Here is a 163,213-nt window from a genome sequence, read left to right as displayed (position 1 = left end):
ATCGGTGGAGCTGCATGACAAAGTCATCGGGCATTATCTGAACATAAAACACTATCAATAAGTTGGAGTCATTACCCAAGATTGCGTATCTATTAGCAACCAACGAGAATGTTTTGTCTGTTGATGCTAATATCCACGAATTAATTGAAGGGAGTTCTGCCGTTATCGCATGTAATTCTGGCACAAGCATTGAAGCCTTAATTTTAGGCAAGCCAGTTTATTGCTTTGGTCGGAGCGAATGGTACGAAGCCACACATAAAATTGAAGTCTTAGACGATTTCGATGCTATATTTTTGAATGATAAACACAGTGCCATGTCTGCTTTTCAGGAAAAGTTGATAGCATACTTATTATCTGAATATTGGATTCAATTTGATGATATTGAGTCTATTAAGGCAAGAATAAAAGACTGCATAAGCCTCTATGAGAGTAACTACGGTGATGACTTCATCGACAATCATAATGATGGTGAATGTTACGTCAGGAGTTTTTTGAATGCCCAACGAGAGATCGCGATCCTGAAGAGAAAGCAAAAGAAGTATAAGAAAGATTATGAATTATTATCTTTTGTAATGCGATTTGTCCTATTTTTACCCTTTAAAGCTACACTTACTATGCTGGGAAGGAACAAGAATCATTGATTCTGAGGGCGTGATGGAAATTGCTGGCTCAGAATCATACTATTTCATCGCATACAGGATACTGAAACATGGCTGACTGGAACCCTTCGCTCTATCTGCAATATGAAACCGAACGTTCAAGACCTGCAGCTGAATTACTCAGCAGAGTCGCGCTGGAAAATGTCCGCTCAGTCGTCGACCTCGGCTGCGGCCCGGGTAACAGCACCGCATTGCTACACCAACGTTGGCCATCAGCACAAATAACAGGCGTGGATTCTTCTCCGGCAATGCTGATCGAAGCGCGTAACGCGTTGCCTGGCTGTCATTTTATCGAAGCGGATATTAGCGCATTTCAGACAGAAGAGCCTGTCGATCTGCTGTATGCAAACGCATCTTTGCAATGGGTTCCCGATCACTATCAGCTGTTCCCACACCTGGTCTCTCTGCTGGGAAGAGATGGCGTACTGGCCGTACAAATGCCGGATAACTGGCTGGAGCCAACGCATGTTCTGATGCGTGAAGTCGCCTATGAACTGGGCTACCCCGATCGCGGCCGCTCGCCTCTTCCCGGAGTGCATGCGTATTATGATATTTTGACTGACATGGGCTGCGATGTTGATATCTGGCGTACAACCTACTATCACGTGATGGATTCACACCAGGCAATTATCGACTGGGTGAGTTCGACGGGGTTGCGTCCATGGTTGCAGGACCTGAGTGAAAGCGAACAACATCGCTTTCTGGCGCGCTATCATGCATTGCTGCAGGAGCAATATCCGCTGCAAGAGAATGGAAAAATACTGCTGGCGTTTCCACGGTTGTTTATCGTTGCTAAACACAATTCATAAGCACTGACCGCCAATTATCAGTCTCTTTATACCAGGGGCTGATAATTATTATGAATTCCTCATGCGCGCCCTCGTCTTTTTACGATGAGGATCTAGTGATGAAGCCAGTCATCTGCTAGTGTCTGAGAACGTTTACTGACGGGGGTTGTCATGTCTAAAGTCTACATTGGCGGTTGTCTGTGTGGCTCTATTCGCTTTACCGCGACGAGCCCTACTAATTCGCATACCTGCTCGTGCGATATTTGCCGCAAGCATACCGGTGCACCGACCGTCGTCTGGATTGAATTTAATGCTGAAAATGTAGAATGGACGGGAGAAGCGGGTAAACCGACGACCTGGCGTTCTTCAGAAACATCCAGTCGCGCTTTTTGCCCTCGATGTGGAAGTTCAGTTGGTGCCATTGATGACGCTCCGGTAATAGCGCTATTAGCGGGCGTTTTTGATGATCCCAATGATGAAGATCTGGCCCCCGAGTTTCATTCATTTACCGATATGCAGCCTGCATGGTGGCAAAGAGAATTCGGCTAAAACCACACTACCCGGCGCATCAAGTCTTACCTATTCTTTCCGTGAAAAATAAGAGCTGGTCGTGCTACCAGCTTTACCGGACGTTATGTCAGCTGGTAATGTTTATCTGGCATATGTTTCACCGGCACAACGGTTTCATCATTCATCTGCAGTAAATCGATTTCTATCGCATTACAAATAGCATCTAATGGTAGATCATTATTCTCGGTGCCAAACGGATCTTCGAGCTCTTCGGCTAGCGCATCGAGCGCGATAAAGGTATACGAAATAAGCACCGAGATGAACGGTGTCATATAGTGTAAATCCACCACTAACGCGAACGGCAACATAATACAAAACAGATATACCGTGCGATGCAGGATTAAGGTATAAGCAAACGGAACGGGCGTGTTCGCGATACGCTCACAACCTGCCAGCACTGCCGACATATCATTTAACCTGTTGTTTAAACTGTGAAATAATATATCAGATAGCTGCCCATTTCGTCTGCGAACGGCCAGCCACTCCCCCATCAGCAGCAGAATGCGGTTGGCCGGTGATTGAGACGCAAAAACGGTCTGTAAATCGCTTTCGCTGAGGTATTTTGCCAGGGGTTCCGCCTGCGGTTGTCGACGTAAAGTCATACGCAGGCAATGCGCAAATGCGATTTGCAAACGAACGAACTGCCCCAGTTCTGCATCATCTGGTAAGGTCGTTTTCACCTCGCGCAGAAGTGAACGGGAAGCAATCATCAGCTGCCCCCACAAATGTCGGGCTTCAACATAGCGCGAATAGCAGGCGTTGTTACGAAAGCCTAAGAAGATTGCAATTGCGACACCGAGAATGCTGAACGGCGCCAGGGTAAATTTGATACCCAGCATCGTATACCACGGCAGCATGATGATAACAGCAATGGAGAGCAGGAAATTCAGCAGCAAGCGTGAAAAGATTTTGGATAATACCGAGCCATGCCAGACGAATATCAGGCGTAGCCAGTGTTGTTGGGGGCGAACGATCATGGTTATCTTCGGAAAATGTGAAAGCCGGGACATTAAACGTGATCGCGATCAATGTTGCAAGCTTACAGTAACACTATCTAAACATCTTTTCTTGCTGACCATTGAGTGCACTGAAGGTACAGATGTACGCTATTGAAGATAAGCATAATGTATGTTGTAACTAAACAAGATCAATAGAAAACCCGACCTGAGCCGGGTTAACGTATTAGCACAGTGGCTTAACAGCTTCGCGCATGCCTTTTGCCAGGATAGACTCCAGATCGGCGGAAACCTGCTCGACCAGGCCGGAAACCTGTGTCAGATCCTGTTCCCAGTGCTCTTTTACGGCCAGGACCGCGATGACCAGCGCTTCGGTCGTAATCTGGCGGTCACGATGCTGAGCCCACAACACCTGGAAACGTTCCATCCAGTGCGCATCGTCCTGAACCGGATAAGATTCACCGTTACGCTCACCGCGGTAGAAAGCAATCAAGGCTGCCAGGGCGAATGTCAGACGCGGCGGCAGTTGGCCGCTGGCCTTCTGCCCTGCCAACAGCTGCGGCAGAATACGGGTGCGGAATTTGGTCATGCCATTAAGCGCAATCGACAATAGCTGATGCTTAATGTACGGGTTGCAGAATCGGCCGGTCACCGCACTGGCAAATGAAGCCAATTCATCACGCGGCAGATCCAGCACCGGAATAATCTCTTCATAGATAGCTTTTTCAACGAAGGCGCGAATTTCAGCATCATTCATTGCTTCACCCACGGTATCAAGCCCTGCCTGCCAGGCGACCGGTACCAGTGCAGTGTGCGCACCGTTGAGAATAGCGACTTTACGCTCTTTATACGGCTTGATGTCATCAACAATCAGAACATTCAGCGAGTATTTATCGAGGCGAAGTTCGGTGGCTAATGATTTTGGCCCCTGAATAACAAACAGATAGAAGTGTTCTGCGGTATCAAGAAACGCATCATGATAACCCAGTTCAGCTTCAAGCTTCGCGACTTCATCACGCGGGTAGCCGGTAACAATACGGTCCACCAGCGTAGAACAAAATGCGTTTGCCTGGTCCAGCCACTGTACGAATGCTTCCGGCAACGCCCATTCCTGAGCATAACGCAGCACCAGTTCATGTAGCGCTTCACCATTGTAATCAATCAGCTCGCAAGGAATGATAATCCAGCCTTTATCAAGCGCACCGTTGAAATGGCTATAGCGTTCGAACAGCAGTCGGGTCAGTTTGGCCGGATAGCTCACTGCCGGCGCATCATCAAACTTATCACCCGCGTGGTAGCTGATACCCGCTTCCGTGGTGTTAGAGAAAACAAAACGCATTTCAGGATTATGCGCCAGCTTCAGGAACTCATCGTATTCGCTATAGACGCTGATTTCGCGGTTAACCGAACGAATTAAACGGGCATCGCTGACGGCCTCGCCCTTTTCATTCAAACCACGAATGATGGTGGTATAGAGACCATCCTGGGTACTCAGTGACGGCGGAAAAGTACTTTCGATAGGACGAACAATGACCACACCAGCGTTCAGATCGGTATGTTCATTCAGCAGATCAACTTGCCAGTCAACAAAGGCGCGCAGGAAGTTTCCTTCACCAAACTGAATAATGCGTTCAGGATAGTGAGCACCGGGAAAATCGCGACGATTTAGTGTTTGCACAATGGGTTCCCTTTTTGATTAGTCATACAACCTGATTGAATTGGTCCAATAGGTTAGCAAACTTTAATACAATGAAACCCTGTTTTGATCAATCCCCGGTGACAAATTAGAGCGTTTTATAAAAAAGTGTGGTCCCGGCCAGTGTTCCATCAGGCATTTTTGCATAGCCAGGGATTACCCCTGCTTTTTGCCATCCACAATTGTGGTAGAACAACTCGGCGGCGCTGCCTGTAGACGTATCAAGAACCAGGAGGGTTTTCCCTTCATGGTGTGCGCAACTTTCCAGTGTATTCATCAATTCCCGGGCGATCCCACACCGCCGTGCAGAGGTATGAACCAGGAGTTTGGCAACGTCTGCACGATGAGGTTGATTTTCGGGTTGCTCGATAATGAGTTGAACGGTCCCAACAAGCGTCCCTTGCGCATTTTCAGCCCCCAGAACAATGCGTTCTCCACAAGAGACACTGTGTGCAACACGCGTCCAGAAAGGCCGTGACTTATCGCGGTTAAAAGGAAGCATAAAACTGACAGATGCGCCATCGTTCACGCACTGTTCAAGGACATCACTAAGCTCGTCGATTCTCGACAGGATCTGTTCCGCGCTCAGTATAAAGCAGGGGGTGTGGGTAGCCATTTGATCTCCTTAGATTGACCCCTTCATACTGCAATTAACAATTACATAACACAAGGAGTCGGATCATAGGATTATGTTATCTATGGCTTATTCATTTGCAGCACTAACCAGTGGTAGATAACAGTGACAACGTAACGTTGCTGTTGCTCGCTCAGCGGTTGCCCCTGAGGAATATCATGCCATTTGGCCAGACATCCCCTGCAGCACGTCGCCGTGGCATGCTGAGCGATAAACACCGGATGTCCACGCATCGGCGTTTGCTTTCCGTCATTGGCCGGGAACGCGGGAGCCAATCGCTTAGCAATAAAATCGGCCGCATGTTGTTCAATAACCGGCGCACCTTTTTCCAGACAATATTGTCTTTCTTTCTGTCCGAGACGAAACCGTGATCGAAAGGTCGATTTCGCCAGTCGGGCAAAAAGCGGGTCGAGCGTGTTCATCAGTAAACCGAGCGCCCTAACTGTTGAGTTAATTGTTCCAGTACCGCAATACCCGCCAGCGAGTTCCCTGCGGGATCCAGCTCCGGACTCCAGACCGCAATCGCCATCTCATGCGGCACGATCGCCACAATGCCACCACCGACACCCGATTTCGCCGGCAGACCTACCCGCCAGGCAAACTCCCCGGCATTTTGATACATACCGCTAGTCGCCATTAGCGCGTTAATCTGTCGCGCCTGCATCGGCGTGACCACCGGCTCGGCGAGGTGGAAAGCGTTCCCTTGATTAGCCAGAAACACGAAGGTCCGCGCCAGTTCCACACAACTCATTTTCAGCGCGCAGTAGTGAAAGTAATTTTGCAGAACGGTCGTCACATCGTGATGAAAATTGCCAAAGGACTTCATCAGCCAGGCAATTGCCGCGTTGCGGGCGGAATGCTCAAACTCAGACCGAGCAACCGTCGCATCATAAGCAATATCAGAAACGCCGCTTAATGCACGTACCACTTCCAGCATTCGTTGCCGTGGCGCGCTCAGGCGACCTTGCAGCATATCGCAAACCACCAATGCCCCGGCATTGATAAAGGGATTACGCGGTATACCCTGCTCCATTTCCAGCTGCACCAGCGAGTTAAATGGATGACCGGAAGGATCTTTGCCAACACGTTGCCAGATTTCGTCTTCCTGGTAATGACGCATTGCGACAACCAGGCTAAGCACCTTTGAAATCGACTGAATAGAAAAACGTTCTTGCGCATCCCCCGCCTGATAGTGCTGACCATCAACGGTGCAAATGGCAATACCCAGTTTTGACCCATCGACGGAGGCTAATGCAGGAATATAATCGGCGACTTTTCCCTGACCAATCAGCGGACGAACCTGCTGCACAATGGTCTCTAAAATTGAATTGTCCATGGCCCTGGCCACAACATGCTCCTTGCTCGCAGGTATGAAAGGCCTGCGAGTATAACAGAGCTGAATACACAGCGTCAGACCGGAAGACGGAATCTGGCAACGGCCTGCATAAGCTGATGAGATTCATGATGTAACTGAAGGGAGGAATCAGACGCGGCGTTCACCAGATCGCTGGTCTGTCGGGCTTCGTTATTCAGAGCCTGAAGCTGACTGGTCAACGCGTGAATACGCGTTCCTTGATTCATCGTCGCAGCAGAAATGTCATTCAATAAGGCGCCAAGATTTTCCACCAGCGATATCACCTGCTGTAAGTTATCATCCAGTCCGTTCACCGCATGAAAGCCCTCATCAATACCCGCTAAGGAATGATGAATCAGCGCCTGAATATTCTGCGTGGACTGACTGCTTTTTCTCGCTAATAATCCAACTTCTTTTGCAACAACCGCAAATCCACGCCCTTGTTCACCAGCATGCGCAGCTTCAATCGCCGCATTTAACGCCAGAATATTGGTCTGAAACGCGATGTTGTCAATCAGTGAGATGATCCCGCGCATCTCTGATGAACGGGCAACAATCGCCTGCATCGACGCATTTACCGTTGCCATCATCCGGTCGCCCCCCGCAGCAATATCCCGCGCCTGAACGGCGCGTTGATTCGCCAGTTGAGCAAACCCGCTGTTATCCTCAACATGTGTTTCCAGAAACGAAATATGTGATGTCACCGTATTTAGCTCATCGCTCTGTTTCGCGGATTGCTGATACAACTGTTTATTGCTTTGCGTAAGCTGAGTAATATTTCCCACCATTGAGGTAGTCGCGTCATTCACCTGCTGCACCAGCATACATAGCCCCTGCTGCATCGCGTCGATACGGGAGCTCAGTTGTGTCACTTCACGATTAAACTGGCTAACCTTGGGGGTTGAACGGGAAAGATCGCCGGCCGCTAGTACATCAATATGATCGATCAGTCGTCTCAGCGGCGCGATGACCCAGCGGGACATACTGCGCCAGACCAGTACCGCAATTACCACCAGCACAAGAGGAATAAATAAAAAGAGCTGCTGTAAACGTTCAAGACTGATCAACAGCTGCTCTCGCCCTTTTTCCGCCTGCTGGCCACTGTCTTGCTGAAAACGTGCATAATTTTCATTAAAGTCTGTCTGAAACGCCTGCACAGGTACGGCAAATAACGCATCAATGCTGTTGGATTGCATTAATCCATCGGCCTGCTCCTGAATACCACTATAAAAACGCTGATAGCTCTCCATCAAGTCGGGAGGCTGATGCGGACCCATTGCAAGCCAGGCATCCCATGCCGTTTTTGACTGCGCTAACGCATGCTGAGCCTCTTCCATTAACGGACGCCAGCTCCCTTCCGAGCCGGTAGCCGCATCCTGCATAAAGTACACGCCGGCACGATTAAGTAAGTCGCTGGCCGTTAACAACGCCACCCTTGCTTGATCGATCTTCGCCTGTTGCATAAGCACCTGCTGATTATGCTGTTCATTAATCTGCGCGTCTCTGACAGAGGTTGAGAGCATGAGCGAGGATGCAATCTGCAAAACAGAGAACAGCGCAATAATACAAATGACACCGGTTAACAGACCAAACTGACGGGGGATCAGGCGACGAAAAATTTGCGTTATGTTCATATTACTCTTCTGTATCAAAGCGTTAGATGCGAGTGTACGCAGAGTAAATGACAAATTTATTGCAGAAATAAGACGGGTGCCCCTGCAGAGGCACCCGGGCAATCAGAGACGGTTTTTCCAGACAGTTTGCACATTGCAAAACTCATGCAGACCAAAGTGAGAAAGCTCACGACCAAAACCGCTTTTCTTCACGCCGCCAAAAGCAACGCGAGCATCACTGGCACTGTAACCATTAATAAACACGCCACCACACTCCAGACAGGCCGCCATATTTTGCGCCAGTGCCTCATCCGCGGTAAACAACGTGGCCGACAAGCCGAACTCGCTGTCATTAGCCAGTGCTAATGCGTGCTCAGCATCCTTCGCGACGGTAATCGCCGCAACCGGGCCAAACAACTCCTGACGAAATGCCGTCATTTCCGGCGTAACATCACCCAGCACCGTCACGGCATAGTAATTCCCCTGACCGGCGATCTTTTCCCCGCCGAGGAGTAATCGCGCCCCTTGCGCCAGTGAGGCTTCAACCTGCTGATGCAGTTCATCCCGCAGATCAAAACGAGCCATTGGGCCGAGATCGTTTTCTTCATTTAGCGGATCGCCCATTTTCAGTGCGCTGGCTGCCGCCACAAAACGTTGAGTGAATTCTGCGGCAATGCCCTGTTCAATAATAAAGCGTTTCGCTGCGGCACAAACCTGCCCGGTATTCTGATAACGCCCTGCCACTGCTGCTTTAACGGCTAAATCAAGGTCTGCATCATTAAGTACGATAAACGGATCGGAACCCCCTAACTCAAGCACGCATTTCTTCAGCGCAGCACCGGCCTGAGCGCCAATCGCAGCCCCTGCCCGCACGCTGCCCGTCACGGTTATCGCTGCGATACGCGGGTCATTAATCATCTGGCTAACCCCGGCGTTATCGGCATTAACCCAGCCATATACCCCAGCCGGTATTTCCGCATCGCTAAACACCTGGGCGATAATCGCGGCACAACCGGTCACATTCGGTGCATGCTTTAACAGATAGCCATTTCCAGCCAGCAAAATCGGTACCGCGCCGCGCATAACCTGCCAGAGCGGAAAGTTCCACGGCATGACCGCCAGAATAGTTCCCAGGGGACGGTACTCAATCACGGCCTGGTTATTCTCAACCTGCGTTGCCTCGGTACTGAGCATCGCTGGCCCATGTTCGGCGTACCAGTCACATAATGCCGCAGACTTTGCCACTTCCGCACGAGCCTGCCTGACGGGCTTACCCATTTCACGCGAGATACACTGCGCCATCTCTTCGGCGCGTACACGCAGCGCCTGTCCGACCCGGCGCAACATCTGTGCGCGATGGGCGACGGTCGTGTGTTTCCATGCGTTGAATCCCGTCGCAGCCAGATTCAGCGCATGGGTAATCTCATCGGCGCTGGCCCACGGCATTGCCGTCAGCATTTCGCCGCAGGTCGGGTCAGCGGAAATAGCATGTGTTGCTGCTGTGATGGTCATAAGTGCCTCTTTTTCTCGCAAGGTATGGTTATATCATGCGCAGGTTTACTCTTTCTGAAAAATGAATAATATTAACCATACCATTCACGAATAGAGAAAATTATGGATCTGACGCAACTGGAAATGTTCAATGCCGTCGCAGAGACCGGCAGCATCACGCAGGCAGCGGCGAAGGTGCATCGCGTGCCGTCCAACCTCACCACGCGTATTCGCCAACTTGAAGCGGACCTTGGCGTCGATCTGTTTATTCGTGAAAATCAACGTCTGCGACTTTCGCCCTCCGGGCACAACTTTTTGCGTTACAGCCAGCGGATCCTGGCGCTGGTAGAAGAAGCGAGGATGGTGGTCGCAGGAGATGAACCACAGGGATTGTTCTCTCTGGGGTCACTGGAAAGTACAGCCGCCGTGCGTATTCCGGCCACACTTGCCGAATATAATCAGCGCTACCCTAAAATCCAGTTTGCACTGGCAACAGGGCCATCAGGCACCATGCTGGACGGTGTGCTGGACGGTACGCTGAACGCCGCTTTTGCCGATGGCCCTATAACCCATCCAGGTCTTGAAGGAATGCCGGTATACCGTGAAGAGATGATGATTGTCACCCCACACGGGCACCCGCCTATAAAACGGGCCAGCGATGTGAATGGTTACAATATCTATGCCTTTCGCGCCAACTGTTCATATCGCCGCCATTTTGAAAGCTGGTTTCACGCCGATCGTGCGATGCCGGGCACAATCCATGAGATGGAGTCCTACCACGGCATGCTGGCCTGTGTGATTGCGGGGGCGGGGATCGCGCTGATTCCGCGTTCTATGCTGGAAAGCATGCCAGGCCACCATCAGGTCAATGCCTGGCCGCTAAGTGAAAACTGGCGTTGGTTAAATACGTGGCTGGTCTGGCGTCGCGGGGCGATGACGCGACAGCTGGAAGCATTTATTGAGGTACTGGAACCTCAGCTGTCGCAGAATGCGGATTAACTGGCGAACGTCAGATGGCAAGGCAGTTGCTCAAGCTGCTGCCGTACCTCTTCATTGAGTCGGGCATCGGTCACGATATCCGTCAATGCATCCAGATGTGTGACGTTGAAAAGTGACCATGCACCATATTTTGAACTGTCTGCCAACAGGACACGACGTTTGGCGTTTGCAACCAGGTCACGCTTCAGACCAGCCTTTTCTTCCGTCGGTGCGGTGATCCCGCGGGCCAGGTCCCAGCCGTTACAACTTAGAAACGCGATATCCGGCCACACGCTTTGCAGCAGTTTACGCCCGTGCTCGCCGATACAGGACTGGCTGGAGTCATCAATGCGCCCGCCAATGATCGTCACTTCAATTTGCTTGAACTCAGAAAGAAATAGCGCAATGTGCAAATCGCTGGTGATGACGCGCAACGGCAAATGGGTAAGCTGGCGCGCCAGTTCAATCATCGTCGTTCCCGCATCCAGGACAATGGCGTCTCCGGCTTTCACCAGGCTTGCCGCCGCGCTGGCAATAGCCTGTTTTTCCATCAGGCTACGCTGCATTTTCTCATGCGTGGTCGGTTGCGAAGGGATAAACCGGTTAAGCGTCACGCCGCCGTGAGTTCGGCTGATAACACCTTCCTGATCGAGTTTAATCAGGTCGCGACGAATGGTCGCCGGCGAGGCCTGAGTCACAGCAACAAGCTGTTCAACCGTTGCCAGATTATGCCCTTTCAGATAATCCATAATCTGTTCTAACCGATTATATCCCTTCATTTTAATCCCGCGTAATTTGCATTGCTAACTGGATGGACACGGCCATGCTCTCAGACTTGGCTTTACCTGTCCAGGCAATATCAAACGCCGTGCCGTGGTCTGCAGAAGTGCGAATAAATGGCAATCCGGCGGTGATATTCACCCCATCATAGAATCCCAGCAATTTTAGCGGAATATGGCCCTGATCGTGATACATCGCCACCACCATGTCATACATACCTTCGTGGCACTGCATAAAGACAGTATCCGGTGGGCAAGGTCCGGTGACATTCAGCCCCTGCTCCCGCATAGCCTGTACCGCTGGGCCAACTATGGTCATCTCTTCATCACCAAACAGACCGTTTTCCCCGGCATGGGGATTAACACCTGCTACCGCAATACGTGGATTATCAAACCCGACACGACGCAGGAAATCATCTGCGACCTGAATGACTGTTTTCACACGCTGTTCACTGAGCGTATCAAGGAATTTACGCAGTGCAATATGCGTGGTGACATGGATCACCTTAAGCTGTTCGGTATACAGCACCATCGCGTAGTCTTTGCTGTTCGTCAGTTGCGCCAGTAATTCGGTATGGCCGGGATAATGATGTCCCGCCATGTGCAGTGCTTCTTTATTCAGCGGCGCCGTGGCAATGGCTTTCACTCCCCCGCTGAGCGCCAGCGCGGTGGCGCGCTTAATACAGCGGTATGCCAGATCGCCAGCCTGTGCCTGGACCACGCCCGGTTCAAGCGCAGCAGGATCGGCAAGGGGTTCATCAATTACATTGATAACCCCGGGGGCGAATTGTGCCTGGGTGACGTTATCAATCACCCGGAGTTCCGCAGGCGGCGTGACGTTTAATGCCTGGATGCGCCTCAGCGTTTGTGCACACCCCACAACCACGACCGGCGCGCCAGACAACTCTCCCTCCACCAACGATTTAATAATGATCTCCGGTCCAATACCTGCCGGGTCGCCCATGGTTACCGCTATCGTGTTATTCACTCATTTTCTCCTCGATATAATTCAAAACCTGACGTAGAGTGGTTTCGTCACCGAATCCCCCTGCTTTTGTCATAACCGGGCGTTGCCAGTAGCTACCGGCAAGATGACCGTACGGTACACACTGGGCCACACGGTCGGTAATACGGAATCCTGTTGCCTCCAGCGCATCGGCGATCGCCATCGCGACATCACCGCCGGAAAGATACAGCGCGCCAGGTGAGACTTCGTGCAGCACCTGGCGGGTAAGCTGTCCAAGAAACTGGCAAATTGTTTCACCGAGCTGTGCGCGACTCATCTGCAGGTGCGCACACAGCATTGGAATATGATGGCGTGCTTCGCTGTCGGGACAGGTGTGAACGATGCAGTGTTTACCTGAGATGAGAACCCTGGCGATACGCTGCACATACTCTGTCAGGCTGCCACTGAAGATATTTTCGATATCAATGAATACAGTCTCCACCCGCGGGTCCTGACACACTGCAGCAATCTGCTGTTGAGCGATTTCACTCATTGAGCCCACTACCGCCAGTAAACACTGTGAGGACGGTGCCCGGACATGGCGGGCCAGCGCGTCACAGATCCCAGCAGACCCTACCAGCAGCGGCGGTTCCTCCTGCATCAGCGCTTCCGTAGCAATGACATCAAGATCGGTCTGCGTGCGGGCATCTACCACCCAGATTTGTGGCGTTTTCGCAACAGGCTCTCTGAGGCGCTGCAGATAGTCGCTCAGAGACATAGCCCGACACGCAATGGCGGTTTGCGCCTGTAACACCTCACAGATATCGGCGCTAATAACCGGCGTTTTCGGATCGCTGGCAAATTCAGTCTGCGTTACGGGAATACCGTTAACGAGGCACTGCCCCTGCTCGGTGATACGCCCGGCTGAGGGGCAAGCCAGTGCCACGATGGCCCGCTTTTTACCTGTAATCCGCATTAACGCGTCCAGTTCGGCCCCTGGGTTTCCGCGCAATGTTGAATCCATTTTCTTGAGCCACCGCGTCTGGGGACCTGCCTGACTGGCAAGAGCCAACTCACTTACTCTGGCGGCGGCCTGCCCTGCCTCCAGCGCACGACTGTCCGTGTTGATGACCAGCACATCTGCATCATCGGCACAGGGCAATGTGAAAGCGACATTCACCGTCATACCCGTCAGCGCCAGACTTACCCCCGCATCATTACCACCAGTAAAGTCGTCGGCAATCACCAGTACCTGTGGCCTTGCTACCTGTCTACTCATCCATGCTCCGGGTTGTTGTATGCTGATAATGATTATATTCAATCACATTTGATTAAATGTGAGCAAGCTCAAGTTATTCGGTTCCGAGATAAATTATAAATTTAGCCCATGATGCAATCGTTCCTGAATCTCAGTGAGCGAATTCAATCACTCGAACAACAGGAGAATGTTGTGGCAACAATCAATAGCACCGTGATTAGCGGTTCGAATGCCATCCTCGCACTGGAGCCGTTACTGGCGGGGAAACGCCAGCTGTTACTGGTGACGGATAGCAATATTGTCGGGCTGGACGCGGTAACACAGATCCGCAACTTGCTGGCCAACGATGGACGTCATGTGGCTCTGATTGACAATGTGCCTGCAGAACCCGGGCATCACGATGTCAGCGCACTATTAAAAAACGTACAAGATCTCAACGTAGAAATGGTTATCGGTATCGGCGGAGGCAGCGTACTGGATGTGGCGAAACTGCTCTCCGTCTTATGCCATCCTGAATCTCCGACGCTCGACGCCATGCTGGCGGGAGAAAAACCGCTGCAACGCGTTGCTTCTGTGCTGATCCCCGCCACGGCAGGTACGGGGTCTGAAGCAACCCCGAATGCCATTCTGGCTATCCCGGAGCAAAACACTAAGGTCGGTATCATCTCTCCCGTGCTGTTACCGGATTTCGTGGCCCTGTTGCCAGAACTCACCACCAGCATGCCGGCGCATATTGCCTCGTCCACTGGAATTGACGCGTTATGTCATCTGATTGAATGCTTTACCGCTACCGTCGCCAATCCGGTAAGCGATAACGCGGCGCTCATTGGCCTGCGTAAGCTACTCAACCATATCGAAACCTCCGTCAATGAGCCGGAAAACCTGCTGGCCAAACTGGAGATGCTGTGGGCATCGTATTACGGCGGTGTGGCGATTAATCATGCCGGTACTCACCTGGTTCACGCGCTCTCTTACCCGCTTGGCGGTCGATACCATCTCCCTCATGGCGTCGCTAACGCCATTCTGTTAGCACCCTGCATGAAAGTGATTCGCCCTTTTGTGGTCGACAAGTTTGCCCTGGTATGGGATCTGCTGCCTGACGCTGACCTCACACTCAGTGCCGAAGAAAAATCCTGCGCCCTGGTGGAGTACTTCTCCACACTGGTGAAACGCCTGAACCTGCCCGATAACCTGGCAACGCTTGGTGTACCGTCTACTGATATTCCCGCACTGGCCGATGCCGCGCTGAACGTAAAACGCCTGATGAATAATGCTCCCTGCGAGGTGAGTCATGAGGATATTCAGGCCATTTATCAAACTCTGTTTCCAGAACTGATGACAAAGGAGTGAATAATGAGTAGCAAAATCCGAGGAGTACTGACGGCAATCGTTACCCCGTTCGACCACGACGGCGGGCTTAACCTTAAAGAACTGAGAAACCAGGTAAACCGCCAGTTAAACGCCGGAAACGGTATTTTCTGCGGCGGGACCAACGGCGAATTCTTTGTACTTAACGAAGATGAAAAAATCGCCGTCACGCGGACCTGTGTAGAGGAAGTGGCGGGTCGGGCACATGTAGTGGCACACATTGGCGAAATATCTACCCGTGAAACCATCCGCTTGGGCAAACAGATAGAAAAGCTGGGTGTCGATGCGGTGTCGGTCATTACCCCGTACTTTGTTCCTCTAAAACAGCCTGAGCTCATTGCCCATTACACCGCGATTGCCGATGCGCTCTCCGTCCCGGTATTTCTCTATAACATTCCGGCGCGGACGGGAAACACCATTGAGCCTCAAACAGCCAGAGTGCTGGCGGCACACCCGAACATTATCGGGATCAAAGACAGTGCCGGCAGTTATGAAAGTCTTAGCGGCTTCCTGGACGCAGTTAAAGATATCGAGGGATTTGATGTGCTGAATGGTCCAGATTCACTCATTCACCAGGGGTTTGTTGATGGCTGTTCTGCTTGTATTTCGGGGCTGGCTAACGTCGCACCACAAGAAATCAACGCGATCTGGTCTCGCTTTAACGCCGGTGACGTTGCCGGGTCGCATCAGGCTCAGGAGAGCGTCACGGGTCTGCGCACCGATCTCTATAAAGTGGCCTTCTCTCCGGCTGTGGTAAAAAAAGCATTACAAATCATGGGCCATGACGTGGGCGCAAGTCGTTACGCTGTCACGTTTGATGCGCATCAGGAACGCCAGATTCAGCAAATTATCAATAACTATTTGCGATAGACATTTTTACAGCGGCGGCAACGCCGCTTAACTAACAGGATTGTGTTATGAACGTCATCTGTACATCACCTTCATTTGCCAAATACGATCAGCAGCCGATCAAACGGCTTAACGACGCAGGACTTGAATTAATCATGCTACCTGCAGATGCCGGTTTAGAAGCACTTGCGCCTCATCTGAAACAGACAGTGGCAATGATCGTCGCGTTTACCGATGTTAATGCCGGACTAATCGCGGCGGCACCGAATCTGAAAATAGTCTGCAAACACGGCGTGGGCGTCGATAATATCGACCTCGACGCCACGCGTGAAAAAGGTACTTTTGTTACCAATGTGCCGGATGCCAATAAGCATGCCGTCGCAGACTTTGCGTTTTCCCTGATCCTTAACTGTGCACGTCAGCTCCCCTACGCGATTGAACAAACCCGCACAGGAAACTGGCCACGGATCTTCGCCTCCGATGTATATGGAAAAACGATTGGCATTATTGGGTTAGGTAACATCGGTAAACAGGTTGCACTGCGAGCCCGCGGCTTTAATATGCGCGTACTGGCTCACGACGCATGGCAGGATGCACTGTTCGCTGCAGATAATCACATTGAATACGTGTCGCTCGATGAACTAACAGAACAAAGTGATTTCATCACGTTACACACTCCGCTGACGCCAGAAACCACAGATCTCTTTGATTTAGCACAGATAAAAAAAATGAAGAGCAGTAGTTACCTCATTAACGTTTCACGCGGTGGTGTCGTTAATGAAGAGGATCTCTTTCTGGCTCTGACACAGGGCGTCATTAAGGGCGCTGCCGCCGATGTCTTTCTACAAGAGCCGTGCAATTCACATCCCTTATTTGCGCTCGATAATTTTATTCCTACGGCACATATTGCAGGATATACCGAGGGCGCGATCAGCAATATCGGCGAGCAATGTGTTTATAACATCATTGAACATGTCATTCATCAGCGTAAGCCTCAAAATATCATGAACGGATTATAACATTGTGGAGATAACCCTACTCTTCCCACAATAATAAAAATGAACATCTACCATGGGCCAGATATATGAATAATTTTGCAGAAAAATCCCGAATTCGCTGGTGGATTGCGGGATTAATGTGGCTTGCTATTGCAATTAACTATATTGACCGGACGGTATTATCTGCTGCAGCACCTCACCTCATTGATGAGCTAAAACTCGATCCTGAAATGATGGGGTTTATTATGGCGGCATTCTTCTGGTCATATTCCTTACTGCAAATACCGGCAGGTTGGTTTGCAGACCGCTTTGGTCAGAAAAAAGGTCTGGGCTTTGCCGTCGCGTGGTGGTCAATCGCCACCTCAATGATGGGTTTAGCCACTGGATTTAAATCTCTACTCGCATTGAGACTGGCTCTGGGCGTCGGTGAAGCAGCCGCCTATCCAAGCAATGCAGGGATCGCTGCGCGTTGGTTCCCGGATCGGGAGAGAGCCACCGTCTCAGGATTGTTTGACAGTGCCTCTAAATTTGGTGGTGCCGTCGCGATGCCGCTTATTGTCTGGATGATCTACCAGTTTGACTGGCGGATGACATTTCTGATTATTGGTGGCGTAGGCGTTTTTTGGGTCATTGCCTGGTATTTTATTTATACAGAAAACCCGGAAGACCACAAAAGGATCAGTACAAGCGAAATTAAACATATTCGCGAAGGGCAAAAGCAAAAACACGGCGACAAATCCGTATTACCGATGCGTTGGTATAAACTGTTGCGCTACCGGAATATTTGGGCAATGTGTATCGGTTTCTTTACCATCAACTATACATCCTATTTCTTTATTACCTGGCTGCCCACTTATCTGGTAAAAGACAAAGGAATGGATTTTATCAAAATGGGGATGGTTGCCGCCCTGCCATTATTATGTGGGATGGTGATAGAAGTCTTTGCCGGCTGGGCCTCTGACCGTATGGTACATAAGCGGGTCCTGTCGCTGACCGCCACAAGAAAATTATTCCTGACAATCGGTCTGTTAATGGCTTTATGTATTGGTTTTGCCCCTTTCACTGATTCCGTATTTATGACCGTGTTTTTACTGTGTGTGGCGAAATCAGGCACCACGGTTGCCGCCTCGCAGGTCTGGGCACTACCGGGTGACGTTGCGCCTAAAAACAGCGTATCGATTGTTGCAGGGTTACAGAATACTGTCTCCAACATGGGGGGCGCGGTAGGACCCATTATTACCGGTGCCATTGTGGCAGCCACTGGCTCCTTTACCTGGGCGCTGGTGTTCTCTGCCGCACTGGTGGTTCTGGGAATTTTGAACTATCTATTTTTGATGGGCAAAGTTGAGCCAATCATCGATAGAGAGCATGAAGCGTTGTGCATGAAAGAAGCGCAGCAGCACTAAACTCGCTCTGGCGACGGTATTCTCCGGTCAGTCAGTCGTGCTGACCGGCTTTATTTTTCCTCGTAACACACCCCGTTATCATCCGCAAAGCAGCGTGATCTAAATCACGAAATGATTGTATTTTCACCAGTAAACGTTTTAAGATCGCCACCTCTCCTTTTTGCAGCTAACCCGATTTATACATATGACAACAAACACTGTTTCCCGCAAGATCGCGTGGCTACGGGTAGTTACGCTTGCTATTGCCGGTTTTATTTTCAATACCACTGAGTTTGTCCCGGTCGGTTTGCTGTCCGACATCGCGCAAAGCTTTAATATGCAAACCGCGCAGGTTGGGATCATGTTGACGATCTACGCCTGGGTGGTGGCCCTGATGTCGCTGCCATTTATGCTGCTCACCAGCCAGATGGAACGACGTAAGCTTCTGATCTGCCTGTTTGTGGTGTTCATAGCCAGCCATGTTCTCTCTTTCCTGGCATGGAACTTCACTGTACTGGTCATGAGTCGCATAGGGATTGCCTTTGCCCATGCTATCTTCTGGTCAATTACCGCGTCACTGGCTATTCGCATGGCTCCTGCCGGGAAACGCGCACAGGCGTTGAGCCTGATTGCCACCGGTACCGCGCTGGCGATGGTATTAGGCCTGCCTATCGGGCGTATTGTTGGGCAATATTTTGGCTGGCGTACCACCTTCTTTGTCATCGGTATGGGGGCGTTAATCACGCTTCTTTGCCTGATTAAGCTATTGCCTAAGCTGCCAAGCGAGCATTCAGGCTCATTAAAAAGCCTGCCACTGCTGTTCCGTCGCCCTGCGCTGATGAGTTTGTATTTGTTAACGGTGATAGTGGTGACCGCACACTACACGGCTTACAGCTATATCGAACCGTTTGTCCAGACGGTCGCTGGGCTGAGCGCTAACTTTGCTACCATGCTGCTTCTGGTTCTCGGTGGCGCGGGTATTATTGGCAGCGTTATTTTTGGCAAGCTGGGTAATCAGTATGCCTCGGTGTTGATAAGCGCGGCTATCGCCCTGTTGACCCTGTGCCTGGTACTGCTACTGCCTGCTGCTGATAGCGAAATGCACCTTGCGATCCTGAGTATTTTCTGGGGCATTGCCATTATGGTGATCGGGCTGGGTATGCAGGTGAAAGTACTGGCGCTGGCTCCGGATGCCACTGACGTCGCGATGGCGCTGTTCTCCGGTATCTTTAATATTGGTATTGGCGCGGGGGCGCTGGTGGGAAATCAGGTAAGCCTGCACTGGTCGATGTCGACGATTGGTTACGTCGGTGCACTCCCCGCCGTTGCCGCGCTGATCTGGTCAGTGATTATCTTCCGCAAATGGCCGGTAACGCTGGAAGAACAACCACAGCAGCAATAAGATAAGAGCCCGGTAGACATACCGGGCCCGTTGTTTAATGGTAGGTTTGGATGATTTCCAACACGCCGTTAATAATAAACTGCACACCCATACACACCAGCAGGAAGCCCATCAGACGGGAAATAGCTTCGATCCCGCCTTTCCCCACCAGCCGCATAATTCCGCCAGAACTGCGCAGACATCCCCACAAGATAATCCCGACGACGGCAAAAATAATGGGTGGCGCAACCATGATCACCCAGTCCGGGAATTCGGAGCCGTGACGTACGGTAGAGGCCGAACTGATAATCATTGCAATCGTCCCCGGGCCGGCAGTACTCGGCATTGCCAGCGGAACAAAGGCAATATTAGCCGTCGGTTCGTCTTCCAGTTCTTCGGATTTGCTTCTCGCTTCCGGAGACTCATGCGCTTTCTGCTGAGGGAACAACATACGAAAGCCGATAAACGCAACGATTAACCCGCCCGCAATACGCAATCCGGGAATCGAAATCCCGAAAGTATTCATCACCAGTTGCCCGGCGTAGTACGCAACCATCATGATGGCAAACACGTAAACAGACGCCATTAATGACTGACGGTTACGCTCTGCGCTGTTCATGTTGCCGGCTAACCCAAGAAACAACGCCACGGTGGTTAACGGGTTGGCTAACGGTAACAGGACTACCAGCCCCAGTCCTATCGCTTTAAACAAGTCCATCATAATGTCATCTTTCCTGTGCGTTAATCGTCAACGGCAAGTATAAGGTGAAATCGCTGAGATAAGCCATTTTAGCGATGTAAGGATTCATTTTTCATCCTGGCGGATAAACCAGAATTATCAAAACGTTAAAAATAGATGAACCATTCGCCGGGCCTGATGATTTAGCAAAACGTGGCATGCGGAGACTCATTCATTTGACTTATATTTGCCTAAGCAATAATATCAGCCGTGACTAACTACTTGCCAGGGCAACCATTGTGAAAAGCACCAGTGATCTGTTCAATGAAATCATCCCACTGGGTCGTTTGATCTACATGGTTAATCAGAAAAAAGATCGTTTATTAAACGACTATTTGTCACCGCTGGATATCACGGCATCGCAGTTTAAGGTGCTCTGCTCCATCCGTTGCGCGGTGTGCATTACCCCTGTCGAATTGAAAAAAGTGCTGTCTGTCGATCTTGGCGCCCTGACACGGATGCTGGACAGACTGGCCTGTAAAGGCTGGATAGAAAGGCTTCCGAATCCACATGACAAGCGCGGCGTGCTGGTGAAACTCACCGAAGACGGCGCAGCAATTTGCGAGCAGTGTCATCAATTAGTAGGGCAAGACCTGCACCAGGAACTAACAAAAAACTTAACGGCGGAAGAAGTAGCAACACTTGAGCATTTGCTTAAGAGAATCCTGCCGTAAACAGAAAGAGGTATGACGATGTCCAGACGCAATACTGACACAATCACTATTCATAGCATTTTGGACTGGATCGAAAATAACCTTGAATCGCCACTCTCGCTGGAAAAAGTGTCTGAGCGTTCAGGTTACTCCAAATGGCACCTGCAGCGGATGTTCAAAAAAGAAACCGGCCATTCATTAGGTCAATACATCCGTAGCCGTAAAATGACTGAAATAGCGCAAAAATTGAAAGAGAGTAACGAACCGATCCTCTATCTTGCAGAGCGTTACGGTTTTGAGTCTCAGCAAACGCTGACCCGGACATTCAAGAACTATTTTGATGTACCGCCGCATAAATATCGGATGACGAATATGCACGGCGAATCCCGGTATTTGCTACCACTCAATCAATGCAATTGCTAATCGCCAGTTAACGACGTAACCGAGGAAATCATGAAACTTCTGTCTTATGCGATGCTGGCCCTGCTGCTTGTTGTATCGGGCCAGAGCATGGCGGAACAGACCCCGCAACCGACAACGCAAAATAATCGCGACGCGATGATTATGCCCCCTGCGCACGATCAGTCTCCGTTCGATTTTAATCATATGGGTGCCGGCAGCGATAAATCCGATGAATTAGGTGTGCCTTATTACAATATGCACAGCCTGTAATTTTTTGCCCCGTCACTGCGGGGCTTTTTTTAGCCCCTCGCCTGTGCAATCTTGCGCAGTCGAAAACCGAACACATTGATATACAACCCCGCCATGATCAACAACGCACCAATCAGTTGCAGCCCGGTTAACGTTTCATCCAGCAGCACGGCGGCACTGGCCAGCCCCACCACGGGTACCAGCAACGACAGTGGCGCAACACGCCAGGTTTCATAGCGTCCCAGCAGAGAACCCCAAATGCCATAGCCCACAATAGTCGCCACAAAGGCCAGATACACCAGTGACAGGATGGTAGTCATATCGATTGCCACAAGGCTCTGCACGATTTGCGTTGGGCCATCAAGCAATGCCGATGCCAGAAAAAACGGAACGACAGGAATTAATGCGCTCCACACCACCAGCGACATGACCGCTGGACGCGAAGTATGCTGCATAATTTTCTTATTAAAGATATTGCCGCACGCCCAACTCAGTGCCGCCGCCAGCGTCAGCATAAAGCCAAGCATACCGACATGTTGTCCATTGAGACTCGCCTCAATCAATACCAGTACACCAAACACCGCCAGCGCGATACCGACCAGTTGCTTCCCCTGCAAACGCTCGCCAAAGGCGAACGCCCCGAGCACGATGGTGAAAAACGCTTGCGCTTGTAAAACCAGCGATGCCAGACCGGCAGGCATCCCAAATTTGATGGCGCTGAACAGAAAAGCGAACTGACCGAAGCTGATGGTCAGGCCATAGCCAAGTAACAGCGAAAGCGGGATCTTCGGGCGGGCAACAAAAAAGATCGCAGGAAACGCCACCAGTAAAAAGCGCAAGCCTGCCAGCATCAACGGCGGCATATTGTGCAAGCCCACTTTGATGACGACAAAGTTAAGCCCCCATACCACGACAACCAGTAACGCCAACAACCCATCTTTACGCGACATACCACCGCCCCTGCAAATATTAAATTTTTGTAAACAAGTTAAGGTAACGGAAATCGTTGTACCGTAACAGATCATTAATTCAGGTAGGCCACACAGGGCATTTTCAGACAACTTATTGAGTGTACATCACACTTTTAGCATGCTATTTGTTTCTGATATCTAAAAAAAACATAACAACATGCACTGTCGGGCAAAAAAATGAATATCTCGCTGAGAAGGTCGACCCTTGCATTACTCGCGTCATCATTACTATTAACCATTGGACGCGGAGCCACGCTACCATTCATGACGATTTACCTCAGTCGTCAGTATGGCCTGGGTGTCGATCTGATCGGTTATGCAATGACAGTAGCACTGACTATTGGCGTCGTTTTCAGTCTTGGATTCGGCATCCTGGCCGATAAATTTGAAAAAAAACGCTTTATGCTGCTGGCGATCGCGGGCTTTGCTTCCGGCTTTATCGCGATTCCTCTGGTGCATAACGTGGTGGTGGTAGTTCTGCTCTTCGCGCTGATCAACTGTGCCTACTCCGTGTTTGCCACCGTGCTGAAAGCCTGGTTTGCCGATAACCTCTCAGCCACCAATAAAACAAAGATTTTCTCACTGAACTACACCGTGCTGAACATCGGCTGGACCGTTGGCCCGCCGTTGGGCACGCTACTGGTTATGCAAAGCATTAACCTGCCGTTCTGGTTGGCGGCCATATGTTCAGCCTTCCCGCTGGTGTTTATCCAGACATGGGTAAAGCGCTCCGCTATCCCTTCTGAAGGTTTGAACGCGACAGTATGGTCACCCTCGGTTTTGCTGCGCGATAAAGCATTATGCTGGTTTACGTTGTCTGCTTTTCTGGCCTCGTTTGTCGGTGGTGCATTTGCATCCTGTATTTCTCAGTACGTGATGGTGGTTGCCGATGGTGATTTTGCTGAGAAGGTGGTGGCAGTCGTTCTGCCCGTCAACGCGGCAATTGTGGTATCGCTGCAATATGCTGTCGGACGCAGACTGACGTCTGCAAACATCCGCCCACTGATGGCTGCAGGTACACTGTTTTTTGTTATCGGTCTGGTCGGTTTTACCTTCTCTGGCAACAGCCTGCTGTTCTGGGGGATTTCAGCCGCCTTTTTCACCATTGGCGAAGTCATCTATGCACCGGGTGAATACATGCTGATCGACAACATCGCGCCGGCAGGCATGAAAGCCAGTTATTTTTCCGCCCAGTCACTGGGCTGGCTTGGCGCGGCGGTCAACCCATTAGTCAGTGGAGTCATCCTGACCACGCTGCCCCCCTGGTCGCTGTTTGTCGCACTAATGGTGGCGATTGTCCTTGCCTGGGCGTTAATGATAAAAGGCATGCGCGCCAAACCCTGGAGCCAGCCGGCAGTCTGCTGAACATTACGGCGACAGTGACAAAACGCCGCTGTCGCCTGATTCAGATAGCAACCAACCCACGCACACCTTCTGCTGCCATGTTTTCACCAGATCCGCGTTGAATAATGTTTCCTCGCGACATTAACAGGTATTTGTCCGCAAGCTGTTCGGCAAAGTCATAAAACTGCTCCACCAGCAATATGGCCATATCACCACGATGGGCCAGTTGGCTGATAACCAGGCCAATCTCCTTAATCACCGAAGGCTGGATCCCCTCTGTTGGTTCATCGAGGATCAACAACTGCGGGCGACTGGCCAGCGCCCGGCCAATAGCTAACTGCTGCTGTTGCCCACCCGACAAATCACCGCCCCGTCGGTATTTCATCTCCTGTAATACCGGAAACAACGCATAAATTTCATCCGGTACACGTTTTGCCTGTTGTGCTGAAAATCGGGAGAGTCCCAGCAACAGATTCTCTTCCACCGTCAGGCGAGGAAAAATGTCGCGCCCCTGCGGCACATACGCTACCCCCGCCTGCACCCGTTGATGTGGCTTACGGTGAGTCATGTTTTTACCCTGCCAGATAACGCTGCCGCTGCGGGTTGGAATCAGCCCCATCAAGCACTTCAGCAGTGTCGTTTTGCCAACCCCATTACGCCCCAGCAGACATGTTACTTCACCGATACGCGCCTCAAAACTCACGCCGCGCAGGATATGGCTGCCGCCATAGTATTGATTTAGTTCATTTACCTGTAGCATCAGCACTCCTTAGCGTCCGAGATACACTTCAATCACCTGCTCGTTGGACTGAACATCGCGCAGGCTCCCCTCGGCCAGTACCCGCCCCTGGTGCAATACCGTGACGTGATCAGCAATGCTTTCAACAAACCCCATATCGTGCTCAACCACCATCAGAGAATGTTTTCCGGCAAGCTGGCGAAACAGTTCAGCGCTGTATTCCGTCTCGGCATCCGTCATCCCGGCCGCCGGTTCATCCAGGAGCAGCAAATGCGGCTCCTGCACCAGCAACATACCAATCTCCAGAAATTGTTTCTGTCCATGGGAAAGGCGTCCGGCACGACGGGCGCGTTCGTTACTCAGTCGCAACAGCGTCAACATGTCATCGATGCGATCCCGCTGTTCTCCCGATAAACACGCGCGTAAGGAACCCCAAACGGATTTATCATTTTTCATCGCCAACTCGAGGTTTTCTTCCACCGTCAGCGCTTCAAATACGGTCGGTTTCTGAAATTTGCGACCAATGCCCTGGCGAGCAATGGCGATAGCGTCGAGTGATGTTAAATCAATGGATTGATCGTAAATCGCCTGCCCACTTTGCGGCTTCGTTTTACCGGTGATGACATCCATCAGGGTGGTTTTTCCTGCGCCATTGGGTCCAATAACGCAGCGTAACTCTCCCACCCCAATATTGAGCGTCAAATCCGTTAGCGCCTGGAAACCATCAAAGTTAACGTTTATTTTTTCCAGTTGGAGCACCGGATCGGTTTGATTGCGAAAACGATCGCCCGGCATCTGGCGGGTAAAAAGCCCTTCATCTGGCTGCATTATTTGTCTCCCTTGCGAAACAGACCAGTCACGCCGCGAGGCAAAAACAGCGTAACGCCAATAAAAATCAGGCCGAGAAACAGTTGCCAGTATTCCGGCATGATGACGGTAAACCAGCTTTTAGCGCCGTTCACCAGCACTGCGCCAAACACCGGGCCAATCAACGTACCGCGCCCCCCCAGTGCGACCCAAATCGCGGCTTCAATTGAGTTGGTGGGTGACATTTCACTGGGGTTAATGATGCCCACCTGCGGAACATACAGCGCCCCCGCCAGCCCGCACAGGACGGCGGAGAGCGTCCACACCAGGAGTTTGAAGCCCTTTGGGTCATACCCGCAGAACATCAACCGATTTTCAGCGTCACGAACGGCGGTCAAAATACGGCCAAATTTACTGCGAGCCAGCGCCCACCCGATCCACAGCGCCAGAATCAGCAGCACAACGGTCGCCAGGAACAACGCGATACGCGTCGTGGTCGCCGTCACCGAAAATCCCAGAATAGTGGTAAAACCGGTAAATCCGTTATTACCGCCAAACCCGGTTTCGTTACGGAAGAACAGCAGCATGCCGGCAAAGGTCAGCGCCTGCGTCATGATGGAAAAGTAGACACCTTTGATTTTTGAGCGGAAGGCAAACCAGCCAAACACCAACGCCAGTAAACCAGGCACCATAACAATCAGCACCATCGCCCAAAGAAAATGCTGCGTTCCCCACCAGAACCACGGAAGTTCAGTCCACGACAGGAACGACATAAACGCGGGCACCCCTTCACCAGATGCCTGGCGCATCAGGTACATCCCCATCGCATAACCGCCCAGTGCAAAGAAAATACCGTGGCCCAGCGACAGCATTCCGGCATATCCCCACACCAGATCCAGGGCAACAGCCACAATGGCATAACAGAGAATTTTCCCGACCAGTGTCAGTGTCCAGACAGATATCGCCAGCGGATGATCCGCAGGCAGCAGCGCGAGAAATGGCAGAATAATCAGTGCCAGCAGTAAAGCCAGCCCCAGCACACAGGTAATACGCGGCGCTTTGCGCGCCAGCGTTAATGTCATTGGCATCGTCATCAGTCAATGACCCTCCCTTTTAGCGCAAACAGCCCCTGCGGACGTTTTTGAATAAACAGAATAATCAGCACCAGAATCATAATTTTGCCGAGGACGGCCCCAACCTGCGGTTCGAGAATCTTGTTGAAAATCCCCAAACCAAACGCCGCCGCAACGCTCCCGGCCAGCTGCCCCACGCCACCCAGCACCACCACCAAAAATGAATCAATGATGTAGCTTTGCCCCAGTTCTGGTCCCACGTTGCCCAACTGCGATAGCGCCACCCCTCCCAGTCCGGCAATGCCCGACCCCAGACCAAACGCCAACATATCCACCCGCCCCGTGGGAACACCGCAGCAGTCAGCCATGCTGCGGTTTTGCGTCACCGCACGCACGCGCATACCCAGACGGGTTTTATTCAGCAACAACCAGGTGAAAAACAGCACCAGAATGGCAAATCCCAGCACCACAATCCGGTTCCAGGGTAAAATAAGATTGGCATAGACCTGAATACCTCCCGACAGCCATGCCGGGTTGGCAACCTCAAGGTTTTGCGCACCAAAGGTCATACGCACCAACTGGATCAGCATCAGGCTAATCCCCCAGGTTGCCAGTAGCGTCTCAAGTGGGCGTCCGTATAAATGGCGGATCACTCCGCGTTCCAGCAGCATTCCAATAGTGGCGGTCAGCAAGAAGGCAACCGGTAGCGCAATCAGCGGATAAAAGGCTAACCACTGCGGGAAAAACTGGCTCATCAGCTGTTGCACTATCCAGGTACAGTAAGCGCCAAGCATCAGCATTTCACCGTGCGCCATATTAATGACACCGAGCAGCCCGTAGGTAATGGCCAGCCCTAGCGCCGCCAGCAATAAAATAGACCCCAGAGATAATCCCATAAACGCCTGGCCAAGCAGCTCTCCAACCTTCATTCGATGCCCGATGGTATTCAGGCTTTCACTGGCGGCAGCGCGTACGCGTGCATCGGGTTCATGTTCCAGCTGGGTGAAGGGCTGTAATCGCGCCTGTGTTTCAGGATCATTGGATGCACCCAGCAATTCGATGGCCTGGCGCCTGACATCGGGCGAAGTACTGCTCAGTTGCAGATTTGCCAGAGCAGCCGCCAGGGCGGATTTCACGCCAGCATCCGTCTCCTGCATTAGCCTGTGCTGCAAAAATGGCAACATGTCTGGCAGTGCTTCACGCTGTAATGTCCGGGCGGCAGCCACTCTCAAAGTGACACTGTCACTTAAAAGTTGATGAATAGCCAATGTGCCAGCCACCAGATTACGCAGGCGGTTAGTCAGGCGGATTTTTTTTAATTCGCCACTGGGCGTGCTGGCCGCCCCCAGTGATTGCACATGCGAACCGTTCATCGTGAATGCATTTTTAACGCCATCGGTCAGCAGGTTTTCGCCACTCAGGGCATTCAGCAAAGGTAAACGCTGCACATCGGGGTTAATCGCCCATTGTTCCAGTAATGTCGCCTGCTGTGTCCGACTGGCCGCGGCGAAGGTATCGGCATCTGTTGCCTGCGCTATCCACGGCAAAAGCCACGTCAGCAACAACACGCCACGAATAAAGCGCATGGCTTTCATGATAGCGTTCTCCAAAATTGGGCCCTCCCACAGGAGGGCGTAAGATCAGTTGCTGGCGGTTTTGACGGGTTGTTCAGATTTTTTATCATTCCCGGCGATATACGGACTCCACGGTTGGGCACGGACCGGGGCATCCGTTTGCCATACCACGTTAAACTGACCGTTACTTTCGATTTCGCCAATCATGACGGGTTTATGCAGGTGGTGGTTCGTTGCATCCATTGTCAGCGTAAAGCCAGAAGGTGCAGCGAATGATTGCCCCGCCATGGCTGCGCGAACTTTATCGACATCCGTCGTTCCGGCTTTTTCAACAGCCTGCGCCCACATGTGCAGGCCAACATACGTGGCTTCCATCGGATCGTTCGTGACCACAGAATCCGCATTCGGCAGTTTGTGCGCTTTCGCATAGGCGCGGTAATCAGCAATAAATTGCTTATTGGTGGCATTATCAACGGATTCAAAATAGTTCCAGGCCGCAAGATTGCCTACCAGAGGTTTGGTATCAATACCGCGCAACTCCTCTTCTCCAACAGAGAACGCAACGACCGGAACATCGGTCGCTTTCAGGCCCTGGTTTGCCAGCTCTTTATAGAACGGAACGTTAGAGTCGCCATTAATGGTAGATACCACCGCCGTTTTGCCCCCGGCGGAGAATTTTTTGATGCTGGCGACGATGGTCTGGTAATCACTGTGGCCAAACGGGGTATAAACCTCTTCAATGTCTTTATCGGCGACGCCTTTTGAATGCAGCCAGGCACGGAGAATTTTATTGGTTGTTCGCGGATAGACGTAGTCGGTGCCCAGCAGGAAGAAACGTTTTGCACTGCCACCGTCTTCACTCATCAGATACTCAACCGCCGGAATGGCCTGCTGATTGGGCGCGGCGCCGGTATAGAAAACGTTAGGTGACATCTCTTCACCTTCGTACTGCACGGGATAGAACAACAGGCCGTTTAACTCTTCAAATACCGGCAGTACAGATTTGCGCGAAACCGATGTCCAGCAACCCAAAACCACCGCCACTTTGTCCTGGCTTAGCAACTGACGGGCTTTTTCGGCAAACAGCGGCCAGTTTGATGCCGGATCGACCACTACCGGCTCCAGTTTTTTTCCCAGTACACCGCCTTTGGCGTTGATCTCATCAATGGTCATCAACGCCACATCCTTCAGCGGTGTTTCAGAAATAGCCATTGTCCCGGACAACGAATGCATGATGCCAACTTTAATGGTGTCGGCAGCCTGAACGCTAAAACTCATCCCCATAGCCACAACAGAGGCCGAAAGAGCAAAGGCTTTTAATAATGTACGACGCTGCATAGTTTCACTCCTGAAAGTAGACTTGCTGAAAGCTCCGGTGCAGCCGGACAGACAAAACGGTGCAAATTAAGTGTGTTCAGAAGGGATAAGGCAAAAACAGTGCCAGATATAAAAACAGCATACAATTCAATAGATTACAAATATTTCAATGAGGCGAAAATAAAAAGAATGCGTCGGCATGACACTAAGAGAGAAGAATTGAACCACCATGACGCGGTGTTGCATTATAAACGTGCAACATCTTGTGTCCGGACAACCCGGCAGCTACAGAGGATTACAGGATGAAATTATGATTATTTGCAGATGGGGGTGCCATTTCCGTCACTATTATTTATTTTCTTCGACGAGAAAAAGCCATAACTTTACATTTCAGACGAAATAATTACACAGTTCACTCTTTGTTTAAGTTTGAATTGCTACTATAGTCATTAACGAGGTGAAATTAAGGTAAGAGAGGAAACTCATAGATAAAGGAGCATTTACTATGCTGGGTAATATGAATATTTTTATGGCTGTTCTGGGAATTATTTTATTTTCCGGTTTCCTGGCCGCGTATTTTAGTCACAGATGGGATGATTGATGAACGGAGATAATCCTGCGCCGAACCGGCCCCTTGTCGCGTAACTGCACAAGGGGCCATTTTTTTACCTGCTTCCCTTCCCTGAATCATTTCTCTGAATTACAGGTAAAAAAAACCGCCGGAAAACCAGCGGTAAATGCTTGCATGGATAGATTTGTGTTTTGCTTTATACGTTATCTGGCAATTCCCTGCGAAGATAACGAATAGTCGGCTAATATATCATCGACAACCACAATGGAAGTTAAACGAAACGTAACTACAACCGATCTGTGCTGATAAAATTCACGCTCTGACGAGCGGTGTCGGTTGATCATTGGTGCCAACTAACGTGATTTTCTCTTTTTCATCCATAAACATGCAGCGATTCCTGCCGGTCTGTTTCCCTTCATACATAGCTCTGTCAGCACGTCCAAGACCGTTGTCCAGCGTTTCACCCTGTTGAACTCTGGTAATGCCAGCCGTTACCGTTATACCGATTTCGCCTTCTGGATAAGGGATTTTTTTCTGGCCAATCAGATGACAAAGACGCAACCCTGCCTGGCAGGCCTGCTCGTCCGTTTTGGTGCGGATGATGACAATAAATTCCTCACCACCATAGCGATAAGCAACCTCATCATATCGCGTCCATGATAATAAATTTGACGCCAGACTGCGCAATACTATGTCACCAACCAGATGCCCGTAGGTATCATTAACATGTTTAAAACGGTCGATATCCAGCAACAATATGTACAGGTTAAGCGGCTCAGCATCGAGTAACTGCTGGTCAAACGACTCATCAAGCATTCTTCTGCCAGGTAAGCCTGTTAACACATCAATATTACTGCGGATAGTCAGTAAATATATTTTGTAGTCCATGACCGCAGACGTAAATGCCAGTAACGCATCCTGGAAACTGTCGAAATGCCATGAATGGCTACGCTCTTCCACGATTGCCAAGAGCAATTCCTTGCCTAACAAATGCATTTTCTCGTGAGTCGCGTTAATCTTGCTGACATAACTACATTCATCATCATCGTGCTGTGGATGGTCTTTGAGCCACTGGCCAAATTGACAAACAACGTGAGAGTCATCGCCCGAAATATCAGGCTGAGTAACGTCTGATGACACCACACAGCGGAACATTTTCACTAGCCACTTATAATGAGCATCAATTGATTTGTTAAGTTCGATTAAAATTGCATCTATTTCCTGTGTTCTTCTGATCATCACGGTTTCCTTCCCTGTATGAACATTTAGACATGGGTATTTTAGCGCCCAAAAGGAAAATTTATGTAAATTTTTTAATAGTAATTAATATTAAGGAAAGTAAATAAAGATTACTTCGCATGATAATAAATTAAATTGAAATAAAAATAACCATTATAATCAATGCAATAGAATGAATGTGATTATTCTTATTTTATATTTAATGAAACAAAACACGTCTAAGTCAAATCGCAAAAAAGACGATAATATTAACCGCATGAAATGTGATTAAGAATCAACCATTACGTTGACGGTGGTAGAGAGAAACTACTGCTATGGTTTCCAATTAATCAGCATCGGTTCCAGGAATGTTCCCAAAATAGTTGCTTCATTCGCTACATTGTGTTCTCGTCTGCTGACGGTTCAGTTTATTTGGTGCTATGTTGGCGTGACCTGCAATCAGGAGATGATATGTTTTCTTTTCTCAAAACCCTTCACCGTCTCATCACCACACAACAAAAGACAGAAGAGTCGAACGATCAATACTCGAACGAGCAACTCATTCAATGGGCTACAGGCTGCATGCTGGAAGGGCTTCCCGATGATTTTTATCAGGCCCGGTTATTGTGCATATAATCCCCTGACCCTGAAAATCCTGAGGGTTCGATAGTCAACGTCAATCATGACGTCATGCTCACATCTGAATCCGAATATGAACAATTTCAACCTGCTGATTTTCTTTACCCCACACAATGTCTGGAAATGATCCTTGATGGTAAGGAATGGCATCAGGCCACCATCATTTTCAACAAAGATAACGCATCGTTTAAATGGGAGTAGCTTCGCGGTAAAGAATCTGCCCGCCCATACCTGAAATCAGCTTACCTACCCGAATATAATCCTTATAGAATAAAGCGGGCGCATCATCCCAGTGGCAGAGCGCGATTTCGCGCTTCAGATATGTGTCATAGTAGATAATCAGTTATCAATCCGTTTTTTTTAAAGAAATTTCTCATTCTGCCGATTTAACATTAGGGTCTGTATATATGGCAGGGTCGTGTATGCCGCCACCCAACGGATTAAAACGGATTAACTTCAAAGGATTCTGCATGTCTGCCGCTATTGAGACCTCCGGACAGGTCTACAAGAAAATCTCACAAGAAGTTGGACGCATTCTCGATAATCTTACTAAGCCTGTAACCGACACTGCGCTAAAGAAAGCCAACGACCAAGCCCGTCTTCAACTTGAAAGTTTCCAGACACGGTTAAATGAAGCCATCGAAAGCTTGAGCGCGAATGCTGAGTGGGAGACATTTACTATCGCCTTCTACGGCGAAACAAACGCCGGAAAATCAACCGTTATTGAAGCACTGCGCATCCTGCTTAAGGAAGAATCTAAACTCGCCAGACAAGATGCTTTTCGCAAGTTTCAGCAACAACATAATCTCTCGCCTGAGATTCTTGAGAACAACGAACGGCTGTTGAAAGACAATGAGACCCGGATCGAGACCCTTAGCCGGGCTATAGCAGAATTACGAGGAAGCTATGCTGCGCGGGAAGCTGAACTTGAGAAAGAATTGTCGCTACTGAGCACGCTTATTGAAGATCAGAAAAAGCATTGGTCCGCAATACGTCGGCTGATAGCCCTATACATTCTATCCCCAGAGCAAAAACAACAACAACAGCTGAGGAAGCGACAACTGGCATTGGACGCTGAAATTAGTCAGGCAACACAGTCCTTAACAAGCCAGCAAGCGGAATGCGACAGAGAGCGGCAGACGATTATAGAGCTACGGGCAAGATTGGAGAACCAACTTGGCGAACTAAACGCGCTAGCGGATGGTGAAATCATCGGCACTGGTCTGTCAGACTTCACTCTGGAAGCCACTCTTTATCCTTTCGAAGCACATGGCCAGCGTTTTGCTCTACTGGATATTCCTGGTATTGAAGGTAAAGAGAGCAAGGTGCTCGAACAAATTAAGCGAGCGGTCGAGAAAGCGCATGCGGTGTTTTATGTAACCAGCAAAGCAACTGCACCGCAGAAAGGTGATGAAGAAAATCCCGGAACACTGGAGAAAATTAAATCACACCTTAATGCGCAGACCGAGGTCTGGACATTGTTTAATAAGCGTGTGACAAATGCGATGAGTCTTAACAAACCCTTGGTGGATCAAGATGAAGCGCAGAGTATCAAGGATCTTAATGAAAAAATGCGCGAACAACTGGGTGACAACTATCGAGATACGCTGGTTGTCAGCGCCATGCCAGGGTTTCTCAGTGTGGCTGAACATTTGGTGCCTGGCGGGTCGCGCATTAAAAGCCGCGATAGATTTCTAAAATCCTTTACCAGAGAACAGTTACTTGAGAAAACGGGCGTTGCGGAACTTGCGCGCGTATTAACACAGCAGCTCGTGACCGACAGCAAAGAAAAAATTACCCGCTCAAATACCCAAAAAACTCGCGTTGTGCTGGATGATATTGCAGCACAAGTGACTACGCTGCAACAGGACACCTATGCCGGGCTTGCCAGTCAGTTCAGTGATAAAAAAGACAGTGCGCATAAGCAGCTTGACCTTGCTCTGAAGTCACTGTACCAGCGACTGATTGACCGAGCTGATGAGGGAATTAGCCAGTTCCGTAATCAGGCACGGGAACAAGTTTATCAGGCCATTGACGGTGACATTAGCACCGACCGTTTTAAAAGTGAGCTGGAGTCTGCTATCAGCAGGGAGCACGGCAAGCTTGAAAAATTCCTCCCAGAAGCACTGAAAAAAGAGCTCGAGCGTTTTCAGCTTGAGATTAGCGACATCATTGAGCAATTCCAGCAGCACGCTCACGAGATACTCGACACCTTCGCAAGCCTGCAAAAACATCAGTTCAGTAGCGAGTTTCCACTCACCATTGATATTGATAATGGCATCAAGGTCTCAGGGCTATTGGCATCGCTTGCAGGAGGTGCGCTGTTATTTTGGAACCCCGCGGGGTGGCTAATCCTTGCCCCTGCACTCGCAAGCCTTGCCTTTGCGGCTTACAAGGCGGTGCGCAGCTTTTTCAGCTCCAACTACAAAATGTCGCAACAGAAGCAGTCAGCTGACAAAAATCTCAGCAATGTGGCCGCTCATATGAATGGCGCAATCTTAGAAGGTATCGAAAAGGCCTTCCCTGAACTGAAGAAGAAAATAGCCGAACTCAAAGTAATGTTGGAAGCACCGGTACAGCAGGTATCAAGCATAAATGAGATTTTGACTCAGGCGGCCGCAGCGTTACGCCTGTTATCTAATGAAATTGATTTTTCTGGAGCTAAGTAATGGAAAAAACGCTTGAGGCTTTTAAAGCGCAACAGTTACGCAATATTAACATTTTGGATGAACTGACTGCATTTCTCGAGCAGGGGGAAAAGGTCGGTGTCCCGGTCGATGTACAACTTATTCATAAAATTGAGGCGGCCAAAGAGAATGCTGCGAATGGGAAATTAAAAATCGCTCTGATCGGTGGTTTTTCAGAAGGTAAAACCTCCATTGCAGCGGCATGGATGGGGCGTCTGGATAAAGCTAGCATGAACATCAGCCATCAGGAGTCATCCAACGAAGTCAAAGTGTACGACGTGGGTTCTGATTTTGTTCTGATCGATACGCCTGGGCTGTTTGGTTTTAAAGAGCAGTTCAATGAGGACACCCGAGCCGTCGAAAAATACAAGGACATGACAAAAAAGTATATCAGCGAGGCACATCTGATCCTCTACGTCATGAACTCCACCAACCCGATTAAAGAAAGCCACAAGGCCGACCTTGAATGGTTGTTCCGCACACTGAACCTGCTCGACCGAACGGTGTTTGTGCTCAGCCGTTTCGATGAGGTAGCGGACGTAGAGGACGAAGAGGATTACACGTCCAATATGCTGGTGAAACGCCAAAATGTGAGTTCTCGCCTTAGTGACCTGATTGCGCTGACCCAGCAGGAACGTGATGCGCTCAGTATTGTTGCTGTTGCGGCCAACCCGTTTGATATGGGAACGGAATATTGGCTGGAGAATCCTGACAAATTCCAGGCCCTTTCCCACATCGTCGAATTGCAGGATGCGACAAGTTACAAAATCGAGCGCAGCGGCGGTGCACTGGCACTGAGTGAAGAGACGAAAAAGAGCGTAATAAAGGATATTTTGTTCCGAAAACTTCCTGAGGCGATCGCTAACGATGATCGAATTAAGAAGGAGGTTGAAGGTCTTTCATCGATGCATACCCGGCTCTCTAAAGAGCTGCTCATGATGCAACGCGACATCACTGACGCCCGCATCAGTTTGAAAACCTTCGTTACTGATTACTTTAAAGATTTGATTTTGAGGGCCAAAGGCCTAAGTCTCGAAACCTATGTGGAATTTTTCGAGAACGAAATAGGCGAAAAAGGCATCGTGATTAATACCCGTCTCGAAAACGAGTTCGATCGTCGTGTCCAGTCCGTTAACAATGCTATCCGGAAAATGCATCTGGGCTACAGTGCGGAGATTAATCATTACAACGGCAATATTGCAGCCATGGGTAAGCAAGGGCTCAATTACATCGTTAAGAGCAATTTCATCAACAGTACAACCGTGATTGCGGCGCGTGATGGCGTGGTAACGGTTGGCAAAATGGCCGGATTAGAACTGGGCAAATTTCTGAAATTTAAGCCCTGGGGTGCCATAAAATTTGCAAAAGGCATGAACGGCGCGCTGGTATTTGTCGGCGTTGCGCTTGAACTCTGGGATACCTATAACCAAGCGAAGCGTGAAGAAGAGTTCAAGAAAATGATTGAATCCATGGTGGGAAATTTTAATCAACAGCGCGAGGGGTTGATTAATACGCTGGAAGAGAGTGATTTTGACCGTAAGCATTTTACCGGCTTCGCAGAGATGCAGGACGAAATGACCAACCTTGAGACAACGATGCAGGCGATCCGCGAGCAACAATCCCTTTTTTCCCGCTGGCGCGCGGATGCGGAAGCGATTGACGCTGAATACACGCGTGCGAACGACTGAGTCTGGAAGAAACCTGGATGGGCACGGAGGGTTGTAATGTGCCTGGCCCAGAGACGTTTTCAAATGATGCTTTGAAGATGGCGCAGGACTTATTTCTTCAATTTTTAAATTTCTAAATTGATCTTGGCAGTCGCTAACAACGTTCACTTCTGGCACAGAGCGGAGGAAGGCCCCCTGCAAATTTTGCAGAATTTAAGGATTCATTTTAGGGAGGAATTTTGGGGAAGAAAAAATCCAGCTAAAAACCGGGCATCGCGCCCGGTTCAATTTTTTGGCTGACAATGTCTTAAGCGCTCAAACCACGGTGTTTGAGCATTGGCTCCATTTTGGGGTCGCGGCCACTCCACTGGCGATAAAGCTCTGCTAAATCAGTGCTGTTACCACGGGACAAAATCGCTTCGCGGAATTTCTGTCCGTTTTCACGAGTCAACCCGCCCTGCTCTACAAACCACTGATAGCCGTCATCGGCCAACATTTGCGTCCACAAATAGGCGTAATACCCTGCGGCATAACCACCGCCGAAGATATGGGCAAAATAGCTACTGCGATAACGCGGCGGTACCGCCTGCAGATCCAGCCCTTCCGCAGCCAGGGCCTGTTGCTCAAATTCATCGACTGACAGTGATGACACACTCTGCTCCAGGCTGTGCCAGCGCATATCCAGCAATGCAGCGCTGAGAAGCTCCGTCATATCATAACCTTTGTTAAACAAGCTGGCCCGTTGCATCTTCTCCAGCAATGGCTGGGGCATTTTTTCACCCGTTTCAACATGGCGAGCATAACGCGCGAAAACCTGCGGATCACTCGCCCAGTGTTCGTTAATCTGCGACGGGAACTCGACGAAATCACGCGGGGTATTCGTGCCTGACAGCGTTGCATACCGTTGGCTGGCAAACAGACCATGTAACGTGTGTCCGAACTCATGGAACAACGTGATGACATCATCCCACAGCAGCAAGGCGGGTTGGCCCTGAGCAGGTTTCTGATAGTTGCAGACGTTGTAAATGACCGGTCTGGTTTCATTTTGCAGCGATTGCTCAACAAAATTCCCCATCCAGGCACCACCACTTTTTGAGTCACGGGCAAAGAAATCACCATAAAACAGCGCCAGTCCTACGCCATCATGATCGAAAATTTCCCAAACCCGTACATCCGGATGATAAACAGGGATGTCAAAGCGCTCGATGAATTTAATGCCAAACAGTTGGTTTGCTGCCCAGAAAACACCTTCATTCAGCACCGTATCAAGGGCAAAGTAAGGTTTAAGTAGCGCTTCATCAAGAGCATATTTTTCACGGCGTACCTGCTCGGCATAAAATGCCCAGTCCCAGGCCTCAACCTCGAATTCGCCCTGTTGCTGGTTAATCGCTTTCTGAATTTCAGCCTGCTCATTCAGCGCGCGTTGACGTGCAGCAGGCACGATCGCCCGCATAAAAGAGAGTGCCGCTGCTGGCGTTTTCGCCATCTGATCGGCAATTTTCCAGGCTGCAAAATTCGCAAAACCCAGTAATGTTGCCTGCTCTCTGCGGATCTCCACCAGCCGTTTAATGATAGCGCGGGTATCGTTGGAATCATTTTTTTCCGCCCGCGTCCATGCCTGGGTAAACAGGTTTTCTCGTGTCTGTCGATCGCGTAACGCAGCAAGTGCCGGTTGTTGGGTGGTGTTCAATAGTGGGATAACCCAGCGTACCTCAAGTCCTTTGTCGCTGGCGGCTTGCGCCGCAACGGCAATTTCCTCTGCACTAAGTCCGTCAAGTTGCCGGGCATCATCCATGACCAGTGCACCCGCCTTGTTCGCTGCCAGCAGACGCTGATTGAACTGACTGGTTAACGTCGCCGCCTCCGTATTTAGTTCTTTCAGGCGCGCTTTGTCGGCGTCATTAAGACGCGCTCCTGCCAACACAAAGCGTTGGTGAACCACCTCCAACAGACGCAATGACTCACCTTCCAGCTCCAGCGAAGAGCGTTGCTGCCAGACGGCATCTATACGCGCAAAAAGTGCGTCATTGAGGTAGATATCATTGGCCAGCGCAGCCAGTTCGGCGGAGAAGGCCTCGTCAAGCCGCTGCAGCTCATCGTTGGTATGCGCCGCCGTCATCGCAAAAAAAACGCTGGTGACGCGCGTCAACAACGCCCCACTTTGCTCAAGCGCCAGCAACGTATTTGTGAAATCAGGAGCCTGTTGGTTTTGCACAATCGCCGCTATTTCAGCGCGTTTTTGTTTCACACCTTCATCAAACGCGGGCCGATAATGGCAATCTTCAATCTGATCGAATTGCGGTGCCTGGTAAGGTAATGTGCTGTGGTGCAAAAAAGGATTTGTTAACGACATCTTTTCCTCCTGAAAACGATTTGTTTACTAGAGTAGGCCTCCCAGGATTCGACCGCAATCTCGTTAAGCAGGAATAGCTCTGAACAGAAATGACGTGCTATGGTAGTACTACATAAAAAGCGTTGAGGAACAGTGAGATGATCGTTTTAGTAACCGGAGCAACAGCAGGTTTTGGTGAGTGCATTACGCGTCGTTTTATTGAGAATGGGCATAAAGTTATTGCCACCGGACGCCGCCAGGAACGTCTGCAGGAACTGAAAGATGAACTGGGTAATAATCTGTATACCGCCCAGCTTGACGTACGCAATCGCGCATCCATTGAAGAGATGCTGGACGCCCTGCCCGCCGAATGGCGCAATATCGATATTCTGGTCAACAATGCCGGTCTGGCGCTGGGTCTTGAGCCAGCCCACAAAGCGAATGTTGATGACTGGGAAACCATGATCGATACCAACAACAAAGGCCTGATTTATATGACTCGTGCCGTTTTGCCGGGCATGGTCGAGCGTAACCGCGGCCACATTATTAATATCGGCTCTACCGCCGGTAGTTGGCCGTACGCTGGCGGGAACGTGTATGGTGCAACCAAAGCGTTTGTTCGTCAGTTTAGTCTGAACCTGCGTACAGACTTACACGGCACAGCGATCCGCGTTACCGACATTGAACCCGGGCTGGTTGGCGGTACCGAGTTCTCTAATGTGCGTTTCAAAGGCGACGATGATAAAGCAGGTAAAACCTACGAAAATACCACTGCACTGACTCCGCAAGATGTCACTGAAGCCGTATGGTGGGTTGCTTCGTTACCGGCTCATGTCAACATCAATACCCTTGAGATGATGCCAGTCACCCAGTCTTTTGCCGGGCTCAGCGTGCATCGAAGCTAAATGAGATACCCGGCCTTGTGCCGGGTATAGAAAGCGCGCGATAAGTGATAAAATAGCCGGGTTAACTCTCTAATAAGTAAGAATGAATGACCGTAGAAACGCAGCTCAACCCTACACAGCCGGTAAATCAACAGATTTACCGTATTCTTCGCAGCGATATCGTGCATTGCCTGATTGCACCCGGTACGCCATTGTCGGAGAAAGAGGTTTCCGTACGCTTTAACGTGTCTCGCCAGCCGGTACGAGAAGCATTCATCAAACTGGCAGAGAACGGTTTGATTCAGATCCGTCCACAACGTGGCAGTTACGTGAATAAGATCTCGCTGTCGCAGGTGCAAAATGGCTGTTTTGTACGTCAGGCCATTGAGTGTGCCGTAGCCCGCCGCGCCGCCTCGATGATCACCGACAACCAGTGCTATCAACTGGAACAAAACCTGCATCAGCAACGCATTGCCATTGACCGTAAGCAGCTCAACGATTTTTTCCAGCTTGATGATGAGTTTCATCAGAAACTGGCATTAATCGCTGATTGCCAGCTTGCCTGGGACACCGTCGAGAATATTAAAGCCACGATTGACCGAGTGCGCTATATGAGTCTGGATCACGTCTCTCCGCCTGAAATGCTACTTCGTCAGCATCATGATATCTTTGCGGCGCTGGTAAAACATGATGGCGATGCCGTCGAGCATGCAATGAAGCTGCACCTACAGGAAATTAGCGAATCTGTTCAGCTTATTCGTCAGGAAAATAGCGACTGGTTTAGCGAAGACTAATACGTAGCTCACCTCTCACTGAGGTGAGTTTCCCCGAACAATCCCCTCTCCCGCATATCCCCATAAAAAAAGCTGTGATTTTGATCGAAAACAAAAAAAATCATTAACGAGAAGCGTATTTATATTGCGCCCGTTACGTGGGACTAAAAGCCCACGGGCTTTGACGGTAAGTTGGAAAGGAGAAAACACCATGAAAACATACGATCGTAACCGCAACGCAATCACCACTGGCAGCCGCGTCATGATTAGTGACACCGGACTCACCGGCCGTATTACAGCCATTGACACCGATGGCCTGACCGCTGAGCAAATCCGCCGCGGTAAAACAGTGGAAATCGAAGGATGTGAAGGCAAATATGCCCCCCTCGAACTGATTCGTTTAGGCATGAACTAATTGGTGTGAATGCCAAAAACAATGCGCCATCTGGCTGTCGTTAAAGCCGGATGGCGACATAAAGCGTTATCTTACTGACTGTAATTTCGCCGCATATTTCGCAACCGTTGCCTTCGCACCTTCCGCCAACAAAGTCAGGTACGCTTCTGTAACCTGCTTTTTAAACAGTTCAATTTGTGGCAGTTCGTCACCAAAAATAGCGTCAATAGCCAATAGCGCCAGCACACGATCTTCACCTTCGTGACTGTTCTGTACCGCTTTCTGGATAACTGGCAGCAGCGGATCGCTAATTTCAATGGCTTGTCCCTGCTCATCCACACCACCGACATAACGCATCCAACCCGCCACACCGAGCGCAAGCAGATCAAAACCACTACCGTGCACGATATGCCAACGCACAGAGTCAAGCATACGTTGCGGCAGTTTCTGGCTACCGTCCATGGCAATCTGCCAGGTACGGTGGCGCAACGCCGGGTTGCTATAGCGATCAATCAGCAAGTCAGCATAATGCTGGAGATCCACCCCTTTCACTTTTAATGTTGGCGCTTGCTCCTGCAGCATCAAGGCGCGGGCGGCGAGACGATAGTTCTCATCCCCCATGCAGTCGTTGATGTGTTGATATCCTGCCAGGTAGCCGAGGTAAGCCAGGAAAGAGTGGCTGCCGTTAAGCATGCGCAACTTCATCTCTTCGAACGGGATAACATCTGCCACCAGCTCAGCCCCGGCTTTTTCCCACTCTGGACGCCCAGCGACAAAGTTATCTTCAATGACCCACTGACGGAACGGTTCGCATGCCACACCCGCCGGATCGCGTACCCCGGTAAGTTGTTCAATTTTGTCCAGCGTATCTGCGGTTACCGCCGGGACAATACGGTCAACCATTGTTGACGGGAACGTCACATATTGTTCGATCCATGCAGCCAGCTCAGCATCCACCGCGCGTGCATATGCGGTGACAACATTGCGCATCACATGACCGTTTTCAGGCATGTTGTCACAAGACATCACGGTAAACGCACCTAAACCTGCGGCTTTACGGCGTGCAAGTGCTTCAACCACCACACCCGGCGCGGTCTTCGGCTGTTTTGGGTTTTGCAGGTCGGCGGCAATCATCGGGTTATCCAACATCAATTGCCCGGTCGCCGGAGAGTGGCAATACCCCTTCTCAGTAATGGTCAGGGAAACGATCGCCACCTGCGGTTCGCACAGCGCGGCCAGTACAGCTTCCAGCCCATCAACCTGCGCATGCAACGCCTTTTTCACCACGCCAACAACTCTTGCTGTCCAGGCATCTGCAGACATTTCCGCAACGGTGTACAGGTTATCTTGCTGTTTCAAATCAGCAATCTGCTGCTCTCCGCCAATCAGGTTTACTTCGCAATATCCCCAGTCACTATTGTGATCTGCTGCCAGGATGTCAGCGTATACCCCCTGGTGTGCGCGGTGGAAAGCACCGAACCCCAAGTGAACAATACGCGGAACCAATTTTGTACGATCGTAGCCAGGAAGTGCAGCCTTTGCCGCTAAGAGCTTGTTTTGCATTGTATGACCTACTTATCAATGAAATCAGGACTGTCTCAGAGTAACGCCAGTATGGTTGTATGTTTTGATTTGCATTAAACTTTCTATAATTGGTATGACATCATTTGTTGAGTTATGTACCGATGTCGGTGAATTTGGCGGCATACTGCCGCCAAAGGATATTAATGTTTCTGCCACTGCTGGTATTCACGCTTAAGTCTTTGCGGAGCGGTTTCCGGCATCATCAACAAACCAATAATTGAGATAACGCCAAGTACAATCACATAGGTTGCAAGTCCATAGTAATGTCCACCTGTTACTTGCAGAATTTTTACTGCTACTAAGCCAAGAATCCCACTGCCTATTAGCGACCCCAGTTGCCAAATTAATGCTATTCCGCTACAGCGAATATGAGTTGGGAAAAGCTCTGGAAAATATGAAGCCTAAGGTGCATAACACATACTATGTCCAATACTCAGCACCATGATCATTACTATTTGTGTAAGCCAAAAACTATCCTGATTAATCGCAAGGAAGAAAGGAATAATCATAACGATCTGCAGCAACGCACCGATAATATAGACAGGTTTACGTCCAATTTTATCGCATAGTGACCCCATCAACGGTATTGCAATGATTTCTATTATGACCGCAACGATCATTGTCTCCATCAAAATATTAGCATCAAGATTATTTGCCTTACCGTAAGCCAAAACAATCACTGTGAACATTGCAAATGTGCAAGCTTCAATCAGTTTCGCACAGACTCCCTTGACAACAATGCCAGGAAAATCACGGATAACTTCAACGAGTGGACGTGATTCTTCTGCTTTTGTCTCCCTAATCTGAGCAAAGACAGGTGACTCATCAATTTTTAAGCGGATAAACAGCCCAACAATAACCAGTAACAGACTCAACAGGAACGGTATACGCCACCCGTAATCCATCATTGCCTCTGGAGAAAGTGTGGCATTTAACAACGCAAAGAGTGCTAACGGCAGAAGGAAACCAACCGGGGCACCAATTTGAACCCAACTGGAAAAAAATCCACGATGTTTGGGTTCAGAATATTCAGCAGTCATCAGTACTGCACCGGCTTGCTCTCCTCCGACCCCAAATCCCTGTAATACACGAATAAAAATAAGTAAAGCTGGAGCCCAGACGCCTATTTTCTCATATGTAGGTAATAACCCGATACAGAACGTCCCCAAACCAACAATTAATATGGTAATAACCAGTGCTTTTTTACGCCCAACCTTATCGCCAATATGGCCAAAGACAATTCCTCCTAATGGTCTAGCGAGAAAACCAACAGCATAGGTTGCAAAAGCAGCGAGAGTACTTATTAACGGATCGTCACTTGGGAAAAATAAATGACCGAAAAAGAGTACAGCTGCTGTCCCGTATGCAAAAAAGTCATAATACTCAGCAGCAGTACCAATTGCGGATGCTGAAGCCACTCGACGAATAATGGGCTTATTGTCTACGTTATTTTTAATATCGACTGAACTAACCATAAGTTTAACCTTCTGTAGGGTATTGGGTTAATCAACATCTTTCGTACGTAAAAATTACATTTACCAGTTCCACAGCGTGCCATCTTCAAGACGGGCTACCGGCAGATATGCGGGATCGTACGGATATTTCGCTGCAAGTTTTTCGTCAAACTCAATACCGAGCCCAGGTTTGTCTCCTGGATGCATATAGCCGTTATCAAAGGTCCAGTTATGCGGGAACACTTCCAGCATCTGTTCTGAGTACCCCATATATTCCTGCACCCCGAAGTTTGGTACCCACAGATCGAAATGCAGCGCAGCGGCCATGCAGACTGGCGACAAATCGGAAGGTCCATGAGAACCCGTGCGTACTTGATAAAGTGAGGCAAAATCGGCAATACGACGCATACCGGTGATACCGCCTGCGTGGGTAATGGTGGTACGGATATAGTCGATCAATTGTTCTTCAATGAGCTGCTTGCAGTCCCAGATACTGTTGAACACTTCCCCTACGGCAATCGGAGTCACCGTATGCTGGCGGATCAGGCGGAAACACGCCTGATTTTCAGCCGGAGTAGGATCTTCCATCCAAAATAAACGGTATTGTTCAATGCTCTTGCCAAAACGGGCCGCTTCAATTGGCGTCAGGCGGTGGTGCATGTCATGCAGAAGATGTTCATCAAAACCAAATTTGTTGCGGACGGCTTCAAACAATTTCGGTGTGAAATCGAGATATTTCTCCGTCGACCACAGCTGCTCTTCCGGCCATTGGCCTTTGGTAGCAGGTTCGTAGGCCAGGCCTTTACCTTTAGACATACCGTAGGTGGTCTTCATCCCCGGTACACCACACTGCACACGGATTGCTTTAAACCCCATCTCTTTATGACGCGCGTAATCCTCCAGCACATCATCAATGGAATGACCCGTGGTGTGGCAGTACACCATGACGCCTTCGCGTGATGCGCCACCCAGCAACTGGTACAACGGCATATTCGCCGCTTTCGCTTTAATATCCCACAGGGCCATATCTACCGCAGAAATCGCCGACATCGTTACCGGGCCGCGACGCCAGTAAGCCCCCTTGTAGAAAAACTGCCAGATATCCTCAATTCGATGCGCATCACGCCCAATTAGCTGTGGACACACATGATCTTTCAGGTAGGACGCCACGGATAATTCACGCCCGTTCAGCGTGGCATCCCCTAATCCGGTGATCCCATCGTCTGTCGTGATTTTCAGCGTGACAAAATTACGTCCTGGACAGGTAACAAAAACTTCAGCCCCGACAATCTTCATTTTTTAATCCTTACATCTGTTCTTGTGATGCAGGAAATTTACCCAACTGAACTACTACCATACAAGTATAAAGATCGAAAAAGCGCTCACTGATCACAAAAAAGGCGCTATGCGCGCCCCCATCCAGCCACGATGATCAACATCCCACACAGTGCCACTAACGCACCGGACCAGTCGTACAGGCTCAATTTTACGCCATCGACAATGCGTAACCAGAGCAATGCAGTCACCACATATACGCCACCATACGCGGCATATACCCGCCCGCTCGCCGCCGGATGTAGCGTCAGCAACCAGACGAACAGCGCTAATGACACCCCAGCGGGAACCAGCAGCCAGGCCGTCGCCCCACGCTTAAGCCAGAGCCAGGGTAAAAAGCAGCCAATGATTTCGCATAACGCGGTGACGAAGAAAAGTAATGTTGTCTTAAGCATTGAAGTTATTCAGTTACCTTCGGTTTAACCATGATACGACAGAATATGTCCAACGTATCCATATGCGCCCAGTGGGTATGCCCTGGCGCAGGAATGGTGTAGAATTTAACCCTGTTTTATCGTTTTTTTCCCTTTCTCATTAAAGGAATTCGCCATGAAAATTACACTGACCAAACGCCTGTGCCTGACGGCGATGCTGACGCTGGCGGCGGCTGTGTACACCTCTTCCGCATTTGCTGAAACCAGTAAACTGGTCATAGAGTCCGGGGACAGTGCGCAAAGTCGTCAACAGGCCGCAATGGAAAAGGAACAATGGAACGATACGCGTCAGTTGCGTCAGAAAGTCAACAAGCGTACAGAGAAAGAGTGGGACAAAGCCGACGCTGCTTTTGATAGCCGTGATAAATGTGAACAAAGCGCGAACCTGAATGCGTACTGGGAGCCTAACACCCTGCGTTGTCTCGATCGTCGCACTGGCCGCACCGTTGCCCCATAATCATTGTGCTCACTAGAAGATATTGAAAGGATACGATATGGCAAGCGCCCTCAGTGTAAAGCTGCGCCCGCTGGAGCGTGAAGATTTACGTTTCGTCCATCAGCTTGATAACAACGCCAGCGTCATGCGCTACTGGTTTGAAGAACCTTACGAAGCGTTTGTGGAGCTGTCAGACCTGTATGACAAACACATTCACGACCAAAGTGAACGCCGTTTTGTGGTCGAGTGTGACGGTGAGAAAGCCGGGCTGGTGGAGCTGGTTGAAATAAACCATGTGCACCGCCGGGCTGAATTTCAGATCATCATTTCCCCGGATTACCAGGGCAAAGGTCTGGCAACGCGCGCGGCAAAGCTGGCGATGGATTACGGTTTTACCGTGCTTAATTTATATAAGCTGTATCTGATTGTTGATAAAGAGAACGAAAAAGCAATTCACATCTACCGCAAACTTGGCTTTATGGTGGAAGGTGAACTGATTCATGAGTTCTTTATTAACGGCCAATACCGTAACACCATTCGCATGTGTATCTTCCAACAGCAATATCTGGCAGATCACAAAACACCGGGTCCCAACCTGTTACAACCTACCGCTCAGTAAAAACGGTTAGTAGTAATCAATGGTGTTTTCAATCGAGTAGTGATGTTCAACTGCCGGCTTCACGCTTTCGTCAACGATAACCAGCTGGCAGTTGACCGGATTAGCATACGAATCATACTCACAGGTTTGTTTGACGTTACCTAAAGGGTGATCGTTCAGCATGCTGACTGCCGTGTAATCCAGTTTTTTCGATGGATCGGCTGACGGTTTAGCGTCAACCTGCAGCGTATTGTCCTTACTGATGGTGGTTTTGCCGAGCGGGTAGCCTTCCGCGTCATACCGGTACTGCACCTTCATCTCTTTTCCCGTGGCGGACACAACAAAACCGTTATCGTCGGTATCCCACACTACGCCCGCAGAAGGCAGTTCCGCCAGTTGGCATTTCCCCTGTAAACGGATCCGTTTTTCCAGCGTTTCGGCGTCCCGATAGAAGTTCGCATCCAGCACTAATGCCATTCCCGTATTATTTTCGACATCATGCAATTCCAGCGTATCAAAACAGCCTTCCTGCGAGAGCGTACCTGTGACGCGCTTAGTCACTTCGCCTTTGTCGTTGAGCAGTGTCTGACTAAAATCTTTCACCGGGCCGCGTAACGGATCAAAATCAAATTCATTGGAGAAGCTGGCCATTTCCGGCGTAAAGGACACCAGCCCTTTGGCGTTATCACACCCAACCAACACGATACACAGGAAACCTAACAGGGTCTGTTTCTTCACATTTTTCACCGGGATAAGAAGATAATTCTCAATCATATTAGCAAATACAGTTATTTACACCAGAAATGCTAATCTTAGTTTATGTCGATCACGAAAGGAGTTGATGATGAAATACATAGCAGGAATTGCCGCGAGCTTATTACTGGTCGCTTCCCCGCAGATCCTGGCGGCGCCCGCGTCCTGTGAGCGCGTGAAGAGTGATATCGAACAGCGCATTATGAATAATGGTGTCGCGGAATCCAGTTTCACGCTGAATATTGTTCCTAATGACCAGGCCGATCAGCCTGATTCACTGGTGGTCGGTCATTGTGCTAATGATACGCACAAGATCCTCTATACCCGAACCCACAGCGGTAACGCGCCCGCAAACAGTAGCCCTTCTCAAGACGGCCACGTGGCTGAACCGCAGTAATTTTTTACCCTCCGTTCGCGGAGGGTCACTCCTGTTTGATATGCATTAATAAGATTTACCTATAAATAGGTAGACTCAACTTCATTGTTAGCAAGCTAGTTATTTCGTTATAAAACAATATATATAACGACAATTACAATGGAGTGGGTTATGTCTGAAGATGAGCAATATGGAGGTATTAGCCGCAGGACGTTAGTGAAATCCTCGGCTATAGGTTCACTGGCACTTGCTGCCGGAGGCCTGTCACTACCCTTTGGTATTCGTGCCGCTGCTGCTGCCGTACAACAATCAGTGCAACCTGTTGAAGATAAAGCTGTCTGGAGTTCCTGTACGGTTAACTGCGGCAGCCGTTGCCTTTTACGTCTGCATGTGAAAGATGATGCGGTTTACTGGGTTGAGTCTGACACGACCGGCGATGATACCTACGGTAACCACCAGGTTCGCGCCTGCTTGCGCGGTCGTTCAATTCGCCGTCGTATGAACCACCCTGACCGACTCAAATACCCGATGAAACGCGTTGGTAAACGCGGTGAAGGTAAATTTGAGCGTATCAGTTGGGATGAAGCGCTGGATACCGTTGCCGGAAACCTGAAGCGTATTTTGCATGATTACGGTAATGAAGCCGTTCACGTTCTTTACGGTACCGGTGTGGATGGCGGTAATATCACGAACTCCAACGTCCCCTACCGTTTGATGAATTCCTGTGGCGGCTATTTAAGCCGTTACGGGAGTTACAGCACCGCACAAATCAGCGCCGCCATGGGATATATGTTCGGTGCTAACGACGGTAACAGCCCCGACGATATCGCCAACACAAAGCTGGTTGTGATGTTTGGTAATAACCCAGCCGAAACGCGTATGAGCGGCGGTGGTGTAACCTGGTATGTCGAGCAGGCACGTGAGCGGTCAAATGCCAGAATGATCGTTATCGATCCACGCTACAATGACACCGCCGCAGGTCGTGAAGATGAATGGCTGCCTATTCGCCCAGGGACGGATGCTGCACTGGCCGCCGCAATCGGCTGGGTGCTGATCACAGAAGATCTGATTGATAAACCTTTCCTTGATAAATACTGCGTCGGCTACGATGAAACCACTCTCCCCGCCAGCGCACCGCGTAATGCGCACTACAAGGCTTATATATTAGGTGACGGCCCGGACGGAATTGCCAAAACCCCGCAATGGGCATCTCAGATTACCAGCATCCCCGCAGACAAAATCATCCAGTTAGCGCGTGAAATCGGTTCGGCAAAACCGGCTTACATCTGTCAGGGCTGGGGGCCGCAACGCCATTCCAACGGTGAACAGACAGCCCGAGCAATCACCATGCTCTCTGTTTTAACAGGAAACGTGGGAATTAACGGCGGTAACTCCGGTATGCGTGAAGGAACCTGGGATCTGGGCGTTGAATGGTTCTCCATGTTAGAGAACCCGGTAAAAACACAGATATCGGTGTTCACCTGGACGGATGCTATCGATCATGGCGCAGAAATGACAGCCACCCGCGACGGTGTACGCGGCAAAGATAAACTGGATGTGCCTATCAAGTTTATCTGGTGCTATGCCAGCAATACGCTCATCAACCAGCATGGCAATATTGCTCATACTCATGACGTTTTACAGGATGACAGTAAGTGCGAAATGATTGTCGGCATTGAGCACTTTATGACCGCATCGGCGAAGTACTGCGACATCCTGCTGCCGGATCTGATGCCTACTGAACAAGAAGACCTCATTTCACATGAATCCGCCGGGAATATGGGCTATGTAATCCTCGGACAGCCCGCTACCTCACCTAAATTTGAACGAAAACCCATTTACTGGATGTTAAGTGAAGTCGCGAAACGCCTGGGCCCGGACGTCTATCAAAAATTCACGGAAGGCCGTACCCAGCACGAGTGGGTGAAATATCTGCATGCCAAAACCAAAGAACGTAACCCAGAAATGCCGGATTACGAAGAGATGAAAACAACCGGTATTTTCAAGAAAAAATGCCCGGAAGAACACTATGTCGCCTTCCGTTCATTCCGCGAAGATCCTGCGGCAAACCCGTTGAAAACGCCCTCAGGGAAAATTGAGATTTACTCTGAAAGGCTGGCCACCATTGCCGAGACATGGGAACTCAAGCAAGACGAGATTGTGCATCCGCTACCGGCTTATGCGCCAGGCTTTGACGGCTGGGACGACCCCAAACGCAAAACGTATCCGCTACAGCTCACCGGATTCCATTATAAGGCGCGAACTCACTCCAGCTACGGCAACATTGATGTTTTACAACAGGCATGCCCACAGGAAATCTGGATTAACCCCGTCGATGCCCGTTCACGTGGCATTCATCACGGCGATACGGTGCGGGTGTTTAACAGCAATGGTCAGATGCTGATCGCTGCGAAAGTCACACCGCGTATTTTGCCCGGCGTGACAGCCATCGGCCAAGGCGCATGGCTCAATGCTGATATGTTTGGTGACCAGATCGATCACGGTGGCTCTATCAACATTCTCACGTCACATCGCCCTTCTCCGTTAGCGAAGGGGAATCCATCCCACAGTAATCTCGTTCAGGTTGAAAAGGCGTAAGGTGTAACCCATGACGACTCAATACGGATTTTTTATCGACTCCGCCCGTTGCACCGGTTGTAAAACTTGCGAACTGGCCTGCAAAGACTTCAAAAATTTAACGCCGGACGTCAGTTTCCGCCGTATTTACGAATACGCCGGCGGTGACTGGCAGGAAGATAACGGTGTCTGGCACCAGAGCGTTTTCGCCTACTACCTCTCCATTGCGTGTAACCACTGTGAAGACCCGGCCTGTACCAAGGTGTGTCCAAGCGGCGCGATGCACAAACGTGAAGATGGTTTTGTGGTCGTGGATGAAGACGTGTGCATTGGCTGTCGCTATTGCCACATGGCCTGCCCGTATGGCGCACCGCAATACAATGCTGCCAAAGGGCACATGACCAAGTGCGATGGTTGTCATGAACGCGTTGCTGAGGGTAAGAAGCCCATCTGTGTCGAATCCTGTCCGCTGCGGGCGCTGGACTTCGGCCCGATAGAGGAACTGCGTAAAAAACACGGCACCCTGGCCGCGGTTGCGCCGCTCCCTGGCGCGCACTTTACCAAACCAAGCATCGTCATCAAACCAAATGCCAATAGCCGCCCGACCGGGGATACCACGGGTTATCTGGCTAATCCGAAGGAGGTCTAAAATGGGAAGTGGATGGCATGAATGGCCGCTGGTACTGTTCACAGTTCTGGGTCAATGCGTAGCAGGCGCGCTAATCGTCAGTGGGCTGGGTTGGTTTACCGCTAAAGACGATGTTGTAAGACAGCGCATTGTTCGCAGTATGTTTTTTCTTTGGCTGGTAATGGGCATCGCATTCCTGGCCTCGGTTATGCATTTAGGGTCTCCGTTACGCGCATTTAACTCGCTGAACAGAATCGGTGAGTCAGCGCTAAGTAATGAAATTGCCAGCGGCTCGCTGTTTTTTGCCGTCGGTGGTTTATGGTGGCTGGTCGCTTTTCTCGGTAAAATGCCTGCTGCATTAGGTAAAATATGGCTGCTGGTAAGCATGCTGCTGGGCGTGGTGTTTGTCTGGGCGATGACCAACGTTTACCAGATAGATACCGTACCGACCTGGTATAATGGTTACACTACGGTGGCCTTTTTCATGACCCTGCTTCTGAGCGGGCCACTCTTTGCCGCCCTGCTACTGCGTGCTGCTGGTGTTTCTTTTAATGCCAACGTGTTCGCGGGGATCAGTGTGCTGGCGTTGCTGGTTAGCGCGGGTGTGATTGTCCTGCAGGGGCTTTCCCTCGGCACAATCCACAGCTCAGTGCAATTCGCCAATGCGCTGGTACCTGACTATGGCCGCTTACAGGTGTGGCGCATCGTCTTGCTGGCCGCAGGTCTTGGGTGCTGGATATGCCCGCTTATCCGCCGTAAAGACCCGCATGCCGCTGGGCTGGCGTTAGGTTTACTTTTAGTCCTGGCCGGTGAAATCATTGGTCGTGGTTTGTTTTATGGTTTGCATATGACAGTCGGAATGGCTGTTGCAGGTTAACTCTCGGGTGCGGGGCAACCCGCACTGTTCAGGATTGTTTGCATGACCCATTTTTCACAATGTGACAACTTTTCAACCGCTGCGCGCGTTCTGGGCGCGTTGTTCTACTATGCACCAGATAGCGCTGAAGCATCTGCGATGGTCAGTGCGTTAAAAGCAGATGGCTGGCAAGCACAGTGGCCGCTGCCGGAAGCTACGTTGTCGCCGCTGGCTGCTCAGATGCAGACAGATAGCGATGAAACGCTCCCGCAAGCCTGGCAACGTTTGTTCATCGGCCCCTACGCATTGCCATCCCCGCCCTGGGGTTCGGTCTGGCTGGATCGCGAAAACGTGTTGTTTGGTGAATCCACGCTGGCGTTACGTCAATGGATGCGCGACAACGGCATTCAGTTTGCGCTGCAACAGAATGAGCCAGAAGATCACTTTGGTTCACTGTTACTGCTAACCGCCTGGATTGCCGAAAATGGCCGCCACACCGAATGTGAGCAATTGCTGGCCTGGCATCTACTGCCGTGGTCGGCTCGCTTCCTCGATGTTTTTATCGAGAAGGCGGACCATCCGTTCTATCAGGCGTTGGGTAAACTGGCACGCCTGACGCTGGCACACTGGCAGTCGCAGTTATTAGTGCCGGTGGCAGATAAACCCTTGTTCCGTTAATGTCACCGACGGGCAGGATATTCCCTGCCCATTTACCGCAGGGTTTCGCACGCTGAGCTTTTGCTTCTGCGGCTAATTACCCGCAAAATAGGCCGTCTGAATTTTCCTGTCTGGCAACCCATGCATCGTTTACATGCTTATCCTGACCTGCGCACTCTGTTTCGGCGTCTACTGATCGCCGCGCTGATTGGTATCCTTGCAGCCCTGGCCGTTGCAGGATTTCGTCATGCGATGCAATTGCTTGAGTGGCTGTTCCTGAGTAACGATACGGGAAGCCTGGTCAACGCCGCGACAAATCTGCCGCCGTTCAGACGCATGCTGACACCTGCGCTCGGGGGTCTGGCGGCTGGACTTTTACTCTGGGGCTGGCAAAAATTTAATCGTTTACGCCCACAGGCTCCTACAGATTATATGGAAGCCCTACAGACTGACGGACAGTTCGACGTCAGCGCAAGTCTGGTGAAATCACTGGCCTCTTTGGTCGTCGTGGCAAGCGGCAGCGCCATTGGTCGTGAAGGGGCAATGATTTTATTGGCCGCACTGGCGGCCTCGTGCTTCGCGCAACGCTTCACACCGCGTTCGGAATGGAAATTATGGATTGCCTGTGGGGCGGCTGCAGGCATGGCAGGTGCGTATCACGCGCCGTTGGCGGGTAGCTTATTTATTGCCGAAGTGCTGTTTGGCACGTTGATCCTCGCCTCATTAGGGCCGGTGGTTGTCTCCGCAGTCGTCGCATTGTTAACCACCAATGCGCTTAGCGACAGCAACGCGCTGCTGTATACCGTTCATCTGACTCGGGAACTGCATGTGCTGGAATATGTGATGATTATCAGCACTGGTCTGTTAGCCGGTCTCTGCGGACCTCTTTTTATGTGGCTTATGACCACCAGCCACAACGGCTTTTTGCGCTTAAAACTCGCACCGCCAGGCCAGTTAGCCCTGGGCGGGCTGATCGTTGGCCTGTTGTCGCTACTCACTCCTGCGGTCTGGGGCAATGGCTACAGCGTAGTGCAATCGTATTTACTCTCTCCCCCTTTGCTCGCCGTCATCAGCGGAATTTTCATTTGCAAACTGCTGGCCGTACTCGCCAGTAGCGGGTCAGGGGCACCCGGCGGCGTGTTTACACCCACGCTGTTTGTCGGTTTATCAATCGGTATGTTGCTGGGTCGGGTATGGGGATTTTGGCTTCCGGGGACGGATGACATTGCGGTACTGTTGGGCTTAACAGGAATGGCTACACTGCTGGCGGCGACGACCCATGCCCCCATTATGTCGACATTGATGGTCTGTGAAATGACCGGGGAGTATCGACTGCTCCCCGGCCTGTTGATGGCTTGCGTCGTGGCGTCAGTGCTGTCGCGAACGTTACGCCGTGACTCTATCTACAGACAACACGCTGCCGAGCATTGACAGACGAATGTACTGAGAAAGCTCGCGCTGCTCTGCTCGTGGCAAATAAGGCAATTCACCAATCAACGGTGCCGGTAATTTTTTACTTAGCACGTCGATGATTTCGGCATAATGCGCCAATCCAGGGTTAATACGGTTTGCCACCCAGCCTATCAACGGCAGTCCGTCACTGGCAATCGCCTGTGCAGTAAGAATGGCATGGTTAATACAACCTTCCTGAATGCCCACCACCATCAGAACCGGGAGTTGTTCCTGTACCACCCACTCCGATAACGGACGCAGATCGTTCATCAGACTACGCCAGCCGCCTGTGCCTTCAACAACAACGTGATCAACCTTCTCGCTCAGGCTTGCCAGTCCATTGGATAACAGGGTGTAGTTAACCGGACCGCTATGCGCCACGCTGCTTTCGTCTTCGCTCAGCGCGATAGGGTTAACTGCCTCGTACGGCAGTTCGATGGATGACACGCTTTGCAGCACCAGCGCATCTTTATTGCGCATACCTTCCGGTGTCTCTTTGCTGCCTTTGGCGACGGGTTTGTAACCCGCCACACGTTTACCCCCTGACGCTAACGCTTGTAGTAATGCGCGGGAAACCACGGTCTTCCCAACAGAAGTGTCTGTACCTGTAATAAAGAAACGCTTCAGCATCACTAACTCCACCGTATGCTATGAAAATATAAGTCAGGAAAATAAAACAGTGGAGAAAGTCTAAGGTATGACGGCCAGAACCAGCTTGAGATAGCGCAATTTTTCGTACAACAGTTAAAAAATGTTAACCCTGTAATAGACGAATCAACAAAGAACCGTTATACATCGCGTCCTTAACGAGGGCAGCCCCCGCCATCGTCCCCTGATTAGAAAATTGCGTACTTTCGACAACAATGTGCTGGCTGTAGGCCGGAAGCGCCTGTTGACGAATGCTGTCAGCAATGGTCGGGAACAAAATATCAGCGGCTTTACTGAGTGGAGATCCTATCAATATCTTTTGTGGGTTGAACAAATTCACCATGATGGCCAGGATACGACCGACATGGGTTCCAACGCCACTAATAATATCTTTCGCCAATAAATCGCCCTGCATGGCCGCCTGACACAGTGCGTCTACCGTCAACGGTTGTCCGTGCAGAGAGGAGCTCATTGACTGCTTCAGTCGCACCTGCGCCAGTTCCAGCACACTGTCGACGCTGGCGATCGTTTCCAGGCACCCGTGGTTACCGCAGTAGCAACGTTTGCCGTAAGGGTCCACCTGCGTATGACCTATCTCAACCAGGCTACTGCTGCCTGCATGCAGTAAATGACCATCAGTGATCACCCCTGCACCCACGTTGTGATCGATGACCACCTGAATAACATCACGCGCCCCGCGCGATGCACCAAACAGTGCTTCTGCCATGGTCCAGGCGCTGATATCGTGCTGAATGTACACCGGCACGCCGGTATGTCGCTCCAGCGTTTCGCCGAGCGGCATCTCTTTGACGTCATCATAGAACGGCATGCGATGTACGATACCGTTTTCTGTATCAATAATGCCGGGTAAGGTAATCGCGATAGAGGTCAGGCGCTCGAGTTTTTGCTGGTGACGGATAAAAAACTGATCGACTTGCGCAACAACCCGTTCCAGTAACGGTGTCTCGCTGACCAGCGCCATTTCAAGACAATCCTCGACCACCAGTTTGCTGCTCAGATCGCGCAGCGCCAGGAAAATCTCGCCACGACTAATACGAATAGAAAGGTAATGCCAGGCTTCTGTTTCGACAACCAGCCCTACAGCCGGACGTCCACGGTTACCGGCTTCTTTTATTTCCAGCTCCTGCACCAAATGCGCTTCCAGCATTTCTCGGACAATTTTGGTAATACTGGCAGGTGCCAATTGTGCCAGGCGAGAGAGATCAATACGCGATACCGGTCCCAGCTGATCAATCAGACGATAAACCGCGCCCGCATTGGTCTGCTTAATTTGATCGATATGCCCAGGCTGACTATCAGCAACCACCACTTACTCCCTTTATTTTCGCGCTCCGAAATAATCTGTAGACTATGGTGAAGCACTTCAATGGTTTCCGTCAACTTTTTACTTAGCCTTGTGATTTACCGCACATTTTCGACCATTTTTAAACTAAATTAATCGCGCTGCACCGCGGCTAAAAGCTGTTGACGAAAACGTTGTGCAGCATGGCTTTGTTCATGATGCTTCGGCCACACCAACCACATTTCGGAGACCGCATCGTCTTCGGCAAGAGGGGTCCAACACATTTCATACAATTGCACCCGTTTAAAAGAGGCTGGCAAAATGGAAACCCCCAACCCTGCGGCCACCAGTCCAATGATAGTCATCGCCTCACCGACCTCCTGGGTGATGGTTGGCTTCAGATCATAACGGCGCATCAGGCCGAGAATATCGTCATACAACCCCGTTCCAACATGCGGATCAAAAAAGACAAATGGCTCATTGGCCAGCTCCGCCAGCGTCACCACTGGTTTTTGCGCCAGAGGATGTGCGCGTGGGATCATCGCCATCAGCGGCTCATGCAAAATGACCTCCCGCGCCAATGTGTCCGGAAGTTGCGTATTGCGCAAGAGCCCCAAATCCAGTGCACCCTCGTTGAGCGGGGCAATTTGCTCGCGCGTATTCATTTCACGGGTTTGCATATGCACTGCTGGATAGCATTGGCGAAAAAGAGACAGCGTATCGGACACTGCCTTAATAAACGGGGCTGATGACGTAAAACCGATGCGCAGTTCCCCCGACTCTCCCAGGTGTAATCGTTCGGCACGGGCGGCAGCCTCATTTACCAGCCCCAGGATCTGCCGACTGTCCGCCAGAAACTGTTTCCCGGCAGCGGTAAGCGCCACGCTGCGGTTAGTCCGCGCCAGTAGCCGAGCACCCACCTGCTGTTCGAGGATCTGGATCTGCTGGCTCAACGGCGGTTGCGAAATATTCAGTCGTGCCGCTGCACGACCAAAATGCAGCTCTTCCGCCACTGCCACAAAGTAACGTAGGTGACGCAGTTCAATATTCATATTCTTAAGATATTATTTGAGATTATTAATATATTAGACAGAATATTGTGATTTTCATACTCTTAAGGCTGGTCCTGTAGACCCTATGGATTTCACGTCGCATTGCGTGGCTTGAAAAACGCAGGGTATAGATGTAAATGATTGAGCAAGGATTTTAAGTGAGCCGTACAACTACTGTCGATACCGCCCCGGCGGGCGATGTTGATGAACAGATAGTCAATCCGCCGGATGGTTTTATTAAACGCGGTACATCCCCTTTTATGCGCGTCACGCTGGCGCTTTTTTCTGCCGGGCTGGCGACATTTGCCCTTCTCTATTGCGTTCAGCCCATACTGCCCGTGCTGTCGCATGAGTTTGGCGTCTCTCCTGCCAGCAGTAGTATTTCGCTTTCTATCTCAACGGCCATGCTGGCAATCGGCTTACTGTTTACCGGCCCACTTTCCGACGCCATAGGACGTAAACCGGTAATGGTGACCGCGCTGCTGCTCGCCTCTTGTTGTACGCTGCTTTCAACGATGATGACCAGCTGGCACGGTATTTTAATCATGCGTGCTCTTATAGGACTTTCACTGAGCGGCGTCGCGGCCGTGGGAATGACCTATTTGAGTGAAGAAATTCACCCGAGCTTTGTCGCATTCTCAATGGGCTTATACATCAGCGGGAACTCGATTGGTGGTATGAGTGGTCGTTTGATTAGCGGCGTATTTACTGACTTTTTTAACTGGCGAATTGCGCTGGCGGCTATTGGCTGCTTTGCCCTCGCCTCCGCGCTCATGTTCTGGAAGATCTTACCGGAATCACGGCACTTCAGACCGACATCGTTACGGCCTAAAACGTTATTTATCAACTTCCGTTTGCACTGGCGTGACAGAGGACTTCCGCTGTTGTTCGCAGAAGGGTTCTTGCTGATGGGGTCGTTTGTCACACTGTTTAACTACATCAGCTACCGTCTGATGCTGTCTCCGTGGGAACTCAGCCAGGCTGTCGTCGGTTTGTTGTCCGTGGCTTATCTTACCGGTACCTGGAGCTCGCCAAAAGCCGGTTCCATGACCACCCGTTATGGGCGCGGCCCGGTAATGTTGTTCTCGACAGGCGTGATGTTGTTCGGGCTAATAATGACCCTGTTTACCTCGTTATGGCTGATTTTTGCCGGTATGTTGCTTTTTTCAGCCGGGTTCTTTGCGGCGCATTCCGTGGCCAGTAGTTGGATCGGGCCGCGAGCCAAACGTGCTAAAGGCCAGGCCTCTTCACTGTACCTGTTCAGCTATTATCTGGGCTCAAGCATTGCCGGGATACTGGGGGGTATTTTCTGGCACAGCTATGGCTGGAACGGCGTGGGCGGGTTTATCGCACTGATGCTGGTGCTGGCGCTATTGGTTGGCGCCCGTTTGCATCACCGTCTGCACGTATAATCCACGATGCCCGGGTTCCGGGCATCGCCTTCATCACCCTGGCTGTAACGTCTGAGCCGCCATCTGCAGAGCAACAACCGTCCCGTTCATCACTATATGCAGCAAAATTGGCATCAACAGACCGTTGCTTTTCAGTCTGGCCAGGATCAACACCTGCGACACAAGAAACAACATCAGCAACGTGCGTAGATCCACATACTGCGTATGCATGATGGCAAAAATGACCGATACCACCACTGACGACAGCCAGGTTTTATTATTGAACCAGTACTGGAACGCGTTGAATAAACAGCCTCTGAAAACAATTTCTTCATAAACTGGCGCGATAAATATCAGGGTCAACGTAGATAACCACAACGCATAACTACTTAAGGATATTTGGCTGGTCACCCACGCTTCAGTTTGTCTGAGACCCAAAATCAATGGCAGGATAAGCTGAATAAACAGCAGCGCCGCGAACAAAATGGCAAACCACCTGGCGTTGAAAATGCCTTTGCCCAGTCCCTCTCTTTTTCTAAAGAAGAAATAATACAGCGGAACCAGCACAACAAATTCCAGCGCAAACAGCAGCGGAAAAAGTAACCCTTTGGCAAGCAGGTCCTGACTCGCGGGGAAAAACAATGGGGAAAATGTGAGGCCGAACATCAACAAAAACATAGAAAAACAGCCAGCCACCGCTTTTGTCCTGGCGATATACAGGTTGTCGGCATCCTGTGACATACGATCTCCTTGGGCTTATCGAAGATAAGTTGATGAATTACCAGAATATGATAAAGGTTCTCATTATCACAAGCAACCTACCAACTTTTACGCAATGCCCCGGGTTGCAATGCCAGAAGCGTTATAATCCCTTTATGCCGGAACCTCATCAGCGACGCAGTGACGAATCCGCCAGCGGCAAGGAAAAACGGAAGCAGGCCCCTGCCGTTGAATTAACAAGGCTAATATCTCCCCCATGCAGTTCGAGCATTCTACGCACAATCAGTAAGCCCAGGCCGCCCCGCTCTGCCCGCTGCTCACGGGGAATTAACGCAGTCGGGCGCTGAAATAATACTTCTCGTATTGCCTCATCTACCCCTGGCCCGCTGTCCTGCACTTCGGCTAACAAACGAGCTTCATCACACCAGACTTTTAGCCGTACTTCGCCTCCGTCAGGCGTATGACGGATTGCGTTATCCAGCAAATTCGTCACGACCCTTTCCATCATCGATAAATCTGCATTCACCAGCGGTAACGGCCCCGTTACCTCAAGGTGCAACTGCAAATGACGTGTGGCAACGGGGAGATCAAATTTCTGTGCCACATCCTGGATCAGCTCGCCAATAGCAAATCGTTCACGCTGCAGTTTTATACCACCATGCTCAAGCCTCGCCAGCTCAAACAGCTGTTGTGACAGATGGCGAACCTTATGCCCCTGGCGCAGCGCGATGCTAAGATAATGTCGATTTTCCTCCGGCGTCATGGTATCAGCTTTCAACGACAGCATTTCCAGATACCCCAGCAGTGAAGTCAGCGGTGTACGCAAATCGTGCGAAATATTGGCAATAAACTCTCTGCGCTGACGATCGCTGTCCGCTAATAGATCCCACTGCTGGGCAATTTTCTGCGCTAACTCGATAAACGCATTGTCCAGCAGCGCAATTTCATTCGCCGGCGCAGGTTTGGGATTTTTTTGCGCCAGCTGTTTGATGACGCTAATGCTGTCCAGCTCCAGTTTAGCCACCTGTCCAGTCAGCCTTTTCACCGGGTTCGTCACCCATCGCCATACCAGGAATCCCGCGATGGCAGCGGCTAATAAAACCAGGATTAACGTCCAGGCCACGGTATTCCAGAGCGTTTTTTGCCAGGCGGTATTCGCCAGCATATTCAGATCTTCGCCCTGCAGAATAATGTACAAATAGCCATGTAATTTACCGTTATATAAAACCGGCGCGGCGCTGAAGACTTTTTGCTGGCTGCTGCGCGGATCGTTGCCGTAGACGGGCAGTTCGTCCGAGTTAAGGAAAACCTGAATCGGCTGCACGCTAATTTTCTGGCGCTGAATATGCCCAGGCGGAGCAGCATCGGCGAGGATTTCACCTGACGGTGAAACCAGATACAGCTCCACGCTTGGGTTGAGCGTCATCAGGTGATCAAACAACCCCTTTAACGCCTGGCGATTAACCTGCCCACTGGCATCAATAAGTGACTCACTTTTGACAATCTTGCTGGCCAGTTCCAGCGAGAGCCTTTGCACCATGGCGTCGCCATACTGTTTACTGCTGCGGATCTGGACAATGCTGACGGCAACCGCGCAAATCAACATAATGGCGGTAAAGACCAGGGTCAGACGCTGGCTCAGCGACAGGCGATAAATCATGGCTGATGCTCCGCGTTAACCGCAGCAAGCTTATAGCCTCGTCCCCAAACGGTGAGAATAATTTCCGGCTCCGCCGCATCTTTTTCAATTTTGGTCCGCAGGCGATTGATATGGCTGTTCACCGTATGCTCATACCCTTCGTGCTGGTAGCCCCACACCTGATCTAACAGCGCCTGACGCGAAAAGACCTCCCCTGGATGACGGGCGAAAAAGTAGAGCAGATCGAACTCACGCGGCGTTAAATCAAGGGATTTACCATGCTGGCGGACTTCCCTGGCTAATGGATCAATCTCCACGCCATGGACGGTAATAATCCCCGCCTCCATACGCAGGTTTTGACTCATCGCCGCCTGACGGCGAAACAATGCTTTCACCCGGGCCATCAACTCCAGCACCGAGAAAGGTTTGGCTAAATAATCATCTGCCCCCATTTCCAGCCCCAATACGCGGTGAGTTTCACTGGTGCGGGCGCTGATAATGATGACAGGGAGGTAGAAACTCATTTGACGAATGCGACGACAAATCTCCAGACCGTCTACGCCCGGTAGCATCAGATCGAGGATAACCGCATCCCAGACATGCTTCTCAAGTCGCTCAAGCGCTCGTGCCCCATCAGCCTCATGAATAATTTCGTACCCCTCATCTTTCAGGCTAAGTTGCAAAAGCGCGGCAATATCGCTGTCATCTTCCACCAAAAATATCTTTTTTGCGCCTGCCATCAGTGTCACCTCCCTCTCGTCGTGCTGAAAGCTTACCTCAGGCAAGGGGCGGAAGTTATCACAAAATTTTTAACTTTTCGTGAGGATCCTGGGATACGCATACGCCCAGTATGTCGCTATACGCTCGTCAGGCATCAACAGGGAAACGTCGCTTTGTTGCCCCTAACATGAAAATAAAAAGGAAACGTTATGCAGAAAAAACGTCCACTTCGGGAAGCTGATGTTACAGCCGAGTCCGTATTTTTTATGCAACGACGACAAATCCTTAAAGCACTTGGGATCGGCGCGGCGGCGGCATCGTTGTCTTCCCCGACACAGGCCAGTTTATTGAATTGGTTTAAAGGCAACGATCGTCCACCTGCGCTGGCGGGCATACCACTCGGGTTTACAAAGCCCGAGCATTGGCAAAACAATCTGCCCCTGACGCCGGAAGACAAGGTGACGGGCTACAACAATTTCTATGAATTTGGTCTGGATAAAGCCGATCCAGCCGCCAATGCCGGTAGCCTGAAAACCGATCCCTGGACGCTTACCATCAGCGGTGAGGTGAACAAACCTTTAACGCTGGATCATGATGCGCTGACCACGCGTTTTCCATTAGAAGAGCGCATCTACCGGATGCGTTGCGTTGAGGCCTGGTCGATGGTTGTGCCATGGGTAGGTTTTCCTTTGCATAAATTACTGGCGCTGGTTGAGCCATCCAGCCACGCTAAATACGTCGCCTTTGAAACGCGCTACGCCCCTGATGAAATGCCGGGCCAGAAAGACCGCTTTATTGGCGGTGGGTTGAAATATCCCTATGTCGAAGGTCTTCGTTTGGATGAGGCTATGCACCCGCTCACACTTCTCACCGTAGGCGTATATGGCAAAACGTTACCGCCGCAAAACGGGGCACCGATACGCCTGACCGTCCCCTGGAAGTACGGCTTTAAAGGCATTAAATCGATAGTCAGTATTAAGCTCACTCGCGAGCAGCCGCCGACGACCTGGAATATGTCAGCGCCAAACGAATACGGTTTTTACGCCAATGTAAATCCGCAGGTCGATCACCCGCGTTGGTCTCAGGCCACAGAGCGTTTTATCGGTTCGGGTGGCATCCTCGATGTACAGCGACAGCCCACGTTGCCTTTCAATGGTTATGCCGATGAAGTGGCCTCTTTATATCAGGGCATGGACCTAAGGGAGTATTTTTAAGTGAGGCTAACCGCAAAACAGATAACCGCGCTGAAAATACTGCTGCATCTAGCCGGTTTTTTACCTCTGCTATGGCTCTTCTGGGCCGCACAACATGGCGGGTTGGGTGCCGACCCGGGAAAAGATATCCAGCACTTTACGGGCATTACTGCGCTGAAGTTTTTACTGGCTACCCTGCTGGTATCGCCGCTTGCGCGCTATGCAAAGCAGCCTTTGTTGTTTCGCACCCGGCGGTTGTTAGGTTTATGGTGTTTTGCATGGGCCACGCTGCATTTGACCAGCTATGCGCTGCTGGAGCTGGGTATGCAAAATCTGGGATTGTTAGGACGTGAACTGGTTTCACGCCCTTGGCTAACGCTGGGCATGACGGGTTGGGTTATCTTACTCCTGCTGACGCTGACCTCAACGCAAGCCGCGCAGCGTAAAATGGGCAAACGCTGGCAAACGCTGCACAACTACGTTTACCTGGCCGCCATTTTGCTTCCGCTGCATTACCTGTGGTCGGTAAAAGTGCTATCCCCGCTCCCCATTATCTACGCCATTTGTTTTGTCGTGCTGCTGGCTTTTCGCTATAAAAAGCTGTTACGGAAAACCGGGCATAAAGGTGTGTTTATGAAAAGTGAATGAATCACGGTAAACTTCTCACTACACCTAAGCAGAACGAGAACAAAAAATGAGTAACAATGATAATTACCATCAGCTCAGCCGCACGTTCCAGCGCCTCTCTCGCTTCTCCCACCTCTCGGCAATCGCCAGTTGGGACATGTTTACCATGATGCCATCAGGCGGCAGCAAAGCTCGCGGCGAAGCGCTGGCCGAGCTGAGCGTGCTTGAGCACCAACTGTTAACCGACCCGAAGGTGGCAACGTGGTTAGCCGCCGCACAGCAGGAAGACCTGAACGATGTTGAGCAGGCCAATCTGCGCGAAATGTCACGGCTTCATCATCAAGCGTCCTTGCTACCCGAATCGCTGGTCGAAGCGAAATCACTGGCGGGCAGTCGTTGCGAACACGCCTGGCGCAGCCAACGCCCGGCCAATGACTGGGAAGGGTTTGCTGAAAACCTGAAAGAGGTGGTGAAGTACAGCCGCGAAGAGGCCCGACTGCGTGCTGAAGCGAAAGGCTGTTCGCCCTACGACGCATTGCTGGATGTCTTTGAACCAGAAATGACCAGCGCCCGGCTGGATATTCTTTTTGCCGACATCAAAAGCTGGCTACCCGAATTGCTCAATAAAGTGGTGGCCAAACAATCACAACAATCGCTTATCGCCCCGGTTGGCCCTTTCCCGACCGCAGTTCAGCGTGAGTTGGGCCTTGAAACCATGGCGCAGTTAGGTTTTGATTTTACCGCAGGACGCCTGGACATCAGTGCACACCCCTTCTGTGGCGGTGTACCGGAAGATGTCCGTATTACCACCCGCTATGATGAAAATGAATTGCTCAGCGCGCTGTTTGGCGTTATCCATGAAACCGGTCACGCCCGCTATGAGCAAAATCTGCCACGTAACTGGTTAGGGCAACCTATCGCGCTGGCACGCTCAACCGCCATCCATGAATCTCAGAGCCTGTTCTTTGAAATGCAATTAGGCCGCAGCCCGGCGTTTCTGAAACGGTTAATTCCCGCAGTAACCCGGCATTTTGGCGATCAATCCGCCTTTGAGGAACGCAATTTCATCGCCTGGAACCAGCAGGTCAAACCGGGGTTTATCCGTGTTGATGCCGACGAGGTGAGCTATCCCGCTCACGTGATCCTGCGTTATGAAATTGAACGCGCACTCATTAATGGCGACATTGAGGTCGATGATATTCCTACCTTGTGGAATGAAAAAATGCAGGCCTGGTTAGGGCTGTCTACAATCGGGAATTACCGTAACGGCTGTATGCAGGATATCCACTGGACCGATGGCGGTTTTGGTTACTTCCCTTCGTACACATTGGGGGCGATGTATGCAGCCCAGCTTTTCAGTGCGGCTAACCGTGCATTGCCAGACTTAAACCACGCCATTGCGCAAGGAAACTTTAGCGCCTTGTTTGACTGGTTGCGCCAGAATATCTGGCAACATGGCAGTCGTTTCACGACCGAACAGCTCATTACCCAGGCAACCGGAGAACCGCTGAGCAGCCGCTATTTCCGCGCCCATCTGGAAGCCCGCTATCTGTAATCGTATACCGTGAGTCATTGTACAAACGGTTACACGTCGAAACCAATGACTCACGGAAGCCCAGAGATTACAGCGATATAGTTATTTCAACGGCCCCGCAGTGGGGTTGAATGAAAAACCAAATCGAGGGTATGAGAATGAAAAAAGTATTAGCTCTGGTTGTTGCCGCTGCTATGGGTCTGTCTTCCGCTGCATTTGCTGCTGAAACAACTGCGACTACCGCTCCGACTGCTGCTGCGACCACGAAAGCTGCACCGGCAAAAACCACTCATCATAAAAAACAGCACAAAGCAGCGCCGCAGAAAGCACAGGCTGCCAAAAAGCACGCTAAAAAATCCACGACTAAACCGGCTGTAGAACAAAAAGCGCCAGAGCAGAAAGCTCAGGCTGCCAAAAAACACACCAAAAAAGCCGCAACTAAACCAGCTGCAACCAAACCAGCCGCAGAGCAGAAAGCTCAGGCCGCTAAAAAACACACCAAAAAAGCAGTAAAACACGAAACCGCTAAACCTGCTGCTCAACCGGCTGCATAAAACATCTGTAGTAACCATGGCGTCCCCCATGCCATAGCATGCGGCGCTAAATCAGTCTGATTTAGCGCCGCCTTTCGGAGGGTAAAATGGTGTCACATTACCGCTTTGAGTTCATTCTTATTACCCTGATAATTTGCGCTCTTATCGCCATGCATTTTTATCTTTCCTGAGTGTAGTTATCTGATTTTACTCCCACTTTCCCGCCGTCCCGTCTATAGTATTAACTGAGGGTTTGCTGTTAATAATCATAATTCCCCACCAGAGTGTGATATGCATAAAACCATTGCGGTATTACTGGGTTCAATTTGTCTATTTCCTGTCGTTGCACATGCGGAGCAGCCTGCAACGACCGCTGCTGAAGCCGATAACATAAAAACGCTGTTTTTTGGTCATGATGATCGTGTGAGGGTGACTGACCCGACACAATCACCGTGGGACGCTATCGGGCAACTGGAAACCGCCAGCGGTAACCTGTGTACGGCTACGCTCATTTCACCTCACCTGGCCCTGACTGCCGGGCACTGCTTACTCACCCCACCGAAAGGCAAGCCGGATAAAGCCGTCGCGCTACGTTTTGTGTCGAAAAAGGGTATCTGGCGCTATGAAATCCACGGCATTGAAGGACAGGTTGATCGCTCTCTCGGCAAGCGCTTAAAAGCAGATGGTGACGGCTGGATTGTCCCACCTTCTGCGGCTCCGTGGGATTTCGGTCTGGTGGTGTTACGTTATCCCCCCTCCGGGATCACGCCGCTACCGTTATTTGACGGTGATAAAGCCGCGTTAACCGCAGCGCTAAAAGCCGCTGACCGTAAAGTGACTCAGTCGGGGTACCCGGAAGATCACCTGGATGAGCTGTACACGCATCAGGATTGCGTGGTAACTGGCTGGGCGCAAAATACAGTCCTGTCACATCAGTGCGATACGCTCCCTGGCGACAGCGGCTCCCCATTGATGTTAAAGACAGATTCAGGCTGGCAACTGATTGGTGTGCAAAGCTCCGCTCCTGCAGCGAAAGATCGCTGGCGGGCAGATAATCGCGCCATTTCTGTGACGGGTTTTCGCGATAAACTGGAAGCACTGGCGAAGGGATAACACATGCTGCCCATATTTGCGGGCAGCACGTAGATTAGGCAAGTTTGATCATGATCATTCCGGCCAGCAGCAAGGCGACGCCAATCCAGCCTTTGTTATTCAGGCGCTGACCAAAAAGCACCCATCCTGCGGCTAACGTTGCGGCGATCCCGAATCCTCCCCACAGTGCGTAGGCGACAGAAAGATCGATCCCTTTTACCGCCTGGGATAGCGCACTAAAGGCCGCTAATACCGCCACCAGCGACAACACGCCATAAGCCTTACGGCGGAAACCATCGGAAAATTTTAAGAAGACGTTAGCAACGATTTCAAGAACGATGGCCATTCCAAGCCAGGCGCCGTGAACCCACTCAAACTGCTGCATGGGTCACCTCCCTCCTCGCTTTTGCCGGCTTGCGTGTACCCGATTTGATCAACACAATGCCTAACACCAGCGAGACCAGTCCAGCAACTTTCATCGTGGTCAAGGTTTCGTCGAATAACAGCACGCTAAACAGCGTAATAAATAAAATTCCGATACCTTCCCATAAGGCATAGGCCACACCAAGGGCGATTTTTTTAACGGCAAAACTGAGAAAAATATACGATAAGGCGATCATTACCAGCATTAAAATAAAGCCCGCATTACCATGGCCTACGCTGGCCCATTTCATTGACAGCGTACCGGTAATTTCAGCCGCAATGGCCAGACCTAATAATATCCAGTAAAACATGATGCTTCTCCTGCTTGAGAATATAGTCCTTTGGGCCTACTGCATGCAGTAAACCAAAAAATAGAATCAGATAGCTCAGCGCATAACGCCAGCTCAGGCAGAAGAAGGGACTAAAGCGCGTTGCGCCAGTGTTGCTCACCCGCGAGCAAGAAAGTGGAAGAGGTACGAAGAAGTGTAGGTAAACGCAAAAACATCCTGAACGTATTGTCCATAATATTACAATTATCCGCAGTGTTGCTTCTCATCATCGCGGATGATAATTGTCCTCGGTAGTTAAACACAGATGATTTGTATCATAGGTTCAATGCGAACTCAAAATCTTTTCACTTCTTTACCCGGCTCGTTTGATTTTTGTTATAACGGCTCGAGGCAGATCACATTATTATATAGATAAAAAACTCAGGGATTCACATGGCAAAACCGATCATCACGCTTAACGGCCTAAAAATAGTTATTATGCTTGGCATGTTGGTTATCATTTTAACCGGTATCCGATTTGCCGCCGAAATCATCGTACCGTTTATTCTGGCGTTATTTATCGCCGTCGTGCTCAATCCCGTAGTACAACGCATGGTTAAGCTCCGTATACCGCGTGTATTCGCCGTGTCATTGCTGATTGTTATTATTGTCATGCTAATGGTGCTGCTTCTGGCTTATTTAGGTACCTCCTTAAATGAGCTGGCACGGACACTGCCGCAATATCGTTCGTCCCTGGTTATCCCACTGAAAAATATCGAACCGTGGCTACAACGTGCGGGGATCGGGGTTTCCGTCGACGAGTTGGTGAAATATGTTGACCCGAACGCTGCAATGACGCTGGTCACCAATTTATTAACGCAACTCTCCAATGCGATGTCCTCGATATTTCTACTATTGCTGACCGTGGTTTTTATGCTGCTGGAAGTACCGCAACTCCCCGGCAAACTCAAACAAATGATGAGCCGCCCTCTTGAAGGAATGGCCGCGATCCAACGCGCTATCGACAGTGTCTCGCACTACCTGGTGCTAAAAACCGCCATCAGTATCGTCACCGGACTGGTCGCCTGGGGCATGCTTGCCGCACTGGATGTCCGCTTCGCGTTTGTCTGGGGACTGCTGGCCTTTGCCCTGAATTATATTCCTAACATCGGTTCGGTGCTGGCAGCGATTCCCCCTATTGCTCAGGTCCTGGTATTCAGTGGTTTTTACGACGCGTTGCTCGTGCTGGCAGGTTATCTTGTGATTAACTTGGTATTCGGCAATATCCTCGAACCGCGCATCATGGGGCGCGGGTTGGGGCTTTCTACGCTGGTGGTGTTCCTGTCGCTGATTTTTTGGGGCTGGCTGCTCGGCCCCGTTGGAATGCTGCTTTCAGTACCGCTGACCATCATCGTAAAGATTGCCCTTGAGCAAACAAATGGTGGTCAAAGCATTGCCGTCCTGCTGAGCGATCTTAACAAGGAATGAGTGTATGCCCCGCTTTCGCGGGGCTGTTCAACTACTGTTTGACACGGAATACCAATGCAGCGCTCATCAGTGTGAATAGCGCAATAATCCAGGCCATGGTCCAGGGGGTGCCGTCACTCAATCTCGCCAGCAGTAAAGACGAGATGATGCCACTGCCATACTGTAATGAACCAATCAGCGCCGAAGCTGAACCGGCGATATTGGGGGCCGCATCCAGCGCGGCGGCCGTCGACGTTGCGGCAATGATTCCATTCATCGAAAACAGCAGAAACACAGTGATGATAATGGCGATAATCCCCCCTATTTCCAGCTTAACCAGCAGTGCCAATGCAACAGCAGCCAATGCCGCCAACATCGTCGCGTACTTCAGCAACTGTTCTAACGCATGCCGTTGCACCAGCCGGCGGTTGACCGCACTCATCGCCATAACGCCGACAATATTTAACGCAAATAACCAGCCGTAATGCTGCGGATCGACATGGTAATAGCGAATGTAGACAAATGGCGAACCGGTAATAAACGCATACGCCCCCACATAATAAAAGGTCAAACTTAGGGTGTAGCGCATAAATTGACCATTGGTTAATAGCGTGCGGTAATGACGAAATGCGCCTGCCAGTGAGGCTTTTACGCGTCTTTCTTCAGGGAGTGTTTCCGGCAACCACAGCAAAGAGATAAACATCAGCACACCAATGACTACCAGTAACCAAAAAATAGAGTGCCAGGTGCTCAGTCGAATAATTTGCCCGCCAATCAATGGTCCAGCAATGGGGGCAATCGCCATAACCAGTACCAGGGTTGACAACATTTGTGCCGCACGAGTACGAGCAAAGAGATCACGAATCATGGCACGCGCCAGCATCGGTCCTGTACAGGCCCCCAGCGCCTGAAAAACCCGCCAGAAAACAATTTGCGTGATATCCGTAGACAGCGCACACCCCGCTGAACCGATGATAAACAGCACCATGCCGATGAACAGCGGTTTACGTCGACCCAGATGATCGCTGATCGGTCCCCAGATCAGCTGCGCAATAGCAAACCCCACCAAAAAACCGGTAACAGTAAGCTCCACATTGCCGTTTAAATCCCCTGCCATGGTCGGCATCGCCGGGAGATAGATATCGGTTGAAAGTGAAGTAAAGGCCATCAAGCCGCTGAGGATAAGAATAAAAGAGAGACCGGTGTGGCTTGCAGTCGCAACCGGCGAGCGCTGTTCACGTGTACGCATAGCGTCCTGTTATCTTAGGTAAAGTCAGGTGGCAGTATATACGGGGTGCATGGCAGTGATTAGATAGCGAAAGAAGCATAAGTTTATGAGTGTCAATCATGAATAACACCCCTTCCGCGCCAAATGTATGTGACAAACTTCGCATATTATCCTGCCAAAAATGAATTTAGCTCATAGGTCTATGCCGATTTAACCGACTAATGGTGTGAACAGATTTTTGCTAATCTGCTGCCAATGCAAAAATGATGTTCAGGAGCGTTCCATGAATACAACCGTCTTAAATAACGGTGTTGAGATGCCTCTGCTCGGTTTTGGCGTATACCAAATGACCGACGCTAACGAGTGTGAGCAAGCCGTGCGGGATGCCATCGAAATAGGATATCGTCTGATCGATACCGCCGCCTCCTATCTGAATGAAACTCAGGTCGGCAATGCGCTGCAACAAAGCGGCGTACCACGCGATGAACTTTTCATCACCACCAAGCTGTGGTTACAGGATACCAGCTACGCCGGCGCGAAAGCTCAGTTTGCGCGTTCGTTGCAGCGCCTACAGCTAGACTACCTTGACCTGTATTTAATCCACCAGCCCTATGGCGACGTGCACGGCGCCTGGCGTGCTATGGAGGAACTCTACGAGGAAGGGAAAATTCGCGCGATTGGCGTCAGCAATTTTCACCCGGACCGTCTGGCAGATTTGATGGCCTTCAACCGCATTATCCCGGCAGTGAACCAGATAGAGGTGAATCCCTTCCACCAGCAACCGCATGCCGTAGCCTGGATGCAGAGCCGCAATATTCAACCACAAGCCTGGGCGCCGTTCGCCGAGGGGCGCAATGACCTGTTTCAAAATCCGACACTGGCCGCGATTGGCGAGAAGTACGGGAAAAGCATCGGTCAGGTGGTGCTGCGTTGGATTTATCAACGCGGAATTATTTCTCTGGCAAAAACCGTGCGTAAAGCGCGTATGACAGAGAATATTCAGATACTGGATTTTGCCTTAACAGCTGAAGAAATGACGCAAATCGCCGCCATGGACACCGGGATCAGCGCATTTTTCTCGCATCGCGATCCGGCTCGTGTGGAATGGATAACCCAGCGTAAACTGGATGTTTAACAAACAAACGGCCTCCGCAGAGGCCGTTTTACTTTTAAGCACGCATTACAGCGCTTTCAGAATCGCATCCACACTGGCTTTGGCATCACCAAACAGCATATGGGTGTTTTCTTTAAAGAACAGCGGGTTCTGCACACCAGCATAGCCGGTGTTCATTGAGCGTTTGAACACGATAACATTCTGCGCTTTCCACACTTCCAGCACTGGCATTCCGGCAATTGGGCTGCGCGGATCGTCTTGCGCTGCCGGGTTTACCGTATCGTTCGCGCCAATAACCAGCACGGTATCGGTCTCGGCAAAATCATCGTTGATCTCATCCATTTCCAACACGATGTCATACGGCACTTTGGCTTCCGCCAGCAGCACGTTCATATGACCAGGCAAACGCCCTGCTACCGGGTGAATACCAAAACGGACTTTGATACCACGGGCGCGCAGTTTCTCAGTAATTTCCGCCACCGGATACTGCGCCTGCGCCACCGCCATACCGTAGCCCGGGGTGATAATCACGGAATGCGAGTTTTTCAGCATTTCAGCGGTATCTTCGGCATTGATCTCGTGATGTTCACCGGCTTCTTCGGCATCACCGGTTGAGGAGCCGTCAGTGCCAAACCCACCCGCAATAACGCTGATGAAAGAGCGGTTCATTGCCTTACACATAATGTAAGACAGGATCGCACCCGAAGAACCGACCAGCGCACCGGTAACGATCAGCAGATCGTTGCTCAGCATAAAGCCTGCCGCTGCTGCCGCCCATCCTGAATAGGAGTTCAGCATAGAGACGACGACTGGCATATCGGCCCCACCGATGGATGCGACCAGGTGCCAGCCAAACGCCAGGGCGATAATGGTCATCACCAACAGCGCCAGGACCTGCAGGCCCACGCTCTCGGTACGAACAAACACGACCAGCAGCAGGAAAGAAACCACCAGCGCCGCCAGGTTCAGCTTATGGCGGTTCGGCAGCATCAGCGGCTTAGATGAGATCTTGCCGCGCAGTTTACCAAACGCCACGATAGAACCAGTGAAGGTGACTGCACCGATAAAGATGCCGAGGAACACTTCAGTCAGGTGAATGTTCACCAGGATCGGTTCCAGACCGGTATCGTGATACAGATAGCTGTTGAAACCAACCAGTACGGCGGCCAGACCGACGAAGCTGTGCAGAATCGCCACCAGCTCCGGCATCTCGGTCATCTCGACTCTTTTCGCCAGACGAATACCAATTGCGCCACCGATGATCATTGCGACCAGAATCCAGGCGACGTTGCCGGTATCCGGGCCAAAAATCGTGGCAATCAGCGCAATCGCCATCCCGGCGATGCCGTAGTTGTTACCCTGTTGCGACGTTTCGTGTTTGGAAAGCCCCGCCAGACTAAAAATAAACAGGATTGCGGCAACAATGTATGCAGCTGTAACTAATCCTCCAGACATATGTTACCCCTTAGTTTTTCCGGAACATTTTCAGCATGCGCTGAGTCACGGTGAAGCCACCGAAAATATTAATGCTGGCAATAAGCACCGCGATAAAGCTCAGGAAACTCACCCAGCCGCCCTGGCCAATTTGTAATAATGCCCCCACGACGATGATCCCGGAGATAGCGTTAGTCACGGACATCAGCGGGGTATGCAACGCATGCGAGACATTCCACACCACGTAGTAACCTACCACGCAGGAAAGTGCGAACACCGTAAAGTGTCCGAGGAACTCTTTTGGCGCGACATCGGCTAGCCAGCCAAACAGAATCACCACCAGCGCCATCAGCGCATATTTGCGCCATGGGGATGCAGGTTTTTTCTCTACCTGTGGTGCCGGAGCAGCTTTAGGCGCCGCCTGTGGCTGAGCAGAAACCTGGATAGGGGGTGCAGGCCACGTAATTTCACCATCGCGAACCACTGTCACGCCACGCACCACCACATCGTCAAAATCAACGGTGATGTTGCCGTCTTTCTCTTTGCACAACAGTTTCAGCAGGTTGACAAGGTTGGTGCCATACAATTGCGAAGACTGAGTCGGTAAACGACCCGGCAAATCGGTATAGCCAATGACCTTGACGCCGTTCTCGGTGGTGGTCACCTGATTGGCAACGGTATACTCGCAGTTACCCCCGTTTTGCGCGGCGAGATCGACAATCACGCTGCCGGACTTCATCGAATCAACCATCTCTCGCGTGATCAGTTTCGGCGCAGGTTTCCCTGGGATCAGCGCGGTGGTAACGATGATGTCGACGTCTTTTGCCTGAGCGGCGAACAGCTCCATCTCCGCTTTAATAAACGCTTCGGACATCACTTTGGCGTAGCCATCGCCGCTGCCCGCTTCTTCTTTAAAGTCCAGCTCAAGGAACTCAGCGCCCATACTCTGAACTTGTTCTTTTACTTCCGGGCGTGTGTCAAAGGCGCGAACAATCGCCCCGAGGCTGTTTGCCGCACCGATAGCGGCCAATCCCGCCACACCAGCACCGATCACCATCACCTTGGCAGGTGGAACTTTACCCGCCGCGGTAATTTGCCCGGTAAAGAACCTACCGAACTCATGTGCCGCTTCAACAATTGCACGGTACCCGGCAATATTGGCCATCGAGCTTAAGGCATCCAGAGACTGCGCACGCGAAATACGCGGCACAGAATCCATCGCCATGACCGTCACATTTCGCTCAGCGAGTTTTTGCAGTAACTCTGGGTTCTGCGCAGGCCAGAGAAAACTCACCAGCGTGGTACCCGGATTAAGCAACGGAATCTCAAACGCTTCTGGCGCGTTGACCTTCAGGATAATCTCTGACTGCCAGACAGCATTCCCGTCAACAATTTCTGCGCCTGCTTGCACAAACGCCTTATCGTCAAAACTAGCCAGTTGACCTGCGCCGCTTTCAACCGCGACGCTAAAACCCAGCTTCAGCAGCTGCTCAACCGTTTTCGGTGTGGCTGCAACACGGGTTTCATTGGTTAACCGTTCTTTTGGTATGCCAATTCGCATAATGTTCCCTTCCATCTGTATTTTTGATGATGGTTTATCAATGTTCGCAAGAGGCATGCGCACACTCCCGAGAGAGCTCAGTGTTACCTCAATAAAATAAAACAGTAACAAACTCTGTATAACCTACTGAAAATGACGCCTGTGATCTAGCGCCAAAAAACAGTATTTATTATGAAATTTGCAAAACAGGAATGAATTCACTCGCAAGCAGGGATAATGCCCTTTAAATAGCCCGCAAAGGCTGATAATTCGCTCAAGCGAAGCGGCAAAACATGATTAAGCGCCACTATAGAACAATTGATTAACATTAAATTAACTTATGAAATTCAACTGCTTTATCAGTTTTAGCCGCCAAACGCCGAATTTTTAGACATATCACTAAATGTTATCGATGTTGTTAGCATGGGTGGCACGATGAGTGAAAAATCACGCAGACACTGACACAATTTAAATGCAATAATCAGCCACGTTTCTAGTCAATAACAATACCAGTACCTGGTTTGCGCAAGGCGAAGGATTATTTTTATGAAGCTTAAGAACACTCTCCTGGCGTCCGCTCTTCTTTCTGCGACTGCTTTTTCTGTAAATGCAGCGACAGAATTGACGCCGGAGCAAGCAGCTGCCCTGAAACCCTATGACCGCATTGTGGTTACCGGTCGTTTTAATGCTATCGGTGATGCGGTAGACGCCGTATCCCGTCGTGCAGATAAAGACGGTGCAGCCTCCTTTTATGTTGTTGATACCTCAGATTTTGGCAGTGGCGGTAACTGGCGCGTCGTCGCCGATATCTATAAAGCCGACGCTGAAAAAGCAGAAGTCACCAAAAATCGCGTCATCAACGGCGTTATGGAATTACCGAAAGACCAGGCCGTTCTGATTGAACCTTTCGATACCGTTACGGTTCAGGGTTTCTTCCGCAGCCAGCCTGAAGTAAATGATGCCATCACCAAAGTGGCGAAAGAAAAAGGGGCTTACTCTTTCTATATCGTACGCCAGGTTGATGCCAACCAGGGTGGTAACCAGCGTATTACCGCATTCATCTACAAAGAAGATGCGAAAAAACGTGTTGTTCAAAGCCCTGATGCGATCCCTGCTGATTCTGATGCCGGACGTGCCGCGTTAGCAGCCGGTGGCGAAGCCGCGAAGAAAGTTGAAATTCCTGGCGTGGCCACAACCGCGTCGCCGAGTGCCGAAGTGGGTCGTTTCTTCGAAACTCAGTCGACTAAAGGCGGACGTTACACTGTCACCCTGCCTGACGGTACCAAAGTTGAAGAACTGAACAAAGCTACCGCCGCGATGATGGTGCCGTTCGACAGCATCAAGTTCACCGGTAACTATGGCAACATGACCGAAGTCTCTTACCAGGTTGCTAAACGTGCAGCGAAAAAAGGTGCTAAGTATTACCACATCACCCGCCAGTGGTCGGAACGTGGTAACAACATGACCATCAGCGCCGATCTGTATAAGTAACAGACAATAGTATTAATAAAAGGCGGCTTAATGCCGCCTTTAGCATTTTTAGTCACAAATCTGCCTATCCCCATTGCATGCGCTGTCTTCTCTCCGTAAAATCCCGCGCCTTGAGTCGCTTTCACCATTTTTATGCGATTTGCCAAAATAATTATTCTCTCACTCTCGTTTTTGTAACTGGATACAAATGGAAAAGAAATTGGGTCTGAGCGCACTGACAGCGCTGGTTCTAAGCTCAATGCTTGGCGCTGGTGTTTTCAGCCTGCCACAAAATATGGCTGCGGTAGCCAGCCCGGCAGCATTATTGATTGGTTGGGCGATTACGGGTGCGGGGATCCTGCTGCTCGCGTTTGCCATGCTTATCCTGACGCGTATCCGCCCGGAACTGGATGGCGGCATTTTTACCTACGCGCGTGAAGGCTTCGGCGAACTGATCGGTTTCTGTTCCGCGTGGGGGTATTGGCTGTGCGCCGTTATCGCTAACGTTTCCTATCTGGTTATCGTCTTTTCCGCACTTAGCTTCTTTACCGATACACCTGCGTTGCGTTTGTTTGGCGACGGGAATACCTGGCAGTCTATTGTCGGCGCATCGGTACTGCTGTGGATCGTGCACTTTCTGGTGTTACGTGGCGTACAGACAGCCGCCAGCATTAATCTGGTGGCGACGCTGGCGAAGCTACTGCCGCTTGGCCTGTTTATCGTTCTGGCATTTATGTTATTTAAGCTCGACACCTTCAGCCTCGACTTTACCGGTGTGAAACTGGGTGTTCCTGTCTGGGAGCAAGTTAAAAACACCATGCTTATCACCCTGTGGGTGTTTATCGGTGTCGAAGGCGCTGTCGTGGTGTCCGCACGGGCGAGGAACAAACGCGATGTCGGACGCGCGACGCTGCTGGCAGTACTTGCCGCGCTTGGCGTCTACCTGTTGGTAACCCTGCTTTCTCTTGGCGTAGTCGCACGCCCGGAACTGGCTGAAATCCGCAACCCATCAATGGCTGGTCTGATGGTTAAAATGATGGGGCCATGGGGCGAAATCATTATCGCCGCAGGTTTGATTGTCTCTGTCTGCGGCGCCTATTTGAGCTGGACGATTATGGCGGCGGAAGTCCCGTTTCTGGCATCCACGCACAAAGCATTCCCGCGTATTTTTGCCCGTCAGAATGCGCAAGGCGCGCCATCGGCATCACTGTGGTTGACTAACATCTGCGTACAGGTCTGTCTGGTGCTGATCTGGCTCACAGGTTCTGACTACAATACGCTGCTGACTATTGCCTCAGAGATGATTCTGGTGCCCTATTTCCTCGTCGGCGCATTTTTGCTGAAAATAGCAACCCGTCCAATTCATCAGGCTGTTGGTGTCGGTGCATGCATTTATGGCTTATGGTTACTGTACGCGTCAGGTCCGATGCACCTGCTGTTGTCCGTGGTGCTGTATGCTCCGGGTTTGCTGGTTTTCCTTTATGCCCGCAAAACTCACGCGCATGACAACGTATTAAAACGCCAGGAAATGGCTTTGATCGGCCTGCTTCTTGTAGCAGCTGTTCCAGCGACCTGGATGCTGATGGGTTAAATAGTTGACCCATCGTTTGCGACTCATGGAGAACTCGATGGGTAAAAAGCCCGCTTTGCCAATACTTATCACCGGAGGGGGCCGTCGCATCGGTCTCGCCATCGCGTGGCATTTTCTGAATCAAAAGCAGCCGGTGATCGTCAGCTACCGGACACACTACCCGGCGATTGATGGCCTGCAAGAGGCGGGTGCACAGTGTATTCAGGCTGACTTCGCGACCGACGAAGGTGTCCTCGCTTTTGCCAATGAAGTGAAAGCCCGTACCGAAGGTTTACGCGCTATTGTGCATAATGCCAGCGCCTGGGTTGCCGAAAAACCGGGGCTGCCGCTTTCTGAGGTGCTGACCAGCATGATGCAGATCCACGTGAATACCCCTTACCTGCTTAATCACGCGCTGGAAGGCCTGCTGCGCGGACATGGGCATGCGGCCAGCGATATTATCCATTTTACTGATTACGTCGTCGAACGCGGCAGCGACAAGCATATTGCGTATGCTGCCAGTAAAGCGGCTCTGGATAATATGACCCGCTCATTCGCCCGCAAACTGGCCCCGGAAGTGAAAGTTAACGCAATCGCCCCCTCGCTAATCCTGTTTAACGAGGGTGACGATGCAGAATATCGTCAGCAGGCACTGAATAAATCGTTGATGAAAACAGCGCCCGGTGAAAAAGAAGTCATTGATTTAATAGACTACCTGTTTACCAGCTGCTTTGTTACCGGCCGCAGTTTTGCCGTTGATGGTGGTCGTCACCTGCGCTAGTGCAGTTTTATCCAACAAAAGATCTGCAACCACGCGCTCAGGCTCCAGCAAACTACCGAGCCAATGAGCGCGACGGGTAAACGCATAAAACCGGTGAAATACCACAGTGAAATGAGGTAGACAAAATAGGGAATAATCGACCACATGCTGAATACGATGGTTGTACGTAATGCCTCTATTCCCCGCTCACTGGCCACAATATAGTGAGCTATCAGCGCAAAGGTTGGGAACAGTGGAATTAACCCCGCAATATAGTAATTCTTTGTTTTAGCCAGTAAACCAATCAGCACCACTACCAGCGCACCCAGCGCCGCTTTTACTACGAGCCCCATCGTTTTGCCTTAACACATCAATAACATCAGCCTCTAGCATAGCGGAAGCGTTCTCGTTTAGAAAAGATTAATGGAAGGAAAAACGATGGCGGTGTATGTTGGCGTTTTATATTCAAAATGAATGATATGAACACCATCGTATTTGTTGAAGATGATCCCGAAGTAGGTTCGCTGATTGCGGCCTATCTGGCCCGGCATGATATTGAGGTTATCGTTGAACCTCGTGGTGATATGGCCGAAGAGAAAATCCTGCAAGTGCAACCCGATCTGGTTTTGTTAGATATTATGCTTCCAGGTAAAGACGGTATGACTATTTGCCGTGATTTACGTGGGCGCTGGCAAGGTCCAATTGTCCTGCTGACTTCGCTGGACAGTGACATGAACCATATTCTGGCCCTCGAAATGGGTGCCTGCGACTATATCCTGAAAACCACACCACCGGCGGTGCTGCTGGCTCGCCTGCGCCTGCATTTACGCCAAAACGAACATTCAGCCCAGGCTAAAGGGATTCAGGCTGCCACCATCACCCCGCACACCACACTGCGTTTTGGCGCACTGACCATTGACCCAACCAATCGGTCTGTGCTGCTCGGCGGTGAACAGGTCGCCCTCTCTACGGCGGATTTTGAGTTACTTTGGGAACTGGCAACCCATGCCGGGCAGATTATGGATCGCGATGCCTTGCTGAAAAACCTGCGCGGCGTAAGTTACGACGGTATGGACCGCAGTGTCGATGTCGCAATCTCCCGACTACGCAAAAAACTGCTCGATAACGCGACTGAACCCTATCGAATCAAAACGGTACGCAACAAAGGTTATCTGTTCGCTCCGCATGCCTGGGACGACGAGTCTCAGAAATAGCCCACCGAATGAACCACATAACCAATCGTGTGGACGCCATCAACGTGACAGTGTCACGTTGAGTTGCATATCGATTTTTCTACCTCAACTGAACGTCAGACCGTCATATTTTTTCCAGCGGTAGTTCAATGCGGAAATAATCCAACAGGCAATAAAGACACCAATAATGGCAAACCCGACGTTGCCCATGTGGTCACTTAAGTTACTGACCGTGTCCCACAGCCCGCCCTGTAGCGAAAACGCATCAGACAGCAGGCTCAATCCCTCCAGTCCGCCGATAAACAGCGCCACAATCACTGAGGTTCCGGTAATGGTCATATTGTAATACAGCTTACGTTGTGGCTTATTGAATGCCCAACCGTAAGCCTCAACCATCAGAATACTGTCGAGACAATCAATCAGCGCCATACCGCAGGTAAACAGCGCCGGGAAGACTAAAATGGACCAGACAGACATCCCGTTGGAGGCGCTTGAAGCCGATATGCCCAACAACGAGATTTCAGTCGCGGTGTCAAAGCCCAGGCCAAATAAGAAACCAACAAAATACATGTGCCAGTCTTTCCCAACCAACCTGAAGGCTGAGCGGAATAGCCAACTCAGCGGACCTGAAACCGTGACATCTTCGGTGGAGAGATCATAAATACCGGTGCGTTTCAGATGACGGAACGCTTTCCAGACCTGGCAGAAAATGATGAGGTTGATGGTAGCCAAAATCAGCAGAAATGCGGCAGAAACGGTGGTGCCGATAATGCCGCCAATATTCTGAAACCATACCATATGCTGCTTAAACACGCTGGTGGTCAGAGCAATACCCATACTTGCCAGCACGACGATGGTGGAGTGTCCCAGAGAAAACCATGCGCCCGTCGTCAATGCGCGTTTGTTTTGCTGCATGAGCTTTCGCGTCGCACTATCTATGGCCGCAATATGATCGGCATCGACTGCATGACGCAAACCATAACACCACGCGATCAGGCTCAGTGCCAGAAGTGACGTATTATGCCTAAACGCGGTGAATGCCCAGAGCCAGGCGACTATGTTTGCTCCGATGAGAAAAACCACCAGCAATATGAGGTTTGGCCGTTTTTTTATTAATGAAAACAACGAAGTCATTATTTCCGGCCCACTCGTTTTGTAATAAACAACACAACATCACCGCCGTTCACTGATAGATTAATAAAACGTTTATCAGCCTAATGATAACGTTTAAGAATTACCAGCCCAGTGTCTTAGATCAAAGTTGCCTGCTCTCTTCGTCCAGTTCAGCAATCGCTAGCTCCGCGACACGCAAGGTTATCGCCGCATTTTCCCCATCCTCCAGAAACCATGCAGAAGATAAACCACACCATGCGGCTATCCACATCAGCAGTCGCTGTCGTTCAATCCCGGTTATCTCAGCGACAAGTTGCACGCGTTGCTTAAAAATATTTGGGTCTGTCGCGATAGCAACGCCGGGATCGGCAAGGTCAGGATTCGTGAATATATTGGCGTAATCAAACCCTCGCTCACCCAATAGCCCCTTGGGATCAATTGCCAGCCAGCCTGCCGGGCCAAAATCGAGGACATTGCCGTGGTGTAAGTCACCATGCAATACGACCTCATCCTGAGGTGAAGAGAACAACTCGTTTGCAATCTCTGCACAGCGCGTCATGACTCCACCATAGATTTTCGCCGCAGGAGCAAGATGGCGAAACCAGTGCCGCAGCGGCGTTAATACCGGTGTCGACGCATTGGCTGGTCGATGGAGTTGTCGGGCGGTATTGCAAAGAATACGGCATGCCCGCGCATCCTCCCCCGTTCGGGACATCGCGGATAACGAATCCGCTCCTGTTGCGCGGACTAGCAGGGTCGCGCCATGATCATGAGCTATCACTTGCGCGGCACCGCTGCCATTCCACCACACCATAAGCTCGCCGCCAGTACGCTCATTTTCATCATCGGTGAGCTTAAGCATGGCTTTCCGCCCCTCCTTGATTGTGGTAACGGGTAATAGCGCTGATGTTCGCGTCATAACCGGATTGCCGTCAGGAATGAGCGCCCATTGGCGAAGCCAGGTTTGAAACATGCATTTTTCCACTGTGTTCCCTCATGTTAGCCAGGCGTCTACGCTCTTTTGCTGAATCGATTCTTGTATTAATATAGCGCACACAGGGGATGGCATTCCCCCTTGAACCGCCATGTGGCTAATGATGCCTGCTTTATATTCCCGGACCGGGAAGAGGCAGGTGTACGTATTTTTAGCCATGCTGCGCTGTGTGTCCGGGATGAAAATTCATCTGAGGATGCGTCAATGCGCTCAAATCACTTTCTGCTCAATAATTCAATAACTGCTCTCGGGCAATGGCTTGCCCTGGCTTTGCTCATCGCCATACTAACCGGCACAGCTTCTGCATTATTCCTGTTTTCTCTTGATTGGGCCACCACGACCCGAGTCAACCACCATTGGCTTATCTGGCTACTTCCTGTCGCCGGTTTCATTGTAGGATGGATTTATCTGTTGTACGGAAGCGCCGTTGAGGGTGGCAATAACCTCGTTCTTGATGAAATCCACCATCCTCACAGCATCATCCGCCTTCGCATGGCGCCGCTGGTCTTTATCAGCACCGTGATTTCTCATCTGTTTGGTGCCTCAGTCGGGCGTGAAGGAACGGCAGTACAAATGGGAGCATCCATCGCCGATCAGTTTACGCGTCTGTTTAGACTGACACCTGACTCCCGGCGTCTTGTTCTGATGGCGGGCATCAGTGCGGGGTTTTCATCCGTATTTGGCACCCCGCTGGCCGGTGCAATCTTTGGTCTTGAGGTTCTGGCGGTTGGCCGCATGAATTACAATGCGCTTATTCCCTGTATTTTTGCGGCTATCGTCGCCGATCAGACTGGTTTGTTGTGGGGTGTGAAGCATACACATTACGTCATCTCCCAGGTCCCTGATTTCTCCGCATGGACACTGATTGCCGTTATTATCGCCGGTTGCTGCTTTGGTTTTACCGCGCGGGTCTTCGCTAACCTCACGCATACCATGGGTAGCATAATGAAGCGAACCTTTCGCTACGCACCGCTTAGGCCATTCATTGGGGGACTTGTCGTGGCCGTCGCGGTGTACTTTTTAGCGGCAGATCGCTATATCGGCCTCGGCATTCCAGCGATCGTGGATGCTTTCCAGCAACCGCTGGCCCCCTGGGATTTTCTGGGCAAACTGATATTTACCGCGGTCTCACTGGGCACAGGTTTTAAAGGAGGGGAAGTCACCCCGCTTTTCTATATTGGGGCCACACTGGGTAATGCTCTTGCGCCACTACTGCATTTACCCGTCAGTTTCCTTGCGGGTATGGGGTTTGTCGCTGTCTTTGCCGGGGCCGCAAATACGCCTGTCGCTTCTACACTGATGGCCATTGAGTTATTTGGGTCAGAAACGGGAATTTATGCCGCACTGGCCTGCGCGGTTGCCTGGCTGATATCTGGTTATACCGGTATTTATCGTTCTCAGCGTGTTGCCTGCCCGAAACACGGTTTTGTCCCGGAGAACATTAAACTGGCGGATATACCGCATTTCCTCGCGGCAAATACCCGCAAACAGGATTAAATCATTTGGCTATAAAAATGGGGGTTGCCCAATAAGGCGCAGGCTTTGTCGTTATCTCTCAGTCGACAAAGCCGCGCCCACAAATAATGCCAACGTCACCCCACCTGCCGTGAACCGTTGGCATTATAATTAATCATCGTTTTCATAACCCAATTGCTTTCCTAACTTCCCTACCTTTTCTTTTTATGTTTATTGTTTCCCATGCCTTCTCTGAAAGCATCAGCCTGGGTTTCCGCTGCACGCTCGGTCGCGTAGTTAGCATTCACCGAACGCCAGTATTCTTTTTCCTCATGGTAGCAAGTATCACGACTTACGCCTGTTGCTACGCATCTGTCTACTCGTTGTTGTTCAGTCACGCAGCCGGATAACAAGGATATAGCGGAGGTGAATAAAACCGTCATCATTAACTTTTTCAAAATAGATACCTTAGAATTTCCAGCCCGCGCCCAGAACCACACTATTAGCTTGTGAACCAAAGATCTTAGAACCTTCATAGCCCGCATCGATAGTGAAACCTGCAATGGGGGTTAACTGAATACCCGCTCCATATGCAAAGCCAGTAGATGTATCTGTATCACCATCAGCCTTTATTGCTCCCCTTGCGATACCCGCCAATACGTAAGGTTTGAGGACATCGTTTATGCGATAACTTGCCCCCACCAGAGCAGAACCATATCCACGGTCAATATCGTTTTCATTGTCAGCGGAAATAGTGAGCGAGGAGATGACACCCAAATCACTTTCATCGGGCGTGTATCCATACTTCGCATTAAAACCACTAAGGCTTTTTCCTGCTGTTTTGGTATGAACATAACCGCCGGTAATCACATTTTCACCTGCCAGAACAGATGCAGACAATGCCAATACCACAATGAACAAACCACTGTTGAAATTTAACAATCCCATTACCATTCCTATCATCAATAAGTAACAAATCAGAATAATCAACTGAATTTATAATCACATCGCAAAAGTATATTAGGGCAATTTTCCAGCATTCAGAATTATCAAGAAGTAGTATTTCAAATGAAATTTTACATTAAATAAAAATCATAGCGGGTAGCGAAATAGAAAATAATTCAGGTAGATAAAGAATTCTAAATACCGGATTAACATGGTGTGCTAGAGTGCGATTTCCGCCAGAACTGATGAGAGGTTTACGCTATGCAGCAAATTGATTTTTTTATGATAGATGCTTTTACCACTACCACGTTTGGCGGAAACGCTGCCGCAGTATGCCCGCTCACAGAATGGTTACCTGATGAAACACTATTAAAAATGTCAAAGCAGCATAACCAGTCGGAAACTGCTTTTTTCGTCCCGACACAGAAAGGTTTTGAATTGCGCTGGTTTACGACTCAGGGCGAAATCAACCTTTGTGGCCATGCCACACTTGCTGCGGCACATGTCATCTTTGAACACCTTAATTACTCGAACACCATCATTCATTTTGAAACCCGATTTGTCGGCGCACTGACGGTGAGCCGTAACGGCACATGGCTGACACTTGATTTTCCTGCATGGGAAACTGAATCTATTATCCCGCCGGCATTACTACTGCAAACGTTAGGTATCACGGAATACAAAGAAGTACGCATGGCGCGTGATTATATGGTCGTGTTGGAGAATCAGCAGCAAGTTGAAGCGGTTAAACCGGACATTAATGCCATGATCCCTCTTGGGAAAATGGTTTGCATAACCGCGCCAGGTGAAGGCGAATACGATTTTGTCAGCCGTTTCTTCTGCCCTGGAGAGGCGGTGGCTGAAGACCCGGTCACCGGCTCAGCGCACACGATGCTCATCCCTTACTGGGCCAGGCAGCTAAACAAAATGCAGATGCTGGCACACCAGGGATTCGCACGCGGCGGAGAATTACGCTGCCAGCTCGTGGGCGACCGTGTGTATATAGGCGGACAGGCAACGACCTATCTGCAAGGCAAAGTGTTTTTGCGTTAACACATGATTAAGTTGTGTGAGAATAATGCTCGCTTAAGTGCTATGTCGTAACTCAATGCACCATTTACCATTTGTTATCGTCAAGGGATGAATCTCCACCGGTAATCTGCGTTGAGTATTGTCCTTTATGATTACAATTTGGTTCATTTTTAGAGCGGCAATGACAAGCTGATGTATGCAGAAAACCACCTATCGCGAGGAATACATCTAAATATTGGGGGGTGATTGTTTATCATTATCTGGATAAAATCACCAACACCCTAAGAACCTGTTTCAAAACCATCATAGATCATGCTAAAAAAAATACAAAAAACATATATCAAGCGTATGTCTACTTATTCCACTTTTTATATTGTCAAAATTTACCTTAAGGGCCACGGGTGATTCACATCCAGAATTGTTCAACGTAATAATATTATTACTGCTAACAAGTTTTACGTTGGGATCAAAAAAATCATATTATATAATTGTATTTCCAGTATCGATTATAGTTGCGCTATACGCTCCTATTGGCTTTACATATGGTTTCCCATCATATCAATACGTGGCTTCATTATTTGCAACTGATACTCAGGAAAGCCTTGAGTTTCTAACTCTAATACCATACAAGTCCTATACTTATGCAGTTTTGATTCCTTTTCTTTTTTATGGCCTATACCTTCTGTCATGTAAATTAAGAATAAGGCCCATTAAAAACAGAACTTATGTCATGCTTGTAGCGATATTTCTAACCATCTCATCTGGCGCCCTTGTTTTTATCAAGGAAACGGGAGGTTCCATTAATGACTTTAAATCTGATCAGGCGGAATTATCAAAATATGTAAACAATAATGACTGACGGGAACTCCATCAGACAGGTAAAACAAAATATGATGATTATATCCTTGTTATCGGAGAAAGTGCCCGGAGGGACTATTTTCACATATATGGTTATCCTATAGATAATACACCATTTCTGGATAGTGTGAATGGCGTCATCGTAAATGGCCTGACATCCGGAGGAACCTACACCATAGGTTCCTTACGTATGATGCTAACACAAGGTGACCCTGACACCTGGCAACCACACTACAACATGAATATCATGGGAATGGTTAACAAGGCTGGCATTGAGTCTTACTGGCTATCAAATCAGGGGCAGTTCGGAGAGTGGGACTCTCCCGTATCCTCCATTGCAAAGAATGCCGGGTACTCCTACTTTACTAAATTCCAGGGATACAATGAGTCTAACCTTCAGGACTCAGTGCTGTTAAGAAAATTAAAGGACATTTTATCAAAGGATACAAATAGGAAAAGATTCATAGTTTTACATACTATGGGTTCACATCCAGACGTTTGTGACAGAATAAAAGACATGGATATTCAGTACAAATCCCGCTCAAAAATAAATAATTATATAGCTTGTTATATTTCTAGCATCAGGCAAACAGATGATTTTCTAAAAAATGTTTATAATATATTGAAAACTAACAATGGGAAGCGTTCTTTCAGCATAATTTATTTTTCTGATCACGGTTTAGTTCATCGTGAAATAAATGGCGAAATTAAACTTAACAATAATTATGCCAGCAGATATCATCATGACATCCCACTGATAAAAATATCATCTGATGATATCAAGCGGACAACAGTGACATCCCAAAAATCTGGCCTGATGTTCGTTAATGGCCTAGCTGACTGGATGGGCATTGAAGGCAATTCAATTAGCTCATATAACTTGTTTGATGGTGTACCCAATACACAGGACTACGGGCTAAGCAAACAGGCGTACAAAGTTGACGATCCTGCAATAGATATCACTGCCGATCTAACAAGCAGACCTGGAGAGATACGGTAGATGCCTATACCGACAATACCGTGTAATCTGCCAGGATAAGTGCGTTGATGGTGGTCGGATTGATATTCCCCCGTGCGTCAGTGGATGCAGTGATACCGTCCACCTGCTTCGGAGGCAACTGCACATTAGCTAACCTATTGAGTGTTCGGTGATTTCATGAAAAAGCTGTTTGTGCAGTTTTATCTCTTGTTGTTTGTCTGTTTTCTGGTGATGACCCTGCTGGTTGGCCTGGTGTACAAATTCACCGCTGAACGTGCGGGCAGACAGTCGCTCGACGATTTGATGAAAAGCTCGCTGTATCTGATGCGCAGCGAATTACGCGAAATCCCACCGCGTGACTGGGGGAAAACCCTGAAAGAGATGGATTTAAATCTGTCTTTTGATCTTCGCGTAGAACCGTTGAATAAATACCATCTGGATGCTCCCACTATGCAACGCTTACGGGAAGGCGATATCGTTGCACTCGACGATCAGTACACCTTTATTCAACGAATCCCGCGCAGCCACTATGTTCTTGCCGTCGGCCCGGTACCTTATCTCTATTTCCTGCACCAGATGCGCTTGCTGGACGTCGCGCTGATGGCCTTCATTGCTATTTCATTGGCCTTCCCTGTGCTGATCTGGATGCGCCCACACTGGCAAGAGATGCTCAGACTGGAGGCCGCTGCGCAGCGTTTTGGTGAAGGGCATCTTAATGAGCGGTTGCACTTTGACAGCGGCTCAAGCTTTGAGCGTCTGGGCGTGGCGTTTAACCAAATGGCAGACAATATCAATGCCCTGATTGCTAGTAAAAAACAGCTGATTGACGGCATTGCCCATGAGCTTCGCACGCCGCTGGTGCGATTGCGTTACCGCCTGGAGATGAGCGATAACCTTACCGAGCAGGAATCGCAGGCGCTAAACCGCGATATTGGTCAACTGGAAGCGTTAATTGAAGAATTGCTCACCTATGCGCGTCTGGATCGGCCGCAAAATGAGCTAAAACTCAGTGTTCCGGACCTGCCCGTGTGGCTAACAACCCATCTGGAAGATGTACAAAGCGTCAATCCTGATCGTGCGGTACGCCTGCGCCATCTTCAGATCGGAGACTACGGCGCACTGGATATGCGTTTGATGGAGCGTGTGCTGGATAATTTGTTAAACAACGCTCTGCGTTACTGCCAGTCCACGGTTCAAGCCAGCCTGCAACTCAATGGCAGTCAGGCAACGCTGATCGTCGAAGATGATGGACCTGGCATCGCACCAGCTGCGCGCGAGCAAATTTTTGAACCGTTTGTACGTCTGGACCCCAGCCGTGACCGGGCGACAGGTGGCTGCGGACTCGGCCTCGCCATCGTCCACTCCATCGCCCTGGCTATGGGCGGTACGGTGGTCTGTGATGAAAGTGAACTGGGTGGCGCCCGCTTCTCCTTCAGTTGGCCTGTCTGGCATAACATACCTGAATTTTCAGCTGCCTGACCTACCGTGCTCGGTAGTCAGGCTGAGCGTCTTGTGTTATAAAAAAGTATGTTGTAACTAAAATGGTAAACCTATGGCTCGCTACGATCTCGTTGAACGCTTAAACGGAACCTTTCGCCAGATGGAACAAGAACTGGCACACCTCACCGGACAATTGCAACAGCAGACGCTGCTGATTGCTCGCGTGTTCTCTTTGCCGGAAGTGGTGAAAGAGGCAGAACACGCGCCACTGGAAACCATCGACGTTAAACAGCACCTGGGTAAAGAGGCGGAAAGCCTGGCACTACGCCACTATCGCCACCTGTTTATTCAACAGCAGTCCGAGAATCGCAGTAGCAAAGCGGCTGTCCGCCTGCCGGGGGTACTCTGCTATCAGGTGGATACCGCCACTCAAGTCGTGCTGGAAGAGCAAATACAACGTATTAATCAGCTTAAAACCACCTTTGAGCGCATTGTCACCGTCGAGTCTGGTCTGCCATCAGCCGCGCGTTTTGAATGGGTGCACCGCCACCTACCGGGGCTGATTACGTTGAACGCGTATCGGACGCTAACGGTTGTCAGAGAACCGGCTACCCTGCGATTTGGCTGGGCCAACAAGCACATTATTAAGAACCTGACGCGTGATGAGGTGCTGCAACAACTGGAAAAGAGCCTGACATCACCGCGCAGCGTGCATCCGTGGACACGCGAAGAGTGGCAGGCCAGGCTTGAGCGCGAATACCAGGACATCGCTGCCCTGCCACAACAGGCAAAATTAAAAATCAAACGCCCGGTCAAAGTACAGCCCATCGCCCGTGTCTGGTACAAAGGGCAGCAAAAACAGGTGCAATATGCCTGCCCGACGCCATTAATTGCGCTAATAAATAACGAAAATGGCATGACGGTGCCGGATATCGGAGGATTACTGAACTACGATGCTGACAATGTTCAGCATCGTTTTAAACCTCAAGCGCAACCGTTAAGACTGATTATCCCACGGTTGCACCTGTATGTAGCGGATTAACGACCCGGTCGCATGCTACCGACCATCAGTTCCGGGCGGACCCAACTGTCGAATTCGGCCTCGGTTAAATATCCCAGCGCCAGGGCTGACGCTTTTAAGGTCAGTCCTTCTTTATGCGCCTTTTTAGCAATCTCAGCCGCTTTATCGTAGCCAATATGGGTGTTTAGCGCGGTTACCAGCATCAGTGACTCGTTGAGCAACTGATCAATGCGTTCACGATTTGGCTCGATCCCTGTCGCACAGTGCTCGTTGAAGCTTTCCATACCATCAGCTAACAGGCGAACCGATTGCAGGAAGTTATGGATAACCATCGGGCGGTAGACGTTCAGTTCAAAATTCCCTGACGCCCCGCCGATATTAACGGCAACATCGTTACCCATGACCTGACAGCACAGCATAGTCAGGGCTTCACATTGTGTCGGGTTGACCTTGCCCGGCATGATGGAACTGCCCGGTTCATTTTCAGGAATAGAAATTTCGCCAATGCCGCAGCGCGGACCGGATGCCAGCCAGCGTACATCATTGGCGATTTTCATCAACGATGCGGCCAGGCCTTTGAGCGCACCGTGGGCATGTACCAGTGCATCACAGGTGGCTAGCGCTTCGAATTTATTCGGCGCGGTGACAAAAGGTGCAGAGGTCAACGCCGCCAGTTCATCCGCAACCCGCTCGGCATATTCCGGGTGGGTGTTCAGCCCGGTCCCTACTGCCGTACCGCCCAACGCCAGTTCAGCAACGTGCGGCAGACTATGTTCGATATGCTTCAGGTTATGTTCCAGCATTGCCACCCAGCCGGAGATTTCCTGGCCCAGCGTCAGTGGCGTCGCATCCTGTAAATGGGTTCTGCCGATTTTGACAATGTCGGCGAAGGCATGCGATTTTTCACGTAATGTGGTGGTCAGCACCTTCAGCTGTGGGATCAGATGTTCACGCAGAGCCAACAGCGCGGCGACATGCATTGCCGTGGGAAAAACATCATTTGAACTTTGGCTTTTATTGACGTCATCGTTCGGATGTATTTTTCGCTCCATCCCCCGCACGCCGCCCAACAATTCGCTGGCCCGGTTTGCCAGCACCTCATTCATATTCATATTGCTTTGCGTGCCGGAGCCGGTCTGCCAGATAGCCAGCGGAAACTCATCACGATGTTTGTCTGCCAGCACCTCGTCTGCAGCCTGCATGATGGCGGAGGCTTTCTCCGCAGCCAGCAACCCCAAATCCTGGTTAACCTTCGCAGCGGCCCGCTTAGTCAGCGCCAGCGCGTGGATCAGCGAGACCGGCATTTTCTCTGTTGAAATGCGAAAATGCTCCAGCGATCGTTGAGTTTGCGCGCCCCAGAGTTTATCGGCCGGAACATCGATCGCACCCATTGAATCATTCTCGCGGCGTACCGTTACCATTACCTGCTCCTTATATTAACAATTGATTAGGTTATGTTTCGACATTGCCCACTTGCATTGGTCTTATGAGTATTAACGAGGAAAAAACTGTCGTTTGGTGGTTCGTGCGGTAAAAAAAAACCGCCCCGTAGGGCGGCTGACGTTACTTAACGCAGCGTGCGCACTGCGACGTCTGAATTTGCTGGAAGAAATCGTTGCCTTTGTCATCCACCAGGATAAACGCCGGGAACTCTTCCACTTCAATTTTCCAGATGGCTTCCATCCCCAGTTCGGGATATTCCACGCACTCCAGGCTCTTGATGCTGCCCTGGGCCAGCACAGCCGCTGGCCCACCAATGCTGCCTAAGTAGAAACCACCATGCTTATGACAAGCGTCAGTAACCTGCTGGCTGCGGTTTCCTTTTGCCAGCATAATCATACTCCCGCCCGCGGCCTGAAGCTGATCAACATAGGAATCCATGCGACTGGCGGTGGTTGGGCCAAGCGAGCCAGATGCATAACCTTCCGGCGTTTTTGCCGGTCCGGCGTAATAGATTGGGTGATCTTTAACATACTGCGGCAAACTTTCGCCGTTATCCAGCCGTTCTTTCAGTTTCGCATGCGCTATGTCACGTCCAACGATGATCGTACCATTCAGCGACAAGCGGGTAGAAACCGGATATTGCGACAACTGCGCCAGAATATCTTTCATCGGGCGGTTCAGGTCGACACGCACCGCTTCGCCTTCGCCTGCCTGACGCAGTTCTTCCGGGATATATTTGCCAGGATTGTGTTCGAGCTTCTCAATCCAGATCCCTTCACGGTTGATCTTAGCTTTGATGTTTCTATCCGCTGAGCAAGAAACGCCCATGCCAACCGGGCACGACGCGCCGTGACGCGGTAAGCGGATCACACGGATATCGTGTGCGAAATATTTCCCGCCAAACTGGGCGCCTAAACCAAGGTTCTGCGCTTCAATCAGCAGCTCTTTTTCCAGTTGAACATCACGGAATGCCTGGCCGTGCTCGTTACCTTCGGTCGGCAGCTCATCGTAGTATTTCGCCGAAGCGAGTTTCACCGTTTTCAGCGTGGCTTCTGCGGACGTTCCGCCAATCACAAACGCGATGTGGTACGGCGGGCATGCGGCTGTTCCCAGTGTACGCATCTTCTCCACCAGGTAATTTTTTAATTTGCCTGGTGTGAGCAGCGCTTTGGTTTCCTGGTACAGATAGGTTTTGTTCGCCGAACCGCCGCCTTTGGCAATACACAGGAATTTGTATTCATCGCCGTCGACGGTATACAAATCAATCTGGGCTGGCAGATTGGTACCGGTGTTCACCTCTTTGTACATATCCAGCGCGGCGTTTTGTGAATAGCGCAGGTTATCTTCGATGTAGGTGTTATAAACCCCACGTGCCAGCGCCGCTTCGTCACCGCCGCCGGTCCAGACATGCTGTCCTTTTTTACCCACGATAATCGCCGTGCCGGTGTCCTGACATGTTGGCAGAATGCCTTTTGCCGCGATATCAGAGTTACGCAGGAATTGCAGGGCGACATATTTATCGTTTTCGCTGGCATCCGGATCACGCAGGATGTCTGCAACCTGCTGCTGATGTGCAGGACGCAGCATAAATGATGCGTCATGGAACGCCTGGCGCGCCAGTAAAGTTAAGGCCTCTGGCGCAACTTTGACAATCTCCTGCCCTTCAAATTCGGCAACGGAAACATGGTCGCTGGTCAGCAGATAGTATTCGGTATCATCCTTTTTGAGGGGAAAAGGATGCTGATAATGAAAGGGTTTGTTTGACATTGTGCTCTCACTTACTGCTCGGTCTGGTTATTCTCTGGGCAGATGTTCCATTGCCCTGCTTCCCTGCCGCAGATCGGGTTGTAGAAGGTATGGCTTTCTGCAACCTGAATTACTCAGGGTATTAAAAGCGAGTCACCATATCCTACACAATTTTTTAACAAAAACTGAGACTAGTACGACTTTTTGCACGTGCAGGTTACTTCGTCCGGGGTTTCTTGGTTTAATAGCCAGAGATTTTTCAACATTGAAACAGGGCATTGATAATGCAAAAACTGATCAACTCAGTGCAACACTACGCCTGGGGAAGCAAAACTGCGTTAACGGAACTTTATGGCATTGCCAACCCAACCCAGCAGCCAATGGCCGAGCTGTGGATGGGTGCTCATCCGAAAAGCAGCTCTCAGGTTCAAGGGGCCGATGGCCAACCCGTTGCTCTGCGCGATGTTATCGAGCACGATAAATCCGCACTGTTAGGCGATGCCGTAGCAAAACGCTTTGGCGAACTGCCTTTCCTGTTTAAAGTGCTCTGCGCCGCTCAACCGCTTTCTATTCAGGTCCATCCGAACAAGCACAACTCTGAGATAGGATTCGCCAAAGAAAACGCAGCCGGGATCCCAATGGATGCCGCGGAGCGTAACTACAAAGATCCGAACCACAAGCCAGAACTGGTTTTTGCCCTGACGCCATTCCTGGCGATGAATGCGTTTCGCGAGTTCTCTGACATCGTTGCGTTATTACAACCGGTTGCTGGCGCGCATCCTGCCATTGCTCACTTTTTGCAGGAACCCAGTGCCGAACGCCTGAGCTACCTTTTCGCCAGCCTGTTAAATATGCAGGACCAGGAAAAATCGCATGCACTGGCAATACTGAAATCAGCCCTTAACAGCCAACAAGGCGAACCGTGGCAGACTATTCGCCTTATCGCTGATGTCTACCCGAACGACAGTGGTCTTTTCTCCCCACTGCTGCTGAATGTGGTGAAGCTAAATCCTGGCGAAGCGATGTTCCTGTTCGCCGAAACACCGCACGCCTATCTGCAAGGTGTGGCACTTGAGGTCATGGCAAACTCAGATAACGTGCTGCGTGCTGGACTGACGCCGAAATATATTGATATTCCGGAGCTGGTGGCCAACGTTAAATTTGTCGCAAAACCCGCGAACCAACTGTTGACCACTCCGGTCAAAACCGGTGGTGAACTCGACTTCCCGATCCCGGTTGATGATTTCGCCTTCTCCCTGCATGAACTGTCTGCCGGGGAAGCCGTAATTAGCCAGCACAGCGCGGCGATTTTGTTCTGCATAGAAGGTGAAGCGCTACTGAGCAAAGGCGATCAGCGTCTGGTACTAAAACCGGGTGAATCCGCATTTATTAGTGCGAATGAATCGCCAATAAGTGTCAGCGGCGTCGGCCGTCTAGCGCGTGTTTACAACAAGCTCTAGCAAGATACTGATATTTTTAACAACTCTTGCTAAGCTAGTAGAGAGTTAAAAACATGTCACTCCTCCAAGCGTCTTTAAACGCCTGGTTTTATTTTATGGATATCGAAATGAAAAAATCGCTGGTAGCTGCGGGTGTGGTGGTTGCGCTGGGTATCGTCTGGACGGGCGGCGCCTGGTACACCGGAAAGAAACTGGAAACGCATCTCGCCGAGATGGTGACGCAGGCAAACGATCAGTTAAAACGCTACTCCCCTGAGGCGGGCATTGAACTGAGTTATCAAAACTACCAGCGCGGCGTGTTCAATAGCCAACTGCAGTTGGTGGTAAAACCTATCGCCGGACAGGCTGATTCCTGGCTGAAACCGGGACAAAGCATCGTCCTCAATGAAACCGTGGATCACGGTCCCTTCCCGCTGGCTCAGTTGAAATCACTGAATCTGGTTCCGGCTATGGCCTCCGTGAAAACGACGCTGGTCAATAACGACGTTACCAAACCGTTGTTTGATATTGCCAAAGGTGAGACGCCATTCATCATTAACTCCCGTATTAGCTACAGTGGCGATACCCGTTCCGATCTCTCCCTCAAACCACTGAACTATGAGAAAGGCGATGAAAAAGTGGCCTTTAGCGGTGGGGAATTCCAGTTCACCGCAGATAAAGACGGCAATGTGGTTTCCCTGACGGGCGATGCGCAAAGCGGTCAGGTTAATGCAGTCAACGAATACGATCAGAAGGTACAAATTACCTTTAATAACCTGACAACCGAAGGGTCCAGCAGCGTCGCCAGTTTTGGTGAACGCATCGGCGACCAGAAGCTGTCTCTCGATAAACTGTCGATATCGGTCGAAGGCAAAGAGCTGGCCGTGCTGGAAGGCATGGGAATTGATGGTAAATCCGATCTGATTAACGATGGAAAAACCGTGAACAGTCAGCTGGATTACACCCTGAACAGCCTTAAATTACAGGGGCAGGATTTGGGTAGCGGCAAGCTGACGCTGAAAGTGGGTCAGATTGACGGTGAAGCCCTGCATCAGTTCAGCCAGCAGTACAGTGCCCAAACCAAGGCCCTGATGTCGCAGATTGATGTCGTCCAAAACCCAGAGCTGTATCAGCAGAAAGTGACGGAAGCGTTCTTCAATGCGCTGCCCATTCTGATGAAGGGTGAACCCGTAATCACCATTGCGCCGTTAAGCTGGAAAAATGCGAAAGGTGAAACGGCGTTTAACCTGTCGCTGCTGCTCAAAGATCCAACCGCGACCAAAGAAGAGCCACAAACGCTGGCTCAGGAAGTGGATCGTTCCGTCAAATCACTGGACGCGAAGCTGACTATTCCTGTGGATATGGCGACTGAGTTCATGACACAGATAGCCAAAATTGAAGGCTATCAGCAGGAGCAAGCCGCGGGGCTGGCGAAACAGCAGGTTAATGGTCTGGCTGCGATGGGTCAGATGTTCCGCATTACCACGATGCAGGACAACACCATCGGCTCCAGCCTGCAGTACACCAATGGTCAGGTAACGCTCAACGGGCAGAAGATGCCGCTGGATGAGTTTGTTGGTATGTTCGGTATGCCGACCCTTGGCGAACCGGATGCTCCGGCTGTTCCCCAGCAGTAATTGTTCTCTGAACCCAGCCCGATAATACCGCTTATCGGGCTTTGACCTTCGACAAGCTATTTCTGCGTGACCAGTCGGGCGGAAAGCGTCAGATTGCGGGAATGGCTGTCATCATGACCAATGCGCTGCAGTATACGTTCAGCCAGGGTGTAACCCATTTCGCGTGCCGGGGTACTGGCCCAGATAATGGGAATGTCATCCAGCGCGTTTTCCGCCACATCCGCAAATCCCGCCAGCGAAACTTGCTGTTCAAAATAGCGATCGACGCCAATTTCGCCGCTCTGACGCCCCGCTCTCATCAGTCCAAACCAGGCGCCAACAGCGATGGTCTCGTTGTAACACACAACGGCGCTGATCGTCGGGTTGCGGCGTAACAGTGCAGTAACGGCTTCGGCAGCCTGCTTCTGACTGGATGAACACTCCAGAACCCAATCACTATGAAACGGTAAACCATATTTTAGCAGCGTCGCACAATAGCCGCCGACACGCTCCGCGCGGGTTAAAGAAGAACTCTGTCCTCCCAGCCACGCGATTCGCTGGTGACCGTGCCGAATGAGATGCTCAACCAACAATTGCGCTGCCTGCATGTTGTCGGGTCGGACCGTGTCGACGTCATCCAGGTAACTGGCTCGTGAGGCAAATACGACCGGAATCCCTTTTTCTTCAGCCAACTGCCGCAGTGCATCACTGCTGTCAGCGGCACCCGCAATGACTACACCATCCACGCCCTGATTGAGGAGCATCGCGAAACGCTGCGCCAATTGCTCACCGTCTTTACCGCCGTGTAAAAGAAAGACCATCCGACCCTGTGCTTCTAATGCTTCCGTCAGGCCTGCCGTCAGTTCAGCATAAAATGGCGTAGACAGATCGCGGACAATCAGCCCAACCACACCACTCTGACCGCCACGCAGCACCGATGCCTGACGATTACGTACGAACCCCAACTGCTCAATGGCAGCGTTTACCCGCTCCCCGGTTGCGGATGAGATACGCCCTTTTCCACTAAGCACCAATGAGACTGTACTGACCGAAACTCCCGCAGCCAGCGCAACATCATGGATGGTTATTTTTTTGGCTATAGCCATAAAAACAGAAAACTCCCTGATAACGTGACGGATAAAACGTTTTATCAATCGGTTATAGTTATACGCTCTATTATCATTCGATAATGTGATTTATACCGCACTAAAATTAGGTAAAACGTTTTATCTTCTCGCCATCATTTGTCACCAAGCTTTCACGAGGAGTCGTTAGATGACGACGAGAACCACACCCAAAATAACGTTATGGGAATTTTTCCAGCAGTTGGGCAAAACCTTCATGTTGCCCGTGGCTCTGCTCTCCTTCTGCGGGATCATGTTGGGGATCGGCAGTTCGTTAAGCAGCCATGATGTCTTAACGCTGATCCCCGCATTGGGTAACCCGGTGCTTCAGGCTCTTTTTACCTGGATGAGTAAAGTCGGCTCTTTCGCCTTTAGTTTCTTACCCGTGATGTTCTGTATTGCTATTCCTCTCGGTCTGGCGCGCGAGAACAAAGGTGTGGCGGCATTTGCTGGGTTTGTTGGCTACGCGGTCATGAACCTTGCCGTTAACTTCTGGTTGACGGCGAAAGGGATTTTACCCACCACAGATGCGGCAATCCTGAAGGCCAATAATATCCAAAACATCCTGGGTATCCAGTCGATCGACACCGGTATCCTCGGGGCCGTCATAGCCGGGATCATTGTCTGGATGTTGCATGAGCGCTTCCACAATATCCGTCTGCCGGACGCATTGGCTTTCTTCGGCGGCACCCGTTTTGTTCCCATCATCTCTTCACTGGTCATGGGGCTGGTTGGGTTAGTTATCCCTCTGATCTGGCCTGTATTTGCGATGGGTATTACCGGGCTTGGCAATATCATCAACAGCGCAGGTGAATTTGGTCCGATGCTGTTTGGTACCGGCGAACGTCTTCTGCTGCCTTTTGGCCTGCACCATATTCTGGTGGCCCTCATTCGCTTTACTGAAGCGGGCGGGACCCAGGAAGTGTGTGGTCATAGCGTCAGTGGCGCACTCACTATTTTCCAGGCGCAGCTGAGTTGCCCAACCACGCAAGGCTTCTCTGAAAGCGCAACCCGCTTCCTGTCTCAGGGCAAAATGCCGGCATTCCTCGGCGGTTTGCCGGGTGCAGCATTAGCGATGTATCACTGTGCTCGTGCTGAGAATCGACATAAAATTAAAGGGTTATTAATTTCTGGTCTGATTGCCTGCGTCATTGGCGGTACCACTGAACCACTGGAATTCTTGTTCTTGTTTGTCGCCCCGGTTCTGTACGTGATCCACGCCTTATTGACCGGCCTCGGCTTTACCGTGATGGCGGTGCTCGGTGTGACTATCGGCAACACAGACGGTAATCTGATTGACTTCGTGGTGTTCGGTATCCTGCACGGGTTGTCCACCAAGTGGTATCTGGTCCCTGTTGTCGCGGCCATCTGGTTTGCGGTGTACTACGTTATCTTCCGCTTCGCGATCACCCGCTTTAATCTGAAGACACCGGGCCGTGATGTCGACGTTTCCAGCAATATCGAGAAAGTGATGGCAGGCACCCCCGGTAAATCTGGCTACAATGTCCCGGCAATTCTGGCGGCACTGGGTGGCGTGGAGAATATCGTTAGTCTGGATAACTGCATTACCCGTTTGCGTTTGTCGGTCAAAGATATGTCACGCGTCAATGTCCAGGCACTGAAAGACAACCGGGCCATTGGCGTGGTACAGCTCAATCAGCATAACCTTCAGGTCGTTATTGGCCCGCAGGTCCAGTCAGTGAAAGACGAAATCGCGGTTCTGATGAATACAGTACAGGCGTGAGGACAACGACATGTTTGATTTTTCAAAGGTTGTGAACAGGCAAGGAACATGGTGCACCCAGTGGGATTATGTCGCTGACCGTTTTGGCACTGCCGATCTGCTGCCGTTCACCATCTCTGATATGGATTTTGCTACGGCCCCTTGCATTCTGGAGGCGCTGACCCAGCGCCTGTCACACGGTGTGTTAGGATACAGCCGCTGGAAAAATGACGAATTTCTGGCGGCCATTAGCTACTGGTTTCAAACTCGTCACAATACCCAGATCGACACTCAATCGCTGGTATATGGCCCCTCAGTTATCTATATGGTCTCTGAACTCATCCGTCAGTGGTCGTCTGTTGGCGACGCGGTCGTTGTCCATACGCCAGCTTACGATGCATTCTACAAGGCTATCGAAGGCAACCAGCGCACAGTGCTCCCCGTCGCTCTGGAAAAGCGGAGCGACGGTTGGTATTGCGACATGGCAACGCTGGAGGCAGCTCTTTCACGACCCGAGAGTAAAATTCTTCTGCTGTGCAGCCCACAAAATCCAACGGGCAAAGTGTGGTCGCGCGAGGAACTGGAAACCATGGCTGACTTATGCCAGCGACATGGTGTTAACGTCATTTCCGATGAAATCCATATGGATATGGTGTGGGGAGACCAACCGCATATCCCATGGATCAATGTCGCACGCGGCAACTGGGCGCTACTCACCTCCGGCTCCAAGAGTTTCAATATCCCGGCATTAACCGGCGCATATGGGATCATCGAAGACGCCAATAGCCGCAACGATTATCTCAACGCGCTAAAGGGACGCGACGGACTGTCTTCTCCTGCGGTGCTGGCACTCACCGCACATATTGCCGCCTATCAGCAAGGTGAACGCTGGTTGGATGCCTTACGGGATTATCTTGCCGGTAACCTGCATTACGTTGCTGATGAACTTAATACCGCGTTCCCTGAACTTAACTGGCAGATCCCACAATCCACCTATCTGGCCTGGATAGACTTACGTCCGCTCAAGGTTGATGACCAGGCGTTACAGAATGCGCTTATCCACCAGCAAAAAGTGGCGATCATGCCGGGATCGACTTACGGAGAGGAAGGGTGCGGTTTTGTACGCCTGAATACCGGATGCCCCCGTTCAAAACTTGAGAAAGGCGTTCAGGGATTAATTAGCGCCCTGCGCTCTCTGCGCTAACAAAAGTTGCGCAATGAAATTAATCATTGCGCAACATAGATTTTTATCCCGATTTATTCTTATAATACTGCGCACTTTACCTAAAAACATGAGTGCGACCATGATTGATACTTCCCTTCCTTTAACCGACGTCCATCGCCACCTTGATGGGAACATCCGAGCCCAAACGATCCTGGATCTTGGTCGTCAGTTTAATTTAACGCTCCCGGCTCAAACACTTGAAACGCTGATCCCTCACGTACAGGTAACGTCAACTGAGCCTGATTTGGTCAGTTTTTTGTCAAAGCTTGACTGGGGTGTGAAAGTGCTGGCATCGCTGGATGCCTGTCGTCGCGTCGCATTTGAAAATATTGAGGATGCCGCCCGTAATGGTCTGCATTACGTTGAACTACGCTTTTCTCCAGGCTACATGGCTATGGCGCATCAACTCCCCGTTGCAGGTGTGGTTGAAGCCGTTATTGCCGGCGTGCGCGAGGGCTGTAAGGCTTTCGGCGTTGAAGCCCGTTTAATAGGTATCATGAGCCGTACCTTCGGCGAAGCAGCCTGTCTGCAGGAACTGGATGCACTGTTAACGCACCGTGATCACATCACGGCACTGGATTTGGCCGGCGATGAACTCGGTTTCCCGGGTAGTTTGTTCCTGTCCCATTTCAACCGTGCGCGCGACGCAGGTTGGCATATCACGGTTCATGCAGGTGAAGCGGCAGGCCCGGAAAGCATCTGGCAAGCTATCAGAGAACTGGGAGCAGAGCGTATTGGCCACGGCGTAAAAGCCGTCGAAGATCGCGCCCTGATGGATTTTCTCGCCGAGCAGCGTATCGGCATTGAATCCTGCCTGACATCGAATATTCAAACCAGTACCGTCGCCTCACTGACGACGCATCCGCTGAAAACATTCCTTGAGCACGGAGTGCTGGCGAGTCTGAATACGGACGATCCGGCGGTTCAGGGTGTGGATATTATTCACGAATACACCGTAGCCGCTCCGGCTGCAGGATTGACGCGTGAACAGATTCGCCAGGCGCAAATCAATGGTCTGGAAATGGCGTTTCTGAGCAATGTAGAGAAACAAGCACTGCGTGACAAAGTCGCCGCAGCGTAATGGTTTTATTGCCGGATGGCGCTAACGCTTATCCGGCCTACGTTACAATGTAGGTCGGATAAGATGCCTCGACATTATCAGGCAAGGCACAGCGTCGATCGGTGTTTCGCCGATTCAATGCCCAGCTCAATCAGTTCCATGATTTGAATGGCTTGTCTGGCTGGAACCGGGTTCTCGCCGTTACCATTCAGCGCATCACGGATACCCGCATAGTACGCAGGATAATTGCCTGGCACGGTTAACCAGGTTTCTTCTACCTGCTCATCACCTTCCATGCGTGTCAGTACACCATCACGCATGTCATAACCCCAGTCTTCCTGCGGCAGGCGCTCACCATTTTTAAGCCGTTCCTCTTGTGGGTCCAGACCATACTTCACATAGCTGCCACGCGATCCGTGAACGATATATCGAGCAGACTCAGCGGCTGCCAGCATCGTTCCGTGCAGAATCACCCGACGCTGCGGATACGTCAGGATGGCATGGAAGTAATCTGTCGACTGCGCCCCCGGGCGGAGCTGTGCCAGATCGACCGTCAGACTCACGGGCAAGCCAAACAGGTTAATTGCCTGATCTAAAAGATGCGGCGCTAAGTCATACCAGATACCACTCCCCGGGCCACCCTGTTCACGCCAGCGGTCACGGACCTGCGGACGGAAGCGATCGAAATGAGATTCAAAATAAGCCACCTCACCCAACGCGCCATCCGCCAGCAAGGCTTTCAGCGTCAGAAAATCGCTGTCCCAACGACGGTTATGGAAGACAGAAAGCAGGCGACCTACGCTTCTGGCGAGCGCATCCAGCTCGCGTGCTTGTGACAGTGTCACAGTGAAAGGCTTATCAACAACCACGTGCTTACCTGCTTCCAGCGCCGCTTTCGCCAGCGGGAAGTGTGTATCATTGGGTGTAGGGATCACAATCAGGTCGATACTCGGATCGTTAAACAGGTGTTTGGGCTCAGTAACAACTGCCACTGAAGGCCAGTCCGCCTTCACTTTTGTTTCATCACTACTGGACACCGCAACCAGTTCCAGACCCGGAGTGCCCACGATCAGGGGGGCATGGAAAGTTTTACTGGCATAACCGTAACCGATTAGCCCAACGCGGATGTTGTCACTCATGTTTTTGCCTCTCAATTCAGATCTGGCCTATTTCACACCATAGACAGTAGCGCCACAATAGTTTAATAACCTTTGCGCTACAAAGGTTGTTACTTAACTTAAGTCAAACATATGCCACTTAGAGTTAACTTGCCGCGAAAAAGTCATCGAAATCGTTCCCAATGCTCTTGCTGTATTATTTATTGATAAGTAACATTTGCTCCCTGTGTTTATGGATAAATCAAAGCAAATGTCGTCAGTAATGAATCGTCTTATTGAGTTAACAGGTTGGATTGTTCTCGTGGTCTCCGTGATCCTGTTGGGTGTTGCCAATCATATTGACAACTACCAACCACCGGAACCCGTCGCTGCAGTACAGAAAAAATAAATATACGCAGCCCGTTATAGCCAGGCAGTTAACTCCGCGATGGTTGCTGGGTGGGGCTGTAAAAGATCAGTTTTTGTCAAAAAAAAGCGAATTATGCCGCATCCCGCTCCAGTGCGTATTGCCTGCGATCGTGAAGCGCGTTACCCTTTCCACAGGCGCGAATAGCGCCTGGTTCCCACAGGGTTGAAAACTCTTCTTACATTTGCGCGCAAATTCGCGTTTACCTGTACAACGTTGGTTGTTTTTTAATATTTACTACTCCGTTAGTATTATTTTATTAATATGGATTGCCTTTTATGACTGTTCAGGATTACTTATTAAAATTCCGCAAAATCAGTTCGCTAGAAAGTCTGGAAAAATTGTTCGATCATCTTAACTACACACTGACTGACGATAGCGACATTATCAATATGTATCGCGCTGCAGACCATCGCCGTGCGGAGCTTATCTCCGGAGGCCGCCTGTTCGATGTCGGTCAGGTGCCCAAATCCGTCTGGCATTACGTGCAATAAACAAGAAAGTAGCGCCTGGCGTTAAAAGCTTTATAATAATTGCCCCAAAATGAACGGCATGTCTGTTCGCGCGCGTAAACCTGGAGATGAAATGACTACAACACCGGCACAACGTATCGGAGGCTGGCTACTTGGGCCATTGGCCTGGCTGTTAGTCGCGTTGTTAAGTGCTTCGCTGGCGTTACTGCTGTATGTCACTGCGTTGGCTACACCGCAGACATTCCACACGCTGAGCGAGCAAAGTACGACGAATTTGCTGCTATGGGGCGTCTCCTTTATTACCGCTATCGCCATGTGGTACTACACGCTGTGGCTGACCATCGCGTTTTTCAAACGCAGAGCCTGCGTGCCAAAGCATTATATTATATGGCTGCTGATCTCAGTGTTGCTGGCGATTAAAGCGTTTGCATTTTCTCCTGTTCCGGATGCGTTTGCCGTACGTCAGTTGCTGTTCCCATTGTTGGCGGCTGCGCTGCTGGTACCCTATTTCAAACGCTCGCAACGCGTTAAGACGACGTTTGTGAACCCGTAATAACCCTACAGTTAACCTGTTGTCGCCTGTTGTAGATTGTCAGATAATAGGCGGCTTTTTTATTTCAGGCCGAAAAATGACTGATTACCTGCTGCTGTTTGTCGGAACTGTACTGGTCAATAACTTTGTACTGGTCAAGTTTCTGGGCTTATGCCCCTTTATGGGCGTTTCCAAAAAACTGGAAACCGCAATGGGTATGGGCCTCGCCACGACCTTTGTAATGACGCTGGCATCCATTTGCGCATGGCTGATTGACACCTGGATCCTCATCCCGCTCGATCTCATCTACCTGCGCACGCTGGCCTTTATTCTGGTCATCGCCGTGGTGGTGCAATTTACCGAGATGGTTGTACGCAAAACCAGCCCAGCGCTGTATCGCCTGCTGGGGATCTTCTTACCGCTGATCACCACTAACTGCGCGGTATTAGGTGTAGCGTTGCTGAACATCAACCTCGGGCATAATTTTTTACAGTCGGCGCTGTACGGTTTTTCCGCTGCCGTCGGCTTCTCACTGGTGATGGTTCTGTTCGCCGCAATTCGCGAACGCCTCGCCGTGGCAGACGTTCCTGCCCCGTTCCGCGGTAATGCGATTGCGCTGATTACCGCAGGTTTAATGTCTTTGGCCTTTATGGGCTTTAGTGGTTTGGTGAAGTTGTAATGAATGCTATCTGGATTGCCGTTGCCGCAGTGAGTCTGCTGGGTCTGGCGTTCGGCGCTATTTTGGGTTATGCCTCTCGTCGATTTGCCGTCGAGGATGACCCGGTCGTGGAGAAAATTGATGAAATTCTCCCGCAAAGCCAGTGTGGACAGTGCGGTTACCCGGGCTGCCGTCCTTATGCTGAAGCGATTGGCTGTCAGGGCGAAAAAATCAACCGTTGCGCCCCTGGTGGCGAAGCGGTGATGCTAAAAATTGCGACCCTGTTGAACGTCGATCCGCAACCTATTGATGGTGATGAGCAGGATGCTACCCCCGTTCGTATGCTGGCGGTCATTGATGAAAATAACTGTATCGGCTGCACGAAATGTATTCAGGCCTGCCCGGTCGATGCCATCGTGGGCGCGACGCGTGCCATGCACACGGTGATGAGCGATCTGTGCACCGGATGCAATTTGTGCGTTGATCCGTGTCCGACCCAATGTATCGAATTACGCCCGGTCGCCGAGACACCTGACAGCTGGAAGTGGGATTTAAACACTATTCCTGTGCGCATCATTCCTGTGGAACAACATGCTTAAGTTATTCTCCGCATTCAGAAAAAATAAAATCTGGGACTTTGATGGCGGCATTCACCCACCAGAAATGAAGACCCAGTCTAACGGGACACCGCTGCGGCAGGTTCCGCTGGCTCCGCGCTTTATTATTCCGTTGAAGCAGCATATTGGCGCTGAAGGTGAACTGTGTGTCAATGTGGGCGATACCGTGCTGCGTGGTCAGGCGCTAACCCGTGGGCGCGGCAGAATGCTGCCCGTGCACGCCCCAACCTCCGGCACCGTTGTTGCCATTGCCCCGCACTCCACCGCGCATCCTTCGGCTTTAGCTGAACTTAGCGTCATCATTGATGCGGACGGTGAAGATCGCTGGATTGAGCGTGACGGTTGGGCAAATTATCGTGCCCACAGCCGCGAGGAGCTCATAGCCCGTATTCACCAATTCGGTGTTGCCGGACTCGGCGGCGCCGGTTTTCCAACTGGCGTCAAACTGCAAGGTGGCGGTGATAAAATTGAAACACTGATCATCAACGCCGCTGAATGTGAACCCTACATCACCGCCGATGACCGCTTAATGCAAGATTGCGCGGCTCAGGTGGTTGAAGGTATCCGCATACTCGCTCATATTCTTCAACCACGTGAAGTCCTGCTGGGCATTGAAGATAACAAACCACAAGCCATCTCCATGCTGCGCGCTGTGTTGGCTGATTCTCACGATATCAGCTTACGTGTCATCCCCACCAAATACCCGTCAGGCGGCGCCAAGCAACTGACGCAAATCCTGACCGGGAAGCAGGTGCCTCACGGTGGACGTTCCTCCGATATCGGGGTGCTGATGCAAAACGTGGGGACTGCCTATGCTGTCAAGCGGGCCGTTATTGACGGCGAGCCAATCACCGAGCGAGTGGTCACGCTAACGGGTGAAGCAGTCAGTCGCCCAGGCAACGTTTGGGCGCGATTGGGTACACCTGTTCGTCATCTGCTTAACGATGCAGGTTTCTGTCCTTCTGCTGACCAGATGGTGATCATGGGCGGTCCGCTGATGGGCTTTACCCTGCCCTGGCTGGATGTTCCCATCGTGAAGATCAGCAACTGCCTGCTTGCACCCTCTGCCAGTGAAATGGGTGAACCGCAGGAAGAAAAAGGCTGTATTCGCTGTAGCGCCTGTGCCGATGCCTGCCCTGCCGATCTTCTGCCGCAGCAACTTTACTGGTTCAGTAAAGGCCAGCAGCATGATAAAGCGACAACCCACAACATTGCTGACTGCATTGAATGCGGGGCATGTGCATGGGTATGCCCAAGCAATATCCCGCTGGTGCAGTACTTCCGCCAGGAAAAGGCGGAGATTTACGCCATCAGTCAGGAAGAAAAACGCGCTGCAGAAGCAAAAGCGCGCTTTGAGGCCCGACAAGCCCGACTTGAGCGAGAAAAAGCGGCACGTCTTGAACGGCATAAAAGCGCTGCTGTACAACCTGCTGCGAAAGATCATGATGCCATCGCTGCCGCACTGGCTCGCGTAAAAGAGAAACAGGCTCAGGCTATGCAGCCGGTTGTCATCCAGGCGGGTGAAAAACCGGATAACAGCGCAGTGATTGCCGCACGTGAAGCGCGCAAAGCGCAGGCCCGCGCCGCGCGAAGTGAAAATCCGTCAAAAGATGAGAACAGCAGCGCGGGTACGGATCCACGCAAAGCCGCCGTCGAAGCCGCAATTGCCCGTGCTAAAGCTCGCAAGCTAGAGCAACAGGCCGCCACGGAACCCGCCGAGCCGGTTGACCCGCGCAAAGCCGCCGTCGAAGCTGCCATCGCCCGCGCCAAAGCCCGCAAGCTTGAGCAACAAGCCGCCACGGAACCCGCCGAGCCGGTTGACACGCGCAAAGCCGCCGTCGAAGCTGCCATCGCCCGTGCTAAAGCCCGCAAGCTTGAGCAACAAGCCACCACAGAACCCGCCGAGCCGGTTGACCCGCGCAAAGCTGCCGTCGAAGCCGCAATTGCCCGCGCCAAAGCCCGCAAGCTTGAGCAACAAGTCGCCACGGAATCTGTCGAACCGGTTGACCCGCGCAAAGCTGCCGTTGCGGCCGCTATTGCACGCGCTCAGGCCAAGAAAGCCGCACAGCAGCAGGTTGTAAACGAGGAATAAATGGTATTCAGAATAGCTAGCTCCCCTTATACCCATAACCAGCGTCAGACATCGCGTATCATGATGCTGGTTCTGATTGCTGCATTACCAGGAATTGCCGCTCAATGGTGGTTCTTCGGCTGGGGTACATTGTTCCAGATAGTGCTGGCATCGGTCAGTGCCATCGCCGCCGAAGCGGGCGTGCTTAAACTACGTAAACAGCCCGTTGCCGCGATCCTGAAAGACAACTCCGCCCTGCTGACAGGGTTGCTGCTTGCCGTCAGTATTCCCCCCCTGGCTCCGTGGTGGATGGTGATCCTGGGTACCGTCTTCGCCGTTATCATTGCCAAGCAACTGTATGGCGGTCTTGGGCAGAATCCCTTTAATCCGGCAATGATTGGTTATGTCGTGCTGTTGATCTCATTCCCGGTGCAGATGACAAGCTGGCTGCCACCACATGAAATTGCCGCTACGGTGCCCGGCTTTTTTGATGCTTTAAACGTTATCTTTACCGGGCATACCGCTGGCGGCGGCGATATGAACACACTACGCATGGGCATTGATGGTATTAGTCAGGCAACGCCTCTGGATACCTTTAAGACCTCCCTGCACGCGGGACGTACTGTTGAGCAGGTGATGCAATCCCCTATCTACAGCGGCATGCTTGCAGGCGCTGGCTGGCAGTGGGTAAACCTTGCCTGGCTGGCGGGTGGTATCATACTGTTATGGCAGAAAGCGATTCGCTGGCATATCCCGGTGAGCTTCCTGCTATCGCTTGCTGTTTGCGCCACTTTAGGCTGGATTTTCTCGCCAGATTCTCTGGCATCACCGCAGTTGCACCTGCTTTCCGGCGCCACCATGCTGGGTGCATTCTTTATTCTTACCGATCCCGTTACGGCATCAACTACCAACCGTGGTCGCCTGATTTTTGGCGCGCTTGCGGGTCTGTTGGTCTGGCTGATTCGTAGTTTTGGTGGATATCCTGATGGCGTAGCCTTTGCCGTGTTACTGGCAAATATCACCGTTCCACTGATTGATTATTACACCCGTCCTCGTGTGTACGGACATCGCTAAGGACAACGTATGCTGAAAACGATTCGTAAACACGGTATCACTCTGGCACTGTTTGCTGCGGGCTCTACAGGGTTAACAGCGGCGATTAATCAGCTAACCAAGTCTACCATTGATGAACAAGCGGCCCTGCAGCAAAAGGCGTTGTTTGATCAGGTACTGCCTGGCGATCGCTACAATAACAATCTGCCAGAAAGTTGCTATCTGGTTAATGCCCAGGCACTAGGTAAAGGTACACATCGTATCTATATTGCCCGCCAGGACGACCGTCCGGTTGCGGCAATTCTGGAGGCCACGGCCCCTGATGGTTATTCCGGTGCAATTCAACTGCTGGTTGGTGTAGATTTCAACGGTACTGTGCTGGGTACGCGGGTGACGGAACATCATGAAACGCCAGGCCTCGGTGATAAAATTGAGTTACGTCTTTCAGACTGGATAACCCACTTTAGCGGCAAAACGATTAGCGCGGAGAACGACCCTCACTGGGCGGTGAAAAAAGATGGCGGCGATTTTGATCAGTTCACCGGTGCGACCATTACGCCCCGGGCAGTGGTTAATGCTGTGAAACGTGCTGGCCTGTTTGCGCAGACGCTGCCTGCGCAACTTCCTCAACTTAGCGCCTGTGGAGAATAACCATGAGCGAAATTAAAGACGTCATTGTTCAGGGTCTTTGGAAAAATAACTCCGCCCTTGTCCAGTTACTCGGCATGTGTCCGTTGCTGGCCGTTACCTCTACCGCAACCAATGCGTTAGGTCTGGGGCTTGCGACTACGCTGGTGTTGACCCTGACAAACCTGACTATTTCAGCGCTACGCCGCTGGACACCGCCCGAAATCCGTATTCCCATTTATGTCATGATCATCGCCTCCGTGGTGAGTGCGGTACAAATGCTTATCAATGCCTACGCCTTTGGCCTGTATCAATCACTGGGTATCTTTATCCCCTTGATTGTAACCAACTGCATTGTTGTGGGCCGTGCTGAAGCCTTTGCCGCGAAAAAGGGCCCTGCTTTATCCGCGCTCGATGGTTTTTCTATTGGTATGGGGGCGACCGGTGCCATGTTTGTACTCGGATCGCTGCGTGAAATAATAGGTAACGGTACATTGTTCGACGGCGCAGACGGCCTGCTGGGCAATTGGGCCAAAGTCCTGCGCGTGGAGATCTTCCATACTGACACACCATTTCTGCTGGCCATGCTACCGCCGGGTGCATTCATTGGCCTGGGGCTAATGCTGGCGGTTAAGTATCTGATTGATGAAAAGATGAAGAAGCGCCGTGCCGAGGCCGCAATGGCAACAGACCCGGCGGGTGAAACAGGGAATGTGTAATGAACAAAACGAAACGGCTGGAAATACTGACGCGCCTGCGTGATAACAATCCGCATCCGACAACCGAACTTAATTTTACATCACCGTTTGAGCTGCTGATTTCGGTCTTGCTCTCCGCGCAGGCCACCGATGTCAGCGTCAATAAAGCGACGGCTAAGCTATACCCCGTCGCCAATACCCCTGCAGCCATGCTCGAGCTCGGTGTTGAGGGGGTTAAGTCGTATATCAAGACGATTGGTCTGTTCAACAGTAAAGCAGAGAACGTGATTAAGACCTGTCGTATCCTGCTGGAACAGCATAATGGCGAAGTACCCGAAGACAGGGCGGCACTGGAAGCACTGCCCGGTGTTGGTCGTAAAACGGCCAATGTGGTGCTGAATACCGCCTTCGGCTGGCCAACGATTGCCGTAGATACCCATATTTTTCGGGTCTGTAATCGTACACAATTCGCCCCAGGTAAAAACGTCGAACAGGTCGAAGAGAAGCTGCTGAAAGTCGTCCCCAGTGAATTTAAAGTCGATTGTCACCACTGGTTAATTCTTCATGGTCGCTACACCTGCATAGCCAGAAAACCACGCTGCGGTTCCTGCATTATCGAAGATCTGTGCGAATTCAAAGAAAAAGTCGATATCTGACAGTATGGGCCATAACATTGGCCCCTCTTCCATAACGATTAGTTATGCACTTCTCAATCGTTCATTTCCCGACAATGATGCCGTACCTTCCGGCATATCTAATGTAATATTCTTGTGAACTAACACCTGAGCAGGTTAATCGTTTTTTTAATAGTAGAAATTTCTATCCATCCGTGATCAAGATCACCCTGATAACATTATGTAAAATATTTATTATTTTGTCGTTAAAATGACAATCATATGACCTGACAGCTTCGTTTCGATACAAAACATTACACTGGCTATTTTTCAGATAATGGACCATATCACTACCTTCAAGGCAAAATAGCAGAACATATCGCCACATTCCCATTTTAACCCCATCCTCACAGTGTAAAAATCTGCCATTCTTCAAATGAAGAAATTTAACGCTGGATAACATTTCTCAGTCCCGACGATTTCACCATCTGAGTTATATGTAACAGATTATTACAAACCCCTTGTCTGAATGGTCAAGATAGTGAACATTACTTGCCGTTTCCCCTCCCACTATAACAATCGGACGGATGAACTTGACTCATCACGTACCAGAACACCCCCGTTGATATGGGATGTAAAAAAAGAGGTAAAAGTGTCTACTGCAAACAATAAACCAACAGAAAGCGTCAGTTTAAACGCCTTCAAACAACCAAAAGCGTTCTATCTCATTTTCTCAATTGAGCTGTGGGAACGTTTTGGTTATTACGGCCTGCAAGGGATTATGGCCGTCTACCTGGTGAAGCAACTGGGTATGTCAGAAGCGGATTCCATCACTCTTTTCTCCTCCTTTAGCGCCCTGGTGTATGGCCTTGTTGCCATTGGTGGCTGGTTAGGTGATAAAGTTCTGGGCACAAAGCGTGTGATTATGTTGGGTGCCGTTGTCTTGGCCATCGGTTATGCACTGGTTGCATGGTCTGGTCACGATGCGGGTATCGTTTATATGGGTATGGCGGCCATCGCGGTCGGTAACGGCCTGTTTAAAGCAAACCCATCTTCCCTGCTTTCTACCTGCTATGCCAAAGATGACCCGCGTCTTGATGGTGCATTCACCATGTACTACATGTCCGTCAACATCGGTTCATTCTTCTCTATGCTGGCAACGCCGTGGCTGGCAGCGCGTTACGGTTGGAGCACCGCATTCGCCCTGAGCGTCGTGGGTATGCTGATCACCGTTGTTAACTTCGCCTTCTGCCAGCGCTGGGTTAAACAGTACGGTTCCAAGCCTGACTTTGAACCCATCAACTTCCGCAACCTACTGCTGACCATTGTTGGTGTTGTGGTGCTTATCGCTATCGCAACATGGCTGCTGCACAACCAGGGCATCGCACGTATGGTTCTGGGTGTTATCGCCATGGGTATCGTGGTTATCTTTGCGAAAGAAGCGTTCTCTATGCAGGGTGCTGCACGTCGTAAGATGATCGTCGCCTTTATTCTGATGCTGGAAGCCATTATCTTCTTCGTGCTGTACAGCCAGATGCCGACATCCCTGAACTTCTTTGCGATTCGTAACGTTGAACACTCTATTCTGGGTATTGCTTTCGAACCAGAGCAGTATCAGGCACTGAACCCGTTCTGGATCATCATCGGTAGCCCAATTCTTGCCGCTATCTATAACAAGATGGGTGACACTCTGCCGATGCCGACCAAGTTTGCAATTGGTATGGTGCTGTGCTCCGGTGCATTCCTGATCCTGCCGCTGGGCGCGAAATTCGCGACCGATGCGGGTATCGTTTCGGTTAACTGGCTGATCATCTGCTACGGTCTGCAAAGTATCGGTGAGCTGATGATTTCTGGTCTGGGTCTGGCGATGGTGGCGCAGTTGGTTCCACAGCGTCTGATGGGCTTCATCATGGGTAGCTGGTTCCTGACCACTGCCGGTGCAAACATCATCGGTGGTTACGTGGCAAACATGATGGCGGTTCCGGAGAATGTGACCGATCCGTTGATGTCCCTTGAAGTCTACGGTCGCGTGTTCCTGCAGATTGGTGTTGCTACTGCAGTTATCGCCGTACTGATGCTGCTGACGGCGCCGAAACTGAACCGCATGACCCAAGATGACGACATCAGTGAGAAAGCCGCTAAGGCCGCAACAGCGTAATTCTCAGGGAAACTTAATTTCAGGCCGCTAACTGTTGTTAGCGGCTTTTTTTTTGCTCCAGGTAGCACTACCATACGGTATACCTCAGCCAAAAGGAGTTACCGATGAAACTGTTCTACAAACCGGGCGCTTGTTCTCTTGCTTCCCACATCACACTTCGTGAGAGCGGTAAAGATTTCACGCTGGATGGTGTTGATCTGATGAAGAAACGTCTGGAAAACGGCGACGATTTTTTCGCGGTAAACCCGAAAGGACAAGTTCCCGCACTGTTGCTGGATGACGGTACACTACTGACCGAAGGCGTCGCCATCATGCAATATCTGGCAGATACCGTTCCAGACCGTCATCTCCTGGCTCCTACCAGCAGTCTCTCCCGCTACAAAACTATCGAATGGCTTAACTATATCGCTACAGAGCTACATAAAGGTTTTACCCCACTGTTCCGCCCGGATACGCCAGAGGAGTACAAACCAACCGTTCGCGCATTGCTTGAGAAAAAAATGCAGTATGTGAACGAATCGCTGAAAGACAATCCGTGGATTTGCGGCGCACGCTTCAGCATTGCTGATGCCTATCTGTTTACCGTGCTGCGTTGGGCGTATGCGGTTAAGTTGAATATGGCAGGATTAAGCCATATCGAGGCATATATGACGCGCATGACTGAGCGTCCGGCAGTTGCCGCAGCGCTTAAAGCGGAAGGGTTAAAGTAATTGCTGTTACCGGGTAGCGCTTGCGCTTACCCGGCCTACCGACAAACGTAGGCCCGATAAGCGTGAGCGCCATTGCACATTGATTACAGCTGAGTGGCGCTAAAGTAGTGTTCTGGTTTCGCGATACGATCCTGTGCGGCAACCACCTGCAGTTCATACTCCTGCATCTCTTTGGTGGCGATCATAATTTCGTACACCGCCGCAGTCACATGCTCCAGCGCCTGCTGCAATGAAGCCCCCTGCAACAGTTTAACCAACAGCAAGCCGCTGGTGACGTCACCAACGCCAACCGGTTGACGTGCGCCAAAATCAACAAGCGGACGGCTGATATGCCACGCCTGATCGGCGGTGACCAACAACATCTCAAAGCGATCTGCGCTGATACCTGCACGGGCAAGATGCTTAACCAGCACAATTTCCGGCCCCTGAGCAATCAGTTCACGGGCAGCCATCACCGCCTCATCAACATTGTTAACCGCATGCTCGCACAGAATTTCGAGCTCAATCAGATTTGGCGCGATAATGTCGCTGGCCGGAAGTGCGTGACGAACATGAAATTCCGCAACGCCGGGCGCCACGATGCACCCTTTTTCAGGATGCCCCATCACTGGATCGCAAAAGAATTTCGCCTGAGGATTTGCCGCTTTCACTTTGCGCACAATACCCAGAATATGCTCACCCTGCTCTGCGGAACCCAGATAACCACTCAGCACCGCATCACAGGTCTGAAGTTTATCGATATCAGCAATGCCCTGAACAATTTCAGTCAGGTGGCTGGGCGGCATAACACAGCCGGTCCATTTACCGTACTGAGTGTGATTAGAAAACTGAACGGTGTTGAGCGGCCAGACGTTCGCGCCAAGACGACGCATCGGAAATTCGGCAGCACTGTTGCCGGCATGGCCAAAAACAACGTGGGACTGGATGGCGAGGATATTCTTCATTTTACTTACCACAACCCTAAAAAAATAAAGGGGCGTAGTTTCCCACGCCCCTGCTGACTTTTACTTATTTCCAGCAAATCAGACAGTAGTTCTTTTTGCCACGGCGCAGTAAGGTGTAGCGGCCGAACAAAATATCACTGTCCTGGAAGAAATATTCTGGGTCAGATTGTTTCTCACCATTAATGGTGACCGCATTAGACGCAATGGTCTTACGCGCCTGACCGCGAGAAGGCTGCAGCTCAGAATCCACCAGCGCCTGCATCAGGTCGGCACCCTTGTCCATTTCGATCATCGGTACGCCATCCTGCGCCAGCTGTTCGAAGTCCGCTTCGCTCAGGTCGCTCAGGTTACCATTGAACAAGCTTTCGGTAATGCGTTTCGCCGCCACTAAACCTTCTTCGCCGTGAACCAGACGCGTTACCTGCTCAGCCAGAACATACTGGGCACGCGGCGCTTTACCGCTGTTCTTATCTTCTTCTTCCAGCGCATTGATCTCTTCAATGTCCATGAAGGTGAAGAATTTCAGGAAGCGATAAACGTCCGCATCAGCCGTGTTGATCCAGAACTGGTAGAACTTGTATGGACTGGTTTTCTTCGGATCCAGCCAAACTGCGCCACCTTCCGTTTTACCGAATTTGGTACCGTCAGCTTTAGTGATCAACGGAACAGTCAGACCAAATACCTGATTCTGATGCAGGCGGCGGGTCAGATCGATACCAGAAGTAATGTTACCCCACTGGTCAGAACCACCAATTTGCAATGCCACGCCATGCAGTTTATTCAGGCAGGCAAAATCATAACCTTGCAGCAGGTTGTAAGAAAACTCGGTAAAGGAGATCCCCTGATCGTCACGGTTCAGACGCTGCTTAACCGCTTCTTTGTTGATCATCTGGTTTACGGAGAAGTGTTTGCCGATATCACGCAGGAAAGTCAGTACGTTCATACCGCCAAACCAGTCGTAGTTGTTCGCAGCAATCGCCGAGTTGTCGCCACAGTCGAAATCGAGGAACGGTGCAACCTGTTTGCGGATTTTATCCACCCACTCTTGCACGGTATCTTCAGTATTCAGTTTACGCTCGGCGGCTTTAAAGCTCGGATCGCCAATCAGACCCGTTGCACCACCCACCAACGCAACAGGCTTATGGCCTGCCTGCTGGAAGCGTTTCAGGCATAACAATGGAACCAGATGCCCCAAATGCAAGCTGTCAGCGGTAGGATCGAAGCCGCAATAGAGCGCGATCGGGCCTTGCGCCAGTCGCTCTGCTAACGCTTCCTCGTCCGTCACCTGGGCCACCAGCCCCCGCTCTTGCAATTGTTTAATCAAGTTACTGCTTGCCATCAAAATCTCCATGTATAAAACGACTGCACCTTTGCCGGTACACGACTTTTCGCCTGATGCGAAAGAGACATAGAATAAAGCGCCGGATTCATCAGCACCAGCGCTTAAAACAAGAATTTTGCATCTTTAGGGGGCCAGACGGTCAATTTTCCACGCGTCATCTTCACGTTGGTATAAAAAACGGTCGTGCAGACGGTTTTCGCCACCCTGCCAGAACTCCATTTGTTCAATGCTCACGCGAAAGCCGCCCCAGAAACTTGGCAACGGCACTTCCCCTTGCTGAAACTTCTGCTTCAGCTCAAGAAATTTACTTTCCAGAATTCCACGTGCGGAGATCCGACTGGACTGCTTAGAAACCCAGGCGCCAATCTGGCTATCGCGCGGGCGACTGTGGAAATATTTTACCACCTCAAGCGTGGACAAGCGTTCGGCCTTGCCGATGACCATCACCTGCCGTTCCAGCGTATGCCAGGGGAATAACAGACTGATGCGCGGGTTGTTCTCAATCTGGTGCGCCTTACGGCTGCCCATGTTGGTATAAAACACCAGCCCTTTGTCATCATAATGTTTGAGCAACACGATTCGCTGGTACGGCTGACCGTGTTCATCGACTGTTGCGACGACCATCGCGGTAGGGTCTGCCAGTTTGGCATCACAGGCTTGCCCCAGCCAGCGCTCAAACAGCGCGAGGGGTTCGGCGGGAAGATCGCGGCGGCGAAGACCGCCTTTCGTGTATTCACGGCGCAGATGCGCGATTTGCTGCAATTCGTCGTTATCAGACATGATGTTGGGCTACGGATTGTCAGTGGGTGACGCTATTGTGCGCCGCCCAGGTGAAAATCTCAACGCTTCGGGTTCTGTAACTGACAGTTATTCAGCACAATTCTGTCTCGTTTATAGACCGTCGCATTGTCTCCTTTAGACCAGAAGACGTAGATACCATCTGTGTAGCGTGCACCCGATGCCGACACGCCCTGTTTGAGATTCAATAGTTGATTATCATAAACAAAGCTCGCCACCTGTCGGGTATTATTCAATTTTACGGTAAGCGGTTTTTCATCACAGCGATATTCGAGCGTATCCGTTTGCATACGCTCGACAAATTGGTTGTACACACTACAACCGGTAAGCAATACGGGCAGACACACTAATAACAGTTTTTTCATAGCCATATCCTGAAGACTTTCCTGGTCCCGGAGGGCAAAAACACCCTCCCTAACATCCCTAGTTTATCGGTATAACGCGTGGAATAATTTCAGTTAACTCTGAGTTCGTGGATTCGCGGGGAAAATAGCCCCTAAAACGCTGGGCTCAGATGCGCCGGTCACCGAAGGCAGGTTCCCCGGCAGTCCCGCAAGTGTACGCCACGCCAGCCAGGCAAAGGCTAACGCTTCCATATCATCACCACTGATCCCGGCTTCATCGGTGGAGGTCACTTCCGTACCCGGCAACAGCGCCGCCAGACGCATCATAAGAAGTGGATTACGGCTTCCGCCGCCACATACCATCAACCGTTCACACCCTCCGCTCAACAGGACCTGCTCGGAAATCGTCACGGCCGTCAGTTCAGCCAACGTCGCCTGTACGTCTCGTGGGCTAATTCCCGGAAACTGGGTCAGATGGCGTTCAATCCAGCCATAATTGAAATATTCGCGCCCCGTACTCTTTGGCGCTGGTGCGGAAAAATACGGGTCGTTAAGCATCGTTTGTAACAGCGGCAGAATCACTGTACCCGAACAGGCCCACTGCGCATCTTTATCATAAGGTTGGCCACATTGCCGCCAAACCCACGCATCCATCAGCATATTGCCCGGACCGGTGTCATATCCCCGAACCGGTTGTTTTGGAATGAGCAGTGACAGATTGGCAATACCACCAATATTTAACACCATCCGGCGTTCCGTTGGATGCGCCAGCAACGCCTGGTGAAAAGCAGGAACCAGCGGTGCCCCCTGTCCGCCTAACGCCATATCGCGCCGACGAAAATCACCGACCACCGTTACCCCGGTACGCGCAACAATCTGGTTGTTATCACCAATCTGTAGCGTATGTGGCGCAATTCCTGTCGGTTCATGCCACACGGTTTGCCCATGACAGCCGATCGCGACAATATCCTGTGGTTTCAATTTTTCCTGCTGCAGCAACGCATTTACCGCATCGGCGAACAAACGCCCCAACTGCGTGTCCAGTTGACCGTATTGGGAAAGCGTCAGTTGCTGCCCCTGACAGATATCCAGAATGGCCTGTTTTACATGAACGGGGATGGGCCATGTCAGACTGGCCTGCTGCGCAACCATCGTTTCATCTATCGCCGCCAGCACAACATCCACACCATCAAGGCTGGTTCCAGACATCACTCCGATAAAACGGCCCGATTTCATACGTCATCCTTTTAAGCAAATTAGCCTTGACACTCCACCATAAAGTGTCGACTAATTCCATGCTTCCTTGATGATTTTTGCGGGTTAATCTTCCCAGTAACCCCTAAATTCCATTAACGTGATGAATGATTCGTTTATACTCGGTTAACCCGATTTCGGTTAAGATTTTCATATTGTTCCAGTAGAACATGTGACCTTAGACTCACAAATGCCATATAATTTAGCCATGAGGAGTGCTTTATTAGCGTTTCGTGGTGACAAAGGAGATTTGTAAATGATTAAACGTGTGCTGATTGTTTCATTAATGGGCGTATCTTTAGCGGGCTGCGTTAACAATGATAGCCTTTCAGGTGACGTGTATACCGCATCCGAAGCGAAACAAGTTCAGAACGTGACCTACGGTACGATTGTTCATGTTCGTCCGGTGCAAATCCAGGGTGGTGACGACGCAAACGTGATTGGCGCTATTGGTGGTGCTGTGCTGGGTGGGTTCCTCGGTAACACCGTAGGCGGCGGTACCGGTCGTTCATTAGCGACAGCTGCGGGTGCGGTTGCCGGCGGCGTAGCAGGCCAGGGCGTACAAGGCGCGATGAATAAAACCCAGGGCGTAGAACTGGAAATTCGTAAGGATGACGGTAATACCATCATGGTGGTTCAGAAGCAGGGTGCGACCAAATTTTCTGCAGGTCAGCGCGTTGTTATGGCTAACAATGGTAGCCAGGTTACCGTGTCTCCACGTTAATCGAATTCACGTGTGGTCAGCCTCTGGCCACACGTCGTTTTGATCGCTTTAGCCCTGCGACTGCAGTTCAATGATATTGTGTTCCAGTCTGGCGACCAGTTTTATCAGCAGATCAATTTCCTCAGCTGAAATCCCTTCCAAAATTTCGCCACGCGTTTTGTTGATAACGGCTTCCATATCAGCAATCAGCGGTTCGGCCTTCTCCGTTAATTTGATTCTCTTTGCCCGACGATCGCTGGCGCAAGTCTGTCGTGAAATGAGTCCCTTTTCTTCTAACTGGTCGAGCGTACGCACCAATGAAGGCTGCTCAATACCAATCGCTTTAGCCAGCTGAATCTGTGATTGATCCGGTGGCAACTGATGAATGTTGTGCAGCGTAACCCAATGCGTCTGCGTCAACTCCAGAGGTTTCAGGCGATGGTCAATCAGAGCACGCCAAATGCGCACCAACCGTGCCAGATCAGAACCTAATGGCGATTCCAATTTCATCTCCTTATAATTAGCTTGCTAAGTTATTGTGCTGATTTTAGAATAGTGTGCAGCATTTGTATTCCCAAAACAAATGTATTGCCAAATTTGCTTACCGGATGACATTTTTTCAGACATTATGCGTTACAAAGACACATTGTCCCTTTTTTTGCTAAACCTATAGCAACGCTCTTTTCGCCAAGGATTTTGCCCGTGAAGTTTATGTTTAATGCAACAGGATTGCCCCTACAAGATTTAATGATCGGAGCATCTGTCTACTTCCCCCCTATTTTCAAGGCGTTTGTTGCAGGATTTATCCTCTGGCTAGTTGTTCATCGCCTGCTACGCGACGGGATCTATTCTGGCGAAATCTGGCATCCCCTGTTAATGGATCTGTCCCTCTTTACGCTTTGCGTGTGTCTGGCCTTTGTCATGTTGATTGCGTGGTGATTATGTCGCTTAAAACCATTAAATACTTCTCCACTATTATAGTCGCTGTTATTGCCGTCCTCGCCGGGTGGTGGATGTGGAATTACTATATGCAATCGCCATGGACTCGTGACGGAAAAGTCCGCGCTGAACAGGTCAGCATCACGCCGCAAATCTCTGGCAGCATTAGTGAACTCAACATTAAAGATAATCAACTGGTTAACAAAGGCGATGTTCTTTTTGTTATCGACAAGACCCCTTTCCAAATTGCTGAGCTGAACGCACAGGCTCAGTTGGCCAAAGCGCAGTCCGATCTGACCAAAGCCAATAACGAAGCCAAACGTCGCCGCAATTTGTCGCAAAATTTCATCTCGGCCGAAGATTTGGACAGCGCACTGCTCAATGTTAAAGCCATGCAGGCGACCGTTGCCGCAGCCCAGGCCAGTTTGCGCCATGCTCAGTGGCAACTGGCGCAAACGGTAGTCAAAGCCCCGGTCACAGGCTGGGTCACCAATCTATCAACCCGTACCGGGGACTACGCCTCAACGGGTAAACCTCTGTTTGCCCTGGTCGACAGCCACTCTTTTTATGTCATGGGCTATTTCGAAGAAACCAAGCTACGCCATATTCAAGACGGGGCACCTGCTCTTATCACGCTCTACAGCGGCAACATTAAGTTACAGGGTCACGTTTCCGGCATTGGTCGCGCCATTTATGATCAGAGTGTGGAAAGCAATTCCGGTCTGGTTCCTGACATCAAACCAAACGTTCCGTGGGTTCGTCTGGCGCAGCGGGTTCCCGTTCGTATCGAATTTGATACCCTTCCGCACGATGTTACGCTGGTTTCGGGGACAACCTGTAGCGTGTCCATCGGTCAGCAAAAATGAAACTGCCCCGCCTGACACCCGCCAGTCTGCCATGGTTTAAAGCCACGAGCGGACAGTGGCGTTACGCGCTGCGTAATACTATTGCGATGTGTCTGGCGCTAACCTTCGCCTATTACCTCAATCTGGATGAACCCTACTGGGCGATGACATCAGCAGCGGTAGTCAGTTTTCCAACCGTCGGTGGCGTGATCAGCAAAAGTCTGGGGCGTATCGCGGGCAGTTTACTCGGTGCAACGGCCGCATTGATTATAGCCGGCCATACCCTCAATGAACCCTGGCTGTTTCTGTTGAGCATGTCAGTCTGGATCGGTTTTTGTACCTGGGCGTGTGCACATTTCACCAACAACGTGGCCTACGCTTTTCAACTGGCAGGCTATACCGCGGCGATTATTGCCTTTCCAATGGTGCATATTACAGAGGTTACGCAGCTGTGGGATATCGCCCAGGCACGCGTGTGCGAAGTCATCGTCGGGATCCTCTGTGGCGGCCTGATGATGATGATCCTGCCCAGTACATCCGATGGCACCACGCTGCTGACCGCATTGAAAAATATGCATGCACGTTTGCTGGAGCATGCCAGTTTACTCTGGCAGCCAGAAACCACAGATGCCATCCGCACCGCCCATGAAGGGGTGATCGGTCAAATCCTGACAATGAATCTGCTGCGAATTCAGGCGTTCTGGAGCCACTACCGTTTTCGCCGTCAAAATACCTTACTCAATGCGTTGTTACACCAACAGTTGCGGTTGACCAGCGTTATTTCCAGTCTGCGGCGGATGCTACTGAACTGGCCTAATCCTCCGGCTAATACCCGGGATATCATCGAGCAGTTGCTGACCGCGTTAGTCAAACCTGATACCGACAGCTACGCCGTCGCGCGGATTATCGCCCCGCTGTGCCCCGTCGATCAGCATGACTATCGGCACGTCGCCTTCTGGCAGCGTCTGCGCTATTTTTGCCGTATCTATCTGCAAAGCAGCCATTATCTGCGCTTACTGGAAAAGGGTGTCACGGTCGATCGTATCAATATTGAGCGCACGCCGGGTCTTGCCCGTCATACCGATAACGCGGAGGCTCTCTGGAGCGGATTGCGCACCTTTATTACGCTGATGGCAATCGGCGCGTGGAGCATTGGCGCACAATGGGAGTCAGGCTCCGGGGCTCTGACGCTTGCCGCTATCAGTTGCGTGTTGTACTCCGCCGTAGCGGCCCCCTTCAAATCACTCTCTTTGCTGATGCGCACGCTGGTCCTGCTGTCGCTGTTCAGTTTTGCGGTGAAATTCGGTCTGATGGTCCAAATTACCGATCTCTGGCAGTTCATTCTGTTTCTCTTCCCGCTGCTTGCCACCATGCAGTTGTTAAAACTACAGATGCCGAAACTGGCGGGACTTTGGGGACAGCTGATCGTCTTTATGGGATCGTTTATCGCGGTGACCAATCCTCCCGTCTATGATTTTGCAGGTTTTTTGAATGACAATACGGCGAAAATCACTGGCGTCGCGCTGTCGTGGCTGGCTTTTGCCATTCTGCGGCCAGGTTCTGATGCGAGAAAAAGCCGCCGCCATATTCGCGCGTTACGGCGTAACTTCGTCGATCAACTTAGCCGCCACCCTTCACTCAGTGAAAACGAGTTTGAGTCACTGACCTATCATCATGTCAGCCAGCTCAGCAACAGCCAGGATGCACTGGCGCGACGTTGGTTGCTACGCTGGGGAGTGGTGCTACTGAACTGCTCACACGTAGTGTGGCAACTTCGCGTCTGGGAGGCACGCTCAGATCCGCTGGCGCGCGTCAGGGATGTGTGTATCTCACTGCTACGCGATGTAATGAGTGAGCGTGGCGTGCAGCAACGTCCGCTGAATGCCACGCTTAATGAACTCCAGCGCATCTGTGATGCACTGGCCCATCATCATCAGCCCGCTGCGCAGGAGTTATCGGCCCTTATCTGGCGACTACACTGCTCACTTTCACAACTTGAGCAAGCGCCGCCACCGGGCACGCTGAGTCGCTGATTACTTGATAACACCGCAGGCGTAGCGCGCCCCGCCGCCGCCAAGTGGTTTCGGCTGATCGGACATATTATCGCCGCCAACATGGATCATCAGCGCTTTACCTTTAATTTCATCAAGTGATTTCAACCGGGGGGCTGTCACTGCCGTCGTGGCATTCCCTTCATTATTTACCACCAGCAAAGGCAGGTCGCCCATGTGGCCTGCGCCTTCCGGACCTTCATGCTTGCCGGTTTTATGCGGGTCGTAATGACCGCCAGCCGATTCTGCTGCCGAGGCTTTCCCCTCTTTAATCGCGGGCTGGCAACTGCCGTTAGCATGCACATGAAAACCATGTTCACCCGGCGGCAGTGCTTTAAGATCAGGCGTAAACTCCAGCCCTTTTGCGGATTCGGCAATAGTGACAGTACCAATTTCCTGGCCAACGCCCTGCGACGTCACCAGATTCATCACCACTTTCTCACTGGCAGCCTGTGCACCAGCACAGGCCAGTAACGTGATGATGGCTAAACTCAAACGCTTCATACAACCTCCGTCATCCAGGTGTCTGACTGATAAGTGTAATCCAGTGACACAAATTTGAACGACGGAACGCTGAATACGTGATTAAGGCACGTCGTAACCGAGCGCTGCTTTACGAATACGGAACCACTGCTGGCGAGACATGTTCAATGACTCTGATTCAATTGCAGCACGCACACGTTCGATTTTACCCGAGCCAATAATCGGCAGCGGCTGCGACGGCAGACGCAGGATCCACGCATACACCACCTGTTCTATGGACTGCGCATTCAGTTCTTCTGCTATCACGGCCAGTTCATTGCGCAGCGGCTGGAAGGCGTCATCATTGAACAGACGCCCACCTCCCAGGCAAGACCAGGCCATTGGGCGGATACGCAGCTGTTGCAGCTGATCTAACGTCCCATCCAACAGGAGAGGTTGATGCACCGGTGAAATTTCGACCTGATTGGTTGCCAGGGTAAAGGGTAATCGTGATTGCAGCAGTGAAAACTGTGCTGGCGTGAAGTTAGAGACACCAAAATGGCGCACCTTACCGCTATGATGTAATGTCTTGAAAGCTTCCGCCACATCGTCTGCATCCATTAACGGATCGGGGCGGTGGATCAACAGCAGATCAAGACGATCGGTTGCCAGCAGCTTCAGCGACTGTTCGGCACTGGCAATAATATGGGCGCTGTCAGTGATGTAATGACCCAGCGCGTTTTCCTCTTTCGCCGTCGTGGCAATACCGCATTTGGTAACAATCTGCATTTTTTCACGCAGGTGCGGCGCCAGCTTCATCGCCTCGCCAAACGCCGCCTCACACTGGTACCCGCCATAAATATCCGCGTAATCGACAGTCGTGACACCCAGATCGAGATGTTCCTCAATAAAGCTGACTAGCTGACGCGCGGACATATTCCAGTCCATCAGGCGCCAGTACCCCATCACAAAGCGCGAAAATTCCGGGCCTTGCGGCGCAATAGTAATACGCTGAACCATAGCAGCTTCCTTATAAGTGAATGTGCATCGAGTATACGCAATTACGCTTTTAAAAGAGTGAAGGTTGTTGCGGTTCTTCCGGTGGGTTGGATTTGTTTGCGCGTAATTTACGCATCAGACGCTGGCGACAGAGCCGCAGTACCTCCTGCTTTTGGGCATCGCTCATTTTCTGCCAGTTAAAACGCTCATCCCGACTGCGAAAACATCCACGACAAAAACCGCGATCGTCAGACTGACATATACCGCGGCATGGGCTCTGGACGGGGAAAAACTCCAGCTGTTCGGCCACATCCCCTCCTTTTGTAAGATTGATATACCTATTGAAGACGGTAACTGAAAATCTGGCAAGCGCTATTGCATTAGACCGACTGGTCTATTACACTCTTCGGCATGAACAAAGTAACTGAACACGATACACGCGAACATCTTTTGGCGACCGGCGAACGACTGTGTATGCAGCGCGGTTTCACCGGTATGGGTTTAAGCGAGCTACTGAAAACCGCTGAGGTTCCCAAGGGTTCGTTTTATCACTATTTTCGCTCAAAAGAAGCATTCGGTGTGGCGATGCTGGAGCGTCATTACGCGGCCTATCATCAGCGACTGGCTACGCATTTTGAGACGGGCGCAGGGAACTACCGTGACCGTATTCTGGCCTACTATCAGGAAACTCTGAACCAGTTTAGCCAGCACGGCATCATCAGTGGCTGTTTAACCGTGAAATTGTCCGCCGAAGTGTGCGATCTTTCCGAAGATATGCGTACAGCAATGGACAAAGGCGCCCGACACATTATTACGCTGCTGGCGCAGGCGCTGGAAAAAGGTCAGGCGAACCATTGTCTGTCATTTGTTGGCGAACCTTTGCAGCAGGCGCAGGTGTTGTATGCGCTGTGGCTGGGAGCCAACCTGCAGGCCAAAATGTCGCGTAGTGCCACACCGCTGGAAAACGCGCTGGCTCACGTCAAAACCATCATTGCAGCGCCTGTTGTTTAACAGGCGTTTTTATTTAATTCATCACTAGACGACCGGTCTATTCAGGAGTGTAACATGTCATCTGAAAAACTCTTTTCCCCGCTGAAGGTGGGTGCGATCACCGCGGCAAACCGCGTGTTTATGGCCCCACTTACCCGTTTGCGCAGCATCGAACCTGGCGACATCCCTACTCCGCTGATGGCCGAGTACTATCGTCAACGCGCCAGTGCGGGTCTGATCATTAGCGAAGCGACACAGATTTCTGCGCAGGCGAAAGGTTATGCCGGAGCGCCAGGTTTGCACAGTGATGCACAAATTGCTGCGTGGAAAAAGATTACGGCGGCTGTACACGCTGAGCAGGGCCATATCGCCGTTCAGCTGTGGCATACCGGACGTATCTCCCACTCCAGCCTGCAGCCAAACGGTCAGGCTCCGGTTGCACCGTCCGCCATCAGTGCCGGAACCCGAACGTCTCTGCGCGATGAAAATGGACTGGCCACACGTGCCGATACCTCAATGCCGCGTGCGCTGGAAACCGAAGAAATCCCGGGCATCGTGAATGATTTCCGCCAGGCGATTGCCAATGCGCGTGAAGCCGGTTTTGACCTGGTAGAGCTGCACTCTGCTCACGGTTACTTACTGCACCAGTTCTTATCGCCAACCTCGAACCAGCGTACCGATCAATACGGCGGTAGCGTTGAAAACCGCGCCCGTCTGGTACTGGAAGTCGTCGATGCAGGTATTAAAGAATGGGGTGCCGATCGCATTGGTATCCGTGTTTCCCCTATCGGCTCGTTCCAGAACGTCGACAATGGTCCAAATGAAGAGGCTGATGCTCTGTACCTGATCGAACAACTGGGCAAGCGCGGCATTGCTTATCTGCATATGTCCGAGCCAGACTGGGCTGGTGGCGAACCGTATTCAGACGCGTTTCGCGAGAAAGTTCGCGCGCGCTTCCACGGTCCTATCATTGGTGCTGGCGCCTACACCCCTGAAAAAGCAGAAGCGCTGATCGAGAAAGGTCTGATCGACGCCGTTGCTTTTGGTCGCGCCTATATTGCTAACCCGGATCTGGTGGCGCGTCTGCAACGTAAAGCGGAACTGAATCCACAACGTGCCGAGAGCTTCTACGGCGGCGGCGCGGAAGGTTACACCGACTATCCTACCCTCTAACGTCACAATCTCCGTTCTGCCATTGATAGCGGCGTAACAACGCCGCTATACTAAAACAACATTTTGAATGTATTAGCCATTTTTGAAGGGGAAGAAAGATGCGTTTACTTCATACCATGCTGCGCGTGGGTGACCTGCAGCGTTCCATCGAGTTTTATACCAACGTGTTGGGCATGAAGCTGCTACGTACCAGCGAAAACCCTGAATATAAGTACTCTCTGGCATTCGTCGGATACGGCCCTGAAACCAGCGAAGCCGTGATCGAACTGACCTATAACTGGGGCGTTGATAAGTATGAACTGGGTACCGCATATGGCCACATTGCCCTGAGCGTAGATAACGCGGCAGAGGCCTGTGAACGTATTCGTCAAAACGGCGGGAACGTGACGCGTGAAGCGGGTCCGGTAAAAGGCGGTACGACGGTCATCGCGTTTGTTGAAGATCCAGATGGCTATAAAATTGAACTGATCGAAGAAAAAGACGCCGGCCGCGGTCTGGGCGACTAATCTCTCCTCGGGCGCAGATCGTCTGTGCCCGTAGTTTTATACTCATCATTTTGCCATAATACGCGCTGCAATTTTCCCGTATTAAGAGACCCAGATGTCCGATAACGCTCAACTTTCCGGTCTGTGTGACCGTTTTCGTGGTTTTTATCCTGTCGTCATTGATGTCGAAACAGCAGGATTTAACGCCAAAACCGATGCGCTGCTTGAAATTGCCGCCATCACACTGAAAATGGATGAACAGGGCTGGCTGATGCCGGACATGACGTTACATTTCCACGTTGAACCGTTTGAAGGGGCGAATTTACAACCCGAAGCGCTGGCATTTAACGGCATCGACCCGAGCAACCCGTTGCGTGGCGCCGTCAGCGAGTATGACGCGCTGCATGCCATCTTTAAAATGGTACGTAAAGGTATCAAAGATAGCGGCTGTAATCGGGCGATCATGGTGGCGCACAATGCGACATTTGATCACAGTTTTATGATGGCTGCGGCAGAACGCGCCTCACTGAAACGTAATCCGTTTCACCCCTTCGTCACCTTTGATACGGCAGCATTAAGCGGCCTGTCATTGGGGCAAACCGTACTGTCAAAAGCCTGTCTGGCTGCAGGTATGGAGTTTGATGGGACTCAGGCGCACTCGGCGCTGTATGACACAGAACGAACAGCCGTTCTGTTCTGCGAGATTGTTAACCGCTGGAAACGTCTCGGCGGCTGGCCTCTGCCAGTGCCCGAAGAGGCGTAACGGCGGCATAAAAAAAGCGACCTGCAGAGGTCGCTTTTTTATTTTTGCTGGTTACTCAGCGTCCGGCTCTTCGGTTTTGTATTTCGCTGCAGTTTCTTTAATCAACTGCTGCAACTCACCGCGCTGGTACATTTCAATTAAAATGTCACAGCCGCCTACCAGTTCACCATCAACCCACAGCTGTGGGAAAGTCGGCCAGTTGGCATATTTCGGCAGCTCGGCGCGAATATCCGGGTTCTGCAGAATATCAACATAAGCAAAACGTTCGCCACAGGCGGACAACGCCTGCACAGCCTGAGCAGAGAAACCGCAGCTTGGCAGTTTTGGGGAACCTTTCATGTACAGGAGAATCGGGTTTTCAGCGATCTGGCGCTGGATTTTTTCGATAGTGGTGCTCATTATCTTGCTTCCTTAAACTTCTTTTACGGCAGTAGTCTGACATTGTAGCGGGTCAGGCAGGTAACGGAAAATAACATTTTCATTACGCGATATTATTTTATCGCCTGTCGTTAAAAGTTGCATTCACAATCTCACTTATCCGCGTAAAGCCTGGGGATTTGATTATCTGTTCACCAATTACGCCTTGAATTGCTGTTTTTTTTTGCGGTCGGTTACGAAACGTAGTTTTAAACGAAAAAAGCTATTAACTTTCCCTCTTTCTATAGATTAGAATCGTCAAGTTTTGAAAATCACACGCAGGCGCGATAGACCTGCCTTACCAGAGGACTGCTCAGTGGCGCGGATAAACCGAATCTCGATCACGCTCTGTGCTTTACTTTTTACCACACTGCCTTTTACGCCTATGGCTCATGCTTCCAAGCAGGCCAGGACGACACCTACCGCTTCCCACACTGTCAAGACGGTAGATAAAAAGAAAAGCGCAACAACCAGCCAGAAAGCAACAAAAACCATCAAGAAAACGGCGACAAAAAACACCAGTAAAACCAGCACGAAAACGGCCTCCTCCTCCAAAAAACGCACAGCGACTCCGGCAAAATCGACGAAAACAGCAAACCGTCGCAGTAAAACAGCGGCAATACAAACCCCCGCCGTCACCTGGACTGAAAAATGTACCCCGCGCAAAGGTCATAAGCCACGTTGTGTAAAAGTGAAGACGACTGCGCCAACAGCCGTTGCTGATGTGCATAAAGTGAAAGTACAGAAAGCGACCAAAACCGCCATGTCTACCCTGATGAACCAAATCGGTAAACCTTACCGTTGGGGGGGCACCTCACCCAGAACCGGTTTTGATTGCAGCGGGCTGGTTTATTACGCATATAAAGATCTGGTGAAGTTCCGCATTCCGCGTACCGCCAATGAAATGTATCACCTGCGCGACGCTGCGCCGATTGAACGTGGTGAACTGAAAAACGGTGATCTGGTCTTCTTCCGCACGCAAGGTCGCGGTACTGCTGATCACGTTGGCGTCTATGTCGGCAATGGTAAATTTATCCAGTCCCCACGTAGCGGTCAGGAAATTCAAATAACCTCTCTGAGCGAAGATTACTGGCAACGCCACTACGTGGGCGCTCGCCGTGTGATGACGCCGAAAACAATTCGCTAAAAACTTACCCTACAGAATATGCTGTAGGGTAAGTTCTTCTTTTGCATAACCTTTCAATTTGCTACCCTATCCTTACTCACAATGAGGCTATTGTGTGTACTCACTATAAATAATAAGGAGAGAAGCAATGTCGTTCGAATTACCTGCATTACCGTATGCCAAAGATGCTCTGGCACCGCACATTTCTGCCGAAACGCTGGAATACCACTATGGCAAACACCATCAAACCTACGTGACCAATCTGAATAACCTGATTAAAGGCACCGCGTTTGAAGGTAAATCACTGGAAGAGATCGTACGTAGCTCTGAAGGTGGTGTATTCAATAACGCAGCACAGGTATGGAACCACACGTTCTACTGGAACTGCCTGGCACCAAACGCTGGTGGCGAGCCGACCGGTAAACTGGCCGAAGCGATTGCCGCCTCCTTTGGCAGCTTTGCAGACTTCAAAGCACAATTCACCGATGCCGCTATCAAGAATTTCGGTTCTGGCTGGACCTGGCTGGTAAAAGGAACGGATGGCAAACTGGCTATCGTGTCCACCTCCAACGCAGGTACGCCGCTGACAACTGACGCGACGCCGCTGATGACCGTTGACGTGTGGGAACATGCTTACTACATCGATTATCGTAATGCCCGTCCTGGCTACCTGGAACACTTCTGGGCACTGGTGAACTGGGAATTTGTTGCGAAAAACTTCGCAGCATAAAATGACAACGCAGAAGGGGTTCCCTTCTGCGTTTTTGTTTTTAATTCGTTGCGTTGCAGACTTCTTCCGCTTGTTTCCTTGCCGAGACAAAGACCAGCAGTAGCGCAAGTCCTGCCACAATCGCCCCCATTACCGGGACGAAACTGTAGCCCAACCCTCCGGAGATTACCGCCCCACCAGCCGCCGCGCCGAGGGCATTCCCCAGATTAAACGCGCCAATATTCACTGACGATGACAATCCAGGTGCTTCGCTGGCAACGCGCATCACACGCATCTGCAGCGGCGGAACCACCGCAAACGTTGCTGCGCCCCATACCACCATACTCACGGCCGCACCCAGCTCATTACGAGCAAGGAAAGGTATCGCCAGCATAATAACCATCAGCAGCAATAAAAAGCCTTTCAGCGTACCGTTAACCGAACGGTCAGCCAGTTTACCGCCCAGATAGTTACCGATAGAGAACCCAACGCCAATCAGCACCAGCATACCGGTGACAAACGCCGGTGTAGCATGAGTAATACTGTGCAGCACAGGTGAGATGTAGGTATAAAGCGTAAACATCGCCCCGGCCCCCAGAACGGTTGTCAGTAAAGCTGACACCACTTGTGGACGCATTAACACTGCCAGTTCTTTGCGCACATCAGGGCGCTCACCTGCCCCGCCTTTCGGTAACGAGAAGAACAGACTGACCATCGCGATAACGCCCAGTCCCGCCGTCGCCATAAAGGACATACGCCAGCCGATGGTTTCCCCAAGCCAGGTTGCCGCGGGAACACCGCCAATATTCGCGATAGTTAACCCCATAAACATAGTCGCAACGGCGCTGGCCTGTTTATGTTTGGGGACAACGCTTGCCGCCACAACCGAACCGAGGCCAAAAAATGCCCCATGGTTAAGACTGGTCAAAATACGCGACAGCATTAGCGTCGTGTAATCCGGAGATATCGCCGAAAGTACATTACCCAACGTAAAAATGGCCATCAGGAAGATAAGCGCATTGCGACGCGCACGATGGGACAGCAGTAAGGTCATCAGCGGTGCGCCAACCATTACGCCTACCGCATACGCGCTGATTAACATCCCTGCGGCCGGAATGGAAACATCCACGCCTTTGGCAATGACGGGTAGCAATCCCATGGGAGAAAATTCGGTCGTTCCAATGCCAAACGCACCTATCGCCAGCGCCAGTAAAGGATAATTTATTTTCATCTATCGACTCCGTAACGTCGAGCCTTGGCACGACACATCATAAGAGTCAAAAGCATGACATTGATCGCAAAATTAATAAAGTTAACAAAACTGCAAAAGACTTTTGCTTATTTGCAAAAAATAGGAGGGGAAAGACAATCAGGAAGGATGAGGGAGAGCGAACTCCCTCGGGGGAAATCAGTGCAGTGCTGCAGTCAGGCCACCCGCAACAATCAGGCCCAGAACAATTATGGTCGTCACTAACGAAAATTTCAGATCGGTGCTCATCAAGTTTTCTCCTTTTTATTCCCACACAAAAAGTGATATTGCGCATTTTTACACACTTGAAAGCAAAAATCTCTCACGATTTATATTGATAACTGCTTTTAACTCTTCCCCTTTTCGTTAAGATCAGACAAAATTCCACGCTTACTTGATTAGCGTACCGGCCATTGACCCCTTCCTGACGTTCCGTGTCGTTTTCCCGGCGTGCCGCAACCCTGACGTTGCGTTGAGGGTGTGTGAAGGCAAACGTTTACCTGGAGTATTCTCAGGAGCTTAGGATATGGTCTGGAGTGAGATGTAATGGCAACTATTAAAGATGTAGCGAAGCGAGCAAACGTTTCCACTACAACCGTATCACACGTAATTAACAAAACGCGCTTTGTCGCAGAAGAAACGCGCAACGCTGTCTGGGCAGCGATTAAAGAACTGCACTACTCCCCTAGCGCAGTTGCACGTAGCCTGAAGGTGAATCACACCAAATCGATCGGTTTGTTGGCAACCAGCAGTGAAGCTGCCTATTTCGCCGAAATTATCGAGGCTGTTGAGAAGAATTGTTTCCAGAAAGGCTATACGCTGATTCTGGGCAACGCCTGGAACAGTCTTGAAAAACAGCAGGCCTACCTGTCTATGATGGCGCAAAAGCGCGTAGATGGCCTGTTGGTAATGTGTTCAGAGTACCCGGAATCACTGCTTTCCATGCTCGAAGAGTATCGCCATATTCCAATGGTGGTCATGGACTGGGGCGAGGCAAAAGCCGACTTTACCGATACCGTCATTGATAACGCTTTTGAAGGTGGTTACATGGCAGGCCGGTATCTGATTGAACGCGGTCATCGTGAGATCGGCGTGATCCCGGGTCCTATGGAGCGTAATACCGGCGCAGGCCGCCTGGCTGGCTTTATGAAAGCAATGGAAGAAGCGCTGATTAAAGTTCCCGAAAACTGGATTGTCCAGGGTGATTTCGAACCTGAATCCGGCTATCGCGCTATGCAGCAAATCCTCTCCCAGTCGCATCGCCCAACCGCCGTATTCTGTGGTGGCGATATTATGGCGATGGGTGCGCTGTGTGCCGCAGACGAGATGGGACTGCGCGTGCCGCAGGATATCTCAGTTATCGGTTACGACAACGTGCGCAACGCCCGTTACTTCACCCCTGCGCTGACAACCATCCATCAGCCAAAAGATTCACTGGGTGAAACGGCCTTCAACATGCTGTTAGACCGAATCGTGAATAAACGTGAAGAATCGCAGTCTATCGAGGTGCACCCACGCCTGGTAGAACGTCGTTCCGTTGCCGACGGTCCATTCCGCGATTATCGTCGTTAAGCCTGTTGTGCGGGGGCCTCATCCGGCTCCCGCAGCCACTCTTTATTCAGCGTCTCACTATCCCCTAAGTAGTCCAGTAACCAGCTCAGTGCAGGCGACGTATCATTCTGCTGCCAGGTCAGGCAACAAGCGGCATCCGGGAACGGATTTTCCAGCTGTAATGCCACCCATTTTCCGCTATCGATCCACGGTTTGGCAAAATGCGTCGGTACCATCCCGACACAAAGCCCGGCTGACAAGCAGGTGGCCGAGGATTCCCAGTCAGGAACCACAACGCGTTTTTGGTTGTCCAGTAACCATGTAATACGCTTCGGCAGTGTGCGGGAGGTGTCTTCGCGTACCAGCGATGGCCAGTTGCGCAACGTATCGTCACTGAGCGGTCCCGGCATCGCCGCCAACGGATGATGACTGGCTACCACGCAACTCCAGCTCAGCATTCCCATGTCGCGGAACGTATAGCGTCCCCCTACCGGAATGGCCTGCGTTGCGCCGATAGCTAGCTCCACGCGGCCATCCGACAGCGCGTCCCAGACGCCATTAAACACCTCCTGAAAGACCAGAAGTTCCACATCATCGAAATGGCGGTAGAAATCCACAATCATCTGTCGGGTCCGTTCTGGACGCACAATATTATCTACCGCTATCGCCAGTTGTCCTCGCCAGCCATTGGCAATTTGTTGACATTGCTGACGGGTGATCTGCATTTTTTTGATAACAGACCGGCCTTCCTTTAAAAACCACGCGCCAGCAGGCGTTAATTCCACGTCCCGATGACGACGTTCAAAAAGAGGCACAGCCAGCCACTCTTCCAGTTGGCGCACAGTGTAGCTTACCGCCGAAGGTACGCGGTGCAACTCCTGAGCAGCGGAGCTAAAGCTACCGTTACGCGCCACCGCATCAACCACCTCAAGTGAATATTCCGACCACATATTCTGCCTGCAAAAAATTTGAAATCAGTAAGCAAATATTAGCGTTTCACAGCGAGAATTACACTCACTACACTCAGCGGCAATGTTCTATTGCTAAAAAGAGAAACGATAATGCAACCAGGAAAAGGGTTTTTAGTCTGGCTGGCAGGTCTTAGCGTGCTGGGTTTTCTGGCAACCGATATGTATTTGCCCGCCTTTGCGGCTATTCAGGCCGATTTACAGACACCCGCCTCCGCCGTGAGTGCCAGCCTTAGTTTGTTCTTAGCGGGCTTTGCCGTTGCACAACTTTTGTGGGGGCCACTCTCCGACCACTATGGTCGTAAACCGATTTTGATGCTGGGCTTATCCATCTTCGCGCTGGGCAGCCTGGGCATGTTGTGGGTAGAAAACGCCACCGGCTTACTGGTGCTGCGCTTTATTCAGGCCGTTGGTGTCTGTGCGGCTTCGGTTATCTGGCAGGCGCTGGTTACCGATTATTATCCTTCACAAAAAGTAAACCGCATCTTTGCCACCATTATGCCGCTGGTCGGATTGTCTCCTGCACTTGCACCGTTATTAGGCAGTTGGATCCTGGTACATTTTTCCTGGCAGGCCATTTTTGCCACCCTTTTTGCAATTACCCTGGTCCTGATGCTGCCGGCCCTGCGCTTAAAACCAACGGCAAAAGCGCGCGATGACAGCCAGGATAAATTGACGTTCGCTACGCTGCTGCGCTCCAAAGCATACCGTGGAAATGTACTGATTTACGCAGCATGTTCTGCGAGCTTCTTCGCATGGCTGACGGGTTCACCGTTTATCCTTAGCGAAATGGGCTATAGCCCGGCGGTGATTGGTCTGAGCTATGTCCCGCAAACTATTGCATTTTTGATCGGTGGTTACGGCTGCCGTGCGGCACTGCAAAAATGGCAGGGTCGCCAGCTTCTGCCGTGGTTACTTATCCTGTATGCCATTAGCGTTATCGCCACCTGGGCTACTGGCTTTATTCACCACGTTGCGTTGGCTGAAATCCTGATCCCATTCTGTGTGATGGCCATTGCGAACGGGGCAATCTACCCTATCGTTGTCGCCCAGGCGCTGCGTCCATTCCCGCAGGCAACAGGGCGTGCCGCTGCGCTGCAGAACACGCTGCAACTGGGGTTATGCTTCCTGGCAAGCCTGGTCGTCTCGTGGTTAATCAGCACGCCGCTGCTCACCACCACCAGCGTTATGCTGACGACAGTGCTGCTGGCCGCGCTAGGTTACAAAATGCAGTCACAGACTGACAACACATCCTTGCCGGATGAGAGCGCGCAAATTGCCCACGGTGAGTCACATTAATCATTGTTGCGGGCATTTAGTTAGCCCGCTAACAATTATCGGTTGAATAGCCAAAAATTCAGGCCTATACTGATTTTCGGTTGTTAATAAAACGATAAGATTTATAGAGTAACGGGAACAAGCAGGTTCCCGTTTTTCCATGGATGGCCTTTTCGGCAAGGGTTCCTCCCTTCCTCTGTTCTACGTCGGATTATAGATTCGCGGATTAATTCCGTGAGATTTCTCACAAAGCCCAAAAAAGCGTCTACGCTGTTTTAAGGTTCTGATCACCGACCAGTGATGGAGAAGCTATGAGTTCATCATGTATAGAAGACGTCAGCGTACCGGATGATGACTGGTACCGAATCACCAATGAGTTATTGAGCCGTGCAGGCATTACCATTAATGGCCCGGCACCGGCAGATATTCGCGTTAAAAACCCCGACTTTTTCAAACGCGTGTTGCAGGAAGGATCGTTGGGTTTAGGTGAAAGTTATATGGACGGCTGGTGGGAATGCGATCGGCTGGATATGTTTTTTAACAAAGTCCTGCGTGCAGGTCTTGAAAGCCAACTCCCCCGCCACTTCAGAGATACGCTACGTATCGCAACAGCCCGTCTGTTTAATTTACAAACCAAAAAACGTGCATGGGTCGTCGGCAAAGAACACTACGATCTTGGCAACGATCTCTTTACCCGCATGCTTGATCCCTACATGCAATATTCCTGCGCCTACTGGAAAGATGCCGATACCCTGGAATCTGCCCAGCAGGCGAAGCTAAAAATGATTGCCGAGAAATTGCAATTGAAACCAGGTATGCGCGTACTCGATATTGGCTGCGGCTGGGGAGGCTTGTCCCAGTTCATGGCGTCACAGTACGGGGTGAGCGTGACTGGCGTGACGATTTCAGCAGAACAGCAAAAAATGGCGCAGACGCGCTGTGAAGGGCTGGATGTCACGATTTTGCTGCAGGACTACCGCGACCTGAATGACCGGTTTGACCGTATCGTTTCCGTCGGTATGTTTGAGCATGTGGGACCGAAAAACTACAACACCTATTTTGACGTAGTTGACCGCAATTTAAAGCAAGATGGTCTTTTTTTGCTGCATACCATCGGCTCTAAAAAAACCGACAATAATGTTGATCCGTGGATCAATAAGTACATCTTCCCGAACGGCTGTTTACCGTCAGTTCGCCAGATTGCCAACGCCAGCGAGCCACATTTCGTGATGGAAGACTGGCATAACTTTGGGGCGGATTACGATACCACTCTGATGGCCTGGCATGCGCGTTTCATGACCGCCTGGCCAGAAATTGCCGGCAACTATAGTGAACGCTTTAAACGGATGTTCAGTTATTACCTGAATGCGTGTGCTGGCGCATTTCGCGCGCGCGACATTCAGCTTTGGCAGGTTGTGTTCTCTCGTGGCGTCGAACACGGGCTCCGCGTTCCCCGTTAGACAGTATCGCCCCCGAACTAGCGGGGGCTTTTTATTCCGACTTAAACGCCCGCTTCGCCAGTAACGTTACTTATAGCGCTTTCACGCGCGGCCAGTACACGTTCAACCGTATCAACAACGGCCTGCGTTTGCGGGTCGATTTCGATATTGACTCGCGCTCCCAGTTTTTTCTTGCCCAGCGTCGTACGTTCCAGCGTTTCCGGAATCAAATGCACGCAAAAGCGTGTCGGTGTTACTTCGCCTACCGTCAGGCTAATACCGTCAATACCGATAAATCCTTTGTACAGGATATATTTCATCAGCGACGGATCCTGAACTTTAAACCATACCTGACGATTATTTTCAGAGGTCAGAATCTTGGATACTTCAGCGGTAGTCATAATATGGCCTGACATCAGATGTCCGCCGATCTCATCGCTGAATTTTGCCGCACGTTCAACGTTGACCAGATCCCCGACTTTCAGGTCACCCAGATTTGTGATTCGCAGCGTCTCTTTCATCAGATCGAAGCTTATCTGGTTACCGTTAATTTCAGTCACTGTCAGACAACAGCCGTTGTGTGCCACCGATGCGCCGGTCTCCAGCCCATCCAACATGTATTCAGGTAACTCCACTACATGTGTGCGAAAATTCGGTTTTTCATCAATCGACACCAGTTTCGCGGTGCCCTGCACAATACCCGTAAACATACCTGTAACTCCTGAACTCAATTAAGACATCTCTGCTGTGCACAATAGCAGGTGGAAAATCAGGTTGCCAGCAATGCGCCACTCCCACCTATTTTTTCACTGGAGAAATACGGATTCCTCGCTACAATAGACTGAAATTTCCCCTGCATTTTCTTCTTGCTGCCATATAAGGCGGCTTTTTTAGTCTCTCAAATAACAACAATATAGTGGTGTACACGTGCAAAAGTATGTAAGTGAAGCGCGTCAGTTATTAGCTCTGGCAATTCCGGTGATTCTTGCGCAAATCGCTCAAACCGCACTGGGATTCGTCGATACCGTGATGGCCGGCGGATACAGCGCGACGGACATGGCAGCCGTTGCTATCGGTACGTCCATCTGGCTACCCGCAATTCTGTTTGGTCACGGGCTGTTGCTGGCGCTGACGCCAGTGATTGCGCAACTTAACGGTTCCGGACGCCGCGATCGTATTGCTCATCAAATACGTCAGGGTTTCTGGCTGGCGGGGATGGTATCTGTTCTGATTATGATTGTGCTTTGGAATGCGGGGCACATTATCCGCTCTATGCATAACATTGATCCTGCACTGGCCGACAAAGCCGTTGGCTATCTGCGTGCGCTGCTATGGGGTGCGCCCGGATATTTGTTCTTCCAGGTTGCCCGTAACCAGTGCGAAGGTCTGGCCAAGACCAAACCGGCAATGGTAATGGGTTTTCTCGGCCTGCTGGTGAACATTCCGGTTAACTATGTTTTCATCTATGGCCATTTGGGTATGCCAGAACTGGGCGGCGTCGGCTGCGGTGTGGCTACGGCTGCGGTATATTGGGTGATGTTTGCCGCCATGCTTTCTTACGTAAAACGCGCCCGATCAATGCGTGATATCCGTAATGTGCGTGGCTTCCAGAAACCTGACACCGCGGTGATGAAACGCCTGGTACAGCTGGGTTTGCCCATTGCGCTGGCATTATTTTTTGAAGTCACGCTGTTTGCCGTGGTGGCGCTGTTGGTCTCCCCACTGGGGATTGTCGACGTCGCCGGACACCAAATCGCGCTGAACTTCAGCTCACTCATGTTTGTCTTGCCGATGTCTTTGGCTGCTGCCGTCACCATTCGTGTGGGATACCGCCTGGGTCAGGGATCAACGCTGGATGCACAGACCGCTGCCAGAACCGGCTTAGGTGTCGGCGTGTGTATGGCGGTGATGACCGCCATTTTCACCGTCACCTTGCGCGAGCACATCGCCCTGCTCTACAACAATAATCCTGAAGTTGTCACACTGGCTGCACAGCTGATGTTACTGGCTGCCGTGTACCAGATATCGGACTCCATTCAGGTTATTGGCAGCGGGATCCTGCGTGGTTATAAAGATACCCGTTCCATTTTCTTTATCACCTTCACCGCGTACTGGGTGCTGGGTTTGCCAAGTGGATATATTCTTGCACTCACCGATCTGGTCGTCGACCGCATGGGGCCAGCGGGCTTCTGGATGGGCTTTATTATTGGCCTGACCTCTGCCGCGGTGTTGATGATGCTGCGGATGCGTTTTCTGCAACGCCAACCGTCAGCCGTCATTCTGCAACGTGCAGCACGATAACACCGTCATAGCCGCCGGGTTAAAATGGGCTGGCATGGCAGACGTTGATGTGTTCTTTGCTGATGGGATGTACCAGACGCAGTTCGCTGGCGTGTAACATCAGCCGAGACGTCTGCTCCGTGCCAGGCCACTCACGGCCACCATAAAGATCGCAGCCGCAGATCGGATGACCCAAATGCTGACAGTGAAGACGTAGCTGATGGGTTCGTCCGGTCTCCGGCATCAGTTGTACCCGCGTCAGGGGCAGTGATCTTCCATCCTTCAGTCGCTGATTGAAGCGCTCAATCACCCGAAAACGGGAACGCGCAGGTTTACCGCTAATGGCACTAATCGACATCAACGGAAACAGTGCGGGATCTTTGACAATGGGAGCATCAATCACACCGTCATCCTGTTTCAGGTGTCCACATAACAATGCGCTGTACACCTTAGTCACCGAGCGCTGGCTAAACTGCTGACAGAGCGCAGCATTGATTGCTTTATTGCGCGCAACGACCATCAGACCCGATGTACCAAAATCAAGCCGGTGCACCAGCGTACAGCCCGGGAATATCTGTACCAGGCGATAGTGCACCGAATCAAGATTTTGCGGATTTTTCCCCGACAGACTCAGCAACCCGCTGGGTTTATTGATAAGCAGCAGATGTTCATCCTGGTAAAGGATCTCTATTTCGTCATGGCACGGCGGAGCAACAAAGGTATCGAGAATCGTAGACATCAGACAACCAGACTAGAAAGTGGGGGTGGATCATAACGAATTTTCAACTGGCTGGCGAATCAACTCGCTTCAGGAAAGGACGATAATCAACCCAATGCGGTGGTATTGGAAATTATCTACTTTCGATGAGGATAATGTTGAGCATATGATAAATACCATGCTGTTCTTTTACAGAACCGTTATTAAATATACGGTATGAATCGTGAGACTCAAGTCAATGTGTACATTAATACACATATTTTCCATTTGCATATCTGGAACAAATAATTATCATTAACCATCCATTGTTCTTCGGCCATAGTCATGTCTACAATAAAACAGCTAGTATTGGGGCTTATATGCCTTTTCGGCATTATTTCACCCGGTGCACTCTACACCGAAGGTTATAATGGCACGACTGTGTTATCTGTCATTATCATTAGTATCGGCATGCTGTATTTTAAATATAAATGGGCAACTAATTACTTCAAAGACATGGCATTCTGGCAAGCATTCCTATGGTGTTATGCTGCAGCCGTTTTTGTACTATACCTACTGGCATTGGATCTTTCCATAAACAAAGCGATATCTGTAAGCGATACGTTTGCCTACTTCTTACATAACAACACAAGTCTTTCCACATCCGTGTTTGTCACCCCTGTACTACCGATAATAATCAGCCTGTATATTTTTCGTTGGGTGTTCAACCAGAGCAAACCATTCCCGCCAAAGTCTCAAGAAACGCATGAACTCTCAGCCATTGAACCACCGGCTTATAAAAAAGAAAACCCAATTAATTTCGTTAGTTATGATGAAAACAAGTCAATTCTCCTAAAAACCAACAAGGTAATTGATTATGCTTTTAACCTGCATGCTGCTCACCCAGATCTTTCCATCAGGTCAATACTCACTATGCACCGGGATGACTTTGAGGAAATACAATCTATTATGTCCGATGACATGGCTTTGGAGTTTGAATTATCCGTGACCAGCACATTGAGAAAACTGAGAGAGATATAATCAATAGCCAGAATAAGAAATTAACACAGCTTAATCATCTATCACAGCATGGCGTTAATGTAGACATTAATTCAGTGTAACATATCTGTGTGCACATTTTATCTAAATGCCTAACCGTGGTTAAATCCCCCTAATACCAACTTATTTACATTAGCTCAGTAGTTTATTTTCTAATGATTCAAATCAAATATTTAATAAATATAACTCGCGAACCAAATGTAGCAGCGGTTTATTATGTTAAAGATAACAACGCCGTTATCAACTCACCTTTGTAAGGATTAAAAATGAAGGTTTTGCCGAAAGTAGCAAAAGGTTCCGTTAACGAACTTTCAAATAAAAACATTACACCTATTGTCGCAGGTATAGTTGCCGGGGTTATGGCAGGTGTGAGTGCACCAGCAATGGCATCCAGCAGTAGCGGAGCCCCGGTTTCGACAACGCAAATGCAAACCGTAGTTAACCATACGGCACAACAAACCAATACCGCCATCATCCTGGCGAAGCCATCTCTTGATGGGCAAGCCTTCGCTGCGCATTACAGCCACTCCAGTCATGCCAGCCATTCCAGCCACTATTCCTGCACACCTGGCTCAACGTGCTAATACTCACGGCCAGCAGCAACGCTGGCCAACCTAAAGGTAATGATGATGGAAAATGTTGTGCAAGGTACCAATGCGTTAGGTGACTTCTTTCTGCTATCACTGGATAAAGAAATTTACAGTCGTGAAGCGATAATGAAGACTTGTTATGCTTTTACAGATAATTATTATATCCATGTTGTGAAAGTCGCTAATAACACAACTGGGATCTGTTTTTACAGCAAAAATGAGGATCACAACAATCAGCATATAGATGCTGGAATCAGGCAATTTTTACAATCCCTTACCGAAAACCAGATGCGCCAGATAATTTATCAAGAAACATCTGTTTTACATGAAGAAATTGTAAAAAAAGCTTTCGCTCCGGCAACAGCACTTATTAACAACAAGTCCCACAATGACACTCTAAATATCATTACGTCGGCAGTATGATTCCATGAAGATTACATTAGACCCTGAGTTTTATTCCCTGGAAGCTGTTGCTGATATGACGCAGCAGTTTTCTGACTTTATGCGTGTTGAGTCTGTTGTCGGAGAGGAAATGTTGCTCATAATGAATGTGAAACAGGAGTATGACGAAGAACGCTCGCAGATTATAAACGCCTTCCTCAATAACATCCTTGAGTTAAGCATACAGGATATCATGAATAATGAGCGTTAAATTCCAGCTTCCCGAGAAATTCTCCCACGAGTCATATCGTCTTCTGCCATTCCGCTTTAGTTTGCTGGACAATGGATGCTATTTCTTGTCGACAGATTATGGTGAGTGGATTTGTCTGCAGCCCGAGCAACTTATCGCGCTAACAAATAAAGAAAAAATCGAAGATGAGTCGCTTTGGTATGAACTGAAAGCCAGGCACATTGTCTGCGAGCATAATGACACGGGAAATATTGCATTATTAGCCTCACGCTATCGAACGAAAAAAGCGTTTATCGAGAACTTCTCTCAATTGCATATTTTTGTTTTGACAGTACGCTGTAATAACTCGTGTGTATACTGCCAGGCGTCACGTAAAAGTTGCCAGTCAGATCAGGCGCGCTATGACATGAGCCCTGCAGTGATGGAAAAAAGCATCGAACTATTTTTGTCGATGCCAGCAGATAAGTTAACGCTGGAATTTCAGGGTGGTGAGTCCACACTCAATATGCCACTTATCAGGCAGGCTGTCGCACTGGTTAAACAGAAAAATACACAGAAGGATATTCAGTTTGTCGTTTGTACTAACCTGTGCGAGCTGAACGATAGCGATCTTGAATTTCTCATTACGCATGATTTCTCAATCAGTACGTCACTGGATGGCCCACAAGAGTTGCATGATGCGAATCGTAGATATGCAAACACAGGCGCCTGGAATGCCCTGATCTCAACACTGGGTAAAATTAAACAGCAAAATGCTTTTGACAAGGTCAGCGCATTAATGACGACAACCCGGCAAAGCCTCGAAATGCCGCATGCGATTATTGATGAATATGTGAAGCATGGGTTTCGCAGTATCTTTATTCGGGAACTTAACCCATATGGTTTTGCCCATAAATATTTTCATAAAATTGGCTACAGCACCGCTCAATTTTTAGCATTTTATGAAACGTGCCTCGATTATATTATTCACCTCAATCGTCAGGGCATTCCCTTTCGTGAATCCTATGCCAGCCTGATAATGAAAAAGCTCATGACGCCGTGGGCAACCGGCTTCGTCGATCTTCAGTCTCCCTGTGGCTCTGGTTTTGGCGTCACGTTGTATAACTACGACGGGAATATCTACCCCAGTGATGAAAGCCGCATGATGGCTGAAATGGGTGACCAACACTTTAGAATGGGGAATATTTTCGAAAGTAGCCGTGAAGAACTCTTCTTTGGCCCTGTAATGCAAGAATTAGCTGCCTCTGGTGTGAATGATTGCTTACCTGTCTGTTCAGATTGCGCATTCGCACCTTATTGCGGCGCAGACCCAATTCGCAGATATCAGGTAACGGGTTCGGTATATGGACATCCTGGAAAAGATGATTTCTGTTTGAAAAACAAAGGAATTATCGCGATGGTTATCAAAAAATTCACCGAGGGCGATGACGAAACACGTCATCTGTTGATGCAGTGGGGCATGAAATGAATACACCGTACGCAAAAGATACACTCTTTCTTTCTGTGCAGGCAGAGAACACGCTGCACTTAAACGCCCCGCTTTTCGGTAAGGTTGTAACCGATTTTCAGGTAAACCAGGCCGATACTATTCTCTACCTACCACCAAACCAACAAGACTCTCTGCCGTCATTTGACCTTGTCAGCGCAGTAATATGTACAAACCACGACTCTCGTCTGAATATGATTAAATTGCAGAAAACAATTCCAGTCATTGTTGTTGCGGCCGATGTCGTATTTAGCCAGGGAGATATTATCTCCGTTAGCGAGCGAGGGAGGATTCATCGCTACTTCCGGGCATCTTCACAAAACAACGCGTTCTTAGTGACCGAAGTGTGCAACAATCTTTGTATAATGTGCCCGCAGCCACCTAAACCACAATCACGGGTTAATCATGGCGCTATTGAACAACGGATCCTGCAGACGCTCGCCCTGATTGATAATGAGCACGCACCCTCATCTCTCTGTATTACCGGTGGTGAACCAACAATGCTCGACGACGGGTTGCTGCGCATTGTAGATGGTATTTCAGTAAAAATGCCCCAAACCCTAATCCATCTCCTGACAAATGGACGATATCTATCTGATGAATACTACACCGCACGTCTGGCTCGAGCGGGGAGGCATCAGTTGCTCGTGGGGATACCTCTTTTTGGTCATGTATCTGAAATACATGACTACGTGGTTCAGTCCGACGGCGCTTTTAATCAAACGATTGAAGGACTTCTGAACTGTTACAAACAGGGGATCAATATCGAACTACGCGTCGTATTAAACAAGGCAACCGTACCCTATCTGAAAGCACTAGCCGAGTATATCTCGCGTAATCTTTTCTTTGTAAAACATGTCGCCCTGATGGGCATGGAAAATATGGGTTATGCAAAGCTGAATCGGGAAACAGTATTTATCGATCCATGGGATTATAAAGACAAGCTTTCAGCTGCAATTGAAATTTTCCAGCTATATGGGATTGACGTACGTGTTTTTAATCTCCCTCTTTGCCTCGTGAATCCTGATACCTATACGTATTGTAAGCAGAGTATCAGTGATTTTAAAAATAGCTGGAATATAGCCTGTACTGACTGTGTGAAACGAGACAATTGCTGTGGTTTTTTTGAATCGACAACGGAGAAATTTTGGCTTTCCAGACACATTGCCCCATTTCTCGACGCGTAGATAGATCATTCGCTCACCTCTGACGGAGACAGGAACACGGGGCAATTTTTTGCTCTGAGTTCACTGTTTGATCATCAAGTCGACGTTAAACCGGAATCAACATCCACAGTTGGTAATTCTGCTGAACAGTTCTATAGTCGAGACTGCTTCTCAGTTACAGGATTCACTAATGCGATTTAACGGACTGACTAAAGGTTTCTTCATTTTCATTCTTGCCCTCGTAACATGGGCGTTTTTCGATGTGTTGTCCCCCTACTTCTCTGCAATCTTGTGGGCCGCAATTCTGACAACTATCTTTAATCCGGTAAAAAACAAACTGCGCAGCGCGCTTGGCCAACGTAACGGTCTGGCATCGTTAATCACTATCGGGATTATCTGTTTGATTGTTTTTATTCCTCTGATGGTGATCCTGTCGTCGTTGGCAATCGAACTGAATGTGGTTTACACCAAGTTGCAGCAAAACGATACGCAGTTTCCGGAAGTGGTCAGTTCTATTCTTTCTTATCTTCCTGACTGGGCCAGAGGGTTCCTCGCAGAACACAATCTGGATGATGTCGCGCAGATCCAGAAAAAACTCTCCGACATTGCGCTGCAGGGCGGGCAGTACCTCGCAGGCAGTGCTTTCCTGATTGGTAAAGGGACCTTCGGCTTCGCCATCAGCTTTGGCATCATGCTGTACCTGCTGTTTTTCCTGTTGAAGGATGGACCGTATCTGGTGCGTCAGATTCTGGATTCCTTACCGCTGTCTGATTTTGCCAAACAGCACCTGTTTGCCAAATTCGTGGGTGTCACGCGGGCGACTGTCAAAGGCACCGCGGTTGTCGCTGTCGTCCAGGGCACGCTGGGCGGCATTGCTTTCGCCATTGTCGACATCGATGGCAGCATCTTGTGGGGCGCACTAATGGCATTCCTCTCGCTAGTGCCAGCGGTTGGCTCGGCGATAGTCTGGGTCCCTGCGGCTATTTTCCTCTTTGCCACCCACCAGCTGTGGCAAGGGCTGTTTATTGTCGGATTCTTCGTCATTATTGTCGGACTGGTGGACAATATCCTGCGCCCGCTACTGGTAGGAAAAGACACCAAAATGCCGGACTACCTGATATTGATTACCACCCTCGGCGGGATGGAGATTTACGGTATCAACGGCTTTGTGATTGGCCCGCTGATCGCCGCACTGTTTTTGGCCAGTTGGAATCTGTTCTCCGGACGTGACCATGAGGGCAACGTAGAAGGTATCGATGAAGCCTTCATGGAAGAAGGAAAAAACCCTCCAGATTTATGATGGCATGACGATAACAAGGGGCGGCCGCGGGTCGCCTTTTGTTTTCACGCAAAATCATACGTTTCCTATAATTTCAATCATGCTTATTCATTAATCGTCGCAGAAGGAACGAAAAAGTGCGAATAGCCACAATCACCAACTGGGCTTACAGTGCGACGGTATGCCTGACCATTGCCTCCGGCGTTGTTATGCTGATGGCATCCGGAGCAGACAATACTGAACGTCAGGTGGTAGAGCAGCGATATAAATTTGATCAGCTCACCGAAGAGGTGGAGCTCGATGCCTGGTCATTGTCCGATTTAGCTCGCGAGTACGTGATCGCTAAAGATCCCGAGGCGCTGAACGCCTACCACCAGAAGGCGTCGTCGCTACAAGAGGTCGAGCAGCGGTTAACAAAATTAAAAGACGTCGGCGCGACAGGTGAAGAGCTGGCGCTGCTGCATGAAGGATTACAAATTGTCGATGCGCTACAGGAAGAGCAAGCAATGGCGCTCGCCAGTATGACCCGCGGAGAAACGTCACAGGCAATCGCCCTGCTCTACGGCAAAGCCTATGAACAGGAGCTGGAACGGGCGCAGGTGCGGATAGATCATTTTCGGCAGTTGCTCGATAACCGTGTACGTAACAGCATTGATGATGCCACCAGGACATCCCGCATACTGCGTACGCTCTCTGAAGTTATGGTCGGATTAACCGCGCTGCTGTTTTTGTTTGTCCTCGGCTTTATTTTGAAACGCCGCGTACTGCGTCCGGTTGTGCGTCTGAGCGACGTGGTTCACCGTCTCGCATCGCAGGATTATGCCGTAGAAACGCCTAACTTTAATCAGATTGATGAGATTGGCGATATGGCGCAAGCCATTCGCATTTTTCGCGAGAACGGCCTGGCACGGCAGCGGCTGGAGAAAGAGCGGGATGCCGACTGGGCAATCCGCGAACTGTTGGCTCGTATGACCCAGCGTTTACAGGGCTGCGAAAACTTTGCCGATGTTATCAATGTCGCGCAGCTTTTTGCCCCGAACATTGCCCCTGGCGTTGCCGGACGGCTCTACATTCTTGATCGGGAAGCCTGGCACATGCGCTGTGCCGCCGAGTGGCTCTCACCGCAGGGCAAAGCAGACCCTTTCCATCCGGATGAATGCTGGGCTGTGCGCCGTGGGCAAAGTCATCCTCCCGTGCAAGGTGAGCCGGATATCGCCTGCTACCACCTGCCTGAGTCGTGTCAGGATCATTCTCTGTGCATACCGCTGATCGCCCAGGGGGAAGCCATCGGCCTGCTCTCATTCCAGAATCTCAGCGACAATTCTGCCCCTTCACGTGCTTATCTGGAACTGATGGCCGAGGCACTTGGACTGGCATTAGCCAACCAACGTCTGCGCGATGCGCTACTGGAAAAAGCGCTTTACGATCCTCTGACCGGTCTGCGCAATCGCCATCACCTTGAAGACACTCTGCGCACCCAGATGAGTCAGGCTATCCACAACCAGGAACCGATCAGTTGCCTGATGATTGATATCGATCACTTCAAAAGCATCAACGACCGTTTTGGTCATGAGGCAGGTGATGGGGTGATAAAAAGTATCGCAGCAATTATTCAGCGCGTTGTTCACGACCACGGAATGGCCTTCCGCTACGGTGGTGAAGAGTTTCTGGTTCTGCTTGCCGGTATGGATGAAGAAGCGGCCAATCGCTTTGCGACGGACATTTACAACGGCGTACGCGAGTTGACGCTCAGCTTTGGCGTCTCTGATATCGGTCACGTTGATGTGTCTATTGGTGTCGCCAGCTACCCGCAGCACGCCCAGAGCGATAACCTGTTACGTGCCGCGGATGTCGCGCTGTATCGTGCAAAAGAGCTGGGTCGTTCGCGCATAGTGAGCTTTGGGATGCTGGAAGCGAGCTAAAAGGCGGTGCGCAAGCCCAGACGGGTACTTCCTAAACTATCCCCTCGAGGAAGTCCCCCGTTAATTGGTATATTCATCGATAAGTGACTGGTGAGTTTTCTGGATTACATCCTGAATATAGACAACTGCCTGCTCACCAGGCACACCTGCAGAAGAGAATTTTATACAGGAGTCAAGACTGGCGTAACTGTCTTTTTTATACTGGCACCAAAGTTTCAAATTATTAGCACGTAAGCGTCTAAATTTAACTAACTGAATTCGGCCTGGCGGTGAAACTTTGTGTATGCTTCTTATTCTGCGCAGACCTGAAAGTGCCGTGTTTCTAATTAGTGCACGCTGGGCGCAATATATCATCTGACTGGCGCTAAATTGAAGCGTTGCACTCGCCTGATCCCAGGCAGCAATGTCGACAAGGGGAATATCTCCGGACCAATAGTGATGTTTATGCTCATATACATTTTGTAGTAAGCGGCAGCCATATTTAAACATTATCGCGTAACGCTGTAATTTCTCGACGTATTCATATTCATGCCACTGTTCTGCCAGCGCTATCTGCTCAGCAAACTGGCGATCCATAGCTTCGGCATTCTTAATGTGCGGTGTAATAATCCAGGTGTATGCTTCTTGTAGAGCGCGCTCTGCACCCTTCATACTTACGGTGATTTTATCGTATACGTCGCGATTGCTTATCATCGCACGCAAAAAAGGATCGTTACTCCGTTTTTGATAAGGCGTCCCGTAGCCATAGGTCCCGGGCAGCAGACTACCGGCATCGACAAACGCATCGGTAACCACGGTTAATCGGCATTCTGGCAATAAAAAATCATTTGGCGAAACGGTGTGCGGATCACGTCCATCGGTAAACAGTTCCAGACCGAGTCTGGAAAAAAATGTAGCGACAAGCTCAGAACAAAATGCGCCTCGCGTTCCGTTATCAAAACGACAGGACTCGATTGCTTGCGCAACATGTTTTGCCAGTAAATTTGGAAAATCTGGTAACGTTATGGCCTCAAGAAGTCTCGGTACAGCAGAGTAGGTTTTATAAAAATCATTTTCTTGTAGATCTTTCGAAGCCTGAATCATCCTGGAGAGATCAATATTTTCGCATTCAGGATGGCGCAATAAAATCCATTCTCTCGGATTTTCGGGGATGCAAATAACCCTTTCTGCAGTGGACTGTCCACCGGGATACAGACTCATTGGCAATAAAAAAGTAAATCCAACTCCCGATGTATCCGATTCGGCAAGATATAGACTTTCAATGCCTGAATCACCACCATGAATCCAGATAGCGGCATGAGAGTATGGTCCGCCGCTCGCTTTCACAATTAGTGAACTGAATGGACTGTTTCCACAAACTAACAAAACGTCACCTGGACGCAGCTTTTTCTCCCACAGCAATGGTCCACTACTTTGCAATGCCGCGAGATCGCGTTTCACCGGAACGTCTTTATGCATTGTACTTCCTTGTCGAAAATTATCGCCATGATTACAAGGGGATTTCCAAACATAACAATGGATGCCCTACCCGTAAAGCCAAAATGACGTTGCCCACCCCGACCGGGCAGAGCATTACTTTACCTCAGCTCCTTGCAGTGATATGTTGATCAGATGAATATAAAACACGATTGCAACGGTTTTAATCACAAGCGTTGGTGGCTGCCTTCTTGAAGGCGGTCAGAATGTGTTTATCCATTTTTAAATAACCGCCGAAAGGCGGTTATTTGCATTTTGAGACCCCTTTCGGTTTTATGCTTAAGGAGTCTTCTATGAACAACAAATCCATCATCCTTACCGGCGACCGCCCTACTGGGCCATTGCATCTTGGCCACTATGCAGGTTCCCTGCGCCAACGTGCGATACTGCAACACGATTATCAGCAATTTGTTCTGGTCGCAGACCTGCAAGGTCTGACCGATAACGGCAGCAACCCACAAAAGATCCAAGATAACATACCCGAAGTGCTGGCCGATTATCTCGCTGCAGGTATTGATCCCTCACTCACCACCTTTTGTTTACAATCGGCACTACCTGCCCTTGCCGAACTCACCGCACTGTATATGAATATCGTTACCGTGGCTCGCGTCGAGCGTAACCCAACGGTCAAAAATGAAATTGCGCAAAAAGGTTTCGCCCGTTCGCTTCCGGTCGGTTTCCTGGTTTACCCCATCAGCCAGGCAGCAGATATTACGGCGTTCAAAGCCAGCCTGGTCCCCGTCGGCGACGATCAGTTGCCGATGATTGAGCAAACTAATGAAATCGTGCACAAGATGAACAGCCTGTTACCGGCCCCCGTTCTGCATCACTGTAAAGCTATGTTAAGCGAAACCAGTCGTCTTCCGGGTATCGACGGCAACGCCAAAATGTCGAAATCACTTGGCAATACGCTGCTCCTGTCGGCAAGTGAAGAGACTATCCATCGCGCCGTCGGCGCAATGTACACTGATCCTAACCACCTAAAAGTGTCCGATCCGGGGCAAATTGAGGGCAATGTCGTGTTCACCTACCTGGATGCTTTTCACCCGGACAAGGCCAAAGTCGCAGCAATGAAAGCGCATTATCAGCAAGGAGGATTGGGTGATCGGGCATGCAAAAATGAGCTGGAGATGTGCCTGCAAGAACTCATCGCGCCTATGCGTGAGCGTCGGGCAACCTATATTCAGGATAAAGGTATGCTGATGGCGATGCTTAAAAAAGGCAGCGAACAGGCCTACGACATCACGCAGCAAACGCTAAGAGAAGTAAAACAAGGGTTGGGATTGTCGGTATTTTAATCTGAATTGATGTCCCTCCCGGCGGAGAATAACCACCGGGAGGGGTGACTCTGTTGTGCGCCGCATTTTGCCCACATTACGCGGAACATGAAGCTGTGATTAAATGCTATCCAGTTGATTGTCAATATCGGTTCCAGCCATTTACATGCCCGACACCTGGCACCATTCGCAGGACAGGTTGAAAGCAACGAACAGGATGAGCCTCCTTCATGCTTCCTCCCCGTCGGTATGCATTTTGCTTAAATCTGATCTGCGCCCCTTTTGAGAACGATATAACGCATGCAAACCGCTATTTATATCCCGCCGTAAATGGCACTAACGGGAAGATGTGACCCCGTATCGCCATGCTATATATCCAGCGATACAGACTCATCACGAAAGGGGAGCATCGCTATGTTGAAAGGTAAAAGAGCCGTTATCACCGGCGGCGGAGGAGAATTTGGTCAGGCGTTGTGCGTTTGGTTGGCTCGAGAAGGCGTCAACGTGGATTTTTCTGCTCGGCGGGTTGAGGATATTCACAAAACCTGCAGCATCATCGCCGCTGAAGGTGGTGTTGCAAAAGGGTATCTGTGTGATTTAACCCAGCCTGAGTCTATTTCTCAGTTTGCTTCACAACTACTCTTAGATGCAGACAGGTCCATCGACATTCTAATCCTCAATGCTGCTCAGTGGCTGTCAGGGACCCTCGACGAACAACCGGACTCAGAAATCTTCAATACCGTCAGTTCAGGCCTGACAGGTTCAATTCTACTAACACAGGCATTGCTTCCAGGGTTAAGGCGCTCAGACAGTGCTGACATCGTTTCGATTATATCTGTCTGCGGCATTCCGAATTTTACGGATTCAATTGCCCATCCCGCTTTTTTTGCCAGTAAACACGGGATGAGTGGTTTTACAACTAAACTGTCGAAACAGTTATCCAAAGAAAATATACGGGTTACCGGATTATACCCACCGGATTTTGAATTGACCGGGTTAGATCCTCTGGTCGACACTCAATCCAGAATGGGAGAGCATCTAATGAATGGGCGTTCTGTCTGGGAAACAATTCGTTTTGTGCTGACTCAACCGCGTAGTTGCCATATTAGTACCCTTTACTTTCAAGGACCCACTCGCGAAGATCTGGAGCATTAGGGACTGAATCTGACAGCACTTACCGAGCGGACTCACCTCCGCTTCTCACTTGCCCCAGCAGCACCGTGCTGGATGGCTATGCCAATATCTAACAGGTCCTGCTCTGAGGAGTTCGCTATGACCACATTTTATCAACTGACAGCCACCAGCCTGGACGGCCAGCGTATCCCTATGGCTGACTATGCTGGCAAGCTGGTTCTGGTGGTAAATACCGCCAGCCATTGTGGCTTCACGCCACAATACGCAGGTCTGGAAGCGCTTTACAAAAAGTACGCCGCTCGCGGACTGGTGGTGCTTGGCTTCCCCTGCAACCAGTTCGGTAAGCAGGAACCCGGCAACGCCGACGAAATCGCGCAGACCTGCCACGTCAACTACGGTGTAAGCTTCCCGATGTTTGAAAAAGTGGAGGTTAACGGCGCCGCTACACATCCGGTATTTCGTTATCTAAAAGATGAATTGCCCGGCATGCTGGGTGGACGGATAAAATGGAACTTCACAAAATTCCTTATTGGACGCGATGGCAAGCCGCTAAAGCGTTTTGCACCGTTCACTACCCCTGCGAAAATGGAAACCGTCATCCTGGCTGCACTTGAAATCTAGGTATTCTTGTCATTTGAACCGTCAGCCTGGTGCCAAAAGCGGACCTTACCGTAATGAAGTCAGTCAGGAAAACATTCGTTAGAACGGTTTAACAAAACCTGACCAGCGCTGAAACGCCAATCCCAAAAGCGATCGCAAGCAAAGGCCTTTTAAAAACCAGCATTACAATAGCGGTGGTCAATAATGCCATCTGAGCACCTTTGTCGCCGGTAAGAGCCACGGGGGCTAAAATCGCAACGAGAACGGAGCCTGACATGCCCTGAATAAAGGCTTTTATTCTGTTATTAAAAGGAACAAAAGACATAACCCAGACGCCCCCCCATCGGGTAGCAAGAGTGACCAGGGCCATAATAATGATAATAATCAGAGGCCCAAAACCTACCGTCTCAATACTCATTTTTTATCTCTCATGATGATTCCAGCGATGCCTCCGGCCAGGGCTCCGGCGATCACGTGGCTATTTTCTGGTAACCCTTTATACGCTATCAGCGAAGCCCCGGCCGCTACGGCCCAGATACAAAGCATCCTTAGATTTCTTTCTCCTTCGAACACCATGGAAAGGAGAAAACATCCCATGACCATGTCGAGTCCATAGCGTTTAGGCTCATGTATAGCATTGCCGAAATAAAGCCCTACCAGAGTCCCTGCTACCCAAAAAAGCCATAACGCAAGACCGCCGCCAAAGAGCAATCCAAGTCCTGCTTTTCCCCTGCCGAATGCCTGGATGGACATAGCCCAATTAGCATCGGATGCAACCATCATGATTCCGTAGCGTTTTGCAGGTTTTAAAAAACGTAACCACGGATATAAGGTGGCCCCCATCAACAGATGCCGGGCATTAATGGCAAAGACGGTGGCTATTAGCGTTAATACCGGAACATGAGACGTCCAAAGCTCTAACGTAGCGAATTGCGCATAACCGGCAAAAACCAGCAAACTCATCATTGTTGCGGTCATCTGGTCCAGTCCTTTCTGCGATGCAGCCAGGCCAAAGGCGGCACCAAAAACAGCGACAAAAAGTGACACCGGGATAAGTTGCCGAAAACCAGCCCATACAAGCGAATGATTTAGTTGAGATAAATCAGATTCGTGATACGTCATCTGGGGCCTCATGCTCTTCCTCTCAGTCATGTTAAACAGAGCGCCACTATGACAGCGTTGTGAAATCAATAAAAACGCATAATAATTGATATTAATATTTGATTATCGAATATAAGGATCAACGGTGCATTATCAAGACCTCCAGATGGACTGGCTCAAATGTTTTGTTGCGGTAGTAGACGCGGGGTCGCTTTCGGCAGCGGCACCTGAGGTTCATCGCTCGCAGTCTGCGGTCAGCATGCAACTCAAGAAGCTGGAATCCGCATTAGGATGTCAGCTTTTACTTCGCGGTCCTCGGCAGCATCAACTCACCTCTGAGGGACAAAAACTGTTGGGATATGCCCGTAGGATGCTCGACCTTCATGCTGAAACGCAGGCAGCATTCCACGGTAAGGAATTAACAGGGCGTATTCGTCTGGGGGTTCCTGATGATTATGCAGCAAAATACCTTACACCTGCGCTGAAGAGATTTGCGCCTAACTTTGGATCGGTCGAGATCGAACTGAGCTGTGAGCAATCAACATCACTCATTCCTCGCGTTGAGAGCGGCGATCTCGATTTGGCCCTGGTTTCCCGGGAACATCCCAGCCAGGGCTCGTTATTGTTTTATGAACCCATGGTGTGGGTAGGTTCTCCGCAGTTTGAGGTGTGGAGGCGTGATCCATTACCCATTGCGGTATATGAAAGCACGAGCCTTGCTAAGCGTAGCGCTATCAATGCATTAGCATTACAGGGGCGGCGATATAAGGTGGTGTATAACAGCTCCAGTCTGTCGGGACAGATTACAGCAGTAGAAAGTGGCCTGGCTGTTGCCGTTCTCACCCAGTGCAGCGTACCACCCCATTTGCAAGTTCTTGGCAGTGAACATCTTTTGGGGCCCCTTGAACCGATGGAAGTCGCCTTGTTCAGAAGTCGTGCTTCTCAGAGTTCTTCAGCTGTGGATAGCTTGTATGATTTGCTAATCAGGACATTAAGGGTAAGAAAAGTTGAAAACTGAGACGATTTATCAGGCGCCTCAACGTCCGCTTCTCGCTCACTGAGGATCTTCAGCTCAGCAACTTCCGCTTCGTGCCAGAAGCGGACTATGTTAAAGAAAAGAGCTTGAGGTGGCTGAAGTCAGTATAGGTGCAACAAATGTGGTAAATGAGGGTTGAACCAATGGGAAGCAAAAGCTATTTTCGTCTATGTAGGATATATCTCCAAATAGCTTAAAATCCCCAGATAGAAGAATGGTAGTATGGTTTTGATAATCAGAACAGCGAGTACATCAGGCACTCTATTCAAATGATTTATTAGGGAAAAATGACAATGCTTAAAACCTGGAATGATTTAGAAAGTTATACCCAATATGTCTACTCGACCTTGCTTAACCCACGAGATAATGGAGTGGAAGTTAGTCGTAACGTTATCCTTAAGGGATTAAAAGGTGAATATCAAATTGATGTATATTACCAATTTGAAAATGCAGGCTTTATACATCGTGTAGCGATAGAGTGTAAATATCACAATCGCCCGCTTGATCGCGATACTATTATGCCATTTTGCAACAAAATCACAGATATTGGGAATATTATCGGGGTAATAGTCAGTAAGTCTGGTTACCAAAGTGGCGCACAAGAATACGCAGAAAAACATGGCATTACTTTACTGACAACTGATGATTTACCAAAATTTAACATATTGGTTGCCGATTACTTGATAAATTCAACTTTACCTACAAAAGACTGGATCGGCGAGCCTTTTTGGATTTTGATGGAAAGAGAGGAAGATAATGTTTCAGGTTCATACTACAAGTTTGCACAAAAACATAACGGAAGAGATGTAATACCCTTATTCTTTTCAAAGCGTGAAGCAATTGACTTTCTAAATGAATCTGAGCAGTCACTGCATTTTGCAATAAGAGGTGTCCCACAACATTATTTGAAACGTTTGATAGCAATAACAGAGCGGTTAAAACCTTTATTCTTCTTAATGCTTCCTGCTTTGAATGAAGAACAAGCCAAAGGTTTATTAATTGAACCAACTGAATTAATGAAAAGATATCTACTATCAGAAATATCACCTGAAGAATATCAAGAGTTTTACGTTAAAAGGAAGTCGCGTTACAAGAATGAGCTTACTCTTTTTAAAATATTAAAAGCAATGAAAGGTAAAATTGGTGCAGAATTGGCTGAAAAAATTTTAAAAAATAAAAAAACGTAATTGCGGAGCCGTGATCACGGGAACCGTTCAACCTGATGTGCTGGCGTTAAAGGTGAAGTGAAGGGCCATTTTCTGAAAAAAAGATTAAGATTTCGATGCAAAGCAAACGGTCTGCTGTGTGCCAGAAGCGGATGTTGATAGTTTTAGCTTAACAAACGGGGCGCGGATTAAAGCCGGGCATTGGCGTATGGCAGGGTGGAAAAAGTTAGTAGTATCATTTCACTCAGTAGGGATCTCAACATTGCAGACACTGTCAGGCGGTCATAATCCAAAACTAGTTGCAGTTGTCAGGCAATGCCAATGTTTGAAGACAAGATATCAATCAGGGCACAGGTATTAGCCGTGAGCCCTCCCTTACGCCATATCAGTTCCGTTGTTATTTGGCTGTTTTCACTTTCAAAGGGATGGATTGTGATGAGTTCCTGTGTCGGAAACGTATCGAGGATTGGTGTTGGTATCACGCCCGCCCCCATTCCTGCACTGACACCACCCAGAATGGCATGGTAGGAAGACATTTCTGCCAGCCTGTAAGGTCTGATCCCTGCATCTCTGAACCAGGTTGTTAGCCGGTCGCGATAGGAGCAGCCGTCACTGAATACCAGCAACGTTGTGTGAGTTAAATCGGCAGCAGAACGTATTGGCGGGAAATTTGCTGCGGCGATAATAACCAGTTCTTCCTTGTAAACAGCCATACGTTCCAGTCTGTCATCAACCGGTGCGTCAGCAATGAAGGCTGCATCAAGTTCGTGACTAAGCACGGCATCGAGCAGTGTGCGGCTTATCCCGGTAACCAGCTCCACCTTTACTGATTGATGTTGCTGGTAGAGGCGCGCCAGCGGCTCAGGCAACCTTGTTGCGGCCATACTATCGAGCGCACCCAGTCGGAACCGACCGCCAGGCACCGGCTTTACCATCTGCTGTTCTGCTAAGGTAACCAGCTCGATAATCTTCAGTGCATTGTCATAAAGCACTTGGCCTTCATTTGTCGGAAGAAACCTACGGCCAGATTTTACAAACAGTGTGGTTCCGAGCTGGCTCTCCAGGTTCTGAACTCGAGTGGTTATTGCGGAGGGGACTCGGCAGAGCAAATTTGCTGCTGCAGTAATAGTACCTGTTTCTACCAGTGCTATGATGGTTCGGAAGTCAGCTATATCCATATTTTCACCATAATTGAAAATTGGATTCTATTTTATTCAATTGAAATGAATCTACATGTTTTTTAATTTATTTACTCTATTTAAACAGCTACCAGCCTCCCAGCTAGTCTCAAGCGCTTGTTGATCATCGCAAAATGGCCACGTTTGATTAATACGGGAGCTATTGAGGGTAAAATGAAAAAACTTGGATTAATCGGCGGCACCGGACCAGAATCAACATTGCTCTACTATCGCAAATTTGTTTATGAAGCTAACAAAAGAATTGGCGATACATTCTTCCCGTCTCTAACTATTGAAAGTATCAATGTATATGACGTCCTGACCATGTGTGGACGGAAAGATTATGAAGCGCTGACGAAGTACCTGGCCAAGGCTGTCGGGAATCTGGTGGCCGCCGGGGCTGAAGTCGTCGCCTTGACCGGTAACACACCACACATCGTCTTCAATGAACTCCAGTCGTGTACAAAAGTTCCTCTTGTCAGCATTATCGAGTCCACTTGTGCAGAAGTTCAGACTCTGGGCCTGAAAAAAGTAGGTCTCGTGGGAACACGATTTACAATGGAGGGTGACTTCTTCAAACGGCCTTTCACTGAAGTAGGCATCCAGGTGGTCATCCCGCATGCTGACGAGGTTGATTACATCGCAGAAAAAATCCACGATGAACTCGAAAGAGGCATTATTAAGTCACAGACGCGAGACACGTTTACCGCGATCATTGGGCGGATGTATCAGGATGAAGGCATTGAAGCCATCATTCTGGGATGCACAGAGCTTCCCCTTTTGTTTGCGGGTACAGAGTTACCTGTTAAAGCACTGGACACGGTTGATATTCATATTGAGACGTTGTTTAAAGCTCTTCAATAGTATTTTACATCAATTTGCGGAAAGAACCGGGGGCGAACTGCCCCCTTTGTTTAACATGCTACGATTTAAGTAATACCTTCATAAAACTTCGAACTTCCGCTGTTCGCTCACAGCGGACCCGACAACCGACTGATTGGCCCGCTTCACATCATGAGCAGGCGTTAGTAACGCCCGTCCTACACCAATTGGAAGAGCGCAGATCCATCTCTTCCCACCAGCAAAAGAGTGACCGTGATATTCCGTTTGAGGCCAGGCGTTCAAAGGCGTCGATTGCGAGGTAAAACACGTAATATCCCTTACCTCCTGTCGGCAATTCTTCGAAAATTTTTCTTATCGGTGAGCGGAAAGGCGGCGCTCAAGGTTGGCCTGAACCTGCGGCCACTCATCATCAATTATGCTGTACCGTATGGAAGTACGCTTTCGACCATCAGGCATAATTCGTTCATTTCTGATGATACCTTCCTGGACCGCACCAATACGGAGAATGGCAGCCTGAGAGCGCTCATTCAATACATCAGTTGTAAACTGAACGCGAACACACTTAAGTTGCTCAAAGGCGTAGCGCAGCAGTAACAGTTTACTCTCGGTATTTGCAGCTGTTTTTTGCCAGCTTTGTGAATACCAGGTGTGACCAATTTCGAGTTTTCGGTTTTCGCGATCAATCTTCCAGAAACGCGTTGAGCCAATGACACGTTGGTCGGATGAGAGCGTTACAGCAAACGGCATGACAGTGCCTTCGGCCTGCCCCTTCAGGGCTTTCTGAATGTACGAATCAGCGGTGTCAGCAGACGGAACTACCGTAAATGGCAGAGACCAAAGTTCCCCATCTTCAGCTGCATCAATCAGTAGCTGAGCATCTGTCTTAAGCAGAGGACGGAGCGTTACAAGAGACCCTTGCAAAGTAGGCGTCATATTTGTGGCCTCACAGTTCTTTTGTGTAGATGGATTAGGCTGCATAATCCTGTACCGAATGACTTACTATGCTCCGTTTGCATTTAATAATCGACTCATTAAGGGGCTATTGTCTGCTCACCGTTTATAATGCATGGCAATATAAGTAATTCCCCCATGCATGACTCACTTCCACTATTCACTCACTACGGACCTTACCGGGTAGGAATCAGCCGGTGTTCTATTGTTTCGTCAAATATTTCCGCATCAGCGCATTTTGTAGTGTCACGCCACGACACACAGGGAAACCTCGTTCCACGACATGAAAGCCGTGTCGTAGAAAGAACGCTTCTGCAGCCTTACTGACATTTGAAGTAAGTTCAGTCATTCCACGTTCTCTGGCTTCTTCATGAATGCGGTCCATCAGTAGCGTCCCTACGCCCTGTCTCGGGTAGGCTCCCGAGACATAGAAATGGTCAATGTAGCCATTTGGCTGAACATCCGCATATCCAGCTATTTCACCATCCACTTCAACAACAAAGGGACGTAGCGCCCTCATGCGATTGGTCCAGTGGTCCGGGTCGATATCTGATGGGGCCCAGGCAACTATTTGTTCATGTGTGTAGTAGTGGGATGCGAGGGTATATACAGAAGATAAAAAAACGCTGAATAACGAAATTTCATCTCCATTTCTGAACCTTCTGATTTTCATAAAACCTCGGATGAGCGTGACTGGTAGAACAATATCATTACTTTTCATAATGCTCTATTTTCCAGGCTGACCATGTGATTCCGACATTTTCTGCATCGAAATCTGGATAACCTTAGCTTCTGAGAATCTCATCTCCCTTTATCAGTGTCGGTTTTGGGTTAAGATAATCGCCTCTCCGTTCTGGCTGTGGTTAATGATATGAATCTCAATCGCTGTTGTTATTTGCTACTGGTCTGCGCTGCGGTCAGTAGCCTTTTTGCCCCACATCCGTTGCTGGTATGGGGCCTGCTCGCCAACATATTGACGCTGGCGATTTACGGCGTGGATAAAATGGCAGCGCGTAATGCCTGGCGCAGAGTGCCGGAATCCACATTGCTGGTATTTGGCGTTGTGGGCGGATGGGCTGGCGCTATTGTCGGGCAACAACTCTTTCGCCATAAAACACAAAAGCAGCCCTTCAAAACTTACTTCATCATCAGTGTGATATTAAGCACCTCCGCTATGGTAGCCGCGTATCAATTCTTTCCATTCTCACTTTTCTGAGCATCATTTAGGGGTAGCGTCAGCCCCCTGCGCTACCTTAGCGTGTTGGATTATCACCAAAAGCATCGTTAGCCTGTCTGTCCTGATGTACGCACTCTATACTCTGCAACAGATCATCAACATTAAGGATGGGTATGAAAAAGCTGTTGCTGGTTATCCTGGTGTTAACTGCATTTGCAGCCAATTCTATCCTCTGTCGTATCGCCTTAAAGAATGGGTATTCGGACCCTGAGACGTTCAGCGTGCTGAGATTATTCGGTGGTGCAGCAATGCTGTTTTTCTGGCATATAGCCCGGGGGAAACTGAAACACATACGCTGGAAAATCATCGATGCCCTGTTGCTGTGCGCCTATGTATTATTCTTCTCAATCGCGTATGTTCAGCTCAATACCGCAACAGGCGCATTACTGCTATTTGGCGCAGTGCAGATCTGCATGATTGGCTGGGGATTAATAAAAGGTGAAAAACTTAGCGGATACAAAGCCACCGGGATCGTCATTGCCATTGGCGGGATCATTATGCTGCTGCTCCCCGGCGCAACCGCTCCTCCTTTTATACCTGCCCTGACGATGGTTGCTTCAGGCCTGGCATGGGGAGCATACTCTGTGCGCGGGAAAAATATCCTCTCTCCTGCCGGGACGACTGCGGGAAATTTCATACTGAGCCTTCCGGTTATTCTCATCCTGAGTCTGGTACGACAGGAATCCGTGCATACTGACGCCAACGGCGTCATCCTTGCCCTGCTCTCCGGCGGACTGGCTTCTGGTGTGGCTTACGTACTTTGGTACCAACTTGTTGCCACCATGTCTTCCGCAACTGCCAGCACATTGCAGTTGAGCGTGCCCTGTATTGCTGCGCTAGGTGGGGTGCTATTTCTTGGCGAATTACCTGATTTGAGAATTCTGGTTTGCACACTCATCGTTCTGGCTGGCATAGCCATTGTTATTTCATCCGATCGAACACAGAGCAAGAAATCAGCACAGGGATAGCGTCGAGGAGTCGCAGCACTGTGCTTCGGTGCTTTGATTCACCGCCCAGATGCGCCCTGTCACGCCCTTTGCGCGATAATCAACTTGCTTAATTACTCTGCAATTACACAGGAAAATAATATTCAGCCGTAAACTCAAATACATACATATAAATCAGTAAGATAAAAAATTGCAGGGACAGTTAATAGCGGGTTATAGCAGCTATTAATGTGTCCCTTTTCATGTCCCTGCCCTTAGAAAGGCCCCCAAATTTGCCCCCAAAAACTCTCCCATCCATCTGTCAAGGTCATATCAACGGTGACCCTCAGCTCCACGCCTGGCGCGGAGTAAACACATCTGTGTAAGTGCACAATTTTCATATGCCACTAAAGCAGCGAGTTCCCATCGACATTCAGTCAGCTTTATACGCCAGCCACTCGCGCCAGACATTCTCAGGATCAATATCGCGGTAGCCGCGCTCTCTGATTATATCCTCAGCTACTTCGGCCGACAGGCGGATGGCTGTAGCGCCATCGCGGATGGACTCAACCTCATCGCGGATCAATTCCCGCCCCATGTCCTGTTCTTTATCAATCAGGACGACGATCAACGCAGGGATAAAAACAATATTCATACTGATAAGCCTCTGAAATATTCGCATACCACTGTATCACTGACAATTTTGATATAGTTCAGTAATCGTTAATTTATTACCAGGACGGGTATCATTCATGTCATTACAAATCCGTGAAGCCACACCAGCCGACGCGATGTTGCTTAATGCGCTGGGCTACCGCATCTACCGCGCACACTTCGAACATCTGTGGGTGTCTGAGTCTGAACTGGAAGCTTTTTTAGCAAGCGAATTTTCTCTGGATGAGCTGGAACAGAGCCTGAAAGAGCAAGCGGTTTGTTGGTATGTTGCAGAGACCGACAGGCCAATTGGTTTTGCGAAAGTGACCTATGAAAGCAGCATCCCTGATACGAATATATCAGGGATGCTGCTTAACAAACTCTATCTTGATCCTGCTGACAACCATAAAGGTTACGGTCAGGTCATGTTTGATACCGTCAAAGAGCTGGCCCGAGCCAGGGGGAAAGACTTTGTATGGCTGGAGGTTCTTGAACAGAACGAACGCGCCTGTAATTTCTACCGCAAACAGGGCATGACCTTAATTAAAAGCGACTATTTCAAAACTGCTTCACAGCAGAGCGTCATCAGGATCATGGGGATCACTGTCTAGCTTGTGACCGGCCGCTCCGTGCCATAAGCGAGGACGTTATATTTTGTCCTGATTGACGCGGGATGAAAGCTCCTGATGGCTCTCTTTTCGCTCGCTGTAACGATCCGCAAGATAAGCGGTTTGTCCCTTAAGCAGCAGCGTGATTTTAAACAGCTCCTCGGCTACATCGACGATACGGTCATACCATGACGAAGGTTTCATTCGTCCGTTTTCGTCGAACTCTTTCCATGCCTTGGCTACGGAGGACTGGTTGGGGATCGTAAACATCCGCATCCACCGGCCCAGAATACGCATCTGGTTCACTGCATTGAAGGACTGTGAACCGCCGCAGACCTGCATTACCGCAAGTGTTTTGCCCTGCGAAGGACGAATCGCGCCTTCACTTAAGGGTATCCAGTCAATCTGTGCCTTCATCACCGCGCTCATAGCCCCGTGCCGCTCAGGAGAACTCCACACCATTCCATCACACCATCTGACCAGCCCACGCAGCTCAATGACTTTAGGGTGCGTATCTGGAGCATCATCCGGCAAGGGTAAACCGGAGGGGTTAAAGAGTTTTACCTCCGCGCCCATCGCCGTCAGTAGGCGACCCGCTTCTTCCGCGGCAAAGCGGCTGTAAGAGCGCTCTCTTACCGATCCATAAAGAATCAGAATACGTGGCGGTTCCTGGATCTGTAGGCGTTCGGCAATCTGCTTATCGAAGCAATCAGCGTTTAGTGCAGGAAAGTGTTCCATATTTCTCCTCCGGAATACTCTGGTGATTTCAAAATAGATACATATGATTTACCATATGTGTATTCTAAAGGAAACGGAGTGAATAATGCTACAGCCTGTTCAGCTATTTAAAATTCTGTCGGATGAAACCCGCCTTGCCATTGTCATGCTTCTCCGGGAGTCCGGCGAACTATGCGTATGCGATATATGCGCGGCTACCACTGAGTCACAGCCCAAGATTTCTCGCCACATGGCCATTCTGCGTGAAGCAGAACTGGTGCTTGACCGTCGGGAAGGAAAATGGATTCACTACCGCCTATCTCCCCATATGCCAGCATGGGCAGCTGAGACAATTACAACGTCCTGGCAGTGTATGCGAGAGGATGTGCGTGAATGGCTGGATAAATCAGCCTGCACCTCCTGTTGAGAAAAGAAAACACATTTACATAACCATATATAATGGAGTCTGAGATGCTTTTGGCAGGGAGTATATTTTTACTGACGCTGATACTGGTGATCTGGCAACCCAGAGGCTTGAGCATTGGCTGGAGTGCGAGTATCGGGGCTGTGCTGGCGCTGGTAACCGGTGTCATCCATATCAATGATATTCCCGTTGTCTGGAATATCGTCTGGAACGCGACAGCGGCATTTATTGCGGTCATTATCATCAGCCTGCTGCTCGATGAGGCCGGTTTCTTTGAGTGGACCGCACTGCACGTCTCCCGCTGGGGTAACGGGCGTGGTCGCCTGCTGTTTACCTGGATTGTATTGCTCGGTGCCGCTGTCGCTGCTTTGTTCGCCAATGACGGCGCCGCGCTGATCCTGACACCAATTGTGATTGCGATGCTGCTTGCAATGGGATTCAGCAAGGGCACAACACTGGCCTTTGTGATGGCCGCAGGATTTATAGCAGATACGGCCAGCCTGCCGCTCATTGTTTCTAACCTGGTGAATATCGTCTCGGCGGACTTTTTCAGTCTTGGCTTTACGCAGTATGCCTCCGTTATGATCCCCGTAGATGTGGCAGCGATTGCGGCCACGCTAGTCATGCTGCATCTCTTCTTCCGTAGGGACATTCCGGCGACGTATGACGTTTCGCTGCTGAAGACGCCTGCCAGTGTGATAAAAGATCCGGCAACGTTCAGGGTGGGCTGGATTGTCCTGTTATTGCTGCTTGTCGGTTTCTTTGTTTTGGAGCCTATGGGGATCCCGGTCAGTGCGATAGCGGCTACTGGCGCAGCAGTACTGTTTATAGTGGCGAAAAGAGGTCATGCCATCAACACCGGAAAAGTCCTGCGCGGTGCGCCATGGCAGATCGTTATTTTTTCTCTGGGCATGTACCTGGTTGTCTATGGCCTGCGCAATGCAGGGCTCACGGAGTATCTGTCTGGCGTGCTAAACCTGCTGGCAGAAAAGGGATTATGGACAGCAACGTTTGGCACCGGCTTCCTGACCGCGTTCCTGTCGTCGGTGATGAACAATATGCCGACAGTGCTGATTGGCGCGCTGTCGATTGATGGGAGTATGGCGACTGGCGTCGTCAAAGAGGCAATGATTTATGCCAACGTGATCGGCTGCGATTTAGGCCCGAAAATCACCCCGATTGGCAGTCTGGCAACCCTGCTTTGGCTGCATGTGCTTGCCCAGAAAAATATAACGATTACTTGGGGATATTACTTCCGCACCGGCATTATCATGACTCTGCCGGTACTGTTTGTCACTTTGGCCGCGCTGGCGTTGCGGCTCTCCATCACTTTGTAATGAGATACAGATATGAGCAACATTACCATCTATCACAACCCTGCCTGCGGTACTTCTCGCAACACGCTGGAGATGATCCGTAACAGCGGCAACGAACCAACGATAATTTATTATCTCGATACGCCACCGACCCGTGATGAACTGATTAAACTTATTTCAGATATGGGAATTAAGGTGCGTGAATTACTGCGTAAGAATGTTGAGCCTTATGAACATCTGGGCCTTGATGAAGAGAAATTTAGTGATGGGCAGTTGATTGATTTTATGCTTCAACATCCGATCCTGATTAATCGGCCGGTAGTCGTTACGCCGCTTGGCACTCGTCTTTGCCGCCCTTCAGAAATAGTGTTGGATATTCTACCGGAAGGTCAGAAAGGAGCGTTTACCAAAGAGGATGGCGAGAAGGTCATTGACGAAACGGGGAAGCGGGTTAAGTAATCTGCTCACTTCAAAATATCGGACGCCTGTTCACGCTATGCGGGTGTCCGCTTTTCGCTCACAGCGGACCTTCAGATCCGTTAGTTAGTCCACTCCGTGCCAGGAACGGAAGTTGTATATTCACTGGAATGCGACAGATTCAGGTATGGTGATTCGTCATTACGCGTAGTTGATATTTTATCAACGTACTATCCTGGAAAGGATAAAATCCACACGATCCTCTACAGAAACACATGGCAATTCAATCAACTGATAATCATACGTACGGTATGTTTTCACCATTGCCTGATATGTCGCTATGGCGATATCGAAAGATTGTTTACGCTCTGTATCCTGTACATATATGTCACGCCAGGGTGGTGCAATAAATACAGTTCGGTTATAGCGAAATTTCTCGATGGCATTTTCCAAATGCCTCGGTATGGTA

The 163,213-nt window shown here is 50.3% G+C and carries 163 protein-coding genes, 2 pseudogenes and 1 riboswitch (1 of these 166 running past the window's edge); of the genes and pseudogenes, 97 read left to right on the top strand and 68 right to left on the bottom strand.

From position 1 onward, the window contains the following. The 4 genes from RYZ59_RS24730 to RYZ59_RS08880 form a co-directional block, all read left to right on the top strand. A partial coding sequence (locus RYZ59_RS24730; protein WP_071528444.1) for an IS1 family transposase occupies window positions 1-61 on the top strand: 61 nt, incomplete at its 5' end. Window positions 62-113: 52 nt separating this feature from the next. Further along, complete coding sequence (locus tag RYZ59_RS08890; RefSeq protein ID WP_318046182.1) at window positions 114-641, top strand: hypothetical protein; 528 nt, start codon at window positions 114-116, stop codon at window positions 639-641. A 68-nt stretch (window positions 642-709) separates the two neighbouring features. After that, window positions 710-1,468: a trans-aconitate 2-methyltransferase gene (tam, locus tag RYZ59_RS08885; RefSeq protein WP_318046181.1), complete on the top strand. Its 759-nt coding sequence runs from the start codon at window positions 710-712 to the stop codon at window positions 1,466-1,468. A 150-nt stretch (window positions 1,469-1,618) separates the two neighbouring features. Then, window positions 1,619-1,996, top strand: coding sequence for a GFA family protein (locus tag RYZ59_RS08880; protein ID WP_137383079.1), 378 nt, complete (start codon window positions 1,619-1,621; stop codon window positions 1,994-1,996). Between the two features lie 83 nt (window positions 1,997-2,079). Here the strand turns inward: RYZ59_RS08880 and RYZ59_RS08875 are convergent, their stop codons facing one another. The 7 genes from RYZ59_RS08875 to sad all read right to left on the bottom strand — a co-directional run bounded on the left by RYZ59_RS08875 (window position 2,080) and on the right by sad (window position 9,782). Continuing rightward, window positions 2,080-2,994, bottom strand: a complete 915-nt coding sequence (locus RYZ59_RS08875) for a bestrophin family protein (protein WP_318046180.1) — start codon at window positions 2,992-2,994, stop codon at window positions 2,080-2,082. 205 nt (window positions 2,995-3,199) lie between these two features. Next, window positions 3,200-4,651 carry a tagaturonate reductase gene (locus RYZ59_RS08870; RefSeq protein ID WP_318046179.1) on the bottom strand — a complete coding sequence of 484 codons (1,452 nt, stop codon included), beginning with the start codon at window positions 4,649-4,651 and terminating at the stop codon, window positions 3,200-3,202. A 106-nt stretch (window positions 4,652-4,757) separates the two neighbouring features. After that, entirely contained in the window at window positions 4,758-5,285 is a 528-nt protein-coding gene (locus tag RYZ59_RS08865) for a GNAT family N-acetyltransferase (RefSeq protein ID WP_318046178.1), read from the bottom strand. 80 nt (window positions 5,286-5,365) lie between these two features. Then, window positions 5,366-5,725, bottom strand: coding sequence for a DUF4186 domain-containing protein (locus RYZ59_RS08860; protein ID WP_005122713.1), 360 nt, complete (start codon window positions 5,723-5,725; stop codon window positions 5,366-5,368). Continuing rightward, window positions 5,725-6,651: a glutaminase B gene (gene glsB, locus RYZ59_RS08855; protein ID WP_318046177.1), complete on the bottom strand. Its 927-nt coding sequence runs from the start codon at window positions 6,649-6,651 to the stop codon at window positions 5,725-5,727. Before glsB ends, RYZ59_RS08860 begins: the two co-directional genes overlap by 1 nt. Window positions 6,652-6,713: 62 nt before the next feature. Continuing rightward, complete coding sequence (locus RYZ59_RS08850; RefSeq protein WP_318046176.1) at window positions 6,714-8,291, bottom strand: methyl-accepting chemotaxis protein; 1,578 nt, start codon at window positions 8,289-8,291, stop codon at window positions 6,714-6,716. Between the two features lie 102 nt (window positions 8,292-8,393). Beyond that, complete coding sequence (gene sad / locus RYZ59_RS08845) at window positions 8,394-9,782, bottom strand: succinate-semialdehyde dehydrogenase (protein WP_318046174.1); 1,389 nt, start codon at window positions 9,780-9,782, stop codon at window positions 8,394-8,396. A gap of 102 nt (window positions 9,783-9,884) precedes the next feature. Here sad and ptrR point away from each other — a divergent pair, with 102 nt between their 5' ends. Next, window positions 9,885-10,760: a putrescine utilization regulator PtrR gene (ptrR, locus tag RYZ59_RS08840; protein ID WP_061067887.1), complete on the top strand. Its 876-nt coding sequence runs from the start codon at window positions 9,885-9,887 to the stop codon at window positions 10,758-10,760. Here the strand turns inward: ptrR and RYZ59_RS08835 are convergent. From RYZ59_RS08835 to dtnK, 3 genes are read right to left on the bottom strand one after another with little or no spacing between them, the layout of a single operon-like run. Next, window positions 10,757-11,518, bottom strand: a complete 762-nt coding sequence (locus RYZ59_RS08835) for a DeoR/GlpR family DNA-binding transcription regulator (protein ID WP_202038664.1) — start codon at window positions 11,516-11,518, stop codon at window positions 10,757-10,759. The two genes, ptrR and RYZ59_RS08835, sit on opposite strands and share 4 nt — an antisense overlap. A 1-nt stretch (window position 11,519) precedes the next feature. Further along, complete coding sequence (locus tag RYZ59_RS08830; RefSeq protein WP_318046171.1) at window positions 11,520-12,506, bottom strand: D-threonate 4-phosphate dehydrogenase; 987 nt, start codon at window positions 12,504-12,506, stop codon at window positions 11,520-11,522. Continuing rightward, a complete protein-coding gene (gene dtnK, locus RYZ59_RS08825; protein WP_318046170.1) occupies window positions 12,499-13,743 on the bottom strand; it encodes a D-threonate kinase in 1,245 nt (414 codons plus the stop codon). Before dtnK ends, RYZ59_RS08830 begins: the two co-directional genes overlap by 8 nt. 171 nt (window positions 13,744-13,914) lie before the next feature. On the opposite strand from dtnK, the gene RYZ59_RS08820 reads away from it, so the two are divergent. The 5 genes from RYZ59_RS08820 to RYZ59_RS08800 all read left to right on the top strand — a co-directional run bounded on the left by RYZ59_RS08820 (window position 13,915) and on the right by RYZ59_RS08800 (window position 19,724). Continuing rightward, window positions 13,915-15,072, top strand: coding sequence for an iron-containing alcohol dehydrogenase (locus RYZ59_RS08820; RefSeq protein WP_318046169.1), 1,158 nt, complete (start codon window positions 13,915-13,917; stop codon window positions 15,070-15,072). Window positions 15,073-15,075: 3 nt separating this feature from the next. Further along, entirely contained in the window at window positions 15,076-15,960 is an 885-nt protein-coding gene (locus tag RYZ59_RS08815) for a dihydrodipicolinate synthase family protein (RefSeq protein ID WP_318046168.1), read from the top strand. A gap of 47 nt (window positions 15,961-16,007) precedes the next feature. Then, entirely contained in the window at window positions 16,008-16,958 is a 951-nt protein-coding gene (locus RYZ59_RS08810) for a phosphoglycerate dehydrogenase (RefSeq protein ID WP_318046167.1), read from the top strand. Between the two features lie 65 nt (window positions 16,959-17,023). After that, on the top strand, window positions 17,024-18,343 hold the full coding sequence (locus RYZ59_RS08805) for an MFS transporter (RefSeq protein ID WP_318046165.1): 1,320 nt from the start codon (window positions 17,024-17,026) through the stop codon (window positions 18,341-18,343). Between the two features lie 184 nt (window positions 18,344-18,527). Continuing rightward, a complete protein-coding gene (locus tag RYZ59_RS08800; RefSeq protein WP_318046164.1) occupies window positions 18,528-19,724 on the top strand; it encodes a sugar transporter in 1,197 nt (398 codons plus the stop codon). A 34-nt stretch (window positions 19,725-19,758) separates the two neighbouring features. Here the strand turns inward: RYZ59_RS08800 and RYZ59_RS08795 are convergent, their stop codons facing one another. Further along, the gene (locus RYZ59_RS08795; protein ID WP_137383095.1) at window positions 19,759-20,424 is read right to left on the bottom strand and encodes a MarC family NAAT transporter; all 666 of its coding nucleotides are present in this window, start codon (window positions 20,422-20,424) and stop codon (window positions 19,759-19,761) included. 257 nt (window positions 20,425-20,681) lie between these two features. Between RYZ59_RS08795 and marR the strand changes: the two genes are divergently transcribed. The 3 genes from marR to marB are packed head-to-tail and all read left to right on the top strand — an operon-like array spanning window position 20,682 to window position 21,767. Then, on the top strand, window positions 20,682-21,116 hold the full coding sequence (gene marR / locus RYZ59_RS08790; protein ID WP_137383096.1) for a multiple antibiotic resistance transcriptional regulator MarR: 435 nt from the start codon (window positions 20,682-20,684) through the stop codon (window positions 21,114-21,116). Between the two features lie 18 nt (window positions 21,117-21,134). Beyond that, a complete protein-coding gene (marA, locus tag RYZ59_RS08785; RefSeq protein ID WP_003032424.1) occupies window positions 21,135-21,518 on the top strand; it encodes an MDR efflux pump AcrAB transcriptional activator MarA in 384 nt (127 codons plus the stop codon). Between the two features lie 30 nt (window positions 21,519-21,548). Next, a complete protein-coding gene (marB, locus tag RYZ59_RS08780; protein ID WP_005122747.1) occupies window positions 21,549-21,767 on the top strand; it encodes a multiple antibiotic resistance protein MarB in 219 nt (72 codons plus the stop codon). Window positions 21,768-21,796: 29 nt separating this feature from the next. On the opposite strand, the gene eamA is transcribed toward marB, so the two are convergent. Then, a complete protein-coding gene (eamA, locus tag RYZ59_RS08775) occupies window positions 21,797-22,696 on the bottom strand; it encodes an O-acetylserine/cysteine exporter (RefSeq protein ID WP_202038673.1) in 900 nt (299 codons plus the stop codon). Window positions 22,697-22,894: 198 nt separating this feature from the next. Here eamA and ydeE point away from each other — a divergent pair, with 198 nt between their 5' ends. Then, the gene (gene ydeE / locus RYZ59_RS08770; protein ID WP_202038674.1) at window positions 22,895-24,082 is read left to right on the top strand and encodes an efflux MFS transporter YdeE; all 1,188 of its coding nucleotides are present in this window, start codon (window positions 22,895-22,897) and stop codon (window positions 24,080-24,082) included. 40 nt (window positions 24,083-24,122) lie between these two features. Here the strand turns inward: ydeE and urtE are convergent, their stop codons facing one another. From urtE to urtA, 5 genes are read right to left on the bottom strand one after another with little or no spacing between them, the layout of a single operon-like run. Next, window positions 24,123-24,821, bottom strand: a complete 699-nt coding sequence (gene urtE, locus RYZ59_RS08765) for an urea ABC transporter ATP-binding subunit UrtE (protein WP_202038675.1) — start codon at window positions 24,819-24,821, stop codon at window positions 24,123-24,125. Window positions 24,822-24,830: 9 nt separating this feature from the next. Then, window positions 24,831-25,628 carry an urea ABC transporter ATP-binding protein UrtD gene (urtD, locus tag RYZ59_RS08760; RefSeq protein WP_202038676.1) on the bottom strand — a complete coding sequence of 266 codons (798 nt, stop codon included), beginning with the start codon at window positions 25,626-25,628 and terminating at the stop codon, window positions 24,831-24,833. Beyond that, window positions 25,628-26,701: an urea ABC transporter permease subunit UrtC gene (urtC, locus tag RYZ59_RS08755; protein ID WP_318046160.1), complete on the bottom strand. Its 1,074-nt coding sequence runs from the start codon at window positions 26,699-26,701 to the stop codon at window positions 25,628-25,630. Before urtC ends, urtD begins: the two co-directional genes overlap by 1 nt. After that, entirely contained in the window at window positions 26,701-28,275 is a 1,575-nt protein-coding gene (gene urtB / locus RYZ59_RS08750; protein WP_318046191.1) for an urea ABC transporter permease subunit UrtB, read from the bottom strand. Before urtB ends, urtC begins: the two co-directional genes overlap by 1 nt. Window positions 28,276-28,320: 45 nt before the next feature. Next, entirely contained in the window at window positions 28,321-29,592 is a 1,272-nt protein-coding gene (urtA, locus tag RYZ59_RS08745; RefSeq protein WP_202038678.1) for an urea ABC transporter substrate-binding protein, read from the bottom strand. Window positions 29,593-30,076: 484 nt separating this feature from the next. Here urtA and mgtS point away from each other — a divergent pair, with 484 nt between their 5' ends. After that, the gene (gene mgtS / locus RYZ59_RS08740) at window positions 30,077-30,172 is read left to right on the top strand and encodes a protein MgtS (protein ID WP_003032406.1); all 96 of its coding nucleotides are present in this window, start codon (window positions 30,077-30,079) and stop codon (window positions 30,170-30,172) included. Between the two features lie 282 nt (window positions 30,173-30,454). Here the strand turns inward: mgtS and RYZ59_RS08735 are convergent, their stop codons facing one another. After that, window positions 30,455-31,381, bottom strand: coding sequence for a diguanylate cyclase (locus RYZ59_RS08735; RefSeq protein WP_318046157.1), 927 nt, complete (start codon window positions 31,379-31,381; stop codon window positions 30,455-30,457). A gap of 450 nt (window positions 31,382-31,831) precedes the next feature. Here RYZ59_RS08735 and RYZ59_RS08730 point away from each other — a divergent pair, with 450 nt between their 5' ends. The 3 genes from RYZ59_RS08730 (at window position 31,832) to RYZ59_RS08720 (ending at window position 36,374) form a co-directional block, all read left to right on the top strand. Continuing rightward, window positions 31,832-31,996, top strand: coding sequence for a hypothetical protein (locus tag RYZ59_RS08730; RefSeq protein WP_318046155.1), 165 nt, complete (start codon window positions 31,832-31,834; stop codon window positions 31,994-31,996). A 473-nt stretch (window positions 31,997-32,469) separates the two neighbouring features. Further along, entirely contained in the window at window positions 32,470-34,668 is a 2,199-nt protein-coding gene (locus RYZ59_RS08725; RefSeq protein WP_318046154.1) for a GTPase, read from the top strand. After that, the gene (locus tag RYZ59_RS08720) at window positions 34,668-36,374 is read left to right on the top strand and encodes a LeoA/HP0731 family dynamin-like GTPase (protein ID WP_318046152.1); all 1,707 of its coding nucleotides are present in this window, start codon (window positions 34,668-34,670) and stop codon (window positions 36,372-36,374) included. Before RYZ59_RS08725 ends, RYZ59_RS08720 begins: the two co-directional genes overlap by 1 nt. 286 nt (window positions 36,375-36,660) lie before the next feature. On the opposite strand, the gene dcp is transcribed toward RYZ59_RS08720, so the two are convergent. Further along, a complete protein-coding gene (gene dcp / locus RYZ59_RS08715) occupies window positions 36,661-38,706 on the bottom strand; it encodes a peptidyl-dipeptidase Dcp (protein WP_318046150.1) in 2,046 nt (681 codons plus the stop codon). A gap of 137 nt (window positions 38,707-38,843) precedes the next feature. Between dcp and ydfG the strand changes: the two genes are divergently transcribed. The 3 genes from ydfG to ydfZ all read left to right on the top strand — a co-directional run bounded on the left by ydfG (window position 38,844) and on the right by ydfZ (window position 40,757). Continuing rightward, window positions 38,844-39,590, top strand: a complete 747-nt coding sequence (gene ydfG / locus RYZ59_RS08710) for a bifunctional NADP-dependent 3-hydroxy acid dehydrogenase/3-hydroxypropionate dehydrogenase YdfG (protein ID WP_137383108.1) — start codon at window positions 38,844-38,846, stop codon at window positions 39,588-39,590. An 86-nt stretch (window positions 39,591-39,676) separates the two neighbouring features. Next, window positions 39,677-40,363: a GntR family transcriptional regulator gene (locus RYZ59_RS08705; protein WP_202038684.1), complete on the top strand. Its 687-nt coding sequence runs from the start codon at window positions 39,677-39,679 to the stop codon at window positions 40,361-40,363. A gap of 190 nt (window positions 40,364-40,553) precedes the next feature. Beyond that, complete coding sequence (gene ydfZ, locus RYZ59_RS08700) at window positions 40,554-40,757, top strand: putative selenium delivery protein YdfZ (protein WP_003032393.1); 204 nt, start codon at window positions 40,554-40,556, stop codon at window positions 40,755-40,757. A gap of 66 nt (window positions 40,758-40,823) precedes the next feature. Here ydfZ and RYZ59_RS08695 read toward each other — a convergent pair whose 3' ends face one another. The 4 genes and pseudogenes from RYZ59_RS08695 to RYZ59_RS08680 form a co-directional block, all read right to left on the bottom strand. Beyond that, on the bottom strand, window positions 40,824-42,299 hold the full coding sequence (locus RYZ59_RS08695) for a mannitol dehydrogenase family protein (protein WP_318046147.1): 1,476 nt from the start codon (window positions 42,297-42,299) through the stop codon (window positions 40,824-40,826). Window positions 42,300-42,460: 161 nt separating this feature from the next. Next, window positions 42,461-43,795: pseudogene (locus RYZ59_RS08690) on the bottom strand (MFS transporter). 60 nt (window positions 43,796-43,855) lie between these two features. Continuing rightward, on the bottom strand, window positions 43,856-45,070 hold the full coding sequence (gene rspA / locus RYZ59_RS08685; RefSeq protein WP_005121148.1) for a starvation-sensing protein RspA: 1,215 nt from the start codon (window positions 45,068-45,070) through the stop codon (window positions 43,856-43,858). A gap of 107 nt (window positions 45,071-45,177) precedes the next feature. After that, window positions 45,178-45,504: a YnfA family protein gene (locus tag RYZ59_RS08680; protein WP_005121149.1), complete on the bottom strand. Its 327-nt coding sequence runs from the start codon at window positions 45,502-45,504 to the stop codon at window positions 45,178-45,180. Window positions 45,505-45,658: 154 nt separating this feature from the next. On the opposite strand from RYZ59_RS08680, the gene RYZ59_RS08675 reads away from it, so the two are divergent. Beyond that, window positions 45,659-46,000, top strand: coding sequence for a DUF1283 family protein (locus RYZ59_RS08675; RefSeq protein WP_137383113.1), 342 nt, complete (start codon window positions 45,659-45,661; stop codon window positions 45,998-46,000). Between the two features lie 37 nt (window positions 46,001-46,037). Next, on the top strand, window positions 46,038-46,598 hold the full coding sequence (speG, locus tag RYZ59_RS08670; protein WP_271448884.1) for a spermidine N1-acetyltransferase: 561 nt from the start codon (window positions 46,038-46,040) through the stop codon (window positions 46,596-46,598). A gap of 6 nt (window positions 46,599-46,604) precedes the next feature. On the opposite strand, the gene RYZ59_RS08665 is transcribed toward speG, so the two are convergent. Next, on the bottom strand, window positions 46,605-47,315 hold the full coding sequence (locus RYZ59_RS08665; RefSeq protein WP_318046141.1) for a YnfC family lipoprotein: 711 nt from the start codon (window positions 47,313-47,315) through the stop codon (window positions 46,605-46,607). Window positions 47,316-47,421: 106 nt separating this feature from the next. Between RYZ59_RS08665 and RYZ59_RS08660 the strand changes: the two genes are divergently transcribed. The 6 genes from RYZ59_RS08660 (at window position 47,422) to clcB (ending at window position 53,855) form a co-directional block, all read left to right on the top strand. After that, window positions 47,422-47,727, top strand: a complete 306-nt coding sequence (locus RYZ59_RS08660; protein WP_137383118.1) for a DUF1161 domain-containing protein — start codon at window positions 47,422-47,424, stop codon at window positions 47,725-47,727. 150 nt (window positions 47,728-47,877) lie between these two features. Next, window positions 47,878-50,304, top strand: a complete 2,427-nt coding sequence (ynfF, locus tag RYZ59_RS08655; protein WP_252362802.1) for a selenate/tellurate reductase subunit YnfF — start codon at window positions 47,878-47,880, stop codon at window positions 50,302-50,304. Between the two features lie 10 nt (window positions 50,305-50,314). Beyond that, window positions 50,315-50,932, top strand: coding sequence for a DMSO/selenate family reductase complex B subunit (locus tag RYZ59_RS08650; protein WP_271456449.1), 618 nt, complete (start codon window positions 50,315-50,317; stop codon window positions 50,930-50,932). A 1-nt stretch (window position 50,933) separates the two neighbouring features. Continuing rightward, complete coding sequence (locus RYZ59_RS08645; protein ID WP_318046137.1) at window positions 50,934-51,788, top strand: dimethyl sulfoxide reductase anchor subunit family protein; 855 nt, start codon at window positions 50,934-50,936, stop codon at window positions 51,786-51,788. A gap of 42 nt (window positions 51,789-51,830) precedes the next feature. Next, a complete protein-coding gene (dmsD, locus tag RYZ59_RS08640; protein ID WP_318046135.1) occupies window positions 51,831-52,445 on the top strand; it encodes a Tat proofreading chaperone DmsD in 615 nt (204 codons plus the stop codon). Window positions 52,446-52,565: 120 nt separating this feature from the next. Further along, complete coding sequence (clcB, locus tag RYZ59_RS08635) at window positions 52,566-53,855, top strand: voltage-gated ClC-type chloride channel ClcB (protein ID WP_318046134.1); 1,290 nt, start codon at window positions 52,566-52,568, stop codon at window positions 53,853-53,855. On the opposite strand, the gene bioD is transcribed toward clcB, so the two are convergent. The 3 genes from bioD to RYZ59_RS08620 form a co-directional block, all read right to left on the bottom strand. Next, window positions 53,811-54,506, bottom strand: a complete 696-nt coding sequence (gene bioD / locus RYZ59_RS08630) for a dethiobiotin synthase (protein WP_137381230.1) — start codon at window positions 54,504-54,506, stop codon at window positions 53,811-53,813. The two genes, clcB and bioD, sit on opposite strands and share 45 nt — an antisense overlap. 124 nt (window positions 54,507-54,630) lie before the next feature. Next, window positions 54,631-55,851 (bottom strand): sugar metabolism global transcriptional regulator Mlc, encoded by a 1,221-nt coding sequence (gene mlc, locus RYZ59_RS08625; RefSeq protein WP_137381231.1) that lies wholly within the window; start codon window positions 55,849-55,851, stop codon window positions 54,631-54,633. Between the two features lie 128 nt (window positions 55,852-55,979). Beyond that, window positions 55,980-56,879, bottom strand: coding sequence for a LysR family transcriptional regulator (locus tag RYZ59_RS08620; protein WP_318046130.1), 900 nt, complete (start codon window positions 56,877-56,879; stop codon window positions 55,980-55,982). 158 nt (window positions 56,880-57,037) lie between these two features. On the opposite strand from RYZ59_RS08620, the gene RYZ59_RS08615 reads away from it, so the two are divergent. After that, window positions 57,038-58,291 carry an MFS transporter gene (locus RYZ59_RS08615; RefSeq protein WP_318046128.1) on the top strand — a complete coding sequence of 418 codons (1,254 nt, stop codon included), beginning with the start codon at window positions 57,038-57,040 and terminating at the stop codon, window positions 58,289-58,291. A 33-nt stretch (window positions 58,292-58,324) separates the two neighbouring features. Here the strand turns inward: RYZ59_RS08615 and RYZ59_RS08610 are convergent, their stop codons facing one another. From RYZ59_RS08610 to RYZ59_RS08600, 3 genes are all read right to left on the bottom strand, one after another. Further along, entirely contained in the window at window positions 58,325-59,011 is a 687-nt protein-coding gene (locus tag RYZ59_RS08610; RefSeq protein WP_318046126.1) for a type II CAAX endopeptidase family protein, read from the bottom strand. Between the two features lie 148 nt (window positions 59,012-59,159). After that, the gene (locus RYZ59_RS08605) at window positions 59,160-60,650 is read right to left on the bottom strand and encodes an ATP-binding protein (protein ID WP_318046125.1); all 1,491 of its coding nucleotides are present in this window, start codon (window positions 60,648-60,650) and stop codon (window positions 59,160-59,162) included. Then, entirely contained in the window at window positions 60,647-61,369 is a 723-nt protein-coding gene (locus RYZ59_RS08600; protein ID WP_318046124.1) for a response regulator transcription factor, read from the bottom strand. The genes RYZ59_RS08605 and RYZ59_RS08600 overlap by 4 nt, the downstream gene beginning before the upstream one ends. 189 nt (window positions 61,370-61,558) lie before the next feature. Here RYZ59_RS08600 and msrP point away from each other — a divergent pair, with 189 nt between their 5' ends. The 5 genes from msrP (at window position 61,559) to RYZ59_RS08575 (ending at window position 66,349) form a co-directional block, all read left to right on the top strand. Continuing rightward, window positions 61,559-62,563, top strand: a complete 1,005-nt coding sequence (gene msrP, locus RYZ59_RS08595) for a protein-methionine-sulfoxide reductase catalytic subunit MsrP (RefSeq protein WP_318046122.1) — start codon at window positions 61,559-61,561, stop codon at window positions 62,561-62,563. Then, the gene (gene msrQ, locus RYZ59_RS08590) at window positions 62,564-63,190 is read left to right on the top strand and encodes a protein-methionine-sulfoxide reductase heme-binding subunit MsrQ (protein ID WP_318046120.1); all 627 of its coding nucleotides are present in this window, start codon (window positions 62,564-62,566) and stop codon (window positions 63,188-63,190) included. 46 nt (window positions 63,191-63,236) lie between these two features. Beyond that, window positions 63,237-64,724 (top strand): carboxypeptidase M32, encoded by a 1,488-nt coding sequence (locus tag RYZ59_RS08585; protein WP_318046118.1) that lies wholly within the window; start codon window positions 63,237-63,239, stop codon window positions 64,722-64,724. 137 nt (window positions 64,725-64,861) lie between these two features. Next, window positions 64,862-65,257, top strand: a complete 396-nt coding sequence (asr, locus tag RYZ59_RS08580; protein ID WP_202038696.1) for an acid resistance repetitive basic protein Asr — start codon at window positions 64,862-64,864, stop codon at window positions 65,255-65,257. Between the two features lie 270 nt (window positions 65,258-65,527). Beyond that, on the top strand, window positions 65,528-66,349 hold the full coding sequence (locus tag RYZ59_RS08575; RefSeq protein WP_318046116.1) for a serine protease: 822 nt from the start codon (window positions 65,528-65,530) through the stop codon (window positions 66,347-66,349). Window positions 66,350-66,383: 34 nt separating this feature from the next. Here the strand turns inward: RYZ59_RS08575 and mdtI are convergent, their stop codons facing one another. Together mdtI and mdtJ are read right to left on the bottom strand one after the other, a co-directional pair. After that, window positions 66,384-66,713 carry a multidrug/spermidine efflux SMR transporter subunit MdtI gene (gene mdtI, locus RYZ59_RS08570; protein WP_040233868.1) on the bottom strand — a complete coding sequence of 110 codons (330 nt, stop codon included), beginning with the start codon at window positions 66,711-66,713 and terminating at the stop codon, window positions 66,384-66,386. After that, a complete protein-coding gene (gene mdtJ / locus RYZ59_RS08565; RefSeq protein WP_161958620.1) occupies window positions 66,700-67,065 on the bottom strand; it encodes a multidrug/spermidine efflux SMR transporter subunit MdtJ in 366 nt (121 codons plus the stop codon). The genes mdtI and mdtJ overlap by 14 nt, the downstream gene beginning before the upstream one ends. A gap of 408 nt (window positions 67,066-67,473) precedes the next feature. Between mdtJ and RYZ59_RS08560 the strand changes: the two genes are divergently transcribed. Continuing rightward, entirely contained in the window at window positions 67,474-68,508 is a 1,035-nt protein-coding gene (locus RYZ59_RS08560) for an AI-2E family transporter (protein ID WP_137381241.1), read from the top strand. Window positions 68,509-68,539: 31 nt separating this feature from the next. Here RYZ59_RS08560 and RYZ59_RS08555 read toward each other — a convergent pair whose 3' ends face one another. Continuing rightward, window positions 68,540-69,736 carry a multidrug effflux MFS transporter gene (locus RYZ59_RS08555; RefSeq protein ID WP_318046113.1) on the bottom strand — a complete coding sequence of 399 codons (1,197 nt, stop codon included), beginning with the start codon at window positions 69,734-69,736 and terminating at the stop codon, window positions 68,540-68,542. Between the two features lie 262 nt (window positions 69,737-69,998). On the opposite strand from RYZ59_RS08555, the gene RYZ59_RS08550 reads away from it, so the two are divergent. Then, complete coding sequence (locus tag RYZ59_RS08550) at window positions 69,999-70,850, top strand: aldo/keto reductase (RefSeq protein ID WP_318046111.1); 852 nt, start codon at window positions 69,999-70,001, stop codon at window positions 70,848-70,850. A gap of 45 nt (window positions 70,851-70,895) precedes the next feature. On the opposite strand, the gene pntB is transcribed toward RYZ59_RS08550, so the two are convergent. After that, entirely contained in the window at window positions 70,896-72,284 is a 1,389-nt protein-coding gene (pntB, locus tag RYZ59_RS08545) for a Re/Si-specific NAD(P)(+) transhydrogenase subunit beta (RefSeq protein ID WP_318046109.1), read from the bottom strand. A 10-nt stretch (window positions 72,285-72,294) separates the two neighbouring features. Then, the gene (pntA, locus tag RYZ59_RS08540) at window positions 72,295-73,824 is read right to left on the bottom strand and encodes a Re/Si-specific NAD(P)(+) transhydrogenase subunit alpha (protein WP_202038701.1); all 1,530 of its coding nucleotides are present in this window, start codon (window positions 73,822-73,824) and stop codon (window positions 72,295-72,297) included. Window positions 73,825-74,349: 525 nt separating this feature from the next. Here pntA and ydgH point away from each other — a divergent pair. The 3 genes from ydgH (at window position 74,350) to folM (ending at window position 77,624) form a co-directional block, all read left to right on the top strand. Next, a complete protein-coding gene (ydgH, locus tag RYZ59_RS08535; RefSeq protein WP_202038702.1) occupies window positions 74,350-75,294 on the top strand; it encodes a DUF1471 family protein YdgH in 945 nt (314 codons plus the stop codon). 187 nt (window positions 75,295-75,481) lie between these two features. Next, window positions 75,482-76,864, top strand: a complete 1,383-nt coding sequence (locus RYZ59_RS08530; RefSeq protein WP_155021031.1) for an amino acid permease — start codon at window positions 75,482-75,484, stop codon at window positions 76,862-76,864. Window positions 76,865-76,901: 37 nt separating this feature from the next. After that, window positions 76,902-77,624, top strand: a complete 723-nt coding sequence (folM, locus tag RYZ59_RS08525) for a dihydromonapterin reductase (protein ID WP_318046104.1) — start codon at window positions 76,902-76,904, stop codon at window positions 77,622-77,624. On the opposite strand, the gene RYZ59_RS08520 is transcribed toward folM, so the two are convergent. Further along, window positions 77,621-77,956 (bottom strand): GlpM family protein, encoded by a 336-nt coding sequence (locus RYZ59_RS08520; RefSeq protein WP_318046103.1) that lies wholly within the window; start codon window positions 77,954-77,956, stop codon window positions 77,621-77,623. The genes folM and RYZ59_RS08520 overlap by 4 nt on opposite strands. A gap of 126 nt (window positions 77,957-78,082) precedes the next feature. Between RYZ59_RS08520 and rstA the strand changes: the two genes are divergently transcribed. Continuing rightward, window positions 78,083-78,817, top strand: a complete 735-nt coding sequence (gene rstA / locus RYZ59_RS08515) for a two-component system response regulator RstA (RefSeq protein WP_318046101.1) — start codon at window positions 78,083-78,085, stop codon at window positions 78,815-78,817. Window positions 78,818-78,901: 84 nt separating this feature from the next. Here the strand turns inward: rstA and RYZ59_RS08510 are convergent, their stop codons facing one another. Then, window positions 78,902-79,930, bottom strand: a complete 1,029-nt coding sequence (locus tag RYZ59_RS08510) for a HoxN/HupN/NixA family nickel/cobalt transporter (protein ID WP_318046099.1) — start codon at window positions 79,928-79,930, stop codon at window positions 78,902-78,904. Between the two features lie 121 nt (window positions 79,931-80,051). Beyond that, window positions 80,052-80,882 carry an aminoglycoside phosphotransferase family protein gene (locus tag RYZ59_RS08505; RefSeq protein WP_411961645.1) on the bottom strand — a complete coding sequence of 277 codons (831 nt, stop codon included), beginning with the start codon at window positions 80,880-80,882 and terminating at the stop codon, window positions 80,052-80,054. Between the two features lie 76 nt (window positions 80,883-80,958). Further along, window positions 80,959-81,020: riboswitch (Fluoride riboswitch) on the top strand. 87 nt (window positions 81,021-81,107) lie between these two features. Between RYZ59_RS08505 and RYZ59_RS08500 the strand changes: the two genes are divergently transcribed. Beyond that, window positions 81,108-82,400, top strand: a complete 1,293-nt coding sequence (locus RYZ59_RS08500) for a voltage-gated chloride channel family protein (RefSeq protein WP_318046096.1) — start codon at window positions 81,108-81,110, stop codon at window positions 82,398-82,400. Window positions 82,401-82,570: 170 nt separating this feature from the next. On the opposite strand, the gene RYZ59_RS08495 is transcribed toward RYZ59_RS08500, so the two are convergent. Together RYZ59_RS08495 and RYZ59_RS08490 are read right to left on the bottom strand one after the other, a co-directional pair. After that, window positions 82,571-82,816, bottom strand: coding sequence for a hypothetical protein (locus tag RYZ59_RS08495; protein ID WP_271440554.1), 246 nt, complete (start codon window positions 82,814-82,816; stop codon window positions 82,571-82,573). Between the two features lie 10 nt (window positions 82,817-82,826). After that, window positions 82,827-83,306: an outer membrane beta-barrel protein gene (locus tag RYZ59_RS08490; protein WP_318046093.1), complete on the bottom strand. Its 480-nt coding sequence runs from the start codon at window positions 83,304-83,306 to the stop codon at window positions 82,827-82,829. Window positions 83,307-83,564: 258 nt separating this feature from the next. Between RYZ59_RS08490 and RYZ59_RS08485 the strand changes: the two genes are divergently transcribed. The 4 genes from RYZ59_RS08485 (at window position 83,565) to tus (ending at window position 88,654) form a co-directional block, all read left to right on the top strand. Then, window positions 83,565-84,356 (top strand): PhzF family phenazine biosynthesis protein, encoded by a 792-nt coding sequence (locus RYZ59_RS08485; RefSeq protein WP_318046091.1) that lies wholly within the window; start codon window positions 83,565-83,567, stop codon window positions 84,354-84,356. 880 nt (window positions 84,357-85,236) lie between these two features. Next, window positions 85,237-86,193: a phosphoethanolamine transferase gene (locus RYZ59_RS08480; protein WP_318046189.1), complete on the top strand. Its 957-nt coding sequence runs from the start codon at window positions 85,237-85,239 to the stop codon at window positions 86,191-86,193. A gap of 156 nt (window positions 86,194-86,349) precedes the next feature. Next, window positions 86,350-87,651, top strand: a complete 1,302-nt coding sequence (gene rstB / locus RYZ59_RS08475) for a two-component system sensor histidine kinase RstB (RefSeq protein ID WP_318046089.1) — start codon at window positions 86,350-86,352, stop codon at window positions 87,649-87,651. Window positions 87,652-87,724: 73 nt separating this feature from the next. Beyond that, window positions 87,725-88,654: a DNA replication terminus site-binding protein gene (gene tus / locus RYZ59_RS08470; protein WP_137381255.1), complete on the top strand. Its 930-nt coding sequence runs from the start codon at window positions 87,725-87,727 to the stop codon at window positions 88,652-88,654. Here tus and fumC read toward each other — a convergent pair. Together fumC and fumB are read right to left on the bottom strand one after the other, a co-directional pair. Then, entirely contained in the window at window positions 88,651-90,054 is a 1,404-nt protein-coding gene (gene fumC / locus RYZ59_RS08465) for a class II fumarate hydratase (protein WP_318046086.1), read from the bottom strand. The genes tus and fumC overlap by 4 nt on opposite strands. A 142-nt stretch (window positions 90,055-90,196) precedes the next feature. Further along, window positions 90,197-91,843 (bottom strand): class I fumarate hydratase, encoded by a 1,647-nt coding sequence (gene fumB, locus RYZ59_RS08460; protein WP_318046084.1) that lies wholly within the window; start codon window positions 91,841-91,843, stop codon window positions 90,197-90,199. 263 nt (window positions 91,844-92,106) lie between these two features. On the opposite strand from fumB, the gene manA reads away from it, so the two are divergent. Together manA and RYZ59_RS08450 are read left to right on the top strand one after the other, a co-directional pair. After that, window positions 92,107-93,282 (top strand): mannose-6-phosphate isomerase, encoded by a 1,176-nt coding sequence (gene manA / locus RYZ59_RS08455; protein ID WP_318046082.1) that lies wholly within the window; start codon window positions 92,107-92,109, stop codon window positions 93,280-93,282. Window positions 93,283-93,389: 107 nt separating this feature from the next. Then, window positions 93,390-94,898, top strand: a complete 1,509-nt coding sequence (locus RYZ59_RS08450; protein ID WP_318046081.1) for a YdgA family protein — start codon at window positions 93,390-93,392, stop codon at window positions 94,896-94,898. 56 nt (window positions 94,899-94,954) lie between these two features. On the opposite strand, the gene RYZ59_RS08445 is transcribed toward RYZ59_RS08450, so the two are convergent. Continuing rightward, window positions 94,955-95,983 carry a Mal regulon transcriptional regulator MalI gene (locus tag RYZ59_RS08445; RefSeq protein WP_318046079.1) on the bottom strand — a complete coding sequence of 343 codons (1,029 nt, stop codon included), beginning with the start codon at window positions 95,981-95,983 and terminating at the stop codon, window positions 94,955-94,957. Window positions 95,984-96,152: 169 nt separating this feature from the next. On the opposite strand from RYZ59_RS08445, the gene malX reads away from it, so the two are divergent. The 3 genes from malX to add all read left to right on the top strand — a co-directional run bounded on the left by malX (window position 96,153) and on the right by add (window position 100,030). Beyond that, on the top strand, window positions 96,153-97,745 hold the full coding sequence (malX, locus tag RYZ59_RS08440; protein ID WP_318046077.1) for a maltose/glucose-specific PTS transporter subunit IIBC: 1,593 nt from the start codon (window positions 96,153-96,155) through the stop codon (window positions 97,743-97,745). Window positions 97,746-97,755: 10 nt separating this feature from the next. Next, the gene (locus RYZ59_RS08435) at window positions 97,756-98,928 is read left to right on the top strand and encodes a MalY/PatB family protein (protein WP_318046075.1); all 1,173 of its coding nucleotides are present in this window, start codon (window positions 97,756-97,758) and stop codon (window positions 98,926-98,928) included. 100 nt (window positions 98,929-99,028) lie between these two features. Further along, window positions 99,029-100,030 (top strand): adenosine deaminase, encoded by a 1,002-nt coding sequence (add, locus tag RYZ59_RS08430; RefSeq protein WP_318046073.1) that lies wholly within the window; start codon window positions 99,029-99,031, stop codon window positions 100,028-100,030. Window positions 100,031-100,107: 77 nt separating this feature from the next. Here the strand turns inward: add and RYZ59_RS08425 are convergent, their stop codons facing one another. Then, window positions 100,108-101,148, bottom strand: a complete 1,041-nt coding sequence (locus RYZ59_RS08425; RefSeq protein WP_048211743.1) for an oxidoreductase — start codon at window positions 101,146-101,148, stop codon at window positions 100,108-100,110. Window positions 101,149-101,389: 241 nt separating this feature from the next. Between RYZ59_RS08425 and blr the strand changes: the two genes are divergently transcribed. The 12 genes from blr (at window position 101,390) to gstA (ending at window position 111,744) form a co-directional block, all read left to right on the top strand. Continuing rightward, window positions 101,390-101,515 carry a division septum protein Blr gene (gene blr / locus RYZ59_RS08420; RefSeq protein ID WP_040233850.1) on the top strand — a complete coding sequence of 42 codons (126 nt, stop codon included), beginning with the start codon at window positions 101,390-101,392 and terminating at the stop codon, window positions 101,513-101,515. Between the two features lie 296 nt (window positions 101,516-101,811). Next, window positions 101,812-102,027 (top strand): transcription modulator YdgT, encoded by a 216-nt coding sequence (ydgT, locus tag RYZ59_RS08415; protein ID WP_003832804.1) that lies wholly within the window; start codon window positions 101,812-101,814, stop codon window positions 102,025-102,027. A gap of 91 nt (window positions 102,028-102,118) precedes the next feature. After that, window positions 102,119-102,559, top strand: a complete 441-nt coding sequence (locus RYZ59_RS08410; RefSeq protein WP_040233903.1) for a DUF2569 domain-containing protein — start codon at window positions 102,119-102,121, stop codon at window positions 102,557-102,559. A 76-nt stretch (window positions 102,560-102,635) separates the two neighbouring features. Next, window positions 102,636-103,217, top strand: coding sequence for an electron transport complex subunit RsxA (gene rsxA, locus RYZ59_RS08405; protein ID WP_005121199.1), 582 nt, complete (start codon window positions 102,636-102,638; stop codon window positions 103,215-103,217). Continuing rightward, entirely contained in the window at window positions 103,217-103,795 is a 579-nt protein-coding gene (rsxB, locus tag RYZ59_RS08400; protein WP_005121200.1) for an electron transport complex subunit RsxB, read from the top strand. The genes rsxA and rsxB overlap by 1 nt, the downstream gene beginning before the upstream one ends. After that, window positions 103,788-105,905, top strand: coding sequence for an electron transport complex subunit RsxC (gene rsxC / locus RYZ59_RS08395; RefSeq protein WP_318046070.1), 2,118 nt, complete (start codon window positions 103,788-103,790; stop codon window positions 105,903-105,905). Before rsxB ends, rsxC begins: the two co-directional genes overlap by 8 nt. Continuing rightward, window positions 105,906-106,958, top strand: a complete 1,053-nt coding sequence (rsxD, locus tag RYZ59_RS08390) for an electron transport complex subunit RsxD (RefSeq protein ID WP_318046069.1) — start codon at window positions 105,906-105,908, stop codon at window positions 106,956-106,958. A 9-nt stretch (window positions 106,959-106,967) separates the two neighbouring features. Beyond that, window positions 106,968-107,588, top strand: a complete 621-nt coding sequence (gene rsxG, locus RYZ59_RS08385) for an electron transport complex subunit RsxG (RefSeq protein ID WP_318046067.1) — start codon at window positions 106,968-106,970, stop codon at window positions 107,586-107,588. Between the two features lie 2 nt (window positions 107,589-107,590). Beyond that, window positions 107,591-108,283, top strand: a complete 693-nt coding sequence (locus RYZ59_RS08380) for an electron transport complex subunit E (protein WP_137381265.1) — start codon at window positions 107,591-107,593, stop codon at window positions 108,281-108,283. Beyond that, the gene (nth, locus tag RYZ59_RS08375) at window positions 108,283-108,918 is read left to right on the top strand and encodes an endonuclease III (RefSeq protein WP_137381266.1); all 636 of its coding nucleotides are present in this window, start codon (window positions 108,283-108,285) and stop codon (window positions 108,916-108,918) included. The genes RYZ59_RS08380 and nth overlap by 1 nt, the downstream gene beginning before the upstream one ends. A gap of 610 nt (window positions 108,919-109,528) precedes the next feature. Continuing rightward, window positions 109,529-111,034 (top strand): dipeptide/tripeptide permease DtpA, encoded by a 1,506-nt coding sequence (dtpA, locus tag RYZ59_RS08370; protein WP_137381267.1) that lies wholly within the window; start codon window positions 109,529-109,531, stop codon window positions 111,032-111,034. A gap of 104 nt (window positions 111,035-111,138) precedes the next feature. Then, the gene (gene gstA / locus RYZ59_RS08365; protein ID WP_137381268.1) at window positions 111,139-111,744 is read left to right on the top strand and encodes a glutathione transferase GstA; all 606 of its coding nucleotides are present in this window, start codon (window positions 111,139-111,141) and stop codon (window positions 111,742-111,744) included. An 83-nt stretch (window positions 111,745-111,827) separates the two neighbouring features. Here the strand turns inward: gstA and pdxY are convergent, their stop codons facing one another. From pdxY to anmK, 5 genes are all read right to left on the bottom strand, one after another. Beyond that, window positions 111,828-112,688 carry a pyridoxal kinase PdxY gene (pdxY, locus tag RYZ59_RS08360; protein ID WP_137381269.1) on the bottom strand — a complete coding sequence of 287 codons (861 nt, stop codon included), beginning with the start codon at window positions 112,686-112,688 and terminating at the stop codon, window positions 111,828-111,830. A 64-nt stretch (window positions 112,689-112,752) separates the two neighbouring features. Then, the gene (tyrS, locus tag RYZ59_RS08355) at window positions 112,753-114,027 is read right to left on the bottom strand and encodes a tyrosine--tRNA ligase (RefSeq protein WP_020996426.1); all 1,275 of its coding nucleotides are present in this window, start codon (window positions 114,025-114,027) and stop codon (window positions 112,753-112,755) included. A 126-nt stretch (window positions 114,028-114,153) separates the two neighbouring features. Beyond that, window positions 114,154-114,810 carry a pyridoxamine 5'-phosphate oxidase gene (gene pdxH / locus RYZ59_RS08350; protein WP_048211753.1) on the bottom strand — a complete coding sequence of 219 codons (657 nt, stop codon included), beginning with the start codon at window positions 114,808-114,810 and terminating at the stop codon, window positions 114,154-114,156. 59 nt (window positions 114,811-114,869) lie between these two features. Then, window positions 114,870-115,199 (bottom strand): C-type lysozyme inhibitor, encoded by a 330-nt coding sequence (mliC, locus tag RYZ59_RS08345; protein ID WP_202038722.1) that lies wholly within the window; start codon window positions 115,197-115,199, stop codon window positions 114,870-114,872. An 87-nt stretch (window positions 115,200-115,286) separates the two neighbouring features. Further along, entirely contained in the window at window positions 115,287-116,408 is a 1,122-nt protein-coding gene (gene anmK, locus RYZ59_RS08340; protein ID WP_318046062.1) for an anhydro-N-acetylmuramic acid kinase, read from the bottom strand. Window positions 116,409-116,682: 274 nt separating this feature from the next. Here anmK and slyB point away from each other — a divergent pair, with 274 nt between their 5' ends. Continuing rightward, complete coding sequence (slyB, locus tag RYZ59_RS08335; protein WP_003029175.1) at window positions 116,683-117,150, top strand: outer membrane lipoprotein SlyB; 468 nt, start codon at window positions 116,683-116,685, stop codon at window positions 117,148-117,150. Window positions 117,151-117,198: 48 nt separating this feature from the next. On the opposite strand, the gene slyA is transcribed toward slyB, so the two are convergent. Further along, the gene (gene slyA, locus RYZ59_RS08330; protein WP_019076732.1) at window positions 117,199-117,639 is read right to left on the bottom strand and encodes a transcriptional regulator SlyA; all 441 of its coding nucleotides are present in this window, start codon (window positions 117,637-117,639) and stop codon (window positions 117,199-117,201) included. A 192-nt stretch (window positions 117,640-117,831) separates the two neighbouring features. Between slyA and RYZ59_RS08325 the strand changes: the two genes are divergently transcribed. The 3 genes and pseudogenes from RYZ59_RS08325 (at window position 117,832) to RYZ59_RS08315 (ending at window position 120,971) form a co-directional block, all read left to right on the top strand. Beyond that, window positions 117,832-118,068 carry a DUF1656 domain-containing protein gene (locus RYZ59_RS08325; RefSeq protein WP_202038724.1) on the top strand — a complete coding sequence of 79 codons (237 nt, stop codon included), beginning with the start codon at window positions 117,832-117,834 and terminating at the stop codon, window positions 118,066-118,068. 2 nt (window positions 118,069-118,070) lie between these two features. Continuing rightward, window positions 118,071-118,934 carry an HlyD family secretion protein gene (locus RYZ59_RS08320; protein ID WP_271440571.1) on the top strand — a complete coding sequence of 288 codons (864 nt, stop codon included), beginning with the start codon at window positions 118,071-118,073 and terminating at the stop codon, window positions 118,932-118,934. Beyond that, window positions 118,931-120,971 (top strand): annotated as a pseudogene (locus RYZ59_RS08315) (FUSC family protein). The gene RYZ59_RS08320 and the pseudogene RYZ59_RS08315 overlap by 4 nt, the downstream one beginning before the upstream one ends. On the opposite strand, the gene sodC reads toward RYZ59_RS08315, so the two are convergent. The 3 genes from sodC to RYZ59_RS08300 form a co-directional block, all read right to left on the bottom strand. Further along, the gene (sodC, locus tag RYZ59_RS08310; protein ID WP_137381276.1) at window positions 120,947-121,468 is read right to left on the bottom strand and encodes a superoxide dismutase [Cu-Zn] SodC; all 522 of its coding nucleotides are present in this window, start codon (window positions 121,466-121,468) and stop codon (window positions 120,947-120,949) included. The pseudogene RYZ59_RS08315 and the gene sodC sit on opposite strands and share 25 nt — an antisense overlap. Before the next feature lie 81 nt (window positions 121,469-121,549). Beyond that, complete coding sequence (locus tag RYZ59_RS08305; RefSeq protein ID WP_318046059.1) at window positions 121,550-122,446, bottom strand: aldo/keto reductase family oxidoreductase; 897 nt, start codon at window positions 122,444-122,446, stop codon at window positions 121,550-121,552. 49 nt (window positions 122,447-122,495) lie between these two features. Further along, window positions 122,496-122,735 carry a DUF1289 domain-containing protein gene (locus tag RYZ59_RS08300; protein WP_137381278.1) on the bottom strand — a complete coding sequence of 80 codons (240 nt, stop codon included), beginning with the start codon at window positions 122,733-122,735 and terminating at the stop codon, window positions 122,496-122,498. A 101-nt stretch (window positions 122,736-122,836) separates the two neighbouring features. Between RYZ59_RS08300 and RYZ59_RS08295 the strand changes: the two genes are divergently transcribed. The 4 genes from RYZ59_RS08295 (at window position 122,837) to rnt (ending at window position 125,836) form a co-directional block, all read left to right on the top strand. After that, on the top strand, window positions 122,837-123,436 hold the full coding sequence (locus RYZ59_RS08295) for a TetR/AcrR family transcriptional regulator (RefSeq protein WP_202038727.1): 600 nt from the start codon (window positions 122,837-122,839) through the stop codon (window positions 123,434-123,436). 54 nt (window positions 123,437-123,490) lie between these two features. After that, on the top strand, window positions 123,491-124,588 hold the full coding sequence (locus RYZ59_RS08290) for an alkene reductase (RefSeq protein WP_202038728.1): 1,098 nt from the start codon (window positions 123,491-123,493) through the stop codon (window positions 124,586-124,588). A gap of 98 nt (window positions 124,589-124,686) precedes the next feature. Beyond that, window positions 124,687-125,094: a lactoylglutathione lyase gene (gene gloA / locus RYZ59_RS08285; protein ID WP_003029198.1), complete on the top strand. Its 408-nt coding sequence runs from the start codon at window positions 124,687-124,689 to the stop codon at window positions 125,092-125,094. A gap of 94 nt (window positions 125,095-125,188) precedes the next feature. Then, window positions 125,189-125,836, top strand: coding sequence for a ribonuclease T (gene rnt / locus RYZ59_RS08280; RefSeq protein ID WP_137381280.1), 648 nt, complete (start codon window positions 125,189-125,191; stop codon window positions 125,834-125,836). Between the two features lie 51 nt (window positions 125,837-125,887). On the opposite strand, the gene grxD is transcribed toward rnt, so the two are convergent. Next, window positions 125,888-126,235 carry a monothiol glutaredoxin 4 gene (gene grxD / locus RYZ59_RS08275; protein WP_003832760.1) on the bottom strand — a complete coding sequence of 116 codons (348 nt, stop codon included), beginning with the start codon at window positions 126,233-126,235 and terminating at the stop codon, window positions 125,888-125,890. A gap of 334 nt (window positions 126,236-126,569) precedes the next feature. Here grxD and RYZ59_RS08270 point away from each other — a divergent pair, with 334 nt between their 5' ends. Together RYZ59_RS08270 and sodB are read left to right on the top strand one after the other, a co-directional pair. Continuing rightward, on the top strand, window positions 126,570-127,400 hold the full coding sequence (locus tag RYZ59_RS08270) for a C40 family peptidase (RefSeq protein WP_318046055.1): 831 nt from the start codon (window positions 126,570-126,572) through the stop codon (window positions 127,398-127,400). Between the two features lie 127 nt (window positions 127,401-127,527). Further along, window positions 127,528-128,109 (top strand): superoxide dismutase [Fe], encoded by a 582-nt coding sequence (gene sodB / locus RYZ59_RS08265; protein ID WP_048211764.1) that lies wholly within the window; start codon window positions 127,528-127,530, stop codon window positions 128,107-128,109. A gap of 40 nt (window positions 128,110-128,149) precedes the next feature. On the opposite strand, the gene RYZ59_RS08260 is transcribed toward sodB, so the two are convergent. Together RYZ59_RS08260 and cydH are read right to left on the bottom strand one after the other, a co-directional pair. Beyond that, the gene (locus tag RYZ59_RS08260) at window positions 128,150-129,319 is read right to left on the bottom strand and encodes an MFS transporter (protein WP_271440576.1); all 1,170 of its coding nucleotides are present in this window, start codon (window positions 129,317-129,319) and stop codon (window positions 128,150-128,152) included. Window positions 129,320-129,496: 177 nt separating this feature from the next. Then, window positions 129,497-129,586, bottom strand: coding sequence for a cytochrome bd-I accessory subunit CydH (gene cydH, locus RYZ59_RS08255; RefSeq protein ID WP_003029209.1), 90 nt, complete (start codon window positions 129,584-129,586; stop codon window positions 129,497-129,499). Window positions 129,587-129,883: 297 nt separating this feature from the next. Here cydH and purR point away from each other — a divergent pair, with 297 nt between their 5' ends. After that, window positions 129,884-130,909 carry an HTH-type transcriptional repressor PurR gene (gene purR, locus RYZ59_RS08250; protein ID WP_137381283.1) on the top strand — a complete coding sequence of 342 codons (1,026 nt, stop codon included), beginning with the start codon at window positions 129,884-129,886 and terminating at the stop codon, window positions 130,907-130,909. Here purR and punR read toward each other — a convergent pair. Next, window positions 130,906-131,838 (bottom strand): DNA-binding transcriptional activator PunR, encoded by a 933-nt coding sequence (punR, locus tag RYZ59_RS08245; protein WP_318046051.1) that lies wholly within the window; start codon window positions 131,836-131,838, stop codon window positions 130,906-130,908. The two genes, purR and punR, sit on opposite strands and share 4 nt — an antisense overlap. A 111-nt stretch (window positions 131,839-131,949) precedes the next feature. On the opposite strand from punR, the gene punC reads away from it, so the two are divergent. Then, window positions 131,950-133,155, top strand: a complete 1,206-nt coding sequence (gene punC, locus RYZ59_RS08240; protein ID WP_137381285.1) for a purine nucleoside transporter PunC — start codon at window positions 131,950-131,952, stop codon at window positions 133,153-133,155. Between the two features lie 290 nt (window positions 133,156-133,445). Then, window positions 133,446-134,594 (top strand): cyclopropane fatty acyl phospholipid synthase, encoded by a 1,149-nt coding sequence (gene cfa, locus RYZ59_RS08235; RefSeq protein ID WP_202038733.1) that lies wholly within the window; start codon window positions 133,446-133,448, stop codon window positions 134,592-134,594. A 41-nt stretch (window positions 134,595-134,635) separates the two neighbouring features. On the opposite strand, the gene RYZ59_RS08230 is transcribed toward cfa, so the two are convergent. After that, window positions 134,636-135,283 carry a riboflavin synthase subunit alpha gene (locus RYZ59_RS08230; protein WP_202038734.1) on the bottom strand — a complete coding sequence of 216 codons (648 nt, stop codon included), beginning with the start codon at window positions 135,281-135,283 and terminating at the stop codon, window positions 134,636-134,638. A 217-nt stretch (window positions 135,284-135,500) separates the two neighbouring features. On the opposite strand from RYZ59_RS08230, the gene mdtK reads away from it, so the two are divergent. Further along, a complete protein-coding gene (gene mdtK, locus RYZ59_RS08225; protein WP_318046047.1) occupies window positions 135,501-136,874 on the top strand; it encodes an MdtK family multidrug efflux MATE transporter in 1,374 nt (457 codons plus the stop codon). A gap of 19 nt (window positions 136,875-136,893) precedes the next feature. Here the strand turns inward: mdtK and RYZ59_RS08220 are convergent, their stop codons facing one another. Continuing rightward, the gene (locus tag RYZ59_RS08220; RefSeq protein WP_318046045.1) at window positions 136,894-137,592 is read right to left on the bottom strand and encodes an RluA family pseudouridine synthase; all 699 of its coding nucleotides are present in this window, start codon (window positions 137,590-137,592) and stop codon (window positions 136,894-136,896) included. Between the two features lie 303 nt (window positions 137,593-137,895). Between RYZ59_RS08220 and RYZ59_RS08215 the strand changes: the two genes are divergently transcribed. From RYZ59_RS08215 to RYZ59_RS08180, 8 genes are all read left to right on the top strand, one after another. After that, window positions 137,896-138,591, top strand: coding sequence for a hypothetical protein (locus RYZ59_RS08215; protein ID WP_318046043.1), 696 nt, complete (start codon window positions 137,896-137,898; stop codon window positions 138,589-138,591). Between the two features lie 284 nt (window positions 138,592-138,875). Beyond that, window positions 138,876-139,193, top strand: coding sequence for a hypothetical protein (locus RYZ59_RS08210; protein ID WP_271456415.1), 318 nt, complete (start codon window positions 138,876-138,878; stop codon window positions 139,191-139,193). A 45-nt stretch (window positions 139,194-139,238) separates the two neighbouring features. Continuing rightward, entirely contained in the window at window positions 139,239-139,622 is a 384-nt protein-coding gene (hxsD, locus tag RYZ59_RS08205; RefSeq protein ID WP_212734694.1) for a His-Xaa-Ser system protein HxsD, read from the top strand. Window positions 139,623-139,626: 4 nt separating this feature from the next. Next, a complete protein-coding gene (locus RYZ59_RS08200; protein ID WP_137381292.1) occupies window positions 139,627-139,851 on the top strand; it encodes a hypothetical protein in 225 nt (74 codons plus the stop codon). Then, on the top strand, window positions 139,841-141,298 hold the full coding sequence (gene hxsB / locus RYZ59_RS08195) for a His-Xaa-Ser system radical SAM maturase HxsB (RefSeq protein ID WP_318046037.1): 1,458 nt from the start codon (window positions 139,841-139,843) through the stop codon (window positions 141,296-141,298). Before RYZ59_RS08200 ends, hxsB begins: the two co-directional genes overlap by 11 nt. Then, a complete protein-coding gene (gene hxsC, locus RYZ59_RS08190) occupies window positions 141,295-142,503 on the top strand; it encodes a His-Xaa-Ser system radical SAM maturase HxsC (RefSeq protein WP_318046036.1) in 1,209 nt (402 codons plus the stop codon). The genes hxsB and hxsC overlap by 4 nt, the downstream gene beginning before the upstream one ends. A 169-nt stretch (window positions 142,504-142,672) precedes the next feature. After that, on the top strand, window positions 142,673-143,782 hold the full coding sequence (locus RYZ59_RS08185) for an AI-2E family transporter (protein WP_318046033.1): 1,110 nt from the start codon (window positions 142,673-142,675) through the stop codon (window positions 143,780-143,782). A gap of 116 nt (window positions 143,783-143,898) precedes the next feature. Beyond that, complete coding sequence (locus RYZ59_RS08180; protein WP_318046031.1) at window positions 143,899-145,683, top strand: sensor domain-containing diguanylate cyclase; 1,785 nt, start codon at window positions 143,899-143,901, stop codon at window positions 145,681-145,683. A gap of 60 nt (window positions 145,684-145,743) precedes the next feature. On the opposite strand, the gene RYZ59_RS08175 is transcribed toward RYZ59_RS08180, so the two are convergent. Further along, window positions 145,744-147,141 carry a hypothetical protein gene (locus RYZ59_RS08175; RefSeq protein ID WP_318046029.1) on the bottom strand — a complete coding sequence of 466 codons (1,398 nt, stop codon included), beginning with the start codon at window positions 147,139-147,141 and terminating at the stop codon, window positions 145,744-145,746. Window positions 147,142-147,452: 311 nt separating this feature from the next. On the opposite strand from RYZ59_RS08175, the gene trpS reads away from it, so the two are divergent. From trpS to RYZ59_RS08160, 3 genes are all read left to right on the top strand, one after another. Continuing rightward, entirely contained in the window at window positions 147,453-148,457 is a 1,005-nt protein-coding gene (trpS, locus tag RYZ59_RS08170) for a tryptophan--tRNA ligase (protein WP_318046027.1), read from the top strand. Window positions 148,458-148,850: 393 nt separating this feature from the next. Then, window positions 148,851-149,591, top strand: a complete 741-nt coding sequence (locus tag RYZ59_RS08165) for an SDR family oxidoreductase (RefSeq protein WP_318046026.1) — start codon at window positions 148,851-148,853, stop codon at window positions 149,589-149,591. A gap of 117 nt (window positions 149,592-149,708) precedes the next feature. After that, entirely contained in the window at window positions 149,709-150,191 is a 483-nt protein-coding gene (locus tag RYZ59_RS08160) for a glutathione peroxidase (protein ID WP_137381300.1), read from the top strand. An 88-nt stretch (window positions 150,192-150,279) separates the two neighbouring features. On the opposite strand, the gene RYZ59_RS08155 is transcribed toward RYZ59_RS08160, so the two are convergent. Together RYZ59_RS08155 and RYZ59_RS08150 are read right to left on the bottom strand one after the other, a co-directional pair. Next, window positions 150,280-150,588, bottom strand: a complete 309-nt coding sequence (locus RYZ59_RS08155; RefSeq protein ID WP_137381301.1) for an AzlD family protein — start codon at window positions 150,586-150,588, stop codon at window positions 150,280-150,282. Further along, window positions 150,585-151,292: an AzlC family ABC transporter permease gene (locus tag RYZ59_RS08150; protein WP_318046022.1), complete on the bottom strand. Its 708-nt coding sequence runs from the start codon at window positions 151,290-151,292 to the stop codon at window positions 150,585-150,587. Before RYZ59_RS08150 ends, RYZ59_RS08155 begins: the two co-directional genes overlap by 4 nt. Before the next feature lie 124 nt (window positions 151,293-151,416). On the opposite strand from RYZ59_RS08150, the gene RYZ59_RS08145 reads away from it, so the two are divergent. Next, entirely contained in the window at window positions 151,417-152,289 is an 873-nt protein-coding gene (locus tag RYZ59_RS08145; protein ID WP_271456404.1) for a LysR family transcriptional regulator, read from the top strand. A gap of 311 nt (window positions 152,290-152,600) precedes the next feature. Then, window positions 152,601-153,494, top strand: coding sequence for a restriction endonuclease (locus RYZ59_RS08140; RefSeq protein WP_158002250.1), 894 nt, complete (start codon window positions 152,601-152,603; stop codon window positions 153,492-153,494). Between the two features lie 287 nt (window positions 153,495-153,781). Here RYZ59_RS08140 and RYZ59_RS08135 read toward each other — a convergent pair whose 3' ends face one another. Beyond that, window positions 153,782-154,651, bottom strand: a complete 870-nt coding sequence (locus RYZ59_RS08135; RefSeq protein ID WP_137383267.1) for a LysR family transcriptional regulator — start codon at window positions 154,649-154,651, stop codon at window positions 153,782-153,784. Window positions 154,652-154,825: 174 nt separating this feature from the next. On the opposite strand from RYZ59_RS08135, the gene RYZ59_RS08130 reads away from it, so the two are divergent. Next, window positions 154,826-155,515, top strand: a complete 690-nt coding sequence (locus RYZ59_RS08130; RefSeq protein WP_137383268.1) for an aspartate/glutamate racemase family protein — start codon at window positions 154,826-154,828, stop codon at window positions 155,513-155,515. Between the two features lie 330 nt (window positions 155,516-155,845). Here the strand turns inward: RYZ59_RS08130 and RYZ59_RS08125 are convergent, their stop codons facing one another. Then, window positions 155,846-156,472 (bottom strand): GNAT family protein, encoded by a 627-nt coding sequence (locus tag RYZ59_RS08125; protein WP_318046015.1) that lies wholly within the window; start codon window positions 156,470-156,472, stop codon window positions 155,846-155,848. 175 nt (window positions 156,473-156,647) lie between these two features. Beyond that, window positions 156,648-157,118 carry a GNAT family N-acetyltransferase gene (locus RYZ59_RS08120; RefSeq protein ID WP_318046188.1) on the bottom strand — a complete coding sequence of 157 codons (471 nt, stop codon included), beginning with the start codon at window positions 157,116-157,118 and terminating at the stop codon, window positions 156,648-156,650. Window positions 157,119-157,316: 198 nt separating this feature from the next. On the opposite strand from RYZ59_RS08120, the gene RYZ59_RS08115 reads away from it, so the two are divergent. Together RYZ59_RS08115 and RYZ59_RS08110 are read left to right on the top strand one after the other, a co-directional pair. Continuing rightward, the gene (locus RYZ59_RS08115) at window positions 157,317-157,661 is read left to right on the top strand and encodes a DUF1294 domain-containing protein (RefSeq protein ID WP_318046014.1); all 345 of its coding nucleotides are present in this window, start codon (window positions 157,317-157,319) and stop codon (window positions 157,659-157,661) included. Between the two features lie 134 nt (window positions 157,662-157,795). Continuing rightward, entirely contained in the window at window positions 157,796-158,650 is an 855-nt protein-coding gene (locus RYZ59_RS08110; protein WP_318046012.1) for a DMT family transporter, read from the top strand. A gap of 391 nt (window positions 158,651-159,041) precedes the next feature. On the opposite strand, the gene RYZ59_RS08105 is transcribed toward RYZ59_RS08110, so the two are convergent. Further along, window positions 159,042-159,263, bottom strand: a complete 222-nt coding sequence (locus tag RYZ59_RS08105; RefSeq protein WP_202038752.1) for a hypothetical protein — start codon at window positions 159,261-159,263, stop codon at window positions 159,042-159,044. A 97-nt stretch (window positions 159,264-159,360) separates the two neighbouring features. On the opposite strand from RYZ59_RS08105, the gene RYZ59_RS08100 reads away from it, so the two are divergent. Next, window positions 159,361-159,873 (top strand): GNAT family N-acetyltransferase, encoded by a 513-nt coding sequence (locus tag RYZ59_RS08100; RefSeq protein ID WP_318046009.1) that lies wholly within the window; start codon window positions 159,361-159,363, stop codon window positions 159,871-159,873. Window positions 159,874-159,909: 36 nt separating this feature from the next. On the opposite strand, the gene arsH is transcribed toward RYZ59_RS08100, so the two are convergent. Next, window positions 159,910-160,608, bottom strand: a complete 699-nt coding sequence (gene arsH / locus RYZ59_RS08095; protein ID WP_318046006.1) for an arsenical resistance protein ArsH — start codon at window positions 160,606-160,608, stop codon at window positions 159,910-159,912. Window positions 160,609-160,693: 85 nt separating this feature from the next. Between arsH and RYZ59_RS08090 the strand changes: the two genes are divergently transcribed. Genes RYZ59_RS08090 through arsC form a run of 3 tightly spaced genes read left to right on the top strand, consistent with a single transcriptional unit; the run spans window position 160,694 to window position 162,786 of the window. Then, the gene (locus RYZ59_RS08090; protein ID WP_318046004.1) at window positions 160,694-161,014 is read left to right on the top strand and encodes a transcriptional regulator; all 321 of its coding nucleotides are present in this window, start codon (window positions 160,694-160,696) and stop codon (window positions 161,012-161,014) included. A 44-nt stretch (window positions 161,015-161,058) separates the two neighbouring features. After that, a complete protein-coding gene (locus tag RYZ59_RS08085; RefSeq protein WP_318046002.1) occupies window positions 161,059-162,348 on the top strand; it encodes an arsenic transporter in 1,290 nt (429 codons plus the stop codon). Window positions 162,349-162,360: 12 nt separating this feature from the next. Continuing rightward, on the top strand, window positions 162,361-162,786 hold the full coding sequence (arsC, locus tag RYZ59_RS08080; protein WP_318046001.1) for a glutaredoxin-dependent arsenate reductase: 426 nt from the start codon (window positions 162,361-162,363) through the stop codon (window positions 162,784-162,786). A gap of 180 nt (window positions 162,787-162,966) precedes the next feature. On the opposite strand, the gene RYZ59_RS08075 is transcribed toward arsC, so the two are convergent. After that, window positions 162,967-163,213 carry the final stretch of an AAA family ATPase gene (locus RYZ59_RS08075; protein ID WP_318045999.1) on the bottom strand. It continues 302 nt past the right edge of the window, so 247 of the gene's 549 nt are visible here — the last part of the coding sequence; its start codon lies beyond the right edge, outside the window; the stop codon is at window positions 162,967-162,969.

Origin of the sequence: Citrobacter sp. HN-141 (assembly GCF_033341895.1) — a bacterium.
Classification (GTDB): Bacteria; Pseudomonadota; Gammaproteobacteria; order Enterobacterales; family Enterobacteriaceae; genus Citrobacter.
Note: the sequence above shows the minus strand (reverse complement) of the source record. Positions and strands in the feature narration are given on the sequence as shown.

Bases quoted from the DNA above. Each gene is read 5' to 3' on its own strand.
- tam (WP_318046181.1), top strand. From the start codon at position 710: ATGGCTGACTGGAACCCTTCGCTCTATCTGCAATATGAAACCGAACGT.
- RYZ59_RS08880 (WP_137383079.1), top strand. From the start codon at position 1,619: ATGTCTAAAGTCTACATTGGCGGTTGTCTGTGTGGCTCTATTCGCTTT.
- RYZ59_RS08875 (WP_318046180.1), bottom strand. From the start codon at position 2,994: ATGATCGTTCGCCCCCAACAACACTGGCTACGCCTGATATTCGTCTGG.
- RYZ59_RS08865 (WP_318046178.1), bottom strand. From the start codon at position 5,285: ATGGCTACCCACACCCCCTGCTTTATACTGAGCGCGGAACAGATCCTG.
- RYZ59_RS08860 (WP_005122713.1), bottom strand. From the start codon at position 5,725: ATGAACACGCTCGACCCGCTTTTTGCCCGACTGGCGAAATCGACCTTT.
- RYZ59_RS08850 (WP_318046176.1), bottom strand. From the start codon at position 8,291: ATGAACATAACGCAAATTTTTCGTCGCCTGATCCCCCGTCAGTTTGGT.
- sad (WP_318046174.1), bottom strand. From the start codon at position 9,782: ATGACCATCACAGCAGCAACACATGCTATTTCCGCTGACCCGACCTGC.
- ptrR (WP_061067887.1), top strand. From the start codon at position 9,885: ATGGATCTGACGCAACTGGAAATGTTCAATGCCGTCGCAGAGACCGGC.
- RYZ59_RS08835 (WP_202038664.1), bottom strand. From the start codon at position 11,518: ATGAAGGGATATAATCGGTTAGAACAGATTATGGATTATCTGAAAGGG.
- dtnK (WP_318046170.1), bottom strand. From the start codon at position 13,743: ATGAGTAGACAGGTAGCAAGGCCACAGGTACTGGTGATTGCCGACGAC.
- RYZ59_RS08815 (WP_318046168.1), top strand. From the start codon at position 15,076: ATGAGTAGCAAAATCCGAGGAGTACTGACGGCAATCGTTACCCCGTTC.
- RYZ59_RS08810 (WP_318046167.1), top strand. From the start codon at position 16,008: ATGAACGTCATCTGTACATCACCTTCATTTGCCAAATACGATCAGCAG.
- RYZ59_RS08805 (WP_318046165.1), top strand. From the start codon at position 17,024: ATGAATAATTTTGCAGAAAAATCCCGAATTCGCTGGTGGATTGCGGGA.
- RYZ59_RS08800 (WP_318046164.1), top strand. From the start codon at position 18,528: ATGACAACAAACACTGTTTCCCGCAAGATCGCGTGGCTACGGGTAGTT.
- RYZ59_RS08795 (WP_137383095.1), bottom strand. From the start codon at position 20,424: ATGATGGACTTGTTTAAAGCGATAGGACTGGGGCTGGTAGTCCTGTTA.
- marA (WP_003032424.1), top strand. From the start codon at position 21,135: ATGTCCAGACGCAATACTGACACAATCACTATTCATAGCATTTTGGAC.
- marB (WP_005122747.1), top strand. From the start codon at position 21,549: ATGAAACTTCTGTCTTATGCGATGCTGGCCCTGCTGCTTGTTGTATCG.
- eamA (WP_202038673.1), bottom strand. From the start codon at position 22,696: ATGTCGCGTAAAGATGGGTTGTTGGCGTTACTGGTTGTCGTGGTATGG.
- ydeE (WP_202038674.1), top strand. From the start codon at position 22,895: ATGAATATCTCGCTGAGAAGGTCGACCCTTGCATTACTCGCGTCATCA.
- urtE (WP_202038675.1), bottom strand. From the start codon at position 24,821: ATGCTACAGGTAAATGAACTAAATCAATACTATGGCGGCAGCCATATC.
- urtD (WP_202038676.1), bottom strand. From the start codon at position 25,628: ATGCAGCCAGATGAAGGGCTTTTTACCCGCCAGATGCCGGGCGATCGT.
- urtC (WP_318046160.1), bottom strand. From the start codon at position 26,701: ATGACGATGCCAATGACATTAACGCTGGCGCGCAAAGCGCCGCGTATT.
- urtB (WP_318046191.1), bottom strand. From the start codon at position 28,275: ATGAAAGCCATGCGCTTTATTCGTGGCGTGTTGTTGCTGACGTGGCTT.
- urtA (WP_202038678.1), bottom strand. From the start codon at position 29,592: ATGCAGCGTCGTACATTATTAAAAGCCTTTGCTCTTTCGGCCTCTGTT.
- mgtS (WP_003032406.1), top strand. From the start codon at position 30,077: ATGCTGGGTAATATGAATATTTTTATGGCTGTTCTGGGAATTATTTTA.
- RYZ59_RS08735 (WP_318046157.1), bottom strand. From the start codon at position 31,381: ATGATCAGAAGAACACAGGAAATAGATGCAATTTTAATCGAACTTAAC.
- RYZ59_RS08730 (WP_318046155.1), top strand. From the start codon at position 31,832: ATGTTTTCTTTTCTCAAAACCCTTCACCGTCTCATCACCACACAACAA.
- RYZ59_RS08725 (WP_318046154.1), top strand. From the start codon at position 32,470: ATGTCTGCCGCTATTGAGACCTCCGGACAGGTCTACAAGAAAATCTCA.
- RYZ59_RS08720 (WP_318046152.1), top strand. From the start codon at position 34,668: ATGGAAAAAACGCTTGAGGCTTTTAAAGCGCAACAGTTACGCAATATT.
- dcp (WP_318046150.1), bottom strand. From the start codon at position 38,706: ATGTCGTTAACAAATCCTTTTTTGCACCACAGCACATTACCTTACCAG.
- ydfG (WP_137383108.1), top strand. From the start codon at position 38,844: ATGATCGTTTTAGTAACCGGAGCAACAGCAGGTTTTGGTGAGTGCATT.
- RYZ59_RS08705 (WP_202038684.1), top strand. From the start codon at position 39,677: ATGACCGTAGAAACGCAGCTCAACCCTACACAGCCGGTAAATCAACAG.
- ydfZ (WP_003032393.1), top strand. From the start codon at position 40,554: ATGAAAACATACGATCGTAACCGCAACGCAATCACCACTGGCAGCCGC.
- RYZ59_RS08695 (WP_318046147.1), bottom strand. From the start codon at position 42,299: ATGCAAAACAAGCTCTTAGCGGCAAAGGCTGCACTTCCTGGCTACGAT.
- rspA (WP_005121148.1), bottom strand. From the start codon at position 45,070: ATGAAGATTGTCGGGGCTGAAGTTTTTGTTACCTGTCCAGGACGTAAT.
- RYZ59_RS08680 (WP_005121149.1), bottom strand. From the start codon at position 45,504: ATGCTTAAGACAACATTACTTTTCTTCGTCACCGCGTTATGCGAAATC.
- RYZ59_RS08675 (WP_137383113.1), top strand. From the start codon at position 45,659: ATGAAAATTACACTGACCAAACGCCTGTGCCTGACGGCGATGCTGACG.
- speG (WP_271448884.1), top strand. From the start codon at position 46,038: ATGGCAAGCGCCCTCAGTGTAAAGCTGCGCCCGCTGGAGCGTGAAGAT.
- RYZ59_RS08660 (WP_137383118.1), top strand. From the start codon at position 47,422: ATGAAATACATAGCAGGAATTGCCGCGAGCTTATTACTGGTCGCTTCC.
- ynfF (WP_252362802.1), top strand. From the start codon at position 47,878: ATGTCTGAAGATGAGCAATATGGAGGTATTAGCCGCAGGACGTTAGTG.
- RYZ59_RS08650 (WP_271456449.1), top strand. From the start codon at position 50,315: ATGACGACTCAATACGGATTTTTTATCGACTCCGCCCGTTGCACCGGT.
- RYZ59_RS08645 (WP_318046137.1), top strand. From the start codon at position 50,934: ATGGGAAGTGGATGGCATGAATGGCCGCTGGTACTGTTCACAGTTCTG.
- dmsD (WP_318046135.1), top strand. From the start codon at position 51,831: ATGACCCATTTTTCACAATGTGACAACTTTTCAACCGCTGCGCGCGTT.
- clcB (WP_318046134.1), top strand. From the start codon at position 52,566: ATGCATCGTTTACATGCTTATCCTGACCTGCGCACTCTGTTTCGGCGT.
- bioD (WP_137381230.1), bottom strand. From the start codon at position 54,506: ATGCTGAAGCGTTTCTTTATTACAGGTACAGACACTTCTGTTGGGAAG.
- RYZ59_RS08620 (WP_318046130.1), bottom strand. From the start codon at position 56,879: ATGAATATTGAACTGCGTCACCTACGTTACTTTGTGGCAGTGGCGGAA.
- RYZ59_RS08610 (WP_318046126.1), bottom strand. From the start codon at position 59,011: ATGTCACAGGATGCCGACAACCTGTATATCGCCAGGACAAAAGCGGTG.
- RYZ59_RS08605 (WP_318046125.1), bottom strand. From the start codon at position 60,650: ATGATTTATCGCCTGTCGCTGAGCCAGCGTCTGACCCTGGTCTTTACC.
- RYZ59_RS08600 (WP_318046124.1), bottom strand. From the start codon at position 61,369: ATGGCAGGCGCAAAAAAGATATTTTTGGTGGAAGATGACAGCGATATT.
- msrP (WP_318046122.1), top strand. From the start codon at position 61,559: ATGCAGAAAAAACGTCCACTTCGGGAAGCTGATGTTACAGCCGAGTCC.
- RYZ59_RS08585 (WP_318046118.1), top strand. From the start codon at position 63,237: ATGAGTAACAATGATAATTACCATCAGCTCAGCCGCACGTTCCAGCGC.
- asr (WP_202038696.1), top strand. From the start codon at position 64,862: ATGAAAAAAGTATTAGCTCTGGTTGTTGCCGCTGCTATGGGTCTGTCT.
- RYZ59_RS08575 (WP_318046116.1), top strand. From the start codon at position 65,528: ATGCATAAAACCATTGCGGTATTACTGGGTTCAATTTGTCTATTTCCT.
- mdtI (WP_040233868.1), bottom strand. From the start codon at position 66,713: ATGCAGCAGTTTGAGTGGGTTCACGGCGCCTGGCTTGGAATGGCCATC.
- RYZ59_RS08560 (WP_137381241.1), top strand. From the start codon at position 67,474: ATGGCAAAACCGATCATCACGCTTAACGGCCTAAAAATAGTTATTATG.
- RYZ59_RS08555 (WP_318046113.1), bottom strand. From the start codon at position 69,736: ATGCGTACACGTGAACAGCGCTCGCCGGTTGCGACTGCAAGCCACACC.
- RYZ59_RS08550 (WP_318046111.1), top strand. From the start codon at position 69,999: ATGAATACAACCGTCTTAAATAACGGTGTTGAGATGCCTCTGCTCGGT.
- pntB (WP_318046109.1), bottom strand. From the start codon at position 72,284: ATGTCTGGAGGATTAGTTACAGCTGCATACATTGTTGCCGCAATCCTG.
- pntA (WP_202038701.1), bottom strand. From the start codon at position 73,824: ATGCGAATTGGCATACCAAAAGAACGGTTAACCAATGAAACCCGTGTT.
- ydgH (WP_202038702.1), top strand. From the start codon at position 74,350: ATGAAGCTTAAGAACACTCTCCTGGCGTCCGCTCTTCTTTCTGCGACT.
- RYZ59_RS08530 (WP_155021031.1), top strand. From the start codon at position 75,482: ATGGAAAAGAAATTGGGTCTGAGCGCACTGACAGCGCTGGTTCTAAGC.
- folM (WP_318046104.1), top strand. From the start codon at position 76,902: ATGGGTAAAAAGCCCGCTTTGCCAATACTTATCACCGGAGGGGGCCGT.
- RYZ59_RS08520 (WP_318046103.1), bottom strand. From the start codon at position 77,956: ATGGGGCTCGTAGTAAAAGCGGCGCTGGGTGCGCTGGTAGTGGTGCTG.
- rstA (WP_318046101.1), top strand. From the start codon at position 78,083: ATGAACACCATCGTATTTGTTGAAGATGATCCCGAAGTAGGTTCGCTG.
- RYZ59_RS08510 (WP_318046099.1), bottom strand. From the start codon at position 79,930: ATGACTTCGTTGTTTTCATTAATAAAAAAACGGCCAAACCTCATATTG.
- RYZ59_RS08505 (WP_411961645.1), bottom strand. From the start codon at position 80,882: ATGTTTCAAACCTGGCTTCGCCAATGGGCGCTCATTCCTGACGGCAAT.
- RYZ59_RS08500 (WP_318046096.1), top strand. From the start codon at position 81,108: ATGCGCTCAAATCACTTTCTGCTCAATAATTCAATAACTGCTCTCGGG.
- RYZ59_RS08490 (WP_318046093.1), bottom strand. From the start codon at position 83,306: ATGGGATTGTTAAATTTCAACAGTGGTTTGTTCATTGTGGTATTGGCA.
- RYZ59_RS08485 (WP_318046091.1), top strand. From the start codon at position 83,565: ATGCAGCAAATTGATTTTTTTATGATAGATGCTTTTACCACTACCACG.
- rstB (WP_318046089.1), top strand. From the start codon at position 86,350: ATGAAAAAGCTGTTTGTGCAGTTTTATCTCTTGTTGTTTGTCTGTTTT.
- tus (WP_137381255.1), top strand. From the start codon at position 87,725: ATGGCTCGCTACGATCTCGTTGAACGCTTAAACGGAACCTTTCGCCAG.
- fumC (WP_318046086.1), bottom strand. From the start codon at position 90,054: ATGGTAACGGTACGCCGCGAGAATGATTCAATGGGTGCGATCGATGTT.
- fumB (WP_318046084.1), bottom strand. From the start codon at position 91,843: ATGTCAAACAAACCCTTTCATTATCAGCATCCTTTTCCCCTCAAAAAG.
- manA (WP_318046082.1), top strand. From the start codon at position 92,107: ATGCAAAAACTGATCAACTCAGTGCAACACTACGCCTGGGGAAGCAAA.
- RYZ59_RS08450 (WP_318046081.1), top strand. From the start codon at position 93,390: ATGAAAAAATCGCTGGTAGCTGCGGGTGTGGTGGTTGCGCTGGGTATC.
- RYZ59_RS08445 (WP_318046079.1), bottom strand. From the start codon at position 95,983: ATGGCTATAGCCAAAAAAATAACCATCCATGATGTTGCGCTGGCTGCG.
- malX (WP_318046077.1), top strand. From the start codon at position 96,153: ATGACGACGAGAACCACACCCAAAATAACGTTATGGGAATTTTTCCAG.
- RYZ59_RS08435 (WP_318046075.1), top strand. From the start codon at position 97,756: ATGTTTGATTTTTCAAAGGTTGTGAACAGGCAAGGAACATGGTGCACC.
- add (WP_318046073.1), top strand. From the start codon at position 99,029: ATGATTGATACTTCCCTTCCTTTAACCGACGTCCATCGCCACCTTGAT.
- RYZ59_RS08425 (WP_048211743.1), bottom strand. From the start codon at position 101,148: ATGAGTGACAACATCCGCGTTGGGCTAATCGGTTACGGTTATGCCAGT.
- blr (WP_040233850.1), top strand. From the start codon at position 101,390: ATGAATCGTCTTATTGAGTTAACAGGTTGGATTGTTCTCGTGGTCTCC.
- ydgT (WP_003832804.1), top strand. From the start codon at position 101,812: ATGACTGTTCAGGATTACTTATTAAAATTCCGCAAAATCAGTTCGCTA.
- RYZ59_RS08410 (WP_040233903.1), top strand. From the start codon at position 102,119: ATGACTACAACACCGGCACAACGTATCGGAGGCTGGCTACTTGGGCCA.
- rsxA (WP_005121199.1), top strand. From the start codon at position 102,636: ATGACTGATTACCTGCTGCTGTTTGTCGGAACTGTACTGGTCAATAAC.
- rsxB (WP_005121200.1), top strand. From the start codon at position 103,217: ATGAATGCTATCTGGATTGCCGTTGCCGCAGTGAGTCTGCTGGGTCTG.
- rsxC (WP_318046070.1), top strand. From the start codon at position 103,788: ATGCTTAAGTTATTCTCCGCATTCAGAAAAAATAAAATCTGGGACTTT.
- rsxD (WP_318046069.1), top strand. From the start codon at position 105,906: ATGGTATTCAGAATAGCTAGCTCCCCTTATACCCATAACCAGCGTCAG.
- rsxG (WP_318046067.1), top strand. From the start codon at position 106,968: ATGCTGAAAACGATTCGTAAACACGGTATCACTCTGGCACTGTTTGCT.
- RYZ59_RS08380 (WP_137381265.1), top strand. From the start codon at position 107,591: ATGAGCGAAATTAAAGACGTCATTGTTCAGGGTCTTTGGAAAAATAAC.
- nth (WP_137381266.1), top strand. From the start codon at position 108,283: ATGAACAAAACGAAACGGCTGGAAATACTGACGCGCCTGCGTGATAAC.
- gstA (WP_137381268.1), top strand. From the start codon at position 111,139: ATGAAACTGTTCTACAAACCGGGCGCTTGTTCTCTTGCTTCCCACATC.
- pdxY (WP_137381269.1), bottom strand. From the start codon at position 112,688: ATGAAGAATATCCTCGCCATCCAGTCCCACGTTGTTTTTGGCCATGCC.
- tyrS (WP_020996426.1), bottom strand. From the start codon at position 114,027: ATGGCAAGCAGTAACTTGATTAAACAATTGCAAGAGCGGGGGCTGGTG.
- pdxH (WP_048211753.1), bottom strand. From the start codon at position 114,810: ATGTCTGATAACGACGAATTGCAGCAAATCGCGCATCTGCGCCGTGAA.
- mliC (WP_202038722.1), bottom strand. From the start codon at position 115,199: ATGGCTATGAAAAAACTGTTATTAGTGTGTCTGCCCGTATTGCTTACC.
- anmK (WP_318046062.1), bottom strand. From the start codon at position 116,408: ATGAAATCGGGCCGTTTTATCGGAGTGATGTCTGGAACCAGCCTTGAT.
- slyB (WP_003029175.1), top strand. From the start codon at position 116,683: ATGATTAAACGTGTGCTGATTGTTTCATTAATGGGCGTATCTTTAGCG.
- slyA (WP_019076732.1), bottom strand. From the start codon at position 117,639: ATGAAATTGGAATCGCCATTAGGTTCTGATCTGGCACGGTTGGTGCGC.
- RYZ59_RS08320 (WP_271440571.1), top strand. From the start codon at position 118,071: ATGTCGCTTAAAACCATTAAATACTTCTCCACTATTATAGTCGCTGTT.
- sodC (WP_137381276.1), bottom strand. From the start codon at position 121,468: ATGAAGCGTTTGAGTTTAGCCATCATCACGTTACTGGCCTGTGCTGGT.
- RYZ59_RS08305 (WP_318046059.1), bottom strand. From the start codon at position 122,446: ATGGTTCAGCGTATTACTATTGCGCCGCAAGGCCCGGAATTTTCGCGC.
- RYZ59_RS08295 (WP_202038727.1), top strand. From the start codon at position 122,837: ATGAACAAAGTAACTGAACACGATACACGCGAACATCTTTTGGCGACC.
- RYZ59_RS08290 (WP_202038728.1), top strand. From the start codon at position 123,491: ATGTCATCTGAAAAACTCTTTTCCCCGCTGAAGGTGGGTGCGATCACC.
- gloA (WP_003029198.1), top strand. From the start codon at position 124,687: ATGCGTTTACTTCATACCATGCTGCGCGTGGGTGACCTGCAGCGTTCC.
- rnt (WP_137381280.1), top strand. From the start codon at position 125,189: ATGTCCGATAACGCTCAACTTTCCGGTCTGTGTGACCGTTTTCGTGGT.
- grxD (WP_003832760.1), bottom strand. From the start codon at position 126,235: ATGAGCACCACTATCGAAAAAATCCAGCGCCAGATCGCTGAAAACCCG.
- sodB (WP_048211764.1), top strand. From the start codon at position 127,528: ATGTCGTTCGAATTACCTGCATTACCGTATGCCAAAGATGCTCTGGCA.
- RYZ59_RS08260 (WP_271440576.1), bottom strand. From the start codon at position 129,319: ATGAAAATAAATTATCCTTTACTGGCGCTGGCGATAGGTGCGTTTGGC.
- cydH (WP_003029209.1), bottom strand. From the start codon at position 129,586: ATGAGCACCGATCTGAAATTTTCGTTAGTGACGACCATAATTGTTCTG.
- purR (WP_137381283.1), top strand. From the start codon at position 129,884: ATGGCAACTATTAAAGATGTAGCGAAGCGAGCAAACGTTTCCACTACA.
- punR (WP_318046051.1), bottom strand. From the start codon at position 131,838: ATGTGGTCGGAATATTCACTTGAGGTGGTTGATGCGGTGGCGCGTAAC.
- punC (WP_137381285.1), top strand. From the start codon at position 131,950: ATGCAACCAGGAAAAGGGTTTTTAGTCTGGCTGGCAGGTCTTAGCGTG.
- cfa (WP_202038733.1), top strand. From the start codon at position 133,446: ATGAGTTCATCATGTATAGAAGACGTCAGCGTACCGGATGATGACTGG.
- RYZ59_RS08230 (WP_202038734.1), bottom strand. From the start codon at position 135,283: ATGTTTACGGGTATTGTGCAGGGCACCGCGAAACTGGTGTCGATTGAT.
- RYZ59_RS08220 (WP_318046045.1), bottom strand. From the start codon at position 137,592: ATGTCTACGATTCTCGATACCTTTGTTGCTCCGCCGTGCCATGACGAA.
- RYZ59_RS08215 (WP_318046043.1), top strand. From the start codon at position 137,896: ATGTCTACAATAAAACAGCTAGTATTGGGGCTTATATGCCTTTTCGGC.
- RYZ59_RS08210 (WP_271456415.1), top strand. From the start codon at position 138,876: ATGAAGGTTTTGCCGAAAGTAGCAAAAGGTTCCGTTAACGAACTTTCA.
- hxsD (WP_212734694.1), top strand. From the start codon at position 139,239: ATGGAAAATGTTGTGCAAGGTACCAATGCGTTAGGTGACTTCTTTCTG.
- RYZ59_RS08200 (WP_137381292.1), top strand. From the start codon at position 139,627: ATGAAGATTACATTAGACCCTGAGTTTTATTCCCTGGAAGCTGTTGCT.
- hxsB (WP_318046037.1), top strand. From the start codon at position 139,841: ATGAGCGTTAAATTCCAGCTTCCCGAGAAATTCTCCCACGAGTCATAT.
- hxsC (WP_318046036.1), top strand. From the start codon at position 141,295: ATGAATACACCGTACGCAAAAGATACACTCTTTCTTTCTGTGCAGGCA.
- RYZ59_RS08185 (WP_318046033.1), top strand. From the start codon at position 142,673: ATGCGATTTAACGGACTGACTAAAGGTTTCTTCATTTTCATTCTTGCC.
- RYZ59_RS08175 (WP_318046029.1), bottom strand. From the start codon at position 147,141: ATGCATAAAGACGTTCCGGTGAAACGCGATCTCGCGGCATTGCAAAGT.
- trpS (WP_318046027.1), top strand. From the start codon at position 147,453: ATGAACAACAAATCCATCATCCTTACCGGCGACCGCCCTACTGGGCCA.
- RYZ59_RS08165 (WP_318046026.1), top strand. From the start codon at position 148,851: ATGTTGAAAGGTAAAAGAGCCGTTATCACCGGCGGCGGAGGAGAATTT.
- RYZ59_RS08160 (WP_137381300.1), top strand. From the start codon at position 149,709: ATGACCACATTTTATCAACTGACAGCCACCAGCCTGGACGGCCAGCGT.
- RYZ59_RS08155 (WP_137381301.1), bottom strand. From the start codon at position 150,588: ATGAGTATTGAGACGGTAGGTTTTGGGCCTCTGATTATTATCATTATT.
- RYZ59_RS08150 (WP_318046022.1), bottom strand. From the start codon at position 151,292: ATGACGTATCACGAATCTGATTTATCTCAACTAAATCATTCGCTTGTA.
- RYZ59_RS08140 (WP_158002250.1), top strand. From the start codon at position 152,601: ATGCTTAAAACCTGGAATGATTTAGAAAGTTATACCCAATATGTCTAC.
- RYZ59_RS08135 (WP_137383267.1), bottom strand. From the start codon at position 154,651: ATGGATATAGCTGACTTCCGAACCATCATAGCACTGGTAGAAACAGGT.
- RYZ59_RS08130 (WP_137383268.1), top strand. From the start codon at position 154,826: ATGAAAAAACTTGGATTAATCGGCGGCACCGGACCAGAATCAACATTG.
- RYZ59_RS08125 (WP_318046015.1), bottom strand. From the start codon at position 156,472: ATGCAGCCTAATCCATCTACACAAAAGAACTGTGAGGCCACAAATATG.
- RYZ59_RS08120 (WP_318046188.1), bottom strand. From the start codon at position 157,118: ATGAAAATCAGAAGGTTCAGAAATGGAGATGAAATTTCGTTATTCAGC.
- RYZ59_RS08115 (WP_318046014.1), top strand. From the start codon at position 157,317: ATGAATCTCAATCGCTGTTGTTATTTGCTACTGGTCTGCGCTGCGGTC.
- RYZ59_RS08110 (WP_318046012.1), top strand. From the start codon at position 157,796: ATGAAAAAGCTGTTGCTGGTTATCCTGGTGTTAACTGCATTTGCAGCC.
- RYZ59_RS08105 (WP_202038752.1), bottom strand. From the start codon at position 159,263: ATGAATATTGTTTTTATCCCTGCGTTGATCGTCGTCCTGATTGATAAA.
- RYZ59_RS08100 (WP_318046009.1), top strand. From the start codon at position 159,361: ATGTCATTACAAATCCGTGAAGCCACACCAGCCGACGCGATGTTGCTT.
- arsH (WP_318046006.1), bottom strand. From the start codon at position 160,608: ATGGAACACTTTCCTGCACTAAACGCTGATTGCTTCGATAAGCAGATT.
- RYZ59_RS08090 (WP_318046004.1), top strand. From the start codon at position 160,694: ATGCTACAGCCTGTTCAGCTATTTAAAATTCTGTCGGATGAAACCCGC.
- RYZ59_RS08085 (WP_318046002.1), top strand. From the start codon at position 161,059: ATGCTTTTGGCAGGGAGTATATTTTTACTGACGCTGATACTGGTGATC.
- arsC (WP_318046001.1), top strand. From the start codon at position 162,361: ATGAGCAACATTACCATCTATCACAACCCTGCCTGCGGTACTTCTCGC.